The organism is Pyxidicoccus sp. M15 (genome assembly GCF_056858435.1).
In genome coordinates this window covers 8,642,362-8,873,047 of record NZ_CM166495.1, presented here as the reverse complement: position 1 = coordinate 8,873,047, position 230,686 = coordinate 8,642,362, and the positions used below count along the sequence as shown (strand labels likewise).

Below are 230,686 nucleotides of genomic sequence, written 5' to 3'. Positions count from 1 at the left end.
CCTCACCGCCATCGACGAGCACGCGGAGCTGTCCAAGCGCTACGACTTCCTCGCCGCGCAGAAGAAGGACCTGCAGGCCTCGATTGAGCAGCTCAAGGAGGCCATCCAGCGCATCGACGCGGCCAGCCGCGAGCGCTTCAAGCAGACCTTCGACGTGGTGAACGAGAAGTTCCAGGCCATCTTCCCGCGCCTGTTCGGCGGCGGGCGCGCCAGCCTGGTGCTCACCAGCGAGGGGCCCAACGCGGAGCAGGGCGTGGAAATCGTCGCCCAGCCGCCCGGCAAGAAGCTGCAGAGCGTCAACCTGCTCTCCGGTGGCGAGAAGGCCCTCACCGCGGTGGGCCTCATCTTCGGCATCTTCCTCATCAAGCCCACGCCCTTCTGCCTCCTGGACGAGGTCGACGCGCCGCTGGATGAGGGCAACGTGGGCCGCTACAACGACATGGTGAAGGAGATGAGCAAGCAGTCGCAGTTCATCCTCATCACCCACAACAAGCGGACCATGGAGGTCTCCAACACCCTCTACGGCGTCACCATGGAGGAGCCGGGCATCTCCAAGCTCGTCAGCGTCCGCATGCGCGAGGCCGGCGCCGCCAACGACGACAAGATCACGGCGGCCTGAGCAGGGGCTCCGAGCCTCCGAGCCTCCGAGCCTGAATGACGAAAGGCGCGGGCCCCGACTCTCCGGGACCCGCGCCTTCGTGTTTCCACCGTCAGGGACGGGCTACTTCTTGTACGTCTTCTTCGGGCAGGCGCCCTTGTCCTGGGTGGCGATCTTCTGCGCCTCGGCGAGCTCCTTCACCGTCTCGTCCAGGTTCTTCTGGGTGGCGGCCTCGGCCTCCGTCCAGGCCTCGGCGTCCTTCACCTTCATCTCCTGGGCGATGGAGAGCGCGGCCTGCTCCGTCGCCTGGCGGCCTTCGATGGCCTCGGTGACGCGGGTGTCCGCCGCCACCAGGGCGTTGCACTTGCTCTCGAGCTCGTCGAAGAGCTTGTAGTTCTTGGTCTTCTGGTAGCGGTCCACCACCTCGGCGAAGGCCTGCGCCGCGGGGTTGCGGGCGCCGTCGGCGATGGCCTGGTCCGCGGCGCGCTGCGTGCGCACCAGGTCCAGCTGGAGGAAGCGCAGCTCCGGAGGCAGGCTGGCCGAGGCCTCCGTGGTGGCGTTGGAGTTGAAGTGGACGAAGCGGTAGTTGAAGCCCAGCTCGTCGGAGGACAGCTTCGCCGGCAGCGCGGCAATCTTCGGCTGGAGGCAGGCGGCGAGCTGGTCACCCTCGGTGTTGCCGGAGGGCTCGAACGTCACCTGGGCGGGGGTCTGCTGGGCCTTCACCAGCTTCACCTTGGCCGTCAGCGCCGGGGGGACCTTGTCCTTGAAGCTGGCGTAGCAGTCACACCAGCTCGGCTGCGCCAGGCGCACCGCGCCGGTGAAGTCGGAGCCCTCGTTGATGCCGAACTTCACGGAGTTCAGGCCGCTGGCGGTGTGCTCGAAGGGGAGGGTGGCCTCCACCGGAGCCGCGCCCTTGGCGAGCGCCGCCGGCTGCACCTGGGTGTCCATCACCTTCTGGATGCAGGCGGTGCCCTCGGGCGTGAGGTTCTGCCCGGTGACGGCGTGGGTGGCGCCCTGGTCGGTGACGGTGGTCTTCACCTCCACCTTGGTCGCCGCCTCGGGGCCCCGGTTCTTCGGGTCCACCAGGCACTCCTGCACCTGCGGGCGCGCGGACAGGAGCGCGCCGAGCACCACGCCCTGGCTGTTCTGCTCCGGCATCTTCAGCTCGCGCGGGAAGCAGGAGACCAGGTCGAACGGCGGCTGGTTGGTGATGCGGACCTTCTCCTCGGTGGGCACGGACGTGCCGTTACCGGCCGCGGCATCCGGCTTCTGCGTGCCGGCACAGGCGGCGGTGAGGGCGAAGGAGGCTACGGCAAGACGACGCAACATGCGGTTGTTCTCCCTGGGGGTGGGACTGCGTCCGGGCGTCTACTTCTCCAGGCCTTCGGCGTTCTTGAGGTCCTTGAGACGAAGCCCGTTCTTCTTCAAGAGTCGGTAGAGGCTCTGCATCGACAGGCCGGTGCGCTGCTCGGCGGCCTTCATGTCGAAGCCCACCGTGCGCATCACCTCGGCGAAGTACAAGCGCTCGAAGTCCGCGAGCACCCGGTCCTTGGCCTCGTGGTACGGCATGTTGGTGACGATGGCGGACACGTTGGTGGCGGGGGCCTGGCCCTCCTCGCGGCGCGAGGGCTGCGCGAGGAAGTCCAGCCAGCTGCTGTTGCCCGTCTCCTCCATGAGCGCGCCGCGCTCGAGCACGTTGCGCAGCTCGCGCACGTTGCCCGGCCAGTCGTAGCCCTCGAAGAGGGCCAGCGTCTGCGGGGTGAGCGTCACGCTGGCGCGCAGCGTCTGCGACAGGGCCTGGGACAGCACGGGCAGGTCCTCGCGGCGGGTGCGCAGGGGCGGCAGTCGCACGCGCGCCACCGCGAGCCGGAAGTAGAGGTCCGCGCGGAAGCGGCCCTGGCGCACGTCCTCCTCCAGGTTGCGGTGCGTGGAGGCGATGACGCGCACGTCCACCGCCACCGGCTGCCCGTCCAGCGAGGGCACCTCGCGCGTCTCCAGCACGCGCAACAGCTTGCCCTGCACCTGGAGGGGCAGCTCGCCCACCTCGTCCAGGAAGAGGGTGCCGCCCCGGGCCGCCTCGAAGACGCCGCGCGCCTCGCGGTCCTCGCCCTCGCCGGCGCGCAGGCCGCCGAACAGCTCGCGCTCGGCCTTCTCCTCGGAGATGAGGTTGCAGTCCACGACCTTGAAGGGGCCGTGCCGCCGCGCGGAGTGCTGGTGCACCGCGCGCGCCGCCAGCTCCTTGCCGGTGCCCGTCTCACCCTCGATGAGCAGGCTCATGTCCTCGCGGGCCACGCGGCGCAGCTCCGTGAAGACCCAGCGCATCTTCTCCGAGGCGCCCACCAGCGCGCCGAAGGACTCGGCGCCCGCCACCTCCACCTCGGTGGGGCGCGGGGCCACCTTCACGGACAGCTTCGTCTTGCCCAGCTCCAGCTTGTCCCCGCTGGCCAGGTAGGCCTGCACCACCTGCCGGCCGTCGAGGAAGGTGCCGTTGCGGCTGCCGGCGTCGCGCAGGAGCAGCCCGCGCGAGGTGCGCTCCACCTCCAGGTGGCGGCGGCTCACCGTCGCGTCCGTGAGCACCAGGTCGCTGGCGGGGTCCGAGCCCACGCGCACCAGTCCGTCCTGGGTCGTCACCTTCTTGCCTTTGTCCGGGCCACCCACCACCTCCACCGTCCACTCGTGGATGGGAATGCGGGTGGTGCGGCCTTCCTGGTCCGTCTGGGCGGTCTGGGTGGTCTCGGGCCTGGGTTCCATCATGGGGTCCTCTTTAGGTGCGAGGGGACCAGGGGGGCAAGCACGACTCGCACCTCTACCCCCTCTGATTCACGTCTGAGCGCATCAGGGCAGCGAGAGTGAAACAATCCTTCCGGAGGGTTGCCGCACGCGGGCCTCCACCGGGGCGGGGGACAGCCGCGTCCGGGCGAGGGCCTGCGGCGGGGCGGGGTGTCCATCGAGGGCCAGCACCTGGTCTCCCGCCGCCAGCTTCGAGCCCGGTGGGGCCTCGCGGACGAAGAGGCCCCCGGGCTGCCGGGCCAGCGCGTCCAGCACGGTGGGCTCCAGGCCCGGGTTGGCGAAGCGCAGGCGCTGGCGGCGGAGCACCTCCGCGTCGAGCACGTCCTTGCCGGCCAGCTCCGCCTCCAGGGGGAGCGTCTCCCAGGGCAGCCAGGCCACGGACGTGGCCAGGGGCGGGGCGGGGACGCGCGGCGGCTTCAGCGTGCCGGAGAGGGCCTTCAGGGCCTCGCGGGTGAGCGTTTCCATCAGCACCGTCAGCTCCGGGGTGGGGTCCGCGCCGTCGTCCGTGACTTCGGCGAAGGGGTCCGCCGGGGCCTCGCCGGACACCTCCAGCAGGACCTGCCGGCTGGCGGGGTGGAGCACCTCCACCGTGCCCAGATACACCACGGCTTCCTGGGCACTCCGGCCCACCGTGTGGCCACGACTGTCCACCAGTTCACGTTGGCCGGACTGGACGCGGCGCTCGGCCCGGGGGCGCAGCACCAGCGCGGCCTCCGGGCGCACGCGGTAGGCGGCCAGCACCGCCACCGCGTCGCTGGCCGTCCAGGCGTCGTCCGCCTCGGGGTGGTACACGCGCACCTCCGTGGGGCCGAAGAAGAGGGCCTGGGTGCCGGCCTCGGCCAGCGCCACGTCCACCAGTCGTTGGGAGAGCTCCACCGCGCGCCACGGGGGCGCCTCCCAGCGGAAGCCGAAGGGGTAGACGACCACCGCGGACGCGCGCAGGTCCTCGGGCACGGTGCGCTGCACCTGGACGGCGGGGCCCCGGCACGCCAGGGCCCCGAAGGCCGCCAGGCCCCCGAAGGCCGCCAGCAGCAGGACGCCGCGCGCGAGGAGTGACGGGCCGGTTCGCTTCACGGCCCGTCATCCAAGACGAACGTCCCCGCGGAATCCAGAAACCTGCGCGAATCCCCGCGCCCCGTCGCGCCGGGCCACGCGGGGGCGCGCGCGCTGGCCGCGGGCGCGCCCTGCTCAGTAGCGCGCGGGCGAGTCGCTGGCGGGGAACGACTCCTTGGACTCCTCGTCCACGATGTCGTCCTTCGCGTTGCCGCCGGAGTTGACGCTCGCGTTGCTCTGCGTCTTCAGCGCGCGTGTGGGGACGCTCTTGCCGGCGCCCGCCTTGGCCTTGCGGCCGGTGCCCGCCTTCTCACCGCCGAGCATCCGGCCTCCGAGCAGATTCTTCGCGCGCTCGGAGAGGTTGCGCTGCTCGTCCTGCAAGTCCCGGAAGAACTGGGCCAGCTCCTGGTCTCCAGACTCCTCGGCGTCGGCGATGTACTGCTCGGCCGTCGAGGCGCCCTTGAGGAGGTGATACAGGGCGCTGACGAGGTTGTAGTGCTCGTCACGGGTGCCCGTCTGCGCTTCTTCGCCTGCCATTGCCGCCTCCCGCGAAAGGATGGTGTGCCACGGGAGGGAAGGTATGCACGGCGCTCCGGAGGGCCGGAGCGGGGCGCCCGCCTGCCTGGTCGGCTCAGGCCTGGAGCATCGGGTCCAGCTTGCCCTCGGTGTCCAGCCGGGACAGGTCCGAGTAGCCGCCCACGTGTGCGTCGCCGATGAAGATCTGCGGCACGGTGCGCTGGCCGCCGCTCATCTCCACCAGCTTCGAGCGCATGGAGTCGTCTCCGGTGACGTCCACCTCTTCGTAGTCGACCCCCTTGCGCTTGAGCAGGTCCTTCGCGCGGACGCAGTAACCACAGTAGGTCGTCGTGTAGATCTTCACGGGCTTCACGGGCAGCTCCTCCTTCTTCCCACCAAACTAAGGGCCACGAGCGCCCGCCGCCACCTTGCCTGGAAAACACAACGGCCCCCGGCTCCCTGGAGGAACCGGAGGCCGCTGTCAGGCCGTCACCCCGGCATGGGAGCCGGGGTGGGGGGCGACTACATGCCCATGCCGCCCATACCGCCCATGCCGCCCATGCCACCGCCGCCGGCGGGGGCGTCCTTCTCCTCCTTCGGGCGCTCCGCCACCATGGCCTCGGTGGTAAGCATGAGGGAGGCCACGGACGCCGCGTTCTGCAGCGCGCTGCGGCTCACCTTGGCCGGGTCGATGACGCCCGCGGCCAGCAGGTCCTCGTAGGCGCCGGTGGCGGCGTTGAAGCCGAACGCACCCGTGCCCTCCTTGACCTTGTTCACCACCACGCTGCCCTCGAGGCCGCCGTTGCCGACGATCTGGCGCAGGGGCTCCTCGACCGAGCGGCGGATGATGTCCACGCCGAACTTCTCGCCGACGGTGAACTCCACGCCGTCCAGCGCCTTGAGGCACCGGATGAAGGCCACGCCGCCGCCGGGCACCACGCCCTCCTCGACGGCCGCGCGAGTCGCATTGAGCGCGTCCTCCACGCGGGCCTTCTTCTCCTTCATCTCCGTCTCGGTGGCCGCGCCGACGTTGATGACGGCCACGCCGCCCACCAGCTTCGCCAGCCGCTCCTGCAGCTTCTCGCGGTCGTAGTCGCTCGTGGTGTTCTCGATGGTGGCGCGGATCTGCTTCACGCGCGCCTCGATCTCCTGCTGGCTGCCGGCACCGTCCACGATGGTGGTGTTGTCCTTGTCCACCGTGATGCGCTTGGCGCGGCCCAGGTCCTGGAGCGTCAGCGTGTCCAGCTTGATGCCCAGGTCCTCGGCGATCATCTTGCCGCCCGTCAGGGTGGCGATGTCCTCGAGCATGGCCTTGCGGCGGTCACCGAAGCCCGGCGCCTTCACCGCGCACACGTTCAGCACGCCGCGGATCTTGTTCACCACCAGGGTGGCCAGGGCCTCGCCCTCGACCTCCTCGGCGATGATGAGCAGCGGCTTTCCGGCGCGCGCCACCTGCTCCAGGATGGGCAGCAGGTCCTTCATCGACGAGATCTTCTTCTCGTGGATGAGGATGAGGACGTCGTTCAGCACGGCCTCCATGCGCTCCGGGTCCGTCACGAAGTACGGGGAGAGGTAGCCGCGGTCGAACTGCATGCCCTCGACCACGTCCAGGGTGGTCTCCAGGCCCTTGGCCTCCTCCACCGTGATGACGCCCTCCTTGCCGACCTTCTCCATCGCGTCCGCGATGATCTGGCCGATGGTGGCGTCGCCGTTGGCGGAGATGGTGCCGACCTGGGCCACTTCCTTCTGACCCTTGGTGGGCTTCGCCAGCTTCTTCAGCTCGCCGACGATGATGGCCACGGCCTTGTCGATGCCGCGCTTGATCTCCATCGGGTTGTGGCCCGCGGCGACCAGCTTCGCGCCCTCGCGGAAGATGGCCTGCGCCAGCACGGTGGCCGTGGTGGTGCCGTCACCGGCGACGTCAGACGTCTTGGAGGCGACCTCCTTGACCATCTGCGCGCCCATGTTCTCGAACTTGTTCTCCAGCTCGATTTCCTTGGCGACCGTCACACCGTCCTTGGTGATGGTGGGCGAGCCAAAGCTCTTCTCGATGACGACGTTGCGGCCCTTGGGGCCGAGGGTGACCTTGACCGCGTCGGCCAGGATGTTGACGCCACGGAGGATGGCCTCGCGGGCGCGCACGTCGAACAGAATGTCCTTCGCCATTTGGATGGTTCCTTGAAGGAAAGGGGTGGGAAGGGACGACTACTTCTCGAGGACGCCGAGCACATCCTCCTCGCGGAGGATCAGGTGCTCCTCGCCGTCGAGCTTGATCTCGGTCCCGGCGTACTTGCTGAACAGGATGGTGTCACCGGCCTTGATGTCCATGGGCCGGACCTTGCCGTCCTCGAGCACCTTGCCGTTGCCGACGGCGATGACCTTGCCCTCGAGGGGCTTCTCCTTCGCCGTGTCGGGGATGAAGAGACCGCCCTTGGTCTTGGACTCCTCGGCGACGCGCTTCACGATGAGCCGATCCTGCAGGGGACGAATCTTCATGGCCTGCTCCTTTGTGTAGCGCCCGGCCCGGGGATACTGCCGGCCGGGACGCCTCTTGGGGGTTAATGGGTCGTGACGACCCGCGGCATTTAGCACTCGCACCTCGCGAGTGCTAACGCCTAGGCGCGGCGGATAATAACCAGGGAAGTCGACCCGTCAAGCGATGCCGGACCGGCGTCGCATGGGCTGCCAACTGCGCGGCATTCCTATGTTTTTCGTATTCCCGGCCACCGTGCCGGGACTGTGCCCGGCCGCGCGGCGGGCGGGCCCGGATTGGCACTCGGGAGGGTCGAGTGCTAGCGCAAGTACCCGGAATCACTGGGAGTCACCTTTGCCGCGTCCGGGTGTCATTGGTACCTTTCCCCTGTCCCCCGGAGGCCGGAGTCGCCCCCGGGACTGACGGGAGGTGTCGATGAGTGAACTGGTGGCGTCCCTGTCGCTGAAGGAGTTCTTCAAGTCGCTCCTGGACGAGGTGATGGGCCGGCAGCGGGTGCGGATTACCGAGGTGACGGAGTTCTACCTGGTCAATCTGCTCTCGGAGTTCGCGCTCACGGACAAGCTGTTCACCCGCGAGGAGGACGGCCGGAAGGACCACGAGCCGCTGGCGCTGCTCTACCACCAGGCGCTGCAGCAGGAGCGCAACGAGCGCATCCGCACGCTGCGGCGGCTGGGGGACGTGTCGCTGTACACGGCGGGCTTCTTCTCCGGCGCGCTCCAGTCCGGCGTGGTGGGCCCGGACTACTACATCCAGATGGGCGGCACGGCGTACGGCCAGGTGGCGGAGCTGTCCCCGGCGGCGCAGGTGTACCGCGAGCTGCGGGACAAGTTCCGCGCGCTGGTGGAGGTGCTGGAGGAGATTGCCGCGCGCGGCATGGTGAAGGCCAGCCCGAGCGGCGCGCTCAAGGTCTACGAGTCCTGGGCGCGCTCCGGCAGCGACAGGCTGGAGCGGGTGCTGGTGGACGCGGGCATGGTGCCTCCGCTCAAGGGGCTTCCCAACTAGCGGGCGGGTGGCTCACGATGATTGGACGGGTGCAGGACCACCTGGAGGCCATCTACGGCTTCACGTGCGCGGCGCGGGCGGAAGTCTTCGTCGTGGACACCGAGGCCGCGGTGCAGCTGGGCGGCACGGGGCGCTCCGAGGAGGAGCTGCTGGTCCACGAGGACGGGGATGACCTGGAGCTGGCCCTGTACCTCTCCCCCGCGCTGCTCGACAGGCTGAAGCCCTACGCGTCCGGCCCGCTGGGGTACCTGCTGGACGGCGACCTGGACGGCTACTGCCAGGTGGCCGAGGGCGTCAGCCACTTCCTCTACGTGGCGCACACCGCGGCGCATGGCCGGACGGTGTCCCTGCTGGAGCTCGAGGCGCAGGCGGAGGTGGACAAGTTCGCCGTGTGCCTCCTGCACCGCTGGGGGGAGGGCGTGGGCCCCTGGGCGCAGGAGCTGCTCGGGCGCCTGTTCCAGCGGGTCTCCTACCGCGAGCGCCTGTCCCCCCAGGAGCGGTGGCGCTACGAGGAGGCCAACCGGCTGTCGCGCCGCTTCTGCGGCCGGCTGATGGGGCACGTCACCGGGCGGCGGCTGGACAGGCTCCTGGCGGACCTGCGCTACGCCTACCGGCTGGGGGCGGAGGCGAAGCTGCGTCATTTCGCGCACGGTGGATGAGCACCTGCCCGCCCGCTTCGGATAGGGTGGGTGGGTATGCCACGCGAGGCGTCCGCAGGAGGGGTCGTCATCCGGGAGAGTGCCGGCACCTGGGAGGTGGCCGTCATTCGTCCCCACGGACGCCCGTTGTGGGCGCTGCCCAAGGGGCACGTGGACCCGGGAGAGAGCCCGGAGCAGACGGCGAGCCGCGAGGTGCACGAGGAGACGGGGCTCACCGTGACGCTCATCGCGCCGCTGGGGGAGATCCGCTACGTCTACCAGTTCCGGGGGCAGCGCATCTTCAAGCGCGTCCACTTCTTCCTCTTCCGCTATCAGACGGGCGCGCTGGGGCCGCTGCCGGGGCCGCGCGTGGAGGTGGACGAGGTGCGCTGGGTGCCGGTGGCCCAGCTGATACCGATGCTCGGCTACAAGGGAGAGAAGGCCGTGGCGTCGCGCGCGGTGCGGTGGCTGCGCTCACAGGGCCTGCTCCCGGAGGCCGCCCCCGCTCCGGTCAGGACACCGGAGCCCGAGGGCGGCTGAAGCCTTCGGGAGGCTCAGGGCTTCTCGGCGGGGGTGTACTTGCCGGACAGCGCCTCGCGCACGTCCCGGTCGAACTTCACGCGGCCGGTGGCCACCTCGCGCAGGGACAGCACGGGGGGCTTGTTCTTGGACGTCTCGATGATGGGGCGCGCACCCGCCATCAGCTGACGCGCGCGCTTCGCCGCGAGCAGCACCAGCGCGAACCGGTTGTCGACGAGGGGGAGGCAGTCTTCGACTGTTACGCGAGCCATGGAACGTCCTTCGGATTTCGGTAGAGCTACAGGAAGCGTCGAAACCTAAAGAGCACCTCCCGTCGAGTCAAGGAAGGACGCACGGGCAGGGCCGCCGGGCGGACAGGCGCCCCCACCCCCAGTCCGAGCCCGCCGCCTCAGGTGTACCACCACGCCCAGAGGATGAGGACGCCCTGCAGGGGCAGCCGCAGCCAGAGGAGTGCGGGGTGTATCTTCTTGAACCGCTCCGGGTTCATCGTCATGTAGAGGTTGGCGGGGAAGATGGCCACGAAGAGCGCGACGAGCCCCCACGCGGCGAGCTGGCGCGTCTGTGGCACCACGAGCCCCACGCCCAGCAGCACCTCCGCCACGCCACTCAGGAACACGAGCGGCCCGTGCCACGGGAGGTACGGCGGCATGATGCGCAGGTAGAAGCGCGGGTTGCGGAAGTGGTTCACCCCCGCGGCCACCATGAACAGGGCCAGCAGGTACATCAGGACGAGCTTCACGGTTTCCATGCGGGGCGGTGACTCCTCCGGCGCCATGCAAGCGCGCGGAGGAGCCCGGGTCCAGCATTGCCTTCGCTACTTCCCGGCGAAGGCCGCGTCGACGATGGCCCTCGCCTCCTGGACGATGGACTGGAGGTGCGCGTCGCCGCGGAAGCTCTCCGCGTAGATTTTGTACACGTCCTCGGTGCCGGAGGGCCGGGCGGCGAACCAGCCGTTCTCCGTCACCACCTTCAGCCCGCCGATGTCCGCGTTGTTGCCGGGCGCGCGCGTGAGGCGCTGGAGGATGGGCTCGCCCGCGAGCGTGTCGGCCTTCACCGACTCCGGCGACAGCTTCTTGAGCGCCGCCTTCTGCGCGGACGTGGCCGGCTGGTCGATGCGCGTGTAGTGCGGCGCGCCGAACCGGGCGGCCTGGGCCAGGTAGTGCTCGCCCGGGTCCTTGCCGGTGGTGGCGAGAATCTCCACGGCCAGCAGGTCCATGATGATGCCGTCCTTGTCCGTGGTCCACACGCTGCCGTCGCGGCGGAGGAAGGACGCCCCGGCGCTCTCCTCGCCGCCGAAGCCGAGCGAGCCGTCCAGCAGCCCGTCCACGAACCACTTGAAGCCCACCGGCACCTCGACGACGCGGTGGCCGTGCTCCTTCGCCACGCGGTCGATGAGGGCGCTGCTCACCAGCGTCTTGCCCACCGCGGTGCCGGGCTTCCATCCGGACCGGGTGCGGAAGAGGTAGGCCATGGCCACCGCGAGGTAGTGGTTGGGGTTCATCAACCCCATGCTGCGCGTGACGATGCCGTGCCGGTCCGAGTCCGCGTCGTTGCCGAAGGCGATGTCGTACTGGTCCTTCAGCCGCACCAGGTTCGCCATGGCGTACGGCGACGAGCAGTCCATGCGGATCTTCCCGTCATGGTCCAACGTCATGAAGCGGAACGTGGGGTCCACCGTGGGGTTGACCACGTGCAGATTCAAGCCGTACCGCGTGGCGATGGGCTCCCAGTAGGCCACGTTGGAGCCGCCCAGCGGGTCCGCGCCAATCTTCAGCTTCGCGCCGCGCAGCGCCTCCATGTCCACGACGCTGCCCAGGTCCTCCACGTACGGAGTGATGAAGTCGTGCGGCTTCACCGTGGGCGCGGTGCGCGCGCGCTCGTACGGGGTGCGCTGCACGCCCGCGTTGCCCGCGGCCATCAGTTCATTGGCGCGGCGCTCGACGCCCGCGGTGACGTTCGTGTCCGCGGGGCCGCCGTTGGGCGGGTTGTATTTGATTCCGCCGTCCTCGGGCGGGTTGTGGGACGGGGTGATGACGATGCCGTCCGCGAGCCCGCTGGTGCGGCCCTTGTTGTACGTGAGGATGGCGTGGGAGATGACGGGCGTGGGCGTGGCCAGGTCGCTGAAGCGCACCTGCACGCCGTTGGCCGCGAGCACCTCCAGCGCCGTCGCCTGCGCCGGGTCGGAGAGGGCGTGCGTGTCCTTGCCCAGGTACAGCGGCCCGTCGATGCCCTGCTGCTTGCGGTACTCGCAGACGGCCTGCGTCACCGCGATGATGTGGGCCTCGTTGAAGCTGCGGCGCGCGGAGGAGCCGCGGTGGCCGGACGTGCCGAAGGCGACGCGCTGCTCCGGTACATTCACATCCGGACGCTCGGCGTAATACTGGGCGCGCAGCTTCTCGGGATTGATGAGGAGTTCTTCCGGTGGGGGCTTGCCAGCGAGAGGGTGGGCCATAGCGCCGCCCACCATAGGCAGGGCGCACGCCGGATGGATCCCCCATCTTGCGCACCTGTACGCCGGTACACCGTGGCGGGGGGGCCTTCAGGGCCGTGTCATACGCCACCCATGCCGTCAGGGCGTGGGCGGTGTGGACTTGCGAGCAGAGGCCAGCCCCGGGAGCGGGCCGTCAGCGCGCCTCGGCCGCGCCCGGGGGGGACGTGGGCGGGGCCTCCTCCTCGGGGATGTAGAAGGCGCCGGAGCGCGCGGCGAGCGCGGCGGCGGTGAGCAGGCCCACCACCAGCCCGAAGATGACGATGCCGGCGAGTGTCACCCAGTCGGTGACGGACGCGGGCTGGAACATCGCGGACAGGGACGCGCCGAAGTCGAAGCCCGCTTCGGGCTTCGTGCGCACCGCCTGCATCGCCCCGAGCAGCGCCGTCGTCAGGCCTCCCAGCACGATGCCCGCCACGCCCGACAGCACGGCGGCCGTCGTCAGCGCGCCCCGGCTCATCGCCCGGGTGGCCGGACGGACCTGGGTCTCCACGTCGAAGTTGGGGTCCTTCACTCCGATGGGCACGAAGCGCGCGAGCAGCAGCAGTCCGGGGATGCCCGCCGCCATGGTGAACCAGAAGAACTGCTCCCAGCCCATGGCGTGCACGGCGAAGCCGCTGATGGGGCCGGCCACCACGCGGGGGATGGAGAAGAGGCTGGAGAGGAGCGCGAACTGCGTGGCCGAGAAGCGCTTCTGGGTGAGTCGCAACAGCAGCACGGAGAAGGCGCCGGTGCCCAGGCCCTGCGTCACCTGCTCGAAGCCGATGGCCGAGTACATCAGCAACTGATTCGGCGCTCCGGCGCGCGCCACGAGGACGTAGCCCACGTTGGAGACAATCTGCACCACGCCGAAAACCCATAGCGCCCGGCCCAGCCCCAGCACCGTGGTCCACGCGCCGCCCACCAGCGTGCCGGCAATGGTGCCGAACAGGCCGATGGTGCCCAGCGCCACGCCGCGGTCGGTCGCGCTGTAGCCCATGTCCACCAGGAAGGGGCGCAGCAGCGAACCGCCCAGGTTGTCCGCCAGCTTGTACGCGAAGACGAACGCCAGGATTTCCAGCGCGCGGTGCCTCTGGAGGAAGCCCACGAAGGGGTACCAGACGGCGTCCTTGAGCGAGCGCGGGGGCGGCACCCGCTCGTCGGGCTCTGGGGCGAAGCGGGTGACGAGGAGCAGCGGCACGTAGAGCAGCGCCAGCCCGATGACGACGATGCTCCACGAAATCCGTCCCGCGAGCGTAATGGCCGCCGAGCCGGCGATGAACATGGCCGCGCGGTACAGCGCCACGCGCGCGCCCACCGCCACGCCCTGCTCCTCCTTGCGCAGCACCTCCACGGAGTACGCGTCGATGGCGATGTCCTGCGTGGCCGCGGAGAAGGCCACCGCCATGGCCAGCGCGCCCACCACCCACGCGGCCTCCGGGTGGCCGCCCACGCCCGCCACCGCCAGCGTGGTGATGAAGAGGGCCACCTGCGCCAGCGCCATCCAGCCCCGCCGCCGGCCCCAGAAGGGCGGCACGTAGCGGTCCATGAGGGGCGACCAGAGGAACTTGAAGGACCAGGGGGCCTGGGCCAGCGTGACGAGGCCCACCACGCGGATGTCCACGCCGGCGCTGCGCAGCCAGTCGGGAATCGCAATCCAGACGAGGCCCAGGGGCAGACCCGAGGAGAACGAGAGCAGCGTCACCGAGGCCGTCCGCCAGGACGCCATCGCCAGCGCCAGGCTCTTCAAGGTTCCCGGACGCTGCGCGCGCGCCTCGGTCTTCTGCCCATCACTCATGGCGCGCACTATACCGGGTCGCGTCTGGCGCAACGGGTTTCGTGTTCGCCCTCGGTTGACGGGCTGCCAGCCTTCCAACAGGAGCGGGCGGCCGGGCGCGCCCGGCTACTCGTCCAGCGCGGTGAAGTCCGGGCACGACGCGCGCTCACCATCCGTGGGATTGAAGAAGTCCCAGCTGCGCGCGATGAAGGTGACGCGGCCCAGGGCGTTCCAGCACTCGGTGTACTTCGCGCCCTGGATGTCTCCGGCGAGCACCAGCAGCGTGCCCATGCCCCGGCCGTCCGGCGCCCAGCGCGTGGTCAGCTCCACGTCCTCCAGCCTGCCCCCGACGACGAGGTCCGTGGCGGGGAGCCGGAACTTCATCTCCCCCAGTCCCCCTTCCGCCTCGCGATAGGTGTAGCGCACGGCTTCCGTCAGGCCACCCCGGGGCGTGAAGACCATCTCCACCCGGGTGGGCAGGGCCTTCGTCTGATAGTCGATGTCCAGCCGGTCCAGCGTCGACAGCCCTCCCGCGGTGAAGCCCTCCTCGGTCGCCCGCTTCACGTCGAGGGAGAGCTTGCCCTCGCCCTTGCGGATGCCCGCGTCCGCCTGGAAGGTGCCCGACAGCAGGGCCCACCAGTCCAGGTCACCCTCGCCGGTGCGGCGGTACTCCAGCCGGTAGTCGAAGCGCAGCTCCTGGCGCTCCATGACGAAGCGCACGTCGAAGCCCGGATGGTCCTTGTCCTTGAACGGCCCCCACACCCGCCGGTCCGGCTCGCGCGTGGTGGGCGACGCGGAGCGGATGTTCTCCAGCAGCGTCAGCAGGCCGTCCACCGCCGTGTTGAAGTCACGGCCCGTGCTGTCCGTGTCCGTGGCGAGCTCGGACACCTCGCCCAGGTTCACCACCAGCCCGGCCTTGCGCGTCGTCAGCCCGCCGCCCGTGCGTCCCTGGCTGCTCGCGGGCAGCTTGGCGGCCAGGTCCTCGCGCCGCGGCAGCGCGTTGAGGAACTCGAGGTCGTCGTTGGAGAAGTCGCCGCCGCACGCGGCCGCCGCCAGGCACAGACAGGCCATCGCCAGGTGTCGCATCGCGTGCTCCTTCATGGCTGGTAGGTGAGGAGCGCGCCCAGCTCCCAGTAGCCCAGCGAGCGCTGCTCATCGACGGTGTATTGCAGGTAGTGGAGACGGGCCTGCCCGGTGACGTACAGGCGCGGCAGCGGCTTCCAGCGCACCCCACCCACCACGCCCGGGGAGAACATGGCGAACTTCTGGTCCGGAAACGCCTCGTCCTCGAAGTCGCGCCGCAGCATGAGGTACGCCAGCCGCCCGCCCACGAAGGGCGTCACGCTCGCGCGGGGCCACTCGGCGGTGAGCGTGGTACCCAGGCTCGTCACCGAGTAGCGGTAGGCCGGCCCCGCCAGCGTGGGCAGCGCCAGCACCGCCTGCTTGCCGCCCACCGCCACGTCCACGCCCCACACCCAGTCGCGCCGGAAGTAGTCGTGCAGCTGCGCCTCCGCGCCCAGCAGGCCCACGGAGAGGAACAGCGTGTCGCGCGTGGGCGCGTCGAAGAAGGACTGCACGCCGCCGGAGAGCCCCACCGTCCACCACGCGCCGCCGTCCCGCGCCGCGCCCTTCACCGGGTCGTCGGAGAAGGGCGCGTCGCGCAGCCGCGTCTCCTCCAGCACCGCCGCCCGCCCTCGCGGCACCTGCACCTCGCCGATGCGCAGCCGGTCCGGGAGGCGGCGCTTCACCCGGTACGTGCCCGGCGCCAGCGCCACCCGGCGCTCCACGTCCGCCGTCTTGTCCAGCTCCGCCACCACCATGCCGCCCGGGTCCACGAAGTAGTACGTGCCCGCGGGCGCGGCGCCCGGCACCAGCAGCCCCTCGCCGCTGGCGCGCAGGTCCGTCAGCACCAGGTCTCCATTGCCGGCGAGGTCGTAGCTGAACGTGGGGTGCTGCGGGCCCGCGGTGCTGGCCGCCGTGTCCGCCACCGTGCGCGCATACGCATGCGAGTACGCCTCGAACAGCGTCACCCGTCCGTCGCCGCTGCGGTCCGCGTCGCCCAGCAGGCCGCTGGCCAGGTGGTGCGAGAAGTAGCTGCCGCGCAGCGCGTCCGACTCCTGCGAGTCCTCGTCCGCCGAGCTGGAGGTGAGGATGACCAGGCCCCGCGCATCCCTCGCCGCGCCGGACTCAATCTCGAAGGCGGGGGCCCGCCGCGCGCCCTTGGTACGCGTCAGCGCGCCGGAGCGACACGAGTCCAGGATGGCGATGCGGATGTCCACCGGGGCGTCCGCCAGTCGGCGCTTCAAGTCCTCGTAGGCCAGCCGCGAGTCGCCCAGCCGCAGCGCGCCGTCCTTCGCATGGCCCGAGTAGTAGACCATCAGCGCCGTGCGCTCGCCCCGGGCGCGGGCCGCCTTCGCGCGTCCCTCCAGCTCCGTCAGCGCGGCGAGGAAGTCCCGCGAGTCCTCGTCGAGCAGCAGCTTCGCGTCCCCGGGCGCCACGCCGCCCAGCCGCTGCAGGAGCGCGTACATCTTCCGCGCGTCGTCGCGGGCGAACCGCAGGGGGCGCGTGTCGCCGCCGCCCTCGTCGTTGCCGGCCACCAGCGCGAAGCGGCGCAGCACGTCCGCTTGCGCGGCCGTGGCCACCAGGACCAGCGCCAGGGCCAGACTTCGAAGGCAAGAGGGCAGGGGGCTCATGGCTTGAGCAGCACCCAGTGCGTCTGTTCACCCGGCACGTCGAGCGGCGCCATGCGCTCCACGTCGCCGTCCGCCGCCAGGAAGGCCCGCCGTGCCGCGTCCACCAGCGCGTCCACCGACACGGGCGCGTCCGTCAGCACCAGCACCACGCGCTCGGCGCCGGAGCCCGTCAGCTCCCAGCTGTCCGGCAGCCAGTGCATGTCCGCGCCGGGCTCCACCGGAAGGCTCTCGCCCGACTCCGGGTGGAGCGGCGTCACCTCGCCGATGGCATCCACCGACACCGCCGCCACGTACCGGTGCGCGTGGGCCTGGTAGCCCAGCATCACCCGCTCGCCGAAGTCCAACGCCTCGGGCGCGTCCGTGCGGGCCTCGCGCTGCGGGCCCGAGCCGCCGCCAATGCGCAGCTCCGCCACCGCGCCGCCCTTGATGCCATTGAGTCCCGGGGTGTGCCCCGGGCCGCTGCTCAGCAGGGGCCGGGCCAGCAGCACCACCAGCACCGAGGCGGCCATCGCCACCGTCGTCGCCACCCAGCGCCGGGGCGGCGTGCGGAAGGACTCGCTGCGCCGCTGCCGCTGCACCGCGCGCTCCACGCCGGCCTCGAAGTGCTCGAAGGGAACCGCCGCCTCGAAGCGGGACTGCTCGTGCTCGAGTCCTCGCAGGGTGGCGCCGCAGGCCGCGCAGGAGGCCACGTGGCCGCGGGCACGGGCGGCCTCGGCGGCGGCCAGTTCCCCGGCGCTCAGGCGGCGCAATGTCCACTCCGACTCGTGCGCGCTCATCGGACCCTCAGCTCCTCTCCACCCAGCTCGGCGAAGCGCTCCAGCCTCTTGCGGATGGTGGGGACCGAGCGCCCCAGCACCGCCGCCACCTCTTCCAGCGTCATCCCGTCCACGTGGTAGTGCACCACCGCCGCCTGCGTCTCCACGTCCACCTTCGCCAGCAGCCGGCGCACCAGGTCTCGCGTCTCCATCTCGCCCGCGCCGCCGTGCCCTTCCGTGCGCGCCGCCGCGTCCCGCTCGAACCACTGCCGCCAGCCCGCCCGCTCCGAGCGAAGCTGGTTGAGGCAGTGGTTGGTGGCAATCTTCATCAACCACGTCAGCGGCGACGCCTCCGCGCGGAAGTCGTCGCTGTGGGTGAGGGCGCGAGCGAAGACGTCGTGCATCGCGTCCTCCGCCTTCGTCGCATCCTTCAGGAGGTAGCGGCAGCGCCCCATCACGCTGCCGCCATACTTCGCGTACAGCTCGCGCATGAGGGCCCGCCGGTCCTGGTGGTGGCCACCTTGAATCACCTTGAGGACCGGCTGGCTCGTTCCCGTCACGCGCCGCAGCCTACCGCGAGCCGCGTCACGGCGTGACAGGCGTGGTGAAGTTGCCGCAGGCGCTGACCGCCCCGTATCCAACGGCCGGGTTGAAGCTGACCGAGAAGTAGGCGCTGAGGAAGTTGCTGTCCCAGCACTCGCTCACCGTCGCCTTGCCGAACAGGTCCCCGCCCGACAGCTCGATGTCCGAGCGGCCAGCCCCGGTGGCCTCCCAGCGGCTCTTGATGGACAGGTCCTCCAGCTTCGTGCGCGCGGGGTCCGTGTCGATGTTCTTCTTCAGCACGAAGTCCAGCTCGCCGCCCGCGCCCGGGGCCTGCTTGAAGCTGTAGTTCGCGTCCACGCGGCCACCCTGCACCTCCTCGTCACGGACCTGGTGGAACTGCGCCACCACCGACGCCACCGCCTTCGCGTCCGCGCGCGAGTACTGGATCTCCGCCGTGCCCATCTCGTTCTGGTTGGCGTTGGGCAGGGTGCGAATCCGCTCCCAGTCGATGAGGAACTCACCGGAGCCGAAGCCCTTCACGCGCTCGCCGTCCGCGTCCACCGCGGCCGTGTGCGTGCCGGACAGCACCGCCACGAAGGCCGAGTCCTCCGCGTTCTTCGCCTTGCCCTCCAGCACCCACGAGTAGGTGTCGTCGTCCGTGCGCGTGACGGTCAGCTTCCAGGTGGTGGGGCTGAGCGCGTCCGTGTGCGGGCCCCACACCGCGACGTCCCCCTCGATGGAGGTCGGCGTGTGCTTGACGATTTCCTCGATGAGGTTGAGCACCGCCAGCGTGCCGCCGTTGACCGTCACCGCCGCGGCCACCGTGAGCTGGTAGTACTCCGCCGTCTGCCCCTGCCCGTAGAACGCCGAGGTCAGCCCCTGGCCGTTCTTCTTCGGCGCCTTCATCTCCACCATCTCCTTGGAGGGAAGGCCCTCGCGGAACGACGCCTCGTCGTTCTTCGCGGAGTCACAGCCAGCGACCAGCAGGGCGGCACACAGCAGGCTCTTGCGCAGCATGGTTCTTCTTCCTTTCGGCCGGCCCCCGGCGGGCCGTGCGGCAACGTGTTCGCCCCAATGGACACAGCCCCGCCGGAAAACAGAAAAGGCGCCTGTCTGGCCGGAGAAAGGTTTGGAAAATCAACGGTTTGCCGGTTGGCTGTCCGCTCCCCAGGCATTTTCAGCCGGCCTTCGCACGGCGGAATTCCTCCATCCCTACCTTTCGCACATGGAAAAGAGACACCCCAACCATCCCGGGGAGATGGGCACGGACGCCACGCTGGCCGAGCGCGACCGCGCTCCGGATGAAATCAACGCTCGGGCCCGGGCGATTGGGCTCTTGGTCGAGGCGGGGGTGCCCTTCGTGGTGGGCGGTGCGTACGCGTACGCGACCTACACCGGCATCTACCGGGACACGAAAGATTTGGACCTCTTCCCGCGCAAGCGTGACGCGTTGCGGGCGCTCGAGGTGCTGGAGGCGGACGGCTGGCGCACCGAGCGCGCGGACGAGGTGTGGATCTACAAGGCCTACAAGGGCGACTACTTCGTCGACTTCATCTTCTCGTCCGGCAACGGCGTGGCGGTGGTGGACGACGAGTGGTTCACCCACGCGAAGACCTGCAACATCTTCGGACACGGGTGCCTGGTGGCGCCCGCCGAGGAGATGATCTGGTCCAAGGCCTTCGTCAACGAGCGCGAGCGGTATGACGGCTCGGACGTGAATCACCTCATCCTGAAGGCGGGGCGGAGCATGGACTGGGAGCGGCTGATGCGCCGCTTCGACCGGTACTGGGAGGTGCTGCTCAGCCACCTGATGATGTTCCGGTTCGCCTATCCGTCCGAGCGGGACATGGTCCCCGACTGGGTGATGGCGGAGTTGATGAGCCGCACGCTGCACACCCTCCGCGAGGGGCGCTGGGAGGACAAGCTGTGCCGCGGGAACCTCATCTCGCGGGTGAACTATCACGTGGACATCCACCACTGGGGTTTCCGCGACGGGCGGGCCTGGGACGAGAACGAACGACAGCAGGGAGACGAGCGTGGCGCGCGATCCGAGCTCGAAAATTCGGTTGGCGGCAGTCGGTGACCTTCACTGCCGCGAGGACCAACACGGACGCTTCCGACAGCTCGTCAAACAGGTGAACGCCACGGCGGACCTGCTCGTGCTGTGCGGGGACCTCACCGACAGGGGGATGATTGAGGAGGGCAAGGTGCTCGCGGAGGAGCTGTCCGCGCTGCGCGTGCCGGTGGCGGCGGTGCTGGGCAACCACGACTACGAGCACAACCAGGCGAAGGAGATCTGCAGCGAGCTGTCCAAGGCGGGCGTGCACCTGCTCGACGGGGACCACTTCATCTTCGAGAAGGTGCTGGGCGTGGCGGGGGTGAAGGGCTTCGGCGGAGGCTTCGGCAACGCCACCCTGCAGGCCTTCGGCGAGGGACAGACGAAGGCCTTCGTGCAGGAGGCCGTCACCGAGTCGCTCAAGCTGGAGGCGGCGCTGAGCCACCTCGACACGGAGAAGAAGGTGGTCATCATGCACTACTCCCCGGTGCCGGAGACGCTGGACGGGGAGAACATCGAAATCCGCCCGTTCCTCGGGACGAGCCGGCTGTCGATGCCGATTGACCACTACGGCGCGGAGGCCGTCTTCCACGGGCACGCGCACCACGGCGCGCGCAACGGGAAGACCAAGAGCGGCATCCCCGTCTACAACGTGGCCATGCCCCTGCTGGCGAAGCACACGCCGGAGCAGCGGTACGTGTTGCTGGAAGTGTAGGGGCGCATGCAATGGGATGGGGGCTGGCCCGTACGCAGGGGGCCATGCTGCACATCCGCGCCGTGTCGAAGACCTATCCGAATGGGGTGCGTGCGCTCCAGGGCATCGACCTGACGATTGAGCGGGGCCTCTTCGGCCTCCTCGGGCCGAACGGGGCGGGCAAGTCCACCCTGATGCGCATCCTGGCCACGCTCCAGCCGCCGGACGCGGGACAGCTCACCTTCGACGGCGCCGACGTGCTCGCGGACCCGCGCGCGCACCGGCGGCACCTGGGCTATCTGCCGCAGGACTTCGGCGTGTACCCCGGCGTGTCCGCCAGCGAATTGCTGGACCACCTGGGCGTGCTCAAGGGCCTGACGGACCGGCGCACGCGCCGCGAGCAGGTGGACGCGCTGCTGCACCAGACGAACCTGTATGAGCACCGCAAGAAGGCCGTCAGCGGCTTCTCGGGAGGCATGCGGCAGCGCTTCGGGATTGCCCAGGCCCTGCTGGGCGACCCGCGCATGCTCATCGTCGACGAGCCCACCGCGGGCCTGGACCCGGAGGAGCGCAACCGGTTCCACAACCTCCTGAGCGAGGTGGGAGAGAACGTCGTCGTGCTGCTGTCCACGCACATCGTCGAGGACGTGCGCCAACTCTGTCCCCGGATGGCCATCCTGTCCGGAGGCCGGGTGCTGCGGGAGGGGGCACCCGAGACGCTCGTCGCGGAGCTGTCCGGCCGCGTGTGGCGCAAGACGGTGGAGAAGCACGAGGTCGCCGGCCACCGCGCGTCCCGCTCCGTGCTGTCCACACAGCTGTCCGGAGGGAAGACGGTGCTGCGCGTGTTGTCGGACGCGTCGCCGGGGCCGGGGTTCGAGCCGGTGCCGGCGGACCTGGAAGACGTCTACTTCTCCGCCCTGTCGTCCGGGCCGCACGCGGTCTGAGGGGACGTCATGCTCGGCGAGGTGCTTCGCTTCGAGTGGCGCTACCAGACGCGCCAGGCGGCCTTCTTCGTGGCCGTCGCGGCCTTCGTGGGAATGGCCTTCGTGTTCGTCGGCACGGGCTACGGCCCGGACAACGTGCACGTCAACTCGCCACACTCCGTCATGCAGTCGATGGGGCTCTTGTCGCTGTTCTCCATCTTCGTGCTCGGCTTCTTCTGCGCGAATGCGGCGCTGCGCGACAGCGAGCACAAGATGGAGGAGCTCGTCTTCGCCACCTCCATCCACAAGCTCACGTACCTGTCCGCCCGGTTCACCGGGGCCCTGCTGGCTGCGCTCGTGGTGTTCGCGGTGGCCGCGCTGGGGCTGATGCTGGCGCCCCGGGTGCTGGCCGTGGACCCGGAGCGGCTGGGGGACACGGAGGTGCTCCGCTACGTGTGGGCGCTCGCGGTGATGGTGCTGCCCAACCTGGTCTTCGCGGCGTCGCTGCTGTTCGCCATCTCCGCGCTGACGCGCAGCGCGCTGGCCAGCTACATCGGGGCCGTCTTCCTCTACGCGCTCTACTTCGTGGGCTCCATGCTGGGGGACTCGCCGCTGATGGCGGGGGCCGCGTCGCAGACGCCCGAGGCCATGGCGCGCGCCGCGCTGCTGGACCCGTTCGGCCTGTCCGCCTTCTTCACGCAGACGCGGTACTGGACCGAGGCCGAACGGAACACCCGCCTGCTCTCCCTGGAGGGGCCCTTCCTGCAGAACCGCCTGCTGTGGCTGGGCGTCTCGGCGTGCGTGCTGGGCTTCGTCTACCAGCGCTTCGCCTTCCAGGTGTCACCCGGGTCGAAGACGGGCAGGGGAGGGGCGAAGGCGGAGGCGCCTCCCGGGACGGCGTACCGGCCGGTGGCGACCCACGGGAGCACGGGCGCGCAGGCCTGGGCCGCGTTGAGGTCCGCGGTGGGGCTGGAGTCGCGGTACGTGCTGAAGAGCGGGGCCTTCCTGGCGCTGCTCGCGCTGTGGGTCGTCGTGGTGGGCATGGAAGTCATCGCGGGCTCCACCCGCACGGAGTACGGCACGCACCTGCTGCCGACGACGGCGGTGCTGCTTCCGAACCTCCAGCAGACGCTGTCCCTCATCGGCACCCTCACGCTGGTCTACTTCGGCGCGGAGCTGGTCTGGCGCGAGCGCGTCGTCCGCATGAGCGAGCTGGTCGACGCGATGCCCGTATCCAGCGCGGTGCTCTACCTGTCCAAGCTGGCGGTACTGGCCGTGCTGATTGGCGTGCTGGCCGCCTCGGCGGTGGGCATCGCGGTGCTGTTCCAGCTCTCGCGCGGCTACTTCCAGCTGGAGCCGGAGCTGTACCTGTCGCTCCTGTACTTCACGGGGCTGCCGCTGCTGCTGTTCGCGGTGGCGGTGCTGTGGCTCCAGACGTTGAGCCCGAACCGGTACGTAGGAATGTTCCTGGCCCTGCTCCTGGCCCTGCTCCTCCGCCAGGGCGAAGTGGTGGGACTGGAGCATGGCCTGCTGCGCTACGCGGGCGGACCTCCGGTGCGGTACTCGGACATGAACGGCTTCGGGGCCGCCACCGCGTCCTTCTCCGCGTTCATGGTGTACTGGGGCGCGTTCGCGGGCCTGCTGGGGCTCGTCACCTGCGGCCTGTGGCGGCGCGGCGTCAGTCGTCCACTGCGGGAACGTTTCGCGGCGCTGCCTCGCGTGTGGGGGTGGAGCGGCAGGGTGGGCGCGGCGGCCTGTCTGGGCGTGTTCATCGTGGCGGGAGGCTTCATCTTCCGCGGCACGAACGTGCTGAACCTCTACGAGACGCGCTCTCAGCGCGCCGACTGGAAGGCGGCGTACGAGAAGTCCTACCAGCGCTACGAGACGCTGGCGCAGCCGAGCATCGTCGCGGTGAAGGCCCACGTCGACCTCTTCCCCACGGAAGCGCGCTACCAGGCTGCCGGCACCTACCACCTGGAGAACCGGACCCAGGAGCCCATCCAGACCGTCTGGGTCTCCGTGCAGCGCGACGTGAGCCTCGCCGCGCTGAAGCTGGCGGGGGCGCGGCTGCACTCCCACGACGCCCGCTTCGGGATGTATGAGTTCCGGCTGGAGCAGCCCATGCCGCCCGGTGCGCGCGCCGAGCTGACCTTCGACCTCGATGTGGTGCGACGGGGCCTCCAGACGTCGGAGCCCGAGGCCTCCATCGTCGAGAACGGCTCGTTCATCGCCAACGTGGAGGCGTTTCCCACCATCGGCTACCGCAAGGGCTACGAGCTGAAGGACGCGCGTGAGCGACGCATGCGCGGCCTTCCGGAGACACCGGCGGTCGAAGCCATCGACGAGGGGGACCTGGGACTCTCGGAGGAGGGGGGCCGTCAGCGCGCATGGACCACGCTGGAGACGACGCTGTCGACTTCGGAGGACCAGCTCGCGGTGGCCCCCGGTGTGCTGCGCAGGGAATGGCGGGATGGTAGCCGGCGCTACTTCCACTACGTCATGGACCGGCCCACGGTGAACTGGTTCGCCTTCGTGTCCGCGCGCTACGCGGTGGCGAAGGTGAAGCACCAGGGCGTCGACGTGGAGGTGTATTACCACCCCGAGCATGCGACCAACGTGGCCCGGATGATGACCGCGGCGACGCGCTCGCTCGACGTCTTCGGCGAGCAGTTCGGCCCCTATCCGCACGCGCAGCTGCGCATCGTGGAGGTGCCTTCCTACTGGGGCTTCGGTGCGCTCGCGCTGTCGAACACCATCTACTATCCGGAGCACCGGGGCTTCGTGGCGGACCTGCGCGGCGCGCTGGGCGTGGACCTCATCACCCGGCGCATCGCGCATGAGGTGGCCCACCAGTGGTGGGGGCATCAGGTGGACCCGGCGAACGGCCCGGGGGCGTCCACCATCACCGAGTCGCTGGCGAAGTACTCCGAGCAGCTCGTGCTGAAGGCCACGTACGGCGAGCCGCACGTGCGCGAGGTGCTGGCCTTCGACCTGGACCGCTACCTGAGGGGCCGGGCCGCCGAGGACGCCGTGGAGCCGCCGCTCACCGGGGTGAAGGACCAGTCGTACCTCTACTACGGCAAGGGCGCGGTGGTGATGAACGCGCTGCGAGACTTGCTGTGGGAAGAGGCGGTGAACCGGGCGCTGCGAAGGCTCGTGAGCGAGCGCGCCTGGCCGAACGCGCAGCCGACGGCGCTGGACCTGGTGGCTGCGCTGCGTGCCGAGGCTTCCGAGGCACACGGGCTGCTCATCGACCAGTGGATGAAGGAGGTCGTGCTCTACGACTTGAAGGTGGAGTCCGCGACGTACGAGCCGCTGGCGGACGGCCGCTACCGCGTCACTGCCCGGATTGCCGCGGCGAAGGCGGCCCACCGTGGCGGCGAGGACGTCCCGCTGGTGCTGGACGAAGCTCTGGACGTCGGCGTCTTCGCCCAGCACCCGGACGGTGATGCGTCCGCGCTCTACTCCGCGAAGCACCGCTTCACCGGTGCGTCGACGGAGGTGTCCGTCATCGTGAAGGAGCGCCCCGTCTACGTCGCCGTGGACCCGTTCCTCCGGCGAGTCGAGCTGGAGCGCTCGGACAACCTCCTGAAGCCCGTCACTGCTTCAAGCCCGGCTCGGTGAAGGGCCCCTCGGCCGGGCCTCCTGGCTCGGGTACGGGCTGGCAGCAGGACGCGCTGCTCGGTCATCGGGAAGGTGAGTGGTGATTCATGTTGCGGTGTGTCAAGGTCGAGCCACGAGGCCGCCATGACCCCAACCGACGCGATGGATGTCCCGGCCTCCGTGCCGGAAACCCCGGTGGTTCCTCCAGCGCGTGCGGGCGGTGGCGGGGTGGAGCTCGCCATTGGCGTCCTCAACGGCGTGGTGGGGGACTACCTGCACCGGAGCGACAACGGGCTGGCCACGCCGATGGAGCTCTTCCACGACGGGCGCCCGTTGGTGCTCGAGCGCGAAGCGCTGCGTCGCGCGTATCCCCACTCGCGGGGCCGGCTGGCGCTCTGGGTCCACGGGCTCGCCGTCACCGAGGCCGTGTGGTCCTTCCCGGATGAGCCGGCGACGACCTACGGCGCGCTGCTGGAGCGCGACCACGGCTTCACGCCGCTCTACCTCCGCTACAACACGGGCCTGCACATCTCCGACAACGGCGAGTCACTGGCGCGGCTGCTGGAGGAGCTCGTCGCCGCGTTCCCGGTGCCCGTCGAGGAGCTCGTCCTGGTGGGCTACAGCATGGGCGGGCTCGTGGTGCGCAGCGCGTGCCATGTGGCCACCGAGGCGGGCCAGGCGTGGCTGTCCCGCGTCCGCCGCGCCGTCTACATCGGCGTGCCCCACCTGGGCAGCCCGCTGGAGCGGGTGGGCAGCGCTGTCTCCTGGATGCTTCGCAAGGTGCCGAATGCGTATACGCAGCTCATCGCGGACGTGGCGGACCTGCGCAGCAGCGGCGTCAAGGACCTTGGCGTCGCTCGCCTCTTGAAGCGGGACTGGGAGGGCGCGTCCCCGGACGTGCCCCTCCAGAGTCGCGCGCACCCCGTCCCGCTGCTCCCGGGAATCTCGCACCACCTGCTCGTGGGGGCGCTGGCCGCGAGGGAGCGGCACCTCGTGTCCCTGCTGTTCGGAGACGGCGTCGTCCCGCTGACGAGCGCCGCGGGCAGGGCCGGGGGCACGGTGCACGACCTACTCGTCCCGCCGGGGCACGTGCGAGTCGTCCCGGGCGCGAATCACTTCGCGCTGGCGCACGACGCGCGCGTCTACGCGCAGCTCCAGTCCTGGTTCGAGGAGGTTTCCCCATGAAGCGCTGGCGCGGGCTGAAGTCCCTGGTGCAGGACGTGGTGGACAAGGGCGCGACGGCCATCGAGGGTGTCCACCGGCGCTCCGCGGCGGTGCCCTTCCGGCTGCTGCGCCGGATTCGGCCGCTGGATGCGCCCGTCCGCCGCATCCACGAGTTGCATGACCTGGCCCTGTCCACCTCGTACGCGATGGTGCGCCTGGTGAACCGCGTGGCCGGCAAGACGGTGGACGTCGCGCTCGACGTGGTGGAGAAGCGCTCGGGCCGGGCACGCATCCGCGAGGTGCCACCTCCACCTCCGCTGCCACCGTCCACGTCCTGATCGCCGCCCTGAGCGAGCAGGCAGGCAGCGCTCTCCAGGCCGGGTGCTTCCAGTCCCTTCGCCCCAGCCCCACCTTCCTCGAAGGGGAGCGAGCGCCATGGATTCGGAGGACCCATCCGCCGAGCTGGGGGCTGCGAAGGTCCCACTGGTATCCGCCGAGCGGCAGCAGAAGGTGCGTCGTACACCGCGAGGCAGGAAGCCCTCGCTGCTGGCCCGGGGCGACTTCCGGAGCGTCGATGAGCGCATGGCGGCGGGTCGAGCCCTGCGCAAGCGCTGTCCCCGGAGCGCTCATGCCCTGTGGAAGCCCTTCCGGGGACGGGCGCCGCTGGAACAGCTCCGCCTCTCCGATGCGACACGGCTGCCGTGGCTCGTCCCCGTGCGCCACGAGCGCATGGCGCAGTCGAGCTTCGCCTTCCTCCGGGGCACGCCCTTCGTCATGGCGCGGGACCTGTCGCACACGCCGATGAGCGGCCTGCGGAGTCAAATCTGCGGGGACGCGCACCTGGCCAACTTCGGCCTCTTCGGCACGCCGGAGCGGCGCCTCATCTTCGACCTCAACGATTTCGACGAGACGCTGCCCGGCCCCTTCGAGTGGGACGTGAAGCGACTGGCGGCCAGTTGCGTGGTGGCGGCGAGGCAGAACGGGCTCGGAGGTGGGAAGAAGGCGGCCCGCCACGCGGTGAGGGCCTACCGGCGGATGATGCGCGAGCTCGCCCCGCAGGGACTGCTGGAGGTGTGGTCCCGGGGCGTGGACGCGAAGCAGCTCATGCGCGACTGCTCCAGTCCGGATGGGCTCACGCGGCAGGCCGTGGAGAAGGCCCTCCGCCACACCAGCGCCCACGCGGTGCAGAAGCTCACCGAGGAGCGCGACGGCCAGCGGCACCTCGCGTACCAGCCTCCGCTGCTCTTCCCGCTCGCCTCGGTGAAGATGGGCATCTCCTCGGCGGAGCTGCGCCGGCGGATGAAGCGGCTGACGCTGAGCTACCTGTCCTCGCTGGACGGCGCCATGAGGGACCTCTGCCTGCGGTACCAGCAGCGCGAGTGGGGCTTCAAGGTGGTGGGCGTGGGCAGCGTGGGACTCCAGGCCTATGTGGTGCTGTGCGAGGGCAATGGCGGCAATGACCCGCTGGTGCTCCAGGTGAAGGAGGCCCAGGCCTCCGTGCTGGAGCCCCACCTGGGCCCCAGTGGCTTCCGGAGCCATGGCGAGCGCGTGGTGGTGGGGCAGAAGCGGATGCAGGCCTTCTCCGACTTGTTCCTCGGGTGGACGGAGGTGGAGGGGATGGGCGCCTTCTACGTCCGGCAGCTGCGCGACATGAAGGGCTCGCTGGACGTGGAGAAGATGGAGCTGGACGTGTTCCTCGAGTACGCGGAGTCCTGCGGCGCCACGCTGGCCCGCGCCCACGCGCGCACGGGGGATGCCGCCGCCATCTCCGGCTACCTGGGCAGCAGCACCTGCTTCGATGAAGCCGTGGCCGACTTTGCCTGCGCCTACGCGGACCAGGTGGACGAGGACTACGGGCGCTTCATCGACACGCCGGAGGCGGGAAGGCTGCACTGACCCGCGTGCTCGCGTAGGAGTGGCGGCCAGGTGTCCCAGTAAAATGGAGTATTGCTGGCGCTTGCATGGCAGGACTTGTCACAGCCGCATGCGACCTTGATCGCAGCCTTGCCTCTTGCTGCACTCCACGTCGGAAAGTAGAATTCGAGTTCGACGGTGGAGAACTGAATACCACTCCCGTATCCACGGGGATGGATGTGAATAGTTATCCTCCCATTCATACTCTTGCCAGAAATGTTGGGACTATTGGCGTCCAAAACCCCCGACATTTTAGAAAAGGCTGTCGGCGAGTTCGGTCTCTTCGATGGAGCTTCATAGAGAGCCCAGGGTGGATCCAGAGGCCAAGCCAGCAACGCGTGCTTCACCTGCTCGCTTCACCTCAACACGCTCCAAGGCTAAGATGAACAGGAAGGATACAATTCCGGTATGCAGCTGAGTCCGAAGGCCCGTGCCATTCTTTTGTACATTGTTGAGCAACTGGACAGCGCTCAAGACAAGGTGAACTTTTTCCTGACCTACAAGCAGGTACATGAGGCCTTGGGATTCGCCATGAAGGGCGATACTTTTGGAAGAAGCCTGGATATCCAAGGACTCGGTGCACTCGCGGACTGGGCCTACGCTAACGGCCTGCCTGCGGTGACTGCTCTCATCGTTAAACAGGAAGACCATGAGCCAGGGGGCAAATTCTATTCTCAGAACAAGCGCGAGCCGAACGACCTGACATTCTGGGTTACCGAGCTCAAGCGTTCCCGGGAATTCGATTGGAAGCCTTATTTAGGTCTGGTAATCGCCGCAAGCGCGACCGCCTCTGTAACTGCAGCTCCATCCAGAGCGGAATCCCTCTCCGAGCAGGCTCCGCGACCCATGGCGGGCGCCGAACCGCAGACGCCCCAGACCTATCTGCTGGTCTGGAACCCAAAATCATACAAATGGACGTCCCTCAAAAATGAGTTGGGTGAGTTCTATCAATCGCTTAACCTCGTGCGCAAATGGGGCGTCGCAAACCTAAAGTCCGTTCGGCCAGGAGATCGGATTTTCCTTATCAAACTCGGAAGCGACGGCGCACACGGAATCATGGGCTCGGGCTATTCGACTTCCTTCGCCTACGAAGACGCGCATTGGGACAGCACGCGGGGCACGCCGACTAACTACATCGAAGTCGCCTTTGATGTGCTCGTCGATCCCGACAATGACGCGGCTTTGATGCTCCCGCTTGAGACGCTTACTTCGGATCCTGCGCTGGCCGACCAAGAGTGGAGACCCCCAAGATCCGGCATTTCCATCTCCGCGCCCGTGGCCGCGCACCTAGAGTCGCTGTGGCGGAGCCGCTTGGACTACCTCAACCGCAAGGCGCTGCTCGCTTCGGGCGGCGATCAGAAGGCCTACTACGAAGGCAAGGCCTATGAGAGCGTCAGCAAGCGCTATGAACGCGATCCCGAAGCACGTCGTCAGTGCCTGCGTGCGCGCGGCCATCGCTGCCTAGTGTGTTCGTTCGACTTTAAGGAAGCTTATGGAGAGCTCGGCGAAGGCTTTATCCACGTCCACCACCTCACGCCGATCCATTCGAGGCAGGAGGAGTATCGAATCGATCCGGAGAAGGACTTGGCGCCGGTATGCCCCAACTGCCACGCAATGCTGCATCGGCGGAACCCGCCTCTAGCGATGGAAGAGTTGCAGCAACTCCTGCGGGACAAGGAGACAAACGAATTGGCCTGAGAGGGTGTTAAGCTGCAACTGTTCGCCCTGCCCCGTCCCGGCGCCATGCTGACTCGCCCGCGCGGCGCGGCAGGATCGGCCGTCAGTCCCGGCTCTTCGAGAGCGTGATGGTGTCCAGGTGGAGTTACGCCGCTTCCGTTGCGTCGTATCCGCTGCATAAGCCCCGTCTGGCAGAGCTGAGCCGGCGCGAGCAGGGTGGCGCGCATGGCAAAGGCGGAGCTGTGGAGGAAGCGAGTTGCGGACTGGCGCGCCAGCGGGTTGAGCGCGGCGGAGTACTGCAAGGGACAGGAGTTCACGACGGGCCCGCTGTACCGATGGTCCAGTCGTCTGGCGGAGACATCGCGCGGTGAGGCGAGCGCCGTGCTGCCCATGGTGCGGCTGGTCACGGCCCCGGCTGCCGTCGAGACCGCGCCGCGGACCGCCCAGGTCATCATCGAAGTGCAAGGCGCACGTGTCCTGGTTCCGCCTGGCGCGGACGTCGCGACGGTGGGGGTGGTGCTGGAGGCGCTCGGTGTGGCGGGCCGGAGCGAGGGGCGATGATTCCGCACGGCGTCGAAATCTTCGTCGGCCTGGAGCCGATTGACCTGCGTTGGGGCTTCGAGCGGCTGGCGGGGCTGGTGGAGGAGCGCCTGGGCCGCCAGACGCGCAGCGGCGCGCTCTTCGTCTTCTTCGGCAAGCGACGCACCGCGCTCAAGGTGCTCTTCTACGACGGCACGGGGTTATGCCTGTTCTACAAGCGCCTGGACTCCGGCTGCTTCCAGGTGCCGCAAGGACTTGAAGAGGGCGCCCAAAGCCTCGCGGTGGAGGAGCATGTGCTGGAGGAGTTGCTGGACGGGCTGCGCGTCGAGGCGCCGCGCCGAGGCCCTCGCCCGCATTGAGGAGCCCAGGGGCCCGCGGCGGATGCGGTGGCCCCTACCCGGTAGGAGGGTGTCGACAGCGCCGATGCGAGGGGTTACAAGGCCGCCGCCGATGCACGAGTCCCCGTCCGACACCCAGGCGCGCATTGCCGAATTGGAGGCGGCCCTGCTGGCGGAGCGGGCAGCCCTGGCCGCCGAGAGGCAGCGCACGGCGCAGTTGGAGCAGGAGCGAGACGTGCTGAAAGCCTCCCACGAGAGGCTGCGGCTGGAGTTGGAGCTGCACAAGCAACGTCTCTTCGTGGCCAAGGCCGAGCGGGTGGACGCGCGGCAGTTGGAACTGGAGTTCGCCCAGAAGCTGCGCGCCTTGGAGCAGGTGGCCGGCACGCTGGGCATGGCCTCGGGGGAGGCGTCAGGCGACGCAGGGGCGAAGACGAAGAAGCGCAAGCCAAAGGGCCGGAGGGATTTGAAAAGCCTGCCGCTGCAAGAGAAGCGGGTAGAGATTGCCGACCCTGTCTTCGACGCGCTGGTGGCCCAGGGCAAGGCGGAGCGAATCGGCTTCGAGGAGAGCTGCAAGCTGGCGTGGCAGCGGGGCGGCATGCGCCGGCTCGTCATCGCCCGGGTGAAGTACCGCACCGTCGACGGCGACGGTGAGGCCTTCCTGGCGTCGGCGATGGCGCCCCCGGAGCTCTTCTTCCGCTGCCTGGCCGCGCCGTCGCTCTTGGCCCACCTGGTGATTGGGAAGTACTGCGAGGGGCTGCCTCTGTTCCGCCTGGAGCAGCGCTTCGCGCGTGACGGGGTGCCGGTGGACCGGGGGACAATGGCCCGGTGGATGGAGGACGTGGGGGCGACGGTGGGCACCAGCGTGGTGGCCGCCATGCGCGACGAGGCGCTCGCCACCGCCTTCTGCATGGCCACGGATGCCACGGGCGTGGCGGTGCTGCCGGTGCCCGTCGAAGGCCAGCGCCAGGCGTGCCGACGGGGCCACTACTTCGTGCAGGTGGCCGACAAGGACGCCGTCTTCTTCGAGTACACGCCGCGCGAGACGAGCGCCGCGGTGCAGGAGCTCTTCAAGGGCTTCAGCGGGTACGTGCAGGCCGACGCGAAGAGCGTCTACGACGCCCTCTTCCGCCCCGTCGAAGACGCGCCGCCGGACGGAGAGACCGAGGTGAGACACGAGGTGGCGTGCTGGGCGCACTGCCGCAGAGGTTTCTGGGAGGCGACGGTGGCCAAAAGCGTCGTGGCTCGCGAGGGCCTGGCGCGCATCGGCCGCATCTTCGAGCTGGAAGCGACGTGGCGGGACAAGCCCGCGGAGGAGATTCACCGGCTGCGGCTGGCGCACCTGCGCCCGCACGTGGACGCCTTCTTCAGCTGGGCCGAGGCGGAGCACGAGAAGGTGCGGGACGAGCGCGGGCTGTTGCGCAAGGCGCTCGGCTACGCCGTGCGCCACCACGAGGCCCTGCGACGCTTCCTCGAGGACGGACGGCTGCTGCTGGAGAACAACCGCTCCGAGAGAGAACTGCGGAGGATTGCCGTCGGGAGAAAGGCGTGGCTGTTTGTCGGCAGCGATGACCATGCCCAGAGCGCTGGCCACCTCTTCACTCTCATCGCCACCGCGCGGCTGCACCGCCTTGACCCCGAGGCCTACCTGAGGGACCTCTTGCGCGTGCTGGCCCACTGGCCCCGCGAGCGCTACTTGGAACTGGCTCCCAAGTACTGGGCCGCCACGCGAGCCCGCCTCATGGCCGCCGAGCTCGACGCCGAGGTGGGCGAGCTCACGGTGCCTGAGCCGCTCGCGACCCCGTCCGAAGAGCAGTCGTCGCCGCGCTGAGAGAGTCCTGTTCACCCTGTCAGGATGATGCGGCCGCCCGGCTCACGGAAGACGGGGCTCGTGCAGCGGATACGTTGCGTCTCCGCGAGTTCAGGGGCAAGCCGCAGCGTCGTGCCTCTTCTCATAGTTAGCGGGGGACTAATAGTTCAGGTGCGGAATGCCGCCACCCTCGTGAAACTACCTGCCTCCAACCACCAGCGACCCGCCGGCTTCTCCCCCGGCATCTTCGCTCGAAATTCCGCAGGCGATTGCTTCCCAGAATCGTTACCGGTGCTCACTCCTTCCCACTAGTGGGCGACCGGGCGACGGCATAGGAGGACGCCAGCACGGGCGGCCCGTCGACGCCTGTTTGCTCCCATCGCCACTCCTCTGATTCGAGCGGTGCGACGAACAGTTGAGTCAGTTATTCCATTTACGCAGCAGTCGATGCCATGTAGTCAAGGAGCCCCCTAATCTCTGAGGGAATAAGCACTAGAGGATCGCCAAGCTTTTCCACAGCCGCGCTCCGGACAAGATCGAGTAGGCCCGTACGTACGTGGTTTCGTATGGCGTTGTCCGTCAATGCAGCACGTGCATGGCGAAGAACATGGGTTGCGCGGTCCCTACCATGCTGCCAAGTTGCTGGGTCCGTACGCACCTTTTCTTCCGCTGCCTTTTGGGCGTCGCCAGGCTTAATTTCGTTTTGCTTCATCAAGGACACTGACATACGCCGAATGGCGTCTAGTACTAGATCGAGGTCCTGATCTGCATGGCTCAGTGCGGTATCTACGAGGGGGCGTAGGGCGGCTTCTGATATGCTACCGGAAGGAAGCACAGCAAGCAGCCAGGCCGTCAGGCATGCCGAGTCAAGAAAAAGGGACTCGATACTGTATCGCGACCAGACAAGTTCATAGGCTTCGTATGCACCACGAGAGAGCTTGGGTCGGTGATGAAAACCAGGAGTGCGCTCGGTATCCCGGTCCAAAATGCAGACAGCCCGAGTGGCAGGGCCGTTGACCATCTCGGGAAAAACCTGGGGCTGAAGAACTACGCCTAAGACAGCCTGGGCGCTGACTTTGCCAGTTCCTCCCAATGCGACAGGTGTCCACTGCCGGAATCGGGCAAGTTCCGTCGGCCTGTTGCGAAAATAGATGTCGGCGCAGCGCTTGAGAAATTCGACGTCACTTGGGCCTTCGTGGAAGTAGACGCGCCGCGATGCTAGAAAATTAATGCTGGTGAAAGGTGTCAAGTCGCACCAGCGAGAAAGTTCCTGGACGAGAGCGTCCTCGGACTCAAGTCGTGCGATGCCCGATGTAGCCCGATCCACCGACAATAGGACGGCGTCCCGTCGCTGGCCAATACGATTGATCATCTCCACCGAGTGAGTGGCGATGAGGAGTTGCGCGCCGAACTCGGAGGACAGAGCGCCCAGCGCCTCGCCCACGTTGCCCTGCAGGCGAGGATGAAGGTGCGCTTCTGGCTCGTCCATAAGGTAGAGAACGGGTCGGGCTTCTTGCCCTGTGCTGGATGGCCTGAACAGCTCCATTGCAGCGTAGAGTGAAATGAGGTTGACGAGTCCAGCTCCCGCAGAAGCTAGTTCCAGAGGACCCTTGGTATCCTGAAAGCTTGTAGTGAGGTGAAGGGTCCGCTCGACATCTTGGTCTGTCGTTCGATCAACCAGACTTGCTCCAAGGTGGCGGAGAAGGAAGTCGTTTAAACGCTTCAAAGCCTCGGGGCGCAAACGTGCCACGAGGTTGCGCACAACGCGGCTTTGCTCACCTCCTCCCAACATACGCTCCAAATGCGGGAGCGTTCGATATTCCTCTTGTCCTGTGACGCCGTAGAAGGCCGGTACCAAGACGGCTCTCGGTGCTCCTGCGCGGAGAACCCTCAGCAGGGTCTCCGCTCGATACTTTGACTTGGCTGGATAATCCGCTACCGCGTCTGCGGCCTGCTGGCTCATTACATAAACAGTCAGTTTGAGCTGTTGGTTGCGCCCGTAGGTGAGAATCACCTCCATATCTTGGATGGTGTCCGCCTCCTCGAAGACGAGACGCAAATGCATCTCAATGCCTTCACCTACTTCCTTGTTGGTGAAGAGTTCCGACCAGTCTGCTGTCGGGAAGAGACGGCCATGGTCTCCCACTAGGCCGCTGTATACGGTTATCCATCCGTCTTTTGTTAACTCAGGGTGTCCCTGCTCTAGGCCGATAGCAAGCGCCTCGACAGCCACGCGAACGGCGTGCAGCAGGGACGTTTTCCCAGAGCTGTTCGGCCCTAGAACAACCGAAATAGGGCGCAGTTCAGCTTCCAAGGAAGCGAACCCACGAAATCGAGTCAGCACGATCTTCGTCAGCACGGCAGGGCTCCGGAAGACAGAATGAAGGGATCAAGGACATAACACAAAGGTCATGATGGAGCAGGGGCCGAAGTTGTCATCCTCCGGCTCATGCTGGATGTGCTGGGCTGTAATACGCACCACTCCCCGGGAGGTTGTCGCGGCCTTCGCTGCCCACCCGGTGGTTGTTCTTTCGATGCACCTGTGACGGGATTCCGGCGCGCATTGAACGCGCCCTGGAGATCCGAATATAGCCGTGGCCCGAGCCCTGAGCCCCAACGAAGCGGAGTTCGAGTTCTACAACCACCGGCTGTGGGGCGCGCTGTAGATGCAACGTGGTCGCGGATGAACGGACTCTCACATTCGACCTCGTCCAGCGCGCGCTGCGGCTGCTCCAGCAGGAGCACGCGCTGCTCCAAGCTCGCATCGCCGGCCAGGAGGGCGGCCTGCACTACGAGATGGACCCGACCCTGCGCCTTCCCGCCCGGCAGGTGCCCGCACCGGGGCCGACTAGTGGCGTAAGGTGATTCACGAGGAGCTCAATGCGCCCCTGGACTCCTCCAAGGGGCTGATGCGGGTCAGCAACTTCCCCGTCGGAGCGGGGACGGACCTGCACGACCTCGTCATCAAGTCGCACCACGGCATCATGCACGCGGCGGTGATGCTCCGCGTCTACGGCAGCCTGATGGAGCTGTGCGGCGACCTAGCCATGAGGACAGCTGGGAGCCGTTCGCCGGCATCATCGAGCCCGAGCGGATGTGTGCACGGCAGGGCCCCCTGCTTGAAGACCGGCGCCTCGTGCTATGCGAGGCGCATGGTCTACCTCCTGGTCCTCTGCATTTTCGGTGCGTTCGCCGCGGGCGGGCATCGGCTGGCGGCCCGGTTGCTCGGGGTCCGCGGAGTCCCATTCCTCTCCACGGAGCTCCGGGCAGAGGCCTTCACGTCCTCGCGGGCACGCCGCTTCGCCGTCCGTGGGGCGGGGCCGCTCGCCGCCTACGCCGTGTTGGTGGCGCTGTACCTTCGGATTCTCGCCGCCAGCGGGGTGTTCAGCGCACACGTCCAGGTGGCGCCGGGCTCGCCCGCGGAGAGCGCCGGCCTTCGCGACGGGGACCGCATCGTCTCGGTGCTCGACGCGCCGGTGCGGGACTTCGACCAGCTTCGCGAGCGCCTCCAGCAGCACCAGAAGGAGGGGAAGCTTTCGCTCCAGGTCGAGCGGGGTGGAGAGCGGCTCTCCTTCGTCGTGACGCCCGATGCGCAGGGGCGGATGGGAGTTCAGCCCACGGGTGAGCGGCTCGCCGTCCCGGCGCTGCGCCTGCTCGGCGCGGTGGTGAAGCCGCTTCAGGACTTCGCCACCACCATCCGCCTGCTCTGGCAGTACTCAGTGGGAACGGCGCCGGAGAGCATCTTCGTCACCGGTACCACCGCGGTGGTCGGTGATGGGAGCATGCCGGTCGGCATGTGGCTCACGCTCTCCCTCGCGACGACGGGCAGTGGGGTGTGGCCGTTCATCCTGCTCCACGCGCTCATCGCCGCCGTGAGGGGCGAGCGCAGGCGCGCGGGCACGCAGCCCCAGGCGACGATGCACGGCGTCTGAGGCGCGGCGAGCCCCGCGAGGGGCCCGGAGCCCCGGTGCTCACGGCGTGGGCGTCGCCGTCGCGTCGGGCCCGCCGTCAGCGGGGGAGGGCGGGGCCTCCAGCAACTCCTCCGGTTTCGTGGGGAGCTCCACCCACGTGGCGGACACCTCCAGCACTTCCGGCCCGGAGCCGCGCGCGTACACCGTGCCGGGCTTGTCCTTCACCTCGTTGCCCAGCCACAGCCGCGCCAGCTCCTTCCCGTCCGCGCCCTGGAGCACCGCGCCCTTCGACGCGTCGGAGATGCCGTACTTCGCCCAGTTCCTCGGCTTCGCCTCGGCGAAGGCTGACGCCTTGAAGGTGTCCAGCGAGCCCAGCACCGACGCCACCTTGAAGTGCTGCGCCTTGCCCTGCTTCGGGGACTCCACCTCCCACACCCCGGCGCCGCCGTCCGTGCCCGTCACGCGCACCACCGCCATCGGCTCCGCGCCGCCGCCCGGGTGGAACACCACGCGCTTCACGTCCTCGCGGCGGAAGGCCAGCACGCGCTTGTCCTTCAGCTCCGGCACGCCCACGTCCAGCACGGCCAGCGCGCTCTCGGGCACCTCGCCCAGCAGCGCCTGCGCGCCCTGCTCGCGCAGCGCGTACACCTTCGGCTCCGCGCCTTCCGTCACCCGGGACAGGCGCAGGCGCACCGGCTCGCCCGTGGCCGGCGTGAAGCGCGCGTCCACCACCGGCGCCTCCAGGCCCAGCTTCTGGCGTGCCTCCGCCGAGTCCGCCGGGAAGGACAGCGCCCGCTGCTCCTTCAGCGCCGTCAGCAGGTCCGCCACCTTCACCTCGTCCGCGCGCTCCGCCACCGGCTTCACCAGCCGCCAGCCCGTCCCGCCCGTGTCGCGCGCCAGCAGGTACGCGTTCGCCTTCGTCTTCACCTCGATGCTCTGGAGCGAGGGCTCCTCCAGCGGCCCGAGGAACTCCTTCGAGCGCAGCGCGAAGCTGTCCTTGTCCAGCGACCAGCGCACCGCACCCGGCGCGGCGTACACCTTCGGGTCCCCGTCGCGGCGCACGTACACGGAGCCGTCGAAGGTGTTCTCGATGCCACCGTGCAGCGTCACGGTGTGCTCCCGGGCCGGGCTGCCCACGGACGCCGTCGCCGTCACGGAGAAGACGGGGGTCTTCAGCCCGTACTTCTCCAGGTCCGCGTCGGTGGGGGCCTCGTCCACGGTGGCGGTGAACTTCGACGAGCCCAGCGTGCTCGTCATCGCCTCCACCGCCGCCGTCTCCGCGCGGGCGGACACGGGGGACGTCACCCGCCACGTGCCGTCCTTCTCGCGCACCAGCTCCGTGGTGCCGCCGCTCGCCTTCACCGTGAGCTTCGTGAAGACGGGCGCGGGCGGCGTCCCGCCGTCCTCGCCCTTCGCACCGGCCTCGTGGGCGGCGAAGAGCTGCTCCGACACCTGCTTGTGCTCGGCCTCGCGCGTGTCGGGCTCCTTCACGCCGTACCACGCGTAGAGGCCCAGGCCCGCCGCCGCGGCGGTGAGGGCGAGCAGCGTCACCAGGTTCTTCTGTGTCTGCTTCACTTGTTGCGCCTCGCGAGCCAGATGGCCAGCCCCATGCCCAAGAGCGACAGGGGCAGCAGGTCCGTGGAGACGAAGCGGATGCCGTCCATCGACGCCTCGTCCAGCTCCAGCGTGGACACCTCGCGGTCCGGCGGGCGGATGGTGATGCGCTGAATCTGGTTGGACGCCCAGCCCAGCGCGTTCATCACCAGGTTGCGGTTGGGCTCATGCCCCCAGTTCGGGTCCAGGAGGATTTCCGAGTCACCCACCACCACCAGCCGCGCCTGGTCGAAGCGCTTGTCCTGCGCGTCCTTCGTGTCGCGCGTGGCGGCCACCACCAGCGTGAGCTGGCCCGTCTTCTCGCCGTCGGAGGGCATGGCGTTCTCCTCCGGCTTCGTCTCCACCCAGCCGTACTGGGAGGTGAGCACCAGCGGCTCCACCTTCACGCCCGGCGCCAGGCTGCCGCGCAGCGCGGACAGGCTGCGCGGGGTGGGGAACTCGATGTTCAGCCCGCGCGCCTTCAGCGGCTTGACGATGTCGTGCTCGCTGTAGAAGGCCGACAGCACCACGTACGGGTTGCCGCTGTTGAACTGCGCGTCCGCGGCGATGCCGTCGTCCACCTGCACGCCGTACTCGGCCAGCAGCGCGCCCAGGCCGTCCTCCAGCCCCGCGTCCGCGAAGTAGAGCAGCCGCCCGCCGGTGGCGAGGTACTTCTGGAGCGCCTCCACCTCCGGCTTCGCGTACGGCGTGCGCGCCCCGGCGATGATGAGCACCGCGGCGTCCTTCGGGACCTCCGTCCTCCCCAGGAGGTTGAGCGCCTCCGGGGTGTAGCCCTCCTGCCGCAGCTGCCGCGTCAGCTCGGACAGGCTGGCGCCCGGGTCCGTGGGCGACGCCTGCTCCTTCACCAGCGGCCACTCGCCGTGCCCGGAGACGAAGTAGACCTTCTGCGTCCCCACCGCGGACAGCTTGATGAGGGCGTTGGTCAGCTCCTGCTCGGACAGGGTGTTGAGCGTGGTGTGCGACTCCGTCGCGCCCTCGCCGCGCACCAGCACCACCGTCGTCTGGCCTTCCTTGAGCTGGTACTTCGCGGCCAGGTCAGGGCTGCGGCGCGGGTCCTTGAAGGCGTACTCGAACTTCTCCGGCGCCTGCGCGTGGTAGCGCTGGAACAGCTCGTCCAGCAGGCCGTAGTACGGGTGCGAGGGCGGGATGAAGCCGAAGGCACGCACCTTGTCCGGCAGCGCGTCCAGGGTGGACGTCGTCTGCGGCGCCAGCGTGTAGATCTTCTCCTTCGTCAAATCCCAGGTCCGGTTCTTCTTGTGGGCGATGTAGTTCACCGCCACCAGGCCGGCCAGCACCACCACCGCGGTGAGCACGGTGGTGGCGAAGAAGAAGCTCGACTTGCGCGAGGCGAACTGGCCGAACTGCTGGAAGTTGGTGGCCGCGTACGCGCCGAGCAGCAAGAGGCCGAGGCCCGCCTTCACGCCGGCGGCCAGGGGGCTGCCCGAGGTGACGAACAGCGTGAAGGGGCTCGACAGGAGGAGCAGGAGTCCGAATGCCCCCAGCACCTTTCCGAGGTGGGTCGCTTTCATGGCGGTTCAGGCCCAGCGCTGTGCTTCCACCGTGCGGTGGGTGAGCAGCAGGGAGAAGACGATGACCGAGGCGAAGAACACGAGCGACTGCACGTCCATCACCCCCTTGAGCATGTTCTGCAGCTGCGCGTCGAAGGACAGGTACGTCAGCACCGAGCGCAGGGGCTCCTCCGCGGACTGCGCCACGCCGGACAGCAGCATCCACGGCAGCAGCACCGTGAAGGTGAGGAAGGCCGCCAGCATCTGGCTCTCCGTCAGCGCGGAGATGAACAGCCCCACCGCCATGCAGGTGGCGCCCCACACCAGGAGCCCGCCGTAGCCCAGCAGCACCGTGGACCACTCCAGCGCGGTGCCGGACTCCGCCTTGCCGAACGCCGCCAGCAGCAGCGGGAAGACGATGGTGAGCCCCAGCGTGGCGGAGATGACGCCCAGCCCGCCCAGGTACTTGCCCACCACGATTTCGATGGGCCGCACCGGCGCCGTCATCAGCAATTCGAAGGTTTTGTTGCGCTTCTCCTCGGCGAACAGGCGCATGGAGAGGAAGGGCGCCACGAAGAGGGTGACGATGAGGACGGTGCCCCACAGCTGCACCACCACGCCGTCGGTGAGGTTGCGGTAGACGCTGAAGTCCGGGGGCATCTGCTCCCAGCCCATCAGCCGCGCCATGTCCTGCACCTGTTTGAACTTCTGCAGCAGGTCCACGAAGAAGAACGACGAGAGCGCCACCATCGCCGTGAAGACCGCATAGGCCCACGGCGTCGTGAAGTAGATGGACAGCTCCTTGCGGGCAATCGCCAGGGCGGTGCGCATGGATGGGTTCCTTGAAGGCGTGCGCCGCTCAGGCGGCGGTCAGCTTGATGAAGACTTCTTCCAGCGACGCGCTGTCCGCCTGGCCGTGGAGGCTGGCCAGCTTGCGAATCTCGTCGTAGGCGACAATCTTCCCCTGGTTGATGATGAGGACCTTCTCGCACGTCATCGTCACCTCCGGGAGGATGTGCGTGGAGAGGATGACGGTGTGCTTGCCGGCCAGCCCCTTGATGAGGGCGCGGACCTCGGCGCGCTGCGTGGGGTCCAGCCCTTCGGTGGGCTCGTCGAGGATGAGCACCGGCGGCGAGCCGAGCAGCGCCTGGGCGATTCCGACGCGCTGCTTGTAGCCCTTGGAGAGGTTCTGGATGACGCGGTCCAGGACGTGCGTCACGCCGGTGAGGCCGGCCACCCGCTCCACCTCCGTCTTGAGGCCGCGGCCGGGCAGCCCCTTCAGGGACGCCACGAACTTGAGGTACCCGCGCACCGTCATCTCCGGGTAGAGCGGCGGCGTCTCCGGCAGGTAGCCGATGCGCCGCTTCACCTCCAGCGGCTGCTCGAAGACGTCGAAGCCTCCCACCCGGGCCGTGCCCGCCGACGGCGGCAGGAACCCGGTGAGAATCTTCATGGTGGTGGACTTGCCAGCGCCGTTGGGGCCGAGGAAGCCGAGAATCTCACCCTCTTCGACACTGAAGGTGAGGTCCTCCACGGCCACTCTGTCCCGGTAGCGCTTGGTGAGGTGCTGCACCTCTATCATCGGCATGGGAAGGCTCCGTGAAGAAGCGCTCCACCCAGGGCCGTGGGCCGTTGAGCGGAATCGCCTGACGGTCTCGGAAAAAGGCGCGCGAATATAAAAGCCGACTTTCGCCTGTCAAGGCGAGCCCCCGTACTCCGGGAGCGGGCTTGCCCTGCTGGCCGGACTCCTGCAACAGGGGGGCCGGTGCGGTTCCCCGGACACGCCGAACAGGGGTAGTGAGGCGTCTATGCCAATCGTGGTGCAGAAGTACGGCGGCTCCTCGGTCGCCGACGTGGCGAAGATTCGCAAGGTGGCCGGGCGCGTGAAGGACAAGCGCGACTCGGGCTACCAGGTGGTGGTGGTGGTGAGCGCCATGGGCGACACCACGGACGAATTGCTGGCCCTGGCCAAGGGCGTGTCCGAGGACCCGCCCCGGCGAGAGCTGGACATGCTGCTGACGTGCGGCGAGCGCATCTCCATGGCGCTGTTGTCCATGGCCCTCCAGGAGATGGGGGTGCCGGCCATCAGCTTCACGGGCAGTCAGAGCGGCATCATCACCAACGACGCGCACGCGCAGGCCCGCATCGTCGAGGTGCGGCCCTTCCGCATCCACGACGAGCTGGCGCGGGGCAAGGTGGTCATCGTCGCGGGCTACCAGGGCGTGTCCTACAAGAAGGAGGTGACGACGCTGGGGCGCGGCGGCTCGGACACGACGGCGGTGGCGCTGGCGGCCGCGCTGGACGCGGAAGCGTGTGAAATCTTCTCGGACGTGGACGGCGTCTTCAGCGCGGACCCGCGCGTGGTGCCGGACGCGCACAAGCTGGAGTCGCTGAGCTACGACGAGATGCAGGAGCTGGCGAGCGCGGGCGCCAAGGTGCTCAACGCGCAGGCGGTGGAGTGGGCCAAGGCGCGCGGCATCGCCATCCTCGCGCGCACCGCGCACGGGCAGGGGACGGGCACGGTGGTGCAGGAGTTGTCCGGCCCCGCCGACAACCGGGTGAAGGGCGTCACCGCCGAGCCGGAGATGGCGGTGCTGTCCGCCAGCGAACAGGTGCGGCTGGAGGAGCTGCTGGAGTTCCTGGATGCCAGGGGTGTGCGAGGCCGGACGCTCGGCTTCGACGGGCCCGTGGACGGAGCGAGGCACACCGCCATCGCGGTGCCGCTGGCGGACATCCACGGGACGGACGCGCTGCGCAAGGACCTGGCCACGCGCTTCGGCGAGGCGGTGTCCTGGCGCGAGGACCTGGGCACCGTCACCTGCGTCGGCGTGGGGCTGAACGCGGACTGGGTGCCCTTGCGTCGGGCGCTGGCGGCGGCGGAGGAGCTGGGGGCGCGGGTGTACGCCGTCCACACCTCGCCGCTGCAGTTGACGTTGCTGGTGGACAAGGCGCACCTGAAGGGGCTGACGGCCCGGGTGCACCGGGAGCTCCTCGGCGGGTAGGCCGCTTCCCACATGGGGCACGCCGGGGGCGGAGTGTTGATCCACGCGCCTCCGGTGTGGCACCCCGCTTCCCTCCGGTGGGTTCGTGCCTACCCTCGCGCCCAGAACACCGTGATGTGGAGGACGGGATGGCACGGGGAAGCCGGTGGTGGATGGTGGCGGGCGGACTGGCCCTCCTGTTCGCATGGGGTGGTTGCCAGGAGCAGACCGCGCCCGAGCGGCCGGACCTGGGAGACCGTCATGACGAGCCGCCCCTGGAGGACGGCCACGACGGGGGCGACGGCGGCTTCCACCCCGGCATCATCGACGCCGGCACCGACGGCGGCGAGGCCGCGCCCGACGGCGGTGTGGTGGAGGAGCCGGACGCCGGCCCCCTCCCGGAGCTGCCAGCGCGCGACGCGGACGCGGTGCGCAAGGAGAACCAGCGCCCGGGAACGACGGCGTGGCGCATCAACCGCGACATCGGCGAGCGTGTGGCCAACTCCCGTGAAATCGAGGGCTATGCGCTCGAGACCACGTTGCAGCAGGGCGACACGCTGCGGGTGGCGGTGTCCCTCTCCACGGCGAAGAGCTACCGCTGGGTGGTGTACCGGCTGGGGCACTACGGCGGGGCAGGGGGCCGCGAGGTGGCGCGTGGCGGCCCGCTGCAGGGCGTGAAGCAGGCCGAGTGCCCGACGGACCCGGACACCGGGGTGACTGCGTGCACGTGGGCGCCCGCGCTGGAGATTCCCGTGGGCAGTGACTGGGTGCGCGGCGTGTACGTCGTGAAGCTGATTCGCGACGACCGCTACCAGCGCTACGTGCCCTTCCTCGTGCGGGACGCGAATCCGCGCGCGGAGGTGGCGGTGCTGATTCCCACCGCGAACTGGGCCGCCTACAACACGTGGGGCGGCACCAGCCTCTATGACGACAAGTTCCAGGTGATGAAGCCGCACGGCGTCAGCCGTGCCTTCAAGTCGTCCTACGACAGGCCCTACCACCGGGGGCAGGGCACCGGGCACCTGCTGACGGACGACCTCAGCCTCGTGCAGTGGCTGGAGGCGCAGGGGCTGGACGTGGGCTACTTCACCGACGAGGACCTGGACGCCAGCTACGACTTCGTGGCGGGGGCGAAGGCGTTCATCCTTTCCGGGCACGACGAGTACTGGTCCTCGCGGAACAGGGACCATGCGGACCGGGCGCTGGCGGAAGGGCGCTCGCTGCTCAACCTGGGCGCGAACAACGCGTACTGGCAGGTTCGGATGGAGCCGGCGGCGGACGGGCGGCCGCGCCGCATCGTCACCTGCTACAAGGGCCACGCGAACGACCCGTTCAAGGACTCGCGCCGCACGGCGAAGTTCAGGGATTTGCCGCAGAAGCGTCCGGAGAATGCGCTGCTCGGCGTGCAGTTCGCCTCCCGCTGGCACCAGTTCGGCTTCCCCACCGTCATCACCGCGCCCAACCACTGGGCGCTGGAGGGCACGGGGCTGAAGGCCGGTGACACGCTGTGGATGGCCAACGGCTACGAAGTGGACCAGGTGGTGGACAACGGCGCTTCGCCCAAGGGACTGGACGTGCTGGCGGAGTCCCCGACGCTGTCGCTCCAGGGGGCCTTCGGGTTCGGCCACATGGTGGTGCGCAAGCAGGGGAGCGCGTACGTCTTCTCCGCGGGTGGCATCGACTTCGTGCGCACGCTGGCCACCGAGGACATGGCGGACCCGCGCGCCGCGCGCATCGTCGCCAACGTCCTCTACAAGGCCCTGGGCCGGCCGGTGCCGGAGGGGCTGGTGGAGTTCCAGCGCAAGAACGTCACCCAGCCCGAGGGGCCCTTCTCGCCCTCCGTGCAGACGGTGGCGGGGGAGCCCGGAAAGCGTCCGCGCGCGGGGGGGGCGGTGGCCTCGGACGCGCTCGGCGCGCCGGTGGCGGTGGCGGTGCTGCCGGATGGCGGCTGGGCGGTAGCCGATGCGCTGGCCAACGCGGTGAAGCGCGTGTCGGCGGACGGCACCATTCGCACGGTGCTCACGGGGCTGAACGGGCCCATGGGCATCGCCGCGGACGCGGCGGGCAACATCTACGTGGCGGACTCGGACGCGCACGTCATCCGGCGCATCCCCGCGGACGGAGGGAAGGCGGAAGTGTTCGCCGGGACGACGCCGGGCATGCAGGACGGGCCCGCGATGGGCGCGGCCTTCAACCAGCCCGCGGGGCTGACGCTCACCCCGGACGGCACCGCGCTGCTGGTGGCGGACCTGAACAACGGCGTGATTCGCCGCATCGACCTGGTGGCGCTCGGCAACCCGGTGACGACGCTGCAGGGGGATTGGATGTACCGGCCGTCCGCGGTGGCGGTGTCCGCGGATGGCAACACCCTGTACGTGGTGGAGACGGGCATGGCGCGCGTGGTGCGCATCCGCGGGGGCGTCACCTCCGTGGTGGCGGGCACCACGCCGGGCTTCAGGGACGGGAAGCCGGAGACGGCGCAGTTCCTGCCCTACCTGGGCGTGGCGGTGCTGCCGGATGGCTCGCTGGCGGTGTCGGACCCGGGCAACTACCGCGTGCGGCGCATCCTCTTCGGAGAGGACGGCTCGCCGCGCGAGGTGACGACGATGGCGGGCAACGGGCGCTACGGGCACGCCGACGGACCCGGAGAGCGCGCGAGCTTCGTGCTCCCCGCGGGCCTGGCGGTGGGGGCGGACGGGCGCCTCTACGTGGCGGACTCCGGCAACGGGCTGGTGCGCGCGCTGGCGCAGTGCGAGCGGCACTGAGCAGGTATCTTCTTCGAGCCGCTCAGACTTCTCCCGGCGCATCCAGTGTCTTCAGGATGCGCCGTCGCACGTCCTCGGCCCGCTTCGTGCCGGGGGCGGAACCCGCCAGCAGGCCAACGAGGTTGAAGAGGTCGAACACCTCCGCCTGCCGCCGCCAGCCGTCCGGCAGGTGTCCTCCGTGCGCCCGGTAGCTGGCGGCGAAGGCCTCCACGAAGGGCTCGGGCGGCTCCCAGCGCAGCAGCTGGCCCACGTCCAGGAGCGCGGGCCCGGCGTAGGCGAACTCCCAGTCGAGGACCAGGGGCAGGCCCGCCTCCGTGTCGTGGAGGTTGGCGGGCTTGAAGTCGCCGTGGAGCAGCACGGCGGCACCGGCTCGCGCGAACATCGACTCCGCGTGCCGCGCGATGAAGCCGGAGAGCGGCGTGTACAGCTCCGAGCGGAGCGCGGGTTCCAGCGCGTCGAGCTGCGAGCGCAGGTGGTCATGGAACGCGCCGAACACGTCGTGGAACGGCGTCACCACGTCCAGCGCGGGCCCCAGGAGTCCGGCCTCGGAGTAGCCGCGGGCATGCACCTCCGAGAGCGCGAGCCCCAGCGCCGCGCCATGCGCCGCTGAGCCCTGCAACGAAGCGTGGGGGACATACTCCAGCAGGAGGAAGTCCTCGCCCGAGGCGAGCACCGCCGGGACGCGGAAGGACTTCCAGCCGAGCCCGAGCAGCGCCTGCTCCTTTCGCAGCGCCCCCGTGTCCCGCCGGTAGACGCGCAGCACGCGCCCGGTGCCGACGCGCACGTTGACGTTGGCGAGGCCGCCGCTCAGCAGCTCGCAGGGCTCGTCGGTGGGGCCGATGCGCTGGACAATCTCCTCGCGGCCGAGCGCGCGGAGCTCCGCCTTCCGCTCCCAGTCACGCTCGGGATTGGGCAGTGGCTCCGGGCCGCTCACGGGGAGAAGCGGGCGTTGTCACGCACCCAGGCCAGGTAGGGGCCGTGGCCGTCGGTGATGTCGAGGCGCAGCACCTCGGGGACGTCATAGGGATGCAGTGCGACGACGCGGGCGCGCAGGGCCTCGAAGAGGACGTCCCGCGTCTTGAGGATGAGCAGCACCTCCTGCTCGTCGTGGACCTTGCCCTCCCACCGGTAGATGGAGCGCAGGCCCGGGACGATGTTGCCGCACGCGGCGAGCTGCTCCTCCACCAGCGTGCGCGCCAGCTCGGCGGCCTTGTCGGTGGAGGGCGCGGTGACGAGGACGAGGATGACGTCGGTCATGAGCGCTTGAGGCCTCACCGCCCCGCGCTGCGCATCCCGCCCGGCGCGTGGTGCATGGGCGAGTCCATCTCCTGCCGCGTGCGGCGCCGGTCCGGCGTGTCGCGGGGCAGCTCCACGAAGGTGCACATCTCGCAGAGGCGGCTGTAGATGCGCTCACCCACGCGCTCGCGCAGCAGCTCCGCCTCACGCGCGGCGTTGCGCGAGTCGTCCGTCGTCCGGTAGCCCGTGGGAGCCGCCGTCCGCACGGCCTTCTTCTCCGGCTCCAGCGAGTAGTTCGTCGCGAACAGCGTGGTGCGGCCCGCGTTGTAGCGGCGGGCAATCAGCTCATCGAGCGTCTCCATCTCGAACGGGCTGCCGCGTCCCTTGCCCAGCTCGTCGATGGCCAGCACCTCCACGTCCGACAGCGGGCCGATGATTTCGCCGCCGCTCTTGCCGTCCTGGAAGCCCCGCCGGATGGTGGCGTACAGCAGGGAAATCTCCACGTAGCGGGCCCGCACGCCGACCTCCAGCACCAGGTGCGCGAGCGTGGCCGCCATCAGGTGCGTCTTCCCCGTGCCCACCGGGCCACTGAGGATGAAGCCCTTCGCCGGGCCTCCCTTCGAGTCCGTGCCGCCTTTCACATAATGGTGGCCGAAGTGCATGGCCACGCCGCGGCCCCGGTCCTGCGCCTCGTTGAAGGCCCGGTAGTTGTCGAAGCTCGCGTGAGACACGACGCCGGGCAGCCCCACGTCGTTGAAGAGGGACACGCGCCGCCGCCGCCGCGTGCACACGCACGGCTCCATCACCTCGTAGAGCCGGGGGCCCATCTTCTGGCTGAACACGCCCTCGCGCTCCACCAGCACGTGCCCGCGCCCGCCGCACACGGAGCAGCTCTCCGAGCACGCGCACACCCGAGCCATGGCCACATCCCCACGCCGCTCGAGCACGTAGGTCCGCCCCATGCACACCCCACACGCCTCGCCCGTCACCTTCGCACCCATCTCGCGCATTGCCATAGCAGACCCTCCCCGCGCCCCTTCAGCCAGCTGAACAGGCGTGCAGCCGGGCGTTCCCTTCACACTTCCTTCACGCCCAGTCGCCGCCGCACCGCCACCAACACCCGGAAGCGCCGCGCCACCCGCCGCGCCCGCGTGGACATCACCTGCTGCTCCGCTCCCGCCTCCAGGGCCTCGCGCCACAGGGCGCGCCGCTCGGAGAAGGGCAGGGCCCTGAGCATCAGCAGGAAGGCCAGCGCCTCCTGCGCATCCATGGCCGCGGGCTCGGTGGGGACATGTGAGAGCACCGTCACCATCACCCGCCGCACACGGGGCGCCAGGGCCTCTTCCCGCCCCGCCAGGTCGTCCAGCGCCGCGCACAGCCGCGCGTGTCGGGTCTCCTCCCACGTGCGGGCCTTCTTGCGCCGCGCCTGGGGCTCCTCCGCGCCCGCGCCCGCCGCCAGCGCGCGGTACTTCTTGATCTCCGAGTCCACCTGCCGCCGGCACGAGCGCAGCGAGCGCAGCACCGGCTCTCCGGGCCGCGCGTCCCACAGCGCCTTCTCCGCCGAGCGGGCAATGCCCCGCGCCACCACTTCGAAGGGAACGCCTTCCCGGGCCCAGGTCGTCAAAAGCTCCGTGTCCAGCGCGGACAGCATCAACCCCGCGCCGCGCACCGCGAGGAAGTAGTCCTGCACCAGCTCTTCGAAGCTGGCGCTCTCGGGGAGCAGACTCATGATCCGACACGTACTCCAGGGCAGGGCAGCCGAGCAGCCGGCCGACTGCTCCCCCATACCCGCTGGGTCCGACAAGGCAACTCCGAAGCCGCCTTTTTCACAGCGCCTCTGGAAGATTTCCGGCGTGCTTTCCGCGCAGCAAGCAGCCGGCCAGTCATGGTTGACCCGCTGCGGCCAAACCGCGCATAGTGAGGCACCCCGAATGGAAATTCCCGAAGATTCCCGGATACTTGCCGAGCAGGCAAGCTACCGGGGACGCCGGTCCCCCTCCCTTAGGAAGACCATGCGCCGTTCGCTACTCGTCTGCCTCGTGCTCCTGGCCACGGCATCCGCCGCCCAGGAAAAGAAAGCCACGCGCGATGCCGATCTCGGCCGGAAGTCCGCCACTGCGGTGGACAAGTCCCTGGCCGGTGACATCACCCGTGAAAAGAAGAAGGAGGAGGTCGCCCCCGCGCTCCAGTACGACCAGTTCCGGCTGGGCGTGGAGCTGCAGGTGGCCTCCAAGCGCCGCGAGCAGATCCAGTCTCTGAAGAAGATCATCTCCCTGTCGCCGGATCAGAAGGAGCTCCCCAGCCTCCTGTTCCGCCTGGGCGAGTTCTACTGGGAGGAGTCGAAGTTCTACTTCTTCGAGGCCAACCGGAAGGACGACGAGCTCATCAAGGCGATGAACCGCAACGACGCCATGGGCCAGCAGCGCGCCAAGGCGGAGAAGGCGGAGCTGACCGCGAAGCAGAAGGAGTACGGCAAGCTCGCGGTGGAGCAGTACACGAAGATCGTCCAGGAGCACCCGAAGTTCGAGCGCACCGACGAGGTGCTCTTCTTCCTCGGCCAGTACCTCATGGAGGAGGGCCAGGACCGCAAGGCGCTCGTGGCCTTCAAGCGGCTGGTGGAGAAGTACCCCCAGTCCAAGTACATCCCCGACGCGTACCTGGCGTTCGGCGAGTACTACTTCAACAACTCCAAGGGAAAGCGCCCGGAGCTGGAGAAGGCGCTCGTGGCCTACAAGAAGGCCGCCGAGTTCCCCGAGAGCCAGGTGTACGCCTTCGCCCTCTACAAGCAGGGCTGGTGTCACTACAACATGGGCGACTACGAGTCGGCCAAGGACAAGTTCAAGACGGTGGTGCTCTACGGCGAGCTGGCCGGCGCCAGCGCGGTGGAGAAGGACGGCGGCAAGAGCGGCAAGAGCTCGCTGGTCCGCGAGGCGCGCACCGACTACGTGCGCGCGTACGCGAACCAGGGTGACGTGGCCCAGGCCCGCGCGGAGTTCGGCAAGGTGGCCACCAACCCCGAGGACCGCTTCACGATGTTGAAGCAGCTCGCCAACCTCTACTACGGGGATGGCAAGGACCGCGAAGCGGCCATCACCTTCAACGGCCTCATCAAGGAGAAGCCGCTGTCGCCCGAGGCGCCCGGCTTCCAGGGGAAGATCGTCGACTGCGTCCTTCGCATGGGCAACAAGGAGCGCACCGTGGCCCAGGTGCGCCGGCTCGTGAAGATCATGAAGGAGGTCGAGTCCTCCGGCGTCATCAAGGAGGACAAGGACAAGAAGCTGCTGGCGGAGGCGAAGGAGCTCTCCGAGCGCACGCTGTCCAACCTCGCCGTCACCTGGCACAACGAGGGCAAGAAGACGCGCAACGAGGAGACGTTCAAGTACGCGGACGCCGTGTACAGCGACTACCTCACGCTCTTCCCGGAGAACCCCAAGGCGTACGACTTGCGCTTCTTCTGGGCGGAGCTCCTCAACGACAACCTGCAGAACTACGACAAGGCCGCCGCCAACTACACGCTCGTCGTCCTCCAGGACGCGAAGGTGCTGGAGGCCAAGGACGACAAGGGCAAGCCGAAGCCGGGCAAGCCGGGCAAGTGGCTGCAGAACGCCTCCTACAACGCGGTGCTCGCCTACGACGAAGTGGTGAAGGCCGGCGAGGCGCGCGGCGAGGACAAGAGCGTGGCGGGCGCGGACATCACCAAGAAGGCCACCATCCCCCCGCTGAAGAAGGCGCTGCTCGACGCGTGCGAGCGCTACCTCAAGTACGTGCCCAAGGGCGACAAGCGGGTGGAGATCGCCTTCAAGGCGGCCAACATCTACTACCGCCACAACCACTTCGACGAGGCGGTGCTGCGCTTCAGCGAGATTGCGCTGGGCTACCCCGAGTACAAGTTCGAGAACGGCGAGCGCGCGTCGGAGATTGCCGCCAACCTCATCCTCGACTCGTACAACCTGCTGCAGGACTTCTCGAAGGTGAACGAGTGGGCGCGGCGCTTCTACGCCAACGACAAGCTGGCGGTGGGCAAGTTCCGCGACGACCTGGCCAAGCTCATCGAGCAGTCGTCGTTCAAGCTCGTCAGCCAGCTGGAGGAGAAGAAGGAGTTCCAGAAGGCGGCCGAGGCGTACCTCGCCTTCGTGAAGGACTTCCCGCAGACGGAGATCGCCGACCTGGCGCTCTACAACGCGTCCATCGACTACTACAAGGCGAAGCAGCTCGATAAGACCATCGAGGTCCGCAAGGCCCTGTTCTCGAAGTACCCGCGGTCCAAGTACGTGCCGGACTCCATCTACGCCAACGCGGAGGCGATGGAGGCCATTGGCGACTTCGAGGATGCGGCGGCCACCTACGAGGCCTACGTGCGCGGCTACGAGCGCAGCGTGGCGGAGAAGGGCGCCGGCAAGTCGCGCGGCAAGAAGGGTGGCGATGACAAGCCCGTCGTCCCGCAGAAGTGGGAGGAGTCCAAGGCGCAGGTGGCGCTCTACAACGCTTCCACCTACCGCGCCGGGCTGGGCCAGACGAAGGCCGCGCTGAAGAACCGCGAGCGCTACCTGGAGCTGTGGCCCAAGGCGAAGGACGCGGATGACATCCGCCTGTCCATCATCGACCTGACGGGCAAGAGCGGCGGTGGCATGCGCGCCATCAAGATGCTGGAGGAGTACGAGCGCGACAACATGCGCTCGGCGAGCAAGTTCCTCACGGCCGAGGGGCGCATCATCGACCTCTACAAGAAGATGGGGAAGTCGCGGGACGTGGCGCGCATGTACAAGCGCGTCTACGAGCACTTCGACCAGCTGCCCCGCCGCGTGCAGACGACGCTGGAGAAGCCGGCGCTGGCCACCTCCGCGCAGGCGCAGTTCCTCTCCGTGGACCTGGACTGGCAGGAGTACAAGCGGCTGAAGCTGTACTGGGGCGCGCCGCCGTCGCCGGACCGCTTCCGGGCCAGCATCCAGGACAAGAGCAAGGCGCTGCAGGTGGTGGAGAAGAAGTACGTGCAGACGGTGGCCCTGGGCGCGCCCGAGTCCGCCATCTGCGCGCTCAACCGCATTGGCCTGGCGTATGACCACTTCGCCGACCGCGTCATCAACGCGCCCATGCCGCGCGGGCTGGACGAGGAGGCGCAGCAGGCTTTGCGCGACGAGTTCGCCAACCAGGCCCAGCCGCTGAAGGACAAGGCCACCGAGGCCTTCGCCGCCACGGTGAGCAAGAGCCGCGAGCTGGACGTGTACAACGAGTGCGCCGCGGAGAGCCTGAAGATGCTGCGCACCACGTACGCGCCGGACCGCTTCCCGGACATGCCGGAGGAGAAGGTGGCGCTCAAGGGCCGCGAGCAGATCATCGGCGGCGACCTGCTGGCCGCCATCCAGGACGTGCCCCCGCCGGCCCCCAAGGCCGTCGCGGAGGCGCAGAAGACGAAGGCGTCGGAGCTGAACGAGGACCTGACGGACCTCACCCAGCAGCTGCGCTCGCAGACCGAGACCCAGGTGGACTCCAAGCCCGCCGCCTCCAAGGACGGGGCCGCGCCCACGAAGCAGGGCACGGCTGACGAGGAGCCGGAGGACTTCCTCTAATGAACCGGACCCAGACCCGCACCATGCGCCTGTTCCCCCTTCTGGTCGCCACGTCGCTCGTGGCCGCCGGCTGCTCGGCCTCCAAGGCCAGCGGCCCCACCACGACGGCGAAGAACCCCACCACGGCGCAGACGCCCGGCAAGGAGCCGGCGCCCCCGCCCATCTCCAACACGGCCAAGGCCCGCTTCGAGGACGCCGTGAAGGCGTTCGACGCGCAGAAGAAGGCGAAGGCCTTCGACTACCCGACGCTCGAGCGCAAGTTCAAGCTGGCGCTGGAGTCGGACGCGAACTTCGCCGAGGCCCACTACAACCTCGGCGTCATCGCCGAGCGCCAGGGCAAGAACGACGAGGCGCGCGCGCAGTACAAGGCGGCGCTCTCCAAGAAGCCCTCGCTGCGCCAGGCCTCGGACAATCTGGCCATCATGGAGCAGAACGCGGGCAACGTGGCCGGCGCGGTGGCCCTCTACCAGGAGGTGCTGCAGCGCTACCCGGACGACGCCCAGTCCCGCGCCCGCCTGGCGGAGATCTACCGGCAGCAGGGAGACCACGACAAGGCGATGGAGCTGGCCCGCGGCGCGCTGATGCGCGACCCGCAGTCCACCACCGCGCTGAAGGTGATGATCCGCAGCTACCTGGACCGCAAGCAGCTGGCCATGGCGAAGCTGGTGGCGCTGCGCGGCGTGAAGCTGGACGCGGCGGACCCGGAGCTGCACCACGCGGTGGGCCTCATCCTCCTCAAGGAAGGGGACAAGGACGAGGCGCGGCTGTCCTTCAAGAAGGCGCTGGAGGTGCGTGACGACTACGTGCCCTCGCACGTGGCCCTGGCGCAGCTGTCGCTGGAGTCGGAGGACTTCCCCGGCGCCGAGGAGCACCTGCGCCGCATCCTCCAGGCGGACGGGAAGAACGCCACCGCGCACCTCAACCTCGGCATCGCCTACAAGGGCCAGGGCCAGTTCGACAAGGCCATGCAGGAGTACGACGAGGCGGAGAAGCTGGACCCCGAGCTCGCCGCGGTGAGCCTCAACCGCGCCGTCATCCTCCACAAGGTGAAGGACGCCCCCGAGCGCGCCGTGGAGCTGTACAAGAAGTACATCGCCATGGCCGGCGGCGACGTGGCCCTGTCCGCCGAGTCGCCCGTCTTCGGGCTGCTGCGCGAGGCGGAGGCCATCGTCAACGCCAAGCGCGAGGCGAAGCACGCCGAGGACCAGGCGAAGCAGATGGAGGAGCTGCAGAAGAAGCAGCAGGCCCAGATGCAGGCCGCGGACAAGCAGGCCGCCCCGGCCCCGCAGCCCGCGGGCACCGTGACGCCCGCCTCCGCCACCGGTACGTCCCCGCAGGCCACGCCCGCGGGCGGCGCCGTCACCCCGGCGCCCGAGGCGGCCCCGGCGGCTGGGGCGACCGAAAAGAAGAATGCAGGCACGGCGGATCCTTCGGAGCCCGAAGACGACCTGCTGTGAAACGTGCGACGTCCCCGGGTGCCTTCGCTGTAGCGGTGCCTCGGGGGATGATGCGAACCTTGAGCGTCCCCTTTAAAGGGGGACGCGCGGTAGGACGGGCCCGGCAACGGCCCTCGTGGGAGGCAGTGATGCGGAAGGCTCTGATGCTGTGCGTGGTCCTCGCTGTGGCTCCGGCCTTCGCCCAGGACGAGGGCAACAAGTCCCAGGGCGGTGGGAGCGGGGAGGGCAATGTGCGCTACTCCAAGACCACCAACATCGACTTCGAGGACGACACCATCGAAGGCGACCTCACGAAGCCCGATGGCGAGTACATCGAGGCGCGCGACAAGGTGAAGCACTCGAACCTCATCCGCATCCGCGAGGACTTCGAGGACAAGGTGATGCAGTCCGTGGGGGAGCTGTAGGCGGCGTCACCGCTCCACCTGGGAACCCGGCGGAGCGAGCGTTGTCTGTAGCCAACACCCACCTTTCGTAGGAGTCCCCCATGGCCGTTCCTCTGACACTCAAGGTCTTCAAGGGCGACTCGCTGGTCGCCTCCAAGGACTACGAGCGCGACATCATCAAGATTGGCCGTCTGTCTTCCGCGCACCTGTGCCTGGAGGACGAGAAGGTCAGCCGAATCCACTCCGTCATCGAGGTCGCCACCGACGGCGCCATGTCCATCATCGACATGGGCAGCGTCGAGGGCACGTACGTCAACGGCAAGCGCGTCAACAAGGGGCAGCTGACCTTCGGTGACGAGATCCGCGTGGGTGGCACCACCATCCGCCTGGAGAACCCGGCCGCGGTGGCCGCCGCCAACCTGGCGGTGGCCGTCGCCGGCACGGACGAGACGACCGAGAAGAACCCCGTGCTGGGCGCGCAGACGCCGGCCGCGGGCCTGGCGCAGGCCGCGGGGGCCGTGGCTCCCGCCGCCGCCGCCACGGGCGCGCTGGACGCGTCGTTCGCCGCCACGCAGCAGAACGCGGTGGTGGCCGCCGCCGAGCCGGCGCCCGTCGCGGTCGCCGCGCCCGAGGCTCCGGCCGTCGAGGCCGCGCCGCGCGTGCGCACCGTGCGCAAGTCGAAGTCCAACGGCCCCATGGGCGTGGGGCTGCGCTTCGCGTGGGGTGACCAGCGCGTGGGCGAGTTCTTCATCCCTCCGGGGGCGAAGCGCGCGTTCACCGTGGGCAGCGCCGCGGACGTGGACTTCATCATGGGCGACGCGAAGCTGGGCGCTCCCAAGTTCGAGGTGCTGCGCGCCGACGGGCAGTCCTTCTCCGTGCGCTTCACGGGCAAGATGAAGGGCGAGCTGACCCGCAAGGGCGACACGATGGACCTCAAGCAGGTCATCGAGTCCGGCAAGGCCTCGCACGAGGGTGACGCGTACACGCTGACGCTGGACGCGGAGGACTTCCTCTGGGTGGACCTGGGCGGCGTCACGCTCGAGGCCGCCTTCCAGCCGGTGCCCAAGCGCGTGGTGGCGCCGCTGGGCGAGTCGCTGGACTACACGGCGCTCAACATCTTCCTGGTGATGTTCTTCGCGGCCACCGCGTTCGTCATCACCGCGATGAACCGCACCGGTGACGGCGACGAGTACTCGGACGAGCTGTCCGCCGACAACGCCCGCATCGCCAAGCTCATCATCAAGCCCCCCGAGACGCAAAAGAACAAGTTCCTCGAGCGCCTCAACCAGCAGAAGGAGGCGAAGAAGAGCGGCGAGATGGCCGCCAAGAGCCGCGGCGACGAAGGGCAGATGGGCAAGAAGGACGCGGCCAAGACGAACAACCGCACCGCGCCCAAGGGCGACCCGAGCAAGAAGGACGAGGCTCGCGCGCTGACGGCCAAGATCTTCGGCACCGGCAAGGGTGGCATCTCCACCGTCTTCGGGAAGAACGGCCTGGGCGGCGACCTGAAGAGCGCCATGGGCAACATGTTCGGCAACAAGACGGGTGACTCGGGCGGCTTCGGCGGCCTGGGCCTGCGCGGCTCCGGCGGTGGCGGCGGCGGCACGGGTGACACCGTCGGCATCGGCGGCATCGGCACCAAGGGCCGCGGCGGCGGCACCGGCACCTACGGCAACGGCGTGGGCGTGCTGGGTGGCAAGCAGAGCGTGGACGTGGGCATCACCTCGTCCGAGCCGGAGGTCATGGGCTCGCTGGACAAGGAGCTCATCCGCAAGGTCATCCAGATGAACCGCGGGCAGATTCGCTACTGCTATGAGAGCCTGCTCAACCGCTTCCCGAAGCTGGGCGGCAAGGTGTCCGTGAAATTCGTCATCACCGGCACCGGCTCGGTGGCGTCGTCCTCGGTGGCCCAGTCCACCGCGGGCAACGCGGAGCTGGAGACGTGTGTGGCGGGCCGCGTGCGCACCTGGAAGTTCCCCGAGCCGAAGGGCGGCGGCGTGGTGGTCGTCACCTATCCGTTCATCTTCAAGCAGGCCGGCGAGTAACGCCGGGCTGTTTCCCTGCTGCGCGGGCGGACCTGAAGTCGGGCCGCCCGCGCTGTTTCCAAAGGCTCCCATCCCTCACGGGAGTCGCGCTAACGTCAGGACCGCATGAAAGCCCTCGCCCCCCTTGCCCTGTGCGCCTCGTTCGTCCTTCCCCTGGCCGCGAGCGCCCAGCAGCCCACCCCCGCCAACGGGGACCGTCCCGCCGTCACCTTCGATGAAATCGAGCGGGGCCTGTACTTCGCGGTGATGGGGGGTCCGCTGTTCCTCACCAACCCACCGGCCCCCGAGGGCACGCCGCGGCCGTTCTCCGCGGGCCCCATGGCGCAGGTGGAGGTGGGCGTGGACCTGGGCGAGCGGCTGTCGCTGGGGGTGTTCATCATGGGCTCCAGCATCCGGACGAGCGCCGAGTACGTCGGCAACTCGGGCGGCGCGGTGTCCGGTGACTTCTCGTCGATGGTGCCCGGCGTGGCCCTGCGCGCGCGCCTGCTGGGCCTGGCGGACAGCCAGGAAACGAAGCGCACGTGGTTCTACCTCCGCGCCGGCGGAGGCCTCGCGATGTTCGCGCCCAAGCGTCTGCTCCCCGATTCCGACATTCTTGTGTTTGCCGGGCCCGGAGTGGAGTACTACACAAGGCTGCGCCACTTTTCCGTGGGGCTCGAGGTAACGGGGAACTATCTCGTTAACGGAGGCTCCTTCGGGTTCGCGGTGGCGCCGAACATTCGCTACGCGTTCTAGCGGGAGAAAGACGTGCCTCAGGAGAATGGAAGCGGTGGGCCGCGCCCCGGTGGGCGTGGTCGTGACGGGGGTGCGCCGGGCCAGGGTCCGCGCCGTGATGGCCCGGGAGGCGGTGGTTTTGGCGGCGGCGGCTTCGGCGGCGGCCGTGGTGGCCCCGGCGGTCCTGGCGGTAGGGACGGAGGCCGCGGGCGCGGTGACGGCCGTGGCCGGAGGGACCGCGACGAAGGTCCGGTCGGTCCCGGCCAGCGCGTCATCGCCGAGCTGAGCACCCTGGAGAAGGCGCTCTCGAAGTCGGACTTCGCGGCGGAGAAGGGTCCGCTGCAGGCCATCGTCCGCTCGCTGCGGCCCATGCGCCTGAAGTCCCTGGAAGATCTGGACCTCAACACGCGTGGCCGCCTCATCACCACGCTGCTGCGCGTGCAGCGCCAGCCGAAGCCGCCCGCCCCCGAGGCGTCGGCCGCTCCGGCGGAAGGTGCCGCACCGGCGGAGGCTCCGGCCGAGGCCGCGGCTCCCGCCGAGGCTGCTGCTCCCGCCGAGGAAGAGGCCGCCGCTCCGGCCGAGGGTGCCGCTCCCGCCGAGGGAGAGGCCGCGGCTCCGGCCGAGGCCGCCGCACCCGCGGCGCCCGCGGTGGACCCGGCGAAGGAGAAGTTCGACGCCTGGACGGACGTGATGTTCCTGGTGGGCCAGGCCTGGCGCGCGGCGGGTGACCGCGAGCGCGCCGAGACGGCCTTCACCGCCAGCGGCCGCCAGCCGGGCCCGGAGACCGAGGAGCCCGCGGCGGCCCCCCGGTCCGAGGAGCGTCCTCCCCGCGGCGAGCGTCCCGAGCGTCGTGAGCGCACAGAGCGTGGGGCCCGTCCCGAGCGGGGCGAGCGTCCCGAGCGCGGCGCGCGTCCGGAGCGTCCGCCCCGGGGCGAGCGTCCCGAGCGCGGCCCCCGTCCGGAGCGTCCCGAGCGCGGCGAGCGTCCGCTGCCCGAGCTGACGGGCGACTGGCAGGAGCAGGTGAAGCAGCTGGAGGCCATGGGGCGTACGCGCGACGCGGGCCGCCTGCACGAGCGCAACAACTCGTTCGCCGAGGCCGCGCGCCTGTTCGAGCAGGGCGGAGACCTCAAGAGCGCCCTGCGCAACGCCCTGGCCGGTGGCAACAACGACATCGCGCGCCGGCTGGTGGGCACGCTGCCCCCGGACCAGCTCGCCCCCACGCTGGAGAAGGCCGGCGCCTACGAGCTCCTCATGGAGCACTACGTGGGCAAGGGCGACTTCGAGAACGTGGCCCGGCTGTACGAGCGCGCCCGCCAGTTCGACCAGGCGGCGCTCGCCTACGAGCGTGCCGGCAAGCTCACCCTGGCGCGCAAGTCGTACGAGCGCTCCCGGGACATGGCCAGCGCCAACCGCATCCGCGGGCTCGAGGTGAAGAGCCTGGTGGAGCGCGGTGACAGGCTCGGCGCCGCCACGCTGCTGGCGGCCGTGGGTCAGCGCCGCGAGGCGGTGGAGGTGCTCAGCCCGCTGCCTCCGCCCAAGGCCTTCCACTTCATGCAGCGCCTGAAGCTGGACGACGAGGCGAAGGAGCTGGCCCAGAAGGAGCTGGCCCGCGCCGAGGCGGAGCAGAAGCCGGCGGGCCGCGCCCGGTGGCTGGAGCTGCTCGGCGACACCGCCGCCGCCGCCGAGGCCTGGGAGGGCGCCGGCCGCAAGGACAAGGCGCTTCCGCTGCACGAGAAGCTCGGCAACCTCACGCGCGCCGCCGCGCTCGCGGAGGAGCTGCAGCAGCGCGACAAGGCTGTCGCCCTCTATACGCAGATGGGCGACACCGCCGGTGTGGAGCGGGCCAAGGCCCTTCCAGAAGCGCCGGCCGTGGCTCCGGCTCCCGCCTCTGACGCGGCGGACGGCGGAGAGGGTGGCGAGGGGGGCGAGACGCCTCCGGCTGCTCCCTCGGCTGAGTAGCAAGAAAGCCAATAAATCCCGCCGTTTGGCGGGTTTTGCATGATTGCTCGGGGGCGCTTGTGACCGGTAGAGTTCCGGTCGCTGGCGCCCCCGCTGCGTTCCATTCCATTTCCAAGGCCCGCCTCCCCCATGCAACAGCCCACGCCCCCGCGTCCCACGCTGCGTGTGTCCGATGACCGGACCTTCGTCGAAGCCGAAGCCTCTCTCGAGAAGGCCGGCCGTGTGGAAGAGCTGATCCGCCTCTACGAGGGGCGCTCCCGGGACGTCCCCGCCGACGAGGCCGTGCGCCTGCTGTGCCGCGCGGCGGAGCTGGCGCACGAGCGACAGCGCAACGCGCCTCGCGCGGAGGAGCTGCTCAAGCGCGCGCTGCTGGTCGCGAAGGACCCACTGCCGGCGCTGCGCGGACTGAAGCGGCTGCACGAGTCGCGGCAGGACGCGGCGGCGCTGGCGGACGTGCTGGAGCGGCTGGGCGCCGCCACGCAGGGCGAGGAGGGCGCGGGCCACTACCTCAAGGCGGCGGACCTCTACGAGCAGAAGCTCTTCCGCCGCGACCGGGCGGTGCTGTGCCTGCAGCGGGCGGCGCGGGCGAAGCCGGACCGGGCGCTCTTCCGGCGCGTGCGCCAGCTGCTGCTGTCCGAGCAGCTCTTCCAGCCGACCTTCGAGGCGCTGGAGCGCGAGCGCGAGGCGCTGGGCGACGCGGGCATGGCCGAGGAATACGCGGCGCTCGCGGAGCGGCTGGTGGACGACCCCACCGAGCACGCGCTGGCGCAGCGGGTGGTGGACGTGGCGCGGGCGCTGGAGCCGCAGAACGCGCGCGTGGAGAAGGTGGCTCGCGCGCTGCAGCGCTTCGAGCAGACGTGGCGAGACCGCGTGCGGATGCTGCGCAGCATGTCGCTGGAGGAGCGCGACCGGAAGAGCGCGGCGCGGCTGTCGCTGCTCGTGGCGAAGCTGTTCGCCTGGTACGACCCGGGCGCGGCCGGCAAGGTGAAGGAGGCGCTGGACCGCTGCTTCCTGCTGTGGCCGGGCATGCCGGAGGGGCTCGGGCTGATTGAGAAGCTGGCCGAGCGCGCCGGCGGCGACTTCGCTCCGGCGATTGCGCAGATTGAGGCGATGGCGGGCGAGGTGAAGGACCGCGCCGCGCAGGTGGACCTGTGGCTGCGCGTGGGCACGCTGCGTCTGGGCAAGCTGAACGACGGGGACGGGGCGCTCGGCGCCTTCGAGAAGGCCGTGGCGGTGGACCCGTCCCGCGCGGACGCGGCGAGCCTCACCGCCGAGCTGCTGCTGGAGAAGGGCCGCGCCCCGGACGCGGTGGCGGTGATGGAGCGCTACCTCGTCACGGTGAAGGACAAGGCGGCGCAGGCCGCCATGCGGCTGCGCCTGGCGGAGCTGTGCCTGACGCAGCTGAAGGACGCGGCGGCGGCGCGCACGCACCTGGAGGCGGCGCTGAAGCTGGACGCCACGCAGGCGCTGGCGGCCTTCCAGCTGGCGCGGCTGTTGGCCGAGGACGACGAGCTGGAGGCGGTGGTGCCGCTGCTGGACCTGGCGCTGCTGGCGCCGCGTCCGCGCTCGGAGCGGGTGGCCTTCTGCGAGGCGCTCGCGCTGATGTTCGAGGAGAAGGACGACGCGCGCGGTGCCTTCGAGGTGCTGGCGCGGGCGCTGGAGCTGGACCCGGGCCGGCCGCTGTTGCTCGGCACGGTGGTGGAGCACGCGCAGAAGGCCGAGGCGCAGCCCGCGCTGGCCCTGGCGCTGCAGCGCGCGGCGCAGGCGGCCCCGGTGGCCGAGGTGGCGGCGCAGCTGTGGCGCCAGCTGGCGCAGCTGCTCCAGGGCCCGCTGGCGGACCCGTCGCGCGCGGAGGCCGCGTGGCGCGAGGTGCTGGCGCGCGTGCCCGGTGACGCGGCGGCGGCGGAGGCGGTGAAGTCGCTGCAGTCGGCGGCGGCGCTCGCGGACGACCCCAAGGCCCGCCTGGAGGCGGAGGTGTCCCGCCGCGAGGCGGCCGGCGCCCCACCCGAGGAGCTGGAGCCGCTGGTGCGGCAGCTGGTGCAGCTGGCCCCGGAGGACCCGGCGGCGGCGCAGCGGCTGCAGGCCTTGTGCGTGGCGCTGTCCAAGTTCGACGAGGCGGCGGCGCTGGCCGGCCGGCTGGCGGGGCTCGCGGAGACGCAGCTCGAGCGCAACGAGTGGATGGCCCGGCAGGCCAAGCTGTACGCGGAGCGGCTGGGCCGGCAGGAGGACGCGTCGGACCTGTTCCTGGGCCTGCTGGCGGAGAATGTCTCCACCGGCGTGGTGGTGGGCGGCCTGGAGCGACTGGCGGCGGCGGGCGTGCGCACGGTGGAAATCACCGAGGCGCTGGCGGCGCACTACGGCCGCGGCGGCGACCACCAGCGGCAGGTGGCCGCGCTCCAGCAGCAGCTGGAGGCCACGACGGATGCGGCGTCGCGCAAGCGCCTCTTCGCGCTGCTGGCCAGCATCCACGAGAAGCAGCTGGCCGACAGCCGCGCCGCCTTCGACGTGCGGGTGCGCGCGCTGCGCGAGGACCCGAAGGACGAGAGCGGCCGCGCGGAAGGTCTGCGCCTGGCGCGGGATTTGTCCGCCCACGCGGAGCTGGGCCGGGTGCTGCGCACGCTGGCCTCCGAGTCGGATGACCTGACGCTGGCGGTGTCGCTGCTCACCGAGGCCGCGACGCTGACGGAGGAGGGCGGGCTGGCGGCGGAGGCGATTGCGGCGCTGGAGGCGGCGGTGGGCCGCGCTCCGGAGTCGAACGCGGTGCTGCAGCGGCTGGTGAAGCTGTACGGGCGCGCGGGCCGGGCCGCGGACGCGGAAGGACTCCTGCGCAAGCGCATCCAGGGCGCGCGCGGGCCGGAGAAGCTGCAGCTGTTGCTGCAGCTCGTGGACCTCAACACGGAGCTGGGCCGCCCGGCGCAGGCCGCCGAGGCGCTGCAGGGGGCGCTGTCCCATGGCGCGGAGGAGGGGCGGCACCTGCCGCGCCTCGCCGAGCTGTACGAGAAGGCCGGCCGCACCCGCGAGCTGGGCGACACGCTGGCGCGGATGATTGCCCTGGCGGAGTCGGCCGGTGAGGCGGACAAGGTGGCGCGGCTGAAGCTGCGCCGCGCGCAGCTGCTGCAGGGCTCGCAGGATGGCAGCGCGGAGGCGGTGCAGAGCTACGCGGACATCCTCACCCAGCGCCCCACGGACCCGGATGCGCTGGCCGCGCTGGAGGCCATGCTCGCCTCCGGCCCCGCGCGCGAGGCGGCGGCGCGCGTGCTGGTGCCCGCCTTCGAGCGCACCAAGGAGCACCGCAAGCTGGTGGCCACGCTCGACGTGCTGGCCGAGGTGGCCAGGGACGACTCGGCGCGCGTGCAGGCGCTGCGGCACGCGGCCCAGGTGCACCTGGCGCACCTGCGCCAGCCGGAGCTGGCCTTCGCGGCCCTGGCGCGCGCGCTGCGGCTGGCCCCCGGTGACGCGGGCCTGCGCTCCACGGCGCGGCAGGCGGCGGAGGACGCGGACTCGCTGGACAGCTACGCGGAGATTCTCGGCGAGCTGGCGGAAGAGGGCGACGTCGGCCCGGCGCGGCTGGCGCTGCTGCGCGAGCTGGCCGAGGTGCAGGAGAAGAAGCTGGACGACAAGGCCGGCGCGGTGAAGGCGCTGCGCGCGCTGCTGGCCCTGGAGCCCGGCAACCTGGACAGCCTGCGCGCCCTGCAGCGGTTGCACCGCGCGGGCGAGGAGTGGGCGGCGCTGGCCGAGGTGCTGGAGAAGCTGGCCGCGGTGACGGCCGAGCCCGCCGAGCAGCTGGTGTTCCTGCGCGAGGCCGCGCTGCTGCACGAGACGAAGCTCACCGACAAGGAGAGCGCCGCCGCCGCGTGGCGCGCCATCGCCGAGCGAGACACGGCGAACCGCGAGGCCGCGGCCACGCTGGACCGGCTCTACACCGAGGGCGGGCGCAACGAGGACCTGGCCTGGGTGCTGGCGCTGCGCCGCAACCAGGAGGGCCAGAGCCCGCAGGGGCGCGAGGTGTCCTTCCGCCTGGCGGAGCTCAAGCGCACGGTGCTGGACGACGCCAACGCCGCGCTGGGCCTCTACAAGCGCATCCTCGCGGAGGACCCGGGCCACCCGGGCGCCCGCGCCGCGCTGGAGGCGTGGGTGAGGGCGGCCGTGCCCGCGAGCGGCGCGGCGCTGGAGGTGCTGGACCCCGTGCTGTCCCAGGTGGGCGACCACGCCAGCCGCGTGGCCCTGCGCGAGGCGCGGATGGAGTCCGCCCTCACGGTGGAGAAGATCCTCCTCGCCGGTGAGGTGCGCCGCATCTACGAGCGCGACATGCACCAGCCCTCGCTGGCCTTCATGTCCGCGGTGAAGTCCTTCGCGCAGGGGCTGGACCGGGACGGCGTGCGGCCGGACCTGGAGCGGCTCGCCCGTGAGACGGGCTCGCACGAGGTGCTGGCGGAAATCTACGAAACGGCGGCGGTGGAGCTGACGTCCGGGGACCCGGCGGCCATCGAGCTGCTGCGGCGGGCCGCGGAGCTGCGCGAGTCGCTGGACCAGCCCGAAGAGGCCGCGCGCCTGTGGAAGAACCTGCTGGCGGATGCGCCGCAGGACCGGCAGGCGCTGGAGGCCCTCTCGCGCCTGTACGAGAAGGGGCAGAACGCCAAGAGCCTCTCCGAGGTGTACGCGCGCCAGGCGCAGCTCTCCACCGTCCCCGAGGAGCGCGTGGGCCTGCTGCTCAAGGCCGGCGAGGCGTACGCCAACGCGGGCGACGACGCGAAGGCGATCGAGACGTACCGCTCGGCCCTGGCGCTGCGCAAGGTGCCCGAGGGGCTGCTCGCGCTGGAGAAGCTGTACGCGAAGGCGCGGCGCTTCGCGGAGCAGGCGGACGTGCTGGACCAGCTCGCGGACGGCGCGGCGGACGACAACGCGCGCCGGGGCTGGCTGCTCAAGCGCGCGCAGCTGCTCGAGAAGGAAGTGGGCCCCGCCGAGTCGCTGCCGGTGTACCGCCGGCTGCTGGAGCTGGCGCCCGGGGACGGCCAGGTGGTGGCCGGCCTGGAGCGGCTGATGGCGCACGACGGCCCGCGCGTGGAAGCGGCGCGCCTGCTGGAGGCCGTCTACCGCAGCCTCAACGACACGCGGAAGCTGGTGGAGGTGCTGGAGGTGCTGCTGCCCGGCGTGGCGCCGGAGCGGCGGCTGGAGCACGTCCAGGAGATTGCCACCCTGCGCGAGGCGCTGGGGCAGACGTCGCTCGCCTTCGTCGCGCGCCTGCGGGCCTTCAACGAGTTCCCCCAGGAGGCCACCGTCCGGGACGAGCTGGAGCGGCTCGCGGCGGACTCCGGCTCCTTCGAGGAAGTGGCCGGGGCGTACGAGGACCAGCTGGAGCGCGACACGCAGGAGCCGCTGGCCGGCGACCTGTGGCGGCGCCTGGCGGGCATCTACGACAACCGCCTCAAGCGCTATGACCTCGCGGTCCGCGCGCTGGAGGAGGTGAGCCGCAGGGACCCCAAGAACAAGTCCGTGCTGGAGTCCATCGCCCGCGTGCACCGCCGCACCGGCGCGCACCGCGAGCTGGCGCTGGTCATGCGCCGGCAGGTGGCGGCGGAGCCCAACGCGTCCACGCAGGTGAACCTGCTCTTCGAGCTGGCCCACCTGGCGGAGGAGACGCTCGCGGACAAGTCGCTGGCGGCGCAGGCGTACCGGGAGGTCCTCGTCCTGCGGCCGGAGAACGGCAACGCGCTGAAGCTGCTGGGCCGCGTGCTGGCGGAGATGGAGCGCTGGCCGGAGCTGGCGCAGCACATCGAGCGCGAAATCCAGCTCGCGGACGCACGCGGCGCCCTGGAAGAGGCGTCCGACCTGCGCGTGCGCCTGGGCCGCCTCAAGGTGTCGCGCCTGGACGACCCGCGCGGCGCGCTGGAGCTGTACCAGTCCGTGCTGGCGCACCGCGCCGGGCACGCGGGGGCGGTGGGCGCGCTGGAGGAGATGGCGCGCTCGGACAGCCCGCTGCGTGGCGCCGCGGCCAGCGCGCTGGAGCCCATCTTCGCCTCGGTGGGCAACCACCTGAAGCAGGTGGAGATGCTGGAGTCGCGCGCGTCGGCGGAAGCCGTGCCGCAGGAGCGCGCCGCGCTCTTGCGCCGCATCGCCGAAATCTATGCCGGGCCGCTGGAGAACCCGGAGATGGGCTTCGTGTCCGCCGCCCGCGCGCTGCGCGAGCTGCCGGATGACCTTCGCTCGCTCGAGCTGTGCGTGTCGCTGGTGGACAAGGCCGAGGCCCCCGAGGAGCTGTCCGCCGTCCTCTCCGAGGTGGCGACGAAGGCGGGCGACGCATCCCGCGCCGAGCTGTACCGCGCGCTGGCCCGCCTCCAGACGGACCTGGGTGAGCAGGCCGAGGCGCTGACCGCGTGGAAGCGCGTGCTGGAGCTGCGCCCCACGGACACCGAGTCGCTGGATGCGACGGTGCGCCTGGTGGCCTCGCAGGGCAGGCCGACGGAGCTCCTGGAGGTGCTGCGCCGCCAGCTCGCCGTGGCGGAGGAGCCGGCGCGCCGCGCCGCGGTGCTCTTCCAGATTGGCACGCTGCAGGAGGAGCAGCTCAAGGACTCGCTGGGCGCGCTGGCCACCTTCCGCCGCCTGCTGGAGCTCAAGCCGGACGACGTGCCGACGCTGGAGCGCATGGAGGCGCTCTGCCAGAAGCAGGAGCGCTGGCCGGAGCTGGCCGACGCGCTGGCGAAGCGGATTGCCCTGCTTCCGCCCGAGTCCGGGCTGGAGCTGAAGTTCCGCCTGGCCACCGTGCGTGAGACGCGGCTGATGGACAAGACGGGCGCGCTGGCGCTGTACGGCGAGGTTCTCGCGGTGCAGGCCAACCACCCGGGCGCCGTGGGGCGGATGGAGGCCATCGTCACCCGCGAGCCGCAGAACCTGTTCGCGGTGGAGACGCTGCTGCGCGCGCTCCGCGCCAGCGGCGACGTGCCGCGCCTGGCGCAGGTGATTGAGTCGCGCGTGGGCGTGTCCTCCGACGCCTCCGAGCGCAAGGCGCTGCTGGGCGAGCTGGCCACGCTGCGCGAGGCGCAGGGCGAGGCGGAGCTGGCCTTCCTGGCCCTCTTCCGCGCCTTCAAGGAGGACCCCAACGACGGCGAGGTGCGCCGCCGGCTGGAGAACGCCACGGACGCCTCCGACAGCTACGACGAGCTGGTGGCGGCCTACGAGGAAGCCCTGCCGCGCGTGGCCGAGGCCGCGGACGCCGGGCAGGTGTGCCTCAAGCTGGGGCAGTTGCTGGAGACGAAGCTGCGCGACTCGGACCGCGCCGTTTCCTACTACGAGCGCGCGCGCACGCTGCACCCGGCGGTGCAGGACCAGGCGCTGGTGGCGTTGGACCGGCTGTACCTCCACCTGGAGGCGTGGCCGGAGCTGGCCGGCATCCTGGAAGCGCTGGTGACGGGGGCCACCGAGCCCGCGGACCGCGTGGGCTACCTCTTCCGCCTGGGGCAGCTCTACCAGGAGCGGCTGGACAGCCCGGACCGCGCGGCCGGCGCGTACGAGGCCATCCTCAAGCTGGAGCCGGCGCACCTGGCGACGGCGCGGCTCCTGGAGGGCATCTACGAGGGCGCCGGTGCGTCCGAGAAGCTCTACGCCATCCTGAAGCTGCAGGCCGACAAGGTGACGGGCGCCGAGCGCGACCGCGTGCTGGGGAAGATGGCGCAGGTGTCCGCCGAGGGGCTGTCGGACCTGGGCCGCTCCATCGACCTGTACCGCGAGCTGCTGGCGAAGAACTCCCGCAACGAGCAGGCCTTCTCCGCGCTGGAGTCGCTGTACGAGCGCGCGGACCGGCCGCAGGACCTCCGGGAGCTGCTGGAGGGCCGGCTCGCCGTGACGTTGGACCCGCGCGAGGTGGTGCGCCTCAACGAGCGGCTGGGCCGGGTGGTGTACCGCCTGCTGAAGCAGCCGGAAGACGCGGTGCCGTACTTCAAGGCCGCGTTGGACCGCGACCCGCGCCACCGCGGCGTGCTGGACACGCTGCGCGAGCTGTACGACGAGACGGGCCAGCGCGAGGAGCTGGTCGGCGTGCTGCGCCGGCTCGTGCCCCTGCAGGAGAACAGCGAGGGCGTGAAGGCGCTGCGCCTGCGCCTGGCGGAAGTGCTGGCCGGCATGGGCCGCCGCGAGGAGGCGCTGGACGCCGCCCGCCGCGCGCTGGAGGTGGAGCCGCACCACGTGGCGGACCTGGAGCGCGTGTACACGCTCTTCGTGTCCCTGCGCGCGTGGAACGACGCGGTGCGCGCGCTGGAGCTGAAGGTGCAGGTGCACCTGGCGGCCGAGGAGCGCGAGCAGGCCGTGGCCGCGTACGTCGCGGTGGCGGACCTGTGGGAAGGGCAGGGCGGCAAGCCGGAGCAGGCCGCGGGCGCGCTGGAGAAGGTGCTCGAGCTGGACCCGGCCAACCGCACCTCCTACGAGCGCGTGCGCGGGCTGTACCGGACGCACAACGACTGGCGCGCCTACGCCACGGTGATGGACCGCTACATGCCCCACCTCGTCACCGACGAGGAGAAGCTGGCCGCGCTGCGCGAGCTGGCGAAGGTGCAGGAGGAGCGGCTGGGCCAGAAGGACGTGGCCTTCCTCGCGCTGTGCCGCGCGCTGCAGCTGGACGCGTCGGACGACACGCTCCGCGAGGAAGTGGAGCGGCTGGCGGACGAGACGGGCAGCCACGAGGAGCTGGCGGCCGTCTACGAGGAGGTGGCCGACGAGCTGCCCCGCGGCGCGCTCGCCGAGCGCCTCTACGCCACGCTCGCGCGCGTCCATGACACGCGGCTGGATGACCCGCAGGCCGCGGAGGGCGCGTTCCGGAAGATTCTCGAGTTCGACCCGACCAACGCCACCGCGCTGGACGGGCTGGCCGCCGTGTTCCAGCGGCGCGGGCGCGACAAGGAGTACGTCGTCGCGCTGGAGCAGAAGCTGGAGGCCGCGGGCTCGATTGAGCAGCGCAAGGGCATCCTCAAGGAGATTGCCCGCGTCTGGGACGAGAAGCTGGAGGACCCGGCCGAGGCCGCGAGCGCGCTCCTGCGCGCGCTGGAGCTGGAGCCGGACTCGGAGACGCTGGGCGTGCTCACCGCGCTGTACCGGCGCGGGCGGGCGTGGCCGGACGTGGCGTCCTCGCTGCTGCGTGCACGGGATTTGGCCGACACCGCCGAGGAGCGCGCGCGCATCCAGGTGGAGGTGGCCGGCGTCTACGAGCGTGACATCGGCGACGACGAGGCCGCGGTGTCCGCCTACCGGCAGGCGCTGGAGCTGGACCCCGTCAACCGCACGGCGCTGGAGGCGCTGGAGCAGCTGCACACGAAGCTGGACCAGCCGGCGGACCTGCTCGCCATCTACGAGCGGATGCTGGAGCTGAGCGAGGACTGGCGCGAGAAGGTCCGCGTCCTCTTCCGCAGCGCCACCATCTGGGAGGACAAGTACCAGAACCCGGCCAACGCGGACGTGTGCGTGGAGGGCGTGCTCTCCATCGACCCGCAGAACGTGCAGGCCATCAAGGCGCTCATCCGCCTGCGCCGCACTCAAGGGCGCTGGGAGGACCTCATCTCCGCGTACGAGCGGCAGCTGTCGCTGGCCACCAGCGTGCAGGAGCAGGCCGAGCTCTACGTGGACATCGGCAACGTGCAGTACCAGCAGCTCAAGGCGCTGGACCGCGCGGTGAACAGCTACCACGCGGCGCTCGCGGCGGACCCCGCGTGCCGCCCGGCGCTGCACGCCCTGGGCAACCTGTACGAGCGCAGCGGCAACTGGCCCTTCGCGCTGGAGATGCTGTCGAAGGAGGCGGAGCTCGCCGGCCAGACGTCGGACGCGGTGGAGCTGTACTACCGCCTCGGGAAGATCAACGAGGACATGCTGATGGACTCCGGCAGCGCGCGGAACGCCTACCAGCAGGCCCTCGCGATTGACGCGGGCCACCTGCCCAGCATCCGCGCCCTCAAGGGCATCCAGGAGCAGGAGAAGGACTGGAGCGGCTACGAGCAGACGCTGCGCCAGGAGGCGGAGCAGACCGAGGACCCGGCCGCCAAGGGCCGCGCGCTGCTGGACGTGGCGCGCTACCACGCGGAGACGCGCGAGGACCGCGAGACGGCCACCGGCTACTGGCAGGAGGCCCTCAAGCACATCCCCGACAGCCTGGAGGCCGCGCGCCCCCTGTCCGACGTCTACATCGCCCGCGAGGACTGGGCGTCCGCCGAGCGGATGCTGGACATCGTCACGCGGAAGATGGCGGAGAAGGCGATGGTGGAGAAGGACTCCGTCAGCGCCGCGGACCTCTGCCGCCAGCTCTACCGCCTGGGCTACGTGGCGGAGAAGCTGGGCCGCCGCGACAAGGCCCTGAGCTGCTACGAGAAGGCCTACGAGCTGGACGCCACCTACCTGCCCGCGCTGGAGGGCTACGGCAACCTGCTCGTGCAGACGCGCCGCTACGAGGGCGCGCTCAAGGTCTTCCAGACCATCCTCATCCACCACCGCGAGGAGCTGACGGACCTGGAGGTGGTGGAGGTCTACTGGCAGATTGGCGACATCCACGCCGCGCTCGGCCAGGCGGACCGCGCGCAGAACCACTTCGAGAAGGCGCTGGCCATCGACCCGGGCCACGAGCCGACGCTGCGCGCGCTGGTGACGCTGATGGACAAGGCGGGCCAGTACGAGAAGTCCGCCGAGCTGCGCCAGCAGCTGGTGGGCGTGCTCGAGGGCGAGCCGAAGGCGAAGGTGGCGCTGGAGCTGGGCCGCATCGCCCGGGACGAGCTGCATGACCCGTACATGGCCATCGACGCCTTCACCACGTCGCTCAAGGCGGAGCCGGACGTGCCGGAGGTGATGGACCAGCTCTACGTGCTCCTGCGCGAGACGCGTCAGGGCCAGAAGGCCGCGGACGTGCTGGCGCGGATGCTGTCGCTGAACTCGCTGGCCATCGAACCGCACAAGGCCAAGCGCGTCTGGTTCGCGCTGGGCGAACTGCGCCGGGACGACCTCAAGGACGTCGAGGGCGCCACCCAGGCCTTCAACGCGGCCCTCGATTTGGATCCGCGCTTCGTGGAGGCCTTCAGCGCGCTGGAGGCGATGCTCGGCGCGGCGCGCCAGTGGAAGCCGCTGGAGGAGAACTACACGAAGATGCTGGGCCGGCTGCCCAAGACGCCGGAGACGCACGTGGCGCGCATGACGCTGTGGCGCGCGCTGGGCGACTTGTACCTCCAGGTGCTCAAGCACCCGGAGGGCGCGGTGGCCGCCTACGGCGTGGCCGCCAAGGGCCTGCCGGACGACGCGACGGTGCAGGAGACCTTCGCGGACATCGCCGGCGAGCTGCCGGGCCGCGAGGCCGAGGCGATTGCCGCGCTCCGCCGCGCGCTGCCGAACACGACGGACCCGCGCAAGGTGTGCGGCCAGCTGGTGCGCCTGTCCGCGAAGTGCAAGGACTACGACGGCGCGTGGCTGGCGGCCCAGGCCGTCGCGGGCCTGCTGGGCGAGGCGGGGGAGGACGAGCAGGAAATCCTCACCAAGCTGGGGCCCTACGCGAAGAAGAAGGAGTCGCAGGAGCCCCGGCCGCTGAACGACCAGCTCTGGCACAACCACCTCTTCCACCCGAAGGCGCGGGGCCCCCTGGCCGAGCTGATGGGCCTGCTGTTCGCGAAGACGGGCCACCTGTACGCGGTGCCCTTCCCGCAGTACCAGCTGGTGCCCAAGAAGCACCGCATCGACGTGGCCAGCGCGCAGGAGTACCACGTGCACCACTACCGCTACGTGGCGCGCATGCTGGGCATGGACGCGGTGGAGCTGTACTCGCCCTTCCTCGTGGCCACGCGCGAGCGCATGGCCAAGCGCTCCAACGAGCCGGCCCCCGAGCCGCTCATCAACACGGAGCTGCTGCAGACGCACCCGGCCAGCGTGCGCGTGGGCGGCAAGTACTTCGCGGAGCAGGGCCAGAAGGAGGTGTACTACCTCCTGGGCCGCACCCTGGCGCTGGCGCGTCCCGAGCTGGCCTTCAGCCAGCGCGTGGCGGTGGAGCGGCTGGAGGCCATCCTCCAGGCGGCCCTGAGCCTCGTGGTGGGCAATGTGCGCATCGCCGAGGCCCAGCACCTGGTGGACCCGGAGCGGCGGCTCTTGGAGAAGAGCCTCAGCGAGCCGGACCGCGCCGCGCTGGCCAAGGCGGCTCGCGCCTGGCTGCCCACGGCCTCCCCGCAGGCGGTGCGCCAGTACCTGGAGGGCGCGGAGCTGACGGCCGCGCGCGCCGGCCTCTTCGCCGCCGGGGAGATGGAGCCCGTGCGCCGCATGGTCCAGGGCGAGACGGGGTCCGCCTTCCGCGTCCCCGTGCGCACCAAGCTGCGGGAGTTGCTCGTGTTCGCGACGTCGGAGGACCTGCACGAGCTGCGTGTCGCCGTGGGCACCCACGTGGAGGTGCAGGTGCGCAAGTAGCGACAGAACCCGGAGAAGGGTTCACGCGTTGATTAGCAGCCGGGCGGGCTTGGTACCGTTCCTTGACCCCTCCGGTGTGCACTTCTACGATTCAGGCGGGATTTCTCCCGTCATTTCCGAGGCTTACGGAAAAGATGCGTTTCGTCTGCGACAGCTGCCGCGCGCAGTACATGATTAGCGACGACAAGGTTGGCCCCAAGGGGGTCAAGGTTCGTTGCAAGAAGTGCGACCACACCATCACCGTGCGCCCCGCGGGCGCACCGGCCGCGAAGGACTCCGCGACGGAGTCCCCGACTTCTTCACCCGCTCCCGCGAGCACGAGCAGCAACGGCAAGGAGGCGGAGTCGTCCGCCGCCACCATGCCCGCGTCGCTCGGCACGCCGCCGGAGGGCGGCCTCTTCACGGACTGGGAGGAGGACGAGATTGGCGCCGTCTTCGATCAGGTGCTCAGCTCCGGCACGCACAAGCTTCCGACGGGTGAGGCGGCCGGCGAGGCCGCGGCGCGTGACGCCACCACGGAGAGCGTGCGCAAGCTGGCCGAGGCCGAGGCCGAGCCCGCGAAGGAGGACGCGAAGTCCAACGCCGCCTCCCACGAGTGGTACGTGGCCATCGACGAGAAGCAGGTCGGCCCGTTCACCGTCGAGAAGGTGAAGGACCTCTGGGACCGCGGCGAGGTGGGCCCGGACAGCCTCTGCTGGCGCTCGGGCTTCAGCGACTGGATTCCGCTGTCGGAGACGGCGGAGCTGGCGTCGGTGCTGGCGCCGCGCCCGTCCAAGCCCGTCATCGTCGCGCCCGAGCCGGTCTCCGGCACGTCGCCCACGGTGTCCTCGGGCCCGGTGCAGTCCGCCTTCAGCGCGGGCAAGGCGTCGCGCGCCGACGGCGTGCTGGCCGCCAACGCCGAGGAGCCGGTGGGCTGGAAGCCGTCCGCGGCCAGCGTGCTGGCCTCGCTGGTGAAGGAGGAGAACGACGCGCTCGGCAAGCCGCCGCCGACGCCCGCGCCGGCGCTGGGCCGCGAGCCCGTGTCGCAGTCGCGGCTGCTCGACGTGCCCATGCCGCCGCCGGAGCCGGTGTCCTCGCCGTCCCTGCGCGGCGCCGACGCCCACATGGGCGCGCAGATGGCGCCCGTGGCCGCGCCCATGGCCTATGGGCAGCCGCAGCCCGCGCCGTACCCGCAGCAGCCCATGCAGCCGCACTACGCGCAGCCCGCGCCGTACGCGCAGCAGCCCATGGCCGCGCCGTACCCGCAGCAGCCGGGGTATGCGCCGGCGTATCCGCCTCCTGGCGGCGCGCAGGGCGGCGGCAAGAACAAGATGGGCCTCCTGGTGGGGGTCGCCGCGGGTCTGCTCATCGTCGCCGGTGGCGGCGTGGTCATGCTCATGAACAACGGCAACCGCGCCGAGACGCCCGTGGGCACGCAGGCCGCGGCGGCCCAGGTGGCCCCTCCCGCGCAGCCGAGCACCGGTGTGCCGCCCATGCCTCCGCCTCCGGCCGGCATGACGCAGCAGCCGGCGACGGCGGCGGCGAATCCGGCTGTTCCCGCGGCGGCTCCGGCGGCCGCCACTCCGGCTCCGGGCACGGCTCCGGCACCCGGTGGCGCGGTGGCCGCGGCGCCCGCGACGGCGACTCCCGCGCCCACGGGGACGGCTCCCGCGACGGCCGCTCCGGCGGTGGCCGCGCCGACTCCCACGCCCACGCCGGCTCCGGTGGCGGAGGCTGCCAAGCCCCCGACGGAGACGGCGGTGGCGAAGGTGGATCGCACCACGACGACCCGCAGGCCGTCCACCTCGTCGGGGTCCGCGCGCCGCGAGGAGCCCGAGGAGCGGCAGCCCGCGCGCGTGGAGCGCACGTCCTCGAGCGACGGTGACAGCGACGACTTCGACGAGCTGTTCGGCACGAAGAAGACGAAGCCGGAGCCGAAGCAGCCCGAGGCGCGGCCCACCGCGTACGTGCCGCCCGAGCCCGGCGGCTCCACCCCCGAGCGCCTGCAGCAGTCGGACATCATGGCGGTGGTGCTGGCCAACAAGCCGGCCATCATCAAGTGCGTGAACGAGCAGAAGAAGAAGGACCCGGCGCTGAGCGGCAAGCTGGTGATGCGGTGGACCATCCAGACGAGCGGCAAGACGACGGCCGTCTCGTGCCGCACGGATGAGTTCCGCTCGACCTACATGGCGAGCTGCATCTCCGGCCTCATCAAGAGCTGGTCCTTCCCGAAGCACAAGAAGCAGGGCGAGCCCATCGACTTCCCGTTCACCTTCTGAGGCGACGGGAAGCAGCGCGGTGTGTGTGTGACGGGCGTGACGTGTGCGTCACGCCCGTCTTGCGTTTGAACTGTCCGCTTTCGTGTGCGCTGAATTTCCTCCGTAGAGGCCCGTCGAGACGCCCGTCGACACTCGTTGACACGTCCGGACATGCAGGACTAAAGCCCTGCCCGCTTCCATGGACGTTGGGGTCTGGATTCAGTGGCCGGAGACCCCGAGCGACGTTCCCACTCAGGAGGAAGGCTCAACATGCAGCTTCGCAAGATGATGCTGGTGCTCACGACGCTCGGCGCGATGAGCGGTTTCATGGCTGGTTGCGGTGACGAGGAGGGTACCTCGAACACCTGCTCCACCAACGATGATTGCGCGGGCACCGAAATCTGCCATCCGAACGCGGGCGTCTGTGTGACGACGTGCGAGAGCGGCTCGGACTGTCCGGACACGGCGAAGACCTGCGCCGCCCTGGGTGTTGGCGCGGACGCCACCACCAAGATCTGCCAGTGCTCCACGGACGTGCTCTGCAACGGCGGCACGGACTCCGACAGCACCGACCTGGTGTGCTCCGACCTGGACAACGTGTGCGTGACGAAGTGCACCTCCGACGCGGACTGCTCCGGCGACCGCACCTGCGACACGAGCTCCGGCCAGTGCGAGGAGGGCTCCACCACCGGCGACGCCTGCACGGGTGAGGGCCTCTCCACCTGCACCTACGGCGAGATCTGCACCGCGAGCGTCTGCTCCGCGCCGCCCACGCCGACGTGCCAGAACTACACGACCTTCCCGAACAAGGCCGACCTGGGCACCACGGGCCCCATCATCTTCAAGACCGAGCTCGTGTCCGCCCAGACGGACAGCTTCTGCGCCTCCAGCGCGCCCAAGCGCCTGCGCATCCGGGTCTCCGCGTACTCCAACACGGCCTTCCCGCAGACGTCCGCGGAGCTGAGCCAGTTCTTCTACGTCCAGACGGACGGTGGCCGTCAGAACGCGCCCATCAGCAGCTCGTCGGGCAACTACACCGTGACGGGCACCAACCGTGACCGCGCGGACATCATCGTCAGCCTGTGCGTGGGCGCCACCAGCACCACGAACTCGGCCGGCTTCTACTTCTCGGGCGGCAACTTCGCCTGCCACACCTCCAACTACCAGTAGGCGAACAGGTAGCCAAGGAACCGAGCCCCGCCCTGGCAGTAAGGGGCGGGGCTCACTTGTTTGTGGAGTTACCGCGCGCGCACCCGTGAATTTCACCAACACCCATGCGTCTTCAAGGTGCGCGCGGGGAACCCGGCGTCTGGAAAAGGAGAGTCCATGCTGTCTACCAAGCTGATTCGAGTGCTGACCCTGGGTCTGGCCTTTGCTGCTCCCGCGGCGATGGCCGGTGACACCGCTGCGAAGCTGAACTGCCCCGCGGGCACGGCGCGGGCGGGCACCAAGGCCGAGGGCTTCACCTGCGTCAAGGCGAACGCCAAGGCGGGAACCCAGCTCGCGCACGGCGCGTACGTCGAGTACCACCCCAACGGGAAGCTTGCGACCCAGGGCCAGTATGCGGAGGGCCTCAAGGTCGGTACCTGGACGTTCTACGACGAGTCCGGCAACAAGCGCAGCACCGCGGAGTTCAAGGACGGCGGCTGGGATGGCCAGCGGGTGATGTACTTCCCCAACGGCAAGCCCCGCCTCGTCGAGCAGTACCAGAACGGCAAGAAGAACGGCCTGGCGAAGGAGATGGCCGAGGACGGCCGCGTCGTCAGCCAGGTCCGGTATGAGAACAACCGCGCGGTCGCCAACGAGTAACCGACCGGTCGCTCGGTAGTCACGCGGGCCCTTTCCCCCATGGGAAAGGGCCTTCGTGCTTTTCAGGGGCTTTTCCCCTTGGGGCGGCTCGGATAGGAAGCCCGATGTGAAGCCCCCCTCGCTCACCCCCGTCCTCCCCGACATCCCCATCCGCACGGTGGAGGAGATGGGCCTGCGCGAGCTGGAGCGCATCCGCCTCATCCTCCGCGGCGGCTCGGTCATCGACTGGCGGAGGATGCACTTCCAGAAGCGGGACGAGGTGGACCGCTTCCTGCGCCTGTGCCAGCTGGACGTCTCCCGGCCCTACGACGAGGCCTGGGCCCGGGGCGTGCTCGCGGAGGCGGTGGAGTACCTGCGCAAGACGTTCAACTACCGCGTCGCGGACGCCGTGGCGCAGCCGGCGGAGATTCACGACCTGTTCCTCTTCGCTTCCGGCGCGAAGGGCTCACCGCGCCACCGCCGCATCGCCTGCGTGGTGCTGAAGGTGATGCACGTCATCCAGCACATCGAGGGGCGGGACCTGCTCTTCCGCCTGGCGGTGTCCGAGGCGGAGCTGGCGGAGCTGGTGATGGAGAAGGTGCTCGGCGTCGCCCGGGAGATGAACGAGAAGGGCCTGCCGGTGGTGGAGTTCGCGCACTCCATCAAGACGCGGGACTCGCTCGTCACCAAGCTGCTGGCGAAGAAGGAGACGGTGGCCGCGCAGGTCTACGACAGGACGCGCTTCCGCGTGGTGACGCGCAAGCGGGAGGACCTGCTGCCGGTGCTCTACCACCTCACGCAGCGCCTCTTTCCCTTCCACCTCGTGGTGCCGGGCCAGACGGAGAACACGCTGCTGCCGTTCAAGTCGGTGCTCGCGGAGAACCCCCACTTCGAGGCGCACATCCCGCAGCTCCACCTGGACCGACACTACGAGGACCGGGAGGACCGCAACGGCAACACCTTCTCGGGCAACACGTACCGGGCGCTCAACTTCGTGGTGGACATCCCGGTGCGCATGGACGCGTACCTGCCGCCGCCGGAAGAGGACACGCGCCAGCGCAAGGGCCGCATCGTCATCTCCCTGGTGGAGTTCCAGATTGTCGACGAGGAGACCGCGCGCCTCAACGAGCTGGGGGAGAACGCCCACGAGGCCTACAAGCGCCGCCAGAAGCAGCGCGTGCTCAAGCGGCTCAGCCAGGGCCTCGTGGTGCCCAAGAAGCAGGGCTGAAGCGGGCTACCGCTTCTTGCGGTTCTTCTTCTTGTTGTCCTTCTCCCGCTTGCGGCGCTCCTTGATGGCGTCGCGGTCCTCGGGCTTCCCGGCCGCGGAGGGCGGGGCGTAGCCCATGAGGCGGGCCTTGGCCATGGCGGCCTGGCCCATGGGCGGCGTGTAGCCCGGGGCCACCTGGGGCATCTGCATGGGCATGCCCATGCCGGGCATGCCTCCGCCCATCATCTTCTCCATCATCTTCGCGTCGCCGCCGAACATGCTGGACAGGTCCATGTTCTTCATCTGCGACAGCTGACCCAGCTGCTTGAAGCCGGGGATGCGGCCCAGCAGGCCCGGGTTCTGGCCGATGGTGCCCATCACCTGCTGCATCATCCCGAACTTCTGGAGCAGCTCGCGGACCTCTTCCACCTTGCGGCCGCTGCCCTTGGCGATGCGGCCGATGCGGCTGTTGTTGATGATGTCCGGCCGCAGGCGCTCCTTCGCCGTCATCGAGTCGTACATCGCCTCGATTTTGGTGAGCTCCTTCTCGTCCGGGTTGAGGTGCTCGGTGAGGTCGCCGAAGAGGGGGAACTTCTCCAGCAAGTCCTTGAGCGGGCCCATCTTCCGGACCATGCGGATCTGCTCGACGAAGTCCTTCATCGAGAACTGGCCGGACAGGAGCTTCTTCGCGTCCTCCTCGGCCTTCTTCTCGTCGACGACCTTCTCGAAGTCCTTCATCAGGCCGACGATGTCGCCGAACCCGAGGATGCGGCCCGCGAGGCCGTCCGGACGGAACTCCTCCAGCTTGTCCATCGACTCGCCCATGCCGAGGAACTTGATGGGCTTGCCGGTGACTTCCTTGATGGAGAGCGCCGCGCCGCCGCGCGCGTCACCGTCCAGCTTGGTGAGGATGAAGCCGTCCAGCGTCAGGCGCCGGTCGAACTCGGCCGCGGTGCGCACGGCGTCCTGGCCAATCATCGCGTCGCACACCAGGAGGATGGTGTCCGGGTTGACGTTGGCCTTGATGGACTCCAGCTCCGTCATCAGCGCCTCGTCGATGGCGAGGCGGCCGGCGGTGTCGATGAGCACCACGTCGCACTTCTGCTCGCGGGCGGCGGCGTAGCCGCGCTTCGCCAGCTCGGGGGGCTGCAGGCCGGGCTCGTGGTAGACGGGCACCTTGAGGCGCTCGCCGAGCACCTTGAGCTGGTCCACGGCGGCGGGACGGTAGATGTCCGCGGCGACGAGCAGGGGCTTGCGCCCCTGTGCGAGGAGCCGGTTGGCGAGCTTGCCGGTGGTCGTCGTCTTACCGGAGCCCTGGAGGCCCACCATCATGATGCCGGACAGCTGGCCCTTGGGCTTGAGCTGGAGGCTGGTGTCCACCGGTCCCATGAGGGACTCCAGCTCGTCGTGGCAGATCTTGATGAAGTGGTCCATCGCGCTGACCTTGCGCTTCTGGCCCGACTTGTCGGTGATGGTCGTCTGCACCAGCTCACCCACGGCCTTCTCGCGGACGCGGGCGACGAACTTCTTCACCACGTCGAAGGCCACGTCGGCCTCGAGGAGGGACACGCGGATGTCGCGGAGCGACTCGTCGACCAGCTCCGGAGTCAGCTCGCTCTTGCCGGCGAGGCGGTTCTTGGCGGCGCGGAAGCCCTTGGTGACGGTCTCGAGCATGGGGGGCGCTTTATAACAGGGGCGGACGGGATGCGACGGTGGAGCGCATCCGGGCCGTCGAACAGTGAAGAGAAGGGCCCGGGAGCCCCGCCGCGAGGGGCGGAAGCGGGCCCGGAGGCCCTGAAACATCAACGCCTTTGGGGGGTTGGCGCATCCCCTGGAAGGGCAGGGGAGCAGCGGTCCGAGCCCCGGCCTACTCCGGGCGCCGGTGGGTCCCTCCGGCGCGAGCGGGCTGGACCGCCAGGCAGGGGGGCTGCTCCCGGTGGAGCATGCGGCTGATGTCGGAGGCCAGCTCCAGGCCCTGGGCGGCGTTGAGGCGCGGGTCGCACGCCGTCTCGTAGCGCCGGTCCAGGTCCCCGGCGTCCAGGCCCTCGGGACCTCCCAGGCACTCGGTGACGTCGTCGTCGGTGAGCTCCAGGTGGATGCCACCGAGCCGGCTGCCCTCCTCGGCGTGGAGGGCGAACGCCGCGCGCAGCTCCTCCATGACGTCATCGAAGTGGCGTGTCTTGCGCCCCTGCACCTGGCGGGTATTCCCGTGCATGGGGTCGCAGCACCACAGCGCCTCCAGGCCCGCGGCGCGCAGGGCGCGGATATGGATGGGAAGGAAGCCCCGGATGGCGTCCTTCCCGTAGCGGGTGATGAGGGTGATGCGGCCGGGCTCCCGGCGCGGGTCGAGCAGGCGCACCAGCGCCACCAGCTCCTCGGGGACGCAGCGAGGGCCCACCTTGATGCCAATGGGGTTGGCGATGCCCCGGAGGAACTCCACGTGCGCGCCCTCCAGGTGGCGCGTCCGGTCTCCCAGCCACAGGAAGTGGGCGCCCAGGACGTAGGCGCGTCCGTCCTCGCCGGCGGGCCGGGTCATCGCCTCCTCGAAGGGGAGCAGCAGCGCCTCGTGGGAGGAGAAGAGGAGGCGGCGCTCGGAGGCGGCGTGCGTGCGCAGGGCCTCCATCGCCCTGGAGGCGTGCCAGTAGCCCTGCTCCAGCAGCGCCGGGTCCGGCTGGCGGGCCTCCCAGGTGGCGTCCGCGCGGTTGACGTTGTCCCCGCGATACACGGGCAGCTCCACGCCGCCCACGCGCTCGGTGTCCGTGGTGCGCGGCTTGGCGAACTGCCCGGCGATGCGCCCCACCGGCACCACGGGCCGCCCGGTGCCGCGGGCGAGGACGTCGCCCAGCTCCAGCAGGAAGCGCAGCTTGCGGTGCACCGTCGCGGCCCCGCAGGCGCTGAACGGCTCGGCGCAGTCCCCCGCCTGGAGGAGGAACCGCCCGCCGCCCGCCGCCAGCGCGAGCTCGGCCTTGAGCTCCTCCACCTCCGCCGCGGTGACCAGGGGCGGCAGCCCCCGCAGCCGGTCCACGACGGCGTCGAGCGCGGCGGGGTCCGCGTAGCGGGGTTGCTGCTGCGCCGGGCGGGTCCGCCAGCTGTCGGGAGTCCAGGAGTCCATTCGCGTCGTGGGCGCCGGCTTCAGCGCTCCGAGGTGCCGCCGGGGGGGCGAGGGGGAGCCGCCGCGACACCGGCAATCTCCGGCAACACGTCCGGGCGTCCGTGCGCCGCGCACACCGCCCTCAGGAGCACGCGCGACTTGAGGAGCATCTCGTCCAGCTCGGCCGCCGGGTCCGACAGCGCGATGATGGCCCCGCCCGCGCCCACGCTCACCTGGCCGGGGCGCACCACCGCGGTGCGGATGACGATGTTCAGGTCCGCCGCGCCGGTGACGGAGAAGAAGCCGATGGCGCCCGAGTACACACCCCGGGCCTCGCGCTCCAGCCGCTCGATGATTTCCATGGTGCGCACCTTGGGCGCGCCCGTCATGGAGCCGCCCGGGAAGGCGGCACGCACCGCATCCACCGCGGTGAGCCCCTCGCGCAGCTGGCCGCGGATGGTGCTGACCAGCTGGTGGACCGTGGCGTACGTCTCCACGTGCATGAGCTTGGGCACGTGGACCGAGCCAATCTCGCACACCAGGCCGAGGTCGTTGCGCACGAGGTCGACAATCATCAGATTTTCGGCGCGGTCCTTCTCCTCCGAGCCCAGGTGCTGGCGCAGCCGCTCATCCTCTTCCGGCGTGGCGCCGCGCCGCAGGGTGCCCTTGATGGGCTTGGACTCGGCCCAGCGCTCGCGGTCCACGCGCAGGAAGCGCTCCGGCGACGAGCAGGCGATGCCCAGCTCCCCCAGCCGGAGGAACGCGGCGTAGGGCGCGGGGTTCATCTTCCGCAGGACGCGGTACAGGCCGAGCGGCTCCATCTGGGTCTCGGCAATCACCTTGTTGGTGAGGCAGACCTCGTACGTCTCGCCCTCGCGAATCTGCTCCAGGCAGTGCGCGATGTCGGCCAGGTACGTGGCGCTGTTCCGCGCGAGGCGGACGGGGAAGGGCTCGCCGTTGCCCGGCGTGGGCGGGGCCAGGGGCGGCAGCCGCCGCAGCTCGGCCTCGGTGGCATCGAACCACGCGTGGACCTGGGCCTCCTCGGCCTCGGGTGCGAGCGCCACCAGGTACACCTCGCGCTGCGCGTGGTCCCACGCGAGCAGCCGGTCCGCCAGGAGCAGGCCGGCATCCGGGTCCGGCGAGGCGAGGGAAGTGCTCGCGCCGCAGTCCTGCTTCAGCTCGTAGCCCAGGTAGCCCACGAAGCCGCCCTGGAAGTCGAAGGGCAGCTCGGACGCGCCCGCGCGCAGCCGCGCCAGCTCGTCCTGGAGGAACTCGAACAGCCCGGTGGACAGCTCCTGCGTCTGGCCGCCGCGCGTCACGCTGAGGCGGCGCGGGCTCACATGGTAGCGGACGACGGCGCTGTGCGGCCCCGTCGCATCCCCCATGAAGGAGAAGCGCGACAGGCCGGCCTCCACGCGGCTGCTGTCCAGCCAGAAGGCCTGCTCCTTCCCACCATGGAGCGCGACGAAGGCGTGCTCGGGGTCCACGTCGAGCCGCAGCTTGCGGTGGTGGACGCGGAAGGACTCGCGCGTGGCGGCCGGCTGCGGGTGAGGCACCACGGAGATGGGCGCGGCGGGGCGCGCCTGGCTCGGGAGGGGGCGGCGGGCGTAGTGCTCGCGGCTCATCCGCACGAAGTTGGCCAGGAGCTGGCGGCCGTACCCGGTGCAGATGGACTCGGGATGGAACTGGACGCCCCACAGCGGCAGCGACTGGTGGCGCATGCCCATCAGCACGCCGTCGGGGGTCCACGCCGTCTCCACCAGGCCCTCCGGCAGCGGCCGGGCAAGGCACAGGGAGTGGTAGCGCACCACCTGGAAGTCCTGCGGCAGGCCCGCGAAGAGGTCCGTCCCGGTGTGGCGCACGGGGCTCAGCCGCCCGTGCATGGCCACCGGCGCGTGCTGCACGCGGGCACCGTGGAGGTGGCCCATGCCCTGGTGGCCCAGGCACACGCCCAGGATGGGGACGTCCGCCTCCAGCAGCGCGTCCCGGCAGACGCCGAAGTCCGCGGCGTGGTCCGGGCGGCCGGGGCCCGGAGAGATGACGATGTTGTCGAACCCGAGCCGCCGCAGCTCCTGCCACGGCATGCCGTCGTTGCGCACGACGATGGGCTGCGTCCCGCTCACCTCCGACAACATCTGGAAGAGGTTGAAGGTGAACGAGTCGTAGTTGTCGATGATGAGCGTCCGCAGCTGCACGTCGATTACCTCACCCCTCGATGATGCGCTCTTCGCGCCGGCACGCCTCATCGATGATGAGGGTGTACAGCGACTCGACGAATGCGCGGTCCAGCCCCTGGGCGGCGCCCATCTCGGAGCAGCGGCGCTTCACGTGCTCGATGCGGTGCGGCTGCATCATGGGGATGCCGTTCTCACGCTTCCACCCCGCGATGCGGTCGCACAGCTGGAGCCGGCGCGCCACGACCCGGACCAGCTCCTCGTCAATCGCATCCAGTTCCTGCCTGAACCCCTGTAGAGCATCCATGTGCATCCACCCATGTGACAGGCCTCCCGGTCAACGGCGCGTGGGCGCCGCGACTCCGGCCAGCAGTGACGACAGCGGGCGCTCCGGCTCCCGCGCGAACCCCTGGAGCAGCGCCACCAGCGACGAGGCCAGGCGCCGCGCAGTGTCCTCCTGGAAGCGGTCGGCGCGGTAGTCCAGCACCAGCTCCAGCGACGCCCGCGGCTCGAAGGTGACGCCCAGGTCGTACTCGCTCGACTCCGGTGGGGCCTCCAGCGCCTCGACGGCGATGCTCCCCACCTCGAAGGCCCCCAGCGGCCGGGCCAGCTGGTTGAGCACGTTGAAGGTGGTGGTGAAGGGTGGGACACCGCCGGGGAAGACATGCTCGCGCAGCAGCGCGGAGGGCACCTCCTGCGCGCGGGCCTCGACGAAGGCCTCGCCCGTGCGGCGCAGCAGCTCGGTGGCGCTCGGGTCGCCGGAGACGTCCACACCCAGCACCAGCACGTTGGCGAAGCGCCCCAGCAGGCCCTCCAGCTCCAGGTGGTCTCTGGAGGCGGACGGGCAGCCAATCCAGACGCGCTCCTGCCCGGTGCCGCGCGCCAGCAGGGCGGCCAGCGCCGCCAGGCCCACGCGGAACAGCGTCGCGCCCTGGCGCGTGCCCAGCGCCTCGAGCGACGCCACCAGCTCCCCGGGAAGGGGCAGGGCCAGGCGCCCGGGCCGAGGGGCGCCGGAAGGGGGCAGGTCCGCCGGCAGCCGGGTGGGCCGGGCCTCCGCGAGGCGCGCCGTCCACGTCGCGAGCCGCCGCGTCGCCAGCTCTCCGGTGAAGCGCGCGCGCTGCCACGAGGCGAAGTCCGCGTACTGGACGGGGGGCTCGGGCAGGGTGGGCGCGCGTCCGGCGGCGAAGGCCTCGTAGCAGGCGGCCAGCTCGCCGATGAGCACGTTGAGCGACTGGCCGTCATAGGCCATCCGGTGCGTGGCGAGCAGCAGCACGTGCTCCGGCGGGCCTGGCTCCAGCAGCTTCGCCCGGAGCAGGGGCACGTCGCGCTCCAGGTCGAACGGCACGCCGTGCCACGTGTCGGCGCCGCGCTGGACCTCGCGCTCGCGCGCGTCCGCGGGCAGGGCGGCCAGGGACTCGCGCTCCAGCCGGAACGCCGGGGCCGGGTGGATGACCTGGACGTCCTCGCCGTCCACGCGGCGGTACGTGGTGCGGAGGATTTCATGCCGCCGCACCAGCTCCGCCAGCGCGCGCTCGAGCGCCGCGGCGTCCAGCGCGCCGCGCAGCCGCACGGAGAGCGGGATGAGGTTCTGCGTGCCGGCGCGCTCCTCGGCGAGGGTCTGCGCCTGCGCGAAGGAGAGCGGCAGGGGGCCGTCGCGGTGGACGCGCGTGAGCGGAGGGCCGGCGGACGTGCCCGCGGGGGCCGCGTCCGCCAGGCTCGCGGCGAGGGCGGAGATGGTGGGGTGCTCGAAAACGGCGGTGATGGGCACGTCCACCTGGAGCTCGCTCCGCAGGCGTGACACCACCTCGGCCGCGCGCAGCGAGTGCCCGCCCAGGGAGAAGAAGTCGTCGAACACGCCCACGCGCGAGGCGCCGAGCACCCGCGACCAGACCTCCGCGATGCGCTGCTCCAGCGGGGAGCGCGGTGTCACGTGCTCGGCCTGCGCGTCGTCGCCCTGCGCCGGGGGCTCCGGCAGCCTGCGCCGGTCCACCTTGCCATTGGGCGACAGCGGCATGGCGTCCAGCGCCACGAAGGCCTCCGGCACCATGTACGACGGCAGCCGCTCCCGCAGGAAGCGGCGCAGCTCGCCGGAGGTGGGGCGCGGACCCTGCGGGACGAACCAGGCGCCCAGCCGTGGCTCACCCGAGCCCGGGGCGGGCGTGGCCATCACCACCACCTCGCGCACGGACGGGTGGCGCCCCAGCACCGCTTCGATTTCCCCGGGCTCGATGCGCTGCCCGCGAATCTTCACCTGGGTGTCGATGCGGCCGCGCACCTCCAGCGCGCCGTCCGGCCGGAAGCGCCCGAGGTCGCCCGTGCGGTACAGCCGCGCGCCCGCGCGCCCGGAGAAGGGGTCCGGCACGAACTTCAGGGCCGTGGTGTCCGGCGCCGCGAGGTAGCCCCCGGACACCACCGGGCCGCCGACGCAGATTTCTCCCCAGACGCCGGGCGGCAGCGGCTCCAGCCGCTCGTCGAGCACGTACGCCTCGGCATTGGCGATGGCGCGGCCCACCGGCACCTGCCCCGTGTCCGTCGGCTCGCAGGGCCACCACGTCATGGAGCCGCTGACCTCGGTGGCGCCGTAGAAGTTGTGCAGCCGCGCCAGGGGCAGCGCCTGGTGGAGCCGCCGCGCCAGCGCGGCGGGCAGCGGCTCGCCCCCGGAGAAGACATGCCGGAGCGACGCGCAGCGGCCGATGCCCTCCTCGCGCAAGAGCAGCTCCAGCACCGAGGGCACCACCTCCAGCAGGGTGACGCCCTCGTCGACGACACACTCCACCAGGTGTCGTGCGTCGTAGCTCTTCGCCGGGTCCGCGAGCACCACGCGGCCGCCCGTGCACAGGGGCGCGAACAGCTCGCACAACGACGGCACGAAGCCCAGGCCGCCCTTCTGCAGGCCCACGTCCTGGGAGCCCAGCGCGAAGGCACCCTCCATCCAGCGCATCTGCGACACCAGCCCGCGATGCGGGACGATGACGCCCTTGGGACGCCCGGTGGAGCCGGAGGTGTAGAGGACGAAGGCCGCGCCGTCCGGCAGGGAACGGGCCGGGACGGCGGGAGCGTCGGGCGCAGGCGCTGCCACCAGCTCCAGGACGGCCGCGCCCAGCGCGCGGAGCCTCGGCGCCCGGTGGGGCTCGGTGAGGGCGAGCACCGCGCCCGCGTCCGCGAGGATTCCCGCGAGCCGCTCGTCCGGCGAGCCCGCGTCGAGCGGCACGCAGACGAGCCCCGCGCGGAGGATTCCGAGCAGCGCCACCACCTGCTCCGGCGACCGGTCCATGCACACCGCCACCCGGGCCCCGGGCGCGCAGCGGCCCGCCAGCTCCGTGGCGAGCCCCGTCGCCCGCGACTGGAGCTCCGCGTACCGGAGCACCTGGCCCCCCATGCTCACGGCGGGAGCGTCCGGTGTCTTCTCGGCCTGTGCGGCCACGAGGGCGTCGAGCGTCGAGGCGTCGCTGACCGCGCCCAGCGTGTCATTCCAGCGCGCCAGCTCGCGCCGCTCCTCGGGCGTCAACAGGGGCAGGGCACTGACGCGCGTGTCCGGGCGCGCGGCGGCCGCCTCGAGGAGCGTGAGGTAGCGCGCCGCGAACCGCCCGGCGGTGGCCGGCTCGAACAGCGCGGTGTTGTATTCGAGCGAGCCGCGCACCTCGCCCTCCTCCTCGTGGAGCAGCAGCGACAGCTCGAAGGGCGACACCTCCTCCTCCACGTCCACCCGCGACGCGCGCACGCCGTCCAGCGCGGGCAGCACCGGCGGCTGCTGGAGGGAGAACGCGACCTGGAAGAGCGGGGCGCGGCTGAGGCTCCGGTCCGGCCTCAGCTCCTCGACGAGCCGCTCGAAGGGGAGGTCCTGGTGCGCGTACGCGCCGAGCGCCTCGTCGCGGGTCCGGGCCAGCAACTGCCGGAACGTCAACCCACGCTCGAAGCGCGCGCGGAAGACGAGCGTGTTGGCGAAGAAGCCGATCAACCCTTCCAGCTCCGGCTGGGGCCGGTTGGCGATGGGCGAGCCCACCAGCACGTCGTCGCTGCCGGAGTGGCGGTGCAGCAGCACCTGGAAGGCCGCCAGCAGCGTCATGAAGAGCGAGCCGCCCTCGCGGCGCGACAGCTCCTGGAGGGCGGCGGTCAGCGCCCGTGGGATGACCACGGAGCAGCTGGCGCCCCGCGCGGCGAGCACCGCCGGCCGGGGCCGGTCCAGGGGCAGCTCCAGCACGCCGCTCGTGCCGGCGAGCCGCTCGCGCCACCAGCCGAGGAGCGCGTCGAGCGCGGCGCCCTCCAGCCGCTCGCGCTGCCACACCGCGAAGTCCGGGTACTGGAGGGGCAGCTCCGGCAGCCGCGCCGGCTCCTGGCGGCGGGAGGCGCGGTAGAGCTCCGCCAGCTCCTGCACCAGCACGCCAATGGACCAGCCGTCCGACACGATGTGGTGCATCGTGACGACCAGCCCGTGACACCCGTCGCAGCGCACCACCGCCACGCGCAGCAGCGGGCCCTCGGAGAGGTTGAAGGGACGTCGAGCCTGCTCGCGGGCCACCTCCCGGATGGCCTCCTCGGCGCGGCCCGCGGCCGTGCGCTCGACTTCCTCCCACTGGAGGGAGACGGCCTCGGACACGAGCTGGACGGGCTGTCCGCCGTCCTGACGGAAGACGGTGCGCAGGCTTTCATGCCTGGCGAGCAGCCGCTCGAAGCTCCACCTGAGCGCGCCCGCATCGAGCGGCCCTTCGAGGCGCAGCGCGGCCACCGTGTTGTAGCCCGCCTCGCCCGGCTGCACCTGCTCGAGGAACCAGAGCCGCTGCTGCGCGAAGGAGAGCGGCGCGGGGCCCGGATGCGAGCGTCGGGGAATGCGTGGCGGAGTGGAGCCCCCCGGTCCCCCACGGAGGCGCTGTTCCAGGCGGGCGCGCTGTGACTCGGACAGCAGGGCCCGTCGGTTCCGGAGCTCTTCGCGGGTGGGCATCTGGAAGGTGAGAAATCCTAGAAGTCGAGTGGTGTGTCTGCAACCGGAATCACCTGACGCGCATTCGCTCGGCCGGTGATTCGAACGCAGTGTGTCTTTGTTTCACGCGGCAGGTGCGCTTGTGACCCGGGTGGGTGCGCGCCGCCAGCCTCCGCTCCAGAGGCGGAAGCCCAGGTACGACGCGCACGCGACGTTTTCGATGAGCAGCCCGAGCCATCCGCCCGCGACGCCCCAGCCCAGCCGGTAGCCGAGCAGCCACATCAGCAACGGCGCACCGAGCCATGCGGTGGCGATGCCGCAAATCGCGGGGATGGTGGCGTCGCCGGTGCCGCGCAGCACGCCGGTGGCGACGGCGTTGGCGCCCCCCGCCACCTGCACGGCGGCGCCCAGCCAGAGCAGCTGGAGCGCGAGCGCGCGCACGGGCACGTCGTCCGAGACGGCCGCTGCCAGCGCGGAGCTGCCCAGCGCGAGCGCGAGCGCGACGCACAGGGTGATGGTGCCGGTGAGCGCGAACGCACGGGACGTCACGCGGCGGACCAGGGCCTGCCGACCCGCGCCCACGGCCTGTCCCGCCATCACCGCGGCGGACTCGGCGATGGCGATGACCGGCAGCCCGAGGAAGCGCAGCAACTGGGACACCAGCTGGTGCGCGGCCAGGGGCGCCGCGCCCAGGGGGGCAATCATCGCCGCCATCAGCCCATAGGCGCCCAGCTCCAGCAGTGCCTGCACGCCGCTCGGCAGCCCCAGGCGCAGGAGCCGGGAGAAGTGCTCGCGGCGCAGGGCGCGGAACGCGAGGCCGGCGCGCACCTGCACTCGGGCCAGCCAGGCTGTCTCGACGGTGTTGGCGATGACCGTGGCGAGCGCCGCGCCCGTCACGCCCAGGCCGGCCCGGAAGATGAGCAGCCAGGCGAGGACGAGGTTGAGCGCGTTGCCCACGAAGGCCGCGCGCAACGGCGTCACGGCATCCCCCGAGCCCAGGCGCACCTCCCCGAGCGCGACGGTGAGCAGCACCATGGGCGCACCATATGACACGGTGCGCAGGTACTGCGCCGCGAGCTGGCCCGCCTCGGCCGAGCCCGACAGGCGCGGCAGCAGCGACGCCACGCCATGGCCCAGGAGGATGCTCGCCACGCCCGCGAGGAGCGCCGTGAGGACGCCCAGTCCGGCCTGCGTGGAGGCCTCGTGCTCCCGGCCCGCGCCTCGCGCCTGGGCGACCAGCGTCTTGGTGGCGCGGAACGCACCGAACCAGAAGGAGAGCAGGACGAAGGACGCCGTTCCTCCCAGCGCGACGCCCGCGAGCGGGTTCGCGCCGAGCCGCGAGACGAAGAGCGTGTCCATCAGCGTCATCAGGCTGTAGGACAGGGAGGAGAGCGCCGTCGGCACCGCGAGTCGCACCAGCTCGCGCCACGGCCGCTGCTCCCAGGTGAAGCCGCTGTCTTGCGTTGCTGGAGTCACGAAGGGGCCGGGAATTTCCTGCGCTGCGCCAGCATGCGGAGCCGGGTGCGCGACGCCCGCCTGCTCCGGAGGCGCGCGCCCGCCATCGACGGTGTGGAGCGCTCGGACTTGTATGTTATTGGGTCGGCACCATGCAACAGACCCTCGGCGAGTACCTGCGGCACGGACAGATTCCCTTCCTGAGACTCCCCCTCGCGGACTTCACGCGCGGCGAGGCTGTGTACGAGGGTGCTTCCGCGGTCTTCATCGGCGTCACCTACGACGGTGGGACGACGTATCAGCCGGGAGCCCGCTTCGCGCCGTACCACGTGCGCCGCGCGAGCGCTTCGGTGGAGCTGGGACGGCTGTCGCACGCCTCGCCGGAGAGCGGCGCCCTGGCGCGGGCGCTCGACGGTGGCAACGTGCCCCTGCCGCTGCTCAGCGCGGAGGGGATGCGCGCCGCGGTGGAGGCCGAGGTGACGCGCATCGTCACCAGCGGTGCGACCCCCTTCGTCGTGGGCGGCGACCACTCGGTGACGCTGCCGGTGCTGCGCGCGGTGGCGCGCAAGCACGGGCCCATTGCCCTGGTCCATGTGGATGCGCACTCCGACATGGCCGAGGGCGGCATGATGCTGGGCGAGGAGCGGCATCACGGCACCACCATCCGCCATGCGCTCGCGGAGGGGCTCATCGCCCGGGGCCAGCTCCACCAGATTGGCATCCGGCACTCGGGGGACCCCGACCTCATCCGCGAGCACGGCGCCACCGAGTACCGCATCGAGGACGTGGAGGACCGGGGCATCCCGGCCATCCTCGCGGAGGTGCGTGAGCGCCTCGGCCAGCATCCCGTCTATCTCACGTTCGACATCGACGCGGTGGACCCGGCCTTCGCGCCGGGGACGGGGACGCCCGTGGCCGGAGGACTCTCCTCTCGTGAGGCGCTCCGCCTCGTCCGCTCGCTGGCCGGCAGCCGCCTGGTGGGCATGGACGTGGTCGAGGTCCTTCCCGCGCTGGACCAGTCCGACGTCACGTCGCTCCTCGCCGCGCAGCTGCTGCTCGAAGCCGTCGCCCTCCTTCCCTGAGCCCGGAGTCCCGTCCGCATGTCTTCCGCTCCCGTCCACGCTGCCCACCCCGCCTGGCGCTGCCCCAACTGCAAGGGAACCCTCTCGGGGGAGGAGGCGGCCTTCACCTGCGATGGCTGTGGGGACCGCTTCCCCCGCCTGGGCACGGTGCCCGTGCTCGTCCCGGACCCGGGGGCGTACATCGCCCGGAACGCGGTGGCGCTCGCGCGCTACGTCGGGGGCTTGCAGATGCTCCTGGCGCGCGGGGAGCAGCTCGAGCAGGAGCAGCCCTTCCGCAAGAGCGCGATGGAGCAGGCGCGGCGCGCGCTGACGGCGGACCTGGAGCTGGCGAGCGAACAGCTCTTCGGGCTGGCCGCGTACGCGGACACCGCGTCGCTCATCCGGCTCGCGGCGGATCCCCCGCCCCAGGCGCCGGGCCTGCCGTTCGGTGAGTCGTGGGGCCCGGCGATGACGGGCTTCCTCCGCGCGGACTGGGGCGGCACTCCGGATGGTGAGAAGCAGATTGCCGCCATCCGCGGTGAGCTGGTGCGCTCCGTGGAGAAGCATGCCCGCCGCCGGGGCACCGCCGCGCTGCTGGGCGCCGGCACGGGCCGCTTCGTCCACGAGCTGTCCGGCCACTTCGAGGCCACTTTCGGCGTCGACCTCTGCCTGGCCTACGTGGACTGGTACCACCGGCTCCTCCGGGGCCCGCTGCACCTGTGGGAGCTGAACTACCCGCAGCTCGGAGGCGACACCGTCGCCACGCCCATCGAGGCGAAGCTGACGCAGGAGGCCGCGGCCCGGATGGACGCGCGGAGCCTGGCGGTGGCGGATGCGCTGCACCTGCCCGTGGCGGACGGCTCGCTCTCGGCGGCCATCTCGGTCCACTTCACGGACTGCGTGCCGGCCCGCGCGCTGCTGGAAGAGCTGCGCCGCGTGCTGGAGCCGGACGGCCTCTTCGTGAGCTACGGGCCGCTGCTGTACCGGGGCGTCGAGGACCCCGCGGACTGGCTCACCCCCTCGGAGTGGAAGCACCTCTTCGCCGAGGCGCGGATGGAGCTGCTCGAGGAGCGCTGGCTGGACCTGCCGTACTGGCAGGGCATGGAGCGCGCCATCCAGACGACGCACCGGGTGTGGAGCTTCACGCTCCGGAAGCTGCCCTGAGCCACACCGGGGCGGACGCTCCGCTCCCAACGTGACACGACATTCGAGAGGATTCCCGATGCCCGGACACCACCGGCCGGCCGCGACGTTGGTCGAGCTGCTGCGCCTGCGCGCTTCCACGCAGGCCACCCATCCCGCCTTCACGTTCCTCGGGGACGGGGAAGGGGACGAGCAGGGAATCACGTACCTGGAGCTGGACCGCCAGGCGCGGGCCATCGCCGTCTCGCTGAGCGAGCACGTCCGGCCGGGGGAGCGCGTCCTGCTGCTGTACCCGCCGGGGCTCGAGTACATCGCCGCCTTCTGGGGCTGCCTCTACGCGGGGGCCATCGCGGTTCCCGCCTATCCGCCCGACCCCTCGCGCCTCCACCGCACGCTGCCGCGCCTGGAGGTCATCGTGAAGGACGCGGGCGCCACCGTGGCGCTCACCACCGCGTTCATCGCGGAGATGGCCGAGGGGCTCACCGGGCTCGCGCCGGGGCTGGGGCACCTGCGCTGGCTGGCCTACGAGTCGCTCGTCGCGCCGGGCCGCGAGTCCGGCTGGAAGGCGCCGGACGTCGGCGCCGACTCACTCGCGTTCCTCCAGTACACGTCCGGCTCCACGTCCGCGCCCAAGGGCGTGATGCTGTCGCACGGGAATCTGCTGGCCAACGAGGAGATGATCCAGGCCGGCTTCGGGCTCGATGCGCGCAGCGTCGTGGTGGGGTGGCTGCCGCTGTACCACGACATGGGGCTCATCGGTAACGTGCTGCAGCCCATCCACCTGGGCGCGCGCGGCGTGCTGATGTCGCCGCTGACGTTCATGCAGCGGCCGCTGCGCTGGCTGGAGGCCATCTCCCGCTTCCGGGGCACCACGAGCGGCGGGCCCAACTTCGCCTACGAGCTGTGTGTCCGGAAGGTGAGCGAGGCGGAGAAGGCCACGCTCGACTTGAGCAGCTGGGACGTGGCGTTCTCCGGCGCGGAGCCCGTGCGCGCGGACACCCTGGACCGGTTCTCCGCCGCCTTCGCCTCGTGCGGCTTCCGCCGCGACGCCTTCTACCCCTGCTACGGACTGGCCGAGGCCAGCCTCATCGTGTCCGGCGGCGCGAAGGAGGCGCCGCCCCGCGTCCTGCACGTGGACCGCGACGCGCTCTCCCGGGGCAGTGCCGTGGACCAGGCGGAGGGCCACGCGCTGGTGGGCTGTGGCGGGGCGCTGCTCGAGGAGCGGCTGGCCATCGTCGACCCGGAGTCCCGCGTGCGCTGCCCGGACGGACGGGTGGGCGAGGTCTGGGCGTCGGGCGCCCACGTCGCCGGTGGCTACTGGAACCGTCCGGAGGAGTCCGCCGCCACGTTCGGCGTGCGCACCGCGGACGGGGACGGGCCCTACCTGCGCACCGGGGACCTGGGCTTCGTGCGGGACGGGGAGCTGTACATCACCGGCCGGATGAAGGACCTCATCATCCTGCGCGGCCGCAACCACTACCCGCAGGACCTCGAGCTGACCACCGAGCGCAGCCATCCGGCGCTCCGTCCCGGCGGTGTCGCGGCCTTCTCCGTGGACGTGGACGGCGAGGAGCGGCTGGTCGTCGTGCAGGAGATGTCCCCGGGCCGCGGCGAGCCGGAGGAAATCCTCGCGAGCATCGTCGAGCGACTCGCGGGTGAGCATGAAGTGCGCCCGCACGCGGTGGTCCTCACCGGCCCCGGCGCGGTGCCCAAGACGTCCAGCGGCAAGGTGCAGCGCCGCGCCTGCAAGCAGCTCTTCGTCTCGGGCGAGCTGGAGGTGCTGGCCGCGTGGAAGGACGGCGGGCAGGCCGCGGCGCCGGGCGGCACGGAAGAAGATGAAGCGGTGGACCCGGTCCACGCCGCGGTGGCGCGCCGGCTCGGGCTCGCGCCGTCGGCGCTGCGGCCGGACGAGCCGCTGCTCCGCTACGGCCTGGACTCGCTGCTCGCGCTGGAGCTGCACAACGAGCTGGAGGCCTCCTTCGGCATCGACGTGCCGCTGGCGCGCCTGCTCCAGGGCGCCAGCCTGAACTCCCTCCGCGAGCATGTGCCCTCGCGTCCGGAGGCCGCCGCGCGCCCGAGGCCGGCCGCGCTGACGGAGGCCCCGCTCACGCCGGGCCAGGCGGGCCTGTGGTTCCTCCAGCAGATGGCGCCCACGGCCGCCGCGTACAACGTGGCGGGTGCGGCGCGCATCGAGGGCGCGCTCGACGTGAAGGCCCTCCAGCAGGCGCTGCAGGCGCTGGTGGACCGCCACGACGGGCTGCGCTCGACGTTCGTCGCCCGCGCCGGGGATCCCCGCCAGCGCGTCCTGGCCCACGTGCCCGTGACGCTGCCGGAGACGGACGCGGCGGGGCTCGACGAGGCGGCGTTCCTGGACCTGCTGCGGCGGGACATCGAGCGTCCCATCGACCTGGAGCGGGGACCGCTGCTGCGCGCATCGCTGTACCTGCGCGGTAACGGGGAGCGGGTGGTGCTGCTGGTGATGCACCACCTGGTGACGGACTTCTGGTCCATGGCGGTGCTGCTGCGCGAGCTGGCGGCGGCCTATGCCGCGGCGGTGGTGCAGGGCGCGGCGTTGCCGCCCGCGGGCTCGGACCTGGCCGCGGTGCGCCACCATGAGGAGCGGCGCGAAGCGCGCGCGGCCGGACAGTGGGCCTTCTGGGAGAAGGAGCTTTCGGGAGGGATCGAGCCGCTGACGCTGCCGGTGGACCGGCCGAGGCCCGCGGCGACGACGTTCCGAGGGGGCGCGGAGCGCATCCGCGTGGAGCGCTCCACCGTCGAGCGGCTCCGGGCGCTGGCGGCGCGGGAGTCCACGACGCTGCACGTGGCGCTGCTCGCCGGCTACCAGGTGTTCCTGGCGCGGCACTCCGGGCAGGAGCGGATGCTGGTGGGCTGCCCGGCCGCCGGACGCACCGGCGCTGAGGTGATGGACGCGGTGGCCTACCTCGTCAACCCGGTGGTCATCCTCGCCGACCTGGGCGGGGACCCGTCGCTGCTGGAGGTGGTGCGCCGCGCGCGGGCCCGGATGCTCGGCGCGCTGGAGCACGCGGACGTGCCCTTCACGCAATTGGTGGAGCGCCTGGGGCGCGGGCGTGAAGCGGGGCGGGCTCCGCTGGTGCAGACGATGTTCTCGTTGCAGCGCGCGCCGCTGGAGGGCCTCGCGCCCTTCGCGTCGGGCGTCGCGGGCGGACGGCTGGAGGTGGGCGGGCTGCGCCTCTCGTCGGTCGAGCTGCCGCCGCGCACCACGCAGTTCGACCTGATGCTCCTGCTGGCGGAGACGGAGGACGGGCTCGGAGGCTGGCTCCAGTACGACGCGGACCTGTTCGACGCCGCGACGGTGCGGCGCATGGCGCGGCGGCTGGAGCAGGCGTTCGACCTGGTGGCCCGGGAGCCGGAGCTGCGCGTCTCGAGAGTCTCCCTGCTCACGGAGGATGAGCGCCGCGTGCCGGCCCGCACGGCTCCGGTGAAGGTGACGTCATCCGGCCGCTGCCTGCACACGTGGTTCGAGAAGCAGGCGGAGGCGAGGCCCGAAGCTGTGGCGGTGAAGCTGGGGAAGGAGAAGCTGACGTACGGGGAGCTGAACCGGCGGGCCAACCGGTTGGCGCACGTGCTGAGGCAGAAGGGAGTGGGCCTCGAGGAGGTGGTGGGCCTGCTGGCGGAGCGCTCGCTGGAGCTGGTGGTGGGGCTGCTGGGGATTCTGAAGGCCGGAGGCGCGTACCTGCCGTTGGACCCGGTCTACCCGGCGGAGCGCAGCCGCTACATGGCGAAGGACGCCGGGGTGCGGGTGGTGGTGGCGCAGCAGGCGCTGGCGGGACGGCTGGAAGGCGCGGGCGTGGAGGTGGTGGCGCCCACGGTGGAGTCGGGCCGTGAGGACAACCCGCAGGTGGAGATGACAAGCGGAGCAGCCGCGTACGTCATCTACACGTCGGGGAGCACGGGGCAGCCGAAGGGGACGGTGGTGGAGCACCGGCAGGTGGTGAGGCTGTTCGAGGCGACGGAAGGGTGGTTCGGGTTCGGAGAGAAGGACGTGTGGACGTTGTTCCACTCGTACGCGTTCGACTTCTCGGTATGGGAGGTATGGGGAGCGCTGCTGTACGGGGGCACGGTGGTGGTGGTGCCGTACCTGGTGAGCCGCTCGCCGTGGGAGTTCTACCGGCTGCTGCAGCAGGAGAGGGTGACGGTGCTCAACCAGACGCCGTCGGCGTTCCGTCAGCTGGTGGCGCTGGAGGAGACGCTGGGGACGGGGGTGGACGAGGAGCTGTCGCTGCGCACGGTGATTTTCGGCGGGGAGGCGTTGGACCCGGTGAGCCTGAAGCCGTGGTTTGAAAGGCACGGGGACCAGGTGCCGCGGCTGGTGAACATGTACGGCATCACCGAGACGACGGTGCACGTGACGTACCGGGTGATGGGGGAGAAGGACGCGAAGTCAGCGAGCAGCGTGATTGGGGAGGCGATAGGGGATTTGGCGCTGTACGTGCTGGACGGGCGTTTGGAGCCGGTGCCGAGGGGAGTGGCGGGAGAGCTGTACGTGGGAGGGGCGGGGGTGACGCGGGGGTACCTGAAGAGGCCTGAGCTGACGGCGCAGCGCTTCATCCCGGACCCGTACGGAGGGCAGGAGGGAGCGAGGCTGTACCGGACGGGGGATTTGGCGAGGGTGAGGGAGGACGGGGAGCTGGAGTACCTGGGGCGAATCGACCAGCAGGTGAAGGTGAGGGGCTTCCGGATAGAGCTGGGAGAGATTGAGGCGCAGCTGGGAGGACACCCGGGCGTGGGGCAGGCGGCGGTGGTGGCGCTCAAGGACGAGCACGGCGAGGCTCGGCTCGTGGGCTACGTGGTGCCACGCCATCCGGTGACGCCCTCGGAGTTGCGCGCGCACCTGCAGGACCGGCTGCCGGAGTACATGGTGCCCTCTGCCTTCATGATGCTGAAGGCGCTGCCGCTCACGGAGAACGGGAAGCTGGACCGCCGTGCGCTGCCCGCGCCGAGGGCGGAGGTAACGGACGCGTCCGAGCGCACGCCGCCGCGCGATGACGTCGAGACGCGCCTGTGCGGCATCTTCCAGACGGTGCTCCGCGCCGAGGTGGGCATCCACGACGACTTCTTCCAGCTCGGCGGACACTCCCTGCTCGCCACGCGGGTCGTCGCCGCCATCCGGGACACGTTCGGCGTCGAGTTCCCCGTGAGCCGCCTCTTCGAGGCGCCCACCGTGGCCGGCGTGGCCCGGGCGCTCGGGGACGTCCAGGCGCGGGCCCCGGCGGTGCCGCTGGTGCCCGTGCCGCACGACGGCGGCGCGCCGCTCACCTTCGCGCAGGAGCGCCTCTGGTTCCTGCACCAGCTGGAGCCGTCCACCAGCTCGTACCACTGTCCCGGCGCGCTCCGCCTCACCGGGGCCCTGGACGTGGAAGCGCTGGAGAGGGCCTTCGCGGCCATCGTCCGCCGGCACGAGTCGCTGCGCACGCGACTGGTGGCCATGGATGGCCGGGCGGTGCAGCTCGTCGAGTCCGCCCTGGAAGTTCCGCTCACCCGGGTCGACCTGACGCACGTCCCCGCCTCCGGGCGCGAGGCGGAGCTGGCGCGGCTCGCCCGCGCGGAGGCGGAGCGCCCGTTCGACCTGGAGCGCGGCCCGCTGACGCGGCTGACGCTGATGCGGGTGTCGCCGGAGGACCACCTGCTGGTGGCGGTGATGCACCACGTGGTCTCCGACGGCTGGTCCGTGGGCCTGCTCCTGCGCGAGCTGGCCTCGAACTACCAGGCCCTGGCCACCGGGGGCGCGGCGCAGCTGGCTCCGCCGCCCATCCAGTACGCGGACTTCGCCGCCTGGCAGCGCAAGGCGCTGACGGACGAGGCGCTCGCGCCGGCCCTGGAGCACTTCCGCTCGCGCCTGGAGGGCGCGCCCCCGCTGCTGGAGCTGCCCACGGACCGGCCGCGTCCGGCCGTGCAGAGCTACCGTGGCGCGGAGGTGACCTTCGCGCTGCCGGCGTCGCTCGTCTCCGGCCTCAAGGCGCTGTGTCGGGGCGAGGAGTCGACCCTCTTCATGGCCGGGCTCGCCGCGTTCCAGGTGCTGCTGCACCGCTACTCGCGGCAGGACGACGTGGTGGTGGGCATGCCCGTCGCGGGCCGCACGCACGGCGAGGCGCAGGACCTCATCGGCTTCTTCGCCAACACGCTCGTCCTGCGCGGCCGGCTCGCCGAGGACCCCTCCTTCCGCGAGCTGCTGCGGCGCACGCGCGAGGAGGTGCTGGGCGCGCTGGACCACCAGCACCTGCCCTTCGAGAAGCTGGTGGACGCGCTCCGGCCGGAGCGCAGCCTGAGCCGCACGCCGCTCTTCCAGGTGATGTTCGACCTCAACGAGGAGCCGGTGCTGCCGCCGGAGCTGCCGGGCCTGCGCACTGCACTGGTGCCGCTGCAGCGCGGCGCGGCCCACTTCGACCTGGCGCTCACCCTCGACGCGAAGGACGGGGGGCTCGTCGGCGTCGCCGAGTACGCCACGGACCTGTTCGACGCCGAGACGGTGCAGCGGATGATGGCGCACTTCCGCACGCTGCTGGAGGGGCTGGTGGCGGAGCCGGACCGTCCCGTCTCGCGCCTCCCGCTGCTGGCCCCGGCCGAGCGCGAGGGACTCCTGGCGCGGGCCGCGGGCCCGTCGCTGCCGGTCCGCGAGGTCTGCGCGCACGAGCTGTTCTTCGAGCACGCGCAGCAGCAGCCGGACGCGGTCGCCGTCGTCCTGGAGGAGACGTCGCTCACCTACGGGCAGCTCGCGGGGCGCGTGGAGTCGCTCGCTCGGGCACTGGTGAATGGCGGCGTGAGGCTCGGTGAGCGCGTGGGCGTGGTGTGCGAGCGCTCGCTGGAGCGGGTCATCGCGTTCCTCGCCGTCCTCCGGGCAGGAGGGGTGTACGTCCCGTTCGAGCCGGCGCAACCCCGTGAGCGTCTGGCGCTGCTGGGCGCGGACGCGGGGCTGAAGGTGCTCGTGACGCAGCGGGCGCTGGCGCCTCGGCTGGAAGGCGTGGCCCCGCTCGTCTGCGTGGACGAGCCGCGCCCGCTCGGGTTCACCCCGCTGCCGCACGTCACCCTGGAGCAGCCGGCGTACATCCTCTTCACGTCCGGCTCGACGGGCACGCCCAAGGGCGTCCTCGTGGGGCACCGCTCCCTCACCAACTACCTCCAGTGGCTCCGCTCCGAGTTCCGGCTGTCGCCGGAGGACCGGATGCTCGCCTACGCGTCGCCGGGCTTCGATGTCTCGGTGGCGGAGCTGCTGGCTCCGCTGACGAGCGGCGGCCGCGTGGTGATGGCGCCGGTCGACGCGGTGGGCCCCGAGGCCCTCGCGCAGGTCATCGCCGCGCGAGGCGTGACGGTGCTGGAGGCGGTGCCCTCGCTGCTGGCGCTGCTGCTGGAGGTTCCGGCGCTCGCGGAGTCCCCGTCGCTGCGGCTGGTGTTTTGCGGCGGCGAGGCCCTCTCGCTGGAGCTGGCCGAGCGGTTCCACGCGCGACTGGGCGCGACGCTGGTCAATGCCTATGGCCCCACCGAGTCCACGGTGGACGCCGCGGTGGCCGTCGTCCCGCGCGGCGCCACCCGCACGCCCATCGGTCACCCGGTGGCGAATGCGAAGGTCCACGTCCTGGACCGTCACCTGGAGCCGCTGCCCGTGGGCATGGTGGGCGAGCTGTACGTCGAGGGCGCGACGCTGGCGCTTGGGTACCTCAACAGCCCGGAGCTGACGGCGGAGCGGTTCGTGGCCTCGCCGTTCTCCCTGGACGGCGCGCGGCTCTACCGCACGGGGGACCTGGGCCGCCGGCTCGCGGACGGGCAGGTGGAGTTCATCGGCCGCGCGGACGACCAGGTGAAGGTCCGCGGCTTCCGCATCGAGCCGGGGGAAATCGAGTCCGTCCTCCGCGCCCATGCGGGCGTGCGCGAGGCGGCGGTGGCCCTGCGCGAGGACCGGGCGAAGGAGCGGAGGCTGGTGGCCTATATCGTCGCGGCCTCGGAGTCCGCGCCGGGGCCGGCCGAGCTGCGCCGTCACCTGCTCTCCTCGCTGCCGGAGTACATGCTTCCTCACGCGTTCGTCGTGCTGGACGCGCTCCCGCGCTCGGCGGCCGGGAAGATTGACCGGCGGGCGCTGCCCGCGCCGGACCGGATGCGGCCCGAGCTGGACTCCGGCTACGAGGCGCCGGCCACCGCGACGGAGAAGAAGCTCGCCGCGCTCATCGCAGGCGTGCTGGAGCTGGACCGGGTGGGAGTCCGGGACAACTTCTTCGAGCTGGGCGGTGACTCCATCCTCGCCGTCCAGGTGGCGTCTCGCGCCCGGAGCGCGGGCCTGCCCTTCGAGGTGCGGCAGCTCTTCCATCACCAGTGTGTCGCCGAGCTGGCCGCGCTCATCGACCGCGAGGCCGCGCCCGCCGTGGGCGCGCTGGCGCTCCCTCCCGCCGCCAACGAGGTTCGGGAGAAGCTGCTCGCCGCGCGGCCGGAGCTGGAGGACGTCTACCCGCTGGCGCCCATGCAGGTGGGCATGCTGTTCCGCACGCTGCTGGAGCCGAAGTCGGGCGCCTACGTGGAGCAGTTCCACTGCGTCCTGGACGGCGCGCTGGACGTGGCGGCGTTCGAGGGCGCGTGGCGGCACGTGCTGCAGCGCAACCCCATCCTCCGGACGTCCTTCGTCTGGGAGGGCGTGGCGGACCCGGTGCAGGTCGTCCACCGGGAGGTGCGCCTCGACGTGGCCCGGGAGGACTGGAGCACGCTCGCGCCCGAGGCCCAATCCGGGCGACTGGAGGGGTTCCTCCGCGCGGACCGGGAGCAGGGGTTCAACCTGGCGCAGCCTCCGACGATGCGGCTGTCGCTCTTCCAGCTGGGGCCCTCGCGGCACCGGTTCGTCTGGTCCCAGCACCACATCCTCCTGGATGGCTGGTGCATGGCGCTGCTGTTCCGCGAGCTGCTGGACACGTACGCGGCGCTCTCGCGCGGCCAGGCCGCTCCGAGCCTCGACGCTGGTCGTCCGTACCGCGACTTCATCGCCTGGCTCGCCTCGCGGGATGCGTCCGCGGACGAGGCGTACTGGAAGCAGTCGCTGCGGGGCTTCCACACGCCCACGCCGCTGGCCGTCGACCAGGCGCCGCGCGCCACGGAGGGAGAGAAGGTCTACCGCGTGCGCGAGCACGTGCTCCCCGAGGCGCTGTCCACGGCGCTCCAGGAGGCGGTCCGCCGCAACCGGCTGACGCTGTCCGCGGTGGTGCAGGGGGCGTGGGCCCTGCTGCTCCACCGGTACACGGGTGAGGAGGACGTGGTGTTCGGCGCGACGTTCTCCGGCCGCTCGGCGCCGCTCGCGGGCGTCGAGTCGATGCTGGGCCTCTTCATCAACACGCTTCCCGTCCGCGTCCGACTCCCCGGTGACATGCGTGTGGGGGAGTGGCTGACGGGGCTCCTCCAGGCGCACGCCGAGCGACAGCGCCACGAGCACACCTCGCTCCTGCAGGTCCAGGCGTGGAGCGGGCTGCCGCGCCGGGTGCCGCTCTTCGAGAGCATCGTCGCGGTGGAGAACTACCCCATGGACCCGGCGCTGCTGTCCGGCGCGGGCGGCTTCAGCACCCGCGACGTGCAGATGGCGGAGCACAACGAGTACCCGCTCACGCTCTTTGTGCGCCCCTCCCCGGGGCTGAAGCTGGAGCTGGTCTACGACTCCGCGCGCTTCGAGGACGCGGTCATCCAGCGGATGATGGGCCACCTGCGCACCGCCCTCGAGGAGCTGGTGCGGAAGATGGATGGCCCGCTGCGCGACGTGGGCATCCTCCCGGCCGAGGAGCGCGGCGCCCTGGTGCTGCGCACCGCGCTGCGCCACTTCCCCGGCGAGCGACTCCTGCACGGATGGTTCGAGAAGCAGGCGGAGGCGAGGCCGGAGGCGGTGGCGGTGAAGCTGGGGAAGGAGAAGCTGACGTACGGGGAGCTGAACCGGCGAGCGAACCGGCTGGCGCACGTGCTGAGGCAGAAGGGAGTGGGCCCCGAGGAGGTGGTGGGCCTGCTGGCGGAGCGCTCACTGGAGCTGGTGGTGGGGCTGCTGGGGATTCTGAAGGCCGGAGGCGCGTACCTGCCGTTGGACCCGGTGTATCCGGCGGAGCGCAGCCGCTACATGGCCAGGGACGCCGGGGTGAAGGTGGTGGTGGCGCAGCAGGCGCTGGCGGCGAGGCTGGAAGGCGCGGGCGTGGAGGTGGTGGCGCCCACGGTGGAGTCGGGCCGTGAGGACAACCCGCAGGTGGAGATGACGAGCGGAGCGGCCGCGTACGTCATCTACACGTCGGGGAGTACGGGGCAGCCGAAGGGGACGGTGGTGGAGCACCGGCAGGTGGTGAGGCTGTTCGAGGCGACGGAAGGGTGGTTCGGGTTCGGGGAGAAGGACGTGTGGACGTTGTTCCACTCGTACGCGTTCGACTTCTCGGTATGGGAGGTGTGGGGAGCGCTGCTGTACGGGGGCACGGTGGTGGTGGTGCCGTACCTGGTGAGCCGCTCGCCGTGGGAGTTCTACCGGCTGCTGCAGCAGGAGAGGGTGACGGTGCTCAACCAGACGCCGTCGGCGTTCCGTCAGCTGGTGGCGCTGGAGGAGACGCTGGGGACGGGGGTGGACGAGGAGCTGTCGCTGCGCACGGTGATTTTCGGTGGCGAGGCGTTGGACCCGGTGAGCCTGAAGCCGTGGTTCGAGCGGCACGGGGACCAGGTGCCGCGGCTGGTGAACATGTACGGCATCACCGAGACGACGGTGCACGTGACGTACCGGGTGATGGGGGAGAAGGACGCGAAGTCAGCGAGCAGCGTGATTGGGGAGGCGATAGGGGATTTGGCGCTGTACGTGCTGGACGGGCGTTTGGAGCCGGTGCCGAGGGGAGTGGCGGGAGAGCTGTACGTGGGAGGGGCGGGGGTGACGCGGGGGTACCTGAAGAGGCCTGAGCTGACGGCGCAGCGCTTCATCCCGGACCCGTACGGAGGGCAGGAGGGGGCGAGGCTGTACCGGACGGGGGATTTGGCGAGGGTGAGGGAGGACGGGGAGCTGGAGTACCTGGGGCGAATCGACCAGCAGGTGAAGGTGAGGGGCTTCCGGATAGAGCTGGGAGAGATTGAGGCCCAGCTGGGAGGGCACCCGGGGGTGGGGCAGGCGGCGGTGGTGGCGCTCAAGGACGAGCACGGCGAGACGCAACTGGTGGGCTACGTCGTCGCTCCTCCGCCGGGCCCGTCGCCCTCGGAGCTGCGCGCGCACCTTCAGGGCCGACTGCCGGAGTACATGGTGCCATCGACGTTCATCGTGCTCGGCGCGTTGCCGCTCACGGAGAACGGGAAGCTGGACCGCCGTGCGCTGCCCCGTCCGACGAAGGGAGGCGCGGCGGCGCCGGGGGCTGCGCCATCCACGCGCTTCGAGCAGCTCCTCGCGGACGTGTGGAGCGAGGCGCTGGGCCACGGCGTGAGTGTGGACGAGAACTTCTTCGACGCGGGCGGCGACTCGCTGCGGGCCATCCGCGTCGTGAGCAAGCTGCGTGAGACGTGGGGTGACAAGGTGCAGCTGACGGACCTCTTCACCTACCCGACCATCCGCGCCCTGGCCGCGTACCTGGGCACGGAGGGAGGGGAGACGGCCACGGGCCCCGACCGCGAGGACGAGCGGCGCGAGGGCAAGGCGCGCATGGAGAAACGGCTGGAGCGGCGCCGGAAGGGTGGCTCGTGAGCGGGAGTGACGAAAACACGGGGATGGAGGTCGCCGTCATCGGCATGGCGGGACGGTTTCCCGGCGCGCCGGACATCGCCACCTTCTGGCGGAACCTGCGCGCGGGCGTGGAGTCCATCTCGTTCTTCAGCGAGGACGACGCGCGGGCGGCCGGCGTCCCCGAGTCGCTGCTGTCGAACCCGGACTACGTGAAGGCCTTCGGCGTGCTGGAGGGCGCCGAGGACTTCGACGCGCACTTCTTCGGGTACAACCCGCGCGAGGCGGAGACGCTGGACCCGCAGCAGCGGCTGTTCCTCGAGTGCGCGTGGGAGGCGCTGGAGAACGGCGGGTATGACCCGTCGCGCTACGAGCGGCCCATCGGCGTGTTCGCCGGAGCGGGGATGAACCTCTACCTGCTCCTCCACCTCTGGAACGGCCGCGTGCCGGAGGACCCGGCGGAGGCGCACCTGCTCTCGCTCGGCAACGAGAAGGACTACCTGGCCTCGCGCGTGGCCTACAAGCTGAACCTCCGCGGGCCCGCGCTCTCCGTCCAGACGGCGTGCTCGACGTCGCTCGTCGCCATCCACCTGGCCTGCCAGTCGCTGCTCAACGGCGAGTGTGACATGGCCCTGGCGGGAGGCGTGGGGCTGAGCCTGCCGCAGAAGTCCGGCTACCTGTTCCAGCCGGATGGCATCCAGTCCCCGGACGGCCACTGCCGGGCGTTCGACGCGAAGGCCGCGGGCACGGTGGGCGGCAACGGCCTGGGCGTCGTCCTGCTCAAGCGCCTGCAGGACGCGCTGGACGATGGCGACTCCATCCTCGCGGTGGTGAAGGGCTCGGCCATCAACAACGATGGCTCGGGGAAGATTGGCTTCACCGCGCCGGGCGTCGAGGGGCAGGCGGAGGTGATTCGCGCCGCGCTGTCGCTGGCGGAAGTCCCCCCGGAGAGCGTCTCCTTCATCGAGGCGCACGGCACGGGCACGGCGCTGGGCGACCCCGTCGAGTTCAAGGCGCTCGTGCGCGCCTACGGTGCCGGCGAGCCGGGACGGTGCGCGCTGGGCTCGCTCAAGACGAACATCGGCCACCTGGACGCGGCGGCGGGCGTGGCCGGCTTCATCAAGGCCGTGCTCGCGCTCCAGCACCGGGAGCTGCCGCCCACGCTGCACTTCGAGCAGCCGAACCCGCGCATCGACTTCGCGCACAGCCCCTTCTACGTGAATCGCGCGCTCCAGCCGTGGACCGTGCGGGGCGTGCGCCGGGCCGCGGTCAGCTCGCTCGGCATCGGCGGGACGAACGCGCACGTGGTGCTCGAAGAGGCTCCCGCGCGGAAGCAGGGCTCGCCGCCCCGACCGGCGGACCTGGTGGTGCTGTCCGCGCGGAGCCCGGAGGCGCTGGAGGCAGCGACGCAGCGGCTCGCCGCGCACCTGGAGGCCCACCCGGAGGTGCCGTTCGCGGACGTCTGCCACACGCTCCAGGCCGGCCGGCGCGCCTTCCCGTACCGCCGCGCGGTGAGCGGCCGCGGCGCCTCCGAGGTGGCCGCCGCGCTGAAGGCCCGCGACGCGTCGCGCGTGTGGAGCGGCCATGTGGAGGAGGAGGCGCGGCCCGTCTTCTTCCTCTTCCCGGGGCAGGGCAGTCAGCACCCGGGCATGGGCCGCGCCGAGTACGACGGCGCGCCCGTCTTCCGGCGGGTGGTGGACGAGGGCGCGGCGCTGCTGCGCCCCCATTTGCGCGGCCTGGACCTGCGCACGGTGCTGTACCCCCCGGCGGACCTGGCGGAGGGCGCGGCGCAGCGGCTCCAGGAGACGTGGCTCGCGCAGCCGGCGCTCTTCCTGGTGGAGTACGCGCTGGCCCGCCAGTGGATGGCGTGGGGCGTCCAGCCCGGGGGCATGCTGGGCCACAGCATCGGCGAGCTCGTCGCCGCGTGCGTGGCGGGCGTGCTCTCCTTCGAGGACGCGCTGGCGCTGGTGGCCGCGCGCGGGCGGCTGGTGCAGGACCTTCCCCGGGGGGCGATGCTCGCGGTGGAGCTGCCGGCGGAGCAGCTTCGCCCGCTCCTGGGGGACGCGCTGTCGCTGGCGGCCAGCAACGCCCCGGCGCTGTCCGTCGCTTCTGGAGAGGAAGCGGCCATCGCGGCGCTGGAGGCGCGGCTGGGGGAGCGCGGCGTGGGGTGCAAGCGGCTGCGCACCTCGCACGCCTTCCACTCGACGATGATGGAGCCGGCGCTGGCGGCCTTCGCCGCGCGGATGCGGCAGGTGCGGCTGAGCGCCCCCTCCCTCCCGTACGTCTCCAACGTCACCGGGACGTGGATTTCCGACGCGGAGGCGACGGACCCGGACTACTACGTGCGGCACCTGCGTGAGAGCGTGCGCTTCTCCGAGGGGCTCGACACGCTCCTTCGCGAGCGGCCCGTCCTGCTGGAGGTGGGGCCGGGCCGCGCGCTCGGGACGCTCGCGCGCCTGCAGCTGGGCTTCGATTCGAGGCGTCCCCCCGTGGCGTCACTGCGCCGCGAAGCGGACGCGGAGGACGCGGCGCCGCTGCTCGAGCCGCTCGGGCGCCTGTGGCTGTCCGGCGCGGCCATCGACTGGCGGGCGTACCGCGAGGGCGAGCGCCGGTACCGTGTGCCGCTGCCGTCGTATCCCTTCGAGCGCCAGCGCTGCTGGATTGAGCGGGCGGCCTCCGCCCCGGACATCCATGCGTCCGGAGCGGCCCGCTCGTCGGACGGCCTGTACGTCCCGACGTGGCGCGAGCTGCCGTCCCCAGCGCCCGACGCCGTCCGCGCCCGGGCGCCCATCGTCGTCTTCGCGGACGAGGACGGGCCCGGTGCGCGCGTGGCCGGGCACCTGGAGCGGCGGGGCTGCCGTGTCATCCGGGTGTCCACCGGAGCGCGCTTCGAGCAGCGGAGCGAGTCCGCGTACCAGCTCCGCCGCGACAGCGCGGAGGACCACCGCGCGCTCTGGGAGGCCCTGTCCGGCCTGGAGCCCGGCACGGTGGTCCACGCCTGGGGCGTGGGCGGTGAGCGGAGTGCCCCCGCCTTCGCAAGCCTCGTCCACCTGGCCCGGGCCCCTCGCGGCCGGGCCCTGCACGTGGACGTACTGACGGAGCGGCTCCACGCCGTCACGTCCGAGGAGCCGCTGGAGCCGGCCCGGGCCACGGCGCTCGGGCTGGCGCGGGTCCTCCCGCTGGAGCACCCGGACGTGAGCTGCCGCACCCTCGACGTGACGCCCGAGGCGTGGCGCGGTGCGCGCGCGGATGCGACGGCGGCCCGGGTGGCGGCGGAAGTCCTCGCCGTCCCCGAGCACCGGGCCGTCGCACTCCGAGGCGCGCAGCGCTGGGTGGAGGACTTCGCGGCCTTCCGTCCCGAGGCGGATGCGACGCCGGAGGGCAGTGCCAGCGTGGTGGTGGGTCCGCTGTCTGGACCGCTGCGCGCCTTCGCGGAGGCGCTCGCGGGAGTGCCCGGCGCGCGCCTCGTGGTGGCGGGTCCCGCGCAGCCGGAGGCGGTCCGCGCCCTGGAAGCCGCGGGTGCGACAGTCGTGCGGGTGGAGGTGGGCCCCACCGCCGAGGGCGTGCGGACCGCTCTTCGCACGGCGCGGGAGCGCTTCGGCCCGGTCCACGGGCTGGTGTTGGACCCGCTGGCGTATACGCCGCCAGAGCCGTGTGCGCTGGAGTCACTCGCCACGCGGCCGGAAGGCTCGCGGGCGCTGGAGCGGCTGCCCTTCCTGCGCGAGCTGGAGGCGGTGGTGCGGGACGAGGCGCCGCGCCGCTGCTGGCTCCAGTCGTCGCTCGCGACGGCGGTGGGAGCGCTGGGGCAGGCCGCGCCCGTCGCCGAGGCCGCCTTCGCCGAGGCGCTCGCCCATGAGGGCAGCCGCCACGGTGACACGGCCTGGACGGTGGTGGCCTGGGACTTGTGGGAGGAGGCGGGTGAAGCCCCACGTCGGGCCTCGGGCGTCCGGCCCTTGACTCATGCGGAAGGCGTGCGTGCCTCGCGGCGCATCCTGGCGGGCGGAGTCCCCTCCCGGGTGCTCGTGGCCACCGAGCCGCCGCTGGAGCGCCTGCGCCCGAGGCGGCCCGAGGCGGTGGAGGAGTCTGCCCGCCATGCGCGCCCGCGGCTCCAGACGCCCTACAAAGAGGCGGAGAACGAGACCGAGCAGCGCATCATCGAGCTCTGGCAGGAGCTGCTGGGCGTCGAGCGCATCGGCGTGGACGACGACTTCTTCGAGCTCGGCGGCCACTCGCTGCTCGCCACGCGAATCGCCGCGCGGCTCAAGGCCCTCTTCGGAGTCGAGGTGCCGCTGCGCAGGCTCTACGATGCGCCCACTGCTGCCCGGCTCGCGCTCGTCGTCGAGGAGCTCATCCTCGACGAGCTGGAGCGGGAGAACGCAAACCCACGGGAAGTCGAGGTTCGAGACACATGAAGCTGAACGAGCTGAGGTGCCTGGTGACGGGGGCGGCCAGCGGCCTGGGGCGCGCCATTGCCCTGGGGCTGTGCCGCGAGGGTGCGCGGGTGGCGGGGCTGGATGTGAATGAGGCGGGGCTGGCTGTGCTCCAGGACGAGGCGCGCGGGCTGCCGGGCCCGCTCCTCACCCTCCGGGCGGACGTGACGCGCGAGGAGGAAGTCGTCGGCGCGGTGAAGCGCGCGAGCGAGGAGTTCGGCTCCCTCAACGGCCTGGTGAACAACGCGGGCATCTACCGCGACGGCGTGCTGGTGAAGGTGGACCGCAATGGCCGGGTGCTGAAGATGCCGCGGGCCCAGTGGCAGGTGGTCATCGACACGGACCTCACCGGTCCCTACCTGCTGGCCCGCGAGGTGGCGGCCCAGATGATTGAGAAGAAGGTGCAGCCGGGCATCATCATCAACGTCTCGTCCATCTCCCGCGCGGGCGTGCCGGGGCAGTCGAACTACTCGGCGGCGAAGGCCGGCGTCGTCGCGGACGCGCGCGTGTGGGCGGAGGAGCTGGCCCCGTACGGCATCCGCGCGGCCGCCATTGCCCCGGGCTTCTTCAAGACGCCCATCCTCGAGGCGATGAAGCCCGAGACGATGGAGCAGTGGCTGGCGAAGATTCCGATGAAGCGCCTGGGCGAGCCCGAAGAGGTCTTCTCGGCCGTGCGCTTCATCGTCGAGTGCGAGTACTTCAACGGAAGCTGCCTGGAGCTGGACGGCGGGCTGCGCGCATGAGCGGCGACGCCCTGCTCGCGGACGTCGTATTGCTGGGCGCCAACGGGGCCTTCGGCCGGACGCTGGCGCGGCTCCTCCACTCCGAGGGCCTGCGGGTGACGGGGGTGGACCTGGCCCCGGAGGCGGCGGAGCCGGCCGCGCTGGCGAGCTATCTCCGCGGGGACGCAACGGCGCCGTCCGCCGAGGTGCTCGGCGCGCTCGCCGGGGCCGGCGTGGTGCTGGCCAGCCTCCACGAGGACGTGGCACTCCGCGCGCTCGGCGTCGTCCTGCCCGCGCTGCGGCCCGGGACGCTGTTCGTGGACACGCTCTCCATCAAGAGCGGGATTGCCGCGCGGGTGGCCGCCGCACGGGAAGACGTCGAGCACCTGGGCCTCAACCCGCTGTTCGGCCCCTCCGTGGGCTTCGCCGGGCAGAACGTGGCCGCGGTGTCCTCGCGCCGAGGCCCGCGGAGCGAGGCCTTCCTGGCGCTGGTGGAGAAGTGGGGCTCGCGCGTCACCGTCCTCTCCCCCGAGGGCCATGACCGCGCCATGGCCGCCATCCAGGTGGCCACGCACGCAGCCATCGTGTCCTTCGGCGCGGCGCTGCACGGACTGGGCTTCCAGGTGGACGAGCTGCGCCACGTCACCACGCCGCCGCACCGGCTGATGCTGGCGGCACTGGCGCGGCTGGCCACGGGCAACCCGGAGGTCTACTGGGAAATCCAGCACTCCAACCCGTTCGCCGCCGAGGCGCGGCAGGCGCTCCAGGACGGCGTCGGGCGGGTGGTGGACGTCACCGGGAGCGGCGACGCGGAGGCCTGGCGGGGCCTGCTCGGTGATTGCCGGCAGGCCCTGGGAGGCCAGGCGGAAGCGTTCGCCGCGCTGTGCGCCGAGCTCTTCCGCAAGGTGTGAGGCTCAGGCCCGGGTCAGCTCGCGCAGGTAGTTGCGGAAGAAGGGCACCCACTTCTCCCGGTCGTTGTCGATCATCGGGAGGAACTCGGGCGGCATGATGTGGTCCGACTCGAGCGCGTCGTAGATGCTGTTGGCGACGTTCCGGTACATCCGCGCGAAGGTGCGGTGCCAGCCGACGCGCGGAATGTTCATGCCGTGCTCGTAGCCCACCGCGGCGTAGTGCAGGACGGCGTCCTCCACCGCCTCCTCGCGGGTGCGCAGCGCCAGCGGCCGGCGCTCCGGCTTGAAGAGCTTGAAGAGGACCTCGTGCTGGGCCTGCTTGCCGAACATGCGCCGGGCCAGGTCCTGCGCGATGAGGGGCGACAGGTGGAGTCCGTCCCGGTAGGTGCCGGTGAGGATCCACAGGCCGGGAATGGACGTGTCACCGACGATGGGGCAGCCGTCGATGGGCACGGGGCGGTTGCCCGCGTTCATCGAGACGATTTGCGCCGAGTGGTACGCGTAGGCGCGGTTGAGCTGGTCCAGGGCGCACTCGAGCAGGAAGAGCACGTTGTTGGCCACGGGCTTCTCGAAGGGCCGCGGGACCACGTGGTTCGTCGCGCCCACGTAGACGCGCTTGTCGCCGCGGTGGACGGCGTGCAGGCCGCACGCGAAGGCGCGGTTGGGCGTGCGGATGACGCCCGCCGGGGCGGCCGCCTCGCTCTCCAGGACGATGGAGCAGCCACCGCCGGGGAACACCCGGGGGATGCGGCGCGCCAGGTCGGGGTGCTGGTCCAGCACGTTCTGCGTGTCCACGCCGGCCGCGAGCAGCACCTTGTCCGCGGACAGCGTCTGGCCGCTGGCCGTCACCACGCCGGCCAGCGTGGTCCCCTCCAGCTTCAGGGAGACGACGGAGTCATCGACCAGGGTGATGCGCTCGCTGCGGCGGGCGCTGGCGGTATACGCGTTGAGCAGCGCGCCGGAGTCCACGGTGCCCTCGCCCGGGATGAACAGGGCGCGCAGGGGGCGGCAGTCGTCCGCCGGGTCCAGGCCCGGAACCTTCCCCGGGTCGATCTCCTCGAAGGGCTCGTCGTACTTCGCGAGCGTCTGGCGGATCGCGTCGTAGTTCGCGTCCTCGATGGTGCCGGACATGTTGTTGTTGATGATGTACGTCCCGTTGCGGATGGTGACGCGGTCCTCCTGCGCGAGGCCGGCGTTCAGCCCCTCCACCCACTCGGGCCACAGCCGGGTGGCACGGTAGGCCAGGTCCACCTTGGTGCGGCCAATCTCCGTCTTCAGCAGCGTCGTGGTGATTTCACCGAAGCAACCCAGCATGGCGCCCGCGGCGACCGTCGCCGCGCGGGGACGCGCGGCGGGCCCCACGATGGCAACGCGGATGCCGGGCTCCTGGAGCGTCAGCGCCCGCGCCGTCGCGTTCGCCAGCACGCCATTGCCCACCACGATCACGTCGAATGAACGGCTCATCACTTCTCCTGGAACACGCAGCGGTTGCGAGGATGTGGGCCTGTGCTAGCACAGCAGGCGTGCTGCGGCCCAGACCCCGGGGACGACGCGACGGAACCGCCTGCCGGGCTAGCGGGCGCGGCGCAGCAGGAAGCCCACCACCAGCCCGGTGGAGTCCACGCGGCGGTCGATGGGCTGCTTCACCACCACCTCGAGCCCGCAGCGCGCGAAGAGCGACTCCCAGAACGAGTTGGGCTCCAGCCGCTGCGAGGTGAACGGGTGCAGCAGGTAGTACGGGTTGTAGAAGGCCAGGCCCAGCCCGTGGTGCATCAGCGTGGGGTCATCCAGGCGGTAGTCGACCTCCAGGGCGAGCAGGTGCATGGCCGGGAAGCGCTCGAACGCATCGCGGAGGAACTGCTCCACCGCCGCGTCGCCGCCCTGGCCCAGAATCTCCTGGAGGACGAACGCCACGACGCCGAAGTCCGCGGGGAAGTTCACCGGTGTCTTGACGAACTCCTGCGCGGGGGCACAGGTAATCTGGACGCGCTCCTTGAGGCCGTGCTTGCGCAGGTTCTCCTCGGCCACGTCACACCCGCCCCGGGAGGGCTCCACGCCCCAGCCTCGGGCCTCGGGGAAGCTCTTGCACAGCTCCACCAGGTACTGGCCGCTGCCACAGCCCAGGTCGAGCACGTGGCGGACGGTGCCCAGGTGGCGGCGCGCCATCGCGGAGGCCAGGGGGATGGTGTCCGTGGTGCTGATTTCATTGGCGCCGACGCCCACCTTCTTGCCATCCCGCGAGGCGGGGCCGGCCCCTGCCTTCAGCGCCTCGCCGAGCTGCATGAAGGTGCCCGCGTAGCCGCCGATGAACATGGTGTACCAGCCGCGGAACGCGTGGAGCTCGCGCGCCTTCGCGGTGAGGCGGAAGTGACCCTCGTCCTCCCGGAGGATGCCCTCGTTGCGGAGGTACTTCAGGAAGGCCTCCAGCCGCACCGCGTCCATGCCGTGCGCGCTCGCGAGGGCCTCGGTGGTGGCGCCATCGCGCGTCTCCAGCGTCGCGTACAGGCCCGTGTCGAAGAGGTGGTAGATGCCGACCGCGAGCACGTGCGCGCGGATGGGCTGGATGGCATCGATGATCCGGTCCTCGGTCGGCTCGGGAGACGGGGGGCGGGGAGGGGTCATGATGACTTCCTGGAGAACAGGCGGGCGAGCAGGCCCACGCGGGTGGAGGGCTCATTGAGCCAGTCCGGCAGCAACGTGCGCCGGAGGATCTTCATTCGCGCGGAGCGGCCGATGACGTAGCGCAGGCGCGGAGCGGGGGACAGGGCGGCATGGCGGATGGTGCTGGCGACCTCGGAGAGGTCCCCGCCCATGGACTCCAGCCAGCTCGCCACATCCGCCTCCATCCGCTGGGTGAGGGCGTAGTACGGCGACGCCGGGTCCAACGCGCGGGCGGCGAGCTTGCGGTTTCGGGTGAGGATGGCCGTCTTGTAGAAGCCGCCGGGCTCGATGATGGAGACGGAGATGCCGAACGGGCGCAGCTCGTAGCGCAGCGACTCGCTGAGTCCCTCCACGGCCCACTTCGACGAGCAGTAGGCCGAGTACCCCGGGCCGGCGAACCGCCCGGAGATGGACGAGACGTTGATGACGCGTCCGGAGCGCTGGCCGCGCATGGTGGGCAGCACGGCGCGGGTGACGGCGGCGAGCCCGAAGAAGTTGGTCTCGAACTGGCTGCGCAGCTCCTCCTCGGAGAGGTCCTCGAAGAACCCATCCATGGCGAAGCCGGCGTTGTTGACGAGCACGTCCAGGCGGCCGTCCGCGGCGAGCACGCCACGCACGGCCGAGTCGATGGAGGCGGGGTCCGTCACGTCCAGGCGGACCGTCTTCACCTGCACGCCCGCCTGGCGGGCGGCCTCGAGCAGGTCCGCGGAGCGGGAGGGCTCACGCATGGAGGCCCAGACCTGGAACCCGTTGCGCGCCAGCTCGATGGAGGTGAAGAGGCCGATACCGCTGGACGCCCCGGTGACGAGAGCAACGGGTGCGGCCATCAGGAGTTGCTCCAGCGGCGAGGGGGGCGCGCGGATTCGTGCTGCGTCGGCATGATATGGGCGCGGAGGATTCAACAGAACTCCGGACATGGCCAGCGAAACCCTCGCATCGAAACACCCTTCACTTCGAGCGTGGCTGTCCGCGCTCGCGGCCTGCGCACTGACGGTGCTGGCCGTGGTTCACGCCGCGCGGCCCGCGGCGTCAAGCGCCGCGGACGCACCGGCGGACGCGTTCTCCGAGGCGCGCGCGCTGCCGCTGGTGCGGCACCTCACCGAGGACATCGGACTGAGGGTGGTGGGGACGGAGGGCTCCCGGCGCGCGTCCGACGCGCTGGTGCGCCGGCTGCGCGAGATTCCGGGGCTGGAGGTCGAGGTCCAGGAGGTGTCGGGAGTGCGGGTGGGCTGGAGGGCGCTCGACTACCGCGTGAGGAACGTGCTCGCCAGGCTGCCGGGTGAGTCGCCGGAGGCGCTGCTCGTGTCGGCGCACTACGACTCGCCGCCGGAGAGCGTGGGAGCGGCGGATGATGCGGCGGGGGTGGCGGTGATGGTGGAGGTGGCGCGGGCGCTCGCCGCGTCGGGCCGGCTGCCGCGCACGGTGGTCTTCAACTTCAACGAAGGGGAGGAGGAGGGGCTGCTCGGGGCGGACGGATTCATGCGCCACCCGTGGGCGCGGGACGTGCGGGCCTTCATCAACCTGGAGGCCGCGGGAGCGCGGGGCAAGGCGCTGCTCTTCCAGGTGAGCGAGGGCGACGCCGTGATTGCCAGGGCGTACCAGCGGGCCTTCCCACAGCCGTGGGCGATGGCCGTCGCGCAGGACCTCTTCCAGGGGGGACTGGTGCCGTCGGATACGGACTTCCGAGTGTACCAGGAGCACGGGCTGCGGGGCGTGGACCTCGCGTTCTACGAGGACGGGTACGCGTACCACACGGCGCTGGACCGGCCGGAGCGGCTGGAGCCGGGTGGAATCCAGCAATTGGGCGAGGGTGTCCTGGCGCTGGTGCGTGAGCTGGCGCGGACGCCGCTGCGGACGCCCGGGGACACGTCCGAGCCGGTCGTCTTCTACGACGTGCTCGGCAGGTGGATGGTGGTCCACTCGCGCACGGCGGCGGTGGGGCTCGCGGTGGCAGTCACGTTGCTCGCGCTCGCGGTGCTGGGGGTGGGGCTGCGGCGTGGGGTGCTCCAGGGCCGGCGGCTCGTCGGTGGCGTGGGGCGGGGCGCGTGCATGTTTGTGGCGGGAGTGGCGGTCCCCGTGCTGGCGGCGCTGGGGCTGATGCTGCTGGGGCGGACGCATGGGTGGTACGCGCATCCCTGGCTGGCGGTGGTGGGCTTTGGCGCGCTGTCGCTGGCGGGCGGGCTGGGCGCTGGGGGGCTCATGCCCCGTGGACGGGGCGAGCCCGAGGAGGAGCGGGCGACGCACGGCGCGGCGGGGGCGGTGGTGCTCTGGCTGGTGGCTTTGTGGGTGCTGAGCGCCGCGGGGCTGGGGTCGGCCTACCTGGCGCTGTGGATGGCGGCGGGGGCGGCCCTGGTGCTCGCGGTGCGGATGTTCCTGCCACGAGTGGGGGTGCCGGTGCAGTGGTGGCTGCTGGTGCCGCCGCTGTGCGTGCTGGGGCAGTTCGTGCGGTGCATCCTGGTCTTCTTCATTCCGGCTGCGGGCCGCATGTCGCTGGGTGTCTCATTCGAGCCGGTGATTGCGGGCGTCGTGGGGCTGGGAGGCGCGGCGGCCCTGCTGCTCGCGGTGGGGCCATTGTGGGCCTCGGGTGCGAGGAAGCGGGTGATGGGAGCTGCGGCGCTCGTGGGAGTGGCCGGGTGGGTCGCCATGGCGGTGGTTCCCGTCTACGACGCGGAGCACCCGAAGCGGATCCGCGCGGAGCACAGGGTGGGGGCGGAGGGGCAGCGGTGGTGGTTGCTGGACGAGGACGCTCCCGCGCTGGAGCACGCGCTGCGCGGGGAGGGGTGTTCCCGGGTCGAGGCAGGCTGGCGAGGTGATGAGGCCTGTGAGAGCGCGCTGGAGCGCGCGACCGTGGTGGACGCGGGCATGCGGGTGCTCTCGTCGGAGGGTGGGGCGGGAGGGCTGCGCACGGTGTCGTTGGAGGTCGAGGCGCGGGGGGCCTTCGCCATCGACGTCACGGTGCCTTCGCAGTCCGTGGCTGCATGGACGTCACCGTTGCCGCAGTTGTTCGCGCCGGAGGACCCGTACACGGTCCGAGTGATTGCCCCACCCGCGGAGGGCTGGAAGACGACGCTCACGCTGAAGGGGGCCGGGCCGGTGCCCGTGTCCATCGAGCGGCGATACCTCGCGACTGGGGCACTTCAGAAGGAGTTGGAGGCGATGCTCCAGCCGTGGACCACGGCGGACCTCGTCGTGGTGGAGACGGCGAGCGCGTCACTCCCGTGAGGACGGGGTGCGCACTCTGTGGCGAAGGCCCCCCGCCTGGCCAGCGACCCATAGATCGCAAGCGCACGTCGGGCATCGTGCCCTGCGTGCGATTTTTCAGGAGACGAGCTTCGAGCCGACGACGCGCAGGAGAGATGAGAGCCAGACCAGGGCATAGGCCATTGGAGGGCGTTGGCCGGACGCGATCTTCGTCACCTCGTTCCAGTCATCGGACAACTGCCCCATCGTCAGCTCGGACTCGGGTGGGGGCGCGTACGCCGAGTACAGATGCTTCTCCGGGATGCTCCAGTAGAAATCCTCCGTGACTTCGATCTCCGTGCGGCCAGTTTGCTCCAGATGGTCGAACAGGGCGTCTGCCGCTCGTCGCAGTTTGGAAAGCTGAATCTTCACGGTTCTCCTCCCAGGTCCCTGATGGCCTTCTCGAAGGCTCGGCTCTCGTCTTCCAGGTGTCGGTTCTCATTCGAAGCAGCGCATGGCCTTGAATTCCAGGGTTGAGAAGACGATGGCAGTGCTGGGGTCGCTGGTAGGCTCTCGCTTCTGGAGTCCGATGCCAGGGTTGCAGGTACGCAGGAATGGCAGCATCGCCAACAGCGTGGTTCTTCGCATCGTCGTTGAAAGCCTTGAGCCCATTCATATTCATATCGAACAGGGCTACGCAGACAGGGATTCCGCCAATGCATGGAGCAGTGCGACGGAAGCCTGGTTTGACGACTACAACCGCTGTCACCCGCCCTAGGGCCACATAATGCAGTCACCCCGCGAGCTCCGCACTGCCAACTCTCAGCCTTGAGCTGTCTGGTTTGACGAGAGTAACTCCAATCGGCTGAACCCATTCACGCGACAACTCCCTTGACGCTCACCGAAGCCTGCTCCCCGCACGTGTTTCGGATTGTCACAAGCGCGTCTCAGCTCGGTACTCGAGCCATCGCCGCGCGTCTAAACGTTTCTTGACAGTTCCGAGTTAACCAGGGTACTCGTCGCCGCGAATCGATTTTGAAAATCGTTCTCAATATCAAATTACAGCCCGGCGCGAAGTGGCGCCCGGGCGCTGAAGGGCTCCATCCATGGTCCATGACTCCGTGGCCAGTTGCATTGGCAAGACGCCGTTGGTCCACCTCCGCCGGCTGTTCCCACCCGAGCGTGGGCCCTCGGTCATCGCGAAGCTCGAGTTGCTCAACCCGGGTGGGAGCGTGAAGGACCGGCCCGCGCGCTTCATCGTCGAGCAGGGGCTGAAGGACGGCACCATTCGTAAGGGGACGCACCTGGTCGAGAGCACGTCCGGGAATCTGGGCATCGCCCTGGCGATGATGGCGCGCGTCCATGGGCTGACCTTCACCAGCGTGGTGGACCCGAAGATTTCGCAGACCAACCTGCGCATCCTGAAGTCCTCCGGCGCCCGCATCGACATGGTCAGCGAGCCGGACGACCAGGGCGGCTACCTGAAGACTCGCATTCGTCGGGTGCAAGAGCTGCTGGAAAAGACGCCCGGCAGCGTGTGGATCAACCAGTACGCGAACCAGCTCAACTGGCAGGCACACTTCCACGGCGCGGGCAGCGAAATCGTCGAGGAGCTCGACGCGCCCATCGACTACCTGGTGGCTTCGGTGAGCACTACCGGCACCATCCTGGGGCTCGCAAGGCGGCTCCGGAAGGAGTTCCCGCGGCTGCGCGTCATCGCGGTGGACGCGGTGGGCTCCGTCATCTTCGGCACGCAGCCGGCCCCACGAGATTTGCCCGGCATTGGCTCGAGCCGCGTCCCCGAGCTGCTGTGCAGAGAAGAAATCGACGAGTTCATCCTGGTCAACGACTGGGAGTCCGTCATGGGGTGTCGGGAGCTGCTCACCCATGAGGGCATCTTCGCCGGCGGGTCCTCGGGGGCGGTTGTCGCCGCCATCCGCAAGCTCGAGCCCACGTTGCCCGCTGGCAGCCGGGTGCTGACCCTGTTTCCAGACCGGGGGGACCGCTACCTGGACCTGTTCTCCGACGAAGACTGGCTGTCGAAAATCCGCCTCCGCGCCGAGCAGCAGGTCCCCATGAGCGTCCCGCTTCCCCTGTCCATTCCCCCGCGCAAGGCGCAATCCGCCTGAGAAGGAGTGCATCCTCATGACCACCCGCACGAAGGGGCTGCTCTACCTGAGCAAGTCCGACATCCTCCACCTGGGAGGCGACACCTCCGCCCTGTACGTGGACGCCATCCACCACGCACTGTCCCGCCACGCGGCCAAGGAATTCGTCCAGCCGCTGAAGCCATACCTGCGCTGGCGCGGCGCCGAGGGGCACATCGCCGACCGCATCATCGCCATGCCGGCCTACCTGGGCGGCGCGGCGCCCATGGCGGGGCTGAAGTGGATTGGCAGCAAGCACGACAACCCCTCCCTCCACGGGCTGGAGCGCGCCAGCGCGCTCATCGTGCTCAACGACGCCGAGACGCACTACCCCATCGCCATCATGGAGGGCAGCCTCATCTCGGGGATGCGCACCGCCGCGGTGACCGCCGTGGCGGCCCGCTTCCTCGCGCGCGAGGGATTCCAGCACGTGGCCTGTATCGGGTGCGGTCCCATCGCCCGGATGCAGCTCACGACACTCCTCGAGCAGTTCCCTTCCATCTCCATCATCTCCCTCTTCGACCTCTCACCGGCCGCCTCCGCGCGGCTCCGGGAGGAGCTGCAGCAGCGCTTCCCGCGGGTGGAGTTCCTCATCGCCGCGTCCGCGGAGCAGGCCATCCGGCGCGCGGAGATGGTGGTGACCTGCACCGTCGCGTCCGAGCCGTACATCCCGTTCGAGTGGCTGCCCCGAGGCACGTTCGTCAGCAACGTCTCCATCATGGACGTGCACAAGGAGGTGTTCCTCCAGGTGGACAAGGTCGTGGTGGACGACTGGGACCAGTCCAACCGCGAGAAGAAGACCATCAACCAGCTCGTGCTCGAGGGCCGCTTCTCGCGGGAGCAGCTCCATGCGGAGCTGGGGGAAATCGTCATCGGCCGGCGACCGGGGCGTGAGTCGGCGGACGAAATCATCCTCCTCAACCCGATGGGGATGGCCATCGAGGACATCGCGTGCGCCCAGGCCGTCTACCAGAAGGCCGTCGATGCCAAGGTCGGAACGTGGCTGAGCCTCGATTGACTCCGCCTTCGCCAGCGCCGGCCATGGCCCCACAACCCCCATCCGGGTATGCCCTGGCCGAACATGCTGCCACCGAGCGGCTGCTCAACAGCTATCTGCGCGAGACGGGCCTCGCGGATCCTCGCATCTCCCTGGAGCAACTGCGGGCGCTGCCCCTCCCCAGCGGCATCCACGAGGCGCTGTGCGCGGATGGCTGCCCGCTGCGTGTAGAGCTCCCCCGCACGGGGCAGCTCCTCCTCGGTACGCTGCGCCGCGGCTCGCCTTTGGGCCACCACCGGTACGGCCCCGTTCTCTGGCAGTGCTCGGCAACGGGTGTGCCGGGCCGCAGGGTGGACGGTGCCCTGCACCTGGCGCGAATCCTCGTGGCGGAGCTGGCCAGCGAGGAGGCGGAGCCCGTCGTCCGCGAGCGGCGCATGGACGCCCTGCTTCGCCACATCCAGAACAGCGTCGACAAGACCGCGCTGTACCTGGACCGGAGCGCGCAGCGCGAGCCCTGGCCGTCGGACGGTGAAGGCCCCAGTGCCTTTCTGGCCGCCGAGCAGCGCATCCTCTTCGGACACCCGTTCCATCCGACTCCGAAGAGCTCGGAGGGCTTCACCCCTGAGGACCTGGAGCAATACGCGCCAGAGCTGGGTGCCACCTTCCCGCTCCATTACCTGGCGGCCTCGCCGGAGCTCATCGAGGAGGACTTCCTGTCAGGGGCAGGGGAGGACGTCCTGCCGGCGGCGGTCCGTGACGAGGCCGCCGCGCTGCTGCCTTCCACCCACGGCGGGTGGAGCCTGCTCCCGTGCCACCCCTGGCAGGTGCGTCACCTGCACGGCCTTCCCGGGTTCCGGCGGCTGCTCGAGGAGCAACGCGTGGTCCACCTCGGGCCTCTCGGGAAGAGGGTCCACCCCACCTCGTCGGTGCGCACCGTGCTCGCGGAAGGGCACCCCTTCTTCTTCAAGCTTCCGCTCGGCGTTCGAATCACCAACCTGGTGCGCGTCAACCCGCCGGAGCAGCTTCAGCGCAGCCTGGGCATCAGCCGCGTGGTGGCGCTGCTCCAGGCACGGGCGCCCCAGCCGGACTTCTCCATCCTCCTCGAGACGGGCTACCGCGCGCTCGCTCCCCGGGACTGGGCACCCGAGGAGCGGCACGCCCTCGCCGAGCACACGGCGGTGCTGTTCCGCGATGCGCGTCCCTGCGCACAGACACCCGCGCCCCTGGTGGTCGCGGCGCTGCTGGAGCCCTCTCCCGGCCACGGCGAGCCGGCCCTCATGCGGGCCGTCCGGCGGGCCACGGGAGTCGCAACTGGCCCCTTGAAGCCCCTGGGCGTGGAGGCCTGGCTCCGGCGCTATCTCCAGGTCTCCATGATGCCGCTGCTTCGGCTCTTCATCGAGGAAGGGCTCAGCCTCGAAGCCCACGTGCAGAACTCGCTGTTGACCCTGAAGGACGGGTGGCCGGAGCACTTCCATGTGCGAGACCTCGAGGGCGCGAGCCTGAGCCGTGACCGCGCGGCGACGCGGGGGTTCCTCGACGCCGGTTGCCTGACAGAGGCCCACTCGGCGCTCTACGACGACACCGAGGCGTGGCAGCGGCTCGGGTACTACTTCTTCGTCAACCACCTGAGCCACCTGCTCGCGACCCTGGCCCTCCACGGCCCGAGTGACGAGCCCAGACTCTGGAAGGTGGTGCGGAGCGTCCTCGAGAGCAACGCCCTCTCGCTCCGCGCGACGGGTGGCGCGCCCTACCTGGATGCGCTCCTCGACGGGCCCACCCTCCCGGCCAAGGCCAACCTGACCAGTCGCTTCCGGGAGCGCGGGGATCGACCGCTCTACCTCGACGTCCCCAACCCCATTCGTGAGCAGGAGGTGCCCCGATGGAGCTGACGGCACGCGCTCCCAGCACTGGCACCGGAGTGTCACCTTCCCAGGACCTGTTGGACCTGGAAGCGGCCCTCCGGTCCGAGCAGTTCATCGAGGTACGGCGGCGCATCTTCCGGCAGTTGGTGGAAGCCCTCGTCTACGAAGGAGCGCTTCAGCCGGAGGGTGAGCCGGACAGCGAGCACCTGCGATTCCGGTTCCATGGGGAGGATGATGCGGGCAGGCCTGTCCGCTACGAGTGCCAGGGGCGGCGCCGCTGGAGCTTCGAGCGCATCCGACTCGGCCCCGGCCCCATCCTGCGTGTCCGTGGAGGCGAGGTGGCCGAGGCGGAGTCCTTCGGGCGGTTCCTCTCGGAGCTGCGTGCGTCCCTCGGCGCGGACCCGGACCGCCTTGCGCACTTCGTCCACGAGCTGGAGCAGACGCACCTCAAGGACACGCTCGCGCAGCATCGACGGAGCCGCTCTGGCCGCACCCTGCGGAGCCTCCCCTACGACGCGCTCGAGGGCGAGCTGATGGACGGCCACCCCTACCACCCGTCCTACAAGTCCCGCATCGGCTTCGACGCCGTGGACCACCTCGCCTTTGGCCCGGAGTTCACGCCCGAGCTGCGGCCGCTGTGGCTCGCGGCCCACCGGGAGTGGACCCGCAGCACGGCCTCCGCCGGGACCCAGCCCCGGGAGCTCCTCGCCCGCGAGCTGACGGAGGCCACGCGCACGCGCTTCCGTCGGATGCTCCTCGAGCGGGGCCTGGCCCCCGATGACTACGTCCTGCTCCCCGTCCACCCCTGGCAGTGGCGGGAGCACGTCCTCTCCACACTCTTCCCGGAGCTGCGAGACGCCCGCCTCGTGATGCTCGGGGAGGCGGATGACTTCTACACGCCCCAGCAGTCCATCCGGACCCTCGCCAATCGCAGCCACCCGGAGAATGCGTCCCTCAAGCTGGCGTTGAGCATCCTCAACACCTCCACCGCGCGCACCCTCGCGTCGCACACCGTGGAGAACGCGGCTCCCATCTCCGATTGGCTGTCCGGCATCGCTCGCGAGGACACCTACCTCCGGGACGAGCTGCGCACCGTCCTCCTCCGGGAGGTGCTGGGCATCTCCTTCGAGGGGCAGCGCCCGGAGCCGCTGCGGGCGCGGACCTCCGGCATCCTCGCGTGCATCTGGCGAGAGAGCCTCCACCCCTTCCTCGACGCAGGCGAGGAGGCGCTGCCCTTCACCGGCCTGTGCCACCTCGACGCCGATGGCCGCCCGCTGATTGAGCCGTGGGTGCGGCGGTTCGGGCCGGAGGCGTGGGTGCGCCAGCTCCTGGAGGTGAGCGTCCTGCCGCTCATCCACCTGCTGTATGCGCATGGCATCGCGCTCGAGGCCCATGCGCAGAACATGGTCCTGCTCCACGCCGGAGGGCTCCCCCGGCGGGTGGCGCTCAAGGACTTCCACGACGGCATCCGCTTCTCGCCAGCCCACCTCGCCCACCCGGAGCGAAAGCCCGTGCTCCGCGCCACGCCGCCCTCCCACGCGCGCGTGAATCGCAACTCATACATCCAGACAGAGGACCCGGCGGAGGTCCGCGACTTCGTCCACGACGCGTTCTTCTTCATCAACCTGGGAGAGCTCGCGCTCTTCCTCGCGGATTACCTCGGCTTCGAGGAGCGCCACTTCTGGGGGCTCGCGCGCGAGGTCATCCTTGCCTACCAGCGCCGCTTTCCCGCGCACCGGGAGCGCTTCGCCCTCTTCGACCTCTTCGCGCCAACCACCCAGGTGGAGCAGCTCGCCCTGCGCCGCCTGTACCCGGACACCGAGGTGCGCATGCACCCCGTACGCAACGCGCTCGCGCCCCACGAGGGCACGGAGGCGGTACACCCATGATTCGACCCAACAAGCTGAAGCAGGCGTTCGCGAAGCAGCATGCCGTCTTCGGCATCTTCTGCTCCACCCCCTCGCCAATGGTGGTGGAGATGATTGGCTGCGCGGGATTCGACTTCGTCATCATCGACACCGAGCACACGCTGGTGAACCCGGAGACGCTGGAGAACATGGTGCGTGCGGCGGAGGTCGTCGGGATGACGCCGCTGGTGCGGGTGTCGGAGAACGCCCCGGGGCCCATCCTGCGGGCGCTCGATGCGGGTGCGCAGGGCGTGGTGGTGCCACGCGTGCGCGGGGCCGCGGACGCCGAGCGGGCGGTGCGAGCGAGCCGCTACCACCCGGAGGGTGAGCGCGGCATGGGGACCGGACGGGCGGCGCGCTTCGGAGGGGTGAACCTCCAGGAATACGTCAAGCAGGCGAACGCCGAGACGCTGGTCGTGGTGATGATTGAAGACCAGGCAGGAGTGGAGGACATCGAAGCCATCCTCCAGGTGCCCGGCGTGGACCTCGTGCTCGAGGGCGCGGCGGACCTGTCGCAGTCGCTCGGCATCCCCTGGAGCACGCGCCACCCGCGGGTGCGCGAAGCCCTCTACCGGGTCCAGGCGGCGGCCCGCGCACGGGGCGTCCCCTTCTGCGCCATCCCCAGGGCGATGGAAGACTCCCTCTCCTGGTGGCAGCAGGGGGTGCGGACGTTTGTCGTGGGTGACGAGCGCGGCGTGTCGTTCCGGGCCCTCCAGGCCCAGCTGCGCCCCTACCAGCAGCTACTGCTGGAGCGCATGGAGCGCGACAGCACCGAGGGTGGGTCATGACGGAGTTCAGCAAGGTGGTCCAGTCCCTGAAAGCGGAGCGCGCTCACCCCCTGTGCGCTTACATCTACGACCTGGGGCACCTGAAGCGTCATGCCTCCCGGTGTATCGAAACACTGCCTGCCACGTGCCGTCTCTTCTACGCCGTCAAGGCCAACTCGGAAGAGCCCATCCTGCGTGCGCTTGCCCCCATCGTGCACGGCTTCGAGGTCGCCTCGCTCGGGGAGGTGGAGAAGGTCCGCTCGGTGGCGCCGGACGCTCCCATTCTCTTCGGTGGCCCGGGAAAGACGGATGCGGAGATTGAGGGTGCCCTCCAGCACCGCGTCAGCCTGCTTCACGTGGAGAGCGCGCACGAGCTCCGACGGGTGGAGTACCTGGCGGGCAGGGCAGGGCACGTGGCGGACATCCTGTTGCGCGTCAACCTGCGCGGTCCACTCCCCAGCGCGAAGCTCTACATGGCGGGGAAGCCGACCCAGTTCGGCATCGATGAGGAGGACATCCCAGCGGTGATTGGACTGGCGAAGCGGTGCCAGCACGTGCGCCTGCGCGGGTTCCACTTCCACTCGATTTCGAACGACCTGGATGCGACGGGCCATGCCCACCTCGTGGCACACTACCTGCGGCTCACCCGGACCTGGGCCGCTCGGTTCTCCCTGGACATTGCCTACGTCAATGCGGGCGGCGGGCTCGGGGTCAACTACAGCCAGCTCGACAAGCAGTTCGATTGGGATGCCTTCATCAGGGAGCTGAACCAGCTGCTCCCCGACGCGTGTCCACCCGGCGCGTCCATCCTCTTCGAGTGCGGCCGGTACATGACGGCGGCGTGCGGCGCCTACGCGGTCGAGGTCCTCGATATCAAGCGAAACCACGGCAAGGATTACGTCATCGTCCGGGGCGGCACGCACCACTTCCGGTTGCCCTCCTCCTGGCAGCACAGCCATCCCTTCACGCTCGTCCCGATGGAGGGGTGGACCTCCCCCATCGAGCGGCCGGAGCTGCGCGACGGAACCATCACCGTGGTGGGGCAGCTCTGCACGCCCAAGGATGTGCTCGCCTACGACGTCGCCGTGGAGCGGGTGCGCGTCGGCGATGTGATTCTCTTCCAGTATGCGGGCGCGTACGGCTGGTCCATCTCACACCACGACTTCCTCAGCCATCCACACCCCGAGCACATTTTCCTGGAGGGTGGGGCGTGCTGATGGCTGGGAAGTTGCCCGAGCTGCGGTTGATGCCCGTGGAGCGCGTGTGCATCCATGAAGGGCACGAGCCCAGCCGGCTCGACGAAACCTGTCGGGCCATCGCGGCCGAAGGCGTCCTCCGCCATCCCCTCCTGGGGACGCTGATGGCGGATGGACGCGCCCTGATTCTGGACGGCGCGCACCGGACGCAGGCACTGCGGGAGCTCGGCTGCGTCCGTCTTCCCGTCCAGTGGGTCGAGCCTCGAGCATTCAGCCTCGAGGCCTGGACCCACCTCGTGCCCGAGGGCCCGTGGCTGACGGAGCTGCGGCGGAATCCTTCACTCCGGTGGGGCCAGGCGGGGGAGAGCGCGGGGCGCCTGCTAGCCGAGGTGGTGGATGACGCCGGGGTGCGCCATCCGGTCCACGCGGCCACGCCGGAACGAGACATCCTCTCCATCCTCCCGGCCTGGCAGCGCGTGGTCGAGTCCTACACGGGCACGGGGGCGGTCCGGCGTGTGCCCGACGGTGCGGTCCATCACCCGGAACCCGGCATGGTGCTGCTCCGCTACCCCGCGTGCCCGCTCGAGGAGGTGGAGGCCGTCGTCTCGGAGGGGAAGCGGATGCCTCCCGGCGTCACGCGCTTCGTCGTGCAGGGGCGATACCTCAATCTGCGCATCCCGCTCGAGTTGCTGCGCAGCCCCGCCGACACCGAAGCGGAATGGAACGCGCTCGTGGCGCACCGGCTGGGGGCACTTCGTTTCTACGCCGAGGGAGTCTACCTGTGCGAAGCCTGACACGCGCGGCCGGGGAACAGCAGGTGATGACCGACCTGGTGAACACGCTGCTGGCCGAGGACCTCTTCGGGATTACAACCCGCAGCGAGCTGCACACCCGCGCCGCGGGGCCTTCCTCCTCCCTCGCCGAGCGCGATGAGGCCTCCACGCATCTCCTGCGCTTCTGGGTGGAGCCCGGCAAGCGGTTCCTCCTCATTCCCATCACCCCCGCGGTCACCCAGCCGTATCGCACCTCCTCCGGCGCGGTCATCGAAGTGGAGTGCGAGCCACATGTGGAGAGGCCGCTCTCCGCCGTCGACTTCTTGCAGGCCCTGGCGAGCGCTGCTTCTCTCGAGGGCTCCGTGAGCCGTCTGTGTGACGAGCTTCGGCTGGCAGCCGCGCAATGGGAGCTCTCCAACGGGGCGCTGGACACCCTTCCCGCGCCGCGGCTGACCTCCCTGCTCGACCTCGAGCGCTGGGCGGCGTTCCGCGACAGGCCATTCCACCCCGTGGCCAAGGCGAAGGTCGGATGGAACGAGGCCGAGTACCGTTGCTATGCCCCCGAGTTTCACCGGGAGGTCACCCTTCGATGGATGGCCGTGCGGCGGGACCACCTGCTCTTCGGGCGGGATGTCCAGGGCCGGAGTCCCTCGGAGCTGCTGCTTCCGGAGCCGGAGGCCAGGGCCGTCATGGCCGCCATGGAGCAGGCCGGCCTGAGTCCCACGGACTACCTGGCCTTGCCCGTCCACCCCTGGCAGATGGAGCGGATTCTTCCCCGCGAGCTCCAGCCGGAAGTGGCGGCGTCCATCTGTGTCCCGCTGCGGGTAGAGGCCGGAGGCTACGTCTCCAGCTCGTCACTTCGCTCCCTGGCGCCCGTCGGAGGGGGAGGCCGGCACGTCAAGCTGCCCATCGGCATCGAGTCGCTCGGCGCCATCCGCTCCCTCTCCGCCCTCTCCATGCGGAACGGCGAGCGGGGGCAGCAGTTGCTCCACCAGGTCTTGATGAAGGATTCCATTCTTCGGGAGCGCATCCACCTCTGCGATGAGACTGTCTGGTTTGCCTTCTACCCACCGGGCAGCGACTGGTGGGAAGACCGGCCGCGGCACCTGTCCTGCCTCATCCGGGAGTACCCGGCGCGGCTGCTGGGCGACAGTCGAGTCCAGCTCGTCCCCATGTCCGCGTTGGCGCAACCCGGGACAGCCTCACACGCACACCTCTTCACGTCCTGGCTGGCGCGACGGGGCCAGGGCAGCGCGAGCCGGGCGGAGGTATTGGAGCTGTTCCGCTCGGTCTCCACGCGGTTCCTCGGCCTCGCGATGCGCCTGCTGCGGCATGGCGTCCTTCCGGAGATTCACGGGCAGAACGTCTTGCTGGTGCTGAACGACGGTGAGGTGGATGGGCTCCTGCTGAGGGACCATGACACCGTGCGGATTCACTTCCCCTGGCTCCAGGAGGCGGGGCTCTCGGACCCGCACTACGTCGTCAAGCCGGGCCGGCCGAACTCGCTCTACAACGAAACCCCGGAGGCGCTGCTGGGGTACCTCCAGACGCTCGGGATTCAGGTCAATCTGTATGGCATTGCCGATGCGCTCTCCCGGAGCTACGCCATCCCCGAGGCGGAGTTCCTCCGCGTGCTCGGGAGCAGTCTGTCCCAGGCGGTGGACAGCGCCGGCTTCTCCGTCGGTGCGCGAGCCGCGGTGGAGAAGGCGCTGTTCCAGGCCCCGGAGTGGCCCGTCAAGATGGTGCTGGCGCCGTTGCTCGGCCGTTCCGGTCCCGCGGGGAGCAGCATGCCGTCCGGGTGGGGGAAGACGGGGAACCCCTTCAAGTGGACGGCACCCTGATGCAACTCGACGAACGGGAGCGCAACCTCCGGGTGCTCTGGGGCAGCCACTTTCTCTCCGTCACCAGCCTGTGTGTCATTGCCCCCCTGTTGCCGTTCTTCCTGCGCGAGCTCGGAGCCACGAGTCAGACCTCGGCCCTGACGTGGAGCGGCTTCGCGCTGGCGGCCCCCGCGGTCTCCTATGCCGTGACGGCCCCGCTCTGGGGCAGGCTGGGTGACCGCTGGGGCCAGAAGTGGATGGTGGTCCGGGCGCTCGCGGGGCTTGCGCTGACGCTCATCCTCATGGGGTATGCCCAGACTCCGTTCCAGTTCCTCCTTCTCCGCCTCCTCCAGGGGGCGTTCGGCGGAGTGGTCAGCGCGGGCACGGCCCTGGCCACCACGCAGGCCTCGGCCGAGAGCCGGGGGCGGGTGCTCGGAAGGCTCGAGAGCGCCGTCGCGGCCGGCTCGCTGCTGGGCCCCGTCCTCGGTGGGGTGCTCATGGACTGGTGGAGCTTTCGCCACCTGCTGGTCCTCCTGGGAGGACTCCTCGCGCTCTCGGCGGCGGCCGCGGTGGGCTTGCTGGATGGGGATCGCCCGGTGGCGAGCGTCGCGCGGGCCGGCATTTGGGGCACGTTTGGGCAGCTCCTGGGAGAGCGCCGCGTCCGGCGGTTCCTGCTGGCCGGCACTCTCGCCAACCTGGGCGTCTACGGGCTGGTGGCCATCCTCTCCGCACGCGTCAAGGAGCTCTCACCCCTGCACACCCATGCGGCCACCTGGGTGGGCGTCATGCAGGCAGTCACGTGGGGCGCCGCCCTGTTCGGGGCACCCTGGTGGGGGAGGAGAAACGACACCGCCCAGGTGGAGCGGAACTTCATCATTGCCTCGTTGCTCTGTGGGGCTGGCGTCGCGCTCCAGGCCCTGCCGCTGGGCCTCGAGTGGCTCCTGCCCTGGCGTGCCTTGCAAGGGTTTGGCTTCAGCGCCCTGCTGCCCTCGGCCCTCCTCATCGTCTCGCAGGCGGCGCCCGGGTCGCAGCGCGGCGCTCACCTCGGTGCCGCGAACAGCCTCCTGGTGGTGGGGCAAATCGGCGGCTCGCTCGTGAGCGCCTTTCTCGCCCGGAGCCTCAGCCCGGCGTGGATTTTCGTCACCATGTCGGCCTGCTTCGTGGCCGGGGCCGCCGCGGTGTGGGTGCCCCAGAAATCATCGGACACTGTCGCGCGGGAAGGAACGGTCCAGTCGTGAATGATGGCGTCGGTCGGGTGTTTCAGTCTCCCCAGCAGGCCGAGGTGCGGCGGCGCATCTTGCGCCAGCTCGTGGAGTCGCTGGTCTACGAAGGGATTGTCGAGCCCCAGGTGCGCGCGCTTCAGGACGGGCTGCTGGAGTTCTCCCTGAGCGGGCGGGATGCGCACAATCAGGAGGTCCGCTACTCCTGCCACGGGAGGCGCGCGCTTGGCTTCGACCGGGTCCGGCTCACCGCGCAGCCGGTGCAGCGAGACGGAGAGGAGGCTACCTCCTTGTCCACCTTCCTCCTGGAGGTCTCACACCTGCTGAAGGCGGATTCACAGAAGCTCGCCGCCTTCATCGAGGAGCTCCATCAAACCCTGCTCAAGGACACCCTTGCCCAGGACGTCCGGTTCCAGCAGCCGCCGCTGCGGGAGTCGAGCTACGACGAGCTCGAGGGCGAGGTGATGGATGGTCATCCCTACCACCCGTGCTACAAGTCGCGGGTTGGCTTCGACCTGGTGGACAACCAGGCCTTCGGACCGGAGTTCAAGCCGAGGCTCCGGCTCGTCTGGCTCGCCATACGACAGGAAGAGGCCAGGACGGCGGTCGTCCCGGACCTGGAGCTGCATGCCTTCGTGCGGCAACAGCTTGGCGCGGCCACCCATGCGCGCTTCGCCGACGCGGTGGCGCTCCGGGGGAGCACCCTGGGAGAGTACACACTCATCCCCGTTCATCCCTGGCAGTGGCGCGAAATCGTGTCGGGCGGCTTCGTGGACCAGTTGGGCGCGGGCCGGCTCATCTATCTTGGCGAAGGGGAGGATGAGTACCGTCCGCAGCAGTCCATCCGGACGCTGGCCAATGCTTCCAGTCCCGAGAAGGCATACGTGAAGTTGCCGCTGAGCATCGCCAACACGTCGACGAGTCGCATCCTGGCCCAGCACACCATCCTGAATGCCCCTCCCATCTCGGACTGGCTCGGGGGCCTCCGGGAGGGAGATTCGTTCTTGCGCGAGGAGTTGGGCCTGACGCTCCTCCGGGAGGTCGTCGGAGTCACCTACAATCACCAGGGGCTTCCCGGCATGCTGGAGCCCAGGGTGTACGGGACGCTGGGGACCATCTGGAGGGAGAGCCTCCATCCCCACCTGCGCCCGGGCGAAGCGGCTGTCCCCTTCAACGCGCTCTGCCACGTCGCCACGGATGGGCGCCCCCTGATTGATAGTTGGGTGCGGGAGCAGGGGGTGGAGGCCTGGACGCGCGAGCTTCTGGCGGTCGCCATCCTCCCGCTCATCCGCCTGTTGTATGCCCATGGCGTGGCCATGGAGGCGCACGCGCAGAACATGGTGTTGATACACAGGGGAGGCAGGCCGGCGCGCCTCGCGCTCAAGGATTTCCATGACGGAATCCGGTTCGCGCGGCCCTTCCTGCGGACGGGAGACCCTGGCCCGAAGACGCAGGGCCCACCCGCCAACCATCCGCGCGTGAACCGGAACTCCTTCCTCGAGCGGGACGACCCGTCCGAGGTGAAGGACTTCTTCCAGGACGCGTTCTTCTTCATCAACCTTGGCGAGCTTTCCCTTTTCCTGCTGGAGCGCTACGGCCTGCCGGAGGAGCGCTTCTGGGCGATGGCCGCGGACGTGATTCACGGCTACCAGAGACGATTCCCGCACGAGGCCGAGCGCTTCACCGCCTTCGACCTCTTCTCGGAGCGGGTTGCCATCGAGCAACTGACGGGCCGCAGGCTGTTCGCTGAAGCCGGCACGGGTGTCCACATGGTGAGGAATCCACTCGCCGCCTTCCGCACGGGAGCACGGTAGTGGAGCGAATCAAGGCAAGGATTGACGAACACCTGCAGCGGGACGGGGCGCGCCCGTTCTGCGCGTTCCTGTACGACTTGAAGCACTTGAAGGAGCACGTCTCCCGCACCATCTCCCTGCTGCCCCCCAGGTGCCGCTACTTCTATGCCATCAAGGCGAACTCGGATGCGGCGTTGCTGCGGGCTCTTGCCCCCATCGTTCACGGCTTCGAGGTTGCATCGTTGGGGGAGGTGCGCAAGGTGCGGGCTGTCACGGCGACCAGTCCCATCCTCTTTGGCGGCCCGGGGAAAACCGACGAGGAGATTGAAGGTGCGATTCACCACCGGGTCAGCCTCCTGCACGTCGAGAGCCTGAACGAGCTGCGGCGGGTCGAGCGCATCGCCGCGAGCCATGGGACAGTCATGGAGCTCCTCTTGCGGGTGAACCTGCGGGGGCCGCTCCCGGTGGGCACCCTCCAGATGGCTGGCAGGCCGACCCAGTTTGGCATCGATGAGGCGGATGTCCCCGAGGCAATCCAGCAGGCGCGGGCGTCGCCGCATCTCCGGCTGCGCGGGTTTCACTTCCACTCGCTGTCGAACAACCTCGAGGTGGAGGAGCACCTGGGCATGGTCGAGCACTACGCCCGCAGGGTGCGGCAGTGGTCCGAGGAGTTTCACCTGGCGGTCGACTGCGTGAACATGGGCGGTGGCATCGGCGTGAACTACGGCGACTTGCAGGCCCAGTTCGACATGCCTGCCTTTGCCGCCAAGCTGCCCGCCCGGCTCGCGCCGCTACCTTCCGAAAGCGTCTCGGTCCTGTTCGAGTGTGGCCGGTACTCCGTGGCGTCCTGCGGGTACTATGCAGCGGAGGTGCTCGACGTCCGGGAGATTCGAGGCAGGGCGTTTGCAGTCATCGCCGGCGGACTCCATCACTTCCTGTTGCCCGGCGCGTGGAAGCACAGCCACCCCGTCGAGCTCCTTCCGGTAGAGCGGTGGGCCTACCCCTTCGAGCGGCCGGAGTGCGTCAACCGTCCCCTGACAATCGTCGGGAAGATGGACAGTCCCAAGGACGTCCTGGCGCAGGATGTGATGCTGCCACGGGTGCGGGTAGGGGATGTGCTCGCCTTCCCCTATGCCGGCGCCTATGGCTGGGTCATCTCCGCGCATGACTTCAGCAGCCTGCCCCACCCGGCGCATCTCTACCTCGAGTAGGCACGTGTCGATGACGCCCGCCGCGATGGAGCAAATCCTTCCTCTGCTGGCGCCCTTTGAGCACCGCCTGCTCCTGGGGGAGCACCTGCACGGACGGAACGTGGTGCGAGCCTCGGTGTACCTCGAGGACGAGCACCTGCTGGCCGAGGTGCGGCGGCTGATGGAGACGCTCCGGACGGGCGAGCTGTGGGCGGCCGCCTCGCTCTGGAACAAGCACTACAACGCGGCGCTGTTGTCGGGGTTCCTGGCGGCCATGACGCTCGCCGGGGTAGGGCTGGACGGCTCGATTTCGAACGTGAGCATGAGCCTCTCCGAGGAAGGCCTGCCCAGGGCCGCTGTCCTGCAGTCCCTCGCGGGCATCGTGGTCCATCCACCGCGGCTGAAGCTCGACATCTCAGCGCCCCGCGTCGGCTTGGAGGTGCTTCACGGGCGGGTGCTGTCGAGCCTCTTCGCCAACCACCTGGCGCCCATCGTCGAGCAGGTGCATCGCGTGACGGGCTTGCCGAAGCGAATCTTGTGGGGCAACGCCGGCAATCTGTGCGCGGATGTCTATGACGGACTGAGGGCCCGCCCCGAGGTCGCGGCGGCAGTCGAGGAAGACCGGCGAATCCTCCTGGAGCAACCGGACAGCCCGCTCATGCCCGGGCCCAACCCGCTTCACCGGTCGGTCCGCTATGAGGACCTGAGCGGATTCGGCCGTGCGTCTGTCGTTCGGGTCCGGAAGACGTGCTGCCAGCGCTACAAGCTGCCGGGCCTGCTCCATTGCTACACCTGTCCCATCTTGAAGGGCGATGAGCGTGTGGCGCTCCTGCGGAAGCTGGGCCTGCCCGAGCACGCCTGAGGGCGCCCTCACGCGCCCGGGCGCCGCTGGGGGCGGGTGACCCGGATTTCCGGGCAGGGTGGCGCGGATCTCCCAGGCGGGCCCGGTGCTCACATGACAGCGAGCCGAGCCGCACGTCCGCGCTTGCTTGACAGCTCCCGGAATGGCGGATATGACGGAATTGATAATGATTCTCAACTTCATCCCGTCCGTCAGATGACGTTCCGCCGGCTCCTCTTCCAGGTGCACCTGTACGCGGGCCTCACCGTAGGCGCGCTGCTGGCGGTGACGGGGCTCACCGGGGCCGCGCTCGTTTTCGGGGAGGAGCTGGATCGGCACCTGCAGCCCGAGGTGCGGCGGGTGGAGCCCAGGGGCGAGCGGGTGCCGCTCGCGCGGGTGGTGGAGGTGGTGACGGCGCACCAGGGCGGCACGCCGCCGCGCCAGCTGCGGATTCCCGAGCAGCCGGATGCCCCGATAGAGGCCTGGATGAAGCCCCACGGCGCCCTCAAGGTGTACGTGGACCCGTACTCCGGTGCCGTGCTCGGCGCGCGCACGCCCGGGCAGAGCCTGGTGGGCACCCTGCGCGAGCTGCACGTGAGGCTCTTCGCCGACGAATTGGGCCATGCGGTGGTGGGCACCACCGGCTTCGTGCTCATCGCCCTGTGCCTCAGCGGGCTCGTCCTCTGGTGGCCAGGCCGCCGCAAGCTGGCCCAGGGCCTGACCCTGCGCCGGCCGCTGCGCTGGCGGCGGGCGAACTTCGACCTTCACAAGCTCGGCGGGCTGTTCTCACTCGTCTTCCTCCTGGTGGCTGGGCTCACCGGGGCCTCGTTCGTCTTCCCTGCACCCTTCGAGCGCACGCTCCAGGCCGTCACCGGCGCGGCTCCGAGGAGCGCACCCCCGAAGCCCGGACCCGCGACGGGCGAGCCGTTGCCCCTGGACGCGCTGCTGGCCAGGGCCGACCAGGTCCTCCCGGGCGCGCGCACCACCCGCGTCGACCTGCCCGCCTCACCCGGAGCGACCCTGCGGGTGCGCAAGCGCTTCCCAGACGAGCCGCACCCCAATGGGATGAGCGTCGTGTACATGGACTGCCACTCCGGCGCGGTGCTGCACGCGGAGAACGCACTGGAGGCGCCACTGGCCGCGCGGTTGATGACCCTGCGCTTCCCGTTGCACATCGGCTCGCTGGGAGGCCTGGCCACGCGGCTGCTCGCGGTGCTCACCGGCCTCTTCCCCGCGGGCCTCTTCTTCACCGGCTTCTTCCTCTGGCTCGCCAGGACCCGCGCTGCCGCGGCCACGGCCTCGGGCCACGCTCATGCCCTCGCGCGAGGGCACCAGTTGATGACACCGAGGCGGTGAGCACCTTCCTCAACCTCTCGCTGCCGGACGTAGCAGCCTGCGCAACGCGCCGGCCGGCTCCCCCGTGGCCAGTCTCAACCCCGAGCCCCATGCGGAGGTGCGCGTGGAGGTGGGCGCGGTTGGCGTCAACACGCGGGTCCACCTGAGGGCGCTGGGCGAGCAGCGCGGCATGGCGGCCCAGGTGCCTGTCGTCCTGCGTGGCGAAGCGGATGGCGGTTGGCTCACGCAGCCCTCTCGGACTTGCGCCCGTGCAGGCACACGGCCGCGATGGAGAGGCTCCCTGTACCGGCTGGACGCCGGAGGCTCCAAACGCCGCGCTTCGGGGCGGCGTACGGCGGAGACGGCCCCGGCACGGAGCGGCACCGTCTCGTCCGGAGCGCGAAAGGGGCAGGGGAATGGGAGAACCACTTTGACTTTGAGAATCGGTATCAAATAAGACGCGGCGTAATCACACCCTCCGTACACCGGCACCGCTCGCGCTCGAAAAGGAACTCCCGATGAAGCCCCGCCGACCGCACCCCACCCCCGCCTGGCTCCTCACGCTCGGTCTGGGCCTCGCCCCCACGGCCTTCGCCCAGCAGCAGGCGCCGGCCCTCACCGTGGAGGATGTCCCCGAGGAGGCGCGGCTGAGCGAGGAGGAGCTCACGGAGGAGATCGTGGTGACCGCCACGCGCCGTCCCGAGGCCATCTCCAACGTGCCCGGAGCGGTCACCGTGGTCGAAGGCGAGCAGCTTCGGACCCAGTACAAGGCGAGTGGCCAGAACATCGCGGACGCGCTTGGCAAGCTCGTCCCGGGGCTCGCGCTGGGCAACCAGTCCCCGTCTACCTACGGGCAGACGCTGCGCGGCCGCACCATGCTGGTGCTCATCGACGGCGTCCCGCAGAGCGCCGTGCGCAACGTGTCGCGCGACCTGAACACCCTGTCCCCCGAGGCCATCGAGCGCGTCGAGGTGGTCCGCGGCACCACGGCCATCTACGGCGAGGGCGCCTCCGGCGGCATCATCAACATCATCACCCGCCCGACAGGCAGCGGGCAGCCCCGCTTCTCCACCACCCTGGAGGCCACCACCGCTGCGGTGCAGCCGCTCGGCGGCCTGGGCGGGCGCCTCGCCCAGACGGCGGACGGGGCGGTGGGCCCGCTGGGCTTCTCGCTCACCGGCGCGTTCGAGCGCAGCTCCGTCCAGTACGACGCGGAAGGAGACCGCATCCCGCCCAACCCGTACGGCCAGGGCGGGCTCGCCGAGTCGCTGCGCTACGACCTGTCCGGCGCCCTCACCTGGAAGCTCGCGCAAGAACAGCGGCTGAAGCTGACGGCCGCGCACTTCCGGGGCCAGCAGGACACGCGCTTCACCACGGACCCGGGCGTCAACGAACTGCCGATCTTCGGCACCAAGTCGCGCGTGCTTGAGGGGCTCGAGATCGCCCAGCCCGAGGGCACGCGCAACACCACACTCTCGCTCACCTACGACCACGACGAGGTGCTCGGCAGCACGGTGCGCGGGCAGGTGTACTACCGGAACTTCTGGACCAACTTCTTCCCGTCCGACGGGCGCACCGTCGCCACCTACCGGGCCATCACGCAGTCGCGGCTGGAGACGCAGAAGGGCGGGGGGCGCCTGGAGATCGGCACGCCCATTTTCAAGGACCTCAACGCGCTATGGGGCCTGGACGCGGCCCAGGAGCGCACCGCGCAGCCGGTGACGGTGATGGACGCGCAGCGCTACGACGAGAGCGGCGGGCTCGCATTCGTCCCCGTGGGGGAGCGCGACTGGGTGCCGCTGATGGACATCGGCACCGTGGCGGCCTTCGGGCAGTTGGAGTGGGCGGCGCGCGAGTGGCTCACGCTGCGCGCCGGGGTGCGCCACGAGCGCATCTGGCTTGGGGTGGACGACTACGTGACGCTCATCGACAACCCGGTGGAGGGCGCGCGCCTGCGCTTCCGCTCGACGGTGTTCAACGCGGGGCTGGTGGTGAAGCCCCTGCGGGCCCTGAGCGTCTATGCCAACTTCTCGCAGGGCTACTCGCTGCCGGACGTGGGCCTCATCCTGCGCAACGCCAACCGGCCGGGGGCCTCGGTGGCCACGCTGAACACCGCGCCGCAGCGGGTGAATATGGTGGAGGCCGGCCTGCGCACGGACCTCGAGAGGGTCTACGGCTCGCTCGGCGCGTTCATCAACAGCTCGGAGCTCGGTACCTCCTCCGGCGGCCTCGGCGTCGAGCCGGTGCGCGCCCCCGAGCGCGTGTACGGGCTCGAGGCCACGCTTGGCGCGCGCCCCCTCGCGGGCCTCACGCTGGACGCCAACTTCACCTGGCTTGAGGGCATCCTGAAGCGGGAAGGGGTGTGGGGCTTCCTCAACGGCTACCGTATCCCGCCCCCGCAGCTGACGCTCGTCGCGACGCACCAGACGCTGCCCACCTGGCGCAACGGCGCGGTGCTCGCCGTCTCGGGCTACCGCAACCGCTTCAAGGCGAAGACGGCTGCGGGCACCGCCGGCTTCGGCGAGCTGCCGGTCGAGACCTACGCGACGGTGGACCTCACCTCGAGCCTGGAGGTGGGCAAGGGCACCGCCACGCTCGCGGTGAGCAACCTCTTCAACAAGCAGTACTACCCGCGCGTGAGCCAGATGCTCTACTCGCTGAGGAACGACTCGTACGCTGCCGCGCGCGGCGCGGTCGTCAGCCTGAGCTACACGCAGCACTACTGAGCCCCGCGGCGCCGGTGTCCGCCGGCGCCGCAACGTCCGAGCGTATCGAGACGCTGAGCCCTGCGCGTCTCGACGTGCCAGGCGAGCCCTTGGAGGCCTACAGGCAAGCGAATCAGCTCCGAGTGCTGGAGGAAGGCCGACACCCCGGTGTAGGTTGCCGCCCGGGGCGCATGGAGAGGCACCTCGAGTCCCTGGTTGGAGAGGTGGAATCGGTTTCAACAATGGGGACCACCAGGGGCAGCTAAGGTCCGGATCCTACTGGGCACGAGTGGCGGAACTGGCAGACGCAGCGGACTTAAAATCCGCTGACCCGCAAGGGTCGTCCGGGTTCGATCCCCGGCTCGTGCACTTCTAACAGGCCAGAGGCATTGATGTTTTTTGGCTAGGTCACGCCATGTGCCCCTCGGCCGCGGCGCCAGGGCCCATACGGCGTCCTTCTTCACGTCCTGGTGGATGGGGCCGCGGCATACCGGACAGCGACGAAGTCTGGCGCGGACGGGCCTGCGCCAACTGTGCTGGCTGCCTGTTGGGCCCACGCACGCAGAAGGTTTACCGACGCCAGGCAGTTCGCGCCTGCTTGCGAAGAAGTGCTGCGGCTCATCGGTCCGCTATATGCCATTGGGGAGTACCTGCCCGGCTGGTACGCCCTGACGGGAAAGCAGTGCCAGGCCGCGCTCGCGCAGCGATTCTCTGTACGCTACTCCCACATCGAGACGGCCCACCTGCGTGGTGAGGCCCGGGGCACGGCCCGCGGCGCGCTGCGCTCGCCGCCATGAGAATCCGTGCACCGTCACGTTCCCGAAGGTGCGCTCCACACGAAATGCAGGGGAGCCAGAAAATGGGGCCCACTTCCGCAGGCGACGACTGACGTGCTCGTACGACAGCCTCAAGCCCAAAACCGATTGCAGCTGTTTGCCCTTTTCAGCGCGTTTGGCGAAAGCTAGTCTCCTGGTGTGGTGGGGGGATGGCCGTGCAGGCGGGGGGGCGCGTGGAGGACTGTCTTAAGGCGGAGCCTCTGTGGAATATCTAGACAAAGGCGCTTCTCGGGGGGCCGCGGGGAGCACAGGCGCAACGCCGTCGATCTCGCTTCCCAAAGGAGGCGGCGCCATCCGCGGAATGGGCGAGAAGTTCGCCGCGAATCCGGTTACCGGCACCGGCTCGATGACCGTACCTATCCCCACGAGCCCAGGCCGCTCGGGATTCGGTCCGCAGCTTTCGCTCTCGTACGACTCGGGCTCCGGCAATGGCCCTTTCGGCTTCGGCTGGTCGCTCTCGCTCCCCACCATCACGCGCAAGACCGACAAGGGATTGCCCCGGTACGACGATGCCGGGGAGTCGGACGTGTACGTCCTCTCCGGCTCGGAGGATCTGGTCCCGGTCCTGGAGCCGGATGGCCGCAGGCACGAGGACGTTACGAGTGTACCCGGCTACACAATCCATCGCTACCGCCCGCGCGTGGAGGGCCTCTTCGCGCGCATCGAGCGCTGGACGGAGCGAGCCACCGGCGAGATCCACTGGCGCTCCATCTCGCGCGAGAACGTCACCACCCTCTACGGCCTCGATAACCAATCACGCATCTTTGATCCAGCGGAGCCGGATCCGGCGCACCCGATGCGCATCTTCAGCTGGCTCATCTGCACGAGCCATGACGACAAGGGCAACGCCCGCGTCTACGAGTATGCGGCCGAGGACGCCGCGGGAGTGGATCTCTCCCGAGGCAGCGAGCGCAACCGCACGCACACGGCCAATCGCTACCTGAAGCGGATCAAGTACGGAAACCGGGTCTCACGGCTCGTGCAGCCGGACCTCGCCCTGGCGACTTGGTTATTCGAGGTCGTCTTCGATTACGGCGAAGGGCATTACGAGGAGCTCGCCCTGGACCCGTCGCGAGACCCGGCGGACCAGCACCGGTTTGTGCGGGCATCGTGCACCGGCGGCGGCACGTGGGCGGTGCGCCCCGACCCGTTCTCGTCGTACCGCTCCGGCTTCGAGGTCCGCTCGCACAGGCGCTGCCGCCGCGTGCTGATGTTCCATCGCTTCCCGGAGCTGAATCAGGAGCGCACCGCCGAGCTCGGCGACGAGCCATACTTGGTCCGCTCGCTCGAATTCGACTACGCGGACCTCGACTACACGACGCCGGCACCGATCGATGCCGAGCTGGGCCATCAAGGCAGCACCCGCTTCGCGTCGTTCATCCAATCGATCACGCAGTCGGGGTTCGTGCGCGACGACACCCAGGCCGTCGTCACCCGGAGCGGTGTCAAGCACATCATCTACCTGAAGCGGTCTTTCCCTCCTCTCGACTTCGAGTACAGCAAGGCGAAGATCCAGAACGAAATCCGGTACGTCGATGCGGGCACCGCCGAGAACCTGCCCGTCGGGGTCGATGGCGCCAGGTATCAGTGGGTGGACCTCGATGGCGAGGGGGTCTCGGGGATCCTGACTGAGCAAGCAAGCGCGTGGCTCTACAAGCCCAACCTCGGAGAGGGCCGGTTCGGCGCGCTCCAGGTCTTGCGCGGGAAGCCCTCCCTGTTCTCGCTCGGTGGCGGCGGGACCCAGCTCCTCGACCTGTCAGGCGACGGCCAGCTCGACGTGGTGTCGTTCACAGGCTCTACGCCCGGCTTCTACGAACGAACCCTGAACGAGAGCTGGGAGACGTTCCGGCCGTTCCGCACGCTGCCGCAGCTGCGCTGGGACGACCCCAACCTGCGCTTTGTCGACCTCGACGGCGATGGCCACGCCGACATCCTCATCACCGAGCACGAGGTCTTTACGTGGTACCCGTCGCTCGCGGAGGACGGCTTCGGTCCGGCGCGGCAGGTCCGCCCCTCGCGTAACGAAGAGCACGGTCCGCACCTCGTCTTCGCCGATGGTACCCAGTCCATCTATCTCGCCGACCTGTGTGGTGATGGTCTCACGGACCTGGTGCGCATTCGAAACGGTGAGGTCTGCTACTGGCCCAACCTGGGCTTTGGCCGTTTCGGCGCCAAAGTCACGATGGACAACGCGCCGTGGTTCGACAGCCCCGATCAATTCGATCAGCGGCGCATTCGCCTGGCGGACATCGACGGTTCGGGAACGAACGACATCATCTATCTCGGGCGGGATGGTGTCCGCCTCTACTTCAACCAGTCCGGAAACCGCTGGAGCGAAGCACGCCGGCTGCCGCAGTTTCCCATGATCGATCATCTGTCGTCCGTTTCGACGGCCGACATTCTTGGTAATGGGACCGCCTGTCTGGTCTGGTCGTCGCCATTGCCTGCCGACGCACGACGCCCACTTCGCTACGTCGACCTGATGGGTGGCCGCAAGCCGCATCTCCTGGTGCGGTCAACGAACAACCTCGGCGCTGAAACCCGGGTCGAGTACGTCGCCTCAACCCGATTCTACCTTGCAGACAAGCTCGCGGGCACTCCTTGGATCACCCGCCTGCCATTTCCGGTTCACGTCGTCGAGCGCGTAACGACCTACGACCGCATCAGCCGCAACCGCTTCGTCACCAGGTATGCCTACCACCATGGCTACTACGACGGCGTGGAGCGGGAATTCCGAGGCTTCGGGCTGGTCGAGCAGTGGGACACGGAGGAACTTGGCGCGCTCACATCGGACGGCAATCTGCCCACGGGAGACAACATCGACGCGGCCTCCTATGTGCCGCCGGTGCTCACCAAGACGTGGCTCCACGTAGGCGCGCTCTCCGAGGGCGGCCGCATCTCACGGTGTTACGAGGATGAGTATTACCGCGAGCCCGGCCTGACTGCGGCACAACTCCGCGCCATGCTCCTCGAGGACACCGTGGTGCCTCCCGGGAGCACCGCGGACGACGTGCGCGAGGCGTGCCGCGCGCTCAGGGGAGCGATCCTACGCAAGGAGATCTACGCACTCGACGGCACGGAAGCAGAGCGCCACCCGTACCTCGTGTTGGAGCGTAACTACACCGTCGTTCCTGTCCAGCCACGCGGCAAGGAAAGACACGGCGTCTTCTCCGTTCACCCACGTGAGGCCATCGAGTTTCATTACGAGCGCAAGCTCTACGATGTGGGGGCGGACAAGCTCGCGGATCCGCGCGTGACGCACTCCTTCACGCTCGATGTCGACGCCTATGGCAACGTGCTCCGGTCCGTTGCCATCGGCTATGGACGCCGGCACCCTGACCCGGCTCCGGAGCTCACCGCAGAAGACACGAAACAGCAAAGGGCTCTTCGGATCACCTGGACCGAGAACACAACCACCAACGCCATCGAACAGGAAGAAGCCTATCGGGCGCCGCTCGTAGCGGACAGCCGAACCTACGAACTCTCGAAGCTCGCGCCGGTGTCGAACCTCGCCGGTGTGACCAATCTCTTCCGCTTCGACGAGATCGCGTCGGCGCTCAAGGACCTCCAGCACGGCTACGATCTGGCTTACGAGGATCTGGCGGGCGCGGGCGCGACGGAGGCTCACGCCTACCGGCGGTTGATTGAACGGACGCGCACGTTCTACCGCAAGGATGACCTGACCGGGCCGCTCCCTTTCGGTCACCTCGAGTCGAAGGCATTGCCTGACCGGGTCGAGCAGCTCGCCTTCTCGCCGGGGCTCGTCGCCTCAGCTTACGGAGGCCGTGTCATCGACGCCATGCTGACGAGTGGCGGCTATGTACAAGACGCCGTCGAGCCCGACTGGTGGATACCCTCGGGGCGCGTCTTCTATTCCGCGCGCGACAACGACACCTCTACCGAGGAGCTCGACTACGCCAGGGAGCATTTTTTCATGCCTTGCCGGTTCGTCGATCCCTTCGGGAAGACGACTGAGGTCACGTACGATCCATATGATCTTCTGTTTTTGCAGACGCGCGATCCGGCAGGCAACCTCGTCACGGTTGGCGCGCATGACCCGGCCGGCGCGCTCGTAGAGAACGGCAATGACTATCGCGTCCTCCAGCCGGCGCGGGTCATGGATCCCAACCGCAACCGCGCGGCCGTGGCCCTCGACGCGCTCGGCATGGTGGTGGGCACCGCGGTCATGGGCAAGCCCGAGGAGCACCTCGGCGACTCGCTCGCTGGCTTCGCGGCGGACTTGCCGGAGAGCGTCATCTCGGCGCACCTCGCCGACCCGCTCGCGGCCCCTCACGGCATCCTCCAGCGTGCCACCACCCGGCTGGTCTACGATTTCTTTGCCTATCAGCGCACGGCGGGTGATTCCGAGCCGCAAGCCGCGGTGGTGTACACCCTCGCACGGGAGACGCACGACGCAGAGCTCCCGCCTGGTCAGCAGACCAAGGTTCAGCACAGCTTCTCGTACTCGGACGGCTTCGGCCGCGAGCTCCAGATGAAGCTCCAGGCGGAGCCGGGGCCGCTCCTCCCGGGCGGGCCCACCGTGAGCCCGCGCTGGGCCGGCAACGGGTGGACGGTCTTCAACAACAAAGGAAAACCCATCCGGAAGTACGAGCCCTTCTTCAGCGATACGCATCGCTCGGAGCTCGGAAAGGTGCACGGGGTCAGCTCCATCGTCTTCTACGACCCCATCGAGCGCGTGGTCGCCACGCTGCACCCCAATCACACCTACGAGAAGATCGTCTTCGATGCGTGGAAGCAGGACACGTGGGATGTCAACGACACCGTCCTGCAAGCGGATCCCAGGGCCGATCCGGATGTCGGCGGCTTCTTCCAGCGCTTACCCGCAGAGGACTACCTGCCGACATGGCACGAACGGCGCAAGAATGGCGCGCTGGGCGCGGAGGAGAAGGCCGCAGCGGACAGGGCCGCGGTGCACGCAGGGACGCCGACGGTCGCATACCTCGACGCGCTCGGCTGGCCGTTCCTCACCGTGGCGCACAATCGAGCGAAGCAGAATGGGGGCACAGTCGAGGAGAAGTATGCGACGCGGGTGGTGCTCGACATCGAGGGCAACCAGCGGGAGGTGATCGACGCCAAAGCCCGCGTCGCCATGCGCTACGACTACGACATGCTGGGTGGCCGGATACACCAGGCCAGCATGGAAGCGGGCGAGCGATGGACGCTGAACGACGTCGTGGGCAAGCCCCTCCGCGCCTGGGACAGCCGTGGTCATGCTTTCCGTACCGAATACGACGGCCTCCGGCGGCCGGTGCGGAGCTTCGTGACGGGGGCGGACCTCGAGCATCCGAGCCGGGAACTCCTATACGAGAAGATCGAGTACGGCGAGGGACAGCCCGACGATGTCGGGCTCAACCTACGGACGCGCGTGCTCCGTCACCATGACGGTGCGGGCGTCGTCACCAGCAGGGGCCACGACCCGGCGAGCGATCGGGATGAGGCCTATGACTTCAAAGGCAACCTGCTACGGACAACGAGGCAGCTCGCGGCCGACTACAAGCGCACCCTCGACTGGTCAAGCGAGGTCGCGCTCGAGGCGGAGACGTTCGCCAGCAGCACGCGATACGACGCGCTGAACCGCCCGGTGGAGCTCCACACGCCGGACCAGACCCGCCTCCTGCCGGTGTACAACGAAGCGAACCTCCTGGAGCGGATCGAGGCGAAGCTGCGAGGTGAAGACACACTCACCACCTTCGTCGGCAACCTCGACTACAACGCCAAGGGCCAGCGGACACTCATTGAATATGGGAATGGTGCCCGGACTGAACATACGTACGATCCCGAGACCTTTCAACTCGTGCACCTCGTCACGACGCGGGGCGGCGGCGCGGATGTGCTGCAAGAGCTGGCGTACACCTTCGACCCGGCCGGCAACATCACGCACATTCGCGACAGCGCCCAGCAGACGCTCTACTTCGCGAATGCCGTCGTCGAGCCCGCCTGGGAGTATGTCTACGATGCCGTCTACCGGCTGATCGAGGCTACCGGAAGAGAGCACCTGGGCCAGCCAGGCGGCGCGGCAGTGCCTACCAGCGACAGCGACGCGCCGCGCGTGGGCGTGTCTCATCCGAACGATCGCGGCGCGATGGGCTTGTACCAGGAGCGGTACAGCTACGACGAGGTCGGCAACATCCTGGAACTGATGCATCGCGGGACGAGCCCGCAGAACCCAGGATGGACACGCGCGTACAGCTACGACGAGCCAAGCCTGCTTGAGCCGGGGAAGACGAGCAACCGCCTGGGCAGCACGGAAGTGGGCGGCGATCCGAAGCTCGTCTACACGCATGACGAGCACGGGAATATGGTGGCGATGCCCCACCTGCCCGTGATGCGGTGGGATTGCCGCGATCGCCTTCAGTCGTCGTCCAAGCAAGTCGTGCAGAGCGGCGGCGCGCAGGAGATGACGTATTACGTCTATGACGCCGCGGGGCAGCGAGTACGCAAGGTGACCGAGCGTCAGGCCGGGCCTGGGCAGACACCGACGCGGAGGAAGGAACGCATCTACCTGGGTGGCTTCGAGCTCTACCGGGAGTATGCCGGAGACGGTGAGACGCCGACGCTGGAGCGCGAGACGCTCGCCGTGAGCGAGGGTGAGCGGCGCGTCGCGCTCGTGGAGACGCGCACGGACAACGGCTCGGCCCCGCTCTTGCGCTATCAGTTCGGCAACCACCTGGGCTCGGTCAGCCTGGAGCTCGACGGGTCGGAAGCGGCGCAGATCATCTCGTACGAGGAATACTATCCATACGGCGGGACTGCATACCAAGGGGGGAGAAGCCAGACGGAGGCACCGAAGCGGTATCGGTACACCGGGAAGGAGCGGGACGAGGAAAGTGGGCTCTCCTACCACGGGGCGAGGTATTACGCGCCGTGGCTCGGGCGGTGGACGAGCGCGGACCCGATATGGAGAGGGGACCTCTACGTCTACGTGTTGAACAACCCCATCGGGCTCCACGACCCTGACGGTGCGGAGGAGAGCTCCGTGTCGACCCGCATCTGGGGCGGGGTCAGAGCGCTGGGCGGCGCCTTGCAGATGGTTGGAGGAGCCGCCGTCTTCGTTCAGATCGAGGTTCCGGTCGCCGCTCAAGTCGCGGGCGGAGTAGCCATGGTTCATGGATATTCCGACTGGGAGGTTGGATGGCGGCAGGTCTTCTCGGGCCGCAACGAGCGGAGCGCGGTCGAACACCTGGCCACGGGTGCCGCTCAGCTCGTCACAGAAGACAAGCAAAAGGCGGAAGCGTTCGGGACGGCTTTCGACATCACGCTGGGGTTCGTGAATCCAGCGGGCCCGGTGTCCGGAGGTCCCAGGCTCGGAGTGGCCTTGTCGACTACGGGCCACCTCGTCCCAGCCGTCGTGGAGACGACGCCACGCTTCGCACAGGCGGTGCAAGGGGTGCGCGCCGGCTCGGCCCTTGCGCACGCCGGAAGCGCCGTTCACATGATGTCCAGCGCGGGTGACAATGGAAGCGGGGGCTCCGACAAGCCGCCGCCTTCATCTGGAGGAAAGTCTTCCGCGCGTCCCGCCGAGCCATCGAGCGGCGCTCGCCCGCCGGCCGGCGGCCCACCCAAGACGCCCCGGCGGAGCGCGGCGGCGAGGTCGACGAGCGCGTCTGCCGCCGCCGCAGGGAAGCTCGCGAAGGAGCTGGGGGGAACGACGCCGATCCCCAAGGGCACCAACCTGGCCTTTGGCTTCTCGAGCTCTCTTGAGAAGTTCGCCGCGTCGCAGGGCGCGGTCTCCGTATTCGGAGCATGGGACAAAGGCTTCCTGCGAATCGCCGTGGGCAACTTCAGGGATCTGCAGCACGCCTTCAGCGCCATCGTGAACACGTTCATCGAGAACGGCGGGCGCATCAAGTTCGACCTGACGGGTCTGGAGCGGGGGATCGAGGGTGCCACCACCTGGGAGCTGCGTAAGATCCTCGGAACGAAACAATGGGAAGCAGCCACCGACTTTTTCCGTGACGGAAAGCAGCTCACCGGCGCCGCGCTCCAGGAGGCACTGCTGCCATGGCGGTAATTGACGAATGGGACAAGGTCATCGAGGCCTTTGATCGTCTGGAGAGTTATCGCGTGCTCCACCCGACGCTGGCCGCGATGAGGAAGCTGGTCGGCGAGATCAAGCACGACCCGGCGTTCGCCGACGTGCATCCGAGAGTATCGCTGGCGTCGATCATGTTCTCTCGAGGCTCGGCGAAACGACGCGTGTGCGTGGGATGGAAGGAGGACGGCGGATACGATGTGGCTTTCGTCGATCCGCTGATGGAGTTCTCGGAAGCAACGATGGTTCGCGAGGACGCCGTAGTCCGGGTGCTTCGCGAGTACCTCGACAGGCTCTAGCGCCCAACGCGTCCGAGCCTCGAACCGGGTGACTTGCAGCGTTCCGCAGATGGAGGGCGGGCGGAGTCGAGAAGAGTCCGCTTTCCAGTCGTGAGAGGGAGGGAGTAGACGATGTCAGTCATGCTGAACATGGACCGAGCGGCGCTGACCGAGCTGCAGCGCCTGCTCGATGCGAACCTGGCGGCCGACTGGCGCGCGATTGCGCTGGATGATTCGGGGGCGCTGGACGCGCTGGAGTGGCGCGGACTCCCGCGGGAGGCGATGCTGCGTCTCCTGCAAGCGTACCAGCGCCTGGTGCGCATCCTGCCCCCGGGCGAAGAGCGCCGGGCGCTGCCGCTCCTGGAGAGCGGGCTTCACTCCGCCATCCAGATCGCGGGCCTGCCGAAGGATGCGTTCCTCCGCCGGTGGAGCGCGTTGTTCCCCGGCGAGGCCCCCCTGGGGCTCGCCATCCATGGCGCCGCGCTCAGCCGGCGCAGCGAGCTCCTCCCCAAGTACATCGACAACGTTCAACGCAACGAACCCCACTACCGCGCCGCGCGGTTCCGGTGAGCAGGCCATGAGCAACGAGCTCGAGAGCAGCTACACGACCCTCTTCGGGGCGATCGATCAGGCTGAAGGCAACGAGGCGCGCTCCGTCCTCTCACCCACCGCGTACCTGGTAGACCTGCTGCGGCTCCAGGACGGCCTGGGCGGCCCCGGCCCTGGAGATCCGGATGGCTATTACGGGCGCCGCCCGGACGTGCGCAAGATCCCCCTGAACCAGGCGAACACCTTCATCGAGCTCCCACACCTCGAGATCGCCAACGCGGTCATGGAGGCGCAGGCCGCGCGGCTCCCTCCCAACGTCGCCGGCGACGGACTCGGCAGCCTCTTCCCACCCCCACTGCCATTCTCGGAGCAGCACCTCCGCCTGAGGCTCTACGCCGAGAAGCTCGGCACCAGCCTGGACGAGCTCCAGCGCATCTATCGAACCAGCGTGGACGCTCGCACATCGGCGCGGCTCCGCCTCGGGTTGAGCCAGGAGGAGTTCGGCCTCTTCTCCACGCCGCGTGACTCGGAGGAGGGGATCAAGGCCCTCTGGGGAGTCGCCGCTCCCGCGACGCTTCGGAACGGCCAGAACCTCGAGCTGATCAAGAAGAAGCTGGGGCTCTCACTCAAGGAGCTCAAGCAGCTCGTCCGGCAGGAGCTGTCCCAGGCGGAGCTGCTCGAAACGTCGAACAACGCCGCGGCGTCCTTCTTCATCAATCCGCCGCTCGACCAGCAGCCCCACCACATCGTCCTCGACGAGACCGCGCGGACGCTGCGGCTCGAGGACGGCACGGTGCTGACGAATCAGCACCTGGACCGGATGATGCGCTTCGTCCGCCTTGCGCGGCGCCTGGACCTGGCGCTCGCGGACCTGGACTGGCTGCTCCAGACGGCGTGCGGCAACCAGCTCGACGAGGACGGGCTCCAGGCGATTGCGATCGCGCTCGCCATCCGCAAGATCGGTGACTGGCCGATCGATGAGATCTGCAGCCTGTGGAGTATCCCCAAGCGCCACGGCCATGGAGATGACCGGGTTCCGGCGGATCTCTTTGATCGCGCCTTCAACAATGACTTCCGCGTCAGCCTCGAGGGGCTCGCCGCCACCCTGCCCGTGAACACCTCCGCGGACGCGCTGGACGACCGGCTCCAGGCGACGCTGCGTCTGTCCGGCGCGGACTTCGCCTTCCTCAAGCCCGCGCTCCTCGCGGGCGGCGCGGCGAAGCCGAAGCTCGAAGGCACGACGCCGGAGGCGCGCAAGGCCTTTCTCGAGGCGCTCGCCGCCTACTTCTCCGCGTTTCGCCGGATCGCGAAGCTCTCCGCGCTGCTCTCGCTCACTGTCCAGGAGCTATTGATGCTCCTCGATGTGCTGGGTGCGCAGTGGGCCGTGTCCGGGCACGACGACCTCACCATCCCGATGCCGTTCTCGGCGGCGGCACTGCCCGCGAGCCCGCTCGCGCTGCTGCTGAATCCTGGCGTCCCACCGCGAAGGACGATGGACGTCTTGCAGAAGCTGATCAGCCTGAAGGAGTGGCTGGACCTCCGCCAGCTCTCGGCGCGGCAGCTCGCGTTCATCTGCCTCGAGGATCACCTCGAGGCGCGCCAGCGCCTGCAGGACGGCACTCCGGTCGACGATGTCCAGCCGGACGACGCGATCGAGTCCGCCCTCGGCGACCTGTACCAGGCGCTCCGGGACACGATGCTGACGCCGGGCGCGCTGCAGACCGGCTCGCTCACGGCGAACGGCGCGCGCGCGGTATTCAAGTCGCTCGTCGAGGCGCGGGTGCTGGTCGTTTTCGAGGACGACCCGGCCCGCGGGCTCCTCCGCGTCCAGCCGTCAACCGAAGAGCTGGAGGCCGCCATGGAGCGCGGGCTCCAGGAGCGGCTGGAGCTCCAGGCGGGCGATTTTGGCGCGCTCGGGACCACCGACCTCGAGCCGCTGCTCTCGCTGCTGGTGTCCCACGGGTACGCCGAGCGCTTCACGGAGTTCGTCAACGGCGAGCTCGAGGTCCATCACTTCATCGCACCCGGGCTGGCGGGCTATTTCTCCGCCCCGAACGGCGCGGCCACGTTCACCATCCCCAACTTCCAGGAGCACGCGGAGGCGCTGTTCGTCATCCTGGCGCAGCACGTCGATGCGCCGCACGTTCCGGAGGCCGCCCTCGGCGCCACCGGGATCGACCTCGCGGACGTGCCGGCGCTGTTCGAGGTGCTTCGGGCCCGCGGCCACGTGGAGCCGCTCTCCGGCTCGAACCCGGTCCAGTACCGCGTCGGCCCCGACGGCAAGGCGTTCTTCACCGACCCCGCCAACCAGGAGCGGTTCGTCCTACCCGACTTCGCGGCAGTGTTCCCCGTTCTCGCCGCCAAGGTGGAGGCCTTCCAGCGCGCGGCGGCCAACCGCGAGGTGGAGGCAGGGGAGCTGGGCGAGCGGCTGGCCGCGAGCTCCGACCAGCAGGCCCGCGCGTGGCTGCGGAGCCTCTCCGGGCTCTTGAGCCTCGCCGAGGACCTGACAGAGCTGGCCTTCGCGTGGGCGTTCGGTACGCCGGACGAGACGATGACGCAGACGCTGGCCACGCTGATCCTGCCGCTGTTCCGGGCCCGGGAGCGGTCGGAGCCGGCACTCGCCGACGCGTACCTCGCGTCCCGCTTCCGGCGCCTCCAGCAGCTCGCGCTGCTCCTCCGCAAGACGGAGATGCGCGCTGACGAGGCGCGCGTGTACCTCGAGAACCAGCAGGTGCACCGGCGCCTGCCCGAGACGCTGAAGGTGCCCACCGGGTTCCTGTCCGCCGGGAAGGTCGACGCCCTCACCACGCTGCCGAACGGTGACTTCCTGCTCGTCAGCGGGCCCCGGTACGCGGCGTTCTCGCGGCAGGACTACCACCTGCTCGGTGACCCGGGCCCTCTGGACCAGCTCCCCGGCGTCACGCTGCCGGACGATGCGCCGGACACGTTCCGTACACGCGTGCTGGAGGATGGGCTCGACGCCGCGTTCAGCGACACCGACGCGCAAGGGAACGCGGTGCTCCACCTCTGCGCCGGCGACCGGTACGTGACGGTCTCCCAGACGGGCACCAGCTCGGCCAGGCACATCTCGGACTGGGGCAAGGTCCGCAACAACATCCAGGACTCCAAGCGCGTCGACGCTGCCGTGACGGCCAAGGATGGCCGGCTGTTCCTCTTCAGCGGCGACCAGTACTTCCTCTACACGAACCCGCAGCAGCTGCTCACGGGGGCGGCGTTCGCCGACGAGCGGTACCCGCGGTCAATCCGCGGGAAGTTCGAGCGCGAGGAAGTCTCTCCGCTCCCCGCGCTGATGTTCAAGAAGGTGGACGCCGCGTTCCGCGACACAGACGACACGTACTTCTTCTTCTCGGGGAACCGCTTCTCTCATTCCACCGACCCGTACCACCTGCAGAAGATCCGCCCGGTCTGGGGCCACGTGCTGAACTACCTCTTCGAGGAGAACCGCGTCGACGCGGCGTTCGTCCTCTGGGGCGTCACCTACCTCACGCGCAAGGATCAGCTCACCCGGTACAGCGGCGCGTACCAGCTCGTCGACGAGGGATACCCGATTTCGTTCGGCAATATCCCGGAGAGCGAGCCGCTCCTGCGGCTCCTCCGGCGGTTCCCAGGCGGGCTCCACGCCGCGCTCGCTGGCAGCGACGGGCGGCTCTACGCCTTCAAGGACGGCGCCTTCGCGAGCTCGGAAGCGCCCGACACGTCGCTGCCAATCAACCAGCACTGGGGACGGGTCCGGAACGTCTTCGTCGACAACCAGCGCGTGGATGCGGCTTTGAGCCACGGCGGTAGGGTCTACCTGTTCTGCGGCGATCAGTACGTCCGTTACTCCGGGGCTGGCTACCAGTACGTGGACGAGGGCTACCCGCGGCGGGTGCGGCCCAACTGGAACACGCTCGAGCAGCTCGGACAGATGCCGGACGGGCTCCCGCTGCCGATCACCGCGGTGGTGGTGGGCCAGGCGCCGGGCGGAACGGCGGACGACGTCTACTTCTTCGGCGGCCACCAATACGCCGGCCCCGGCGGCACCCTCGGCGGCACCAAGGCGGCGTGGGCACGCGTCCGCAACAACATCGAGCGGACCGGGGTCGTCGATGCGGCGATGCTCGACGGTGCCGGGCGGATGTACCTGTTCTCGGGCGACCAGCTCTATCGCTACAGCTCGCCGGAGCAGGAGCACGTCGATGAGACATACCCGCGGCGGCTGGCCACAGGCTGGCCGCAGGAGGGCAGCGGGTACTCTCTGCCGGACGTGTTCACCGGCGGCATCTCGGCGGCGCTGCGCACCGATACGGGCCAGATCTTCTTCTTCAGCGGCCAGAGCTACGCGCGCGTGGATGCCGCACCGGCGGAGCAGCCGCGCCAGATCCAGAAGGACTGGGGGGTGGTCCGCAACTGGGTCCAGGCGAACAACCAGGTGAGCGCCGCGTATGTAGATCCGGCCGGCAGGACCTACCTGTTCGGCGGGGATCAGTTCGTCCGCTACTCGGGAACCAGCTACGAGTTCGTCGACGAGGGATACCCCCTGGCGATCAGCACACGGTGGGGCAACGTCCCGGAAAAGTTCCGTAGCGACATCAACGCCGCGCTGTCCTTCAAGTCACCCGTCGACAACGTGCAGCGGCTATACCTCTTCAAGGGTGACAGCTACATCCGCTTCAGCACGGGCGACCTGACGCAGATGGACGCCGGCTACCCGAAGCTCCTCAAGCACGCGGTTACGTCGGAGGGCAGCTGGTTCCGCGGCCTCGCCGTGCACCAGCCGGACAACAACTCCAACCACGACGAGGACGTCGCGACGGTCGAAGCCACGTATGTCGACACGGTCAGCGGGCAGCCCCGGATCTTCGTCTTCTACCGCCACCAGGGCGGGGCGCAGTGGAGGCGCATCTACAGCAACGGCAACTGGCAGCCGCCGGTCCGCATGGACAACCTGACCGAGTACCCGTTCGCGCGCCTGGACGCGGCCTTTGTCGCCACCGACGGCACGTTGTACGTCTTCTCCGGCGCCCAGTACGCCTCGCGCGCGCCGGGCAGCAGCACGTTCACGGCGAAGGCGTCGATCCAGAGCCGCTGGGCGCGCGTGTGGAACCAGTTCGAGGACCTGGGCCGGGTGGACGCATGCTTGAGCATGGCCGGCGGGCACACGTACCTGTTCTGCGCCAGGCAGTACATCAAGTACACCGGCGCGTTGAGTCCCGGCGCCGCCGACTTCTACGTTGACGAAGGGTACCCCCGGCGCATCGATCCCAACTGGCCCGCCGAGGGCGTGCCGGTGGCGCTGGCCCCCGAATTCCAGGCCGCGGGATATGACCTGTGCCGCGACGCCACCGGCAAGATCCACTTCTTCAATGGGGCGCAATACACGTTCTCCAACAGCCCCGGCGCAGGCGTGCTGCTGACCTCGCGCTGGGGAAAGGTGCTGAACCGGTTCCAGGAACTGGACCGCGTCGACGGCGCCTACCGCGCCGAGAACGGCAAGCTCTACCTGTTCTGCGATACGCAGTACACGCGCTACAGCGGCTCGCTCGAGCCCGGCTCTCCGGACTTCTACGCAGACGAGGGCTACCCCCGGCGCCTCACCACGGGCTGGGCCTCGGAGGGGCTGGTCCCCGCCATGCCAGAGCAGTGGAACGCGCTCGGCTCCGCCGTGTTCCGCGACGCGCAACAGACGTACGTCTTCAGCGGCTCCTCCTTCATCAGCTCGCAGGCACCCGCGCCCACGCCTGTCATTCCGCAGTGGGCGAACGTGCGGAATCAGATGCTGTCACAGAACCGCGTGGACGCAGGCTTTGTCCTCGGTGCGGGCGCCGGCGCGGTGACGTTCCTGTTCTGCGACGATCAATACGTCCGCTACAGCGGTGGATACAACGGCGTCGTCGACGAGGGCTATCCCAAGGTCATCGCACACCTCGAGGCGGCGGACGGCGTGTTCCCCGGGCTCCCAGCCGGGCTACACACCGGCCTGCGCGCCTTCTTCGCCGGCACCGACGGCCAGCTCCAAGTCTTCGGAGCTCAGCCGCCCGACGTGCACCAGCCTCAGCTTCACGTCTCCTCCGGCAGCCCCGGCGTGCTGCGCCCGCTGAACGAGCAGTGGGGCATCATCGACAACAAGCTCTGGGACCACGCGTTCGTCGACGCGGCGCTGCTGGTAGACGGCAAGCTCTTCCTGTTCAGCGGAGACCAGTACCTCCGGTACTCGGGCACGGACCGCAAGCACGTCGACGAGGGCTACCCTCGGAAGATTGCGTCGTCGTATGCGCAGGAGATCGGCGCCGCCTCGCTCGCGCCTGTGCTGCACCCGGGGATTGGCGCGGCGCTGGCCATCGGCGGTACGACCTTTTATTTCGCCGGGGACCGGTATGTCGGCACCGACGAGCCGGGTGTGGACAAGCCGCTCGTGAGCCGGTGGGGCCTCGTCGACAACCAGCTCCAGGCCGGCCACAAGCTCGACGCGGCGTTCGTGGCCCCGAGCGGGAAGCTGTACCTCTTCGCCGGGCCCCAGTACTCGGTGTACTCCGGCGCGAGCCGGCAGTACGTGGACGAGGAGTATCCCCGGACGATCGCTACGGACGTCGGCAGCGCCTGGCCGGCCGGCTTCAAGTCCGGCCTCGACACCGCCGCGACCTTCGAGGGCCGAAGCTACCTGTTCGAGAGCTCCGAGCACGTGCGGATCTCCAGCTTCCGGCTGCTGCAGCCCGACTCCGGCTACCCGCTGGGCAACGCCGCCAAGCTGGTGGACCGCTACGACTTCGAGCTCGGCACGCTCCCGGACTGGTGGCGGCTCAAGCAGCTCTTCGATGACCACGCCTCGCAGACCACGACGCTCCTCGACTACCTCGACGAGCCGATCGACGACCCGGCGAAGGACCCGGTGTCCAAGCTTGCGCGGGCGACGCAGTGGCCGGAGGACGAGATCGCGGGGCTGGTGACGATCTTCTCCCCCCCGCCGCTCGAACTCACGGACGGCCGGGCGGCCGTGCGGCTCGCGCGCTGCTTCGAGCTGGCTGACCGGCTTGGGACCACACCGTCCAGGCTGAAGTCCCAGGTCTGGGACCGGGCCTTTGGCTCCGGCACGCTCCAGCTCGCGGAGGCGGCTGACTTCCTCTACGGGCTGCTCAAGGTGGCGACGAGCCCGAAGGAGTGGCCGGAGGTGGCCCGGTCGCTCCTGGAGCCGCTGCTGTCCGCCAAGCGCGACGCGCTGGTGGCATACCTCGTCGAGAAACTTGGCAAGCAGAACGCCGACGACCTCTACGAGCACCTGCTCACGGACGTTCAGATGGATGCGTCCCTGAACACGTCCAGGATCGTGGAGGCGGTCAACAGCATCCAGCTCTTCTATCACCGGGCGCTGATCGATCTGGAGGACGTCCCGGAGAAGCTGAGGGCGGACCTCAAGGCGTGGTGGCCGTGGATGAAGAACTACCGCATCTGGGAGGCCAACCGGAAGGTCTTCCTTCACCCGGAGAACTACATCCGGCCGGAGCTGCGGACCGAGAAGAGCTTCGCCTTCGAGGAACTGGAGGAGAAGCTCTTGCAGGACGAGATCACCGCGATCACCGTCCAGGAGGGCTATCAGCGGTACCTCGAGTCATTCAACGAGCTCGCCCGGCTCCGGATCGCTGGCGGTTACCGCTACTCGTACAAGGATGAAGAGGAGAAGGAGCGGGTCGCGGTCTTCATGATCGGGTACGCGCGGACGTCGCCGCCGACCTATTACTACCGCCGCGGCTCGACCACCGCCGCCGAGGGGAATCCGCCAATCGACTGGGAGCCCTGGCAGAGGATGGGGATCACGATCGACGCGGAGCGCGTACAGCTGGTCTATGTCTTCAACAAGCTGTTCGCCTTCTGGCTCGAGGCGACGCCGTACAACGACACGACATTCACGCTCAAGCAGAGCGACGACAACAGCTATTCGTCCGACTCGCAGGAGACCAAGCAGGTCAAGCTGGCGCTCAAGTTCTCGTTCTACAACTTCAACAACGAGTGGGTCACGCCGCAGACGGTCCGAGCCAATCCAGCCGACCCGAGCGATCCGGAGTCCCTGCCCATGGACTTCGAATGGCTGCTCGGGTTGCGCCTGCGGATGAGCTTTCCCGCGGCGGCCACCGAGCTCGTCCAGTTCGACGCCAGGAACCCGGCCACTCCGAGCACCAGCAGCGTGGATGAAACCATCTCCCTCAAGCTCCGGTACTTCTGGTGGGAGTGGAGCGGCCGGATCACGGCCGGGCTGGATCTGGTGGGCGCGGACCTCGCCTGGCGGTTCGCCGGCTTCTCGCTGACGGACCCGGCCGCGAAGCTCCCGGCGCAGCTCGGTATCAGAGCGGCCGAGGTCACCGCGACCATCCCTTGGGGTTCCGCCAACGAGAGCGATCCGCGCTGGCTCAGCTTCGACGCCAAGGGAGGTAGCTTCCTGTGCCGGCCGGCGAATCCCCCTGCCTGGGAGCCGGGGAAGATCAAGGGCCGGGCGTTCCCCCACATCGCGGCCGCGTTCGAAGCGGGCAGCAATGTGTTCGTGTTCACCTCGAAGAACGATAACGGAACCGACGGCAAGCTCCGCTACTTCCGCTACACGCCAGCGACGGGGTGGCAAGAGCCGGTGTACGTCGATGACCCGTTCTGGCCCTGGGGAAGACCGCGAGGCGTCTTCCAGGTGGAGCCGGGCAAGGAGATCGACAACGCCGTCGTCGCCATGAGCGGTACGACGTATGTCTCGACCGGCGCGCAACACTTCACCTACTCGAGCAGCGGCTACAGCGCGATCGAGCAACACTCCGCCACGAGTCTGGTGGCGGGGAGGCCTGAGCTCAGCGCGCTGACCGGCGACGCCGAGAGCAAGCCGTGGGAGGAAGCCGTCGCTGACGGGCGGGCGCTGGAGCGCGCGTTCAAGCACGTCGGCAACCAGGGCACCCTGGCCGTCCTGATCTCCCGTGCCGGCGAGGGCGATCTGCGCTACGTCACCATCGGCCTCGACGAGCTGCGCGCACGGTCGACCCAGGATGGCGCCAGCCCGTTCGATGGGTGGGATGGACTGGATGCGGTGTTCCAGGTCTCCCAGCCGGAGCCGCGCGCGGTGTTCAGCCGCGGCAAGCAGCTCGCGATCCTGCACTGGCCGGACAAGTCGTGGTCCTCCGGCGAGCTGGGCGTGCTCCCCGGCAACAGCCCGCGGCTCTCCGCCGCGTTCACCGGCGTCGATGGCCAGCTGTACTTCTTCAGCGGTGACCAGTACTCCGAGGCAGATCCGCTCGCGCTCGGCGGCAACCAGCTGTCGCTGCCCGTCGCGCGGCGGTGGGGGCGGCCGTCGCTGTTCAACTGGCTCGTCGAATCCATCGATGGCGCGATGATCGTGCCGGATGGCCAGGTCCGCAGGCTGTATCTTTTCTGCAAGAGCAAGCTTTCGGCGGACGAGACGTACTGCCTGCGCTACTCGGGCTTCGCGCCGGCCGACATAGATTCGCTCGTGCTCGACGAGGAGTCGCCGAAGAAGCTCCCGGAGCTCTGGGGCCTCTCGGCCGGCGCTCTGTTCAAGCACTCCGTGACCGCGGCGTTCGAGCGCAACGATACCGCCTATCTCTTCGGGCAGCGCAGCGACGGACAGGCGTTCACTGCACGCTACTCGCACCTGAGCCAGAGCCCGTACGTACCTGACACGGGGTATCCGGCGCCGATCCCCGCAGCCTCGGCGCAAGTGTCCACGGACCTCTACGCGGAGCTCCTCTCGGAGGGGCAGGCGTATGCAATCACGCGCCTGACCAGCCATACGACGGAGCAGTTCAGCAGGCGCTTGTTCGCCGGCGGGATCGCGGAGCTCTTGTCCCTGAAGACCCAGGAGTTGCCCGAGCTTCCACGCTTCATCCCGCTGCCCGATCCGCCGCCGTCCCCGCTGCCGGTGGCCGGGCCGAATGAGCTGTTCGTCACTTCTCTCGTCACCGACTATCCCGGCAAGCCCCGCCCGAACCAACCGGCTCAGGAGGGGCTCGACTTCGAGAGTGCCAATGGCTTCTACTACCGCGAAATCTTCTTCCACATCCCTTTTCTGATCGCGCAGGCGCTCAAGCAAGCGCAGCGCTTCAGTGAGGCGATGACTTGGTACGAGTACGTCTTCGACCCCACCGCGGGCGCGCCGTACTGGCGGTTCATCGAGTTCTTGAGGGACGAGGACTTCCTCCAGGATGACGAGGAGGCGACGGAAAGGCTGCAGCGGCAGCTCAACGCCTACCGCGACGATCCATTCGATCCCCACAAGATCGCCGAGCTGCGTCCAATCGCGTACCGCAAGGCGTTCGCGATGAGCTACATCGATAACCTGCTGGAGTGGGGGGATATGCTGTTCCGGCAGTACACGCGCGAGAGCATCGGAGAGGCCACCATGCTCTACGTGCTGGCCGCGGACCTCCTCGGCAAGAAGCCGGAGGAGCTGGGCAAGCGCGCGATGTCGCAGCCGGACTCGCTCACGTACGAGCAGATCGGCACCTTTGATTACGAGAACATTCCCCTGAACGAGGAGCTCCTGAAGCTGGAGAATGGCGCCCCGCCGCTGCCCGTCAGCCCGACGGAGATCGAGACTCCGAACGACAGCATCTTCAACCCGTACTTCTACATTCCAGAAAACGAGCAGTTCATCGCCTACTGGAACCGGGTTGGCGACCGGCTGATGAAGATCCGGCACGGCCTCGACATCGACGGGGTGAAGCGAGCACTGGCACTGTTCGCGCCGCCGGTGGACGTGATGGCCCTGGTGAAGGCATTCGCCTCGGGCGCCGGGCTCGCGCAGGCGCTGGCCGACTACAACACGCCGGTGCCGCACTACCGGTTCTCGTTCATGCTCGGTCGCGCCCGCGAGCTGACCGGCCGGCTGATCGGGCTCGGCGGCGCACTGCTCGCCGCGCTGGAGAAGAAGGATGCCGAGGAGCTGAGCCAGCTCCGCAACACACAGGAGCGCGTGATTCTCGAGATGCAGCTCCAGATCAAGCAGCAGCAGCTGACGGGCGCCAAGGAGTCGCTGGCCGCGCTACACGAAGGCCTCAAGAACGCCAAGGCGCGCGAGACGCACTATCAGCAGCTGCTGACGGCGGGGCTCTCTGCCTACGAGCAGGAACAGATCGGCCAGCTGGTGGTCGGCCAGGTGTTCTCGCAGGTATCGAACGTCCTCGGCCTCGCGTCGTCCATCGGCTTCGCCGTGCCGCAGGTCGGCTCGCCGTTCGCGATCACGTTCGGAGGACTGCAGATCGGCAATGCGGTCAAGGAGGTGTCCACGGCCTTCCGGGCGCTCGCCGAGATGGCCGGCTTCCAGGGCTCGCTGGCGGCGACGCTCGGCGGTTGGGAGCGCCGTGCCCAGGACTGGCAGCTCCAGAAGACGCTCGCGACCGGCGATACGCTGCAGATCGGCCGGCAGATCAAGGCAGCGGAGGTGCAGGTCGCGGTCGCGAGCCAGGAAGTCCAGGTCCAGAGGCGCCTGATCAAGCACAACCAGTCTGTCGACACGTTCATGAAGGCGAAGTTCAGCAGCAGGCAGCTCTACCAGTGGATGGCGGGGCAGCTCTCCACGGTGTACTTCCAGACCTATCACTTGGCGCTCCAGTACGCGAAGGCCGCCCAGCGCGCGATGCAGTTCGAGTTGGGGCTACCCGAGTCGGAGGTCCAGCACATCGGAGCCGGCTACTGGGACAGCCTCAGGAAGGGGCTGACTGCGGGCGAGCAGCTCCAGCTCGATCTGGATCGCCTGGAGAAGGCCCTGCTCGAGGCCAATCAGCGCCGGATGGAGATCACGAAGTACGTCTCGCTGGCGCAGGTGGATCCGCTGGCACTGATCCGCCTCAAGCAGCGGGGGAGCTGCGAGTTCGAGCTTCCCGAGGCGCTGTTCGACAGCGACTTCCCGGGCCACTACTGCCGCCAGATCAAGACAGTCTCGCTATCGTTCCCGGCGCTCATCGGCCCGTACCACAACTTCAACGCCACCTTGACCCAGCTCGGCCACCGCACGCTGTTGACGCCGGAGAAGACGGCGCTCAAGTACCTGCTGGGCCAGGCGGTCCCTGAGCCAGACGCCAAGAGCCTCCGGATCGACTGGCGCCCGAACCAGCAGGTCGCACTCTCCACCGGGACCAACGACAGCGGCATGTTCCAGGTCAACTTCCAGGACGAGCGCTACCTGCCGTTCGAGGGGACCGGCGCGGTGTCCACCTGGCGCCTCGAGATCAACGGCGTCGATGGTCCGGTCCATCGCCAGACTCTCAGCGACGTCGTCATGACTGTACAGTACACGGCGCGCACCGGCGGGAGCGCCTTCTCCGAGACGGTGAAGAACGAGCTTGGCAAGAGCTCGCGGCCGCGCGCCTGGATCCTGAACCTCGCCTCCGACTTCTCGGACGAGTGGCAGGCGTTCATGAACAAGCCGTCCGGCGGGCTGGCGCTCGCGGTGGAGCGCCGCCTCCTGCCCGGTGTCAGCGACAAGAAGGTGACCGGCGTCTACCTGCACTACGAGATGGTGGAGCATCCGGAGGACGACCTCGGCCGCCAGGCGCTCGAGCTCAAGGCCGGGACCACCACGAGCGTCACGCTCAAGCCCGGCACCTTCAAGGCGGATCTCAACCTGCCGCTCCTGGAGCAGGGCGAGACCTCGACGAGCAAGATCTGGAAGCTGAAGCCGGCGAGCGCGAACGCCGCGGCCAAGTTCAACCCGCGGAACCTGCGGACGATCACACTGGTGGTCGCTTACAACAGCAAGCCGTCGTTCTGAGCCCGCAGGCGACCGCCGGCAAGCTACGTCTTCACCCGCACGACCTCGCCGGCCACGGCGGCGCCCGGATCGAGCGACATCGTGCAACGAGGCCGGTCGCCGCGATCTTGCCTGCTTCGTCCGAGAGCCGGACCTCCCAGACCTGCGAGGCCCGGCCGCGGTGCACTGGCGTCGCCACGCCGACGAGAATGACGTCGTGTTCTCGAGGCCGACGCTGGTTTTGCCGTTCCGCACCACTTATCCCCCACTGGGACGTGCCAGAGGCGGCCAGAACGGGCCATCTCCCGAGGGAAGAACTGGAGGCTGCCCCTGCCCAGCCCCGATTCGGAATCAGGAGGCGCTGGCTTGTGCTCGGAAGCGCGCCGAGGAGCAGCAGACTCTGTGGTGTGGGCACGCTCATGTGCCCCTCCAGCGCGGAATCAGGCGGAATCAGGTGGGGCAGGGCGGGACAGAACGGGATGGCGAACCCGAGGAAAATCAGGCGATAGCGGGTAAAGGCGCGTCCTGCTTGAGCTTTTCTACCGCCCTGCCCAGGGTTCGATCCCCGGCTCGTGCACTATCAATCGCTGGCTAGTACGTGGCCTTGAGTGACGTCCCGCTGTACGAGGCAAAGCCATACAGCAGGACGTAGATGCGCTGGTCGCTCGTCTGCGCCGCGACGTTGCACGTCTCGCTGTTGCCGCTGAGGTACGAGCGGCAGTCGTACGTGGTCCGGGTCGGCGCCGTGCCAATGCGCACATACAGGTCCGCGTCACCGGTACCGCCGCTCAGCACATACGAAGAGGCACGCCCAGCCGGCACGTCGATGCAGTAGTACTTCGACAAGCCCGTCACGCCAGAGATGCCTGTGACGGCCACGCCGTTGGTCAACAGCGTACACGGCGTCGGAGTCGTCGGCACGCCTACGCCCACGGCCTCCCAGGCCCGCTTCACCGCATCCTGCGTGGCGGCGTCGTAGCCCAGGGCCGCGGCGGCCTGGACGGTCCACGCCTTGGCCTGCTCGAAGTGGGTGGAGGGGACGTAGAAGTCCGTGCTGGCCTTGTTCCAGATGCGGATGGCCTGCTCGACGCCAATGGCCGGCACCACGACGGCGGAACGGCCGCGCGGGTGCGTGCCTCCCTTGGAGAGAAGGGCGAACGCCAGGTTCGGCACGCCCGAGCTGTAGTGCACGTCCGTGGTGGACGTCACGTTCGGCGCCCAGTCGAACGAGAGGCCGTCGCGGACCGGGTCATCCATGTACCGGAGCGCGTCCCCGGCGGTGGCCGGTGTCCAGATGTCCTCGCCAATCTTCCAGATGTCCGTCGCGGTGCTCCACGTGCCCGACGCCCAGCTCTCACAGGCGGCGGCGAAGGTGTCGGACAGGGCCTCGTTCAGTCCTCCGGACTGGCCCGAGTACGTGAGGTCGGACTCGAGCCGGGTCACCGCGTGCGTCAACTCGTGCACCGTGATGTCCGCGTCCTTGCCCAGCTCGATGGAGTTCACGCCATCGCCGTCGCCGTACACCATCTGCGTGCCGGTCCAGTACGCATTCACGTAATTGCGGCCAAAGTGGACGGTGCTGATGAGCGGGCCGCCCAGGGTGTCGCCCAGGTCGCGGCCGGCCAACGCCAGGTAACAGTGGTACGTCAGCCCGAGCTGGTCGTAGTTCTTGTCGACGTGCGTGTCGCCCGTAGCGGCCTGACCCTCGCTGCGCTTGAGCGTGCCCGGAAGGACCTGGCCGTTGTTCGCGCTGTACACGCGGCGGTTGAGCGCCGAGTGAATCTCCGGCACCACCAGAACGATGGCGCCGTCGGTGGCACTCACGTACACGCGATTCCGCAGGGGCATCTCCGGGCCCTCACCCGAGACGCGCACCTCGTAGACGAGCCCGAGCTTCTGGTCGTCCGGGGCGCGGACGTAGACGAGACGCGGGGAACCGTCGACGACGAGGCCCGCACCTCGGGTGGCGCGCAGGGCCTCCGCGCTCGCCGCCGGGGCGGAGAGGGTGGGCTTCGCGGACTGGTGTTCGCCACCGCCTCGCGCCGTGCCGTTGGCCGCGAAGATGTGGCCCTGTGCATCCACGTGCACCACCAGCTCCTCGCCCACCACCGGCAGCCCATTCAGCGTCTGGCCGTAGCGCAGGTGCGTGACGCCCTGCTCATCCACGCTCACCCTGCGCACCACCAGGTCGGACGCGCTCAGGCGGAAGGTCGCCGCGATGTCTGGCATTGCGTGGGCGACGGCGCGGTGCGCGTCCGCCGTGGCAATGCCCGTCAGCGAGAAGGCCGCAGTGCCCAGACGGCCTTCGAGCGTGTGGGGGATGCCGTCGCCATGCTGTCCGACGACGCGGGCGCCCGGCATTGCGGACAGCGCGCTCCGGACTTCCGCCAGCTCGTCCAGCTTCGGTGTGCCTGTGAGCTTCGAGTCCCCCTCGCCAACACCACAGGCGGAGAGGGGCAGGGTGGCCAGGAGTGCTGCAACGAGATGCGTGCGAACCAAGGGTCCTCCTACGCGGCGGCAGGGGATGTCGCTCTGGCAGCACTGCTGTTCGCCGCCTTCAAAGTCAGCTCAGCAGCGCGGGCAGTATAGGCGGAAGAGAGGGGGCACGCGGCCCCCTCTCTTCCCGTCAGGTGTCCCCGGGCTCCAGTGCACGCAGGAGCGTGTTGAGCTTCTCGGCCAGGGTGGCGACGTTCGGCGGCTCCATCAGGCTGACGTGGTCACCCGGCACTTCGATCGTCTTGACGCCGCCCGAAATCCAGCTCGACCAGCCTCCATCCTCGGCCAGACGCGTCTCGGGACGCACCGAAGCGCGGAGGAACTCGGCGGTGCCCGTGAAGGTGCCTCCGGGCACGTAGCCGTGGTGCGCCGCGGTGAGCCGCTCGTGGACGGCGAAGAGGCGGCTGGCCTGTTCAGGCTCCAGGCCTCCGGCGGCGGGCAGTCCCTGGAGTCCTTCCATCACCCGCTGCATCAGCTCCGCGCCTTCCAGCCCGCTCAGTTGTTCCAGGTCCATGGGCGGAAGGTCCTGCAGCGGGAGTCCCACCATGTGGGCGAACGCGGCCAGTCGCTTCATCGGCGGCGGCACCTCGTGAGGCTTGCCGTCGGGCGCGAGGCTGTCAATCAGGGCCAGCAACTCCACCTGCTCGCCCAGGGACTGGAGCTGCCGTGCCATCTCGAACGCCACCAGTCCGCCCAGGGACCAGCCCGCGAGCAGGTAGGGGCCCTGGGGCTGCTCTTCGCGCACCTGCTCCACGTAGATGCGGGCCAGGGCCTCCATGGAGGCGGGAGGAAGCTCTCCGCCTTCGAGGCCGGGGGCGAAGATGCCGTAGATGGGCCTCTCTTCGCCCAGGTGGTGGACGAGGTCCGCGTAGCTGAGCAGCGCCCCTCCGCCGCCGTGGACGAGGAACAGGGGCCGGCGCTTGGAGGTGCCCGTGTCGAGCCGCGCCAGATTGGGCTGGCGAGAGCTCGAGTCCTGGTAGGTCTGCGCCAGGGCGGCGAGCCGCTCGACGGTGGCGCCCTGGAAGAGCGCCGACAGGGGCAGCGCCAGGCCGGTGCGCTCGCGAATCAGGGCCATGAGGCGCACTGCAAGCAGGGAGTGGCCTCCGAGGGCGAAGAAGTCGTCCTTCACGCCGACACGCTCGATGTTCAGCACCTCGGCGAATGCCTGCGCGATCTGCTCTTCCAGCAAGGTGCGTGGCGCGACGTACTCCGCGAGGGCCGTCGAGACATCCGGTGCAGGGAGGGCCTTGCGGTCGATCTTGGCGTTGGAGGTGAGAGGCAGGGCGTCCAGGCGGACCAGAGCGGAGGGCACCATGTACTCGGGCAGCCGCTGCTTGAGGCCCGCGCGCAGGGCCGCCATGTCCAGGGACTCGGGGGCGACGAGGTAGCCGATGAGACGCTTGTCACCGGGGGCGTCCTCGCGGACGAGGGCGACGGCCTCGCGCACCTCGGGGAAGGCAAGCAGTGCGGCTTCGACTTCGGCCAGCTCGATGCGGTAGCCGCGCACCTTCACCTGCGCATCGGCCCGGCCGAGGAAGTCGAGGACGCCGTCGGCACGCCAGCGAGCCAGGTCGCCGGTGCGGTAGAGGCGAGCACCAGGCACCCCGGAGAAGGCGTCGGGCACGAAGCGCTCGGCGGTGAGGGCGGGCTGCTCCACGTAGCCACGGGCCAGGCCGTCGCCGCCGATGAACAGCTCGCCGATGACACCCGGGGGTACCGGCTGGCCGGAGGCGTCCAGCAGGTATACCTGGGTGTTGGCCAGGGGCCGGCCGATGGGGACGGAGGTGCCCACGTGGGCGACGTCCGTCATGCGGTGGGTGGAGGTGAAGAGGGTGCCTTCGGTAGGGCCGTAGCAGGCCGTCACGGGGATGCGCAGCTCCTCGAGGACGCGGCGCACGTGGGGAGCACTCACCACGTCGCCACCGGTGAGAAGCTGCTTCACCCCACGAAGGGCGGAGAGGTGGTGGTCCACCACCTGGGTGAAGAGGCCGGCGGTGAGGTGGAGAGTCGTGACGGCGTGCTTGGTGAGGACGGACTCCAGTTCCTGCAGGTCGGAAGGCGAGTGGGGCGGGAACACCACCAACCGTGCGCCATGCAGAAGCGGGCCCCAGAGCTCCAGGGTGGAGGCGTCGAAGGAAACGGGAGCGATGAGGAGGAAGGTCTCCTCCGGGCCGAGGTGGGCGTAGTCGACGCCGAAGACGGTGCGGAGGACGGAGGCCTGCGTGGTGCCGACGCCCTTGGGCCTGCCGGTGGAGCCGGAGGTGAAGTCGATGTAGGCGAGGCTGTCGGGCAGCGCTGCCTGGGGCAGCGCGTGCGTGGGCAGCGCGGAGAGATTCGTGTCGTCGAGCACCACGGTGGACAGGCCGTCCGTGGGGAGCTTCGCCAGCAGCTCGCGTGAAGTCACGAGGACGCCGGGACGCGCGTCTTCCACCATGGCGGCAAGGCGCTCGCGCGGGTACGCCGGGTCGAGCGGGACGTAGGCACCACCGGCCTTGAGGATGGCGACCAACGCGACAATCAGCTCCAGCGAGCGCTCCAGGGCAATCGCCACGCGTGAGTCGGTGGACACGCCCAGGCCGCGCAGGTGCCAGGCGAGCGGGTTGGCACGCGCATCGAGCTGCCGATAGGTGAGCGTGGAGTCACCGAACTCGACGGCGACCTTGTCGGGGAAGCGGGCCACGACCGAGGAGAAGACCTCGGGCAGGGTGGAGGCGCGGGGGTAGTCGGCGGCGGTGGCGTTCCAGTCCACCAGCACCTGCTGGCGCTCCTCCACGGACAGCAAGGACACGGAAGCAAGGGGCGCCTCGGGCCGAGCCACCAGCGCCTCGGTGAGCACGCGGAAGTGCTCCGCGATGCGGCGGGCCGTGGCGGGCTCGAAGAGGTCGGTGTTGTAGCCCAGCATGCCCGTGAAGCCCTGGGCGGTCTCCGTCAGGCCCAGCTCCAGCTCGAACTTGGTGGCGCGGAACTCCACCTCCACCGGGCGCATCGCCATGCCGGAAGGCGGTTGGGCGGCGCTTGCGACCGAAGCGTTCTGAAGCGTGAAGAGAACCTGGAAGAGCGGGCTGCGGCTCATGTCGCGTTCGGGACGCAGCTCCTCCACCAACCGCTCGAAGGGGACGTCCTGGTGGGAGTAGGCCCCCAGGGCCGTCTCCTTCACCTGCTGGAGCAATTGGCGGAAGGACTCGTCGCCGCGCACCTGCGCGCGCAGCACCAGGGTGTTGACGAAGAAGCCGATGAGGCCCTCCGTCTCCCCGCGCTGGCGGCCGGCGATGGGTGAGCCGATGGAGACGTCCTGCTGGTTGCAGTAGCGGGCCAGCAGGGCCTGCCAGGAAGCCAGCAGCAGCATGAAGGGCGTGACGGCTTCACGCTGGCACAGGGCCTTGAGCGCCTGGGCCACGGCCTGCGGCAGGTGGACGGGGACGAAGGCGCCGCGGAAGGTCTGCACCGGCGGGCGCGGCTTGTCGATGGGCAGCTGCAGCGGGGCGTTGCCCCCGAGCTTCTGGCGCCACCAGCCCAGTTGCTCCTCGAGCACGTCGCCTTGCAGCCACTGGCGCTGCCAGACGGCGTAGTCGGCGTATTGCAGGGGCAGCTCGGGCAGCGGCGAAGACTGGCCCTGGCTGAAGGCGGCGTAGAGGGCCGTCACCTCGCGCACCAGCACCCCCATGGACCAGCCGTCGGAGATGATGTGGTGCATGTTGAGCACCAGCACGTGCTCGGCCGGGGCGAGCTTGAGCAGCACCGCGCGCAGCAGCGGGCCGCTGGCCAGGTCGAAGCCATGCGTGCCCTCCCGGGCCAGCAGACGCCGGGCTTCCTGGGGCGCGGCTTCGCCCAGGCCGCTCAGGTCCACCACGTGCAGCGGCAGCCCGGAGGCGGGAGCGATGACCTGGATGGGTTGGCCCTGCTGGGCGTGGAAGGTGGTGCGCAGGGCCTCGTGGCGGCGCACCAGCTCGTTGAGGCCGCGCTGCATGGCTTCGAGGTGCAGCTCCCCATGCAGCCGCACGGCGAAGGGCATGTTGTAGGTGGGGCTGCCGGGAGAGAGCTGGTCGAGGAACCACAGCCGCTGCTGAGCGAAGGAGAGCGGCAGTGCGCCCGTGCGCGGCACCGGCACCAGTGGCGGGGCCAGGGAAGTGCCTTGCTGCCGAGCCGCGTCGATGCGAGCGGCGAGGGCGGCGACGGTGGGGGCTTCGAAGAGCGCCCGCAGGGGCAACTCCACGTTGAAGGCCGAGCGCACGCGGGAGATGAGCTGGGTGGCGAGCAGGGAGTGGCCGCCCAGCTCGAAGAAGTTGTCGTGGATGCCGACGCGGGGGACGCCCAGCACCTGGGCGAAGAGGGAGGCGAGCAGCTCCTCGGTGGGGGTACGCGGCGCCACGTAGTCGGAGTCCCGGCTTGCCAGCACGGACTGGGGAGCAGGGAGGGCCTTCCTGTCCACCTTGGCGTTGGCGGTGAGAGGGAAGGAGTCCAGGCGCACCAGAGCGGAGGGCACCATGTACTCGGGCAGCCGCTGCTTGAGGCTCGCGCGCAGGGCCGCCATGTCCAGGGACTCGGGGGCGACGAGGTAGCCGACGAGACGCTTGTCACCGGGGGCGTCCTCGCGGACGAGGGCGACGGCCTCGCGCACCTCGGGGAAGGCAAGCAGTGCGGCTTCGACTTCGGCCAGCTCGATGCGGTAGCCGCGCACCTTCACCTGCGCATCGGCCCGGCCGAGGAAGTCGAGGACGCCGTCGGCACGCCAGCGAGCCAGGTCGCCGGTGCGGTAGAGGCGAGCACCGGGTACCCCGGAGAAGGCGTCGGGCACGAAGCGCTCGGCGGTGAGGGCGGGCTGCCCCACGTAGCCACGGGCCAGGCCGTCTCCGCCGATGAACAGCTCTCCCGAGACACCCACGGGCACCGGCTGTCCCGAAGCGTCCAGCACGTAGACGCGCGTGTTACCCAGCGGCCGGCCAATGGGAACAGTGGTGCCTGGCTGGGCCTCTTCCGTCATGCGGAAGCTGGTGGCGAAGACGGTGCTCTCGGTGGGGCCGTAGCCATTGGTGACGGGCACGTGCAGTGTTTGCAGCACGCGGCGCACGTGAGCCGCGGAGACGACGTCGCCGCCGGTGAGCACCTGCTTCAGGGTGCGCAGGCCATCCAGGTTGCCGTCCACCATCTGGGTGAAGAGGCCGGAGGTGAGCCAGAGCGTGGTGACGCCGGAGCGCTGGATGAGGTGGCCCAACTCTTCGAGAGACGGTGCCCTGGGCGGCATGAGGACGAGGCGAGAGCCGTGCAGCAGCGCGCCCCACAGCTCCAGGGTGGAGGCGTCGAAGGAGATGGGGGCCAGCAGGAGGAAGGTTTCATCGGGCCCGAAGTGGGCGTAGTCGACACCGAAGACGGTGCGCAGCACGGCGGCGTGCGAAGTGCCGACGCCCTTGGGCCTGCCGGTGGAGCCGGAGGTGAAGTCGATGTACGCGAGGCTGTCGGGCAGGGCCATGGAAGGCGGCGCGTGCACGGGCGGCGCTTCCACGGGCACGTCCTCCAGCACGAGCGTGACGAGCCCCTTCGTGGGGAGCTTCTCCAGCAGCGCGCGCGTGGTGACGAGCACACACGGGTCGGAGTCCTCCAGCATGGCCGCGAGGCGCTCGCGCGGATAGGACGCGTCCAGCGGCACGTAGGCGCCGCCGGCCTTGAGGATGGCCACCAGGGAAACGATGAGCTCCAGTGAGCGGTCCACGGCCAGGGCCACGCGCGAGTCGGTGGACACGCCGAGGACGCGCAGGTGCCAGGCGAGCTGGTTGGCGCGCGCATCGAGCTGCCGGTAGGTGAGCTTGGAGTCACCGAGCTCGACGGCGACCTTGTCGGGGAAGCGGGCCACCACCGAGGAGAAGACCTCGGGCAGGGTGGAGGCGCGGGGGTACGCAGCAGTGGTGGCGTTCCAGTCCACCAGCACCTGCTGGCGCTCCTCCATGGACAGCAAGGACACGGAAGCCATGGGGACTTCGGGCCGCGCTACGAGTGCCTCGGTGAGCACGCGGAAGTGCTCCGCGATGCGGCGGGCCGTGGCGGGCTCGAAGAGGTCGGTGTTGTAGTCCAGCGCCCCAGAGAAGCCCTGAGCCGTTTCCGTCAGGCCCAGCTCCAGCTCGAACTTGATGGCACGGAACTCCACCTCCTCCGGGCGCATCGCCAAGCCGGAAGGCGACTGGGCGGGGCCGGCGACCGAAGCGTTCTGCAGGGCGAAGAGAACCTGGAAGAGCGGGCTGCGGCTCATGTCGCGCTCGGGGCGTAGCTCCTCCACCAGTCGTTCGAAGGGCACGTCCTGGTGGGAGTAGGCCCCCAGGGCCGTCTCCTTCACCTGCTGGAGCAACTGGCGGAAGGACTCGTCGCCGCGCACCTGCGCGCGCAGCACCAGGGTGTTGACGAAGAAGCCGATGAGGCCCTCTGTCTCCCCGCGCTGGCGGCCGGCGATGGGGGAGCCGATGGAGATGTCCTGCTGGTTGCAGTAGCGGGCCAGCAGGGCCTGCCAGGAGGCCAGCAGCAGCATGAAGGGCGTGACAGCTTCACGCTGGCACAGGGCCTTGAGCGCTTGGGCCACGGCCTGCGGCAGGTGGACGGGGACGAAGGCGCCGCGGAAGGTCTGCACCGGCGGGCGTGGCTTGTCGATGGGCAGCTGCAGCGGGGCGTTGCCCCCGAGCTTCTGGCGCCACCAGCCCAGTTGCTCCTCGAGCACGTCGCCTTGCAGCCACTGGCGCTGCCAGACGGCGTAGTCGGCGTATTGCAGGGGCAGCTCGGGCAGCGGCGAAGACTGGCCCTGGCTGAAGGCGGCGTAGAGGGCCGTCACCTCGCGCACCAGCACCCCCATGGACCAGCCGTCGGAGATGATGTGGTGCATGTTGAGCACCAGCACGTGCTCGGCCGGGGCGAGCTTGAGCAGCACCGCGCGCAGCAGCGGGCCGCTGGCCAGGTCGAAGCCATGCGTGCCCTCCCGGGCCAGCAGACGCCGGGCTTCCTGGGGCGCGGCTTCGCCCAGGCCGCTCAGGTCCACCACGTGCAGCGGCAGCCCGGAGGCGGGAGCGATGACCTGGATGGGTTGGCCCTGCTGGGCGTGGAAGGTGGTGCGCAGGGCCTCGTGGCGGCGCACCAGCTCGTTGAGGCCGCGCTGCATGGCTTCGAGGTGCAGCTCCCCATGCAGCCGCACGGCGAAGGGCATGTTGTAGGTGGGGCTGCCGGGAGAGAGCTGGTCGAGGAACCACAGCCGCTGCTGAGCGAAGGAGAGCGGCAGTGCGCCCGTGCGCGGCACCGGCACCAGTGGCGGGGCCAGGGAAGTGCCTTGCTGCCGAGCCGCGTCGATGCGAGCGGCGAGGGCGGCGACGGTGGGGGCTTCGAAGAGCGCCCGCAGGGGCAACTCCACGTTGAAGGCCGAGCGCACGCGGGAGATGAGCTGGGTGGCGAGCAGGGAGTGGCCGCCCAGCTCGAAGAAGTTGTCGTGGATGCCGACGCGGGGGACGCCCAGCACCTGGGCGAAGAGGGAGGCGAGCAGCTCCTCGGTGGGGGTACGCGGCGCCACGTAGTCGGAGTCCCGGCTTGCCAGCACGGACTGGGGAGCAGGGAGGGCCTTCCTGTCCACCTTGGCGTTGGCGGTGAGAGGGAAGGAGTCCAGGCGCACCAGAGCGGAGGGCACCATGTACTCGGGCAGCCGCTGCTTGAGGCTCGCGCGCAGGGCCGCCATGTCCAGGGACTCGGGGGCGACGAGGTAGCCGACGAGACGCTTGTCACCGGGGGCGTCCTCGCGGACGAGGGCGACGGCCTCGCGCACCTCGGGGAAGGCAAGCAGTGCGGCTTCGACTTCGGCCAGCTCGATGCGGTAGCCGCGCACCTTCACCTGCGCGTCGGCCCGGCCGAGGAAGTCGAGGACGCCGTCGGCACGCCAGCGAGCCAGGTCGCCGGTGCGGTAGAGGCGAGCACCGGGTACCCCGGAGAAGGCGTCGGGCACGAAGCGCTCGGCGGTGAGGGCGGGCTGCTCCACGTAGCCACGGGCCAGGCCGTCGCCGCCGATGAACAGCTCGCCGATGACACCCGGGGGTACCGGCTGGCCGGAGGCGTCCAGCAGGTATACCTGGGTGTTGGCCAGGGGCCGGCCGATGGGGACGGAGGTGCCCACGTGGGCGACGTCCGTCATGCGGTGGGTGGAGGTGAAGAGGGTGCCTTCGGTAGGGCCGTAGCAGGCCGTCACGGGGATGCGCAGCTCCTCGAGGACGCGGCGCACGTGGGGAGCACTCACCACGTCGCCACCGGTGAGAAGCTGCTTCACCCCACGAAGGGCGGAGAGGTGGTGGTCCACCACCTGGGTGAAGAGGCCGGCGGTGAGGTGGAGAGTCGTGACGGCGTGCTTGGTGAGGACGGACTCCAGTTCCTGCAGGTCGGAAGGCGAGTGGGGCGGGAACACCACCAACCGTGCGCCATGCAGAAGCGGGCCCCAGAGCTCCAGGGTGGAGGCGTCGAAGGAAACGGGAGCGATGAGGAGGAAGGTCTCCTCCGGGCCGAGGTGGGCGTAGTCGACGCCGAAGACGGTGCGGAGGACGGAGGCCTGCGTGGTGCCGACGCCCTTGGGCCTGCCGGTGGAGCCGGAGGTGAAGTCGATGTAGGCGAGGCTGTCGGGCAGCGCTGCCTGGGGCAGCGCGTGCGTGGGCAGCGCGGAGAGATTCGTGTCGTCGAGCACCACGGTGGACAGGCCGTCCGTGGGGAGCTTCGCCAGCAGCTCGCGTGAAGTCACGAGGACGCCGGGACGCGCGTCTTCCACCATGGCGGCAAGGCGCTCGCGCGGGTACGCCGGGTCGAGCGGGACGTAGGCACCACCGGCCTTGAGGATGGCGACCAACGCGACAATCAGCTCCAGCGAGCGCTCCAGGGCAATCGCCACGCGTGAGTCGGTGGACACGCCCAGGCCGCGCAGGTGCCAGGCGAGCGGGTTGGCACGCGCATCGAGCTGCCGATAGGTGAGCGTGGAGTCACCGAACTCGACGGCGACCTTGTCGGGGAAGCGGGCCACGACCGAGGAGAAGACCTCGGGCAGGGTGGAGGCGCGGGGGTAGTCGGCGGCGGTGGCGTTCCAGTCCACCAGCACCTGCTGGCGCTCCTCCACGGACAGCAAGGACACGGAAGCAAGGGGCGCCTCGGGCCGAGCCACCAGCGCCTCGGTGAGCACGCGGAAGTGCTCCGCGATGCGGCGGGCCGTGGCGGGCTCGAAGAGGTCGGTGTTGTAGCCCAGCATGCCCGTGAAGCCCTGGGCCGCCTCCGTCAGGCCCAGCTCCAGCTCGAACTTGGTGGCGCGGAACTCCACCTCCACCGGGCGCATCGCCATGCTGGACGACTGCTGCTGGGCGGGACCGGTGGCCGCGGCGTTCTGCAGGACGAAGAGGACCTGGAAGAGCGGGCTGCGGCTCATGTCGCGCTCGGGCCGCAGCTCCTCCACCAACCGCTCGAAGGGGACGTCTTGGTGGGAGTAGGCCCCCAGGGCCGTCTCCTTCACCTGCTGGAGCAACTGGCGGAAGGACTCCGCGCCGTCCACGTGGGAGCGCAGCACCAGGGTGTTGACGAAGAAGCCGATGAGGCCCTCCGTCTCCCCGCGCTGGCGGCCGGCGATGGGTGAGCCGATGGAGATGTCCTGCTGGTTGCAGTAGCGGGCCAGCAGGGCCTGCCACGAGGCCAGCAGCAGCATGAAGGGCGTGACGGCTTCACGCTGGCACAGGGCCTTGAGCGCCTGGGCCACGGGCTGCGGCAGGTGGACGGGGACGAAGGCGCCGCGGAAGGTCTGCACCGGCGGGCGTGGCTTGTCGATGGGCAGCTGCAGCGGGGCGTTGCCCACGAGGCGACGGCGCCACCAGGCGAGCTGCGCTTCGAGCACCTCATCCCGGAGCCACTGGCGCTGCCAGACGGCGTAGTCCGCGTACTGCACGGACAGCTCGGGCAGGGGCGAAGGCTGCCCCTGGCTGAAGGCCGCGTAGAGGATGGCCACTTCGCGCACCAGCACGTTCAGGGACCAGCCGTCCGAGATGACGTGGTGCATGTTGAGCATCAGCACGTGCTCGGCCGGGGCGAGCTTCAGCAGCACCGCACGCAGCAGCGGTCCGGTGGCCATGTTGAAGCCGCGGAGGCTCTCCCGGGCCAACAGGCGCCGGGCTTCCTCGGGCGCGGCTTCGCCCAGGCCGCTCAGATCCACCCTGTCCAACGGCAGCTCGGCGTGGGGCGCGATGCGCTGGATGGGCTCGCCCTGCTGGTCGTGGAAGGTGGTGCGCAGGGCCTCATGGCGGCGCACCAGCTCGTTGAGCCCGCGCTGGAGGGCTTCGACATCCAGCGCTCCCTCCAGCCGCACGGCGGTGGGAATGTTGTAGGTGGGGCTGCCGGGCTCGAGCTGGTCGAGGAACCACAGCCGTTGCTGCGCGAAGGACAGCGGCAGCGCGTCCGTGCGCGGCACCGGCACCAGCGGCGGCGGCTCGGGCAGCTCCACCAGCCCACGCACGAGCAGCGAGCGATGCACCTGGCGGGCTCGCTGATACAGCTCACTCCAGGTGAGCGTCTGGCCGTCCAGCTCCGCGCCCACCGCGTCCGGCGTGAGCCGGGCCTGGGCCTGGAAGAGGCGGTGCAGGCTGGCGTCTCCCACCGAGGCGGCGGACGGCTCTCGCCACGCGTGGAACAACAGGTGCCGCTCCTCTTCGGTGAGGAAGGACACGCGGGAGAGCGGGCGGTCCGGGTTCGCGAGCGCCGACTCCAGCAGCACACGCAGGTGCCGCACCATCCGCGCCGCCGTCGAGGCGTCGAACAGGTCGGTGCTGTACTCGAGCTGTCCCCTCAGGCCCTGTCCGCGGTCGGCGATGGCCAGGATGAGGTCGAACTTCGCCGAGCGGCTCTCGACCTTCATGCCGCCCATCTTCAGCCCCGGGCCCATCAGCTCGGGCATGGGCGCGTTCTGGTACGCGAGCATCACCTGGAAGAGCGGGGGGCGGCCGGGGGCGCGCTCGGGCCGCAGCGTCTCCACCAGCTTCTCGAAGGGGACGTCCTGGTGCGCGTAGGCCCCGAGCATCACGCCACGCACCCGGGCGAGCAGCGCGCGGAAGCTGGGGTCTCCGTCCAGCTTCGTGCGCAGCACCAGCGTATTGACGAAGAAGCCGATGAGCCCCTCCAGCTCCGCGTGCGTGCGGCCGGCGATGGGCGTGCCGACACTGACGTCGTCCTGGCCGGAGTAGCGGGCCAGCAGCGCCTGGAACGCGGCGAGCACCACCATGGAGGGCGTGGTGCCCTCCTGGCGGCAGAGCGCTTCGAGGGCATCCGACAGCTCGCGCGGGAAGTGGAAGACGTGCGCGGCGCCGCGGAAGGTCTGCGTGGCCGGACGCGGCCTGTCGGTGGGCAGCTCCAGGGCCTTGGGCGCTCCCTGGAGTTGCTGGCGCCACCAGCCGAGCTCGCCTTCCAGCACCTCGTCGCGGAGCCATGCGCGCTGCCAGAGGGCGAAGTCCGGGTACTGCACCGGCAGTGGCTCGAGGTTCGCGGGGCGGCCCTCGACGTGCGCTGTGTACAGCGTGCTCAGCTCGTGGGTGAGGACGCCCAGGGACCAGCCGTCCGCGATGACGTGGTGGAGGGTGAGCAGCAGCACGTGCTGCTGCTCCGAGCGGCGCACCAGGAGGACGCGCCACAGCGGGCCCGTCTCCAGGTTGAACGACTGCTGGGACTCGTGCTCGACGAGGCGCTGGAGCGAGGCGTCGCGCTCGGCCTCGGGGAGGGCTTCCAGGTCCACCCAACCCGCGGGGAGCGCGGGCCGGTCCGCTACGACCTGGACGGGCTGGTGCTCATGTTCCTGCAGCGTGGTGCGCAGGGACTCATGGCGCTGGAGCACGTCCCGCAGCGTCCTCGCGAGCGCGGGCACGTCGAGCGGGCCCTCCAGGCGCACGGCGAAGGGCAGGTTGTACGTGGCGCCATCGGGCTCCAGCTTCGAGAAGAACCACAAGCGCTGCTGCGCGAAGGACAGGGGCGGGTGGCCGCTTCCCGTCCGGGGCCGGAGCAGGGGCTGGAGCGGCGCGGGCCGGTCCACGGACAGCTCCTCGATGCGCCGGGCCAGGGCTTCGATGGTGGGCCGCGAGAAGAAGTCCGCGAAGGACAGCTCCACACGGAAGTGCTTGCGGACGCGGGAGATGACCTGCGTGGCGCTCAGCGAGTTGCCGCCCAGCTCGAAGAAGTCGTCCTCCGCACCGGGCGCGTCTACATGGAGGACGCGGGCCCAGAGCGCCGCCAGCTCGCGCTCGCAATCGGTGCGGGGCGGGCGGGAGGTGCCCTGGGACTGGAAGGTCGAGGGGGCCGGGAGGGCCTTCCTGTCCAGCTTGCCGGTCTCGGTGAGGGGCAGGGCGTCCAGCCGCCCCAGGGCGGAGGGCACCATGTACTCGGGCAGCCGCTGCTTGAGGTCCGCGCGCAGGGCCGCCATGTCCAGGGACTCGGACGCGACGACGTAGCCGACGAGGCGCTTGTCGCCGGGACGGTCCTCGCGGGCCACGACGATGGCCTCGCGCACCCCGGGGAAGGCGAGCAGGGCGGCTTGGACTTCGGCCAGCTCGATGCGGTAGCCGCGCACCTTTACCTGGGCGTCGGCCCGGCCGAGGAACTCGAGGATGCCGTCCGCGCGCCAGCGAGCCAGGTCGCCGGTGCGGTAGAGGCGGGCGCCGGGGACGGAGGAGAAGGGGTTGGGGACGAAGCGCTCGGCGGTGAGGGCGGGCTGCTCCACGTAGCCGCGCGCCAGGCCGTCTCCGCCGGCGAACAGCTCGCCGACGACGCCCGGGGGCACCGGCTGGCCTGCGGCGTCCAGCACGTACACCTGCGTATTGCCGATGGGCCGGCCAATGGGGACGGAGGCGCCCAGCGTGGAGGCGTCGGTGATGCGGTGGCAGGAGGTGACGAAGGTGACCTCGGTGGGGCCGTAGCAGTCGGTGAAGGGGATGCGCAGCTCCTCCAGCACACGGCGCACGTGCGGCGCGCTCACCACGTCACCGCCGGAGAGCACCTGCTTCAGCTTCCGCATGCTGGGCAGGTTGTGCTCCACCAGCTGCGAGAAGAGGCCGGCGGTGATGAGCAGGGTGGTGACGCCGCGCTCGGCAATCAACGCTCCCAGCTCCTGGACGTCGGACGGGGCGTGGGGCGGGAAGATGACCAGCCGCGCGCCATGCAGCAGCGGGCCCCAGACTTCGAAGGTGGAGGGGTCGAAGGAGATGGGGGCGATGAGCAGGAACGTCTCGTCCGGACCCAGGTGCGCGTAGTCGATGCCGAAGAGGGTGCGCAGCACGGCGGTCTGCGGAATGCCCACGCCCTTGGGGCGGCCGGTGGAGCCGGAGGTGAAGTCGATGTAGGCGAGGCTGTGGGGCAGGGCCGAAGGAGGCGGCGCATGCGTGGGCAGGCCCTCCAGGGACAGTGCCTCCAGCACCACCGTGGAGATTCCCCCGGCGGGAAGCTTCGGCAGCAGCGCGCCGGTGGTGACGAGCGCGAGTGGGCGCGAGTCCTCCAGCATCGCGGCGAGGCGCTCACGGGGGTAGCTCGGGTCCAACGGCACGTAGGCGCCGCCGGCCTTGATGATGGCCACCAATGAGACGATGAGCTCCAGGGAGCGTTCCAGCGCCACGGCCACGCGCGAGTCGGTGGACACGCCCAGGCCGCGCAGGTGCCACGCGAGCTGATTCGCACGCTCATCCAGCTGCCGGTAGGTGAGGGCCTCTTCACCGAACTCGATGGCGACCTTGTTCGGGAAGCGGGCCACCACGCGGGAGAAGACCTCGGGCAGGGTGGCGTCACGCGGGTAGTCGGCCGCGGTGGCATTCCAGTCCACCAGCACCTGCTGGCGCTCGGCGTCGGAGAGCGGACGGGCCTGGGCGGACTCGCCATGCGGCTCCACGGGGCGGGGTCGCGCCTCCTCGCGCGCGGCCACGTCTTCCAGGGGGATGACCGGCAGCGACGGCGCCAGGGTATCCCGCTGCTTGCGGACGGCCGGTGCCCCCCTGCCTTCGAGCGCGGCGTCAATCAGGCGCGCCACGCCTTCCACGGTGGGAGACTCGAACAAGTCACGCAGGGGCAGCTCCACGCCGAAGGCGGCGCGGATGCGGCTGATGGCCTGGGTGGCCAGCAGCGAGTGGCCGCCCAGGTCGAAGAAGTTGTCGGTGGCGCCCACGCGCTCGACGTTGAGGAGCTGTCTCCACAACTCCGCGACGCGCTCCTCCGTGGGGGTGCGGGGCGCGACGTAGCTCCCCGCGTCACTCGCGAGGTCCGGCGCGGGCAGGGCCTTGCGGTCCACCTTGCCGTTGGGGGTGAGGGGCAGGGCGGGCAGCACCACCACGGCCGCGGGCACCATGTACTCGGGCAGGGCTTCCTTGAGGGCGGCCCGGAGTGTGGCTCCGTCCGTCTCCGCGCCTTCGCGCGCCACCACGTAGCCCACCAGCCGCTTGCCGCCGGGCCCGTCCTCGCGGGCCACCACCACGGCTTCGCTCACGGCGGGCAGCCTGGCCAGCGCGGCTTCCACTTCGCCCAGCTCGATTCGGAAGCCGCGCACCTTCACCTGTGCGTCCACGCGGCCCACGAAGTCGAGCGTGCCGTCCCCGCGCCAGCGCACCACGTCGCCGGTGCGGTACAGGCGCGCGCCCGCTTCGCCGGAGAGCGCGTCCGGCACGAAGCGCTCGGCGGTGAGGGCCGCTCGCCCGGGGTAGCCCCGCGCCACGCCCACGCCTCCGAGGTACAGCTCGCCCTTCACGCCCACGGGCACCGGCTCGCCACGCGTGTCCAGCACGTACGCGCGCACGTTGGCCAGCGGCCGGCCGATGGAGGGCACGCGCCCATCGGCGACGCACTCGGTGAGCGTGGCGATGACCGTGGCTTCCGTGGGGCCGTACGTATTGAGGAGCCTGCGGCCCGGAGCCCAGCGCGCCACCACCTCGGCGGGCAGGGCTTCGCCACCGGAGATGACGGTCCGCAGCGCGGGCAGTCCATCCGCCGGAGTGGCCGCCAGGGCGGCCGGCGTGAGGCTGATGACGGTGAGCGCCTGCGCGTGCAGCAGCGCGTGCAGGGGCGCTCCCGGCATGAGCTTCTCCAGCGGCGCCAGCACCAGCGTGGCTCCGGAAGTCAACGTGGTGAAGACCTCTTCCACCGACAGGTCGAAGCTCAGGTTGGCGAACTGCAACACGCGGCTACCCGGGCCGATGCCGTAGGCCCCCGCTTCGTGTGTCACCAGGTTGGCGACGCTCCGGTGCTCGACGGCGGTGCCCTTGGGCAGGCCGGTGCTGCCCGACGTGTAGAGCAGGTAGGCCAGGTGATGCGCGGCCACGCCCGTCACGGGCGCTTCGGTGCTCTCGCGTGACAGCGCTTCCCTCTCGGTGTCGAGGCAGAGCGCGCGGACACGGTGCGCGTCGGGGTAGCGCTCCAGCAGCGCGGCCTGTGTCACCAGCACCGCCGCGCCGCTGTCCTCCAGCATGAAGGCGAGGCGCTCACGCGGCAGCAGCGGATCCAACGGCACCCAGGCACCGCCGGCCTTGAGGATGCCCAGCAGGCCGACGACGACCTCCAGCGAGCGCTCGACGCTCAGGGCCACCCGCACCTCCGGCCCCACGCCGCGGCGACGCAGGGCGTGGGCGAGCTGGTTGGCCTTCGCCTCGAGTCGCGCGTAGGTGAGGCTGTCGCCCTCGAAGGAGGCCGCCAGCGCGTCCGGCGCACGGCGGACCTGGGCTTCGAAGAGCGAGTGGACGCATGCCTCGGGGAAGTCGGCGCGGGTGGCGTTCCAGTCCACCAGCAGCTGGCGGCGCTCCTCTCCCGCCAGCAGCGTGAGGCTCGACAGCCGGCGCTCGGGCGCTGTGACCAGGGCTTCCACCAGCACGCGCAGGTGCCGGGCCATGCGCTCCGCGGTGGACGCGTCGAACAGGTCGGCGGCGTACTCCAATCCACCGTGGAAGCCGGCCTCGCTGCGCGACAGGACCAGCGTCAGGTCGAACTTGGCGACGCGGCTCTGCGTGGTCAGCGAGCGGAACGTCAGCCCCGGCACGGACAGCTCCGTCGAGGGCAGGTTCTGCAGCATGAACATCACCTGGAACAGCGGCGCCTGGCGCAGGCCGCGCATCGGCTGGAGCTGCTCGAAGGGGATGAGCTGGTGGGCGAAGGCGCCCAGGGCCATGTCCCGCACGCGGACCAGCAGCTCGCGCACGGTGGGGTCTCCGTCCAGACGCGTGCGCAGGACCAGGGTGTTGAGGAAGAAGCCGACCAGGCCCTCCAGCTCGGCCCGGTCTCTGCCGGCCACCGGCGAGCCGACGCTGATGTCGTCCTGGCCGGCGTAGCGCGACAGCAGCAGCTGGAACGAGGCCAGCAGGAACATGAAGGGCGTGAGGCCCTCGCGGAGGCAGATGGCGTCCACGGCCTCGGAGAGCTCGCGTGAGAGCACCACGGGGACATGGGCCGCCCGGGGCATGGAGCGCTGCGTGCGCGGCCTGTCCGTGGGCAGCTCCAGCTCCTGCGGCGCGCCTTCCAGCCGCCGCCTCCACCAGTCGAGCTGCGTTTCCAGCTCGTCACCCTGGAGCCACTGGCGCTGCCAGGCGGCGAAGTCCGCGTACTGGAGCGGCAGCGGTGCCAGCGGCGACGGCCGGCCGGAGGCGAAGGCGGCATAGAGCTGCGCCACCTCACGCAACAGCACGCCCATGGACCAGCCATCGGAGACGATGTGGTGGACGTTGAGGAGCAGCACGTGCTCCTGCGCGTCGAGCACCAGCAGGGAGGCGCGCAGCAGCGGCCCCGTGCCCAGGTTGAAGGGGCGCAGGGCCTCTTCCTCGGACAGCCGCTGCGCCTCGGCCTGGCGCTGCTCGGGGGGCAACGCGCGCAGGTCGATGGCGTCCATGCGCAGGGGCGCGGGCGGGGAGATGACCTGGACGGAGCCGGCGGGCTCGTCGCGGAAGGTGGTGCGCAGGGCTTCGTGCCGGTGCACCAGCGCTTCGAGGGCGCGACGCAGGGCCTCCGCGTCCAGCACGCCAGTCAGGCGCAGGGCGGAGGGGATGTTGAAGGCAGGGCTGCCGGGCTCGAGCTGGTCGAGGAACCACAGCCGCTGCTGGGCGAAGGACAGCGGGAGGGCCTCCACGCGGGACACGGGGACGATGGCGGGCGCCCGGCTCCCGAGACCGGACTCGCGAGCGGCGTCGATGCGCGCGGCGAAGCCTTGGAGGGTGGGCGCCTCGAAGAGGGCGCGCAGCGGTAGCTCCACGCCCAGGGTAGTGCGCACGCGGGAGATGAGCTGGGTGGCCAGCAGCGAGTGACCGCCCAGCTCGAAGAAGCTGTCGTACACGCTGATTCGACTGACGTGCAGCAGCTCCACCCAGAGGGTGGCCAGCTGCGCCTCGACGGGGCTGCGAGGCGCCACGTACTCCCGGGTCGACAGCGCTTCGTCCGGCGCGGGCAGGGCCTTGCGGTCCACCTTGCCATGGGACGTCAGCGGCAGGGCCGGCAGCACGGCGATGGCCGAGGGCACCATGTACTCGGGCAGTTGCTGCTGGAGGGTGGCGCGCAGCGCGGGGGTGTCCAGCGTGCCGCCCTCCCGGGCGACCACGTAGGCAACCAGCCGCCTGACGCCGGGGGCGTCCTCGCGCACCAGGGCGACGGCTTCGCGCACTTCGACACGGGTGAGCAGGGCGGCTTCGATTTCGCCCAGCTCGATGCGGAAGCCGCGCAGCTTCACCTGCGAGTCGAGGCGGCCCAGGTACTCCAGCGTGCCGTCGGCAAGCCACCGCGCCCGGTCTCCGGTGCGGTACAGGCGAGCACCCGCTTCGGCGCTGAAGGCGTCGGGAACGAAGCGCTCGGCGGTGAGGCCCGGCTGGCCGAGGTAGCCGCGGGCCACGCCCACGCCTCCCACGCACAGCTCACCGGGCACGCCCACGGGGACGGGGCGCTGCGCGGCGTCCAGCACGTACACGCTCACATTGGTCCAGGGGCGGCCAATGGTGAGGCGCTCGCCGGGCACGAGGGGCTCGGAGATGGTGGCGCACACGGTGGCCTCCGTGGGGCCGTACGCATTGAGCAGCCGCACGCGGCCGCCCCAGCGCTCCACCAGCTCGGGGGTGCAGGCCTCACCCGCGGAGACGAGAGTCTGCAGGGCGGGGAAGTCCTCGGGCTCCATCTGCGCGAGCACGGAGGGCGTCAGCGTGACGGCGGTGACGGCCTCCTCGCGCAGCAGGGTGCGCAGCGGGGCACCGGGCATCAGCCGCTCGCGAGGCGCCAGCACCAGGGTGGCACCGGCGAGCAGGGTGCCGAAGATTTCGGCCACCGAGGCGTCGAAGCCGAAGGAGGCGTACTGGAGGACGCGGCTGCCGGGCTGGTAGCCATGGACGCGGCCGGCGGTGAGCGCGGTGTTGCACAGGCCGCGATGCTGCAACAGCGTCCCCTTGGGACGGCCGGTGCTGCCCGAGGTGTAGATGATGTACGCGAGGCTCCGGGCGTCCGTCGTGCAGAGGGGCGCGGAAGCGGGCCGCGAGGCGATGAGGTCGGCTTCGGCGTCCAGCAGGACGAGCTGCTCGGCGCCGAGTGGGAGCCTGGCGGCGAGGGGCGCGGTGGTGATGAGCAGCGGGGCGGCGCAGTCGCGCAGGGTGTACGTCAGGCGCTCCACGGGATAGCTGGAGTCCAACGGCACGTAGGCGCCGCCCGCCTTGAGGATGGCGAGGAGCGCGACGACCGTTTCCAGCGAGCGCTCCACGCACAGGGCCACGGGCACTTCGGCGTGCACGCCCAGCGAGCGCAGGTGGTGTGCGAGCTGATTGGCGCGGGCGTCGAGCTGGGCGTAGGTGAGCTCCTGCCCCTCGAAGCGCAGGGCCGCGGCGTGCGGAGTGCGCGCGGCCTGGTCCTCGAAGAGCTGATGGGCGCAGGTGTCGTGGGGGAAGGGGGCGCGGGTCTCGTTCCAGCGGACCAGCACCTCGTGGCGCTCTGCTTCGGACAGCAGGGACGCGGAGTCCAGGGACGCCGCGGGCCGGGCCACGAGCGCCTGCACCAACGTGAGGAGGTGCTGCGCCATGCGCGTGGCGGTGCCGGCCTCGAACAGGTCCGTGTTGTAGCCCAGCGCACCGCGGAAGCCGTCGGGTGACTCCGAGAGGCTGAGCTCCAGCTCGAACTTGATGGTGGGGTTGTTCACCTCCATCGGGCGCAGCGTCAGCTCCTGCCGCTGCAACGGGGTGTTGGGGGTGTTCTGCAGGGCGAAGATGACCTGGAAGAGCGGGCTGCGGCTCATGTCCCGGTCGGACTGGAGCTCCTCCACCAGCCGCTCGAAGGGCACGTTCTGGTGCGTGTACGCGCCCAGGGCCGTCTCCTTCACCTGACGCAGCAGGTGGAGGAAGGAGTCGCGGCCCTGCACCCGGGACTGCATGACCAGCGTGTTGACGAAGAAGCCGATGAGGCCTTCGAGCTCACTGCGCTGGCGGCCGGCGATGGGCGTGCCGACGGAGACGTCCTCCTGGCCGGAGTAGCGCGACAGCAGCACCTGGAAGGAGGCCAGCAACACCATGAAGGGTGTCAGGCCTTCCTGCTGGCACAACGCTTTCACCTCCGCGGAGAGCTGGGGGGAGAGGCGGACGGGCACATGGGCGCCGTGGAAGGTCTGCACGGGGGGGCGAGGCTTGTCGGTGGGCAACGCCAGGGGAGTGTTTCCAGAGAGCTGCTGACGCCAGAAGGCGAGCTGGGCTTGGAGCACGTCGCCCTGGAGCCACTGGCGCTGCCAGACGGCGTAGTCGGCGTACTGGAGCGCCAGAGGGGCGAGCGGAGAAGGCCTGTCGTGAGCGAAGGCGTCGTAGAGGGCGGCGACTTCGCGAACGAGGACGCCCATGGACCAACCGTCGGAGACGATGTGGTGCATGTTGAGGGAGAGCACGTGCTCGGCGGGGCCCAGCTGCCACAGGCCTGCGCGAACCAGGGGGCCAGTGGCGAGGTGGAAGGGCTGGAGTGTGTCTTCGCGCAGCTGCCGCTCCAGCTCCGCGCGAGCGGCCTGGGGCTCCAGGCCACTGAGGTCCACGACGTGCAGTGGCAGCTCGGCGTGGGGGGCGATGAGCTGGAGGGGCTGGCCCTCGTGCTGGATGAAGGTGGTGCGCAGGGCCTCGTGGCGGCGAACCAACTCCTCGAAGGCGCGGCGCAGGGCGGCCACGTCGAGGGGGCCGTCCATGCGCACGAAGCGGGGCATGCTGTAGGAGGAGCCGCCGGGCTGGAGCTGGTCGAGGAACCACAGGCGCTGCTGGGCGAAGGAGAGCGGCAGCGGGCCGGAGCGAGGCACGGGAAGGATGGCGGGGGCTTCGAGGCCGGTGGCGGCATCGCGGGACGAGTCGATGCGGGCTGCGAGGGAGGCGACGGTGGGCGCCTCGAAGAGTGCGCGGAGGGGGAGCTCGACTCCGAGGGCGGAGCGGACGCGAGACACCACCTGGGTGGCGAGCAGGGAGTGGCCACCGAGTGCGAAGAAGTCGTCGTGGACGCTCACCTGGGGCACGCGCAGCAGGCCAGCCCAGAGGGAGGCGAGGATTTCCTCGGTGGGGGTGCGAGGGGCGACGTACTCGGAAGCGGAGGAGGTGACGTCCGGCACGGGCAGGGCGTTGCGGTCCACCTTGCCGTTGGGAGTCAGGGGCATGGCCTCCAGTGCGACGAAGGAGGAGGGCACCATGTAGGCCGGCAGTCGCTCCTGGAGGAAGGCTCTCAGGGACTCAGCGGTGACTGGCTCGGAGGAAACGACGTAGGCGACGAGGCGCTTGTCGCCAGGGGAGTCCTCGCGGGCGACGACGAGGGCCTCGCGCACGGCGGGGTGCTCGCGCAGGACGGAGGAGATTTCGCCCGGCTCCACGCGGAAGCCGCGCACCTTCACCTGGAAGTCGGCGCGGCCGATGAATTCGACACGGCCGTCAGCCAGCCAGCGCACCTTGTCGCCGCTGCGATACATGCGCGCGCCGGGAGCGGGGCTGAAGAGGTCGGGCAGGTAGCGCTCCGCCGTCAACTCCGGGCGGTGCAGGTAGCCGCGAGTCACCTGGGGGCCGCCGATGAACAACTCGCCCGGCACGCCGACGGGGGCTGGCTGCAGGTGCGCGTCGAGGACGTAGAGGCGCGAATGGGCCAGTGGGCGGCCCAGCGGCACGGTGGCCGGTGCGGAGCCGGCGGAGGGCCACTCGACGCGGCCTGCGAGCACCCCCACCGTCGTCTCGGTGGGGCCGTAGTGGTTGAAGACTTCGCAGTCGGGAGCGAGCGCACGCACCTGCTCCAGGAGGGCCCAGGAGGAGGACTCACCGCCGAGCACGAGCTTCTTGCGAGGCAGCACGTGGCGGGGCTCTGCCGCGGTGAGCAGGGCCGCCAGGTGAGAGGGGACGAGCTTCACGCAGTCGACGGCGTGGCGCTGGAAGTACTCGGCGAGGCCGGCGGGGTTGCTGGCGCGCTCATGGGAGAGGACGTGCAGCAGGCCGCCGGTGCAAAGGGCGGGGAAGAGGACGGTGTTGCCGAGGTCTGCGACGAAGGTGGAGACGAGGGCAAAGCTGGAGCAGTCGGCGAGGCCCAGGCGCTGGGTGGCTGAATGCACGTAGTGGGCAAGCTGCCCGTGGGAGACGGCGACGCCCTTGGGCCGGCCGGTGCTGCCGGAGGTGAAGAGGACGTAGGCGACGTTGTCCATGGACACGTCGCTCGTCGGCGCATCCGTGCGCTGGATGGCGAGTCGCTCTGCGTCCGCATCCATCCGCACGCAGGCGGAGGCGAAGGAAGCGGCGTAACGGGACACCGTCACGACAACAGGCGCGGCGACTTCCTCCACCAGGGCTTGCAGGCGCAGGGCGGGCTGAGCGGGGTCGAGTGGGACGTAGGCGGCGCCGGCCTTCCAGATGGCGAGCAGTGCCACCACGGTGTCGACGGAGCGCTCCAGGCACAGGGCCACGCATGTCTCGGGGCCCACGCCCAGCGAGCGCAAGTGCCAGGCGAGCTGGTTGGCCCGGGCATTCAGTTCCGCATACGTGAGGACCTCGTCCTCGCAGGCCACCGCTGGCTGCGTCGGACGGCTGGCGGCCTGTGCAGCAATGAGGGTGTGCAGGGGCGCCAGGGCGGGAACACGCTCAACAGAAGTGTTGAAGGACTCGAGCAACAACGCGCGCTCGGAAGAAGCGAGCAGGGGCAAGTCGCCCACGAGTGTGTCGGGCGAAGCGAGTGCGGCCTCGAGCAGGGTGCGCAGGTGCTCCACCATGCGGGTGACGGTGGAGGCGTCGAACAGGTCGGTGCGGTAGTGGAGCACTCCCGACAGGCCGCGAGGCGTGTGGGTCAGCGTGAGCGTCAGGTCGAACTTGGTGGCCTCGGCCTCACGCCCCAGTGGCAGGAAGGACAGGCCGGGTAGGGCCAGCGCCGCGGCCGGTGCGTTCTGCAGCACGAGCATGACCTGGAAGAGGGGCGAGTGGCTGAGGCTGCGCTGGGGCTGCAGCTCCTCGACGAGCTTCTCGAAGGGCAGGTGCTGGTGCTCGTAGGCGCTCAGGGTGGTGGCGCGCACCTGGGCAAGCAGCTCGCGGAAGGTGGACTGAGGAGCCACGCGAGAGCGGAGCACCAGGGTGTTGACGAAGAAGCCGATGAGGCCCTCGGTCTCCGCGCGGGTGCGGCCGGCGATGGGCGAGCCGACGGAGATGTCGTCCTGGCCGGAGTAGCGAGACAGGAGCACCTGCCAGACAGTGAGCAGGGCCATGAAGGGCGTGACGCCCTCGCGCTGGCAGAACGCGGACAGGGCCTCCGTCACCGGGAGAGGCAGGAGGACGGGCAGCGCGGCGCCGCGCTGGGACTGGACGGCGGGGCGAGGCCTGTCGGTGGGCAGCTCCAGCAGTGCGGGCGCGCCGGAGAGCTGCTGCTTCCAGTAGTCGATTTGTCCCTGGAGCACCTCGCCTTGCAGCCATGAGCGCTGCCACGTAGCGAAGTCCGCGTACTGGACAGCCAGGGGGGCCAGTTGAGGCATGCGGCCGGAGGAGAAGGCCTCGTAGAGGGAGACCAGCTCGCGCACCAGTACGCCCATGGACCAGCCGTCGGAGACGATGTGGTGCATCGTCACCAACAACACGTGGTGCTCGGAGTCGAGGCGCAGCAGCGAGGCGCGAAGCAGGGGACCGGCAGCGAGGTCGAAGGGACGCAGGGACTCGGCGGCCGACAGCCGGCGCACTTCGGCCTGGCGCGCGTCTTCGGACAGGTGACCCAGCTCGATGACGTCCAGCGGCAGCGATGCGGGCGCGGAGATGACCTGGACGGGGCCGGAGGGCTCTTCGCGGAAGGTGGTGCGCAGCGACTCGTGGCGATGCACCAGTGCTTCGAAGCTCTGGCGCAGGGCCTGGATGTCCAGCCGGCCGGACACGCGCAGCGCGGAGGGGATGTTGTAGGCCGAGCTACCGGGTGCGAGCTGATCCAACAGCCACAGGCGCTGCTGCGCGAAGGAGAGTGGGGGCGGTGCCGTGCGAGGCATCGGCTCCAGGGGGGGCGCGGAGTCCTGGGGCGCGGCGGCTTCAATCCGGCGCGCGAGCGCCTCCAGCGTAGAGGCTTCGAAGACGGCGCGCAGGGGCAGCTCTACGCCGAAGCTGGCGCGGATGCGGGAGACGAGCTGCGTGGCCAGCAGCGAGTGGCCGCCCGACTCGAAGAAGTTGTCGTGGGCTCCCACGCGAGGCAGGCGCAGCACCTCTGCCCAGAGGGTGGCGAGATGCTCCTCGGTAGGCGTGCGTGGGGCGACGTACTCAGAGGCGGAGGACACGGCGTCCGGGACGGGCAGGGCCTTGCGGTCCACCTTGCCGTTGGCTGTCAGCGGGAAGGACTCCAGCAGGACGAACGCCGAGGGCACCATGTAGTCCGGCAGGCGGGCCGCGAGGGCCCCGCGCAGCACGTCCCCGGACACGTCCACTCCCACGACGTAGGCCACCAGGCGCTTGTCGCCGGGGCTGTCCTCACGCGCGAGCACGAGCGCTTCGCGCACCCCGGGCTGGAGCCGCAGCACGGCCTCCACCTCACCGGGCTCGATGCGGAAGCCACGCACCTTCACCTGGAAGTCGGTGCGGCCCATGAACTCGAGCGTGCCGTCCGCCTGCCAGCGCGCCACGTCGCCCGTGCGGTACAGGCGCGAGCCCGGGGTGTCGCTGAAGCCGTCGGGGATGAAGCGCTCCGCCGTCAGCTCCGGCCGGCCCAGGTAGCCCCAGGCCAGGCCGTCTCCGCCCACGTACAGCTCGCCGGGTACGCCCACCGGCACCGGCCTGAGTGAGGCGTCCAGCACGTAGGTGGTGGACTGCGAGATGGGACGCCCAATCGGAACGGAGTGGCCCACCACCGAGTGCGAGCGCAGGGTGTGGGTGGTGGAGAAGGTGGTGTTCTCGGTGGGGCCGTAGGCGTTGATGAGCACGGCGTCCGGCGTCATGCGCGCGAGGTGCTCGCGCAGCCGCTGGGCGGGCATCACTTCGCCACCGGACAGCACCTGGGACACGGACGCCAGGGCCTCACCCTGGTGCAGGGCCATCTGCTCGAAGAGGGCCGTGGTGAGCCAGAGCGTGGACGGCGCATGCTGGCGCACCAGGGCACCCATCTCCTCCAGCGAGAGCGCGTACGGCGGTGCGAGCACCAGGCGGGCGCCACGAAGCAGCGCGCCCCAGATTTCCAGTGTGGAGGCGTCGAAGGCGACGGGCGCCATCTGGAGGTAGACGTGCTCGGGGCCGAAGTGGATGAAGGATGCGCCGCACACCAGGCGCACCACACCCCGGTGCGGCACCAGCACGCCCTTGGGCCTGCCGGTGGAGCCGGAGGTGAACATCACGTAGGCCAGGCTGGTGGCCTGCGTCAGGGACGCGGGCGCATGCGTGGGCTGGAGGGAGAGGAGGGCGGACTCCGCGTCCAGCAGCACGGTGCGGCCAGAGAAGGGCGGCAGGCTACTGGCGAGACGGGAGTCGGTGAGCAGCAGAGTGGCGCCCGAGTCCTCCAGCAGCAGCGCGAGGCGCTCGCGGGGGTAGGCCGTCTCCAGGGGCACGTAGGCCCCGCCGGCCTTGAGGATGCCGAGCAGGCAGATGATGAGCTCGAAGGAGCGCTCCAGGCCCACGGCGACGGGAGTGCCGGAAGCGACGCCCAGCGAGCGCAGGTGCCAGGCGAGCTGGTTGGCGCGCTCGTCGAGCTGGCGGTAGGAGAGGTGCTCCGTGCCGGAGACGAGGGCCACCGCGTCGGGAGTGAGTCGGGCCTGGGCCTGGAACAGCTCGTGGATGGAAGCGTCGCGCGGATAGTCGGAGCGCGTGGCGTTCCAGTCGAGCAGCACCTGCCGGCGCTCGGCGTCGTCCATGAGCGGCAGCTCGGACAGGCGTGCGTCGGGCCGGCTCACCACCCCTTGCAGCAGCATGCGCAGGTGCGTGGCAAGGCGGCGCACGGTGTCTTCACGGAAGAGCGCGGTGCTGTAGTTGACCGAGCCCACCAGTCCCTGGGCCGAATGGGTGAAGGTGAAGGTGAGGTCGAACTTGGCTCCGCCCAGGCTCTCCGTCTCGACGGGGCGCACGGACAGTTCCTCCGGGTGGGCCGGGGCGTCTGGCCGAGGCGCATTCTGGAGGACGAGCATGACCTGGAAGAGCGGCGAGCGGCTCAGGTCCCTCCGGGGCTGCAGCTCCTCCACCAGCTTCTCGAAGGGCACGTCCTGGTGGGCATAGGCGCCGAGGGTGGCCTCGCGGACGCGGGCCAGCAGCTGGGTGAATGAGGGGTCGTCATGCAGGCGCGAGCGCAGCGCCAGGGTGTTGACGAAGAAGCCGATGAGGCCTTCGAGCTGGGCGAAGCGGCGGCCGGCGATGGGGGAGCCGACGACGACGTCCTCCTGGCCGGAGTAGCGGGCCAGCAGCGCATGTGTGGAGGCCAGCAGGGCCATGAAGAGCGTGGCGCCGTGCTGATGGGAGAGCGCCTGGAGCGACTGGCTCAGCTGCACGGGCAGCTGGAAGTGGAAGCTGGCGCCAGCGAAGGACTGCACGGGCGGACGAGGGAAGTCGGTGGACAGCTCCAGCGCGTGCGGCGCGCCTTCCAGGTGCTGGCGCCACCAGGAGAGCTGCTGGTCGAGGCTGTCCCCGTGCAGCCAGGAGCGCTGCCAGACAGCGTAGTGGGCGTACTGCACGGGCAGCTCGGGCAGAGGGGTGGGCAGGCCAGCGGCGAAGGCGCGGTAGAGGGCGCCCAGCTCGCGCACCAGCACCCCGGCGGACCAGCCGTCCGAGACGATGTGATGCATGTTCAGCAACAGCAGATGCTCGCGCGAGTCCAGGCGCAGCAGCAGTGCGCGCAGCAGCGGGCCGGAGGCGAGATGGAAGGGGCGTTGGGCCTCTTGCACGGCGAGGCGGTGGGCCTCGGCCTCCCGGTCCTCGTGGGAGGACAGGTCCACCACGGAGAGATGGAAGGGAGAGTGAGGCGCAATGAGCTGGAAGGCCTCACCGGCGTCCTGGTGGAAGGTGGTGCGCAGGGACTCGTGACGGCGGACCAGCTCGGTGAAAGCGCGCTCCAGGGCGGCGGCGTCCAGCGGGCCTTGCAGGCGCAGGAGGCGGGGCACGCTGTAGGTCGTTCCGCCGGGCTGGAGCTGGTCGATGAACCACAGGCGCTGCTGGGCGAAGGACAGCGGCACCCGCGGGCCCACGGGCGTCGCGCGCAGCTCGGGCAGGAGGGTGTTGCTCGTGGTCTGGTCCACGCGCCTGGCCAGAGCCTCCAGCGTCGGCGCTTCGAAGAGTGCGCGCAGGGGGAGCTCGACTCCGAGAGCGGAGCGGACGCGAGAAACCACCTGGGTGGCGAGGAGGGAATGGCCACCGAGTGCGAAGAAGTCGTCGTGGACGCTCACCTGGGGCACGCGCAGCAGGCCAGCCCAGAGGGAGGCGAGGATTTCCTCGGTGGGGGTGCGAGGGGCGACGTACTCGGAAGCGGAGGAGGTGACGTCCGGCACGGGCAGGGCGTTGCGGTCCACCTTGCCGTTGGGAGTCAGGGGCATGGCCTCCAGTGCGACGAAGGAGGAGGGCACCATGTAGGCCGGCAGTCGCTCCTGGAGGAAGGCTCTCAGGGACTCAGCGGTGACTGGCTCGGAGGAAACGACGTAGGCGACGAGGCGCTTGTCGCCAGGGGAGTCCTCGCGGGCGACGACGAGGGCCTCGCGCACGGCGGGGTGCTCGCGCAGGACGGAGGAGATTTCGCCCGGCTCCACGCGGAAGCCGCGCACCTTCACCTGGAAGTCGGCGCGGCCGATGAATTCGACACGGCCGTCAGCCAGCCAGCGCACCTTGTCGCCGCTGCGATACATGCGCGCGCCGGGAGCGGGGCTGAAGAGGTCGGGCAGGTAGCGCTCCGCCGTCAACTCCGGGCGGTGCAGGTAGCCGCGAGTCACCTGGGGGCCGCCGATGAACAACTCGCCCGGCACGCCGACGGGGGCTGGCTGCAGGTGCGCGTCGAGGACGTAGAGGCGCGAATGGGCCAGTGGGCGGCCCAGCGGCACGGTGGCCGGTGCGGAGCCGGCGGAGGGCCACTCGACGCGGCCTGCGAGCACCCCCACCGTCGTCTCGGTGGGGCCGTAGTGGTTGAAGACTTCGCAGTCGGGAGCGAGCGCACGCACCTGCTCCAGGAGGGCCCAGGAGGAGGACTCACCGCCGAGCACGAGCTTCTTGCGAGGCAGCACGTGGCGGGGCTCTGCCGCGGTGAGCAGGGCCGCCAGGTGAGAGGGGACGAGCTTCACGCAGTCGACGGCGTGGCGCTGGAAGTACTCGGCGAGGCCGGCGGGGTTGCTGGCGCGCTCATGGGAGAGGACGTGCAGCAGGCCGCCGGTGCAAAGGGCGGGGAAGAGGACGGTGTTGCCGAGGTCTGCGACGAAGGTGGAGACGAGGGCAAAGCTGGAGCAGTCGGCGAGGCCCAGGCGCTGGGTGGCTGAATGCACGTAGTGGGCAAGCTGCCCGTGGGAGACGGCGACGCCCTTGGGCCGGCCGGTGCTGCCGGAGGTGAAGAGGACGTAGGCGACGTTGTCCATGGACACGTCGCTCGTCGGCGCATCCGTGCGCTGGATGGCGAGTCGCTCTGCGTCCGCATCCATCCGCACGCAGGCGGAGGCGAAGGAAGCGGCGTAACGGGACACCGTCACGACAACAGGCGCGGCGACTTCCTCCACCAGGGCTTGCAGGCGCAGGGCGGGCTGAGCGGGGTCGAGTGGGACGTAGGCGGCGCCGGCCTTCCAGATGGCGAGCAGTGCCACCACGGTGTCGACGGAGCGCTCCAGGCACAGGGCCACGCATGTCTCGGGGCCCACGCCCAGCGAGCGCAAGTGCCAGGCGAGCTGGTTGGCCCGGGCATTCAGTTCCGCATACGTGAGGACCTCGTCCTCGCAGGCCACCGCTGGCTGCGTCGGACGGCTGGCGGCCTGTGCAGCAATGAGGGTGTGCAGAGGCGCCAGGGCGGGAACGCGCTCAACAGAAGTGTTGAAGGATTCGAGCAACAACGCGCGCTCGGAAGAAGCGAGCAGGGGCAAGTCGCCCACGAGTGTGTCGGGCGAAGCGAGTGCGGCCTCCAACAGGGTGCGCAGGTGCTCCACCATGCGGGTGACGGTGGACGCGTCGAAAAGGTCGGTGCGGTAGGTGAGCGTGCCCGACAGGCCGCGAGGCGTGTGGGTCAGCGACAGCGCCAGGTCGAACTTGGTGACCTCGGCCTCGCGCTCCAGCGGAAGGAAGGACAGGCCGGGCAGGGCCAGCGCCGCTGCCGGTGCATTCTGCAGCACGAGCGTGACCTGGAAGAGAGGCGAGTAGCTGAGGCTGCGCTGGGGCTGCAGCTCCTCGACGAGCTTCTCGAAGGGCAGGTGCTGGTGCTCGTAGGCACTCAGGGTGGTGGCACGCACCTGGGCGAGCAGCTCGCGGAAGGTGGCTTGCGGGGCCACGCGAGAGCGCAGCACGAGGGTGTTGACGAAGAAGCCGATGAGGCTCTCGGTCTCCATCCGGGTGCGGCCTGCGATGGGCGAGCCGACGGAAACGTCCTCCTGGCCGGAGTAGCGCGACAGGAGCACCTGCCAGGCGGTGAGCAGGGCCATGAAGGGCGTGACGCCCTCGCGCTGACAGAACGCGGACAGGGCCTCGGCCACAGGGAGAGGCAGGAGGACGGGCAGCGCGGCGCCGCGCTGGGACTGGACGGCGGGACGAGGCCTGTCGGTGGGCAGCTCCAGTAGTGCTGGCGCGCCGGCGAGCTGCTGCTTCCAGTAGTCGATCTGTCCCTGGAGCACCTCGCCTTGCAGCCACGAGCGCTGCCACGTGGCGACGTCCGCGTACTGAAGAGAGAGCGGAGGCAGGGAAGAAGCGCGGCCGGAGGAGAAGGCCTCGTAGAAGGAGACCAGCTCACGCACCAGCACGCCCATGGACCAGCCGTCGGAGACGATGTGGTGCACCGTCACCAACAGCACGTGGTGCTCGGAGTCGAGGCGCAGCAGTGAGGCGCGAAGCAGGGGGCCGACAGTGAGGTCGAAGGGGCGCAGGGACTCGGCAGCCGACAGCCGGCGCACTTCGGCCTGGCGCACGTCGTCGGGCAGGTGGCTCAGGTCGACGACGTCCAGCGGCAGGGCAGCGGATGGAGCGATGACCTGGACGGGGCCCGAGGGCTCCTCACGGAAGGTGGTGCGCAGTGACTCGTGGCGATGCACCAGTGCCTCGAAGCTCTGGCGCAGGGCCTCGGAGTCCAGCACGCCGGAAACGCGAAGCGCGGAGTGGATGTTGTATGCGGTGCTATGGGGCTCGAGCTGATCGAGGAACCAAAGGCGCTGCTGGGCGAAGGACAGAGGCAGCGCACCGGTGCGAGGCACCGGGACGATGGCGGGTGACTGGCTCGCGGACGCGGAGCCAATGCGTGCGGCAAGCCCCTCGGTGGTGGGGGCCTCGAAGAGGGCCCGCAGAGGCAACTCCACACCGAAGGTGGAGCGCACGCGGGAGATGAGCTGGGTGGCGAGCAGGGAGTGGCCACCCAGCTCGAAGAAGTTGTCGCGCACGCCCACGCGAGGCACGCGAAGCACCTGGGAGAAGAGTCCGGCGAGCAGCTCCTCGGAGGGGGTGCGGGGGGCGACGAAGGAGTCGGCCGAGGAGGAAGTCAGCGACTCCGGAGCAGGCAGGGCCTTTCTGTCCACCTTGGCGTTGGAGGTGAGAGGGAAGGAGTCCAGGCGCACCAGAGCGGAGGGCACCATGTACTCGGGCAGCCGCTGCTTGAGGGCGGTGCGCAGGGCGGCCATGTCGAGGGAGTCCGGTGCCGCGACGTAACCGACGAGGCGCTTGTCGCCGGGGACGTCCTCGCGCACGAGTGCGACGGCTTCGGCCACCGAGGGGTGGGAGAGGAGAGCGGCTTCGACTTCGGCCAACTCGATGCGGTAGCCACGCACCTTCACCTGGGCGTCGGCGCGACCGAGGAACTCCAGCACGCCGTCATGGCGCCAGCGGGCCAGGTCTCCGGTGCGGTAGAGGCGTGCGCCGGGAGTGGAGGAGAAGGGGTTGGGGACGAAGCGCTCGGCGGTGAGAGCGGGCTGCTCGACGTAGCCGCGTGCGAGGCCGTCTCCGCCGATGAACAACTCCCCGGTGACACCGGAGGGCACGGGCAGGCCGGAGGCGTCCAGCAGGTACACCTGGGTGTTGCCGATGGGACGGCCGATGGGGACGGAAGTGCCCACCTGGGCCACGTCCGTCATGCGGAAGCAGGAGGCGAAGAGCGTGGACTCGGTGGGGCCGTAGCAGGCCGTCACCGGAATGAACATTCCTTCCAGCACGCGGCGCACGTGGGGCGCGCTCACCACGTCGCCACCAGTGAGAAGCTGCTTCACGTTCCTCAACGCAGCGGGGTGGTGGTCCACCACCTGGGTGAAGAGGCCGGAGGTGAGGTGCAGGGTGGTGACGCCGTGCTTGACCAGCACCGACTCCAATTCCTTCAAGTCGGAAGGCGAGTGCGGCGGGAAGACGACGAGGCGCGCGCCATGGAGAAGCGGGCCCCAGAGCTCCAGGGTGGAAGCGTCGAAGGAGACAGGCGCGATGAGCAGGAAGGTTTCATCCGGGCCCAGGTGCGCGTAGTCGTTGCCGAAGAGGGTGCGCAGGACGGCGGACTGCGTGGTGCCGACGCCTTTGGGCCTGCCGGTGGAGCCGGAGGTGAAGTCGATGTAGGCGAGGCTGTCGGGCAGTGCGGCAGGAGGCGGCGCATGAGAGGGCTGGCCCTGCAGGGACACCTCTCCCAGGATGACGGTGGACAGGCCTTCGGCGGGGAGCTTCTCCAGCAGCTCGCGCGTGGTGACGAGCACCGTCGGGCGTGAGTCGGCCACCATGGCGGCAAGCCGCTCGCGCGGGTAGGAGGAGTCCAGGGGGACGTAGGCGCCACCGGCCTTGAGGATGGCTACCAGGGCGACAATCAGCTCCAGAGAGCGCTCCATGGCGAGGGCCACGCGAGAGTCGGTGGACACACCGAGGGAGCGCAGGTGCCAGGCGAGCGCGTTGGCACGCTCATCCAACTGCCGGTAGGTGAGCGTGGAGTCGCCGAACGCGACGGCGACCTTGTCCGGGAAGCGGGCGACGACGAGGGAGAAGACCTCGGGCAGGGTGGAGCTGCGCGGGTACTCGGAGGCGGTGGAGTTCCATTCCACCAGCACCTGTCGGCGCTCCGCCTCCGACAGCATGGACACGGAAGCCAGCGGCGCTTCGGGCCGGGCCACCAGTGCTTCCACCAGCGTGCGGAAGTGCTCCGCCATGCGCACGGCGGTACGCGCTTCGAACAGGTCCGTGTTGTAGCCCAGAGAGCCCTCGTAGCCCTCTGACGTGTCGGTCAGACTGAACTGCAGCTCGAACTTGGCCGTTGAGTTCTCCACCATCAACGGGTGCAGCGACAGCCCGTGTTTCCGTGGCGCGGACTCGGGCGTGGGCGTGCTCTGCACGGTGAAGAGCACCTGGAAGAGCGGGCTGCGGCTCAGGTCTCGCGTGGGCTGCAGCTCTTCCACCAGTCGCTCGAAGGGCACGTCCTGATGCGCGTAAGCCCCCAATGCCGAGTCCTTCACCTGCCGCAGCAGGTGCCGGAACGAGCTCCGGCCTTCCACCCGTGCGCGGAAGACCAGGGTGTTGGCGAAGAAGCCAATGAGGCCTTCGAGTTCACTGCGCTGGCGGCCCGCGATGGGCGAGCCGACGGAGATGTCCTCCTGCCCGGAGTACCGCGACAGCAGCACCTGGAAGGCGGCGAGCAGCACCATGAAGGGCGTGGCGCTCTCCTGCTGGCTCAGGGCCTTGAGCTGCTCGGAGGCGGCGAGTGGCAGGGCGACAGGCACCCGGTCGCCCCGGAAGGTCTGCATGGGCGGACGCGGCTTGTCGGTGGGCAACTCCAGGGGGGAAGTGCCCGAGAGCTGCCGGCGCCACCAGTCCAGCTGCGCATCGAGTACGGCCCCCTGCAACCACTGCCGCTGCCAGACGGCATAGTCCGCGTACTGGATCGGCAGCGGCGCCAGGGGCGAGGGCTGGCCAGCGGAGAAGGCGTCGTAGAGCGCGGCCACTTCACGAACCAGCACGCCCATGGACCAGCCGTCCGAGACGACGTGGTGCATGTTGAGCGAGAGCACGTGCTCTGTCGGGCTCAACTTCCACAGGCTCGCACGCACCAACGGGCCCGTGGCGAGGTCGAAGGTCCGCTGGCTGCTTTCTCGCAACTGGCTTCGCAGTTCCTCCTGGGCGGCTTCCGGTGGGAGGCCGCTCAGATCCATCTGAGTGAGCGGCAGCTCGACGTCAGGCACGATGAGCTGGAGGGGTTGTCCTTCGTGCTGCGTGAAGACGGTACGCAGCGCTTCATGACGCTGCACCAGCGCGGCAAGGCTGCGCCGCAGCACGTCCGGGTCGAGTGACCCCTCCAGCCGCACGAAAGCGGGCATGCTGTATGCGGTGCTATGGGGCTCGAGCTGATCGAGGAACCAAAGGCGCTGCTGGGCGAAGGACAGGGGCAGCGCACCGGTGCGAGGCACCGGGACGATGGCGGGTGACTGGCTCGCGGACGCGGAGCCAATGCGTGCGGCCAGGCCCTCGGTGGTGGGGGCCTCGAAGAGAGCCCGCAGAGGCAACTCCACACCGAAGGTGGAGCGCACGCGGGAGATGAGCTGGGTAGCGAGCAGGGAGTGGCCACCCAGCTCGAAGAAGTTGTCGCGCACGCCCACGCGAGGCACGCGAAGCACCTGGGAGAAGAGTCCGGCGAGCAGCTCCTCGGAGGGGGTGCGGGGGGCGACGAAGGAGTCGGCCGAGGAGGAAGTCAGCGACTCCGGAGCAGGCAGTGCCTTCCTGTCCACCTTGGCGTTGGCGGTGAGAGGGAAGGAGTCCAGGCGCACCAGAGCGGAGGGCACCATGTACTCGGGCAGCCGCTGCTTGAGGGTGGTGCGCAGGGCGGCCATGTCGAGGGAGTCCGGTGCCGCGACGTAACCGACGAGGCGCTTGTCGCCGGGGACGTCCTCGCGCACGAGTGCGACGGCTTCGGCCACCGAGGGGTGGGAGAGGAGAGCGGCTTCGACTTCGGCCAACTCGATGCGGTAGCCACGCACCTTCACCTGGGCGTCGGCGCGGCCGAGGAACTCCAGCACGCCGTCATGGCGCCAGCGGGCCAGGTCTCCGGTGCGGTAGAGGCGTGCGCCGGGAGAGGAGGAGAAGGGGTTGGGGACGAAGCGCTCGGCGGTGAGAGCGGGCTGCTCGACGTAGCCGCGTGCGAGGCCGTCGCCGCCGATGAACAACTCCCCGGTGACACCGGAGGGGACGGGTAGGCCGGAGGTGTCCAGCAGGTACACCTGGGTGTTGCCGATGGGACGGCCGATGGGGACGGAAGTGCCCACCTGGGCCACGTCCGTCATGCGGAAGCAGGAGGCGAAGAGCGTGGACTCGGTGGGGCCGTAGCAGGCCGTCACCGGAATGAACATTCCTTCCAGCACGCGGCGCACGTGGGGCGCACTCACCACGTCGCCACCGGTGAGAAGCTGCTTCACCCCACGAAGGGCGGAGAGGTGGTGGTCCACCACCTGGGTGAAGAGGCCGGAGGTGAGGTGCAGGGTGGTGACGGCGTGCTTGACCAGCACCGACTCCAACTCCTTCAAGTCGGAAGGCGAGTGAGGCGGGAAGACGACGAGGCGTGCGCCATGGAGCAGCGGGCCCCAGAGCTCCAGGGTGGAAGCGTCGAAGGAGACGGGCGCGATGAGCAGGAATGTCTCGTCGGGTCCAAGGTGCGCGTAGTCGTTGCCGAAGAGGGTGCGCAGGACGGCGGACTGGGTGGTGCCCACGCCCTTGGGCCTGCCGGTGGAGCCAGAGGTGAAGTCGATGTAGGCGAGGCTGTCGGGCAGTGCGGCAGGAGGCGGCGCATGAGAGGGCTGGCCCTGCAGGGACACCTCTCCCAGGACGACGGTGGACAGGCCTTCGGCGGGGAGCTTCTCCAGCAGCTCGCGCGTGGTGACGAGCACCGTCGGGCGTGAGTCGGCCACCATGGCGGCAAGCCGCTCACGCGGGTAGGAGGAGTCCAGGGGGACGTAGGCGCCACCGGCCTTGAGGATGGCCACCAGGGCGACAATCAACTCCAGAGAGCGCTCCACGGCGAGGGCCACGCGAGAGTCGGTGGACACGCCGAGGGAGCGCAGGTGCCAGGCGAGCGCGTTGGCGCGCTCATCCAACTGCCGGTAGGTGAGCGTGGAGTCGCCGAACGCGACGGCAACCTTGTCCGGGAAGCGGGCGACGACGAGGGAGAAGACCTCAGGCAGGGTGGAGCCGCGCGGGTACTCGGAGGCGGTGGAGTTCCACTCCACCAGCACCTGTCGGCGCTCCGCCTCCGACAGCATGGGCACGGAGGCCAGCGGCGCCTCGGGCCGGGCCACCAGTGCTTCCACCAGCGTGCAGAAGTGCTCCGCCATGCGTACGGCGGTACGCGCTTCGAACAGGTCCGTGTTGTAGCCCAGCACGCCCTCGTAGCCCTCGGGCGAGTCCGCCAGGCCCAGCTGCAACTCGAACTTGATGGACGCTGTGTCCACCTCCATCGGGCTCAGCGCCAGGTCCTCATTTCGCAGCGTGGCCGCAGGAACGTTCTGCAGAGTGAAGAAGACTTGGAACAGTGGGCTGCGGCTCAGGTTGCGCGTGGGATGCAGGTCCTCTACCAGCCGCTCGAAGGGCACGTCCTGGTGCGCGTAAGCGCCCAGTGCCGACTCCCTTACCTGCTGCAGCAGGCCGCGGAAGGAGAGTCGCGAGTCCACCCGTGCACGCATGACCAGGCTGTTGACGAAGAAGCCGATGAGGCTTTCGAGCTCACCGCGCTGGCGGCCGGCGATAGGCGTGCCGACGGAGATGTCCTCCTGGCTGGAGTAGCGCGACAGCAGCACCTGGAATGCCGCCAGGAGCAGCATGAAGGGCGTGGCGCCCTCTTGCTGACACAGGGCCTTGAGCTTGCCGGACGTAGTGAGCGACAGCCGGACGGGCACATGTGCGCCGTGGAAGGTCTGCACGGGGGGGCGAGGCTTGTCGGTGGGCAACGCCAGGGGAGTGTTTCCAGAGAGCTGCTGACGCCAGAAGGCGAGCTGGGCTTGGAGCACGTCGCCCTGGAGCCACTGGCGCTGCCAGACGGCGTAGTCGGCGTACTGGAGCGCCAGTGGGGCGAGCGGAGAAGGCCTGTCGTGAGCGAAGGCGTCGTAGAGGGCGGCGACTTCGCGAACGAGGACGCCCATGGACCAACCGTCGGAGACGATGTGGTGCATGTTGAGGGAGAGCACGTGCTCGGCGGGGCCCAGCTGCCACAGGCCTGCGCGAACCAGGGGGCCAGTGGCGAGGTGGAAGGGCTGGAGTGTGTCTTCGCGCAGCTGCCGCTCCAGCTCGGCGCGAGCGGCCTGGGGCTCCAGGCCACTGAGGTCCACGACGTGCAGTGGCAGCTCGGCGTGGGGGGCGATGAGCTGGAGGGGCTGACCCTCGTGCTGGATGAAAGTGGTGCGCAGAGCCTCGTGGCGGCGAACCAACTCCTCGAAGGCGCGGCGCAGGGCGGCCACGTCGAGGGGGCCGTCCATGCGCACGAAGCGGGGCATGCTGTAGGAGGAGCCGCCGGGCTGCAGCTGGTCGAGGAACCAAAGGCGCTGCTGGGCGAAGGAGAGAGGGAGCGGCCCGGAGCGGGGCACGGGGAGAATGGCGGGGGCTTCGAGGCCCGTGGCGGCATCGCGGGACGAGTCGATGCGGGCTGCGAGGGAGGCGACGGTGGGCGCCTCGAAGAGGGCACGAAGGGGGAGCTCGACTCCGAGGGCGGAGCGGACGCGCGACACCACCTGGGTGGCGAGGAGGGAATGGCCACCGAGTGCGAAGAAGTCGTCGTGGACGCTCACCTGGGGCACGCGCAGCAGCCCAGCCCAGAGGGAGGCGAGGATTTCCTCGGTGGGGGTGCGAGGAGCGACGTACTCGGAAGCGGAGGAGGTGATGTCCGGCACGGGCAGGGCGTTGCGGTCCACCTTGCCGTTGGGAGTCAGGGGCATGGCCTCCAGTGCGACGAAGGAGGAGGGCACCATGTACTCGGGCAGCCGGGCCCTGAGGGACTCGCGCAGCACGTCGCTGGAGAGCCCCGGTGCGCCGACGACGTAGGCGACGAGGCGCTTGTCGCCGGGGACGTCCTCGCGGGCGACGACGAGGGCCTCGCGCACGGCGGGGTGCTCGCGCAGGACGGAGGAGATTTCACCGGGCTCCACGCGGAAGCCACGCACCTTCACCTGGAAGTCGGCGCGGCCGATGAATTCGACGCGGCCGTCGGCCAGCCAGCGCACCTTGTCGCCGGTGCGGTACATGCGCGCGCCGGGGGTGGGGCTGAAGAGGTCGGGCAGGTAGCGCTCCGCCGTCAACTCCGGGCGGTGCAGGTAGCCGCGAGTCACCTGGGGGCCGCCGATGAACAACTCGCCCGGCACGCCGACGGGGGCCGGCTGCTGGTGCGCGTCGAGGACGTAGAGGCGCGAGTGGGCCAGTGGGCGGCCCAGCGGCACCGTGGCCGGTGCGGAGCCGGCGGAGGGCCACTCGACGCGGCCTGCAAGCACCCCCACCGTCGTCTCGGTGGGGCCGTAGTGGTTGAAGACTTCGCAGTCGGGAGCGAGCGAGCGCACCTGCTCCAGGAGGGCCCAGGAGGAGGACTCCCCGCCGAGCACGAGCTTCTTGCGAGGCAGCACGTGGCGGGGCTCTGCCGCGGTGAGCAGGGCGGCGAGGTGAGAGGGGACGAGCTTCACGCAGTCGACGGCGTGGCGCTGGAAGTACTCGGCGAGGCCGGCGGGGTTGCTGGCGCGCTCATGGGAGAGGACGTGCAGCAGGCCGCCGGTGCAAAGGGCGGGGAAGAGGACGGTGTTGCCGAGGTCTGCGACGAAGGTGGAGACGAGAGCGAAGCTGGAGCAGTCGGTGAGGCCCAGGCGCTGGGTGGCTGAATGGACGTAGTGGGCCAGCTGCCCGTGGGAGACGGCGACGCCCTTGGGCCGGCCGGTGCTGCCGGAGGTGAAGAGGACGTAGGCGACGTTGTCCATGGACACGTCGCTCGTCGGCGCATCCGTGCGTTGGCTGGCGATTCGTTCTGCGTCCGCATCCATCCGCACGCAGGCGGAGGCGAAGGAAGCGGCGTAACGGGCCACCGTTAAGACAACGGGGGCGGCGACTTCCTCCACCAGGGCTTGCAGGCGCAGGGCGGGCTGAGCGGGGTCCAGCGGGACGTAGGCGGCGCCGGCCTTCCAGACGCCCAGCAGTGCCACCACGGTGTCGACGGAGCGCTCCAGGCAGAGGGCCACGCACGTCTCGGGGCCCACGCCCAACGAGCGCAGGTGCCAGGCGAGCTGGTTGGCCCGGGCATTCAGCTCCGCATACGTGAGGACCTCATCCTCGCAGGCCACCGCGGGCTGAGTCGCGCGGCGCGCGGCCTGCTGCTCGATGAGGGCATGGAGCGGCTCCAGTGGGCCGAGGGACTGAGGCGTGGCGTTGAAGGACTCGAGCAACAACGCGCGCTCGGAAGAAGCGAGCAGGGGCAAGTCGCCCACGCGTGTGTCGGGCGAAGCGAGTGCGGCCTCCAGCAGGGTGTGCAGGTGCTCCACCATGCGGGTGACGGTGGACGCGTCGAACAGGCCGGTGCGGTAGGTGAGCGTGCCCGACAGGCCGCGAGGCGTGTGGGTCAGCGACAGCGCCAGGTCGAACTTGGTGACCTCGGCCTCGCGCTCCAGCGGAAGGAAGGACAGGCCGGGCAGGGACAGCGCCGCAGCCGGTGCATTCTGCAGCACGAGCGTGACCTGGAAGAGAGGCGAGTAGCTGAGGCTGCGCTGGGGCTGCAGCTCCTCGACGAGCTTCTCGAAGGGCAGGTGCTGGTACTCGTAGGCACTCAGGGTGGTGGCACGCACCTGGGCGAGCAGCTCGCGGAAGGTGGCTTGCGGGGCCACGCGAGAGCGCAGCACGAGGGTGTTGACGAAGAAGCCGATGAGGCTCTCGGTCTCCATCCGGGTGCGGCCTGCGATGGGCGCGCCGACGACGACGTCCTCCTGGCCGGAGTAGCGCGAGAGCAGCACCTGCCAGGCGGTGAGCAGGGCCATGAAGGGCGTGACGCCCTCGCGCTGGCAGAAGGCAGTGAGCGTCTCGGACGAGGAGGGGGGGAAGTGGACCGGCAGCAGTGCGCCGCGCTGGGATTGGACGGCGGGACGAGGCCTGTCGGTGGGCAGCTCCAGCAGTGCGGGCGCGCCGGAGAGCTGCTGCTTCCAGTAGTCGATCTGTCCCTGGAGCACTTCACCTTGCAGCCATGAGCGCTGCCACGTGGCGACGTCCGCGTACTGAAGAGAGAGCGGAGGCAGGGAAGAAGCGCGGCCGGAGGAGAAGGCCTCGTAGAAGGAGACCAGCTCACGCACCAGCACGCCCATGGACCAGCCGTCGGAAACGATGTGGTGCATCGTCACCAGCAACACGTGGTGCTCGGAGTCGAGGCGCAGCAGCGAGGCGCGAAGCAGGGGGCCGACAGTGAGGTCGAAGGGACGCAGGGACTCGGCGGCCGACAGCAGGCGCACTTCGGCCTGGCGCACGTCGTCGGGCAGATGGCTCAGGTCGACGACGTCCAGCGGCAGGGCGGCGGATGGAGCGATGACCTGAACGGGGCCCGAGGGCTCCTCACGGAAGGTGGTGCGCAGTGACTCGTGGCGATGCACCAGTGCCTCGAAGCTCTGGTGCAAGGCCTCGGAGTCCAGCACGCCGGAAACGCGAAGCGCGGAGTGGATGTTGTATGCGGTGCTATGGGGCTCGAGCTGGTCGAGGAACCAAAGGCGCTGCTGGGCGAAGGAGAGAGGGAGCGGCCCGGAGCGGGGCACGGGGAAAATGGCGGGGGCTTCGAGGCCCGTGGCGGCATCGCGGGACGAGTCGATGCGAGCGGCTAGAGCCGTGACGGTGGGCGCTTCGAAGAGTGCGCGCAGGGGGAGCTCGACTCCGAGAGCGGAGCGGACGCGAGACACCACCTGGGTGGCGAGCAGGGAATGGCCACCGAGGGCGAAGAAGTCGTCTGCCACGCTGACGTGAGGCACGCGCAGCAGCCCAGCCCAGAGGGAGGCGAGGATTTCCTCGGTGGGAGTGCGAGGAGCGACGTACTCGGAGGCGGAGGAGGTGATGTCCGGCACGGGCAGGGCGTTGCGGTCCACCTTGCCGTTGGGAGTCAGGGGCATGGCCTCCAGGGCGACGAAGGAGGAAGGCACCATGTACTCGGGCAGGCGGGCCCTGAGGGACTCGCGAAGCACGTCGCTGGAGAGGCCCGGAGCGCCGACGACGTAGGCGACGAGGCGCTTGTCGCCGGGGACGTCCTCGCGGGCGACGACGAGGGCCTCTCGAACGGCGGGGTGCTCACGCAGGACGGAGGAGATTTCGCCCGGCTCCACGCGGAAGCCACGCACCTTCACCTGGAAGTCGGCGCGGCCGATGAATTCGACGCGGCCGTCGGCCAGCCAGCGCACCTTGTCGCCGGTGCGGTACATGCGCGCGCCGGGGGTGGGGCTGAAGAGGTCAGGCAGGTAGCGCTCCGCCGTCAGCTCCGGGCGGTGCAGGTAGCCGCGAGTCACCTGGGGGCCGCCGATGAACAACTCGCCCGGCACGCCGACGGGGGCTGGCTGCAGGTGCGCGTCGAGGACGTAGAGGCGCGAATGGGCCAGTGGGCGGCCCAGCGGCACGGTGGCCGGTGCGGAGCCGGCGGAGGGCCACTCGACGCGGCCTGCAAGTACCCCCACCGTCGTCTCGGTGGGGCCGTAGTGGTTGAAGACTTCGCAGTCGGGAGCGAGCGCACGCACCTGCTCCAGGAGGGCCCAGGAGGAGGACTCCCCGCCGAGCACGAGCTTCTTGCGAGGCAGCACGTGGCGGGGCTCTGCCGCGGTGAGCAGGGCGGCGAGGTGAGAGGGGACGAGCTTCACGCAGTCGACGGCGTGGCGCTGGAAGTACTCGGCGAGGCCGGCGGGGTTGCTGGCGCGCTCATGGGAGAGGACGTGCAGCAGGCCGCCAGTGAAGAGGGAGGGGAAGAGGACGGTGTTGCCGAGGTCTGCGACGAAGGTGGAAACGAGGGCGAAGCTGGAGCAGTCGGCGAGGCCCAGGCGCTGGGTGGCTGAATGGACGTAGTGGGCAAGCTGTCCGTGGGAAACGGCGACGCCCTTGGGCCGGCCGGTGCTGCCGGAGGTGAAGAGGACGTAGGCGACGTTGTCCGGATGCACCTGGCAGACAGGTGTCTCGGTGCTCAGGCTCGCGAGCAGTTCGGCATCCGCATCCAGCAGGACGGGGTGTGCCTGGGAGGATGCGAAGGCGGCCGCGTGCGAGGCCACCGTTACCACCACGGGCGCGGCGACCTCGGCCACCAGGGCTTGCAGGCGCAGTGAGGGCTGCGCGGGGTCCAGCGGGACGTAGGCGGCGCCGGCCTTCCAGACGCCCAGCAGCGCCACCACGGTGTCGACGGAGCGCTCCAGGCAGAGGGCCACGCATGTCTCGGGGCCCACGCCCAGCGAGCGCAGGTGCCAGGCGAGCTGGTTGGCTCGGGCATTCAGCTCCGCATACGTGAGGACCTCATCCTCGCAGGCCACCGCTGGCTGAGTCGCGCGGCGCGTGGCCTGCGCCTCGATGAGCGAATGCAGAGAAGCGAAGGACGGGACGTGCTCCAGCGCGGTGTTGAAGGACGCGAGCAACAACGCGCGCTCGGAAGCAGTGAGCAGGGGCAACTCGCCCACACGTGCGTCGGGCGAAGCGAGTGCGGACTCGAGCAGGGTGCCCAGGTGCTCCACCATGCGGGTGACGGTGGAGGCGTCGAACAGGTCGGTGCGGTAGCCGAGGGTGCCAGTGAGTCCCTGGGATGTCTGGGCCAGGGAGAGCGTCAGGTCGAACTTGGTGGCCTCGGCCTCACGCTCCAGCGGAAGGAAGGACAGGCCGGGCAGGGACAGCGCCGCTGCCGGTGCGTTCTGCAGCACGAACAAGACCTGAAAGAGGGGCGAGTGGCTGAGGCTGCGCTGAGGCTGCAGCTCCTCGACGAGCTTCTCGAAGGGCAGGTGCTGGTGCTCGTAGGCGCTCAGGGTGGTGGCGCGCACCTGGGCGAGCAGCTCGCGGAAGGTGGACTGAGGAGCCACGCGAGAGCGGAGCACGAGGGTGTTGACGAAGAAGCCGATGAGGCCCTCGGTCTCCGCGCGGGTGCGGCCGGCGATGGGCGAGCCGACGGAGATGTCGTCCTGGCCGGAGTAGCGAGACAGGAGCACCTGCCAGACAGTGAGCAGGGCCATGAAGGGCGTGACGCCCTCGCGCTGGCAGAACGCGGACAGGGCCTCGGCCACGGGGAGAGGCAGGAGGACGGGCACCGTGGCGCCGCGCTGGGACTGGACGGCGGGACGAGGCCTGTCGGTGGGCAGCTCCAGCAGTGCGGGCGCACCGGCGAGCTGCTGCTTCCAGTAGTCGATTTGTCCCTGGAGCACCTCGCCTTGCAGCCATGAGCGCTGCCACGTAGCGAAGTCCGCGTACTGGACGGAGAGTGCTTCAAGGCGCGGTGGCTGGCTGGAGGTGAAGGTCTCGTAGAAGGAGACCAGCTCGCGCACCAGTACGCCCATGGACCAGCCGTCGGAGACGATGTGGTGCAGGGTCAGCAGCAGCACGTGCTCATGTGCGTCGACGCGCAGCAGCGAGACACGCAGCAGCGGACCGGTGACGAGATTGAAGGGGCGCAGGGCCTCGGCGGTTGCAAGACGGAGTGCTTCGGGCTGACGCGCGTCTTCGGGCAGATGGCTCAGGTCGACGACGTCCAGCGGCAGGGCGGCGGATGGAGCGATGACCTGGACGGGGCCCGAGGGCTCCTCGCGGAAGGTGGTGCGCAGCGATTCGTGGCGATGCACCAGTGCTTCGAGGCTCTGACGGAGGGCCTCGGAGTCAAGCATGCCGGACACGCGCAACGCGGAGGGGATGTTGTAGGCGGGGCTAGCGGGCTCGAGCTGATCGAGGAACCACAAGCGCTGCTGGGCGAAGGACAGGGGCAGCGCGCCGGTACGAGGCACCGGGACGATGGCGGGTGCCTGGCTCGCAGACGCGGAGCCGAGGTGCGCAGCCAGGCCTTCGGTGGTGGGGAACTCGAAGAGGGCCCGCAGAGGCAACTCCACACCGAAGGTGGAGCGCACGCGGGAGATGAGCTGGGTGGCGAGCAGGGAGTGGCCGCCGAGCTCGAAGAAGTTGTCGCGCACGCCCACGCGAGGCACGCGAAGCACCTGGGAGAAGAGTCCGGCGAGCAGCTCCTCGGAGGGGGTGCGGGGAGCGACGAAGGAGTCGGCCGAGGAGGAAGTCAGCGACTCCGGAGCAGGCAGGGCCTTTCTGTCCACCTTGGCGTTGGCGGTGAGAGGGAAGGAGTCCAGGCGCACCAGAGCGGAGGGCACCATGTACTCGGGCAGCCGCTGCTTGAGGTGCGCGCGCAGGGCGGCCATGTCGAGGGACTCCGGTGCCGCGACGTAGCCGACGAGGCGCTTGTCGCCGGGGGCGTCCTCGCGCACCAGGGCCACGGCCTGGGTGACGTCCGGGTGCGCGCGCAGGGCGGCTTCGACTTCGGCCAACTCGATGCGGTAGCCGCGCACCTTCACCTGGGCGTCGGCGCGGCCGAGGAACTCCAGCACGCCGTCATGGCGCCAGCGGGCCAGGTCTCCGGTGCGGTAGAGGCGGGCGCCGGGAGAGGAGGAGAAGGGGTTGGGGACGAAGCGCTCGGCGGTGAGAGCGGGCTGCTCGACGTAGCCGCGTGCGAGGCCGTCTCCGCCGATGAACAACTCCCCGGTGACACCGGAGGGCACGGGCAGGCCGGAAGCATCCAGCACGTACACCTGGGTGTTGCCGATGGGACGGCCGATGGGGACGGAAGTGCCCACCTGGGCCACGTCCGTCATGCGGAAGCAGGAGGCGAAGAGCGTGGACTCGGTGGGGCCGTAGCAGGCCGTCACCGGAATGAACATTCCTTCCAGCACCCGGCGCACGTGAGGCGCACTCACCACGTCACCACCGGTGAGAAGCTGCTTCACCCCACGAAGGGCGGAGAGGTGGTGGTCCACCACCTGGGTGAAGAGGCCGGAGGTGAGGTGCAGGGTGGTGACGCCGTGCTTGACCAGCACCGACTCCAATTCCTTCAAGTCGGAAGGCGAGTGAGGCGGGAAGACGACGAGGCGCGCGCCATGGAGAAGCGGGCCCCAGAGCTCCAGGGTGGAAGCGTCGAAGGAGACAGGCGCGATGAGGAGGAAGGTTTCATCCGGGCCCAGGTGCGCGTAGTCGTTGCCGAAGAGGGTGCGCAGGACGGCGGACTGCGTGGTGCCGACGCCCTTGGGCCTGCCGGTGGAGCCGGAGGTGAAGTCGATGTAGGCGAGGCTGTCGGGCAGTGCGGCCGGGGGAGGAGCCGACTTCGGCTGGCCCTGCAGGGACACCTCTCCCAGGATGACGGTGGACAGGCCTTCGGCGGGGAGCTTCTCCAGCAGCTCGCGCGTGGTGACGAGCACCGTCGGGCGTGAGTCCGCCACCATGGCGGCAAGCCGCTCGCGCGGGTAGGAGGAGTCCAGGGGGACGTAGGCGCCACCGGCCTTGAGGATGGCGACGAGGGCGACAATCAGCTCCAGAGAGCGCTCCATGGCGAGGGCCACGCGAGAGTCGGTGGACACACCGAGGGAGCGCAGGTGCCAGGCGAGCGCGTTGGCACGCTCATCCAACTGCCGGTAGGTGAGCGTCGAGTCGCCGAACGCGACGGCAACCTTGTCCGGGAAGCGGGCGACGACGAGGGAGAAGACCTCGGGCAGGGTGGAGCCGCGCGGGTACTCGGAGGCGGTGGAGTTCCACTCCACCAGCACCTGTCGGCGCTCCGCCTCCGACAGCATGGGCACGGAAGCCAGCGGCGCTTCGGGCCGGGCCACCAGCGCTTCCACCAGCGTGCGGAAGTGCTCCGCCATGCGTACGGCGGTGCCCGCTTCGAACAGGTCCGTGTTGTAGCTGAGCTGGCCGGAGTAGCCCCTCGGCAGGCGCCACAGGTTGAGCTCCAGCTCGAACCGCGCCGTGGTTCCCTCCAGCTCCACGATCTCCAGGGAGAGGCCCGGCAGCTCCAGCGGCGGCATGGGCGCGTTCTGCAGGGCGAACAGCACCTGCGCCAGCGGTGGCCGGCTCAGCTCCCGCTCCACCTGCAGCGCGTCGATGACCTGCTCGAAGGGGACGTCCTGGTGGGCGAAGGCCCCTAGGGTTGTGTCCCGCACTCGCGCCAGCAGGGCGGAGAACGACTCCCGCGAAGCGAGCCGGGCGCGAAGCGGCAGCGTGTTGACGAAGAAGCCGACGAGGCCTTCGAGCTCGGTGCGGTTGCGCCCGGCGATGGGCGAGCCGATGACGAAGTCCTCCTGGCCCGTGTAGCGACTGAGCAGCAGCTGCCAGGAGGCCAGCAGGGCCATGAAGGGCGTGACGCCCTCGCGGTGGCACAGCGCCTCCAGGGCCTCGGACACGGGTGCGGAGAGCTGGATGCGCAGCAGTGCGCCGCGCGAGGACTGCACCGCGGGGCGGGGCCTGTCGGTGGGCAGCTCCAGCACGCGCGGCGCTCCGGCCAGCGCTTCACGCCACCAACCCAGCTGCTCCTCCAGCACGTTCCCTCGCAGCCACCCGCGCTGCCAGACCGCGAAGTCGGCGTACTGCACCGGCGGCTCCGCCAGGGCCGAGGGCTGGCCCGCGGCAAGGGCGGGGTAGAGCGCCGCCAGCTCGCGCACGAGCACGCCCATGGACCAGCCGTCCGAGATGGAGTGGTGCAGGGTGAGCGCCAGCACGTGCTCGTCGGGTGCCAGCTTGAGCAGCGCGGCGCGCACCAGTGGGCCCTCGGACAGGTTGAAAGGGTGCAGCACCTCTTCATCCACCCGCCGACGGGCCTCGGTCTGGCGCTGCGCCTCTGGGATGCCGGACAGGTCCTCCACGCGGAGCGGCAGCGGCAGGGCGTCGTGGATGACCTGCACGGGGCCTTCCGCCTCGCCATGGAGGGTGGTGCGCAGCGACTCGTGGCGGCGCACCAGCTCGGTGAGGCTCTGCCCCAGCGCATCGGCGTTCAGCGTGCCTCGAAGCCTCAGCACCGCGGGCATGTTGTAGCGGGGACTGCCCGGATCGAACTGGTCCAGGAACCACAGCCTCTGCTGCGCGAAGGACAGCGGCAACGCGCGCGTCCGAGGCACCGGCAGCAGGGGTGGGGACCTCGGGCCTCCCTCGGGCCGCGCTTCGTCCAACCTGCGGGCCAGCGCGGAGAGCGTAGGTGCCTCGAAGACGGCACGCAGGGGCAGCTCCACGCCGAAGGCCCCTCGCACGCGGGAGATGAGCTGGGTGGCCAGCAGCGAGTGGCCGCCCGCTTCGAAGAAGTGGTCATTACCGCCCACGCGGGGCAGGTGCAGCACCTCGGCCCAGAGGGTGGCGAGCTTCTCCTCGGTGGGGGTGCGCGGGGCGACGTACTCGGACGAGGGCGCGGCATCCGGGACGGGCAGGGCCCTGCGGTCCACCTTGCCGCTGGGCGTCAGCGGGAAGGCGGCCAGCACGACGAAGGCTGACGGCACCATGTACTCCGGCAGCTTCTCGTGCAGGCGCTCTCGCAGTGCGCTGACCTCCACTGCCTCCGGGCCACCCCTTCCCACGACATAGGCCACCAGGCGCTTGTCGCCGGCCCTGTCCTCACGGGCCATCACCACCGCCTGCTGCACGGCGGACTGCTGCTCCAGCGCGGACTCGATTTCACCCAGCTCGATGCGCAGGCCGCGCACCTTCACCTGGAAGTCGGCCCGGCCCAGGTACTCGATTTCGCCGTCCGCCAGCCAGCGCGCCACGTCGCCGGTGCGGTACAGCCGCGCGCCCGGCGTGTCGCTGAAGGCATCCGGGAGGAAGCGCTCCGCCGTCAGCTCGGGGCGGCCCAGGTAGCCGCGCCCCACCTGCACGCCGCCGATGAACAGCTCCCCCGGCACGCCGATGGGCACCGGCCGCAGGTGCGTGTCCAGCAGGCGAATCTGCGTGTTGGCGACGGGGCGGCCGATGGGCACCGAACGGTGTGGCTCATCGCGCACGCACCGGTACCACGTGACGTCGACGGCGGCCTCGGTGGGGCCGTAGAGGTTGTGCAGGCCAGCACCGGGCAGCCGCCGCAGGCAGCGCTGCGCCAGCTCCAGCGGCAGGGCCTCGCCGCTGCACACCACGCGCTTCAGGGCGGTGCACTGCTCCAGCCCCGGCTCCTCCAGGAACACCTGGAGCATGGACGGCACGAAGTGCAGGGTGGTGACGCGCTCGTCGGCGATGAGCCGCGCGAGGTACGCGGGCTCCTGGTGGCCGCCGGGCCGCGCCACCACCAGCCGCGCGCCCGTCATGAGGGGCCAGAAGAACTCCCAGACGGACACGTCGAAGCTGAAGGGCGTCTTCTGCAGCACCGTGTCCGCGGACGTCAGCCCGTACTCCTGCTGCATCCACAGCAGGCGGTTGACGACGCCGCGGTGCGAGTTCATCGCGCCCTTGGGCCTGCCGGTGGAGCCGGAGGTGAAGATGACGTAGGCGAGGGCCTCCGGGCCGGCGAGCGGCTCGGGGCGGGACGCCGGCTGGCGGTCCACTTCCGGCCACTGCGAGTCCAGGCAGAGCCGCTGTGCCTCATGCGCGGGAAGGCGCGACAACAACCGCTCCTGCACCAGCAGCACGGCGGGGCGCGCGTCCTCGAGCATCCACGCGAGACGCTGGGCGGGGTAGTCCGGGTCGAAGGGGACGTAGGCACCGCCGGCCTTCAGGGTGGCCAGCAGGGCCACCACCAGCTCCAGCGAGCGCTCCAGGAAGAGGCCGACGCGCACCTCGGGGCCGACGCCCAGCGAGCGCAGGTGGTGCGCGAGCTGGTTGGCGCGCGCGTCGAGCTGCCGGTAGGTGAGACTGTTGCCCTCGAAGCACAGCGCCACCGCGTCGGGCGTGCGCTCCACCTGGGCTTCGATGAGGGAATGGAGGCACGCGTCCGCCGGGTAGTCGGCCCGCGCGCCGTTCCACTCGTGCAGCAGGCGGTGCTGCTCGGCGCCGTCCATCAGCGGCAATTCGGCCAGGCGCGCTTCGGGCCGCTCCACCACGCCTTGCAGCAGCGTGTGGAAGTGCGCCAGCAGCCGCGCCACCGTGCCTTCGTCGAAGAGGTCCGTGCTGTATTCGGCGGTGAGGCGCAGGCCCCGCGGGTCCTCGGCGGCGATGAGCGTCAGGTCGAAGCGGGCCGCGCCCCCGTCCACCGGCTGCGCGTGCATCCGCAGGCCGGGCAGCTGCACGGGCGGCAGCGGGGCGTTCTGCAGGACGAACATCACCTGGAACAGCGGAGGGACATTGAGGTGGCGCGAGGGCTGGAGGACTTCCACCAGCTTCTCGAAGGGCAGCTCCTGGTGGGCGAAGGCGCCCAGGGCCGACTCGTGGACGCGGCCCACCAGCTCGTGGAAGGTGGGGTCGCCGGACAAGTCGGTGCGCACCGCGAGGGTGTTGACGAACAGGCCGATGAGGCCCTCGAGGTCGGCGCGGGTGCGGCCAGCGATGGGGGTGCCGACGGTGACGTCGTCCTGGCCGCAGTAGCGGAGGAGCAGGACGTTGAAGGCGGCGAGCAGGACGGAGAAGAGAGTGCGGCCGTCGCGCGCGCCCAGGGCCTTCAACGACTCGGCGAGCCGGGAGGGCAGGAAGACGGTGTGGCGCGCGCCACGGGCGGAGGAGGTGGCGGGGCGGGGCCTGTCGCCGGGCAGCTGGAGCACGGCGTTGGGATTCAACCGCTGGCGCCAGTAGGAGAGCTGGGTGTCCAGCGCTTCGCCCTGAAGCCACTGGCGCTGCCAGGAGGCGAAGCTGGCGTACTGGAGCGGCAGCTCGGGCAGGGACGAGGGGTGGCCCGAGGCGAAGGCGGCGTAGAGCTCCGTCACCTCGCGCACCAGCACGCCCATGGACCAGCCATCGGTGATGATGTGGTGCAGGGTGAGCAGCAGCACGTGCTCGGCGGCGGCGAGGCGGAAGAGCACCGCGTGCAGCAGCGGCCCCTTCTCCAAGTCGAAGGGCCGGCGGGCTTCTTCGCGCAGGCGCAGCCAGGCCTCCGGCTCGCGCTCCGGGGCCGGAAGGGCTTGCAGGTCCACGACGGCCAGGGACAGCTCCAGGGCCGGGGCGATCTGCTGCAAAGGGCGGCCGTCCTGCTCGACGAAGGTGGTGCGCAGGGGCTCATGACGGCGCACCAGCTCGTTGAGGGCGCGGCGCAGGGCGGCGTCATCCAGCGCTCCGGAGAGGCGGACGGCGACGGGGACGTTGAGGGTGGCGCTACCCGGAGCCAGACGCTCCTGGACCCACATCCGCTCCTGGGCGAAGGACGCGGGGGCTCGCTGGGGTTGACGGTTCTTCTCGCGCAGCAGCTCGGCGAGCCGCGCGCGCTTCTGGTCAGGAGTCAGGGCCATGACGAGGTGTCTGGTTCTTTCGCGCTATGCACAGGATTGGCAGGTAAAAGCCGACCCGGCGGGTCGCATTGACCCGTGTAGCGAGGGTTCATCGAGTTGAGGGACGTCTGGTACTAGAGCCATCCCGGGCTGAAGTGATGCAAAGCGCGCTTCCGCAACGCTCGGGCGTCAGGATGCCTCATTGTCACGAACTCGGTACTTCTTGAATCCTGGCGGAACCCGCCTGCCTGGTTTGCGGGTTTCCTGCCAGAAGCGCGAGGTCTCAGTCGCATTGTCCTTGGGGACGCAACGATAGGGCCCGCAGCGTTCGGGCGCCGGTGCCGTCCCCGGCGGTAAAGAAGACATTCCACCCAGCGCGGACGAGCCCCTTCGGGTCCGAGCCCCGGTCCCCGGGCACAATTTCATCCAGTGGCACCGTCCCCTCCGGTCTGCCATTGCTCATCCACGGCTCGCGACCGCGCCCCGGGGTTTCGGCGCTGAAGAACAGGTTGCCCTGGAGGGCCGCCAGCGACTCGGGTGAAGCACTGGCCGGCCCCGGTGCGAGGTCCGCGAAGAGGCGCGTCCCCTCGTCCGTGCCATCACTCACCCACAGCTCGCGCCCGTGCATGCCGTCATCCGCGGTGAAGAAGAGGCGGGCGCCCAGCACCGTGAGGTTCCTCGGGGATGCGCCCACCTCGCCGGCCTGGATGTCCTTCACCCGCTGTGTCCCCTTCGCCGTGCCGTCGCTGCGCCACAGCTCCGCGTCCATCCCCGCGTCCCCGGTGGTGGCGCTGAAGTACAGCTGCCCATCCATGGCCACCAGGTCACGCACCTCGCCCAGCTCGCTCACGAGCACCGGCGCGCCGCCCTCCGTCGCCATCAGGTGCAGCATCGGGTCGTGCAGGTGCCCCATGACGAAGAACAGGCGCCCGCCCGCCGCCGTCAGCGACTCCAGGATGCCGCCCTCAGCGGGAATCCGGGTCACCTCCACGGCAGCCGTCTTCCCGTCACCGCGCATCAGCGCCGTGGTGAGCCCCTGGAAGTGTGCGAGGAAGTACAGCGCGCCATCGCCCCCTCGCGTCAGGCGGTCCGGAGAGGTCCCCTCGACGCCCGGTTCGAGGTCCTGGACCAGGACGGTGCCCTCGGGTGTGCCGTCGCTGCGCCACAGCTCGCGACCGTGCTCCGGGTCGCTCGCGGCGAAGTAGAGCAGGCCGTTGTACGCGTAGAGGGACTGGGGCTCGGAGCCCGTCGGGCCGGGCCAGAGGTCCTTCACCCGCCGCGTGCCTCCCGCGGTGCCGTCGCTCACCCACAGCTCCCGTCCGGCCCCCTCGTCCTCGGCGGCGAAGAACACCCTGTCCCCCACCCGGGTGACCTCCGAGGGCCCCAGGCCGGTCGGCCCCGGTGGAAACTCCCGCACCGGACGGGCGTCCGGCTCCCGCGTGCCGCTGCTCGTCCACACGCCCGCGTCCGCGATGAAGAAGAGGGTGCGGTCGCCGGGCACCATCTCCAGCGCACCCGTGTCCGACGGTTGGGGGGCGGGCCCCACCGCGCGGGCCGTGCGCCCGCAGGGTACCCAGGGCAGGGACTCATCCGGAGGGGGCGGAACCGGCGGAGGCTTGCCGCCGTGATGCGACGAGCAGCCGGACAGCAGCGCGAGCACCAGGCAGAGCGGACGCCAGCACCTCATGAGGTTCTCCTCGGCCCGAACGGTGGACGGTTGAAGGGGAGTCCCTCGCGTACTCGCGCGCGGGGGTGATGTCAGTCACCCGCCGGTGACGGTCCGCATCACCGGGCCCACACTTCTCCGGACCCGGGGTCGATTGGCACGCGCGTCCTCCCATCTAGGTTCTGCCTCTTCAATCGTCAGCAGCAGGGCTCGGAGGCCGCCATGTCGTGGAGACCTGTCTTCCCCCGGCCGCGGAGACTCGCGGCCTGGCTCGTCGGCTTCGTGGCGCTGGCGCTTCCCGCCCGGGCGCAGACGCCCGCGGACGTGGGGCAGTGGTCCAGCGTCATGACCTGGCCCATCACCGCCACCCACGCCAGTCTGCAGCCCGACGGCAAGGTGATGTTCATCGGGGAGTTCGACGAGGGGAACCTGCCTCCACGGCGCTGGGACCCCGCCACCAACACCGTCACCTCGCTGCCGTTCCCGGGCTACAACATCTTCTGCTCCGGCCACTCCTACCTCGCCGACGGCAAGCTGCTCTTCACCGGTGGGCACGTGACGAGCGACGTGGGGCTCAACGACGCGAGCCTCTTCGACCCGTTCCTCTCCTCGTGGATCCGCCTGCCGGACATGAACGCCGGGCGCTGGTATCCCACCAACACCACGCTCTCCAACGGGGATGTGCTGGTGCTCTCCGGAGAGATGAACGGCAGCGGTGACATCAACACGCTGCCGCAGCGCTTCCTGGCGGCCACCCGGACCTGGAAGAACATGACCACGGCCCGGCTGACGCTGCCGCTCTACCCGAAGATGTTCCTCGCCCCCAGTGGCCAGCTCTTCTATGCCGGGCCGGGTCGGGCCAGCCGCTGGATGAGCACGGCGGGCACGGGGACCTGGAGCACCGGACCCAACAGCAACTTCGGCACCCGGAGCTACGGGCCCGCCGTCTACGCAGATGCCCGCGTGTACATCATCGGAGGGGGAGACCCGCCGACCGCCACCACCGAGGTCATCGACCTCAACCTGGCCGCGCCGACGTGGCGCTACGTGTCGTCGATGACCACGCGCCGGCGCCAGCACAATGCCACGCTGCTCCCCGACGGCACGGTGCTCGTCACCGGCGGAAGCTCTGGCAGCGGCTTCGACAACGCGAGCACGCCCGTCTTCCATGCCGAGCTGTATGACCCCACCGCCAACACCTGGCGGCGGCTCGCGAGCAACACCGTCTACCGGGGCTACCACGCCACCGCGCTGCTGCTGCCGGACGGGCGGGTGCTGAGCGCGGGTGGCCGCAACAGGCGCTCCGCGGAGGTCTTCTCGCCGCCCTATCTCTTCAAGGGCCCGCGTCCCACGCTCGCCGCCGCCCCGGACACGGTGATGCCCGGGACGACTTTCACCGTCTCGACACCCGACGCGGCGCGCATCAGCAAGGTGACGCTCATCGCGCTCGGCTCCACGACGCACACCTTCGACGAGAACCAGCGGCTCAACACCCTGAAGTTCACCCGCGGCACCGGAAGCCTCACCGTCACCGCGCCGTCCTTCAACAGCCGGGCGCCGCCGGGTTTCCACCAGCTCTTCCTCGTGAATGACGCGGGGGTGCCCTCGGTGGGGCGGATGGTGAGGGTGCTGCGCAGGCCCACCGTCGCGGCCGGGGCCCTCCAGGGGGAGGGGGAGCAGTAGCCCCCGCGGCCCCGCGCGGAAAGAGGAGACGCGGGAACCCTCACGCCTCACGCCCGGTTGGCGGCATCATCAGCCCCGCGCGGCGGATGTCGCGTGGGAGGCCAGCGGAGGCGTGAGCATGACGGGGCCAGGAGCCAGGAGCTGTGCGGCATGCGGGCGCGCCATCGCCGCCCGCGAGGTGTACTACCGCTTCAAGCTCGTCCTCGAAGGAGAGCAGGACGTGCTCGACACGCCCCCTTCCGGCGGGGGCGGCCCGGAGGAGGACCTCGATGCGCTCGTCCGCAGGCTGGAGGAGGGGCCCGAGGACGCGCACGAGCTGGAGGAACAGGTCCACTGGGAACGCTCGGGCACGGTGTGCGCGGCCTGCCGCCTGGTGGCGGTGCGGATGCTCGCGCCTCCAGCCGGGGACGCCGGACCGCATTGACGGTGCGTGGCTGTTGCCAGGCACTCCAGGAAGGCCCCGTTTCCCAACACTGTGTTCCCGGGTGCAAGCTGCTGCTGTTGTAATTGACACCCGCCAACATCTCCCGGGTCGACACGCACGATGAACAACGCGAGGCGCTCCCACTTCTCGCACCCGGTGGACAGGTTTGTTAGGACCGGAAGGGCCCGCCTGTGCGGCAACTCCCAGCCGCTCGATGCCAGTGGTGCCCATGAAGACGACGCACAGACTGGTGGTCTATGGCTGTGGAGGGCACGGGAAGGTGGTTGCCGACATTGCGTTGTCCCTGGGCCTGACGGTCGAGGGCTTCGTCGATGACGGAGCCTCCGCGGGCGGGACGGTGTTCAAGCTGCCCATCCTCGGCGGTGCGTCCTGGCTCGAGGCGCGCCGGTCCGAAGTGACGGTCGCCCTGGGCATTGGCGAGAACCACACACGCCGTCGCATCTTCGAGTGGTGCAACCGGCTCGGGCTGACGCTGGCCACGCTGATTCACCCCACGGCCGCCGTGTCCGCGTCCGCACGCGTGGGCGCGGGGGTGGTCGTCATGGCCCAGGCCGTCATCAACCCCGACGCCTGCATCGCCGACGGGGCCATCATCAACAGCGGCGCCATCGTCGAGCACGACTGCGAGGTCGGCGAGTTCGCCCACCTCTCGCCGAATGTCACCCTCGGGGGCACCGTCCGAATCGGGGCGCTCTCCCACCTGGGGCTGGGCGCCACCATCCTTCCCGGCAAGGTCGTCGGAGACGAAGCCGTGGTAGGCGCCGGGGCCGTGGTCCTCCGCGATGTGCCCCCTCGCGTCGTCGTGGTGGGCGTTCCGGCCCGCGTCCACCGGGACGCTGACTCCTGAACCGGCCTCGCTCACGGGCTCGACGGGGCGTCCCACGCCCGCGCTCCACCCGGGCCTGAGACGAACCCCCGCCCCGGAGGGCAGGGCGTCTGTCGTCGGGGCGCGACTTCCCATCCCTGCGGGACACCGGCCCGCGCGCGGCGCGGTGAGCACCCTCCGAGCCCGGGGCTTCGCGGGCCCTGACGCGTGAGCGGGGAGGTGGAGGCCGTTGATGAGGCGTGTCCTGCTACTGGCCGGGCTGCTGTGCTCGAGCGCATGCGCGTGGGGCCCCGGCATGCGCATGGACGAGGTCGCCTTCCGGGAGCGGTACGCGGGCAAGGCGGACGCCGGCACGGGTGACGCGTACGAAATCGTCCCCATCACCGCCGACCTGCTCCTCAAGCAGCTCGAAGCGCGCCGGAAGACGCCGCCCGCGCGGCTGGAGGACCCGCTGGCGAAGGCCGCGGCGCACTACTCCTACCGGGTGGCACCCCACGACGTGCTGAGCGTCATCGTCTATGACCACCCCGAGCTCACCATCCCCGCGGGCGAGTTCCGCTCCGCCGAGGCCAGCGGGCACCCGGTGGCCGCCGACGGGACGGTGTTCTTCCCCCACGTCGGAGTCTTCCCCGTCGCGGGCATGACGCTGCCCGAGATTCGCGACCTGCTCACGCGGCGCCTGGCGCCCGTCATCGAGAAGCCGCAGCTCGACGTGCGCGTGGCGGACTTCCGCGGGCAGAAGGTCCAGGTCACCGGCGAGGTGGCTGCTCCCAGCACCATCCCCATCACCGACGTGCCCCTGCGCGTGCAGGACGCCATCTCCCAGGCGAAGGGGTTCACCCAGGAGGCCGACCTGCGCTCCATCGTGCTCACCCGGGGCGGCAAGACGTTCACCCTCGACGTGCAGGCGCTCTACGAAGAGGGGGACATCCGCCAGAACTGGCTGCTGCAGGACGGCGACATCCTCCATGTCCCCGACAGGAGCCGGAACAAGGTCTTCGTCCTCGGCGAGGTCCGCAGGCCCTCCTCGCGCATCATGGTGAAGGGCCGGATGACGCTCGCGGAGGCCATTGGCGACAGCGAGGGCTTCGACCCCGTGACGTCCAATCCGTCGAAGGTCTACGTCCTCCGCGGCAACTTCGACCGGCCCTCCATCTACAAGCTCGATGCCGGCTCGCCGGATGCACTCCTGCTCGCGACGCAGTTCCAACTTCAACCCCGTGACGTCGTCTTCGTATCCGCGCACGACTTGACGCAGTGGAACCGCATCATCAGTCAAATCGAGCCAACAGTTCGGCTACTCTGGGAGACGGTACAAATCGGAGGCAGGACCATCATCTTGGAGCGGTGATGATGGGTCACTCCAGCGGCCGCAAGGCCTCCGCTCGCTCCAGCACCGGTACCTCGACAGACGACGCGCTCGACCTCGGTGCCCACCTGGGCATCCTGCTCGAGTACCGCGTGTCGATTGTCGCGACGCTCGTCACCACGCTGCTGGTGGGGGCCGTCTACGTGGCCTTCGCCACGCCCACCTGGCGCGCCAACGCCGTCATCCAGATTGAGCAGAAGGAGAGCAAGTCGGGTGGGCTCGAGGAGCTGCTTGGCAACTTCCCCGGGCAGGTCGCCACGGAGATGGAGGTCCTCAGCTCGCGGGAGCTGCTGGGCCGCGTGGTGGATGAGGTGCGGCTGGACGTGGAGGCCGCGCCGCGGTACCTCCCGCTCGTGGGGGCGGTGCTCTCCCGCGGCCATGAGGGGCCCGGCCTCGCCGAGCCTCCGTGGTCGGGCCTGGGGCGGTATGCCTGGGGCGGTGAGCGCATCCAGGTGGACAGGATGGAGGTGCCCCGTGCGCTGGAGGACCTTCCGCTCACGCTCGTGGCACGGGAGGCGGGCGCGTACACGCTGCTCGGCCCGGACTCCGCCCCGCTGCTCGAAGGGCGCGTGGGCACGCCCTCCACGACGCCGCCGGGCGCGCCCCGGAAGGTGGAGCTCTTCGTCACCGAGCTGCGGGCCCGTCCGGGGACGCAGTTCGAGGTCAGCCGGCGCTCCCGCCTCCGGGTGGTCGAGTCGCTCCAGCGCGCGCTGCGCCTGAGCGAGAAGGGGCCTGGGACGGGCGTGCTGACCGTGTCCCTCGAGGGGCCGGACCCGGAGGGCATCTCCGCGACGCTCAAGGCCCTGGTGACGGGCTACGTCCACCAGAACGTGGCGCGCAGGAACGAGGAGGCCGAGAAGGCCCTGGCGTTCCTCGACAGCCAGCTGCCCGGCCTGCGCACCGAGCTGGAGCGCGCGGAGGCGGCGCTGAGCGCGCACCGCGCGGGGGCGGGGATGGTCGACCGCGAGCAGGAGACCAAGGCACTCCTGGACCGCAGCGTCGAGCTCGATGACACCATCGCCCAGCTCGACATGCAGCGCACCGAGCTGCGAGAGCGCTTCACCCCGAGCCACCCGAGCGTCAGGACGGCGACCCAGAAGCTGACGCGGCTGAAGTCCGAGCGGCGGTCCATCTCCGCCCGGCTCAAGGCCATGCCCGCCGCGGACGCGGAGGCGGCCCGGCTCCGGCGGGACGTGGAAGTCACCAACGCGCTCTACCTCCAGCTCAACAACAAGGCCCAGGAGTATCGCGTCCTGAAGTCGAGCACCGTCGGCAACGCGCGCATCCTCGACCCGGCGGTGGTGTCGCGGGAGCCCGTGAGCCCGTCCCAGCCGGGCGTGCTCGCGGTCAGCCTGGTGTTGGGGCTGACGCTGGGCATCGGGCTCGCCTTCACCCGGAGGGCGCTCCACGGCGGCGTGTCGGCCCCTGGCGCGCTCGAGGCCCGGCTCGGGCTTCCCGTCTTCGCCTCCATCCCCCTGGGAAAGAATGCCTCGGTCCGGGCCCGGGGGCCGCGCACCGTCCTGGCCCGGACGCACCCTCGGGACGTCGCGGTGGAGAGCCTCCGCGGGCTGCGGACCAGCCTCCAGTTCGCGATGAAGGACGCGCCCAACAACGTCATCGCCATCACCGGCCCCAGCCCGGGCGTCGGCAAGTCCTTCATCGCCGCCAACCTGGCCTGGGTGCTGGCGGATTCCGGCAGGCGCACCCTGCTCGTGGACGCCAACCTGCGCGGAGGCTGGCTCCACCGCTGCTTCGGCGTCGAGCGCGAGCGGGGCCTCGCCGAGCTCATCCTCGGCACGGTCGAGTCGGACGAGGTGATACAGCCCATCCCCGGGCAGCGCCTGTCCTTCCTGCCCACCGGCGCGCTGCCGCCCAACCCCGCCGAGCTGCTCATGAGCGACCGCTTCGCCGCGCTCGTGGCGTGGATGTCCGCCGAGTACGACCTCGTCCTCTTCGACACCCCACCCATCCTGGCGGTGACGGACGCGGCGCTCGTGGGCCGGCACGCGGGGGTGAGCCTGGTGGTGGTGCGCGCGGGCGCCCACCCGATGCGGGAGGTGGCCGCGGCCGTCAAGCGGCTGGAGCTCAACGGCGTCCAACCCCGGGGCGTCATCTTCAACGGCGTGTCGCGCTCGCCGCGAGGCCGCGTCGTGAGCGGCATCTACCAGTACGAATACCCGACGGCGGGCTGAGTGCGGGCGGGAGGACTTGCGTGAGCTGGTTCCGGAGCACAGCCCTGGGCTTCACCGCCGCGCTCTACGTGCTCGCGGGCCGCTGGGCCTTCAGCCGCCTGGACACCGGGAGCGCCGTGGCGAGCCCGTTCCAGGAGCTGCGGCTGTGGATTGTCATGGGCGGGCTCCTGCTCGCCACGCTGGGGATGGTCCATGCCGCCCACCGGGGGCACGCGCCGGGCGAGACGCGGCTGGATGGGGGAGTGGTGGCGGCGCTGCTGGCGTTCTTCGGATACCTGTGCGCCAGCGCGGCGTGGGCGCCCGAGTCGACGTACGTCTCGTGGAAGTTCTACGAGGTCGTCCTGTCCGCGGTGATGAGCCTGGGCCTCGGGTTCGCCGCGCTCCGCCTGCCGGCGGACCGGGTGCTGGAGGCCTTCTGGCTCGTCGTCGTCGCCGCCACGGGGATGCTGGCGCTCGTCGGCCTGCGCCAGTTCCTGGCCGGCGGCGCCGGGGCGCGCCTGGCGGTGATGGGGGGAGGGCCGAACGTCTTCGCCCGGCTGATGGGGATGTTCGCGCTCGGCGCCCTGTACTTCTGGCGGCGCGGCGGGCCGACGTGGCTCTGGATTCCGGCCGCGGCCACCGGCGTCCTGCTCGCCATCCTCACCGGCTCGCGCGGCGGGGCGCTCGCCATCATCGCCGGTGTCCTCACCTTCCTCGCGCTGGGGCGAATCCCGCTGCGCCGGCTCGCGATGTTGTCCGCGCTCGCCACGGTCGCCACCGTGGGCGTCATCTCCTTCACCCCGCTGGGCAAGGCGCTGACGCGCTCCATGGAGGAGCGGTTCCTCAAGCTGACCCTCAAGTACGAGGGCGGCGAGGCCGGGGAGGGTGGGGTGTACCTGTCCGGGCGCGAGGTGCTGTACGAGCGGGCGTACGCGCTCGGGCTCGACGCGCCGGTGATGGGGGGCGGGCTCGCGGCCTTCCCCGCGCTCGGCCTGGGCGTCTATCCCCACAACCTCTTCCTCGAGGTGTTCTGCGAGGGGGGCGCGCTGGGGCTGATGTTCCTGGCCGGGGTGTTTCTCGCGTACGCCCGCGCGGCGTTCCGGGGACGCCGCGGCCTGGATGCGGCGACGGTGGGCGCGGTGGTGCTGGTGCTGGTGGGCAGCCAGTCCAGCGGCGACCTCTACGACGCCCGCTCCCTCTTCCTTCTCATGATGCTGTCCTCGTGCACCACGGCCGCGAGGGAGGCGCCGGAGCGCTTCGAACCGGATGCCTGTGTCACCGCCGAAGGAGCGACCTGACATGAAGATCATCTACCTCCATCAATACTTCACGACGCCGGAGATGCAGGGCGGGACGCGCTCCTACGAGCTCGCGCGCCGCCTGGTCCGCATGGGCCACGAGGTCCACATGGTGACGTCCGACACCCGGCCCACCAACGAGGTGAAGGGCTGGCGCGAGACGGACGTGAGCGGCATCCACGTGCACTGGCTGCCGGTGCCCTACTCACAGAAGATGAGCTATCCGGACCGGATGCGTGCCTTCGGCAGCTTCGCCGTCGGCTCGTCGCAGCGGGCCGCGCAGCTCGGCGGCGACGTGGTCTTCGCCACCAGCACGCCGCTGACCATCGCGGTGCCCGGCATCGTCGCCTCGCGCTGGAACAAGCGGCCCATGGTCTTCGAGGTGAGGGACCTCTGGCCCGCCATCCCCATCGCCGTCGGTGCCCTCAAGAGCCGCCCGGCCATCTTCGCCGCGCAGGTGCTGGAGAAGGCCGCCTACGCGGGCGCGGCCCACATCGTCGCGCTCTCGCCGGGCATGAAGGCCGGAGTGGAGGCGGCGGGCGTGCACCCGGAGAAAATCACCGTCATCCCCAACCTCTGCGACCCGGAGCGCTTCCAGGTCCCCGCCTCCGCGGGCGAGGCATTCCGGCGCAAGTACGCCTGGCTCGGTGACAGGCCCATGGTCGTCTACGCTGGCACCCTCGGCCGGGTGAATGGCGTGGACTTCCTCGTCCGGCTCGCCGCGGAGGTGCTGAAGAAGGACCCGGAGGTGCGCTTCGTCGTCGTGGGACGGGGCAGCGAGGAGCCCGGGCTGTACGCGCTCGCGGAGCAGCTCGGGGTGAAGGACCGCAACCTCTTCTTCCTCCCGCCGGTGCCGAAGGCGGAGGTCCCCGCCATCCTCTCCGCGGCCACCATCGCCACGTCCCTCTTCACCGACGTGCCGGGCATGGAGGACAACTCCGCCAACAAGGTGTTCGACGCGCTCGCCGCCAGCCGGCCTCTGGCGCTCAACTACGGCGGGTGGCAGGCGAAGCTGCTCGAGCAGGAGGGGTTCGGCGTGTACCTGTCGCCCAAGGACCTCCCCGGCGCCGGGGCGCTGCTGGCGAACCGGGTGAGGGACGCGCGGTGGCTCGCCGAGGCGGGGAGCAAGGCGGGGCGGCTGGGCCGGGAGCGCTTCTCCGCGGACGCGGCGGCCGTCCGGCTCGACGAGGTACTCCGGAGCGCGGTGGGCAGGGCATGACCCGGCGCCGGTCGACGGGGAGGAACTTCACGTGGACGCTCGCGGCCGGGCTCATCTACGCGTTGGCCCAGTGGGGTGTCCTGGTCCTCCTCGCACGGCTCGGCACGGTGGAGCAGGTCGGCGAGTTCGCCCTCGGGCTCGCCATCACCGCCCCGGTGATGCTCCTGGCGCGCATGCAGTTGCGCACGCTCCAGGCGACCGACGCTCGGGAGGCCTACGGCTTCGAGCACTACCTCGGGTTGATGGTGCTCAACGTGCTCGGAGGCTTCCTGCTGTGTTGCGGCATCGCCCTGGTGGCGGGGTCCTCCGAGGAGGCCAGCCTCGTCATCCCGCTCCTGGCGGTGGCCAAGGGCTTCGAGGCGCTCAGCGACGTCTTCTACGGGGCCCTGCAGCGCAACGAGCGGCTGGTCATCATCGCCCGCTCCACCATCGCCAAGAGCGTGCTCTCCATGGTGCTGGTGGCCTTCGCGCTCTGGGCCACGAACAGCGCGGTGGTGGCGGCGGCCGCGCTGGGGCTCTCCTGGGCGCTGGTGCTCTTCCTCGTGGACGTGCCCACGTATCGCCGTGAGTTCGGAGCCCCGAGTCCCTGGCGCCAGCTGTGGCGGGCGCCCTGGCGGGGTGACCAGGGCCTGCGCCTGAAGAGCCTGCTGGGGCTTGCCTATGCGCTCGGCATCGCCTCGCTGCTGGGCTCGCTGCGCCCCAACATTCCGCGCTACCTGCTGGAGGCCCACTCCGGCAAGGCGGAGCTGGGGGTGTACGCCGCGCTGGCGTACTTCTCGGCGCTGGGCGGCAGGGTGGTGCAGGCGCTCGGGCAGGTGCTGAACCCCCGGCTGGGGCGCTACCACGCGTCAGGGGACGCGCGCCGCTATGGCCGCGCGCTCCTCGTCTTCACGGGCGGGTCGGCGCTGGTGGGCGTGTGCGCCATCGCCGGCGCGGCGCTGCTCGGGCGCCAGGTGCTGACGCTCTTCTATGGGGCGCCGTACGCGCTCAACAACGGCCTGTTCGTCTGGCTCATGGTGGCCGCCGCGCTGGAGTACGTCGGCGTGAGCCTCCAGGCCGCGCTCACGGCGGCACGGGAGCTGAAGGTGCAGATGGTGATGCTCGTCGTCTCCGTCGCGGTGGTGGGGCTGGGAAGCCTGTACTGGGTGCCTGGCGCCGGCCCGGTGGGCGCGGCCTGGGCCCTGTCGCTGGGCTGGCTCGCCGAGCTGGGCTGTAGCGGGTGGCTCGTCCTGCGCGCGTGGCGGCGCCTGGGACGCAGGGAGGCGGGCCCGGTCCCCGCCAGCTCCCGGACGCAGGTGGCGCCCGAGGCGGACACGGTCGCCTGAGCCCCCCGGCGGGGAGCCCCGGTACCCGGGCCGCGACAGCGCGCCACGGCTCGCGGGCGGGTGGTGGGGCCGCGCGCCGGCACCCACGTTGTCGTGCGACGGAAGTCTGGCAACGCAAGGGGGGACAGATGCCGCGACAGGCTGGGACGGGGCTCCTTTTCAAGCAGTGCATGGACCGGGTGGCGGCGGCCGCGGGGCTCTTGTGCCTGGCCCCGGTGATGGCCGTGACGGCGCTGGCCGTCCGCGTGTCCATGGGCGCCCCGGTGTTCTTCCGCCAGCAGCGCCCGGGACGCGGGGGCAGGACCTTCCAGCTGGTGAAGTTCCGCACCATGCTCGAAGCGCGGGACGAGAATGGCCGTCCGCTCCCGGACGCGCAGCGCCTCACGCGCGTGGGGCGGTTCCTGCGCTCGGCGAGCCTGGACGAGCTTCCGCAGCTGTGGAACGTGCTGCGCGGCGACATGAGCCTGGTGGGGCCGCGCCCGCTGCTCATGGAGTACCTGTCGCGCTACTCCGCCGAGCAGGCGCGGCGCCACGACGTGATGCCCGGCATCACCGGCTGGGCGCAGGTGAACGGGCGCAACGCGCTGGGCTGGAAGGAGCGCTTCCAGCTCGACGTCTGGTACGTGGACAACTGGAGCCTGGTGCTGGACGCGAGGATTCTCGGGCTGACCTTCCTGCGCGTCGTGCAGCGCCAGGGCATCGCCTCCGAGGGACAGGCGACGATGTACCCGTTCCTCGGCAACGGCGAGGAGGCCGCGGCTCAGCGGCCCTGATGCACGGCCCTCACCACCTCGACGACGCGGGCCAGGTCGTCCGGGGTGAGGTTGGAGCCGGAGGGCAGGCACAGCCCGTGCTGGAACAGCTCCTCCGCCACCTGGCCGCCGCGCCGCTCGCAAGAGGAGAACACCGGCTGCAGGTGCATGGGCTTCCACACGGGCCGCGCCTCGATGTCCTCCCGCTCCAGGGCGAGCCGCACCGCCTCGCGGTCCGCGCCGAAGCGCGCCGGGTCCACGGTCAGCGTCGTCAGCCAGCGCGTGTGGCGCCCCCACGGCGCCTCGGGCATGAAGGTGACGCCCGGCACGTCCGCGAGCGCGCGCGCGTAGTACGCATGATTCCCGCGCCGCGCGGCGACGCGCTCCTCCAGCACCCGGAGCTGCGCGCGGCCGATGGCCGCCAGCACGTTGCTGAGGCGGTAGTTGTAGCCAATCTCGGAGTGCTGGTAGTGCGGCGCCGCGTCGCGCGCCTGGGTGGCCAGCTTGAGCGCGTGGCGGATGAGCCCCTCGTCGGGTGACACCAGCATCCCCCCGCCGGAGGTGGTGATGATTTTGTTGCCGTTGAAGGAGTAGATGCCCGCCCGGCCCAGCGTGCCCGGCGCGCGCCCCTTGTACGTGCTCCCCAGGGCCTCGGCCGCGTCCTCGACGAGCGGCACGCCATGGCGCTCGCACGCCGCGAGGATGGGGTCCAGGTCGGCGCACTGCCCGTAGAGGTGGACCACCACCACCGCGCGAGGCAGCCTTCCGGAGCGGGCGCGCGCCTCCAGCTCCTCTTCCAGCAGCGCGGGGTCCATGTTCCAGGAGGCGCGCTCGCTGTCGATGAACACGGGCGACGCGCCCAGGTAGCGGATGGGATTCACGGAGGCGGAGAAGGTGAGGGTGCTCACCAGCACGTCGTCCCCCGGGCCCACGCCCACCAGCTGCAGGGCGAGGTGGAGCGCGGCCGTGCCGGAGCTCAGCGCGAGCGCGTGCTTCGCCCCGACGCAGCGGGCGAACTCCTCCTGGAAGGCATCCACGTGCGGGCCCAGCGGGGCAATCCAGTTGCTCGCGAAGGCCTCGTCGACGTAGCCCCGCTCGAGCCCTCCCAGGTGCGGCGAGGACAGGTGGATGCGCTGGGGCATGGGCATTGCTCCTGGAAGGGGCCGGGGCGGCTCCGGGAGCGTGCTCACCGCGGGCGTCCCGCGCCCTGGGACGCGGAGGCAGGGCATCTGTCCGTTTCCAGGGCGCCGCTCACGCGCCCAGGGCGTCGAGCACCCGGGAGGCCACCGCGTCCCACGAGCGCTCCACCGCCGTGGCGTGGATGCGCCGCTCCATGGCGGCGCGTCCGGCCTCGTCGAGGCGGGCGGCCTCGTACATCACCTCGGTGAGCCTGCCCACGTTCAAGGGCATCACGGACCAGCCCGCGCCCGTCGCGCGCACGTAGTCGTGCAGGTCCGGCGGCCCTCCGGCGATGACGGGGCGGAGGAAGGAGCGGGCGAGCTGCGCCGTGCCGCTCTCGTGGCGGATGTGCTGCTCGTAGAGGTTGAGCACCGCGTCCGCGGCCCCGAAGTACCGGCGGTGCTCGCCCAGGGGGATGAAGCCGGGGAACATCCGCACGCGCGGCCCGACGCCGGTCCGCTCCCGGAGCGCCTGGAGCTGCCGGAACGAGACGTCACCCTCCGGGCCGGCGACGAGCAGCTCCCACTCCGGGCTGCGCGCCAGGGCCTCGAAGACGAGCCGGTAGCACTTGTCGGTCCGCAGGGTGCCGAAGGCGAGCATCACCTTGCGCCGCGTGTCCACGCCCAGCCCCGCGCGGGCCGTCGCCCGGTCCAGGCGCGGTATCTTCTCGGGGTGGGGGGCGCCATACGGAAGCACCTCCACCTTGTGGTGGTAGCGCCGCCCGGGGTCGACGTTCTCGAACAGGTTCTCCCGCATCCCGGGCGCGTGGACGAAGGCCCGGTCCACGCTGTGCAGGATGCGCCGGGCAAACGGGCGCGAGAGCAGCTTGTAGGCGGCGGCGACGGGCGACGCGTGCCTGAGGTTGAAGTTGGTGTCGTGGAAGATGCACACCTGCCGGTGCGCACGGGGCGCTTGCGTGAGGTGTGCCGCGAGGGAGACGTACTCGAAGGCCTCGAACAGGAGCGGCGGCCCGCCCAGGTGACGGTGCACGCGGTGCAGCTCCCGCAGCAGCCGCACCTGGTGCTCCAGGCGGTCGGCCCCCCAGACGACATCCCCCCAGGGCCCCAGGCGCTCACGGTAGGCCGCGCGGGGTTCGACCACGGTGTTCCTGCCGACGGCATGCGAGACGATGGGCGTGGGATAGCTCCCCAGGCCCCTCATCCCGAAGACGTGCACCTCCACGCCGAGCCTCGCGAGCGCCTCTCCCAGCCCGGTGAGATAGGACTGCTGGTGTCCGGAGAGCTGGAACGCCGCCGGGCTGAAGATGAGCAGGCGATTGGGTGCCATGGCGCCCGGAGTCCACAGCGCCCGCCGGGTGCCCACAACCACCCCGCGGGGCAGGCGTCCTGACGCATAGAAGCGAATCGCCGGGCGGCGCGAGGATGCGCCGCCCGGCGATTCATGAACCCGACACCGCCAGGGACTTCAGCGGAGCCTACTGCCCCAGCAGCTTCGCGTTGAGCGCGCCCTGGGCGTAGAAGTCGATGTTCCTGCCGACCCCGTGCGCCTCCAGCCGGCGCTGCAGGTTGGCGTCGTAGCGGCCGAGCTTCATCAGGCCGTCGTTGAACCAGCCGGTGCCGGCGCCGGAACCGTCGACGTAGCTGGCGTACCGGGTGGCCGAGGGCCAGATGACGGAGTTGAACGTCGTGGTGAACTTGCGGATGTCGTCGGCCGTCCACTCCATGCCGGCGTCACGCGCCTCGACGATGTAGGCCAGCATGCCGTTCGCGTGCGCCACGTCCTGACCGGGGCGCGAGGTGGAGGCCCACACGTCGCTCCAGTAGTAGGCCGAAGTGTTGGTGAAGCCCGCGCGCAGCTGCCCGCGCAGCGACGAGGTGGAGTTGGGCAGGTCGCGGTTGATGTTGTTGAAGACCGTCAGGTACGTGGCCTTGCGCGTGGCGTCCGCCGTCATGCGCGACAGGTCCATCGAGATGAAGGCCCAGTGCGAGGCCATGTGCGTACGGTTGCGGTAGACGTAGGAGTTCGCGCCGCGCTTGTACCACTTGTCGAAGATGTTCCGCTCCGTGAAGGCGAGCAGCCTGTCGTACTGCGCCTTGTAGGTGGCATTGCCATACAGCGCGGGCGTCTCACGGATGACCCGCAGCATGCGCGTCACGTAGCGCCAGCAATAGCTCTCGAACAGCGGCACTTCCTGCCCGAGGGTGTCCGAGCGCGCCGAGGCCCAGCCCAGGTACGAGTCCTTGAACTGGCTCTTGGGGAGCGACGACGACACCTTGGCGTGGTTGACCACGTTGTTGGTGTAGAGCAGCGCGCGGTCCAGGTACTGCGTCTTGCCCGTGGCCCGGTACATCGCGGTGTTCGCGTCGATGCCATAGGCCAGGTTGTAGAACTGCCAGCTGTCCAGCGAGTTGCTCTTGGGCAGATAGTCCCCGGTGTGCTCGGCGCTCCATCGGCTGAGGAACAGCTGCTCCCAGGCCGCCACGGTGCGCAGTGGGGCGGTGGCGGCGGCCGTCGCGGGGGTCGGCTCCTCGGTGACAGGCGCCTCAGAGGAGGCGGGCACAGGGGTCGGCAGCGCGGCCACCAGCTCGGGGGACGCTTCGGTGCCTTCGTTCGCGTCCGCATTCACATCGGGGACGGCGGCGACCTGTTCACCATCGGGGGTCACGACCTGACCGGAGTCAGGGTCGACCATCTCCGCATTGGGGTCGCAGGCCAGGCCCGCGATGAGAGCGAGGGACAGGAAGGAGGTCATGGCAAGGCCACGGGTGCTTCGACGACAGAAGTCCAACATCAATTGTGTCCTTGGGGGAGTAGGCCGTCGCTCGCGCGGATGGCTACTCTGCAATGGGAACGCCGGAGTGCGTTCGTTGGCGAGTGGAACGTGTGCAGACAAACCAAATTCCGACGAAGGCTCGTACCGCGAGGCATGGGCCGCCCGCTCGGAGGTGGTGCGAGCCGATGACGAATGCGCGGTTGCGGGCCCAGCTGGTCTCCGACGAAGGCGAGGCGGCACGGTCCGCGGATTACTTCCGCTCGCCACACCACCTGCGCGCCGAGGGCGTGACACACACGCTCGTCATCGACGGAGGCGCGGGTGGTTCGCTGCGGCTTCCGCTCATCGTGCGGCCCATCGAGGGGACGGAGCACCGGGACGCGGTCTCACCGTATGGGTATCCAGGCGGGCGGGTGGATGGCCTGAGCGAGGTGCCGAAGGAGGCAGTGGACTGGGGCCCCACGGAGCTCGTCAGCATCTTCGTGAGGGACCGCGTGGTGGGCCCGCGCTGCTTCGCTGGAGGCACGGCGCGCAACGAGGTGTTCCTCATCGACCCCCGCCTGCCCCTCGAGTTCCGGGAGATGCACCGCCGGCACGTGAAGCGCAACGTCCGCCTGGGCTTCGTGAACTCCTACCGGCCGGCCTGTGAGTCTTCACCCGAGGAACGGGAGGGCTTCAAGGAGGTCTACCGGCAGACGATGGTCCGCGACGGAGCGACCTCGCAGTACTTCTTCTCGGACGCCTACTTCGACGAGCTGTTCTCCTCGCCGGTCGCCTGGTTCACGGCGACGCGCGCGCCGGATGGCCGTGTGGCCTCCGCCGCGGTCTGCGTCCACAGCGACGGCGTGCTCCACTACTACCTGGGGGGGACGGCGGACGCGTACCTCGCACGCTCGCCGTCCAAGAACCTCTTCGTCGCCATGTCCGAGCTGTGCACGGAGCTCGGGATGCCCCTCCACCTGGGAGGAGGCATGCAGCCGGGCGATGGCCTCGAGGAGTTCAAGCGCGGCATCTCCAACACGAGCTCCCGGCTCTACACCCACGAAATCATCTGCAAGCCGGAGGTGTACGCCCGGCTGTCGGCGGGTGACGGTGACGGGGGGTACTTCCCCGCCTACCGCGCGTCGCGGGGCTGAGGGTCCGCGCCGTCCGGCGGCCTCGCGGGCGTGTACGTGGGGATGAGGCTGCGCATCACGCGTATCACCGCGGCCACGTTGCCGTTGCGAGCCGCGCGCTCCAGCTGCGCCAGCCGCGTCTGGAAGTCCGGCGGAGGCGCGGGGCTGCGCGCCACCTTGATGTGGTTGCGCACCTGCTGGGTGCGCTCCTCCTCTTCGCTGAGCAGCGTCTCCTCCAGCTTCTCGCCCGGCCGCAGCCCCGTGTAGACGATGGGGATGTCCCGGCCCGGCACGAGGCCCGCGAGGGTGATGGTGTTCTCCGCCAGCTCGGAGATGCGCACCGGGGCGCCCATGTCGAGGATGCACAGCTCGCCGTAGCCGCCCAGGCCGGCCAGCATCACCAGCCCCACCGCCTCGGGGATGGTCATGAAGTAGCGGGTGCAGTCCGGGTGCGTCACCGTGACGGGGCCGCCGCGCTGAATCTGCTGCTTGAAGATGGGCACCACGCTGCCCGCCGAGCCGAGCACGTTGCCGAAGCGGACCGCGGTGAAGGCGGTGCGCGAGCGGGCCGCGACGTCGCGGATGACCATCTCCGCCAGGCGCTTGGAGGCCCCCATGACGGAGGTGGGGTGGACCGCCTTGTCGGTGGAGATGAGCACGAAGCGCTCCACGCCGCAGGCCTCCGCCATCAGCGCGACGTTGAGGGTGCCGAAGACGTTGTTCTTGATGGCCTCCTCGGGCGCGTCCTCCATCAGCGGCACGTGCTTGTGCGCCGCCGCGTGGAACACGTACTGCGGCGCATGCTCACGGCCCACGCGCATCATCCGGTCCAAGTCACGGATGTCCCCGACGAGGGCGCTGACGTCGAGCCCGGGATGGCGCTCCTGGAGCTGGCGCACGAGCAGGTAGAGCTCATTCTCGTTGATGTCCACGAGGACGAGCGACGCGGGCTGGAGCTCGGCGACCTGCCGCGCGATTTCGCTGCCGATGGAGCCCGCCCCGCCGGTGACGAGGATGCGGCGGCCGGTGACGAGCCGGCGCGCCTCCTCCCGGTCGAAGGTGATGGCCTCGCGGGGCAGCAGGTGCTCCGGGCTGAGGTCGTGCAGCATCGCGGAGGTGATGCGCTTGTCGAGATAGACGAAGGACGCGGGGATGAACTTGAAGCGGACGTCCTGGTCCCGGCACAGCTCCTGGATGCGTCCGATGCGCTCGGGCGGCAGCCGGGGGATGGCGATGAGCACCTGGGTCACCCGGTGCTTGCGCACCAGCTCCGGCAGCGCGCTGATGGGGCCGAGCACCGGCTTGCCGTTGAGGTGGGTGCCGTGCTTCGCCCGGTCGTCATCCACGAAGCCGACGACGTGCCAGGGGCTGTGGGGCGTGCGCAGCAAGTCCCGCTGGAGCAGGTCGCCCGCGCTGCCCGCGCCGACGATGAGGGCCCGCTGCGCGTCACAGGCCCGCGAGCGCTGCCGCTCCAGGTGCCACTGGCGCAGCAGCCGGGGAGCGAAGCGGTGGGCTCCCAGCAGCGCCGTGGTGAAGAGGAACTCGATGGCCACCGCCGAGCGGGGCAGCCGGTCCTGGATGAAGACGACGCGGAGCGCCTCGAAGGCGAGGGTGGCGGCCAGGTTGGCCGCGATGAGGCGGCCGGCCTCGCTCAGGCCGGACCTCCTATAGGACCAGCGGTGCAGGCCGAAGCAGACGAGCGTGCCCAGGCGCACCGTGAGCAGCAGGGGCAGCACGTGCTGGAGGGCGACCTGCCACCGTGCGGAGGGTGGCCACCCGAAGCGCAGCAGCAGCGCCGCGCACAGCGCGGCCGATATCATCACCGCGTCCAGGGAGAGCACGAGCAGCGAGCGCAGCCGGGGTGAGGAAACGCGACTGGCGGCCCACCGTGTCCCCGGCTGCCTCATCGTGTCGAGTGTGCCCGCATCCATGTATCGCGCCATCCGTAAGCTCCCCCTTCTGCTCCGACGCTGGCGCTGAACGGTTCCTCCCAGCGTCGTTGGTCCGGCGGCTTCCCGCCGCGTGAACGACGATTCTCGCGACTTGAGAGTGGAGCCCGGGCGTGGGGGTTCCAAGCCACCCTGAAGCGCGTAGCCCTGCAGTCAGGCCACCCCTGGCCTGCCCCCGGGCCTTCGGCTGGAAGGCTGGCGCCGCGCGGCAGTCGACAGTGCCCTGGCACCGGGGACGTTGGCGGGCGCGCGTGCGAGGGGTGTATCTGAGTGGCGGGGGGGACTCTGCATGATGGCGACGGCGGAGGTGCAGGTGAGGGATGCGTCGGTGGCTCGCTTCGAGATGCTCACGGAACGGGAGCTCGCGGAGCGCCGGCGCGCGGAGGGGGTTCGAATCATCCAGCACGGGGGGCATTACTGGGAGCAGGTGGGCGCTCCCGGCTTCTTCCAGCCCATCAATCTCCTGGCGGGGCTGAGACCGGAGGAGGTGACGCGCCCCACCCCCTGGTGCTGGGGCTACCGGGCCGCCCTGACGCCGGAGACGGCGGGCGCGGCGAACGGCACGGTGCCCATCGTCCGCTCACCGGAGCTGGACGTCTATGACATGGACTGCCTGTCCTCGAACCGGAGGAACAAGCTGCGCAAGTGCCAGCGGCTGGTGCGAATCGTCCAGCTCACCGGGCCCGCGCTCCTCTTGCAGCAGGGGTATGACGTGGTCATCGATGCGCTCGCCCGGACCGGGCACAAGAAGGTGCCCTCCCGGGAGCGGTTCGTCGCGGACGTGAAGAAGTACTTCGTGGGGGACCACTGGTTCGTGCTGGCGGGCCTGGTGGACGGAAGGCTGGGCGGCTACGTCGACGGGTACGTGGTGGATGGCATCGCGTATGGCGTCTGCGCCTACTACGCGACCTGGGCGCTGCCGACCAACCTGGCGACGGGGCTGGTTTTCGAGTTCGCGCAGGCCTGCCGGCGCCTCGGCGGCGTCCGGATGCTCGTCAATGGCCTCCATGCCCGCGAGGCGCCCCAACTGAGCCAGTTCAAGGACGACATGGGCTTCGTCGTCGAGCATGTACCCATCAAATGGAGCCTGAATCCCATCGCGAAGGCGCTCATCCGCCACTCGCGGGGCCACACGTACTACCGGCTGACGGGCCAGACGTGAGCGGGGGCCCGGCGGACGCGCGGGGCTGAGCGCCGGGGCCGGGGGCTCGCTCAGCGGCCTGTGCGCCGCTCTGCCCGGCAATGGCCCCGCGTTTCTCCGGTGCGCCGTGTCCCCCTGCTTCCTATGCTGCGCGCATGTCGAAATCGAGGAACCCGCCGGTCGGTCGGCTTGCCAGGCTCGGCAGGGTGGCCGCGCTCTCCGCCCGGGGCTCCGCGGGGCTGGCCATGCGCGCCTTGCGCAAGGTGGCGGGCGCGGATGTGGCGGAGGCCGAGCGCTCCACGCTCGGCCATGTCGTCCAGGCGCTCGGGGAGATGAAGGGCGCGGCGATGAAGCTCGGCCAGGCGCTCTCCATGGACGTGGATGCGCTCCCGCCCGAGCTGCGGAACATCGCCGCCCGCCTGCAGAGCAGCGCGCCGCCGCTCGACTCGGAGGAAATCGTCGCCATCATCGAGGACGAGCTGGGCGCTCCGCCCGAGCGGCTGTTCGCCGAGTTCGACCCCGCGCCCCTGGCCGCCGCGTCCCTGGGGCAGGTGCACGCGGCCCGGCTGCACGATGGGCGCGAGGTGGTGCTCAAGGTGCAGTACCCCGGCATCGCCGAGGCGGTGGATGCGGACTTCGCCAACATCGCGCTGATGGTGCGCGCGGCGGGGCTCACCTCGAAGCTGCTCGACGGCAGCACCTACGTGGAGGAGCTGCGCCGGGAAATCCACCTGGAGACGGACTACGTGCTGGAGGCGCAGCGCGCCCGGGGCTTCCGGGAGCTGTTCGCGTCCGAGGCGGACCTGCTCGTGCCCGAGCCCGTTGCCGAGCGCTCGTCGTCGCGCGTCCTGTGCCTCACTCGGGTGCGGGGGCAGACGCTGCAGCAGTTCATCGAGTCGAACCCGGACGCGGACGCGCGCTGGCGCGTCAGCGAGCAGCTCATCCGCGCCGTGCATGGCCCGTTCTACTCGGCGGCGCGCATCCACGCGGACCCGAACCCGGGCAACTTCCTCGTCACCGGGGACGGGCGGCTGGCCCTGCTCGACTTCGGCTGCGTGAAGTCCTTCCGCGAGGACTTCGTCCACATCATCCAGTCCTTCCTGGCCACCGAGCTGCGCGGGGAGCCCTATGACGTGCTGGCCGGCGTGCGCGCCGCGGGCTTCGTGGTGGACACCGACGAGGCCACGGCGCGGAGCCTGCTCGCGGAGTTGATGGAGATTGCCGCCCGGCCCCTGCGCGCGGAGGTCTACGACTACGCGCGGGACACCACGGTGCCGGACATCCGGGCGCTCGGCCTGCGCCGGGCCGGAGACTTCCTGCGCCTGCGTCCCCCGGCGGACGCGGTGATGCTCGGGCGCGCGGTGAGCGGCTGCGCGCAGAACCTGCGGGCACTGGGCGCCCGGGGCGAGGTGCGGGCCGTCTACCTGAAGCTGCTCCAGCGCGGACGCTCGGGGGCCGCACCGGGCATGAAGGGGTAGGGCCCGTGGACGGCGACCCCGGCGCGGTGGGCGCGCTCAGCGAGGGGCGGTGTGTCTCCCGCCCACGGCGAAGACCAGGTCATCGTGGTCCACGTACCCGCCCGGCGCGCAGCTCGCCACGCCCTGGAAGTAGAGAAGGCCGAAGACTCCCCGGATGGCCTGCACGCCACCGGCGGGAAGGGTGAAGGTGGCGGAGAGCT

111 protein-coding genes and 1 tRNA gene (2 of these 112 running past the window's edge) are annotated in these 230,686 nt (G+C 70.2%); 69 read left to right on the top strand and 43 right to left on the bottom strand.

All coding sequences use genetic code 11. The features are described from left to right. Positions 1–619, top strand: partial view of a chromosome segregation protein SMC gene (gene smc, locus ACX9TP_RS32535; RefSeq protein WP_482974535.1) — the end only. 2,984 nt of this gene lie to the left of the window's left edge; 619 of the gene's 3,603 nt are visible here — the last part of the coding sequence; the start codon falls outside the window, past its left edge; the stop codon is at positions 617–619. A gap of 102 nt (positions 620–721) precedes the next feature. On the opposite strand, the gene ACX9TP_RS32530 is transcribed toward smc, so the two are convergent. The 7 genes from ACX9TP_RS32530 to groES form a co-directional block, all read right to left on the bottom strand. Next, positions 722–1,927, bottom strand: a complete 1,206-nt coding sequence (locus tag ACX9TP_RS32530; protein WP_482974534.1) for a hypothetical protein — start codon at positions 1,925–1,927, stop codon at positions 722–724. Between the two features lie 39 nt (positions 1,928–1,966). Beyond that, on the bottom strand, positions 1,967–3,349 hold the full coding sequence (locus ACX9TP_RS32525; RefSeq protein WP_482982255.1) for a sigma 54-interacting transcriptional regulator: 1,383 nt from the start codon (positions 3,347–3,349) through the stop codon (positions 1,967–1,969). A gap of 84 nt (positions 3,350–3,433) precedes the next feature. Further along, complete coding sequence (locus ACX9TP_RS32520; RefSeq protein WP_482974533.1) at positions 3,434–4,462, bottom strand: hypothetical protein; 1,029 nt, start codon at positions 4,460–4,462, stop codon at positions 3,434–3,436. Between the two features lie 114 nt (positions 4,463–4,576). Continuing rightward, complete coding sequence (locus ACX9TP_RS32515; protein ID WP_482974532.1) at positions 4,577–4,978, bottom strand: hypothetical protein; 402 nt, start codon at positions 4,976–4,978, stop codon at positions 4,577–4,579. 94 nt (positions 4,979–5,072) lie between these two features. Continuing rightward, positions 5,073–5,330 carry a glutaredoxin 3 gene (gene grxC / locus ACX9TP_RS32510; protein WP_482974531.1) on the bottom strand — a complete coding sequence of 86 codons (258 nt, stop codon included), beginning with the start codon at positions 5,328–5,330 and terminating at the stop codon, positions 5,073–5,075. Positions 5,331–5,479: 149 nt separating this feature from the next. Next, a complete protein-coding gene (gene groL / locus ACX9TP_RS32505) occupies positions 5,480–7,123 on the bottom strand; it encodes a chaperonin GroEL (RefSeq protein ID WP_482974530.1) in 1,644 nt (547 codons plus the stop codon). 39 nt (positions 7,124–7,162) lie between these two features. Further along, positions 7,163–7,453, bottom strand: coding sequence for a co-chaperone GroES (gene groES, locus ACX9TP_RS32500; protein WP_267861150.1), 291 nt, complete (start codon positions 7,451–7,453; stop codon positions 7,163–7,165). Positions 7,454–7,865: 412 nt separating this feature from the next. Here groES and ACX9TP_RS32495 point away from each other — a divergent pair, with 412 nt between their 5' ends. From ACX9TP_RS32495 to ACX9TP_RS32485, 3 genes are read left to right on the top strand one after another with little or no spacing between them, the layout of a single operon-like run. Next, positions 7,866–8,453, top strand: coding sequence for a hypothetical protein (locus tag ACX9TP_RS32495; protein WP_482974529.1), 588 nt, complete (start codon positions 7,866–7,868; stop codon positions 8,451–8,453). A gap of 17 nt (positions 8,454–8,470) precedes the next feature. Beyond that, positions 8,471–9,112: a hypothetical protein gene (locus tag ACX9TP_RS32490; RefSeq protein WP_482974528.1), complete on the top strand. Its 642-nt coding sequence runs from the start codon at positions 8,471–8,473 to the stop codon at positions 9,110–9,112. A 36-nt stretch (positions 9,113–9,148) separates the two neighbouring features. Beyond that, positions 9,149–9,631, top strand: coding sequence for an NUDIX hydrolase (locus ACX9TP_RS32485; protein ID WP_482974527.1), 483 nt, complete (start codon positions 9,149–9,151; stop codon positions 9,629–9,631). 14 nt (positions 9,632–9,645) lie between these two features. Here ACX9TP_RS32485 and rpoZ read toward each other — a convergent pair whose 3' ends face one another. From rpoZ to ACX9TP_RS32440, 9 genes are all read right to left on the bottom strand, one after another. Continuing rightward, positions 9,646–9,882 carry a DNA-directed RNA polymerase subunit omega gene (rpoZ, locus tag ACX9TP_RS32480; RefSeq protein ID WP_163998517.1) on the bottom strand — a complete coding sequence of 79 codons (237 nt, stop codon included), beginning with the start codon at positions 9,880–9,882 and terminating at the stop codon, positions 9,646–9,648. Positions 9,883–10,019: 137 nt separating this feature from the next. Then, positions 10,020–10,379 carry a DoxX family protein gene (locus tag ACX9TP_RS32475; protein ID WP_482974526.1) on the bottom strand — a complete coding sequence of 120 codons (360 nt, stop codon included), beginning with the start codon at positions 10,377–10,379 and terminating at the stop codon, positions 10,020–10,022. A 66-nt stretch (positions 10,380–10,445) separates the two neighbouring features. Beyond that, positions 10,446–12,083, bottom strand: a complete 1,638-nt coding sequence (pgm, locus tag ACX9TP_RS32470) for a phosphoglucomutase (alpha-D-glucose-1,6-bisphosphate-dependent) (protein WP_482974525.1) — start codon at positions 12,081–12,083, stop codon at positions 10,446–10,448. A gap of 172 nt (positions 12,084–12,255) precedes the next feature. Next, positions 12,256–13,896 (bottom strand): AmpG family muropeptide MFS transporter, encoded by a 1,641-nt coding sequence (locus ACX9TP_RS32465; RefSeq protein ID WP_482974524.1) that lies wholly within the window; start codon positions 13,894–13,896, stop codon positions 12,256–12,258. A gap of 105 nt (positions 13,897–14,001) precedes the next feature. Then, positions 14,002–14,961 (bottom strand): hypothetical protein, encoded by a 960-nt coding sequence (locus ACX9TP_RS32460; protein WP_482974523.1) that lies wholly within the window; start codon positions 14,959–14,961, stop codon positions 14,002–14,004. 11 nt (positions 14,962–14,972) lie between these two features. Beyond that, the gene (locus ACX9TP_RS32455) at positions 14,973–16,568 is read right to left on the bottom strand and encodes a caspase family protein (protein ID WP_482974522.1); all 1,596 of its coding nucleotides are present in this window, start codon (positions 16,566–16,568) and stop codon (positions 14,973–14,975) included. Then, positions 16,565–17,344 (bottom strand): ACP synthase, encoded by a 780-nt coding sequence (locus ACX9TP_RS32450; protein WP_482974521.1) that lies wholly within the window; start codon positions 17,342–17,344, stop codon positions 16,565–16,567. The genes ACX9TP_RS32455 and ACX9TP_RS32450 overlap by 4 nt, the downstream gene beginning before the upstream one ends. Next, entirely contained in the window at positions 17,341–17,883 is a 543-nt protein-coding gene (locus tag ACX9TP_RS32445; protein WP_482974520.1) for an RNA polymerase sigma factor, read from the bottom strand. Before ACX9TP_RS32445 ends, ACX9TP_RS32450 begins: the two co-directional genes overlap by 4 nt. 25 nt (positions 17,884–17,908) lie before the next feature. Beyond that, on the bottom strand, positions 17,909–18,883 hold the full coding sequence (locus ACX9TP_RS32440; RefSeq protein ID WP_482974519.1) for a hypothetical protein: 975 nt from the start codon (positions 18,881–18,883) through the stop codon (positions 17,909–17,911). Positions 18,884–19,124: 241 nt separating this feature from the next. On the opposite strand from ACX9TP_RS32440, the gene ACX9TP_RS32435 reads away from it, so the two are divergent. The 11 genes from ACX9TP_RS32435 (at position 19,125) to tnpC (ending at position 32,603) form a co-directional block, all read left to right on the top strand. Beyond that, on the top strand, positions 19,125–19,949 hold the full coding sequence (locus ACX9TP_RS32435) for a nucleotidyltransferase (protein WP_482982254.1): 825 nt from the start codon (positions 19,125–19,127) through the stop codon (positions 19,947–19,949). After that, positions 19,933–20,637 carry a metallophosphoesterase family protein gene (locus tag ACX9TP_RS32430; protein ID WP_482974518.1) on the top strand — a complete coding sequence of 235 codons (705 nt, stop codon included), beginning with the start codon at positions 19,933–19,935 and terminating at the stop codon, positions 20,635–20,637. Before ACX9TP_RS32435 ends, ACX9TP_RS32430 begins: the two co-directional genes overlap by 17 nt. Positions 20,638–20,681: 44 nt before the next feature. Further along, a complete protein-coding gene (locus ACX9TP_RS32425; protein WP_482974517.1) occupies positions 20,682–21,560 on the top strand; it encodes an ABC transporter ATP-binding protein in 879 nt (292 codons plus the stop codon). Between the two features lie 9 nt (positions 21,561–21,569). Continuing rightward, the gene (locus ACX9TP_RS32420; RefSeq protein ID WP_482974516.1) at positions 21,570–25,163 is read left to right on the top strand and encodes an ABC transporter permease/M1 family aminopeptidase; all 3,594 of its coding nucleotides are present in this window, start codon (positions 21,570–21,572) and stop codon (positions 25,161–25,163) included. A gap of 123 nt (positions 25,164–25,286) precedes the next feature. Then, the gene (locus ACX9TP_RS32415) at positions 25,287–26,327 is read left to right on the top strand and encodes an esterase/lipase family protein (protein WP_482974515.1); all 1,041 of its coding nucleotides are present in this window, start codon (positions 25,287–25,289) and stop codon (positions 26,325–26,327) included. Continuing rightward, positions 26,324–26,644, top strand: coding sequence for a hypothetical protein (locus ACX9TP_RS32410; protein WP_482974514.1), 321 nt, complete (start codon positions 26,324–26,326; stop codon positions 26,642–26,644). The genes ACX9TP_RS32415 and ACX9TP_RS32410 overlap by 4 nt, the downstream gene beginning before the upstream one ends. Positions 26,645–26,741: 97 nt before the next feature. Then, positions 26,742–28,202: a DUF2252 domain-containing protein gene (locus ACX9TP_RS32405; RefSeq protein WP_482974513.1), complete on the top strand. Its 1,461-nt coding sequence runs from the start codon at positions 26,742–26,744 to the stop codon at positions 28,200–28,202. A gap of 426 nt (positions 28,203–28,628) precedes the next feature. Continuing rightward, positions 28,629–29,918, top strand: a complete 1,290-nt coding sequence (locus ACX9TP_RS32400; RefSeq protein ID WP_482974512.1) for an HNH endonuclease — start codon at positions 28,629–28,631, stop codon at positions 29,916–29,918. Between the two features lie 204 nt (positions 29,919–30,122). Next, positions 30,123–30,458: an IS66 family insertion sequence element accessory protein TnpA gene (gene tnpA / locus ACX9TP_RS32395; RefSeq protein WP_482974511.1), complete on the top strand. Its 336-nt coding sequence runs from the start codon at positions 30,123–30,125 to the stop codon at positions 30,456–30,458. Continuing rightward, the gene (gene tnpB / locus ACX9TP_RS32390) at positions 30,455–30,796 is read left to right on the top strand and encodes an IS66 family insertion sequence element accessory protein TnpB (RefSeq protein ID WP_482974510.1); all 342 of its coding nucleotides are present in this window, start codon (positions 30,455–30,457) and stop codon (positions 30,794–30,796) included. The genes tnpA and tnpB overlap by 4 nt, the downstream gene beginning before the upstream one ends. Before the next feature lie 91 nt (positions 30,797–30,887). After that, on the top strand, positions 30,888–32,603 hold the full coding sequence (gene tnpC / locus ACX9TP_RS32385) for an IS66 family transposase (protein ID WP_482974509.1): 1,716 nt from the start codon (positions 30,888–30,890) through the stop codon (positions 32,601–32,603). A gap of 412 nt (positions 32,604–33,015) precedes the next feature. On the opposite strand, the gene ACX9TP_RS32380 is transcribed toward tnpC, so the two are convergent. Further along, positions 33,016–34,941 (bottom strand): ATP-dependent nuclease, encoded by a 1,926-nt coding sequence (locus ACX9TP_RS32380; protein ID WP_482974508.1) that lies wholly within the window; start codon positions 34,939–34,941, stop codon positions 33,016–33,018. A 502-nt stretch (positions 34,942–35,443) separates the two neighbouring features. On the opposite strand from ACX9TP_RS32380, the gene ACX9TP_RS32375 reads away from it, so the two are divergent. Beyond that, entirely contained in the window at positions 35,444–36,514 is a 1,071-nt protein-coding gene (locus ACX9TP_RS32375; protein ID WP_482974507.1) for a PDZ domain-containing protein, read from the top strand. Between the two features lie 39 nt (positions 36,515–36,553). On the opposite strand, the gene ACX9TP_RS32370 is transcribed toward ACX9TP_RS32375, so the two are convergent. From ACX9TP_RS32370 to ACX9TP_RS32355, 4 genes are read right to left on the bottom strand one after another with little or no spacing between them, the layout of a single operon-like run. Continuing rightward, on the bottom strand, positions 36,554–38,068 hold the full coding sequence (locus tag ACX9TP_RS32370) for a DUF4340 domain-containing protein (RefSeq protein ID WP_482974506.1): 1,515 nt from the start codon (positions 38,066–38,068) through the stop codon (positions 36,554–36,556). Beyond that, positions 38,065–39,636 carry a GldG family protein gene (locus ACX9TP_RS32365; RefSeq protein WP_482974505.1) on the bottom strand — a complete coding sequence of 524 codons (1,572 nt, stop codon included), beginning with the start codon at positions 39,634–39,636 and terminating at the stop codon, positions 38,065–38,067. The genes ACX9TP_RS32370 and ACX9TP_RS32365 overlap by 4 nt, the downstream gene beginning before the upstream one ends. A gap of 6 nt (positions 39,637–39,642) precedes the next feature. Continuing rightward, the gene (locus ACX9TP_RS32360; protein WP_482974504.1) at positions 39,643–40,446 is read right to left on the bottom strand and encodes an ABC transporter permease; all 804 of its coding nucleotides are present in this window, start codon (positions 40,444–40,446) and stop codon (positions 39,643–39,645) included. A gap of 28 nt (positions 40,447–40,474) precedes the next feature. Further along, a complete protein-coding gene (locus tag ACX9TP_RS32355) occupies positions 40,475–41,197 on the bottom strand; it encodes an ABC transporter ATP-binding protein (RefSeq protein ID WP_482982253.1) in 723 nt (240 codons plus the stop codon). Positions 41,198–41,423: 226 nt separating this feature from the next. Between ACX9TP_RS32355 and ACX9TP_RS32350 the strand changes: the two genes are divergently transcribed. Further along, complete coding sequence (locus ACX9TP_RS32350; RefSeq protein WP_482974503.1) at positions 41,424–42,617, top strand: aspartate kinase; 1,194 nt, start codon at positions 41,424–41,426, stop codon at positions 42,615–42,617. A gap of 128 nt (positions 42,618–42,745) precedes the next feature. Next, complete coding sequence (locus ACX9TP_RS32345) at positions 42,746–45,361, top strand: N,N-dimethylformamidase beta subunit family domain-containing protein (protein WP_482974502.1); 2,616 nt, start codon at positions 42,746–42,748, stop codon at positions 45,359–45,361. Positions 45,362–45,383: 22 nt separating this feature from the next. Here the strand turns inward: ACX9TP_RS32345 and ACX9TP_RS32340 are convergent, their stop codons facing one another. Genes ACX9TP_RS32340 through ACX9TP_RS32325 form a run of 4 tightly spaced genes read right to left on the bottom strand, consistent with a single transcriptional unit; the run spans position 45,384 to position 48,326 of the window. Continuing rightward, positions 45,384–46,295, bottom strand: a complete 912-nt coding sequence (locus tag ACX9TP_RS32340; RefSeq protein ID WP_482974501.1) for a phosphotransferase family protein — start codon at positions 46,293–46,295, stop codon at positions 45,384–45,386. Further along, complete coding sequence (gene cutA, locus ACX9TP_RS32335; protein WP_482974500.1) at positions 46,292–46,618, bottom strand: divalent-cation tolerance protein CutA; 327 nt, start codon at positions 46,616–46,618, stop codon at positions 46,292–46,294. Before cutA ends, ACX9TP_RS32340 begins: the two co-directional genes overlap by 4 nt. Positions 46,619–46,632: 14 nt before the next feature. After that, entirely contained in the window at positions 46,633–47,613 is a 981-nt protein-coding gene (locus ACX9TP_RS32330; protein WP_482974499.1) for an ATP-binding protein, read from the bottom strand. Positions 47,614–47,672: 59 nt separating this feature from the next. After that, positions 47,673–48,326: a hypothetical protein gene (locus ACX9TP_RS32325; protein WP_482974498.1), complete on the bottom strand. Its 654-nt coding sequence runs from the start codon at positions 48,324–48,326 to the stop codon at positions 47,673–47,675. 283 nt (positions 48,327–48,609) lie between these two features. Here ACX9TP_RS32325 and ACX9TP_RS32320 point away from each other — a divergent pair, with 283 nt between their 5' ends. The 11 genes from ACX9TP_RS32320 (at position 48,610) to ACX9TP_RS32270 (ending at position 76,383) form a co-directional block, all read left to right on the top strand. Then, positions 48,610–52,164, top strand: coding sequence for a tetratricopeptide repeat protein (locus tag ACX9TP_RS32320; protein ID WP_482974497.1), 3,555 nt, complete (start codon positions 48,610–48,612; stop codon positions 52,162–52,164). Then, positions 52,164–53,621 carry an adventurous gliding motility TPR repeat lipoprotein GltE gene (gene gltE / locus ACX9TP_RS32315; protein WP_482974496.1) on the top strand — a complete coding sequence of 486 codons (1,458 nt, stop codon included), beginning with the start codon at positions 52,164–52,166 and terminating at the stop codon, positions 53,619–53,621. Before ACX9TP_RS32320 ends, gltE begins: the two co-directional genes overlap by 1 nt. 128 nt (positions 53,622–53,749) lie before the next feature. Next, complete coding sequence (cglF, locus tag ACX9TP_RS32310; RefSeq protein WP_482974495.1) at positions 53,750–54,025, top strand: adventurous gliding motility protein CglF; 276 nt, start codon at positions 53,750–53,752, stop codon at positions 54,023–54,025. A gap of 80 nt (positions 54,026–54,105) precedes the next feature. After that, positions 54,106–56,049, top strand: a complete 1,944-nt coding sequence (gene gltG, locus ACX9TP_RS32305) for an adventurous gliding motility protein GltG (protein ID WP_482974494.1) — start codon at positions 54,106–54,108, stop codon at positions 56,047–56,049. A 105-nt stretch (positions 56,050–56,154) separates the two neighbouring features. Beyond that, positions 56,155–56,784, top strand: coding sequence for an adventurous gliding motility protein CglE (gene cglE / locus ACX9TP_RS32300; RefSeq protein WP_482974493.1), 630 nt, complete (start codon positions 56,155–56,157; stop codon positions 56,782–56,784). Between the two features lie 12 nt (positions 56,785–56,796). Beyond that, positions 56,797–58,722, top strand: coding sequence for a DEAD/DEAH box helicase (locus ACX9TP_RS32295; protein WP_482974492.1), 1,926 nt, complete (start codon positions 56,797–56,799; stop codon positions 58,720–58,722). A 129-nt stretch (positions 58,723–58,851) separates the two neighbouring features. Beyond that, positions 58,852–71,130: a tetratricopeptide repeat protein gene (locus ACX9TP_RS32290; protein ID WP_482974491.1), complete on the top strand. Its 12,279-nt coding sequence runs from the start codon at positions 58,852–58,854 to the stop codon at positions 71,128–71,130. Positions 71,131–71,264: 134 nt separating this feature from the next. Continuing rightward, entirely contained in the window at positions 71,265–73,388 is a 2,124-nt protein-coding gene (gene gltJ / locus ACX9TP_RS32285) for an adventurous gliding motility protein GltJ (RefSeq protein WP_482974490.1), read from the top strand. 249 nt (positions 73,389–73,637) lie between these two features. Beyond that, entirely contained in the window at positions 73,638–74,537 is a 900-nt protein-coding gene (locus ACX9TP_RS32280) for a hypothetical protein (protein WP_482974489.1), read from the top strand. A 156-nt stretch (positions 74,538–74,693) separates the two neighbouring features. Next, positions 74,694–75,176 (top strand): toxin-antitoxin system YwqK family antitoxin, encoded by a 483-nt coding sequence (locus ACX9TP_RS32275; RefSeq protein WP_482974488.1) that lies wholly within the window; start codon positions 74,694–74,696, stop codon positions 75,174–75,176. A gap of 106 nt (positions 75,177–75,282) precedes the next feature. Next, a complete protein-coding gene (locus ACX9TP_RS32270) occupies positions 75,283–76,383 on the top strand; it encodes a TIGR04552 family protein (protein WP_482974487.1) in 1,101 nt (366 codons plus the stop codon). A 6-nt stretch (positions 76,384–76,389) separates the two neighbouring features. On the opposite strand, the gene ffh is transcribed toward ACX9TP_RS32270, so the two are convergent. The 6 genes from ffh to ACX9TP_RS32240 form a co-directional block, all read right to left on the bottom strand. Beyond that, the gene (gene ffh / locus ACX9TP_RS32265; protein ID WP_482974486.1) at positions 76,390–78,036 is read right to left on the bottom strand and encodes a signal recognition particle protein; all 1,647 of its coding nucleotides are present in this window, start codon (positions 78,034–78,036) and stop codon (positions 76,390–76,392) included. Between the two features lie 193 nt (positions 78,037–78,229). After that, positions 78,230–79,474, bottom strand: coding sequence for a 3-deoxy-7-phosphoheptulonate synthase class II (locus tag ACX9TP_RS32260; RefSeq protein ID WP_482974485.1), 1,245 nt, complete (start codon positions 79,472–79,474; stop codon positions 78,230–78,232). Between the two features lie 20 nt (positions 79,475–79,494). Then, positions 79,495–81,648 (bottom strand): aminodeoxychorismate synthase component I, encoded by a 2,154-nt coding sequence (gene pabB, locus ACX9TP_RS32255; RefSeq protein ID WP_482974484.1) that lies wholly within the window; start codon positions 81,646–81,648, stop codon positions 79,495–79,497. A gap of 10 nt (positions 81,649–81,658) precedes the next feature. Further along, the gene (locus ACX9TP_RS32250; RefSeq protein ID WP_482974483.1) at positions 81,659–81,934 is read right to left on the bottom strand and encodes a chorismate mutase; all 276 of its coding nucleotides are present in this window, start codon (positions 81,932–81,934) and stop codon (positions 81,659–81,661) included. Positions 81,935–81,964: 30 nt separating this feature from the next. Further along, positions 81,965–86,566: an amino acid adenylation domain-containing protein gene (locus tag ACX9TP_RS32245; RefSeq protein WP_482974482.1), complete on the bottom strand. Its 4,602-nt coding sequence runs from the start codon at positions 86,564–86,566 to the stop codon at positions 81,965–81,967. 102 nt (positions 86,567–86,668) lie between these two features. Then, positions 86,669–88,021 (bottom strand): MATE family efflux transporter, encoded by a 1,353-nt coding sequence (locus tag ACX9TP_RS32240; RefSeq protein ID WP_482974481.1) that lies wholly within the window; start codon positions 88,019–88,021, stop codon positions 86,669–86,671. Between the two features lie 131 nt (positions 88,022–88,152). Here ACX9TP_RS32240 and speB point away from each other — a divergent pair, with 131 nt between their 5' ends. Genes speB through ACX9TP_RS32210 form a run of 6 tightly spaced genes read left to right on the top strand, consistent with a single transcriptional unit; the run spans position 88,153 to position 107,935 of the window. Next, positions 88,153–89,082 (top strand): agmatinase, encoded by a 930-nt coding sequence (gene speB, locus ACX9TP_RS32235; protein ID WP_482974480.1) that lies wholly within the window; start codon positions 88,153–88,155, stop codon positions 89,080–89,082. A gap of 18 nt (positions 89,083–89,100) precedes the next feature. After that, on the top strand, positions 89,101–90,225 hold the full coding sequence (locus tag ACX9TP_RS32230; protein ID WP_482974479.1) for a methyltransferase domain-containing protein: 1,125 nt from the start codon (positions 89,101–89,103) through the stop codon (positions 90,223–90,225). A 58-nt stretch (positions 90,226–90,283) separates the two neighbouring features. After that, a complete protein-coding gene (locus ACX9TP_RS32225; RefSeq protein WP_482974478.1) occupies positions 90,284–101,896 on the top strand; it encodes an amino acid adenylation domain-containing protein in 11,613 nt (3,870 codons plus the stop codon). Between the two features lie 23 nt (positions 101,897–101,919). Further along, positions 101,920–106,284 (top strand): type I polyketide synthase, encoded by a 4,365-nt coding sequence (locus ACX9TP_RS32220; protein ID WP_482974477.1) that lies wholly within the window; start codon positions 101,920–101,922, stop codon positions 106,282–106,284. Continuing rightward, complete coding sequence (locus tag ACX9TP_RS32215) at positions 106,281–107,045, top strand: SDR family oxidoreductase (RefSeq protein ID WP_482974476.1); 765 nt, start codon at positions 106,281–106,283, stop codon at positions 107,043–107,045. Before ACX9TP_RS32220 ends, ACX9TP_RS32215 begins: the two co-directional genes overlap by 4 nt. Further along, complete coding sequence (locus ACX9TP_RS32210; RefSeq protein ID WP_482974475.1) at positions 107,042–107,935, top strand: prephenate dehydrogenase dimerization domain-containing protein; 894 nt, start codon at positions 107,042–107,044, stop codon at positions 107,933–107,935. The genes ACX9TP_RS32215 and ACX9TP_RS32210 overlap by 4 nt, the downstream gene beginning before the upstream one ends. Before the next feature lie 3 nt (positions 107,936–107,938). On the opposite strand, the gene ACX9TP_RS32205 is transcribed toward ACX9TP_RS32210, so the two are convergent. The 3 genes from ACX9TP_RS32205 to ACX9TP_RS32195 all read right to left on the bottom strand — a co-directional run bounded on the left by ACX9TP_RS32205 (position 107,939) and on the right by ACX9TP_RS32195 (position 111,423). Beyond that, positions 107,939–109,399, bottom strand: a complete 1,461-nt coding sequence (locus ACX9TP_RS32205; RefSeq protein WP_482974474.1) for an NAD(P)/FAD-dependent oxidoreductase — start codon at positions 109,397–109,399, stop codon at positions 107,939–107,941. Between the two features lie 108 nt (positions 109,400–109,507). Beyond that, positions 109,508–110,557, bottom strand: a complete 1,050-nt coding sequence (locus ACX9TP_RS32200; RefSeq protein ID WP_482974473.1) for a 2-ketoarginine methyltransferase — start codon at positions 110,555–110,557, stop codon at positions 109,508–109,510. Next, positions 110,554–111,423: an SDR family NAD(P)-dependent oxidoreductase gene (locus tag ACX9TP_RS32195; protein WP_482974472.1), complete on the bottom strand. Its 870-nt coding sequence runs from the start codon at positions 111,421–111,423 to the stop codon at positions 110,554–110,556. Before ACX9TP_RS32195 ends, ACX9TP_RS32200 begins: the two co-directional genes overlap by 4 nt. A gap of 88 nt (positions 111,424–111,511) precedes the next feature. Here ACX9TP_RS32195 and ACX9TP_RS32190 point away from each other — a divergent pair, with 88 nt between their 5' ends. Then, positions 111,512–113,818: a M20/M25/M40 family metallo-hydrolase gene (locus ACX9TP_RS32190; RefSeq protein ID WP_482974471.1), complete on the top strand. Its 2,307-nt coding sequence runs from the start codon at positions 111,512–111,514 to the stop codon at positions 113,816–113,818. Positions 113,819–113,914: 96 nt separating this feature from the next. On the opposite strand, the gene ACX9TP_RS32185 is transcribed toward ACX9TP_RS32190, so the two are convergent. Beyond that, entirely contained in the window at positions 113,915–114,208 is a 294-nt protein-coding gene (locus ACX9TP_RS32185; RefSeq protein ID WP_482974470.1) for a hypothetical protein, read from the bottom strand. 82 nt (positions 114,209–114,290) lie between these two features. On the opposite strand from ACX9TP_RS32185, the gene ACX9TP_RS32180 reads away from it, so the two are divergent. The 21 genes from ACX9TP_RS32180 (at position 114,291) to ACX9TP_RS32080 (ending at position 156,802) form a co-directional block, all read left to right on the top strand. Further along, positions 114,291–114,554, top strand: a complete 264-nt coding sequence (locus tag ACX9TP_RS32180) for a hypothetical protein (protein ID WP_482974469.1) — start codon at positions 114,291–114,293, stop codon at positions 114,552–114,554. A gap of 328 nt (positions 114,555–114,882) precedes the next feature. Beyond that, positions 114,883–115,905: a 2,3-diaminopropionate biosynthesis protein SbnA gene (gene sbnA / locus ACX9TP_RS32175; protein ID WP_482974468.1), complete on the top strand. Its 1,023-nt coding sequence runs from the start codon at positions 114,883–114,885 to the stop codon at positions 115,903–115,905. A gap of 16 nt (positions 115,906–115,921) precedes the next feature. Continuing rightward, positions 115,922–116,941, top strand: a complete 1,020-nt coding sequence (sbnB, locus tag ACX9TP_RS32170; protein ID WP_482974467.1) for a 2,3-diaminopropionate biosynthesis protein SbnB — start codon at positions 115,922–115,924, stop codon at positions 116,939–116,941. Between the two features lie 23 nt (positions 116,942–116,964). After that, complete coding sequence (locus tag ACX9TP_RS32165) at positions 116,965–118,809, top strand: IucA/IucC family protein (protein WP_482974466.1); 1,845 nt, start codon at positions 116,965–116,967, stop codon at positions 118,807–118,809. Beyond that, complete coding sequence (locus ACX9TP_RS32160) at positions 118,800–120,671, top strand: IucA/IucC family protein (protein ID WP_482974465.1); 1,872 nt, start codon at positions 118,800–118,802, stop codon at positions 120,669–120,671. Before ACX9TP_RS32165 ends, ACX9TP_RS32160 begins: the two co-directional genes overlap by 10 nt. Further along, positions 120,668–121,477: an HpcH/HpaI aldolase family protein gene (locus ACX9TP_RS32155; RefSeq protein ID WP_482974464.1), complete on the top strand. Its 810-nt coding sequence runs from the start codon at positions 120,668–120,670 to the stop codon at positions 121,475–121,477. Before ACX9TP_RS32160 ends, ACX9TP_RS32155 begins: the two co-directional genes overlap by 4 nt. Then, the gene (locus ACX9TP_RS32150) at positions 121,474–122,673 is read left to right on the top strand and encodes a type III PLP-dependent enzyme (protein ID WP_482974463.1); all 1,200 of its coding nucleotides are present in this window, start codon (positions 121,474–121,476) and stop codon (positions 122,671–122,673) included. The genes ACX9TP_RS32155 and ACX9TP_RS32150 overlap by 4 nt, the downstream gene beginning before the upstream one ends. Beyond that, on the top strand, positions 122,673–123,446 hold the full coding sequence (locus ACX9TP_RS32145) for a hypothetical protein (RefSeq protein WP_482974462.1): 774 nt from the start codon (positions 122,673–122,675) through the stop codon (positions 123,444–123,446). Before ACX9TP_RS32150 ends, ACX9TP_RS32145 begins: the two co-directional genes overlap by 1 nt. Then, a complete protein-coding gene (locus ACX9TP_RS32140) occupies positions 123,434–125,266 on the top strand; it encodes an IucA/IucC family protein (RefSeq protein WP_482974461.1) in 1,833 nt (610 codons plus the stop codon). Before ACX9TP_RS32145 ends, ACX9TP_RS32140 begins: the two co-directional genes overlap by 13 nt. Beyond that, positions 125,266–126,483 (top strand): MFS transporter, encoded by a 1,218-nt coding sequence (locus ACX9TP_RS32135; protein WP_482974460.1) that lies wholly within the window; start codon positions 125,266–125,268, stop codon positions 126,481–126,483. Before ACX9TP_RS32140 ends, ACX9TP_RS32135 begins: the two co-directional genes overlap by 1 nt. Further along, positions 126,480–128,279: an IucA/IucC family protein gene (locus tag ACX9TP_RS32130; RefSeq protein ID WP_482974459.1), complete on the top strand. Its 1,800-nt coding sequence runs from the start codon at positions 126,480–126,482 to the stop codon at positions 128,277–128,279. Before ACX9TP_RS32135 ends, ACX9TP_RS32130 begins: the two co-directional genes overlap by 4 nt. Further along, entirely contained in the window at positions 128,279–129,469 is a 1,191-nt protein-coding gene (locus ACX9TP_RS32125) for a type III PLP-dependent enzyme (RefSeq protein ID WP_482974458.1), read from the top strand. The genes ACX9TP_RS32130 and ACX9TP_RS32125 overlap by 1 nt, the downstream gene beginning before the upstream one ends. Before the next feature lie 10 nt (positions 129,470–129,479). Beyond that, positions 129,480–130,310 carry a siderophore-iron reductase FhuF gene (gene fhuF, locus ACX9TP_RS32120; RefSeq protein WP_482982252.1) on the top strand — a complete coding sequence of 277 codons (831 nt, stop codon included), beginning with the start codon at positions 129,480–129,482 and terminating at the stop codon, positions 130,308–130,310. 195 nt (positions 130,311–130,505) lie between these two features. Then, complete coding sequence (locus ACX9TP_RS32115) at positions 130,506–131,645, top strand: PepSY-associated TM helix domain-containing protein (RefSeq protein WP_482974457.1); 1,140 nt, start codon at positions 130,506–130,508, stop codon at positions 131,643–131,645. Between the two features lie 497 nt (positions 131,646–132,142). Then, positions 132,143–134,350 (top strand): TonB-dependent receptor, encoded by a 2,208-nt coding sequence (locus ACX9TP_RS32110; RefSeq protein ID WP_482974456.1) that lies wholly within the window; start codon positions 132,143–132,145, stop codon positions 134,348–134,350. A gap of 262 nt (positions 134,351–134,612) precedes the next feature. After that, positions 134,613–134,698 (top strand) — tRNA-Leu (locus tag ACX9TP_RS32105). Positions 134,699–134,799: 101 nt separating this feature from the next. Further along, positions 134,800–135,126 (top strand): IS66 family transposase, encoded by a 327-nt coding sequence (locus tag ACX9TP_RS32100; protein WP_482974455.1) that lies wholly within the window; start codon positions 134,800–134,802, stop codon positions 135,124–135,126. 340 nt (positions 135,127–135,466) lie between these two features. After that, a complete protein-coding gene (locus ACX9TP_RS32095; RefSeq protein WP_482974454.1) occupies positions 135,467–143,197 on the top strand; it encodes a SpvB/TcaC N-terminal domain-containing protein in 7,731 nt (2,576 codons plus the stop codon). Next, on the top strand, positions 143,188–143,517 hold the full coding sequence (locus ACX9TP_RS32090; protein ID WP_482974453.1) for a hypothetical protein: 330 nt from the start codon (positions 143,188–143,190) through the stop codon (positions 143,515–143,517). The genes ACX9TP_RS32095 and ACX9TP_RS32090 overlap by 10 nt, the downstream gene beginning before the upstream one ends. Positions 143,518–143,628: 111 nt before the next feature. Next, the gene (locus ACX9TP_RS32085) at positions 143,629–144,066 is read left to right on the top strand and encodes a hypothetical protein (RefSeq protein WP_482974452.1); all 438 of its coding nucleotides are present in this window, start codon (positions 143,629–143,631) and stop codon (positions 144,064–144,066) included. Positions 144,067–144,073: 7 nt separating this feature from the next. Next, positions 144,074–156,802: a Tc toxin subunit A-related protein gene (locus ACX9TP_RS32080; protein ID WP_482974451.1), complete on the top strand. Its 12,729-nt coding sequence runs from the start codon at positions 144,074–144,076 to the stop codon at positions 156,800–156,802. A gap of 570 nt (positions 156,803–157,372) precedes the next feature. Here ACX9TP_RS32080 and ACX9TP_RS32075 read toward each other — a convergent pair. The 3 genes from ACX9TP_RS32075 to ACX9TP_RS32065 all read right to left on the bottom strand — a co-directional run bounded on the left by ACX9TP_RS32075 (position 157,373) and on the right by ACX9TP_RS32065 (position 209,823). After that, on the bottom strand, positions 157,373–159,280 hold the full coding sequence (locus tag ACX9TP_RS32075; RefSeq protein ID WP_482974450.1) for a M4 family metallopeptidase: 1,908 nt from the start codon (positions 159,278–159,280) through the stop codon (positions 157,373–157,375). A 127-nt stretch (positions 159,281–159,407) separates the two neighbouring features. Continuing rightward, positions 159,408–208,157 (bottom strand): non-ribosomal peptide synthase/polyketide synthase, encoded by a 48,750-nt coding sequence (locus ACX9TP_RS32070; protein WP_482974449.1) that lies wholly within the window; start codon positions 208,155–208,157, stop codon positions 159,408–159,410. A gap of 262 nt (positions 208,158–208,419) precedes the next feature. Next, entirely contained in the window at positions 208,420–209,823 is a 1,404-nt protein-coding gene (locus ACX9TP_RS32065; RefSeq protein ID WP_482974448.1) for an ELWxxDGT repeat protein, read from the bottom strand. Positions 209,824–210,024: 201 nt separating this feature from the next. On the opposite strand from ACX9TP_RS32065, the gene ACX9TP_RS32060 reads away from it, so the two are divergent. From ACX9TP_RS32060 to ACX9TP_RS32020, 9 genes are all read left to right on the top strand, one after another. Beyond that, on the top strand, positions 210,025–211,485 hold the full coding sequence (locus tag ACX9TP_RS32060; RefSeq protein ID WP_482974447.1) for a galactose oxidase-like domain-containing protein: 1,461 nt from the start codon (positions 210,025–210,027) through the stop codon (positions 211,483–211,485). A 118-nt stretch (positions 211,486–211,603) separates the two neighbouring features. Continuing rightward, on the top strand, positions 211,604–211,909 hold the full coding sequence (locus ACX9TP_RS32055) for a hypothetical protein (protein ID WP_482974446.1): 306 nt from the start codon (positions 211,604–211,606) through the stop codon (positions 211,907–211,909). 229 nt (positions 211,910–212,138) lie between these two features. Next, positions 212,139–212,777 (top strand): acetyltransferase, encoded by a 639-nt coding sequence (locus ACX9TP_RS32050; protein ID WP_482974445.1) that lies wholly within the window; start codon positions 212,139–212,141, stop codon positions 212,775–212,777. 211 nt (positions 212,778–212,988) lie between these two features. Beyond that, entirely contained in the window at positions 212,989–214,107 is a 1,119-nt protein-coding gene (locus tag ACX9TP_RS32045) for a polysaccharide export protein (RefSeq protein WP_482974444.1), read from the top strand. Beyond that, complete coding sequence (locus ACX9TP_RS32040) at positions 214,107–216,317, top strand: polysaccharide biosynthesis tyrosine autokinase (RefSeq protein ID WP_482974443.1); 2,211 nt, start codon at positions 214,107–214,109, stop codon at positions 216,315–216,317. Before ACX9TP_RS32045 ends, ACX9TP_RS32040 begins: the two co-directional genes overlap by 1 nt. A 20-nt stretch (positions 216,318–216,337) precedes the next feature. Beyond that, positions 216,338–217,594 (top strand): O-antigen ligase family protein, encoded by a 1,257-nt coding sequence (locus ACX9TP_RS32035; protein WP_482974442.1) that lies wholly within the window; start codon positions 216,338–216,340, stop codon positions 217,592–217,594. Position 217,595: 1 nt separating this feature from the next. After that, positions 217,596–218,813, top strand: coding sequence for a glycosyltransferase family 4 protein (locus ACX9TP_RS32030; protein ID WP_482974441.1), 1,218 nt, complete (start codon positions 217,596–217,598; stop codon positions 218,811–218,813). Continuing rightward, positions 218,810–220,138: a lipopolysaccharide biosynthesis protein gene (locus ACX9TP_RS32025; protein ID WP_482974440.1), complete on the top strand. Its 1,329-nt coding sequence runs from the start codon at positions 218,810–218,812 to the stop codon at positions 220,136–220,138. The genes ACX9TP_RS32030 and ACX9TP_RS32025 overlap by 4 nt, the downstream gene beginning before the upstream one ends. 128 nt (positions 220,139–220,266) lie before the next feature. Continuing rightward, on the top strand, positions 220,267–220,911 hold the full coding sequence (locus ACX9TP_RS32020) for a sugar transferase (RefSeq protein WP_482974439.1): 645 nt from the start codon (positions 220,267–220,269) through the stop codon (positions 220,909–220,911). On the opposite strand, the gene ACX9TP_RS32015 is transcribed toward ACX9TP_RS32020, so the two are convergent. From ACX9TP_RS32015 to ACX9TP_RS32005, 3 genes are all read right to left on the bottom strand, one after another. Then, positions 220,899–222,032, bottom strand: a complete 1,134-nt coding sequence (locus ACX9TP_RS32015; RefSeq protein WP_482974438.1) for a DegT/DnrJ/EryC1/StrS family aminotransferase — start codon at positions 222,030–222,032, stop codon at positions 220,899–220,901. The two genes, ACX9TP_RS32020 and ACX9TP_RS32015, sit on opposite strands and share 13 nt — an antisense overlap. A 109-nt stretch (positions 222,033–222,141) precedes the next feature. Continuing rightward, positions 222,142–223,356, bottom strand: a complete 1,215-nt coding sequence (locus ACX9TP_RS32010) for a glycosyltransferase family 4 protein (protein WP_482974437.1) — start codon at positions 223,354–223,356, stop codon at positions 222,142–222,144. Positions 223,357–223,504: 148 nt separating this feature from the next. After that, the gene (locus tag ACX9TP_RS32005) at positions 223,505–224,782 is read right to left on the bottom strand and encodes a hypothetical protein (RefSeq protein ID WP_482974436.1); all 1,278 of its coding nucleotides are present in this window, start codon (positions 224,780–224,782) and stop codon (positions 223,505–223,507) included. A gap of 206 nt (positions 224,783–224,988) precedes the next feature. Here ACX9TP_RS32005 and ACX9TP_RS32000 point away from each other — a divergent pair, with 206 nt between their 5' ends. Further along, complete coding sequence (locus ACX9TP_RS32000) at positions 224,989–225,939, top strand: GNAT family N-acetyltransferase (RefSeq protein ID WP_482974435.1); 951 nt, start codon at positions 224,989–224,991, stop codon at positions 225,937–225,939. On the opposite strand, the gene ACX9TP_RS31995 is transcribed toward ACX9TP_RS32000, so the two are convergent. Next, positions 225,918–227,861: an SDR family NAD(P)-dependent oxidoreductase gene (locus tag ACX9TP_RS31995; protein WP_482974434.1), complete on the bottom strand. Its 1,944-nt coding sequence runs from the start codon at positions 227,859–227,861 to the stop codon at positions 225,918–225,920. The genes ACX9TP_RS32000 and ACX9TP_RS31995 overlap by 22 nt on opposite strands. A 295-nt stretch (positions 227,862–228,156) precedes the next feature. Between ACX9TP_RS31995 and ACX9TP_RS31990 the strand changes: the two genes are divergently transcribed. Together ACX9TP_RS31990 and ACX9TP_RS31985 are read left to right on the top strand one after the other, a co-directional pair. Further along, positions 228,157–229,029 (top strand): hypothetical protein, encoded by an 873-nt coding sequence (locus ACX9TP_RS31990; protein WP_482974433.1) that lies wholly within the window; start codon positions 228,157–228,159, stop codon positions 229,027–229,029. Between the two features lie 185 nt (positions 229,030–229,214). After that, complete coding sequence (locus tag ACX9TP_RS31985; RefSeq protein WP_482974432.1) at positions 229,215–230,486, top strand: ABC1 kinase family protein; 1,272 nt, start codon at positions 229,215–229,217, stop codon at positions 230,484–230,486. Between the two features lie 36 nt (positions 230,487–230,522). Here the strand turns inward: ACX9TP_RS31985 and ACX9TP_RS31980 are convergent, their stop codons facing one another. Further along, positions 230,523–230,686: the end of a S8 family serine peptidase gene (locus tag ACX9TP_RS31980; RefSeq protein ID WP_482974431.1), read on the bottom strand. The gene runs 1,834 nt beyond the window's last position; 164 of the gene's 1,998 nt are visible here — the last part of the coding sequence; its start codon lies beyond the right edge, outside the window; its stop codon occupies positions 230,523–230,525.

Excerpts from the sequence above, each read along its gene's own strand:
- ACX9TP_RS32530 (WP_482974534.1), bottom strand. The coding sequence starts at position 1,927 with ATGTTGCGTCGTCTTGCCGTAGCCTCCTTCGCCCTCACCGCCGCCTGT.
- ACX9TP_RS32525 (WP_482982255.1), bottom strand. The coding sequence starts at position 3,349 with ATGGAACCCAGGCCCGAGACCACCCAGACCGCCCAGACGGACCAGGAA.
- ACX9TP_RS32515 (WP_482974532.1), bottom strand. The coding sequence starts at position 4,978 with ATGGCAGGCGAAGAAGCGCAGACGGGCACCCGTGACGAGCACTACAAC.
- groL (WP_482974530.1), bottom strand. The coding sequence starts at position 7,123 with ATGGCGAAGGACATTCTGTTCGACGTGCGCGCCCGCGAGGCCATCCTC.
- groES (WP_267861150.1), bottom strand. The coding sequence starts at position 7,453 with ATGAAGATTCGTCCCCTGCAGGATCGGCTCATCGTGAAGCGCGTCGCC.
- ACX9TP_RS32495 (WP_482974529.1), top strand. The coding sequence starts at position 7,866 with ATGAGTGAACTGGTGGCGTCCCTGTCGCTGAAGGAGTTCTTCAAGTCG.
- ACX9TP_RS32490 (WP_482974528.1), top strand. The coding sequence starts at position 8,471 with ATGATTGGACGGGTGCAGGACCACCTGGAGGCCATCTACGGCTTCACG.
- ACX9TP_RS32485 (WP_482974527.1), top strand. The coding sequence starts at position 9,149 with ATGCCACGCGAGGCGTCCGCAGGAGGGGTCGTCATCCGGGAGAGTGCC.
- rpoZ (WP_163998517.1), bottom strand. The coding sequence starts at position 9,882 with ATGGCTCGCGTAACAGTCGAAGACTGCCTCCCCCTCGTCGACAACCGG.
- ACX9TP_RS32475 (WP_482974526.1), bottom strand. The coding sequence starts at position 10,379 with ATGGAAACCGTGAAGCTCGTCCTGATGTACCTGCTGGCCCTGTTCATG.
- pgm (WP_482974525.1), bottom strand. The coding sequence starts at position 12,083 with ATGGCCCACCCTCTCGCTGGCAAGCCCCCACCGGAAGAACTCCTCATC.
- ACX9TP_RS32465 (WP_482974524.1), bottom strand. The coding sequence starts at position 13,896 with ATGAGTGATGGGCAGAAGACCGAGGCGCGCGCGCAGCGTCCGGGAACC.
- ACX9TP_RS32460 (WP_482974523.1), bottom strand. The coding sequence starts at position 14,961 with ATGCGACACCTGGCGATGGCCTGTCTGTGCCTGGCGGCGGCCGCGTGC.
- ACX9TP_RS32455 (WP_482974522.1), bottom strand. The coding sequence starts at position 16,568 with ATGAGCCCCCTGCCCTCTTGCCTTCGAAGTCTGGCCCTGGCGCTGGTC.
- ACX9TP_RS32450 (WP_482974521.1), bottom strand. The coding sequence starts at position 17,344 with ATGAGCGCGCACGAGTCGGAGTGGACATTGCGCCGCCTGAGCGCCGGG.
- ACX9TP_RS32440 (WP_482974519.1), bottom strand. The coding sequence starts at position 18,883 with ATGCTGCGCAAGAGCCTGCTGTGTGCCGCCCTGCTGGTCGCTGGCTGT.
- ACX9TP_RS32435 (WP_482982254.1), top strand. The coding sequence starts at position 19,125 with ATGGGCACGGACGCCACGCTGGCCGAGCGCGACCGCGCTCCGGATGAA.
- ACX9TP_RS32425 (WP_482974517.1), top strand. The coding sequence starts at position 20,682 with ATGCTGCACATCCGCGCCGTGTCGAAGACCTATCCGAATGGGGTGCGT.
- ACX9TP_RS32420 (WP_482974516.1), top strand. The coding sequence starts at position 21,570 with ATGCTCGGCGAGGTGCTTCGCTTCGAGTGGCGCTACCAGACGCGCCAG.
- ACX9TP_RS32415 (WP_482974515.1), top strand. The coding sequence starts at position 25,287 with ATGACCCCAACCGACGCGATGGATGTCCCGGCCTCCGTGCCGGAAACC.
- ACX9TP_RS32410 (WP_482974514.1), top strand. The coding sequence starts at position 26,324 with ATGAAGCGCTGGCGCGGGCTGAAGTCCCTGGTGCAGGACGTGGTGGAC.
- ACX9TP_RS32405 (WP_482974513.1), top strand. The coding sequence starts at position 26,742 with ATGGATTCGGAGGACCCATCCGCCGAGCTGGGGGCTGCGAAGGTCCCA.
- ACX9TP_RS32400 (WP_482974512.1), top strand. The coding sequence starts at position 28,629 with ATGCAGCTGAGTCCGAAGGCCCGTGCCATTCTTTTGTACATTGTTGAG.
- tnpA (WP_482974511.1), top strand. The coding sequence starts at position 30,123 with ATGGCAAAGGCGGAGCTGTGGAGGAAGCGAGTTGCGGACTGGCGCGCC.
- tnpB (WP_482974510.1), top strand. The coding sequence starts at position 30,455 with ATGATTCCGCACGGCGTCGAAATCTTCGTCGGCCTGGAGCCGATTGAC.
- tnpC (WP_482974509.1), top strand. The coding sequence starts at position 30,888 with ATGCACGAGTCCCCGTCCGACACCCAGGCGCGCATTGCCGAATTGGAG.
- ACX9TP_RS32365 (WP_482974505.1), bottom strand. The coding sequence starts at position 39,636 with ATGAAAGCGACCCACCTCGGAAAGGTGCTGGGGGCATTCGGACTCCTG.
- ACX9TP_RS32360 (WP_482974504.1), bottom strand. The coding sequence starts at position 40,446 with ATGCGCACCGCCCTGGCGATTGCCCGCAAGGAGCTGTCCATCTACTTC.
- ACX9TP_RS32355 (WP_482982253.1), bottom strand. The coding sequence starts at position 41,197 with ATGATAGAGGTGCAGCACCTCACCAAGCGCTACCGGGACAGAGTGGCC.
- ACX9TP_RS32350 (WP_482974503.1), top strand. The coding sequence starts at position 41,424 with ATGCCAATCGTGGTGCAGAAGTACGGCGGCTCCTCGGTCGCCGACGTG.
- ACX9TP_RS32345 (WP_482974502.1), top strand. The coding sequence starts at position 42,746 with ATGGCACGGGGAAGCCGGTGGTGGATGGTGGCGGGCGGACTGGCCCTC.
- cutA (WP_482974500.1), bottom strand. The coding sequence starts at position 46,618 with ATGACCGACGTCATCCTCGTCCTCGTCACCGCGCCCTCCACCGACAAG.
- ACX9TP_RS32330 (WP_482974499.1), bottom strand. The coding sequence starts at position 47,613 with ATGGCAATGCGCGAGATGGGTGCGAAGGTGACGGGCGAGGCGTGTGGG.
- ACX9TP_RS32325 (WP_482974498.1), bottom strand. The coding sequence starts at position 48,326 with ATGAGTCTGCTCCCCGAGAGCGCCAGCTTCGAAGAGCTGGTGCAGGAC.
- ACX9TP_RS32320 (WP_482974497.1), top strand. The coding sequence starts at position 48,610 with ATGCGCCGTTCGCTACTCGTCTGCCTCGTGCTCCTGGCCACGGCATCC.
- gltE (WP_482974496.1), top strand. The coding sequence starts at position 52,164 with ATGAACCGGACCCAGACCCGCACCATGCGCCTGTTCCCCCTTCTGGTC.
- cglF (WP_482974495.1), top strand. The coding sequence starts at position 53,750 with ATGCGGAAGGCTCTGATGCTGTGCGTGGTCCTCGCTGTGGCTCCGGCC.
- gltG (WP_482974494.1), top strand. The coding sequence starts at position 54,106 with ATGGCCGTTCCTCTGACACTCAAGGTCTTCAAGGGCGACTCGCTGGTC.
- cglE (WP_482974493.1), top strand. The coding sequence starts at position 56,155 with ATGAAAGCCCTCGCCCCCCTTGCCCTGTGCGCCTCGTTCGTCCTTCCC.
- ACX9TP_RS32290 (WP_482974491.1), top strand. The coding sequence starts at position 58,852 with ATGCAACAGCCCACGCCCCCGCGTCCCACGCTGCGTGTGTCCGATGAC.
- gltJ (WP_482974490.1), top strand. The coding sequence starts at position 71,265 with ATGCGTTTCGTCTGCGACAGCTGCCGCGCGCAGTACATGATTAGCGAC.
- ACX9TP_RS32280 (WP_482974489.1), top strand. The coding sequence starts at position 73,638 with ATGCAGCTTCGCAAGATGATGCTGGTGCTCACGACGCTCGGCGCGATG.
- ACX9TP_RS32275 (WP_482974488.1), top strand. The coding sequence starts at position 74,694 with ATGCTGTCTACCAAGCTGATTCGAGTGCTGACCCTGGGTCTGGCCTTT.
- ffh (WP_482974486.1), bottom strand. The coding sequence starts at position 78,036 with ATGCTCGAGACCGTCACCAAGGGCTTCCGCGCCGCCAAGAACCGCCTC.
- ACX9TP_RS32260 (WP_482974485.1), bottom strand. The coding sequence starts at position 79,474 with ATGGACTCCTGGACTCCCGACAGCTGGCGGACCCGCCCGGCGCAGCAG.
- ACX9TP_RS32250 (WP_482974483.1), bottom strand. The coding sequence starts at position 81,934 with ATGGATGCTCTACAGGGGTTCAGGCAGGAACTGGATGCGATTGACGAG.
- ACX9TP_RS32245 (WP_482974482.1), bottom strand. The coding sequence starts at position 86,566 with ATGCCCACCCGCGAAGAGCTCCGGAACCGACGGGCCCTGCTGTCCGAG.
- speB (WP_482974480.1), top strand. The coding sequence starts at position 88,153 with ATGCAACAGACCCTCGGCGAGTACCTGCGGCACGGACAGATTCCCTTC.
- ACX9TP_RS32230 (WP_482974479.1), top strand. The coding sequence starts at position 89,101 with ATGTCTTCCGCTCCCGTCCACGCTGCCCACCCCGCCTGGCGCTGCCCC.
- ACX9TP_RS32225 (WP_482974478.1), top strand. The coding sequence starts at position 90,284 with ATGCCCGGACACCACCGGCCGGCCGCGACGTTGGTCGAGCTGCTGCGC.
- ACX9TP_RS32220 (WP_482974477.1), top strand. The coding sequence starts at position 101,920 with ATGGAGGTCGCCGTCATCGGCATGGCGGGACGGTTTCCCGGCGCGCCG.
- ACX9TP_RS32215 (WP_482974476.1), top strand. The coding sequence starts at position 106,281 with ATGAAGCTGAACGAGCTGAGGTGCCTGGTGACGGGGGCGGCCAGCGGC.
- ACX9TP_RS32210 (WP_482974475.1), top strand. The coding sequence starts at position 107,042 with ATGAGCGGCGACGCCCTGCTCGCGGACGTCGTATTGCTGGGCGCCAAC.
- ACX9TP_RS32205 (WP_482974474.1), bottom strand. The coding sequence starts at position 109,399 with ATGAGCCGTTCATTCGACGTGATCGTGGTGGGCAATGGCGTGCTGGCG.
- ACX9TP_RS32200 (WP_482974473.1), bottom strand. The coding sequence starts at position 110,557 with ATGACCCCTCCCCGCCCCCCGTCTCCCGAGCCGACCGAGGACCGGATC.
- ACX9TP_RS32195 (WP_482974472.1), bottom strand. The coding sequence starts at position 111,423 with ATGGCCGCACCCGTTGCTCTCGTCACCGGGGCGTCCAGCGGTATCGGC.
- ACX9TP_RS32190 (WP_482974471.1), top strand. The coding sequence starts at position 111,512 with ATGGCCAGCGAAACCCTCGCATCGAAACACCCTTCACTTCGAGCGTGG.
- ACX9TP_RS32180 (WP_482974469.1), top strand. The coding sequence starts at position 114,291 with ATGGCCTTGAATTCCAGGGTTGAGAAGACGATGGCAGTGCTGGGGTCG.
- sbnA (WP_482974468.1), top strand. The coding sequence starts at position 114,883 with ATGGTCCATGACTCCGTGGCCAGTTGCATTGGCAAGACGCCGTTGGTC.
- sbnB (WP_482974467.1), top strand. The coding sequence starts at position 115,922 with ATGACCACCCGCACGAAGGGGCTGCTCTACCTGAGCAAGTCCGACATC.
- ACX9TP_RS32165 (WP_482974466.1), top strand. The coding sequence starts at position 116,965 with ATGGCCCCACAACCCCCATCCGGGTATGCCCTGGCCGAACATGCTGCC.
- ACX9TP_RS32160 (WP_482974465.1), top strand. The coding sequence starts at position 118,800 with ATGGAGCTGACGGCACGCGCTCCCAGCACTGGCACCGGAGTGTCACCT.
- ACX9TP_RS32155 (WP_482974464.1), top strand. The coding sequence starts at position 120,668 with ATGATTCGACCCAACAAGCTGAAGCAGGCGTTCGCGAAGCAGCATGCC.
- ACX9TP_RS32150 (WP_482974463.1), top strand. The coding sequence starts at position 121,474 with ATGACGGAGTTCAGCAAGGTGGTCCAGTCCCTGAAAGCGGAGCGCGCT.
- ACX9TP_RS32145 (WP_482974462.1), top strand. The coding sequence starts at position 122,673 with ATGGCTGGGAAGTTGCCCGAGCTGCGGTTGATGCCCGTGGAGCGCGTG.
- ACX9TP_RS32135 (WP_482974460.1), top strand. The coding sequence starts at position 125,266 with ATGCAACTCGACGAACGGGAGCGCAACCTCCGGGTGCTCTGGGGCAGC.
- fhuF (WP_482982252.1), top strand. The coding sequence starts at position 129,480 with ATGACGCCCGCCGCGATGGAGCAAATCCTTCCTCTGCTGGCGCCCTTT.
- ACX9TP_RS32115 (WP_482974457.1), top strand. The coding sequence starts at position 130,506 with ATGACGTTCCGCCGGCTCCTCTTCCAGGTGCACCTGTACGCGGGCCTC.
- ACX9TP_RS32110 (WP_482974456.1), top strand. The coding sequence starts at position 132,143 with ATGAAGCCCCGCCGACCGCACCCCACCCCCGCCTGGCTCCTCACGCTC.
- ACX9TP_RS32095 (WP_482974454.1), top strand. The coding sequence starts at position 135,467 with ATGGGCGAGAAGTTCGCCGCGAATCCGGTTACCGGCACCGGCTCGATG.
- ACX9TP_RS32090 (WP_482974453.1), top strand. The coding sequence starts at position 143,188 with ATGGCGGTAATTGACGAATGGGACAAGGTCATCGAGGCCTTTGATCGT.
- ACX9TP_RS32085 (WP_482974452.1), top strand. The coding sequence starts at position 143,629 with ATGTCAGTCATGCTGAACATGGACCGAGCGGCGCTGACCGAGCTGCAG.
- ACX9TP_RS32080 (WP_482974451.1), top strand. The coding sequence starts at position 144,074 with ATGAGCAACGAGCTCGAGAGCAGCTACACGACCCTCTTCGGGGCGATC.
- ACX9TP_RS32070 (WP_482974449.1), bottom strand. The coding sequence starts at position 208,157 with ATGGCCCTGACTCCTGACCAGAAGCGCGCGCGGCTCGCCGAGCTGCTG.
- ACX9TP_RS32065 (WP_482974448.1), bottom strand. The coding sequence starts at position 209,823 with ATGAGGTGCTGGCGTCCGCTCTGCCTGGTGCTCGCGCTGCTGTCCGGC.
- ACX9TP_RS32060 (WP_482974447.1), top strand. The coding sequence starts at position 210,025 with ATGTCGTGGAGACCTGTCTTCCCCCGGCCGCGGAGACTCGCGGCCTGG.
- ACX9TP_RS32055 (WP_482974446.1), top strand. The coding sequence starts at position 211,604 with ATGACGGGGCCAGGAGCCAGGAGCTGTGCGGCATGCGGGCGCGCCATC.
- ACX9TP_RS32050 (WP_482974445.1), top strand. The coding sequence starts at position 212,139 with ATGAAGACGACGCACAGACTGGTGGTCTATGGCTGTGGAGGGCACGGG.
- ACX9TP_RS32045 (WP_482974444.1), top strand. The coding sequence starts at position 212,989 with ATGAGGCGTGTCCTGCTACTGGCCGGGCTGCTGTGCTCGAGCGCATGC.
- ACX9TP_RS32040 (WP_482974443.1), top strand. The coding sequence starts at position 214,107 with ATGATGGGTCACTCCAGCGGCCGCAAGGCCTCCGCTCGCTCCAGCACC.
- ACX9TP_RS32030 (WP_482974441.1), top strand. The coding sequence starts at position 217,596 with ATGAAGATCATCTACCTCCATCAATACTTCACGACGCCGGAGATGCAG.
- ACX9TP_RS32025 (WP_482974440.1), top strand. The coding sequence starts at position 218,810 with ATGACCCGGCGCCGGTCGACGGGGAGGAACTTCACGTGGACGCTCGCG.
- ACX9TP_RS32020 (WP_482974439.1), top strand. The coding sequence starts at position 220,267 with ATGCCGCGACAGGCTGGGACGGGGCTCCTTTTCAAGCAGTGCATGGAC.
- ACX9TP_RS32015 (WP_482974438.1), bottom strand. The coding sequence starts at position 222,032 with ATGCCCCAGCGCATCCACCTGTCCTCGCCGCACCTGGGAGGGCTCGAG.
- ACX9TP_RS32010 (WP_482974437.1), bottom strand. The coding sequence starts at position 223,356 with ATGGCACCCAATCGCCTGCTCATCTTCAGCCCGGCGGCGTTCCAGCTC.
- ACX9TP_RS32005 (WP_482974436.1), bottom strand. The coding sequence starts at position 224,782 with ATGACCTCCTTCCTGTCCCTCGCTCTCATCGCGGGCCTGGCCTGCGAC.
- ACX9TP_RS32000 (WP_482974435.1), top strand. The coding sequence starts at position 224,989 with ATGACGAATGCGCGGTTGCGGGCCCAGCTGGTCTCCGACGAAGGCGAG.
- ACX9TP_RS31995 (WP_482974434.1), bottom strand. The coding sequence starts at position 227,861 with ATGGCGCGATACATGGATGCGGGCACACTCGACACGATGAGGCAGCCG.
- ACX9TP_RS31990 (WP_482974433.1), top strand. The coding sequence starts at position 228,157 with ATGATGGCGACGGCGGAGGTGCAGGTGAGGGATGCGTCGGTGGCTCGC.